The organism is Enterococcus sp. DIV0703 (assembly GCF_051711065.1).
In the GTDB taxonomy this organism is placed as follows: Bacteria; Bacillota; Bacilli; order Lactobacillales; family Enterococcaceae; genus Enterococcus_B; species Enterococcus_B hirae.
In genome coordinates this window covers 1797572-2028257 of sequence record NZ_JBIOLX010000001.1, presented here as the reverse complement: position 1 = coordinate 2028257, position 230686 = coordinate 1797572, and the positions used below count along the sequence as shown (strand labels likewise).

The 230686-nt window shown below is 35.9% G+C and carries 224 protein-coding genes, 1 tRNA gene, 1 other RNA gene, 8 pseudogenes and 1 riboswitch (1 of these 235 only partly in view); of the genes and pseudogenes, 190 read left to right on the top strand and 44 right to left on the bottom strand.

Annotated features, from left to right (window positions below; genetic code table 11):
* From phoU to IGK81_RS09195, 11 genes are all read left to right on the top strand, one after another.
* Positions 1 to 572 carry the 3' portion of a phosphate signaling complex protein PhoU gene (gene phoU / locus IGK81_RS09245; RefSeq protein WP_010718561.1) on the top strand. 106 nt of this gene lie to the left of the window's left edge, so the window shows 572 of its 678 coding nt (coding positions 107–678); its start codon lies off the left edge, out of view; the stop codon is at positions 570 to 572.
* A 256-nt stretch (positions 573 to 828) separates the two neighbouring features.
* Positions 829 to 1473, top strand: a complete 645-nt coding sequence (locus IGK81_RS09240) for a hypothetical protein (protein WP_034699165.1) — start codon at positions 829 to 831, stop codon at positions 1471 to 1473.
* 241 nt (positions 1474 to 1714) lie between these two features.
* The gene (gene liaX / locus IGK81_RS09235; protein ID WP_412003920.1) at positions 1715 to 3286 is read left to right on the top strand and encodes a daptomycin-sensing surface protein LiaX; all 1572 of its coding nucleotides are present in this window, start codon (positions 1715 to 1717) and stop codon (positions 3284 to 3286) included.
* Between the two features lie 216 nt (positions 3287 to 3502).
* Positions 3503 to 3811, top strand: a complete 309-nt coding sequence (locus tag IGK81_RS09230; protein ID WP_010718558.1) for a PspC domain-containing protein — start codon at positions 3503 to 3505, stop codon at positions 3809 to 3811.
* Positions 3811 to 4161, top strand: coding sequence for a phage holin family protein (locus IGK81_RS09225; protein WP_010737969.1), 351 nt, complete (start codon positions 3811 to 3813; stop codon positions 4159 to 4161). The genes IGK81_RS09230 and IGK81_RS09225 overlap by 1 nt, the downstream gene beginning before the upstream one ends.
* Positions 4162 to 4352: 191 nt before the next feature.
* A complete protein-coding gene (gene hprK / locus IGK81_RS09220) occupies positions 4353 to 5291 on the top strand; it encodes an HPr(Ser) kinase/phosphatase (protein ID WP_010718556.1) in 939 nt (312 codons plus the stop codon).
* 14 nt (positions 5292 to 5305) lie between these two features.
* Complete coding sequence (gene lgt / locus IGK81_RS09215) at positions 5306 to 6136, top strand: prolipoprotein diacylglyceryl transferase (protein WP_412003919.1); 831 nt, start codon at positions 5306 to 5308, stop codon at positions 6134 to 6136.
* A 43-nt stretch (positions 6137 to 6179) separates the two neighbouring features.
* Positions 6180 to 7205, top strand: coding sequence for an NAD(P)H-dependent glycerol-3-phosphate dehydrogenase (locus IGK81_RS09210; RefSeq protein ID WP_010737967.1), 1026 nt, complete (start codon positions 6180 to 6182; stop codon positions 7203 to 7205).
* Positions 7206 to 7219: 14 nt separating this feature from the next.
* Complete coding sequence (gene galU, locus IGK81_RS09205; RefSeq protein ID WP_010718553.1) at positions 7220 to 8158, top strand: UTP--glucose-1-phosphate uridylyltransferase GalU; 939 nt, start codon at positions 7220 to 7222, stop codon at positions 8156 to 8158.
* Between the two features lie 129 nt (positions 8159 to 8287).
* The gene (locus IGK81_RS09200; protein WP_010718552.1) at positions 8288 to 8728 is read left to right on the top strand and encodes a DUF948 domain-containing protein; all 441 of its coding nucleotides are present in this window, start codon (positions 8288 to 8290) and stop codon (positions 8726 to 8728) included.
* 2 nt (positions 8729 to 8730) lie between these two features.
* A complete protein-coding gene (locus IGK81_RS09195; protein ID WP_034699167.1) occupies positions 8731 to 9327 on the top strand; it encodes a YtxH domain-containing protein in 597 nt (198 codons plus the stop codon).
* A 1321-nt stretch (positions 9328 to 10648) separates the two neighbouring features.
* Here the strand turns inward: IGK81_RS09195 and IGK81_RS09190 are convergent.
* Positions 10649 to 11752, bottom strand: coding sequence for a M24 family metallopeptidase (locus IGK81_RS09190; RefSeq protein ID WP_010737965.1), 1104 nt, complete (start codon positions 11750 to 11752; stop codon positions 10649 to 10651).
* A 207-nt stretch (positions 11753 to 11959) separates the two neighbouring features.
* On the opposite strand from IGK81_RS09190, the gene ccpA reads away from it, so the two are divergent.
* Positions 11960 to 12961 (top strand): catabolite control protein A, encoded by a 1002-nt coding sequence (ccpA, locus tag IGK81_RS09185; protein ID WP_010718548.1) that lies wholly within the window; start codon positions 11960 to 11962, stop codon positions 12959 to 12961.
* 212 nt (positions 12962 to 13173) lie between these two features.
* Positions 13174 to 15552 carry a hypothetical protein gene (locus tag IGK81_RS09180; protein WP_198498087.1) on the top strand — a complete coding sequence of 793 codons (2379 nt, stop codon included), beginning with the start codon at positions 13174 to 13176 and terminating at the stop codon, positions 15550 to 15552.
* A 91-nt stretch (positions 15553 to 15643) separates the two neighbouring features.
* On the opposite strand, the gene IGK81_RS09175 is transcribed toward IGK81_RS09180, so the two are convergent.
* On the bottom strand, positions 15644 to 17989 hold the full coding sequence (locus IGK81_RS09175) for a transglycosylase domain-containing protein (RefSeq protein WP_034700950.1): 2346 nt from the start codon (positions 17987 to 17989) through the stop codon (positions 15644 to 15646).
* A gap of 292 nt (positions 17990 to 18281) precedes the next feature.
* Here IGK81_RS09175 and IGK81_RS09170 point away from each other — a divergent pair, with 292 nt between their 5' ends.
* Positions 18282 to 19181 carry a deoxyribonuclease IV gene (locus tag IGK81_RS09170; RefSeq protein WP_010737962.1) on the top strand — a complete coding sequence of 300 codons (900 nt, stop codon included), beginning with the start codon at positions 18282 to 18284 and terminating at the stop codon, positions 19179 to 19181.
* A gap of 244 nt (positions 19182 to 19425) precedes the next feature.
* On the opposite strand, the gene IGK81_RS09165 is transcribed toward IGK81_RS09170, so the two are convergent.
* Entirely contained in the window at positions 19426 to 21003 is a 1578-nt protein-coding gene (locus IGK81_RS09165; RefSeq protein ID WP_010718543.1) for an Nramp family divalent metal transporter, read from the bottom strand.
* Between the two features lie 238 nt (positions 21004 to 21241).
* Between IGK81_RS09165 and IGK81_RS09160 the strand changes: the two genes are divergently transcribed.
* The 4 genes from IGK81_RS09160 to IGK81_RS09145 all read left to right on the top strand — a co-directional run bounded on the left by IGK81_RS09160 (position 21242) and on the right by IGK81_RS09145 (position 25617).
* Positions 21242 to 21466, top strand: a complete 225-nt coding sequence (locus IGK81_RS09160) for a YneF family protein (protein ID WP_010718542.1) — start codon at positions 21242 to 21244, stop codon at positions 21464 to 21466.
* Positions 21467 to 21640: 174 nt separating this feature from the next.
* Positions 21641 to 23401, top strand: coding sequence for an ABC transporter ATP-binding protein (locus IGK81_RS09155; protein WP_034700948.1), 1761 nt, complete (start codon positions 21641 to 21643; stop codon positions 23399 to 23401).
* Positions 23391 to 25169, top strand: coding sequence for an ABC transporter ATP-binding protein (locus IGK81_RS09150; RefSeq protein WP_034700946.1), 1779 nt, complete (start codon positions 23391 to 23393; stop codon positions 25167 to 25169). Before IGK81_RS09155 ends, IGK81_RS09150 begins: the two co-directional genes overlap by 11 nt.
* A 232-nt stretch (positions 25170 to 25401) precedes the next feature.
* Complete coding sequence (locus tag IGK81_RS09145) at positions 25402 to 25617, top strand: hypothetical protein (RefSeq protein ID WP_034700944.1); 216 nt, start codon at positions 25402 to 25404, stop codon at positions 25615 to 25617.
* Positions 25618 to 25749: 132 nt separating this feature from the next.
* Here the strand turns inward: IGK81_RS09145 and IGK81_RS09140 are convergent, their stop codons facing one another.
* Positions 25750 to 26640: a MurR/RpiR family transcriptional regulator gene (locus tag IGK81_RS09140; protein WP_010737959.1), complete on the bottom strand. Its 891-nt coding sequence runs from the start codon at positions 26638 to 26640 to the stop codon at positions 25750 to 25752.
* A 220-nt stretch (positions 26641 to 26860) separates the two neighbouring features.
* On the opposite strand from IGK81_RS09140, the gene IGK81_RS09135 reads away from it, so the two are divergent.
* From IGK81_RS09135 to IGK81_RS09110, 6 genes are all read left to right on the top strand, one after another.
* A complete protein-coding gene (locus tag IGK81_RS09135; RefSeq protein ID WP_034700942.1) occupies positions 26861 to 28255 on the top strand; it encodes a 6-phospho-beta-glucosidase in 1395 nt (464 codons plus the stop codon).
* 13 nt (positions 28256 to 28268) lie between these two features.
* Positions 28269 to 29702 (top strand): 6-phospho-beta-glucosidase, encoded by a 1434-nt coding sequence (locus IGK81_RS09130; protein ID WP_034700940.1) that lies wholly within the window; start codon positions 28269 to 28271, stop codon positions 29700 to 29702.
* Between the two features lie 146 nt (positions 29703 to 29848).
* Entirely contained in the window at positions 29849 to 30778 is a 930-nt protein-coding gene (gene trxB, locus IGK81_RS09125) for a thioredoxin-disulfide reductase (RefSeq protein WP_034700938.1), read from the top strand.
* Between the two features lie 254 nt (positions 30779 to 31032).
* Positions 31033 to 31368 (top strand): hypothetical protein, encoded by a 336-nt coding sequence (locus IGK81_RS09120; protein ID WP_034700936.1) that lies wholly within the window; start codon positions 31033 to 31035, stop codon positions 31366 to 31368.
* Positions 31369 to 31505: 137 nt separating this feature from the next.
* Positions 31506 to 33233: a phospho-sugar mutase gene (locus tag IGK81_RS09115; RefSeq protein WP_010737954.1), complete on the top strand. Its 1728-nt coding sequence runs from the start codon at positions 31506 to 31508 to the stop codon at positions 33231 to 33233.
* Positions 33234 to 33286: 53 nt separating this feature from the next.
* Positions 33287 to 33595 carry an ArsR/SmtB family transcription factor gene (locus tag IGK81_RS09110; protein WP_370566774.1) on the top strand — a complete coding sequence of 103 codons (309 nt, stop codon included), beginning with the start codon at positions 33287 to 33289 and terminating at the stop codon, positions 33593 to 33595.
* Positions 33596 to 33746: 151 nt separating this feature from the next.
* On the opposite strand, the gene IGK81_RS09105 is transcribed toward IGK81_RS09110, so the two are convergent.
* Positions 33747 to 34604: a pyruvate, water dikinase regulatory protein gene (locus IGK81_RS09105; protein ID WP_010718532.1), complete on the bottom strand. Its 858-nt coding sequence runs from the start codon at positions 34602 to 34604 to the stop codon at positions 33747 to 33749.
* 92 nt (positions 34605 to 34696) lie between these two features.
* Between IGK81_RS09105 and IGK81_RS09100 the strand changes: the two genes are divergently transcribed.
* From IGK81_RS09100 to glyS, 11 genes are all read left to right on the top strand, one after another.
* Positions 34697 to 35125, top strand: a complete 429-nt coding sequence (locus IGK81_RS09100) for a Fur family transcriptional regulator (protein WP_010718531.1) — start codon at positions 34697 to 34699, stop codon at positions 35123 to 35125.
* A 165-nt stretch (positions 35126 to 35290) separates the two neighbouring features.
* A complete protein-coding gene (rpsU, locus tag IGK81_RS09095; protein ID WP_010718530.1) occupies positions 35291 to 35488 on the top strand; it encodes a 30S ribosomal protein S21 in 198 nt (65 codons plus the stop codon).
* 26 nt (positions 35489 to 35514) lie between these two features.
* Positions 35515 to 35961: a GatB/YqeY domain-containing protein gene (locus tag IGK81_RS09090; RefSeq protein ID WP_010718529.1), complete on the top strand. Its 447-nt coding sequence runs from the start codon at positions 35515 to 35517 to the stop codon at positions 35959 to 35961.
* Positions 35962 to 36421: 460 nt separating this feature from the next.
* Entirely contained in the window at positions 36422 to 37393 is a 972-nt protein-coding gene (locus tag IGK81_RS09085; RefSeq protein ID WP_010718528.1) for a PhoH family protein, read from the top strand.
* A 19-nt stretch (positions 37394 to 37412) separates the two neighbouring features.
* Positions 37413 to 39608, top strand: a complete 2196-nt coding sequence (locus IGK81_RS09080; protein ID WP_034700932.1) for an HD family phosphohydrolase — start codon at positions 37413 to 37415, stop codon at positions 39606 to 39608.
* Between the two features lie 41 nt (positions 39609 to 39649).
* Positions 39650 to 40126 (top strand): rRNA maturation RNase YbeY, encoded by a 477-nt coding sequence (gene ybeY / locus IGK81_RS09075; RefSeq protein WP_025480127.1) that lies wholly within the window; start codon positions 39650 to 39652, stop codon positions 40124 to 40126.
* Positions 40104 to 40517, top strand: a complete 414-nt coding sequence (locus tag IGK81_RS09070; RefSeq protein ID WP_034700929.1) for a diacylglycerol kinase family protein — start codon at positions 40104 to 40106, stop codon at positions 40515 to 40517. Before ybeY ends, IGK81_RS09070 begins: the two co-directional genes overlap by 23 nt.
* Before the next feature lie 12 nt (positions 40518 to 40529).
* The gene (era, locus tag IGK81_RS09065) at positions 40530 to 41429 is read left to right on the top strand and encodes a GTPase Era (RefSeq protein WP_010718524.1); all 900 of its coding nucleotides are present in this window, start codon (positions 40530 to 40532) and stop codon (positions 41427 to 41429) included.
* Between the two features lie 161 nt (positions 41430 to 41590).
* Positions 41591 to 42403, top strand: a complete 813-nt coding sequence (gene recO / locus IGK81_RS09060) for a DNA repair protein RecO (protein ID WP_010718523.1) — start codon at positions 41591 to 41593, stop codon at positions 42401 to 42403.
* Positions 42404 to 42758: 355 nt separating this feature from the next.
* Positions 42759 to 43676, top strand: a complete 918-nt coding sequence (gene glyQ / locus IGK81_RS09055) for a glycine--tRNA ligase subunit alpha (RefSeq protein WP_010718522.1) — start codon at positions 42759 to 42761, stop codon at positions 43674 to 43676.
* A 1-nt stretch (position 43677) separates the two neighbouring features.
* Complete coding sequence (glyS, locus tag IGK81_RS09050) at positions 43678 to 45750, top strand: glycine--tRNA ligase subunit beta (RefSeq protein WP_034700925.1); 2073 nt, start codon at positions 43678 to 43680, stop codon at positions 45748 to 45750.
* 86 nt (positions 45751 to 45836) lie between these two features.
* Here the strand turns inward: glyS and IGK81_RS09045 are convergent.
* Positions 45837 to 46078: pseudogene (locus IGK81_RS09045) on the bottom strand (transposase); the annotation flags it as partial.
* 1120 nt (positions 46079 to 47198) lie between these two features.
* Between IGK81_RS09045 and IGK81_RS09040 the strand changes: the two are divergent.
* The 19 genes and pseudogenes from IGK81_RS09040 (at position 47199) to IGK81_RS08950 (ending at position 66521) form a co-directional block, all read left to right on the top strand.
* A pseudogene (locus IGK81_RS09040) lies at positions 47199 to 47798 on the top strand (transposase).
* 400 nt (positions 47799 to 48198) lie between these two features.
* Positions 48199 to 48978 (top strand): hypothetical protein, encoded by a 780-nt coding sequence (locus IGK81_RS09035; protein ID WP_034700923.1) that lies wholly within the window; start codon positions 48199 to 48201, stop codon positions 48976 to 48978.
* 40 nt (positions 48979 to 49018) lie between these two features.
* On the top strand, positions 49019 to 49960 hold the full coding sequence (locus IGK81_RS09030; protein ID WP_034700921.1) for an LCP family glycopolymer transferase: 942 nt from the start codon (positions 49019 to 49021) through the stop codon (positions 49958 to 49960).
* 15 nt (positions 49961 to 49975) lie between these two features.
* Positions 49976 to 50755, top strand: a complete 780-nt coding sequence (locus tag IGK81_RS09025; protein ID WP_002308654.1) for a YveK family protein — start codon at positions 49976 to 49978, stop codon at positions 50753 to 50755.
* A gap of 12 nt (positions 50756 to 50767) precedes the next feature.
* Positions 50768 to 51466, top strand: a complete 699-nt coding sequence (locus tag IGK81_RS09020; protein WP_002337316.1) for a CpsD/CapB family tyrosine-protein kinase — start codon at positions 50768 to 50770, stop codon at positions 51464 to 51466.
* 27 nt (positions 51467 to 51493) lie between these two features.
* Complete coding sequence (locus tag IGK81_RS09015; RefSeq protein WP_002334849.1) at positions 51494 to 52258, top strand: tyrosine-protein phosphatase; 765 nt, start codon at positions 51494 to 51496, stop codon at positions 52256 to 52258.
* A 12-nt stretch (positions 52259 to 52270) separates the two neighbouring features.
* Positions 52271 to 54088, top strand: a complete 1818-nt coding sequence (locus IGK81_RS09010) for a polysaccharide biosynthesis protein (protein WP_034700915.1) — start codon at positions 52271 to 52273, stop codon at positions 54086 to 54088.
* Positions 54089 to 54098: 10 nt separating this feature from the next.
* Positions 54099 to 54713 (top strand): sugar transferase, encoded by a 615-nt coding sequence (locus IGK81_RS09005; RefSeq protein WP_269779037.1) that lies wholly within the window; start codon positions 54099 to 54101, stop codon positions 54711 to 54713.
* The gene (locus tag IGK81_RS09000) at positions 54710 to 55576 is read left to right on the top strand and encodes an NAD-dependent epimerase/dehydratase family protein (protein WP_034700913.1); all 867 of its coding nucleotides are present in this window, start codon (positions 54710 to 54712) and stop codon (positions 55574 to 55576) included. Before IGK81_RS09005 ends, IGK81_RS09000 begins: the two co-directional genes overlap by 4 nt.
* Positions 55573 to 56796, top strand: a complete 1224-nt coding sequence (locus IGK81_RS08995) for a glycosyltransferase family 4 protein (protein WP_034700911.1) — start codon at positions 55573 to 55575, stop codon at positions 56794 to 56796. The genes IGK81_RS09000 and IGK81_RS08995 overlap by 4 nt, the downstream gene beginning before the upstream one ends.
* A gap of 2 nt (positions 56797 to 56798) precedes the next feature.
* Positions 56799 to 57821: a polysaccharide biosynthesis protein gene (locus tag IGK81_RS08990; protein ID WP_034700910.1), complete on the top strand. Its 1023-nt coding sequence runs from the start codon at positions 56799 to 56801 to the stop codon at positions 57819 to 57821.
* Positions 57818 to 58927 (top strand): capsular polysaccharide biosynthesis protein CapF, encoded by a 1110-nt coding sequence (locus IGK81_RS08985; protein WP_034700908.1) that lies wholly within the window; start codon positions 57818 to 57820, stop codon positions 58925 to 58927. Before IGK81_RS08990 ends, IGK81_RS08985 begins: the two co-directional genes overlap by 4 nt.
* Positions 58928 to 58930: 3 nt before the next feature.
* The gene (gene wecB, locus IGK81_RS08980; protein ID WP_034700906.1) at positions 58931 to 60055 is read left to right on the top strand and encodes a non-hydrolyzing UDP-N-acetylglucosamine 2-epimerase; all 1125 of its coding nucleotides are present in this window, start codon (positions 58931 to 58933) and stop codon (positions 60053 to 60055) included.
* Entirely contained in the window at positions 60052 to 60894 is an 843-nt protein-coding gene (locus IGK81_RS08975; RefSeq protein WP_010724861.1) for a glycosyltransferase family 2 protein, read from the top strand. The genes wecB and IGK81_RS08975 overlap by 4 nt, the downstream gene beginning before the upstream one ends.
* A 22-nt stretch (positions 60895 to 60916) precedes the next feature.
* Positions 60917 to 61564, top strand: coding sequence for a CatB-related O-acetyltransferase (locus tag IGK81_RS08970; RefSeq protein WP_051641790.1), 648 nt, complete (start codon positions 60917 to 60919; stop codon positions 61562 to 61564).
* Positions 61561 to 62715 (top strand): hypothetical protein, encoded by a 1155-nt coding sequence (locus tag IGK81_RS08965; RefSeq protein WP_034700900.1) that lies wholly within the window; start codon positions 61561 to 61563, stop codon positions 62713 to 62715. Before IGK81_RS08970 ends, IGK81_RS08965 begins: the two co-directional genes overlap by 4 nt.
* 192 nt (positions 62716 to 62907) lie before the next feature.
* Complete coding sequence (locus IGK81_RS08960) at positions 62908 to 63906, top strand: hypothetical protein (RefSeq protein ID WP_051641789.1); 999 nt, start codon at positions 62908 to 62910, stop codon at positions 63904 to 63906.
* A 32-nt stretch (positions 63907 to 63938) separates the two neighbouring features.
* Entirely contained in the window at positions 63939 to 65105 is a 1167-nt protein-coding gene (locus IGK81_RS08955; protein WP_034700897.1) for a nucleotide sugar dehydrogenase, read from the top strand.
* Between the two features lie 3 nt (positions 65106 to 65108).
* Entirely contained in the window at positions 65109 to 66521 is a 1413-nt protein-coding gene (locus IGK81_RS08950; RefSeq protein WP_034700895.1) for an oligosaccharide flippase family protein, read from the top strand.
* Positions 66522 to 66822: 301 nt separating this feature from the next.
* On the opposite strand, the pseudogene IGK81_RS08945 reads toward IGK81_RS08950, so the two are convergent.
* Positions 66823 to 67571, bottom strand: a pseudogene (locus IGK81_RS08945) (MurR/RpiR family transcriptional regulator).
* Between the two features lie 142 nt (positions 67572 to 67713).
* Between IGK81_RS08945 and pfkB the strand changes: the two are divergent.
* The 4 genes and pseudogenes from pfkB (at position 67714) to IGK81_RS08925 (ending at position 71517) form a co-directional block, all read left to right on the top strand.
* Positions 67714 to 68664 (top strand): annotated as a pseudogene (pfkB, locus tag IGK81_RS08940) (1-phosphofructokinase).
* Complete coding sequence (locus IGK81_RS08935) at positions 68646 to 70109, top strand: PTS fructose transporter subunit IIC (protein WP_034700893.1); 1464 nt, start codon at positions 68646 to 68648, stop codon at positions 70107 to 70109. The pseudogene pfkB and the gene IGK81_RS08935 overlap by 19 nt, the downstream one beginning before the upstream one ends.
* Positions 70106 to 70564 (top strand): fructose PTS transporter subunit IIA, encoded by a 459-nt coding sequence (locus tag IGK81_RS08930; RefSeq protein WP_002314721.1) that lies wholly within the window; start codon positions 70106 to 70108, stop codon positions 70562 to 70564. Before IGK81_RS08935 ends, IGK81_RS08930 begins: the two co-directional genes overlap by 4 nt.
* Positions 70561 to 71517, top strand: a pseudogene (locus tag IGK81_RS08925) (tagatose 1,6-diphosphate aldolase). The gene IGK81_RS08930 and the pseudogene IGK81_RS08925 overlap by 4 nt, the downstream one beginning before the upstream one ends.
* A gap of 192 nt (positions 71518 to 71709) precedes the next feature.
* On the opposite strand, the gene yidC reads toward IGK81_RS08925, so the two are convergent.
* Positions 71710 to 72660 carry a membrane protein insertase YidC gene (gene yidC, locus IGK81_RS08920; RefSeq protein ID WP_034700887.1) on the bottom strand — a complete coding sequence of 317 codons (951 nt, stop codon included), beginning with the start codon at positions 72658 to 72660 and terminating at the stop codon, positions 71710 to 71712.
* A 337-nt stretch (positions 72661 to 72997) separates the two neighbouring features.
* Positions 72998 to 73273 (bottom strand): acylphosphatase, encoded by a 276-nt coding sequence (locus IGK81_RS08915; protein ID WP_034700885.1) that lies wholly within the window; start codon positions 73271 to 73273, stop codon positions 72998 to 73000.
* 107 nt (positions 73274 to 73380) lie between these two features.
* On the opposite strand from IGK81_RS08915, the gene IGK81_RS08910 reads away from it, so the two are divergent.
* The 4 genes from IGK81_RS08910 (at position 73381) to IGK81_RS08895 (ending at position 77121) form a co-directional block, all read left to right on the top strand.
* A complete protein-coding gene (locus tag IGK81_RS08910) occupies positions 73381 to 74145 on the top strand; it encodes a TrmH family RNA methyltransferase (protein ID WP_034700883.1) in 765 nt (254 codons plus the stop codon).
* A 124-nt stretch (positions 74146 to 74269) separates the two neighbouring features.
* Positions 74270 to 74773 carry an HD domain-containing protein gene (locus IGK81_RS08905; RefSeq protein WP_010737939.1) on the top strand — a complete coding sequence of 168 codons (504 nt, stop codon included), beginning with the start codon at positions 74270 to 74272 and terminating at the stop codon, positions 74771 to 74773.
* Positions 74774 to 75021: 248 nt separating this feature from the next.
* Positions 75022 to 75669, top strand: coding sequence for a FusB/FusC family EF-G-binding protein (locus tag IGK81_RS08900; protein WP_034700881.1), 648 nt, complete (start codon positions 75022 to 75024; stop codon positions 75667 to 75669).
* A 42-nt stretch (positions 75670 to 75711) separates the two neighbouring features.
* Positions 75712 to 75779: riboswitch (Fluoride riboswitch) on the top strand.
* Positions 75780 to 75828: 49 nt separating this feature from the next.
* Positions 75829 to 77121: a voltage-gated chloride channel family protein gene (locus tag IGK81_RS08895; RefSeq protein WP_034700879.1), complete on the top strand. Its 1293-nt coding sequence runs from the start codon at positions 75829 to 75831 to the stop codon at positions 77119 to 77121.
* 62 nt (positions 77122 to 77183) lie between these two features.
* On the opposite strand, the gene IGK81_RS08890 is transcribed toward IGK81_RS08895, so the two are convergent.
* The 3 genes from IGK81_RS08890 to IGK81_RS08880 form a co-directional block, all read right to left on the bottom strand.
* On the bottom strand, positions 77184 to 78383 hold the full coding sequence (locus tag IGK81_RS08890; RefSeq protein WP_010718504.1) for a YdcF family protein: 1200 nt from the start codon (positions 78381 to 78383) through the stop codon (positions 77184 to 77186).
* Between the two features lie 312 nt (positions 78384 to 78695).
* On the bottom strand, positions 78696 to 80003 hold the full coding sequence (locus IGK81_RS08885; protein WP_034700875.1) for a serine hydrolase: 1308 nt from the start codon (positions 80001 to 80003) through the stop codon (positions 78696 to 78698).
* A 124-nt stretch (positions 80004 to 80127) separates the two neighbouring features.
* A complete protein-coding gene (locus tag IGK81_RS08880; protein ID WP_010718502.1) occupies positions 80128 to 80250 on the bottom strand; it encodes a hypothetical protein in 123 nt (40 codons plus the stop codon).
* Positions 80251 to 80482: 232 nt separating this feature from the next.
* Here IGK81_RS08880 and IGK81_RS08875 point away from each other — a divergent pair, with 232 nt between their 5' ends.
* The 6 genes from IGK81_RS08875 to asnS all read left to right on the top strand — a co-directional run bounded on the left by IGK81_RS08875 (position 80483) and on the right by asnS (position 88441).
* Positions 80483 to 81589 carry a baeRF6 domain-containing protein gene (locus tag IGK81_RS08875; RefSeq protein WP_034700873.1) on the top strand — a complete coding sequence of 369 codons (1107 nt, stop codon included), beginning with the start codon at positions 80483 to 80485 and terminating at the stop codon, positions 81587 to 81589.
* Positions 81590 to 82032: 443 nt separating this feature from the next.
* A complete protein-coding gene (locus tag IGK81_RS08870) occupies positions 82033 to 82233 on the top strand; it encodes a cold-shock protein (protein WP_005875554.1) in 201 nt (66 codons plus the stop codon).
* Between the two features lie 283 nt (positions 82234 to 82516).
* Positions 82517 to 85297, top strand: a complete 2781-nt coding sequence (locus IGK81_RS08865; RefSeq protein WP_431393262.1) for a helicase C-terminal domain-containing protein — start codon at positions 82517 to 82519, stop codon at positions 85295 to 85297.
* A 77-nt stretch (positions 85298 to 85374) separates the two neighbouring features.
* Positions 85375 to 85896, top strand: coding sequence for a cell wall elongation regulator TseB-like domain-containing protein (locus tag IGK81_RS08860; protein WP_010718499.1), 522 nt, complete (start codon positions 85375 to 85377; stop codon positions 85894 to 85896).
* 19 nt (positions 85897 to 85915) lie between these two features.
* Positions 85916 to 87106: a pyridoxal phosphate-dependent aminotransferase gene (locus tag IGK81_RS08855; protein ID WP_034700871.1), complete on the top strand. Its 1191-nt coding sequence runs from the start codon at positions 85916 to 85918 to the stop codon at positions 87104 to 87106.
* Between the two features lie 36 nt (positions 87107 to 87142).
* Complete coding sequence (gene asnS, locus IGK81_RS08850; RefSeq protein WP_010718497.1) at positions 87143 to 88441, top strand: asparagine--tRNA ligase; 1299 nt, start codon at positions 87143 to 87145, stop codon at positions 88439 to 88441.
* An 81-nt stretch (positions 88442 to 88522) separates the two neighbouring features.
* On the opposite strand, the gene IGK81_RS08845 is transcribed toward asnS, so the two are convergent.
* Entirely contained in the window at positions 88523 to 89992 is a 1470-nt protein-coding gene (locus IGK81_RS08845) for a MarR family transcriptional regulator (protein ID WP_232622378.1), read from the bottom strand.
* Between the two features lie 315 nt (positions 89993 to 90307).
* On the opposite strand from IGK81_RS08845, the gene IGK81_RS08840 reads away from it, so the two are divergent.
* The 10 genes from IGK81_RS08840 (at position 90308) to IGK81_RS08795 (ending at position 104130) form a co-directional block, all read left to right on the top strand.
* Positions 90308 to 91486: a carbohydrate binding domain-containing protein gene (locus IGK81_RS08840; protein WP_034700867.1), complete on the top strand. Its 1179-nt coding sequence runs from the start codon at positions 90308 to 90310 to the stop codon at positions 91484 to 91486.
* A gap of 384 nt (positions 91487 to 91870) precedes the next feature.
* A complete protein-coding gene (locus IGK81_RS08835; protein ID WP_034700865.1) occupies positions 91871 to 93931 on the top strand; it encodes a heavy metal translocating P-type ATPase in 2061 nt (686 codons plus the stop codon).
* Between the two features lie 530 nt (positions 93932 to 94461).
* Positions 94462 to 95922 carry an APC family permease gene (locus IGK81_RS08830; RefSeq protein WP_010718493.1) on the top strand — a complete coding sequence of 487 codons (1461 nt, stop codon included), beginning with the start codon at positions 94462 to 94464 and terminating at the stop codon, positions 95920 to 95922.
* Positions 95923 to 96016: 94 nt separating this feature from the next.
* Positions 96017 to 96556, top strand: coding sequence for a topology modulation protein (locus IGK81_RS08825; RefSeq protein ID WP_034700862.1), 540 nt, complete (start codon positions 96017 to 96019; stop codon positions 96554 to 96556).
* 73 nt (positions 96557 to 96629) lie between these two features.
* On the top strand, positions 96630 to 97064 hold the full coding sequence (locus IGK81_RS08820) for a CopY/TcrY family copper transport repressor (RefSeq protein ID WP_034700861.1): 435 nt from the start codon (positions 96630 to 96632) through the stop codon (positions 97062 to 97064).
* A gap of 19 nt (positions 97065 to 97083) precedes the next feature.
* Positions 97084 to 97293: a copper chaperone CopZ gene (gene copZ / locus IGK81_RS08815; RefSeq protein WP_010718490.1), complete on the top strand. Its 210-nt coding sequence runs from the start codon at positions 97084 to 97086 to the stop codon at positions 97291 to 97293.
* Positions 97293 to 99476, top strand: coding sequence for a copper-translocating P-type ATPase CopA (gene copA / locus IGK81_RS08810; RefSeq protein ID WP_034700859.1), 2184 nt, complete (start codon positions 97293 to 97295; stop codon positions 99474 to 99476). The genes copZ and copA overlap by 1 nt, the downstream gene beginning before the upstream one ends.
* 28 nt (positions 99477 to 99504) lie before the next feature.
* Entirely contained in the window at positions 99505 to 101742 is a 2238-nt protein-coding gene (gene copB, locus IGK81_RS08805) for a copper/silver-translocating P-type ATPase CopB (protein WP_181915061.1), read from the top strand.
* A gap of 457 nt (positions 101743 to 102199) precedes the next feature.
* On the top strand, positions 102200 to 103492 hold the full coding sequence (locus tag IGK81_RS08800) for a helix-turn-helix domain-containing protein (protein ID WP_438757894.1): 1293 nt from the start codon (positions 102200 to 102202) through the stop codon (positions 103490 to 103492).
* Positions 103493 to 103551: 59 nt separating this feature from the next.
* A complete protein-coding gene (locus tag IGK81_RS08795; RefSeq protein WP_034700854.1) occupies positions 103552 to 104130 on the top strand; it encodes a prevent-host-death protein in 579 nt (192 codons plus the stop codon).
* Between the two features lie 150 nt (positions 104131 to 104280).
* Here IGK81_RS08795 and IGK81_RS08790 read toward each other — a convergent pair whose 3' ends face one another.
* Positions 104281 to 104625 (bottom strand): hypothetical protein, encoded by a 345-nt coding sequence (locus tag IGK81_RS08790; RefSeq protein ID WP_014834534.1) that lies wholly within the window; start codon positions 104623 to 104625, stop codon positions 104281 to 104283.
* Positions 104626 to 104831: 206 nt separating this feature from the next.
* On the opposite strand from IGK81_RS08790, the gene IGK81_RS08785 reads away from it, so the two are divergent.
* From IGK81_RS08785 to IGK81_RS08760, 6 genes are all read left to right on the top strand, one after another.
* Positions 104832 to 105308 (top strand): hypothetical protein, encoded by a 477-nt coding sequence (locus tag IGK81_RS08785; protein ID WP_010718484.1) that lies wholly within the window; start codon positions 104832 to 104834, stop codon positions 105306 to 105308.
* A gap of 217 nt (positions 105309 to 105525) precedes the next feature.
* Positions 105526 to 105765, top strand: coding sequence for a hypothetical protein (locus tag IGK81_RS08780; RefSeq protein ID WP_034700852.1), 240 nt, complete (start codon positions 105526 to 105528; stop codon positions 105763 to 105765).
* A 146-nt stretch (positions 105766 to 105911) separates the two neighbouring features.
* Positions 105912 to 106124 (top strand): hypothetical protein, encoded by a 213-nt coding sequence (locus IGK81_RS08775; protein WP_034700849.1) that lies wholly within the window; start codon positions 105912 to 105914, stop codon positions 106122 to 106124.
* A gap of 280 nt (positions 106125 to 106404) precedes the next feature.
* Positions 106405 to 106617, top strand: coding sequence for a hypothetical protein (locus IGK81_RS08770; RefSeq protein WP_034700846.1), 213 nt, complete (start codon positions 106405 to 106407; stop codon positions 106615 to 106617).
* Between the two features lie 516 nt (positions 106618 to 107133).
* Complete coding sequence (locus IGK81_RS08765; protein WP_034700844.1) at positions 107134 to 108024, top strand: phosphate ABC transporter substrate-binding protein PstS family protein; 891 nt, start codon at positions 107134 to 107136, stop codon at positions 108022 to 108024.
* A 181-nt stretch (positions 108025 to 108205) separates the two neighbouring features.
* Complete coding sequence (locus IGK81_RS08760; protein WP_034700842.1) at positions 108206 to 110671, top strand: cation-translocating P-type ATPase; 2466 nt, start codon at positions 108206 to 108208, stop codon at positions 110669 to 110671.
* 100 nt (positions 110672 to 110771) lie between these two features.
* Here the strand turns inward: IGK81_RS08760 and IGK81_RS08755 are convergent, their stop codons facing one another.
* Both IGK81_RS08755 and IGK81_RS08750 read right to left on the bottom strand, forming a co-directional pair.
* Positions 110772 to 112505, bottom strand: coding sequence for a sensor histidine kinase (locus IGK81_RS08755; protein ID WP_034700840.1), 1734 nt, complete (start codon positions 112503 to 112505; stop codon positions 110772 to 110774).
* Positions 112502 to 113206, bottom strand: a complete 705-nt coding sequence (locus IGK81_RS08750) for a response regulator transcription factor (protein WP_010718479.1) — start codon at positions 113204 to 113206, stop codon at positions 112502 to 112504. Before IGK81_RS08750 ends, IGK81_RS08755 begins: the two co-directional genes overlap by 4 nt.
* Before the next feature lie 195 nt (positions 113207 to 113401).
* On the opposite strand from IGK81_RS08750, the gene IGK81_RS08745 reads away from it, so the two are divergent.
* The 5 genes from IGK81_RS08745 (at position 113402) to IGK81_RS08725 (ending at position 116956) form a co-directional block, all read left to right on the top strand.
* Positions 113402 to 113905 carry a DUF523 domain-containing protein gene (locus tag IGK81_RS08745; RefSeq protein WP_010718478.1) on the top strand — a complete coding sequence of 168 codons (504 nt, stop codon included), beginning with the start codon at positions 113402 to 113404 and terminating at the stop codon, positions 113903 to 113905.
* Positions 113865 to 114203, top strand: a complete 339-nt coding sequence (locus IGK81_RS08740) for a putative DNA-binding protein (protein WP_010718477.1) — start codon at positions 113865 to 113867, stop codon at positions 114201 to 114203. The genes IGK81_RS08745 and IGK81_RS08740 overlap by 41 nt, the downstream gene beginning before the upstream one ends.
* 15 nt (positions 114204 to 114218) lie before the next feature.
* Positions 114219 to 115637 (top strand): signal recognition particle protein, encoded by a 1419-nt coding sequence (gene ffh / locus IGK81_RS08735; protein WP_010718476.1) that lies wholly within the window; start codon positions 114219 to 114221, stop codon positions 115635 to 115637.
* Positions 115638 to 115841: 204 nt separating this feature from the next.
* Positions 115842 to 116423 (top strand): DNA-3-methyladenine glycosylase I, encoded by a 582-nt coding sequence (locus IGK81_RS08730; RefSeq protein WP_431393264.1) that lies wholly within the window; start codon positions 115842 to 115844, stop codon positions 116421 to 116423.
* A gap of 5 nt (positions 116424 to 116428) precedes the next feature.
* Positions 116429 to 116956: a dihydrofolate reductase family protein gene (locus IGK81_RS08725; RefSeq protein ID WP_034700956.1), complete on the top strand. Its 528-nt coding sequence runs from the start codon at positions 116429 to 116431 to the stop codon at positions 116954 to 116956.
* Between the two features lie 298 nt (positions 116957 to 117254).
* Here IGK81_RS08725 and IGK81_RS08720 read toward each other — a convergent pair whose 3' ends face one another.
* Positions 117255 to 117809 carry an NADPH-dependent FMN reductase gene (locus IGK81_RS08720; protein WP_010718468.1) on the bottom strand — a complete coding sequence of 185 codons (555 nt, stop codon included), beginning with the start codon at positions 117807 to 117809 and terminating at the stop codon, positions 117255 to 117257.
* Positions 117810 to 118147: 338 nt separating this feature from the next.
* Between IGK81_RS08720 and IGK81_RS08715 the strand changes: the two genes are divergently transcribed.
* From IGK81_RS08715 to rplS, 9 genes are all read left to right on the top strand, one after another.
* Positions 118148 to 118348, top strand: coding sequence for a PLDc N-terminal domain-containing protein (locus tag IGK81_RS08715; protein ID WP_010737914.1), 201 nt, complete (start codon positions 118148 to 118150; stop codon positions 118346 to 118348).
* Positions 118348 to 119247, top strand: coding sequence for an ABC transporter ATP-binding protein (locus IGK81_RS08710; protein WP_034700836.1), 900 nt, complete (start codon positions 118348 to 118350; stop codon positions 119245 to 119247). The genes IGK81_RS08715 and IGK81_RS08710 overlap by 1 nt, the downstream gene beginning before the upstream one ends.
* The gene (locus tag IGK81_RS08705) at positions 119244 to 120014 is read left to right on the top strand and encodes an ABC transporter permease subunit (protein WP_115233172.1); all 771 of its coding nucleotides are present in this window, start codon (positions 119244 to 119246) and stop codon (positions 120012 to 120014) included. Before IGK81_RS08710 ends, IGK81_RS08705 begins: the two co-directional genes overlap by 4 nt.
* Positions 120015 to 120114: 100 nt before the next feature.
* Positions 120115 to 120390, top strand: a complete 276-nt coding sequence (rpsP, locus tag IGK81_RS08700; protein WP_010718464.1) for a 30S ribosomal protein S16 — start codon at positions 120115 to 120117, stop codon at positions 120388 to 120390.
* Positions 120391 to 120401: 11 nt separating this feature from the next.
* Positions 120402 to 120650 carry a KH domain-containing protein gene (locus IGK81_RS08695; RefSeq protein ID WP_010718463.1) on the top strand — a complete coding sequence of 83 codons (249 nt, stop codon included), beginning with the start codon at positions 120402 to 120404 and terminating at the stop codon, positions 120648 to 120650.
* Between the two features lie 107 nt (positions 120651 to 120757).
* Positions 120758 to 121600, top strand: a complete 843-nt coding sequence (locus tag IGK81_RS08690; RefSeq protein WP_010737912.1) for a hypothetical protein — start codon at positions 120758 to 120760, stop codon at positions 121598 to 121600.
* Positions 121601 to 121750: 150 nt separating this feature from the next.
* Positions 121751 to 122275: a ribosome maturation factor RimM gene (rimM, locus tag IGK81_RS08685; protein ID WP_010718461.1), complete on the top strand. Its 525-nt coding sequence runs from the start codon at positions 121751 to 121753 to the stop codon at positions 122273 to 122275.
* The gene (trmD, locus tag IGK81_RS08680; RefSeq protein ID WP_025480115.1) at positions 122265 to 123014 is read left to right on the top strand and encodes a tRNA (guanosine(37)-N1)-methyltransferase TrmD; all 750 of its coding nucleotides are present in this window, start codon (positions 122265 to 122267) and stop codon (positions 123012 to 123014) included. Before rimM ends, trmD begins: the two co-directional genes overlap by 11 nt.
* Before the next feature lie 137 nt (positions 123015 to 123151).
* A complete protein-coding gene (rplS, locus tag IGK81_RS08675) occupies positions 123152 to 123499 on the top strand; it encodes a 50S ribosomal protein L19 (RefSeq protein ID WP_034700831.1) in 348 nt (115 codons plus the stop codon).
* 561 nt (positions 123500 to 124060) lie between these two features.
* Here the strand turns inward: rplS and IGK81_RS08670 are convergent.
* On the bottom strand, positions 124061 to 125407 hold the full coding sequence (locus IGK81_RS08670; RefSeq protein ID WP_010737911.1) for a PTS sugar transporter subunit IIC: 1347 nt from the start codon (positions 125405 to 125407) through the stop codon (positions 124061 to 124063).
* 147 nt (positions 125408 to 125554) lie between these two features.
* On the bottom strand, positions 125555 to 126268 hold the full coding sequence (locus tag IGK81_RS08665; protein ID WP_034700829.1) for a GntR family transcriptional regulator: 714 nt from the start codon (positions 126266 to 126268) through the stop codon (positions 125555 to 125557).
* Between the two features lie 194 nt (positions 126269 to 126462).
* Between IGK81_RS08665 and IGK81_RS08660 the strand changes: the two genes are divergently transcribed.
* From IGK81_RS08660 to IGK81_RS08650, 3 genes are all read left to right on the top strand, one after another.
* Complete coding sequence (locus tag IGK81_RS08660; protein WP_034700827.1) at positions 126463 to 127881, top strand: glycoside hydrolase family 1 protein; 1419 nt, start codon at positions 126463 to 126465, stop codon at positions 127879 to 127881.
* Between the two features lie 1451 nt (positions 127882 to 129332).
* On the top strand, positions 129333 to 130190 hold the full coding sequence (locus tag IGK81_RS08655; protein ID WP_034700825.1) for a hypothetical protein: 858 nt from the start codon (positions 129333 to 129335) through the stop codon (positions 130188 to 130190).
* Positions 130191 to 131150: a transketolase family protein gene (locus tag IGK81_RS08650; RefSeq protein WP_034700823.1), complete on the top strand. Its 960-nt coding sequence runs from the start codon at positions 130191 to 130193 to the stop codon at positions 131148 to 131150.
* A 227-nt stretch (positions 131151 to 131377) separates the two neighbouring features.
* On the opposite strand, the gene IGK81_RS08645 is transcribed toward IGK81_RS08650, so the two are convergent.
* Positions 131378 to 132136 carry a DeoR/GlpR family DNA-binding transcription regulator gene (locus IGK81_RS08645; protein ID WP_034700821.1) on the bottom strand — a complete coding sequence of 253 codons (759 nt, stop codon included), beginning with the start codon at positions 132134 to 132136 and terminating at the stop codon, positions 131378 to 131380.
* Positions 132137 to 132355: 219 nt separating this feature from the next.
* Between IGK81_RS08645 and IGK81_RS08640 the strand changes: the two genes are divergently transcribed.
* The 11 genes from IGK81_RS08640 (at position 132356) to IGK81_RS08590 (ending at position 145683) form a co-directional block, all read left to right on the top strand.
* Positions 132356 to 132667 (top strand): PTS lactose/cellobiose transporter subunit IIA, encoded by a 312-nt coding sequence (locus tag IGK81_RS08640; RefSeq protein WP_034700819.1) that lies wholly within the window; start codon positions 132356 to 132358, stop codon positions 132665 to 132667.
* Positions 132668 to 132679: 12 nt separating this feature from the next.
* The gene (locus IGK81_RS08635) at positions 132680 to 134338 is read left to right on the top strand and encodes a PTS transporter subunit EIIC (RefSeq protein ID WP_034700817.1); all 1659 of its coding nucleotides are present in this window, start codon (positions 132680 to 132682) and stop codon (positions 134336 to 134338) included.
* 13 nt (positions 134339 to 134351) lie between these two features.
* Entirely contained in the window at positions 134352 to 135785 is a 1434-nt protein-coding gene (gene lacG, locus IGK81_RS08630; protein WP_034700815.1) for a 6-phospho-beta-galactosidase, read from the top strand.
* Between the two features lie 27 nt (positions 135786 to 135812).
* Positions 135813 to 136241, top strand: coding sequence for a galactose-6-phosphate isomerase subunit LacA (gene lacA, locus IGK81_RS08625; RefSeq protein WP_010718450.1), 429 nt, complete (start codon positions 135813 to 135815; stop codon positions 136239 to 136241).
* A 14-nt stretch (positions 136242 to 136255) separates the two neighbouring features.
* Positions 136256 to 136771 (top strand): galactose-6-phosphate isomerase subunit LacB, encoded by a 516-nt coding sequence (gene lacB, locus IGK81_RS08620; RefSeq protein WP_010718449.1) that lies wholly within the window; start codon positions 136256 to 136258, stop codon positions 136769 to 136771.
* A 22-nt stretch (positions 136772 to 136793) separates the two neighbouring features.
* Positions 136794 to 137759, top strand: a complete 966-nt coding sequence (gene lacD / locus IGK81_RS08615) for a tagatose-bisphosphate aldolase (protein WP_034700812.1) — start codon at positions 136794 to 136796, stop codon at positions 137757 to 137759.
* A gap of 296 nt (positions 137760 to 138055) precedes the next feature.
* A complete protein-coding gene (gene kdpA / locus IGK81_RS08610) occupies positions 138056 to 139732 on the top strand; it encodes a potassium-transporting ATPase subunit KdpA (RefSeq protein WP_034700810.1) in 1677 nt (558 codons plus the stop codon).
* 9 nt (positions 139733 to 139741) lie between these two features.
* A complete protein-coding gene (gene kdpB, locus IGK81_RS08605) occupies positions 139742 to 141772 on the top strand; it encodes a potassium-transporting ATPase subunit KdpB (protein ID WP_034700808.1) in 2031 nt (676 codons plus the stop codon).
* Between the two features lie 12 nt (positions 141773 to 141784).
* Complete coding sequence (locus IGK81_RS08600; RefSeq protein WP_034700806.1) at positions 141785 to 142318, top strand: potassium-transporting ATPase subunit C; 534 nt, start codon at positions 141785 to 141787, stop codon at positions 142316 to 142318.
* A gap of 85 nt (positions 142319 to 142403) precedes the next feature.
* Positions 142404 to 144986: a sensor histidine kinase gene (locus tag IGK81_RS08595; RefSeq protein ID WP_274456562.1), complete on the top strand. Its 2583-nt coding sequence runs from the start codon at positions 142404 to 142406 to the stop codon at positions 144984 to 144986.
* A gap of 10 nt (positions 144987 to 144996) precedes the next feature.
* Positions 144997 to 145683: a response regulator transcription factor gene (locus IGK81_RS08590; RefSeq protein ID WP_010718443.1), complete on the top strand. Its 687-nt coding sequence runs from the start codon at positions 144997 to 144999 to the stop codon at positions 145681 to 145683.
* A 176-nt stretch (positions 145684 to 145859) separates the two neighbouring features.
* On the opposite strand, the gene IGK81_RS08585 is transcribed toward IGK81_RS08590, so the two are convergent.
* Complete coding sequence (locus IGK81_RS08585) at positions 145860 to 146417, bottom strand: pentapeptide repeat-containing protein (RefSeq protein ID WP_232622377.1); 558 nt, start codon at positions 146415 to 146417, stop codon at positions 145860 to 145862.
* Between the two features lie 260 nt (positions 146418 to 146677).
* Here IGK81_RS08585 and IGK81_RS08580 point away from each other — a divergent pair, with 260 nt between their 5' ends.
* The 3 genes from IGK81_RS08580 to IGK81_RS08570 all read left to right on the top strand — a co-directional run bounded on the left by IGK81_RS08580 (position 146678) and on the right by IGK81_RS08570 (position 149482).
* Entirely contained in the window at positions 146678 to 147439 is a 762-nt protein-coding gene (locus tag IGK81_RS08580) for a DeoR/GlpR family DNA-binding transcription regulator (protein WP_034700802.1), read from the top strand.
* 10 nt (positions 147440 to 147449) lie between these two features.
* Positions 147450 to 148856 (top strand): M24 family metallopeptidase, encoded by a 1407-nt coding sequence (locus IGK81_RS08575; RefSeq protein ID WP_034700800.1) that lies wholly within the window; start codon positions 147450 to 147452, stop codon positions 148854 to 148856.
* 266 nt (positions 148857 to 149122) lie between these two features.
* Complete coding sequence (locus IGK81_RS08570) at positions 149123 to 149482, top strand: MerR family transcriptional regulator (RefSeq protein WP_431393267.1); 360 nt, start codon at positions 149123 to 149125, stop codon at positions 149480 to 149482.
* Positions 149483 to 149718: 236 nt separating this feature from the next.
* On the opposite strand, the gene IGK81_RS08565 is transcribed toward IGK81_RS08570, so the two are convergent.
* Entirely contained in the window at positions 149719 to 150858 is a 1140-nt protein-coding gene (locus tag IGK81_RS08565) for a trans-sulfuration enzyme family protein (RefSeq protein ID WP_034700797.1), read from the bottom strand.
* Between the two features lie 266 nt (positions 150859 to 151124).
* Here IGK81_RS08565 and IGK81_RS08560 point away from each other — a divergent pair, with 266 nt between their 5' ends.
* From IGK81_RS08560 to IGK81_RS08550, 3 genes are read left to right on the top strand one after another with little or no spacing between them, the layout of a single operon-like run.
* Positions 151125 to 151478 carry a Rid family detoxifying hydrolase gene (locus IGK81_RS08560; RefSeq protein ID WP_010718437.1) on the top strand — a complete coding sequence of 118 codons (354 nt, stop codon included), beginning with the start codon at positions 151125 to 151127 and terminating at the stop codon, positions 151476 to 151478.
* Positions 151479 to 151495: 17 nt separating this feature from the next.
* Positions 151496 to 152824: a CoA-disulfide reductase gene (locus IGK81_RS08555; RefSeq protein WP_034700795.1), complete on the top strand. Its 1329-nt coding sequence runs from the start codon at positions 151496 to 151498 to the stop codon at positions 152822 to 152824.
* Between the two features lie 14 nt (positions 152825 to 152838).
* Positions 152839 to 154257: a cation:dicarboxylate symporter family transporter gene (locus IGK81_RS08550; protein WP_412003900.1), complete on the top strand. Its 1419-nt coding sequence runs from the start codon at positions 152839 to 152841 to the stop codon at positions 154255 to 154257.
* A 254-nt stretch (positions 154258 to 154511) separates the two neighbouring features.
* Here the strand turns inward: IGK81_RS08550 and IGK81_RS08545 are convergent, their stop codons facing one another.
* Positions 154512 to 155177 carry a helix-turn-helix transcriptional regulator gene (locus IGK81_RS08545; protein WP_034700791.1) on the bottom strand — a complete coding sequence of 222 codons (666 nt, stop codon included), beginning with the start codon at positions 155175 to 155177 and terminating at the stop codon, positions 154512 to 154514.
* A 203-nt stretch (positions 155178 to 155380) separates the two neighbouring features.
* Here IGK81_RS08545 and IGK81_RS08540 point away from each other — a divergent pair, with 203 nt between their 5' ends.
* From IGK81_RS08540 to IGK81_RS08515, 6 genes are all read left to right on the top strand, one after another.
* Complete coding sequence (locus IGK81_RS08540) at positions 155381 to 155494, top strand: putative metal homeostasis protein (RefSeq protein WP_010718433.1); 114 nt, start codon at positions 155381 to 155383, stop codon at positions 155492 to 155494.
* A gap of 116 nt (positions 155495 to 155610) precedes the next feature.
* Positions 155611 to 156105, top strand: coding sequence for a GNAT family N-acetyltransferase (locus tag IGK81_RS08535; protein WP_034700789.1), 495 nt, complete (start codon positions 155611 to 155613; stop codon positions 156103 to 156105).
* Positions 156106 to 156275: 170 nt separating this feature from the next.
* Positions 156276 to 157940 carry an acetolactate synthase AlsS gene (gene alsS, locus IGK81_RS08530; RefSeq protein ID WP_034700787.1) on the top strand — a complete coding sequence of 555 codons (1665 nt, stop codon included), beginning with the start codon at positions 156276 to 156278 and terminating at the stop codon, positions 157938 to 157940.
* Positions 157941 to 157952: 12 nt separating this feature from the next.
* Positions 157953 to 158663 (top strand): acetolactate decarboxylase, encoded by a 711-nt coding sequence (budA, locus tag IGK81_RS08525; protein WP_034700785.1) that lies wholly within the window; start codon positions 157953 to 157955, stop codon positions 158661 to 158663.
* 162 nt (positions 158664 to 158825) lie between these two features.
* Positions 158826 to 159311, top strand: coding sequence for a GAF domain-containing protein (locus IGK81_RS08520; RefSeq protein WP_025480112.1), 486 nt, complete (start codon positions 158826 to 158828; stop codon positions 159309 to 159311).
* A 158-nt stretch (positions 159312 to 159469) separates the two neighbouring features.
* Positions 159470 to 159733, top strand: coding sequence for a hypothetical protein (locus IGK81_RS08515; protein WP_010718428.1), 264 nt, complete (start codon positions 159470 to 159472; stop codon positions 159731 to 159733).
* Positions 159734 to 159836: 103 nt separating this feature from the next.
* Here the strand turns inward: IGK81_RS08515 and IGK81_RS08510 are convergent.
* A pseudogene (locus IGK81_RS08510) lies at positions 159837 to 160699 on the bottom strand (transposase).
* A gap of 251 nt (positions 160700 to 160950) precedes the next feature.
* Here IGK81_RS08510 and IGK81_RS08505 point away from each other — a divergent pair.
* The 4 genes from IGK81_RS08505 to IGK81_RS08490 all read left to right on the top strand — a co-directional run bounded on the left by IGK81_RS08505 (position 160951) and on the right by IGK81_RS08490 (position 164705).
* Positions 160951 to 161355, top strand: coding sequence for a MarR family winged helix-turn-helix transcriptional regulator (locus tag IGK81_RS08505; RefSeq protein ID WP_010737892.1), 405 nt, complete (start codon positions 160951 to 160953; stop codon positions 161353 to 161355).
* A 27-nt stretch (positions 161356 to 161382) separates the two neighbouring features.
* Complete coding sequence (locus IGK81_RS08500; protein WP_010718426.1) at positions 161383 to 162021, top strand: nitroreductase family protein; 639 nt, start codon at positions 161383 to 161385, stop codon at positions 162019 to 162021.
* A 15-nt stretch (positions 162022 to 162036) separates the two neighbouring features.
* Positions 162037 to 162324, top strand: coding sequence for a putative quinol monooxygenase (locus tag IGK81_RS08495; RefSeq protein WP_010718425.1), 288 nt, complete (start codon positions 162037 to 162039; stop codon positions 162322 to 162324).
* A gap of 455 nt (positions 162325 to 162779) precedes the next feature.
* Positions 162780 to 164705 carry a MucBP domain-containing protein gene (locus IGK81_RS08490; protein WP_034700778.1) on the top strand — a complete coding sequence of 642 codons (1926 nt, stop codon included), beginning with the start codon at positions 162780 to 162782 and terminating at the stop codon, positions 164703 to 164705.
* A gap of 356 nt (positions 164706 to 165061) precedes the next feature.
* Here the strand turns inward: IGK81_RS08490 and IGK81_RS08485 are convergent, their stop codons facing one another.
* Positions 165062 to 165541, bottom strand: a complete 480-nt coding sequence (locus IGK81_RS08485) for a hypothetical protein (RefSeq protein ID WP_010718422.1) — start codon at positions 165539 to 165541, stop codon at positions 165062 to 165064.
* 615 nt (positions 165542 to 166156) lie between these two features.
* On the opposite strand from IGK81_RS08485, the gene IGK81_RS08480 reads away from it, so the two are divergent.
* Both IGK81_RS08480 and IGK81_RS08475 read left to right on the top strand, forming a co-directional pair.
* Positions 166157 to 166378 (top strand): hypothetical protein, encoded by a 222-nt coding sequence (locus IGK81_RS08480; RefSeq protein ID WP_034700775.1) that lies wholly within the window; start codon positions 166157 to 166159, stop codon positions 166376 to 166378.
* Between the two features lie 848 nt (positions 166379 to 167226).
* Positions 167227 to 168576 (top strand): DUF3329 domain-containing protein, encoded by a 1350-nt coding sequence (locus IGK81_RS08475; RefSeq protein ID WP_034700773.1) that lies wholly within the window; start codon positions 167227 to 167229, stop codon positions 168574 to 168576.
* 259 nt (positions 168577 to 168835) lie between these two features.
* Here the strand turns inward: IGK81_RS08475 and ssrA are convergent.
* Positions 168836 to 169203, bottom strand: a transfer-messenger RNA (tmRNA) gene (gene ssrA / locus IGK81_RS08470).
* A 189-nt stretch (positions 169204 to 169392) separates the two neighbouring features.
* Complete coding sequence (locus IGK81_RS08465; RefSeq protein ID WP_431393270.1) at positions 169393 to 170166, bottom strand: Cof-type HAD-IIB family hydrolase; 774 nt, start codon at positions 170164 to 170166, stop codon at positions 169393 to 169395.
* Between the two features lie 142 nt (positions 170167 to 170308).
* Here IGK81_RS08465 and IGK81_RS08460 point away from each other — a divergent pair.
* The 3 genes and pseudogenes from IGK81_RS08460 (at position 170309) to IGK81_RS08450 (ending at position 172799) form a co-directional block, all read left to right on the top strand.
* Positions 170309 to 170666 (top strand): annotated as a pseudogene (locus IGK81_RS08460) (SdpI family protein).
* Positions 170641 to 171357, top strand: a complete 717-nt coding sequence (locus IGK81_RS08455) for a response regulator transcription factor (RefSeq protein ID WP_010718417.1) — start codon at positions 170641 to 170643, stop codon at positions 171355 to 171357. Before IGK81_RS08460 ends, IGK81_RS08455 begins: the two are co-directional and overlap by 26 nt.
* Complete coding sequence (locus IGK81_RS08450) at positions 171357 to 172799, top strand: sensor histidine kinase (protein WP_010718416.1); 1443 nt, start codon at positions 171357 to 171359, stop codon at positions 172797 to 172799. Before IGK81_RS08455 ends, IGK81_RS08450 begins: the two co-directional genes overlap by 1 nt.
* 274 nt (positions 172800 to 173073) lie before the next feature.
* On the opposite strand, the gene IGK81_RS08445 is transcribed toward IGK81_RS08450, so the two are convergent.
* The 3 genes from IGK81_RS08445 to IGK81_RS08435 all read right to left on the bottom strand — a co-directional run bounded on the left by IGK81_RS08445 (position 173074) and on the right by IGK81_RS08435 (position 176765).
* Entirely contained in the window at positions 173074 to 173580 is a 507-nt protein-coding gene (locus tag IGK81_RS08445; protein ID WP_010718415.1) for a hypothetical protein, read from the bottom strand.
* Positions 173567 to 174295, bottom strand: a complete 729-nt coding sequence (locus IGK81_RS08440; protein WP_010737848.1) for a hypothetical protein — start codon at positions 174293 to 174295, stop codon at positions 173567 to 173569. The genes IGK81_RS08445 and IGK81_RS08440 overlap by 14 nt, the downstream gene beginning before the upstream one ends.
* A gap of 328 nt (positions 174296 to 174623) precedes the next feature.
* Complete coding sequence (locus tag IGK81_RS08435; protein ID WP_010718413.1) at positions 174624 to 176765, bottom strand: LTA synthase family protein; 2142 nt, start codon at positions 176763 to 176765, stop codon at positions 174624 to 174626.
* Positions 176766 to 176994: 229 nt separating this feature from the next.
* Between IGK81_RS08435 and IGK81_RS08430 the strand changes: the two genes are divergently transcribed.
* The 3 genes from IGK81_RS08430 to ybaK are packed head-to-tail and all read left to right on the top strand — an operon-like array spanning position 176995 to position 179443.
* Positions 176995 to 178167 (top strand): class I SAM-dependent rRNA methyltransferase, encoded by a 1173-nt coding sequence (locus tag IGK81_RS08430; RefSeq protein ID WP_034700771.1) that lies wholly within the window; start codon positions 176995 to 176997, stop codon positions 178165 to 178167.
* 14 nt (positions 178168 to 178181) lie between these two features.
* Complete coding sequence (aroD, locus tag IGK81_RS08425; protein ID WP_010737845.1) at positions 178182 to 178931, top strand: type I 3-dehydroquinate dehydratase; 750 nt, start codon at positions 178182 to 178184, stop codon at positions 178929 to 178931.
* Positions 178932 to 178957: 26 nt separating this feature from the next.
* Positions 178958 to 179443 (top strand): Cys-tRNA(Pro) deacylase, encoded by a 486-nt coding sequence (gene ybaK / locus IGK81_RS08420; RefSeq protein ID WP_025480513.1) that lies wholly within the window; start codon positions 178958 to 178960, stop codon positions 179441 to 179443.
* Between the two features lie 99 nt (positions 179444 to 179542).
* On the opposite strand, the gene IGK81_RS08415 is transcribed toward ybaK, so the two are convergent.
* Complete coding sequence (locus IGK81_RS08415; RefSeq protein ID WP_034698501.1) at positions 179543 to 180796, bottom strand: NAD(P)/FAD-dependent oxidoreductase; 1254 nt, start codon at positions 180794 to 180796, stop codon at positions 179543 to 179545.
* A 113-nt stretch (positions 180797 to 180909) separates the two neighbouring features.
* Between IGK81_RS08415 and gdhA the strand changes: the two genes are divergently transcribed.
* The gene (gene gdhA, locus IGK81_RS08410; protein WP_010718408.1) at positions 180910 to 182259 is read left to right on the top strand and encodes an NADP-specific glutamate dehydrogenase; all 1350 of its coding nucleotides are present in this window, start codon (positions 180910 to 180912) and stop codon (positions 182257 to 182259) included.
* A gap of 113 nt (positions 182260 to 182372) precedes the next feature.
* Positions 182373 to 183719 (top strand): glucose-6-phosphate isomerase, encoded by a 1347-nt coding sequence (locus IGK81_RS08405; protein WP_010718407.1) that lies wholly within the window; start codon positions 182373 to 182375, stop codon positions 183717 to 183719.
* A 101-nt stretch (positions 183720 to 183820) separates the two neighbouring features.
* Here IGK81_RS08405 and IGK81_RS08400 read toward each other — a convergent pair whose 3' ends face one another.
* From IGK81_RS08400 to IGK81_RS08385, 4 genes are all read right to left on the bottom strand, one after another.
* Complete coding sequence (locus IGK81_RS08400) at positions 183821 to 185044, bottom strand: tyrosine-type recombinase/integrase (RefSeq protein ID WP_130029513.1); 1224 nt, start codon at positions 185042 to 185044, stop codon at positions 183821 to 183823.
* Positions 185045 to 185198: 154 nt separating this feature from the next.
* Positions 185199 to 186263: a type I restriction endonuclease gene (locus IGK81_RS08395; protein WP_053766638.1), complete on the bottom strand. Its 1065-nt coding sequence runs from the start codon at positions 186261 to 186263 to the stop codon at positions 185199 to 185201.
* Between the two features lie 57 nt (positions 186264 to 186320).
* On the bottom strand, positions 186321 to 186749 hold the full coding sequence (locus IGK81_RS08390) for an ImmA/IrrE family metallo-endopeptidase (protein ID WP_010718404.1): 429 nt from the start codon (positions 186747 to 186749) through the stop codon (positions 186321 to 186323).
* Between the two features lie 6 nt (positions 186750 to 186755).
* Positions 186756 to 187130, bottom strand: coding sequence for a helix-turn-helix domain-containing protein (locus IGK81_RS08385; protein ID WP_053766639.1), 375 nt, complete (start codon positions 187128 to 187130; stop codon positions 186756 to 186758).
* Between the two features lie 159 nt (positions 187131 to 187289).
* Between IGK81_RS08385 and IGK81_RS08380 the strand changes: the two genes are divergently transcribed.
* The 14 genes and pseudogenes from IGK81_RS08380 (at position 187290) to IGK81_RS08315 (ending at position 194158) form a co-directional block, all read left to right on the top strand.
* Positions 187290 to 187529, top strand: coding sequence for a helix-turn-helix transcriptional regulator (locus tag IGK81_RS08380; protein ID WP_128435909.1), 240 nt, complete (start codon positions 187290 to 187292; stop codon positions 187527 to 187529).
* A 520-nt stretch (positions 187530 to 188049) separates the two neighbouring features.
* Positions 188050 to 188604, top strand: a complete 555-nt coding sequence (locus tag IGK81_RS08375) for a hypothetical protein (protein WP_412003874.1) — start codon at positions 188050 to 188052, stop codon at positions 188602 to 188604.
* Positions 188601 to 188831, top strand: coding sequence for a DNA-binding protein (locus tag IGK81_RS08370; RefSeq protein WP_010718399.1), 231 nt, complete (start codon positions 188601 to 188603; stop codon positions 188829 to 188831). Before IGK81_RS08375 ends, IGK81_RS08370 begins: the two co-directional genes overlap by 4 nt.
* A 16-nt stretch (positions 188832 to 188847) precedes the next feature.
* Positions 188848 to 189033, top strand: coding sequence for a hypothetical protein (locus IGK81_RS08365; RefSeq protein ID WP_010718398.1), 186 nt, complete (start codon positions 188848 to 188850; stop codon positions 189031 to 189033).
* Between the two features lie 40 nt (positions 189034 to 189073).
* Positions 189074 to 189319: a hypothetical protein gene (locus IGK81_RS08360; RefSeq protein ID WP_010718397.1), complete on the top strand. Its 246-nt coding sequence runs from the start codon at positions 189074 to 189076 to the stop codon at positions 189317 to 189319.
* A gap of 65 nt (positions 189320 to 189384) precedes the next feature.
* Positions 189385 to 190332 carry a YqaJ viral recombinase family protein gene (locus IGK81_RS08355; protein WP_200906400.1) on the top strand — a complete coding sequence of 316 codons (948 nt, stop codon included), beginning with the start codon at positions 189385 to 189387 and terminating at the stop codon, positions 190330 to 190332.
* Between the two features lies 1 nt (position 190333).
* The gene (locus IGK81_RS08350) at positions 190334 to 191209 is read left to right on the top strand and encodes a recombinase RecT (protein WP_088775715.1); all 876 of its coding nucleotides are present in this window, start codon (positions 190334 to 190336) and stop codon (positions 191207 to 191209) included.
* A gap of 39 nt (positions 191210 to 191248) precedes the next feature.
* A complete protein-coding gene (locus IGK81_RS08345) occupies positions 191249 to 192160 on the top strand; it encodes a Lin1244/Lin1753 domain-containing protein (RefSeq protein ID WP_412003873.1) in 912 nt (303 codons plus the stop codon).
* A gap of 15 nt (positions 192161 to 192175) precedes the next feature.
* On the top strand, positions 192176 to 192505 hold the full coding sequence (locus tag IGK81_RS08340) for a hypothetical protein (protein WP_252702769.1): 330 nt from the start codon (positions 192176 to 192178) through the stop codon (positions 192503 to 192505).
* Positions 192506 to 192700: a hypothetical protein gene (locus IGK81_RS08335; protein WP_053766647.1), complete on the top strand. Its 195-nt coding sequence runs from the start codon at positions 192506 to 192508 to the stop codon at positions 192698 to 192700.
* A gap of 17 nt (positions 192701 to 192717) precedes the next feature.
* The gene (locus IGK81_RS08330; RefSeq protein ID WP_052096345.1) at positions 192718 to 193005 is read left to right on the top strand and encodes a hypothetical protein; all 288 of its coding nucleotides are present in this window, start codon (positions 192718 to 192720) and stop codon (positions 193003 to 193005) included.
* 92 nt (positions 193006 to 193097) lie between these two features.
* Positions 193098 to 193298: pseudogene (locus tag IGK81_RS08325) on the top strand (hypothetical protein); the annotation flags it as partial.
* Between the two features lie 11 nt (positions 193299 to 193309).
* Positions 193310 to 193696 carry a YopX family protein gene (locus IGK81_RS08320; protein ID WP_128435912.1) on the top strand — a complete coding sequence of 129 codons (387 nt, stop codon included), beginning with the start codon at positions 193310 to 193312 and terminating at the stop codon, positions 193694 to 193696.
* Positions 193697 to 194158 (top strand): class I SAM-dependent methyltransferase, encoded by a 462-nt coding sequence (locus tag IGK81_RS08315; protein WP_002325355.1) that lies wholly within the window; start codon positions 193697 to 193699, stop codon positions 194156 to 194158.
* Positions 194159 to 194179: 21 nt separating this feature from the next.
* Here IGK81_RS08315 and IGK81_RS08310 read toward each other — a convergent pair whose 3' ends face one another.
* Positions 194180 to 194557, bottom strand: a complete 378-nt coding sequence (locus IGK81_RS08310) for a hypothetical protein (RefSeq protein ID WP_010718394.1) — start codon at positions 194555 to 194557, stop codon at positions 194180 to 194182.
* Positions 194558 to 194676: 119 nt separating this feature from the next.
* On the opposite strand from IGK81_RS08310, the gene IGK81_RS08305 reads away from it, so the two are divergent.
* From IGK81_RS08305 to IGK81_RS08295, 3 genes are all read left to right on the top strand, one after another.
* Positions 194677 to 194874: a hypothetical protein gene (locus IGK81_RS08305; RefSeq protein WP_034698474.1), complete on the top strand. Its 198-nt coding sequence runs from the start codon at positions 194677 to 194679 to the stop codon at positions 194872 to 194874.
* A complete protein-coding gene (locus IGK81_RS08300) occupies positions 194871 to 195167 on the top strand; it encodes a hypothetical protein (RefSeq protein WP_034698471.1) in 297 nt (98 codons plus the stop codon). Before IGK81_RS08305 ends, IGK81_RS08300 begins: the two co-directional genes overlap by 4 nt.
* A 78-nt stretch (positions 195168 to 195245) precedes the next feature.
* Positions 195246 to 195662 carry an ArpU family phage packaging/lysis transcriptional regulator gene (locus tag IGK81_RS08295; RefSeq protein ID WP_034698468.1) on the top strand — a complete coding sequence of 139 codons (417 nt, stop codon included), beginning with the start codon at positions 195246 to 195248 and terminating at the stop codon, positions 195660 to 195662.
* Positions 195663 to 195909: 247 nt separating this feature from the next.
* Here IGK81_RS08295 and IGK81_RS08290 read toward each other — a convergent pair whose 3' ends face one another.
* Entirely contained in the window at positions 195910 to 196479 is a 570-nt protein-coding gene (locus IGK81_RS08290; RefSeq protein ID WP_197725872.1) for a hypothetical protein, read from the bottom strand.
* Positions 196480 to 196688: 209 nt separating this feature from the next.
* On the opposite strand from IGK81_RS08290, the gene IGK81_RS08285 reads away from it, so the two are divergent.
* The 31 genes from IGK81_RS08285 (at position 196689) to IGK81_RS08135 (ending at position 219974) form a co-directional block, all read left to right on the top strand.
* Positions 196689 to 196919, top strand: a complete 231-nt coding sequence (locus IGK81_RS08285) for a hypothetical protein (protein ID WP_197725871.1) — start codon at positions 196689 to 196691, stop codon at positions 196917 to 196919.
* A 165-nt stretch (positions 196920 to 197084) separates the two neighbouring features.
* Positions 197085 to 197465 carry a hypothetical protein gene (locus IGK81_RS08280; protein WP_197725870.1) on the top strand — a complete coding sequence of 127 codons (381 nt, stop codon included), beginning with the start codon at positions 197085 to 197087 and terminating at the stop codon, positions 197463 to 197465.
* Between the two features lie 46 nt (positions 197466 to 197511).
* On the top strand, positions 197512 to 198345 hold the full coding sequence (terS, locus tag IGK81_RS08275) for a phage terminase small subunit (RefSeq protein WP_412003872.1): 834 nt from the start codon (positions 197512 to 197514) through the stop codon (positions 198343 to 198345).
* On the top strand, positions 198338 to 199753 hold the full coding sequence (locus IGK81_RS08270) for a DEAD/DEAH box helicase family protein (RefSeq protein WP_081129472.1): 1416 nt from the start codon (positions 198338 to 198340) through the stop codon (positions 199751 to 199753). Before terS ends, IGK81_RS08270 begins: the two co-directional genes overlap by 8 nt.
* Before the next feature lie 11 nt (positions 199754 to 199764).
* Positions 199765 to 201294 (top strand): phage portal protein, encoded by a 1530-nt coding sequence (locus IGK81_RS08265; RefSeq protein ID WP_438757863.1) that lies wholly within the window; start codon positions 199765 to 199767, stop codon positions 201292 to 201294.
* The gene (locus IGK81_RS08260; RefSeq protein WP_412003870.1) at positions 201212 to 202264 is read left to right on the top strand and encodes a minor capsid protein; all 1053 of its coding nucleotides are present in this window, start codon (positions 201212 to 201214) and stop codon (positions 202262 to 202264) included. Before IGK81_RS08265 ends, IGK81_RS08260 begins: the two co-directional genes overlap by 83 nt.
* Position 202265: 1 nt before the next feature.
* The gene (locus IGK81_RS08255) at positions 202266 to 202583 is read left to right on the top strand and encodes a hypothetical protein (protein WP_034698454.1); all 318 of its coding nucleotides are present in this window, start codon (positions 202266 to 202268) and stop codon (positions 202581 to 202583) included.
* Positions 202584 to 202812: 229 nt separating this feature from the next.
* Entirely contained in the window at positions 202813 to 203427 is a 615-nt protein-coding gene (locus IGK81_RS08250; protein ID WP_232622376.1) for a capsid assembly scaffolding protein Gp46 family protein, read from the top strand.
* Between the two features lie 14 nt (positions 203428 to 203441).
* Positions 203442 to 204332: an SU10 major capsid protein gene (locus IGK81_RS08245; RefSeq protein ID WP_081140282.1), complete on the top strand. Its 891-nt coding sequence runs from the start codon at positions 203442 to 203444 to the stop codon at positions 204330 to 204332.
* Positions 204333 to 204354: 22 nt separating this feature from the next.
* The gene (locus tag IGK81_RS08240) at positions 204355 to 204570 is read left to right on the top strand and encodes a hypothetical protein (RefSeq protein WP_002311614.1); all 216 of its coding nucleotides are present in this window, start codon (positions 204355 to 204357) and stop codon (positions 204568 to 204570) included.
* Between the two features lie 11 nt (positions 204571 to 204581).
* Positions 204582 to 204923 carry a hypothetical protein gene (locus tag IGK81_RS08235; protein ID WP_002304501.1) on the top strand — a complete coding sequence of 114 codons (342 nt, stop codon included), beginning with the start codon at positions 204582 to 204584 and terminating at the stop codon, positions 204921 to 204923.
* Positions 204923 to 205294: a hypothetical protein gene (locus IGK81_RS08230; RefSeq protein WP_034867685.1), complete on the top strand. Its 372-nt coding sequence runs from the start codon at positions 204923 to 204925 to the stop codon at positions 205292 to 205294. The genes IGK81_RS08235 and IGK81_RS08230 overlap by 1 nt, the downstream gene beginning before the upstream one ends.
* Positions 205287 to 205682: an HK97 gp10 family phage protein gene (locus IGK81_RS08225; protein WP_053766659.1), complete on the top strand. Its 396-nt coding sequence runs from the start codon at positions 205287 to 205289 to the stop codon at positions 205680 to 205682. The genes IGK81_RS08230 and IGK81_RS08225 overlap by 8 nt, the downstream gene beginning before the upstream one ends.
* A 1-nt stretch (position 205683) precedes the next feature.
* The gene (locus tag IGK81_RS08220) at positions 205684 to 206061 is read left to right on the top strand and encodes a phage tail terminator family protein (RefSeq protein ID WP_034698430.1); all 378 of its coding nucleotides are present in this window, start codon (positions 205684 to 205686) and stop codon (positions 206059 to 206061) included.
* Positions 206062 to 206679, top strand: a complete 618-nt coding sequence (locus IGK81_RS08215) for a major tail protein (RefSeq protein ID WP_063627281.1) — start codon at positions 206062 to 206064, stop codon at positions 206677 to 206679.
* Complete coding sequence (gpG, locus tag IGK81_RS08210; RefSeq protein ID WP_412003869.1) at positions 206679 to 207020, top strand: phage tail assembly chaperone G; 342 nt, start codon at positions 206679 to 206681, stop codon at positions 207018 to 207020. The genes IGK81_RS08215 and gpG overlap by 1 nt, the downstream gene beginning before the upstream one ends.
* Before the next feature lie 241 nt (positions 207021 to 207261).
* Positions 207262 to 210051, top strand: a complete 2790-nt coding sequence (locus IGK81_RS08205; RefSeq protein WP_197725924.1) for a tape measure protein — start codon at positions 207262 to 207264, stop codon at positions 210049 to 210051.
* Positions 210041 to 210781, top strand: a complete 741-nt coding sequence (locus IGK81_RS08200; RefSeq protein ID WP_197725865.1) for a phage tail protein — start codon at positions 210041 to 210043, stop codon at positions 210779 to 210781. The genes IGK81_RS08205 and IGK81_RS08200 overlap by 11 nt, the downstream gene beginning before the upstream one ends.
* A complete protein-coding gene (locus IGK81_RS08195; RefSeq protein ID WP_412003868.1) occupies positions 210778 to 213489 on the top strand; it encodes a phage tail spike protein in 2712 nt (903 codons plus the stop codon). Before IGK81_RS08200 ends, IGK81_RS08195 begins: the two co-directional genes overlap by 4 nt.
* A 12-nt stretch (positions 213490 to 213501) precedes the next feature.
* The gene (locus tag IGK81_RS08190) at positions 213502 to 214410 is read left to right on the top strand and encodes a phage baseplate upper protein (RefSeq protein WP_412003867.1); all 909 of its coding nucleotides are present in this window, start codon (positions 213502 to 213504) and stop codon (positions 214408 to 214410) included.
* Entirely contained in the window at positions 214410 to 215027 is a 618-nt protein-coding gene (locus tag IGK81_RS08185; protein ID WP_081129489.1) for a hypothetical protein, read from the top strand. The genes IGK81_RS08190 and IGK81_RS08185 overlap by 1 nt, the downstream gene beginning before the upstream one ends.
* 3 nt (positions 215028 to 215030) lie before the next feature.
* Entirely contained in the window at positions 215031 to 215390 is a 360-nt protein-coding gene (locus IGK81_RS08180) for a hypothetical protein (RefSeq protein ID WP_034698422.1), read from the top strand.
* Positions 215390 to 215914 (top strand): hypothetical protein, encoded by a 525-nt coding sequence (locus tag IGK81_RS08175; RefSeq protein WP_252702721.1) that lies wholly within the window; start codon positions 215390 to 215392, stop codon positions 215912 to 215914. The genes IGK81_RS08180 and IGK81_RS08175 overlap by 1 nt, the downstream gene beginning before the upstream one ends.
* Positions 215915 to 215929: 15 nt before the next feature.
* Positions 215930 to 216283 carry a hypothetical protein gene (locus IGK81_RS08170; protein WP_406910974.1) on the top strand — a complete coding sequence of 118 codons (354 nt, stop codon included), beginning with the start codon at positions 215930 to 215932 and terminating at the stop codon, positions 216281 to 216283.
* A 1-nt stretch (position 216284) separates the two neighbouring features.
* Positions 216285 to 216398, top strand: a complete 114-nt coding sequence (locus IGK81_RS08165) for a CD1375 family protein (RefSeq protein ID WP_252710568.1) — start codon at positions 216285 to 216287, stop codon at positions 216396 to 216398.
* A gap of 35 nt (positions 216399 to 216433) precedes the next feature.
* Positions 216434 to 217861 (top strand): BppU family phage baseplate upper protein, encoded by a 1428-nt coding sequence (locus IGK81_RS08160; protein ID WP_431393291.1) that lies wholly within the window; start codon positions 216434 to 216436, stop codon positions 217859 to 217861.
* An 11-nt stretch (positions 217862 to 217872) separates the two neighbouring features.
* Positions 217873 to 218208 carry a hypothetical protein gene (locus tag IGK81_RS08155; protein ID WP_081115524.1) on the top strand — a complete coding sequence of 112 codons (336 nt, stop codon included), beginning with the start codon at positions 217873 to 217875 and terminating at the stop codon, positions 218206 to 218208.
* Entirely contained in the window at positions 218195 to 218323 is a 129-nt protein-coding gene (locus tag IGK81_RS08150) for an XkdX family protein (RefSeq protein WP_406910975.1), read from the top strand. The genes IGK81_RS08155 and IGK81_RS08150 overlap by 14 nt, the downstream gene beginning before the upstream one ends.
* A gap of 17 nt (positions 218324 to 218340) precedes the next feature.
* Positions 218341 to 218622, top strand: coding sequence for a hypothetical protein (locus IGK81_RS08145; RefSeq protein WP_252702784.1), 282 nt, complete (start codon positions 218341 to 218343; stop codon positions 218620 to 218622).
* A gap of 42 nt (positions 218623 to 218664) precedes the next feature.
* Positions 218665 to 218940 carry a phage holin family protein gene (locus tag IGK81_RS08140; protein ID WP_252702783.1) on the top strand — a complete coding sequence of 92 codons (276 nt, stop codon included), beginning with the start codon at positions 218665 to 218667 and terminating at the stop codon, positions 218938 to 218940.
* The gene (locus IGK81_RS08135; RefSeq protein ID WP_252702782.1) at positions 218937 to 219974 is read left to right on the top strand and encodes a GH25 family lysozyme; all 1038 of its coding nucleotides are present in this window, start codon (positions 218937 to 218939) and stop codon (positions 219972 to 219974) included. Before IGK81_RS08140 ends, IGK81_RS08135 begins: the two co-directional genes overlap by 4 nt.
* Positions 219975 to 220006: 32 nt before the next feature.
* Here IGK81_RS08135 and IGK81_RS08130 read toward each other — a convergent pair whose 3' ends face one another.
* Together IGK81_RS08130 and IGK81_RS08125 are read right to left on the bottom strand one after the other, a co-directional pair.
* Positions 220007 to 220579: a hypothetical protein gene (locus IGK81_RS08130; RefSeq protein ID WP_252702781.1), complete on the bottom strand. Its 573-nt coding sequence runs from the start codon at positions 220577 to 220579 to the stop codon at positions 220007 to 220009.
* Positions 220580 to 220586: 7 nt separating this feature from the next.
* Positions 220587 to 221003, bottom strand: coding sequence for a hypothetical protein (locus IGK81_RS08125; RefSeq protein WP_195435628.1), 417 nt, complete (start codon positions 221001 to 221003; stop codon positions 220587 to 220589).
* 276 nt (positions 221004 to 221279) lie between these two features.
* Between IGK81_RS08125 and IGK81_RS08120 the strand changes: the two genes are divergently transcribed.
* Positions 221280 to 221353, top strand: a tRNA-Ile gene (locus IGK81_RS08120).
* A 22-nt stretch (positions 221354 to 221375) separates the two neighbouring features.
* Here the strand turns inward: IGK81_RS08120 and IGK81_RS08115 are convergent.
* On the bottom strand, positions 221376 to 221720 hold the full coding sequence (locus IGK81_RS08115; protein WP_081128560.1) for a hypothetical protein: 345 nt from the start codon (positions 221718 to 221720) through the stop codon (positions 221376 to 221378).
* Positions 221720 to 222385: a Panacea domain-containing protein gene (locus IGK81_RS08110; protein ID WP_129204649.1), complete on the bottom strand. Its 666-nt coding sequence runs from the start codon at positions 222383 to 222385 to the stop codon at positions 221720 to 221722. The genes IGK81_RS08115 and IGK81_RS08110 overlap by 1 nt, the downstream gene beginning before the upstream one ends.
* A gap of 1120 nt (positions 222386 to 223505) precedes the next feature.
* Here IGK81_RS08110 and IGK81_RS08105 point away from each other — a divergent pair.
* Both IGK81_RS08105 and IGK81_RS08100 read left to right on the top strand, forming a co-directional pair.
* On the top strand, positions 223506 to 224198 hold the full coding sequence (locus IGK81_RS08105; RefSeq protein ID WP_081123338.1) for a DNA-directed RNA polymerase subunit omega: 693 nt from the start codon (positions 223506 to 223508) through the stop codon (positions 224196 to 224198).
* 1483 nt (positions 224199 to 225681) lie between these two features.
* Complete coding sequence (locus IGK81_RS08100) at positions 225682 to 226095, top strand: DUF4231 domain-containing protein (protein WP_010718761.1); 414 nt, start codon at positions 225682 to 225684, stop codon at positions 226093 to 226095.
* A 213-nt stretch (positions 226096 to 226308) separates the two neighbouring features.
* On the opposite strand, the gene IGK81_RS08095 is transcribed toward IGK81_RS08100, so the two are convergent.
* Both IGK81_RS08095 and IGK81_RS08090 read right to left on the bottom strand, forming a co-directional pair.
* A complete protein-coding gene (locus IGK81_RS08095) occupies positions 226309 to 226581 on the bottom strand; it encodes a hypothetical protein (RefSeq protein ID WP_010737819.1) in 273 nt (90 codons plus the stop codon).
* 568 nt (positions 226582 to 227149) lie between these two features.
* Entirely contained in the window at positions 227150 to 228001 is an 852-nt protein-coding gene (locus tag IGK81_RS08090) for a hypothetical protein (RefSeq protein WP_034698561.1), read from the bottom strand.
* Positions 228002 to 228467: 466 nt separating this feature from the next.
* On the opposite strand from IGK81_RS08090, the gene IGK81_RS08085 reads away from it, so the two are divergent.
* Positions 228468 to 230252, top strand: coding sequence for a hypothetical protein (locus tag IGK81_RS08085; protein WP_034698408.1), 1785 nt, complete (start codon positions 228468 to 228470; stop codon positions 230250 to 230252).
* A 91-nt stretch (positions 230253 to 230343) separates the two neighbouring features.
* On the opposite strand, the gene IGK81_RS08080 is transcribed toward IGK81_RS08085, so the two are convergent.
* A complete protein-coding gene (locus tag IGK81_RS08080) occupies positions 230344 to 230493 on the bottom strand; it encodes a hypothetical protein (protein WP_010718765.1) in 150 nt (49 codons plus the stop codon).
* Between the last annotated feature and the right edge of the window lie 193 nt (positions 230494 to 230686).

The window sequence follows — 230686 nt, the reverse complement described above, 5'->3', positions numbered from 1 at the left end:
TCAAACATGATAAAGCACTTGCACAAGAAGTGATCGAAAATGATATTAAAATCAACGACATGGAAACACGTTTAGAGAAAAAAAGTTTTGAAATGATTGCTTTGCAACAACCAGTGACTACAGACTTACGGATGATTATTACCGTGATGAAAGCTAGTTCTGATTTGGAACGAATGGCAGATCATGCGGTTTCAGTTGCCAAATCAACGATCCGTGTGAAAGGTCAAACCAGAATCCCAGAGATCGAAAAAGAAATCTCTGATATGTCTGATTATGTCAAAAAAATGGTGGACAATGTGTTGGTTGCTTACGTCAAAACGGATGAAAAAGATGCTCGAACGATCGCAAATATGGATCAACGGGTCAATGATTATTTCAATCGCATCTACAATGCAACGATCAAAAATATGCAGTCTGATCCAGAAACAGTCATCAGTGGGACAGATTATCTAAATGTTGCCAGCTACTTAGAACGGATTGGCGATTATGTAACGAATATTTGTGAATGGATCGTGTATCTAGCTACAGGAAAAATCACCGAATTAAACTCAAATCATAACGAAATTTTCTAACTCTTGAAGATTGGAAAGTAACGATCAACGTGTGAGTTATGAGAAATAAGCCGAAAAATTCCTAAATAGGAAATATCCTAGGAATTCTTCGGTTTTTTTGTAACTTGAAGACTTAGAGTGAATATTGCTGACTTCTCTGAGAGAAAAAGGTCAAGACTAATTGTCATTTGTATAATCGAAATTCAGCGACTAGTCTTTGTTTTTTCAACTCGTTCAATTATAATAAGAGCATAGAGATGAAAAGGAGTGAAAGAAGATGAAATTTGTTGAGCAAGATTTTGCTTATTATGAGCGGACAATCAAAAGAATGTATCAAAGTTATTATTGGAAGCGAATTCTAATCTTAGCATTCGTACTCGTGATTGTTCTGGCTTATACAGGCATCTTTCAGGAACATTTGCTTTATAATGTTTTACTGATGATAATCATTGCTGGGGGAGGTATTTATCTTTATCTGCAAAAACAAAAATTTCCAGAGGTCTATCAAAAATATCTAGAGATAAATCAACCAGAAGCAAAAATCGTTAAGATCCAAGAAGCAGAGTATAGCTATAATGATCTTGAAGACAAGAGTGTCAGGATTAACAAAACTGGTATGCGTAATTTGCCGTCAAGGAATAAACAGTATACATTGATGGTTGGATTCTCCAAGTCCTTTTTTCCGCGTGAACCACTTCAAATTGTTTATTATGATATGCTTGAACTAACCTATGAAGAAAAGTTTCGTTTGAAGCGAAACGGCTATCATTCAATGCCACGTTTTTTGCGTCGGTTTACATTTAGTAATTTAAAAGAAAGCATTGGTAATATGGGACGTTTTATTGTCGGAAATATATTTTTACTAGTTATCCTGTTTCGTGTTATACGCTATTTATGGTCATTTATCCAATTGCTTTTTTAATATCTATAATATTCATACATAATTCATAAAAAATTAGAAAACAATATTTCTTGCCATAAAAAGGGAAAGAAATATTGTTTTTAAAGCATTATTGGCTGGTTCAATGGGAAGTAAATCGTTCAGTAACTCAAGTTGGAGAAAAAGTTACAACTTAAGTCCTATGACTTTTTCTTCCATTCCGTGCATAATATGAATGTAAGGAAAAGCTTGCAAACTATATTTGCTTAAGGAGGCAATTTCCATGAAAGAAAGAGAACGTATTTTAGACTTAGTTAAAAAAGGGATCCTTTCCACTGAAGAGGGCTTAGATTTATTAGAAAGCATGGCAACTGAGAAAGATGAAAAGCAAATCGCAAAAGAAGCAGATAAAGTAACTGCTAGTCATAAAGAAAAAGATCAAGCAACTCAATTGATCGATGAATTGGAAAATGGCACATCAGAAGAAATCCATTTTAATGCCGATCCAAAACAAAATGAAAAAGAAGATCAAGAAAATTTGGAACGTATCTTAGATGAGTTAGCAACACAAGCCAATCAAACGTCGGCTCATGTAGACGAAGTGAATGAAAAGTTAGCACAAAATAAAGCGGCACGCAATGACAAACAGGAAACATTGATGCAGCTGAATACCAAAGAAGAATTGGATGAACTAACAGAAGATGAGCTTCTCCAAAGAAAGACTCTTGAATCTGAGATCAAGGAATTAGAAGCTGCGAGTGAACAATTAACAGAAGAACAATTGAAACTAGAAGCAGAATTAAAAGATATTCGCAAAAACCAATGGACAGAAAAGAAAGAAACAATTGCTGATAAATTTGAGTTACCAGATGACTGGAAAGAACAAGCCAACGATACATTGAACCAAGTTGGAGAAAAAATGTCTGAAGCTGGTTCTCAGCTAGGCAAGTTTTTGCGGAAGACATTCCAAACGGTATCGGAAACAGTCAATGAAAACATGGAATGGAAAGATGTCAATCTCCGTGTACCAGGTATCGCAACGACAAAATTTGAACACGAATTTTATTATGAAGCACCTGCAGCAAGTATTCTTGATATCAAAGCTGCAAACGGAAATGTCACATTGAAAACTTGGGAAAGTGAAGACGTGAAAGTTGAAGCTAAAATCAAATTATACGGTAAAATGAATGCAGAACCATTCGAGGCATTCTTAGAACGTAGTCAAATTGAAGTCAATGATGAGCATGTCTCATTCCAAATCCCAAATAAACGTGTACGTGCGGATCTAGTCTTTTATTTACCAAAACGAGTATATGACCATACAGCAATCAAATTGTTAAATGGGAATATTACGATTAACGACTTAGAAGGTAAAGATGTGTACACCAAATCGACAAATGGAAATATCGTCATTCAAAAATTACAAGCAACCATGCTTGAAATTGAAGGCGTTAATGGGAATATCGATGTTCAATCAGGTGCAATCTTAGATTCAATCATCGAAACAGTGAATGGTACGGTCACTGTAGGAACAACCCCTGAAAATCTTTCCGTTTCTCTCGTTAATGGGGATGTACGGTTGACAATGAAAGAAGAACATTTGAAAAAAATTGAAGCAAGTTCAGTCAATGGCAATGTCAAAGTAGCTTTACCAACAGGAATTGGCATGGAAGGTAATGCGAAAACAAGTTTAGGCAGCATCAACAGCCGCCTGACTGATTATGAAGTAATCCGTGAAAAAAAAGAACGGACCAATCAATTACTACAGTTCCGTCGTCTCTCTGAAAATGAGGTAGCTAGAATCCAATTATCGACTACGACTGGTAGTATTTATTTAAAAGATACGGATCAATAAAGTAATCAACCGGTGAGTTAGCTTATTCTAACAATCGAAAGCAGGATTGATAAGTGGGATGTACGTTCACTATTAGACGATGATACTTGGTCATTCGTTCCTTTAACGAGGAAAAGCAAAAATCTTTGGAGAAAAAGTGTAGTGAGAATGAACAGTTTATCTATTGTCACACTCTTTTTCTTCCATTAAAATGAATAGAACAGAGGTGAAAGTAAAATGAAAAGAAAATTGACAAAATCAAATAAAAATATTGTTTTGACTGGTACATTAGCTGGGATTGCAGAATATCTTGGAATTGATCCAACGGTAGTTCGTGTGATCTATGTATTCCTAAGCTTAGTGGCATTTGGAAGTCCAGTTATCTTATATATTTTATTGGCTTTGCTCATCCCTTCTGGACGAAACAAACAGACTCGTTATGGGCATGAAAACCAATATTATCAAAATAATAATTATCATCATGAACAAACAAAAAAACGTAAAGAGGCGGAAAAGGTCAATGATGACGAATGGAGTGACTTCTAATGTCTTATCTTCAGCGCCTCATCGTGAATACGTTGACGTTCATCTCTCTGGCAGTGATTTTTCCGACGATGATTTATGTAGATAGTATTTGGACAGCTATTTTAGCAAGTTTCGTATTGTCTATCTTGAATATGTTCATTAAACCTATTCTAACAATTTTATCACTACCATTCACTTTAGTGACACTGGGCTTGTTCACATTTGTCATCAATGCGGCAATCTTGAAGATGACTTCCTTTTTTGTTGGAGCATCTAATTTTAATTTTGCTTCCTTTGGATCAGCTTTTTTGATTGCTGTGATCATGTCAGTGGTGAATATGATTGTCAGTGAACACAATAGTAGAAGGTAAACGTGAACAATCGATAATGACTAAAAGGGTACATCCATGGGAAATGTCTTAAATTCCCTGGTTGTACCTTTTTGCTTTGTTTTATAAAAAAAGTGAATTTAAAATAAAAACGTTTTTTTTATTTGGTAGTACTTTTTGTCAGACAATGATAAAATGGGAAGGAACACTCTAATAGAAATGAGGTAGCACGAATGGCAGAAGTTGTAAAAGTAAGCCAATTAGTAGAAAAATTATCATTAGAAATAGTGACTGGTGATGAAAAGAGTTTGGAGCGTGTTATCGTAACTGGTGACATCTCAAGACCTGGTTTAGAATTGACCGGTTATTTTAATTATTATTCACATGATCGTTTACAATTATTTGGGAGCAAAGAGATTAGCTTTGCTGAACGGATGATGCCGGAAGAAAGACTGATGATCATGAGAAGATTGTGCAGTGAGGATATGCCAGCATTCATTATTTCTCGGGGGCTTCCAGCTTCTGAAGAAATGATTCAAGCAGCCAACGAATACGGTATGGCTGTCTTACGTTCACCAATCTCCACATCCCGTTTGCTTGGAGAATTATCTAGTTATTTAGATGGTCGTTTAGCTCCTAGAACGAGCGTTCATGGTGTGCTAGTCGATGTTTATGGGTTAGGTGTACTCATTCAAGGGGATAGCGGAATTGGTAAGAGTGAAACCGCATTAGAATTAATCAAACGTGGTCATCGCCTAATTGCTGATGACCGAGTAGATGTTTATCAACAAGATGAACTGACAGTCATTGGTGAACCACCAAAAATCTTAGAACACTTGATAGAGATCAGAGGGATCGGAATCATTGATGTCATGAACTTGTTTGGAGCAAGTGCTGTCCGTGGTTCAATGCAAGTGCAGTTAGCCGTTTATTTAGAAGCCTGGGCGAAGGACAAAAAATATGATCGACTAGGTTCTGAAGATACTTCTGTGGAAATTGCAGAAGTGGGGATTCCACAAATCAAAATACCTGTCAAAACTGGACGAAACGTGGCCATCATCATCGAAGTGGCAGCAATGAATTTCCGAGCAAAAACGATGGGATTTGATGCAACAAAAACGTTTGAAGAAAGATTAAGTCGTCTGATCGAAGAAAATTCAGGGGCACAATAGCAAGGAGTGGAAACATGATAGCGCAAATCGATCGGGTAGCGTTCAATCTTTTAGGAATACCAATTTATTGGTATGCTTTGATCATTGTATCGGGAATAATTATAGCCATGTGGCTAAGTAGCCGTGAAGCCGTACGAGTTGGCTTAAAATCTGAGGATGTCACTGATTTTATGTTGTGGGGATTGCCACTTTCAATTATTGGCGCACGGTTGTACTATATTTTATTTGATTTACCACAATATATAGCTGATCCTATTCAAATATTCAATATCCGTTCTGGCGGGTTAGCTATTTATGGTGGATTGATCGCAGGTGCCATTACTTTATATTTCTTTACCAAATACCACTTTATTTCCATGTGGACATTTTTAGATATTGCCGCACCAAGTGTCCTACTCGCTCAAGCAATTGGGCGTTGGGGAAATTTTATGAATCATGAAGCTTATGGCCCTGTCACGACGAGAATCTTTTTAGAAAATCTTCATATCCCAAGATTCATAATTGATAATATGTACATTGAAGGTTTTTATCGTCAACCTACCTTTTTATATGAATCCGTTTGGAGTTTGATTGGCTTTATCCTACTCCTATTTTTAAGAAACAAAAAGCATTTACTGAAAAAAGGAGAAGTTTTACTTGTTTATGTGATGTGGTACAGCTTCGGGCGCTTTTTTATCGAAGGATTACGGACAGATAGTTTATACTTCTTAGGTGTTATTCGTATCTCCCAATTGTTGTCAGCCTTTTTATTCGTTGTAACAATTATTCTGTTTATCTGGCGTAGAAAAAAAGGAAATCTACCAGATTACGATCGCACTTTTGGTAAAAATCAAATGATTATCTAATTTACAGAGCTAAAAAAATGAAAAAAATAGCAGGAGTGGTAAAATGAAATATAGGGTGGCAGTCTTAGGAGCTGGCTCATGGGGGACAGCTCTTGCGCAAGTTCTTGCTGAAAATGGACATGATGTTCGCCTATGGGGACATCGTCAATCGCAAATAGACGAGATCAACCAACAACACACCAATCAAAAATATTTACCCGACTATCATTTGTCAATGTCAATCCGTGGTTTTAGTGAGTTGGAACAGGCAGTTCAAGATATTGATGCCTTGTTATTCGTGATTCCGACACGAGCCATTCGCTCTGTAGCACAAGAGGTGGTCACTAAATTGAATACCAAGCCTGTAATCATCCATGCAAGCAAGGGTCTAGAACAGGAAACACACAAACGGATCTCAGAAATTCTTTTAGAAGAGATCCCGAGTGACAAACGTCAATCCATTGCTGTTTTATCTGGTCCGAGTCACGCAGAAGAAGTAGCAAATCATGACATTACTACGATCACAGCTGCTAGCACAGATCAAAAAACAGCTTCCTTTGTCCAAAAGTTATTCATGAATCATTATTTTAGGATTTATACCAACCCTGATGTGATTGGGGTTGAAATGGGGGCTGCATTGAAAAATATTATTGCTCTTGGTGCAGGAGCAATCCACGGATTAGGTTTCGGGGATAATGCAAAAGCTGCTATTATGACTAGAGGTTTAGCTGAAATCAGTCGTTTAGGTGTTGCCATGGGTGCCAACCCATTGACTTTTATTGGTCTTAGTGGTGTGGGCGATTTGATCGTTACTTGTACTAGTATCCATTCGCGAAATTGGCGAGCGGGCAATTTGTTAGGTAAAGGGCATGAACTGTCAGAAGTATTGGAAAATATGGGGATGGTTGTGGAAGGTGTCCATACGACAAAAGCCGCAAAAGAACTTGCTCAGCAAGTAGGTGTAGACATGCCAATCACTCAAACAATTTATGAAGTACTTTATGAAAATAAAAATGTACAAATTGCGGCAAGAGAAATCATGTTGCGAGATGGAAAAAAAGAAAATGAATTTTCACGATTAATTTTTTAGAGGAGAGATGACAAATGAAAGTAAAAAAGGCAGTTATTCCAGCAGCAGGTTTAGGAACAAGATTTTTACCTGCAACAAAAGCGATGGCAAAAGAAATGCTTCCAATCGTTGACAAACCAACGATTCAATTTATCGTAGAAGAAGCACTTAAATCAGGGATCGAAGACATTTTGATCGTCACTGGGAAAGCAAAACGACCAATCGAAGACCATTTTGATTCAAATATCGAGTTAGAAACGAATTTGAGTGAAAAAGGGAAAACAGAATTATTGAAGTTGGTTGAAGAAACAACTGATGTAAATCTACACTTCATTCGTCAATCTCATCCAAAAGGGTTAGGACATGCTGTATTACAAGCCCGTGCTTTTATCGGTAATGAACCTTTTGTTGTGATGTTAGGTGATGATATCATGGAAGATGAAGTACCTTTGACACAACAATTGATTGATGACTATGAGCGGACACATGCATCAACAATCGCAGTGATGGAAGTGCCACAAAAAGATACGTCTAAATACGGAATTATTAATCCTGGTGAAGAATTAGAAGAAGGATTGTTCAATGTTAAAAACTTCGTTGAAAAACCAGACCCAAGTAAAGCACCAAGTAATTTAGCTATTATTGGACGCTATTTATTAACTCCTGAAATCTTTGATGTTTTGGCAGAACAACAACCAGGTGCTGGGAATGAGATCCAACTGACAGATGCGATTGATACATTGAATAAAACACAACGAGTATTTGCTCGTAACTTTACAGGCAAACGCTATGATGTTGGTGACAAGTTTGGTTTCATGAAAACCAGTATCGAATACGGCTTGACTCATCCAGAAGTCGGCGAACCATTAAAAGAATATATCAAAGAGCTAGGGAAACAATTAGAAGCTGATCAAACGATGGTACCAAAAAAAGACAACAAAAAAATTGAATCAAAAGATGAGCTGAAAAAATAAATTTTTTAGCAATGAAAGCTTCAACTGCTCTTATCCAAAAAAAGTAGTTGAAGCTTTGCTATTTTTTATTTGTTTAAAAAATGCGAAAATGCTATGCTTATAGAAAGAGTATCAGAAGGGAGTTCGAGTATGACAGGCGGAGAAATTGCTGGGCTGATTGCGGCCATCGCATTTGCAGTCCTCGTTGTTTTTATCATAAGAGTATTGTTACAATTATCAAAAACATTAGAAAAAGTGGATCAAACAGTGGCAGAAGCAAATACGACGATTGAAGTCGTCACCAAAGATGTCGATCTTTTGTCAAGGCAGGTGGAAGGTTTACTAGTCAAAAGTAATGAATTGCTTTTAGACATCAATGGGAAAGTAGAAACGATTGATCCATTATTTACAGCTATCGCAGATTTAAGTGAAAGCGTGTCAGAATTGAATACATCAAGTAAAAATATCGTAACCAAAGTTGGTGGGATTGGGCGTACAACAGCTAAAGCTACCGTGGCTGGAAAAGTTGGTGGCACAGCTTTAAAGTTTTTCAAAAATAAAAAACATACAGAAAAGACTGGAGGAATTTAATTATGGCAAAAAAAGGTGGATTTTTACTAGGAGCAGTTATTGGTGGGACAGCAGCAGCAGTCGCAGCATTATTATTAGCACCAAAGTCAGGAAAAGAACTACGCGATGAACTTGCTGCACAAGCAGATGATTTACTTGATATGGCTTCAGACTACACGGATATGGCAAAAGAAAAATCAGCGACATTAACAGACATCGCAAAAGAAAAAGCGCAAGATCTATCCCAACAAGCTGGTGACTTAGCTGGTAGCGTGAAAAATAAAGTCAATCATTCTGCAAATGATGTCGAAGATGAGTCTGAAGACATTTTATTAACATTAAAAGAACAATCAGAAGATCTTTCTCATCGCTTCAAGAAATCAGCAGATGAGCTTAAAAAGCCAGTCGGACAAATGAATGAAACAGTTAAAGATGCATCTGAAGATATGATGATCAATGCGAAAGATGCTGCAGGTGAAGCTGGACAAACAGTCAAAGAAGGCATTGCTGAAGCAAAACCAGTCGCAAAAGATGCGCAAGCAATGGCAGATATGGCTAAAGAAGATGTCAAAGCTAAAAAAGAAGATTTAAAAGATACATTTACTGATAATGGAAAATAGGCAATTTCTATTTTTTGTAAATAATCAATAGATGCTATCTCGATTTTGGTTAATCGAACGGAATAAGTGATGAATATCAAAGCTAGCAAAGTTTCCTAGCTTTGATATTTTTTTGTTTGATAATTACTAGAATAATACATAATGTAAACGTCTAATTTGCGTAATCACTTGATAGCATGCTTATCACCATGAGAGTGAAGACACTATAAAAGAACCAGAATGATCAGAAGAATTCGTAAAATCTATTGGTAACCAGAGCTCTTTGGTATGAATGGGTCAACAACAATTAGTGAGGTTGAAGATAAGAAAAAAATGAGTCTAGGACTAACAGTCGCCCTTAGACTCATTAATAGATGTAGAAGTGATAAACGGCGTTCAAAGAGCTGATCTTCGGTGATAAGTCAAAAAATCTCAAAACATGGGAAGCTGTTTCGAGATTTTCATCCTTACTGCTCCTACGATTACTCGTCGCAGTTTTTACTTGGTGAGCGCTCAGATCAAGTCGCTCTTCTCACGACCTCTGATCCACGGCGTTCAAGAAGCAACTCCTCAACAATAAACGATAATTTTCTAAAATATGAGAAGCTATTTTAAAAAATCATCGCTTATTCGTTCGGAGTTAACCGCTTCTTTCACAGCCTCTTGCTTAAACGGTGTTCAAGCATCAGCTCCTTGAAATAAGCCTGAATTTTTCAAAATAAGAGAAGCTATTTTAAAAAATTCTTTCTTATTGTCATCGGAGCTCCCCGATGCTTTCACAACCTCTGATTCACGGTGTTCAAAGAGCTGATCTTCGGCGATAAGTCAAAAAATCTCAAAACATGGGAAGCTGTTTCGAGATTTTCATCCTTACTGCTCCTGTGATTACTCGTCGCAGGTTTTACTTGGTGAGCGCTCAGATCAAGTCGCTCTTCTCACAACCTCTGATCCACGGCGTTCAAGAAGCAACTCCTCAACAATAAACGATAATTTTCTAAAATATGAGAAGCTATTTTAAAAAATCATCGCTTATTCGTTCGGAGTTAACCGCTTCTTTCACGACCTAATCCACGGTGTTCAAAGAGCTGATCTTCGGCGATAAGTCAAAAAATCTCAAAACATGGGAAGCTGTTTCGAGATTTTCATCCTTACTGCTCCTGCGATTACTCGTCGCAGTTTTTACTTGGTGAGCGCTCAGATCAAGTCGCTCTTCTCACGACCTCTGATCCACGGCGTTCAAGAAGCAACTCCTCAACAATAAACGATAATTTTCTAAAATATGAGAAGCTATTTTAAAAAATCATCGCTTATTCGTTCGGAGTTAACCGCTTCTTTCACGACCTTACTCAATAACCAATAATTCTTTTGGCGTAGTTGTAAATGGAATACAGCCGTCTTTTGTCACGTAGACACAGTCTTCGATTCGAACACCTACTTGATCAGGGATATAGATTCCTGGTTCAAGTGAGAAGCACATGCCTTCTTCGATGACTAAATCATTTCCTGCTACAAGGGAAGGAAATTCATGGACAGTGGTTCCGATTCCGTGACCTAGACGATGATTGAAGTATTCGCCATAGCCATAGCTATTGATTACATTTCTTGCAATTTGATCTAGTTCGGCAGCCGTTACGCCGGGACGTACAGCTGCTTGGGCAGCTAATTGTGCCTCAAGTGTGATTTGATAAATTTTTTCCTGAAATTCAGTTGGTTTTTTATAGGCTACAGTTCGAGTAGCATCGCTGCAATAACCATCCCAAACAACACCTAAATCAAACAAAACAAGTTCATTAGGCGAAATTTTTGTGCTGCCTGGAGCACCGTGGGGGCTTGCTGCGTTTTTACCAGCTAAAACAAGCGTGTCAAACGACATTTGCGAAACACCTTGTTTTTTTAGTTGGTATTCGATTTCTGCAATGATTGCTTGCTCAGTAACACCTTCTTTTACTGCCTTAAAGCCGATTTCAAAGGCAACATCTGCCCATTTACCAGCAGCAAGTAATTGGTCTTTTTCTTCCAGTGTTTTGATTAATTGGAGACGTTGAATGATTGCTGTTAAATCAGTAAAGTTGTCAGAACCAGTTAGAACATCTGAAATGGCATCGAAACGATCAACGGTTAACGCATTTTTTTCGATTCCGATATTTCCAGGCTGACCATAACGGTGACGAATTTCTTTCCCAATGATTTCCCAAGGATTTTCGCTGTCTAAATAGCCACGAACATCAAAAGACCATGCACTGTTTTGTGCATCTTCAACTTCTAAAGCCGGAGTGAATAAAAAAGGATCCTGTTCAAGTGGGATAAATAGTGCTAAGACACGTTCATGGGGTTCACTTTCGTATCCTGAAAAATAAGCGATGTGTCCTGGATCACTAATATAGGCAAGATCCACTTGATTTTGAGCCATCCATTTACGTAATTCGTTGATTTTTACGTTATTCATTTTGGCATCCTTCTTTCTAATTTATTGAATTATTAGATAATTGTACCACTTAATGTTTCAAAGACCAACGTATAAAAGTGAAAAAATGAATTATTTTCATGAAAGCGGTAGTAAAACGGTTGCAATTTTGAGTATTATTTGTTATCCTGTTTTAGAAATGTAAAGCGTATTTTCAGAAAACATATAAAAATGAACAGGAGAGCAAGAATGGAAAAGCAAACAATTACTATTTATGATGTAGCGAGAGAGGCAAATGTTTCGATGGCTACTGTTTCACGTGTCGTTAACGGGAATCCGAATGTCAAACCTGCGACTAGAAAAAAAGTGTTAGAAGTCATTGATCGATTGGACTATCGTCCGAATGCTGTTGCACGTGGGCTAGCAAGTAAGAAGACAACGACAGTAGGGGTAATCATTCCAGATGTCAGCAATATGTTTTTTGCTTCTTTAGCACGTGGGATCGATGATGTTGCTACAATGTACAAATACAACATCATTTTAGCAAATTCAGACGGCAATGATCAAAAAGAAGTGAATGTATTAAATAATTTGTTAGCAAAACAAGTAGATGGCGTGATCTTCATGGGACATCATATCACTGATGAAATCCGTGGTGAGTTTTCTCGATCTAAGACTCCTGTAGTATTGGCTGGCTCAATTGACCCTGATGAACAAGTTGGAAGTGTGAATATCGATTACACTTCAGCAACTAAGGATGCTGTCAATAAATTAGCTAAGAATGGCAATAAAAAAATTGCCTTTGTCAGTGGGGCATTGATTGATCCAATCAATGGTCAAAATCGCTTGAAAGGATATAAAGAAGCACTTAAAGAAAATAATTTACCTTACAGCGAAGGTTTGATCTTTGAAGCAGAGTATAACTTTAAAGACGGATTAACTTTAGTTGATCGCATTCATAACAGTGGCGCAACAGCTGTTTATGTTTCAGATGATGAATTAGCTATCGGTATTTTAGATGGTCTTTTAGATAAGGGTGTGAAAGTACCGGAAGAATTTGAGATCATTACAAGTAATAACTCATTGTTAACAGAAGTTGCACGTCCACGCCTAACAAGTATCACACAACCATTGTATGATTTAGGTGCCGTTTCAATGCGTCTATTAACAAAAATGATGAATAAAGAAGAAGTTGAAGAAAAAACAATTATCTTACCTTATGGAATTGAAGAAAAAGGATCGACGAAATAATAAGTGATTAACACTCCACTAGATGATGCTAGTGGAGTGTTTTTAACTTCTAAAATGAAACAAGTAAACATTCGTTGAAGCTTTTAGCTAGTTAACAAGAACAACTATTTATTTTTTTGTAAAAACTTGGACAAATTTTAGCTTTTTATTCCGTATAATGAAATGGAATCTCTATCAGAAGAGAAAATTTAAATTGTAAGGAGAAGTTATAAATGTCAGATTTTTATTTTGTGAAACTGCTTCCTGATGTTTACGATGAGTTAAAAACTTCAAAGTATAAAGACATAATATTAGAAAATTTAAATAGGACATATCTTGCATTGGAAAGAAATAGGAGAAATTGGTATATTCCTATTAAATCTTTTACAGAGAATGCTATTACAGATTTTGTATTTCCATTACCAGTAATGGAAGAGAAGTACAAGAACAATCGTCGCTGTACTCCAGGTTTTGTTTTTAATCATTCCTTATATCTTGATTCTTCACTGGTAATAGTAACTAAGGATCCGGGAATGGAATTATATCGTCCGTTTATAGAAGAAAATAAAGAAAAGATCATAGAAAAATTTTATTATTTTGTAAGTGTGGCACATCATATTAATGCACGTGGTAAGTGGGGTAGCTCAATTGACTTATTTCCAGAAGGAGTTGAATATACACTAAATCTTAGGTTTAATGAGGGAATAGACGATAAAAGTATACAAAGCTTGAACAAACGGGGGGATAGGGAAGGGATTGAAACGTATCGAAAAAAACAACTTTCAACTTTTCTAGAAGAGGATAATTTTATTAAGTTTTTATCTGTTACAGCGCATCTTCCTTGGCAACAGTCAAAAATAACCCAAAACCTGATCGCCCAAAAACCAGATGTCCAATTGGCTCTCGAGGCTCAGGAATGGAAGAAACTAGAAAAAAAATTAAAACTGGGTCCAGACGCACTTTATAAAGACCATATAGAAGTACGTTTCGACAAAAAAACAAAAAGTAAACTAACAGCTTCTTTTCTAGTACAGGTTTTCGATGTTAGTGAATTAGCGGAAAAGCAAGAAATACCCAGACCAGCATACTATGTAGGGAATCAAACAGTTGATTCATTTCTCTACCAAATTTTGTTCCAAAGTATTAACCAATTTACAAGTATGCCAATCGAGATTCAATCAGGGATGAATGATAAACAAACATTGAGTAACTTTATGCGTTCAGCCATACATAAGACAAGAGGAACTAGTACCGATTATCCAGACCAATTAGAATATTTTAAATCAGAAGCGATTGGTTATATCTTAGCAAAACATATAGGTTTACATACGGAGAGTTATTCTTTTGAATATCTTTCTACTTTGAAAAAAAGTGAATTGTCTGACAGTAAAATCGATGCTATTTTACTTAGCATTAGTAGGAAAGTAAGTCAAATATATGGACGGTTTAGAGACAATTTTAACGATATTTTGAAAAAAAGCATGGAAAATGATACAGTCTTCCAATTTCAAAACAATCAATCTATTGAGTTATTAGATCCTGTCAACAAATGGAGAAAAAGACGTGAAGCTTCAAATGAACGTAATCAAAAAAGGGTTGACAGCATACGTTTGGAAGAAGAGAAACAAAAACAGCATGACCCACAAGTATGGATAGAAGTACAAACTAGCAGTAGTGAAAGAACCAATTGGAATAAAGATGAAAGTAAAATGCAAAGTCCTGAAGAGCCAAATAGAGAAAACAATAGCGATTATTGTAGGGAAATCGAAAGTAAGCAAGTGATGACTGTCAAAGAAGGGGATAACCGGCAATCAGGTGACTTTAAAGGAAAAGACAAAGATGATGCAAGCCTACCTTTAGAAAAAGCTGAGCCCTCGATGAATATCGATGGAAATGACCAACAGTCAGATAACCTAAAGAAATCAAGTGAAACGAACCCGCTGTGGTTTGAAATTGGGGTATGGGAACCAGTCATACATGAAAAAGAAAAAAGCAAACCTGCTGCCAATGATCTAAATAGTTTTAACCCTAGCACCTTTAAAAGCTTGACTGCTCCTAAATTCAAAGAAGAAACCAGCCTATATTTAGAAAAAGCTGAGCCCTCGATGAATATCAATGGAAATGACCAACAGTCAGATAACCTAAAGAAATCAAGTGAAACGAACCCGCTGTGGTTTGAAATTGGGGTATGGGAACCAGTCATACATGAAAAAGAAAAAAGCAAACCTGCTACCAATGATCTAAATAGTTTTAACCCTAGCACCTTTAAAAGCTTGACTGCTCCTAAATTCAAAGAAGGAACCAGCCTATATTTAGAAAAAGCTGAGCCCTCGATGAATATCAATGGAAATGACCAACAGTCAGATAACCTAAAGAAATCAAGTGAAACGAACCCGCTGTGGTTTGAAATTGGGGTATGGGAACCAGTCACATATGAAAAAGAAAAAAGCAAACCTGCTATCAATGATCTAAATCAGTCTAAATATTCACCGACTACAGATAAAAATACTCATCAACAGCAAACAGTGGATCAAAAAAGGAATAAAGCAATAAACTTAGTCAAACAGCAAGAAAAAAAGCGTACGGGCTCTACTGAAAAATTAACAAGATAAAAACAGTCGCCAAAATTGGCGACTGTTTTTAGGTTCTTTGTCAAATAATGTCAGTTCGTTTTCATCAATATTAAAGATGATAGACTTTGAATTATTCATTTTCTTTATCATTTTCTTTTTTGGCTGGATTTGCTCGAGCAAAGGCTGAAGCAGTACCCCAATAATTTTTATAGTTTTCATCCGTTCCACCGACACCAAACTTGAATGTTGATTTTTTTGGACCATTTTTTGCCCAAAGCGATTCAACTGTCTGACTTGGTGTTTCGATGGTTTTCTTATCAACAGTAACTTTACCAGGAAGTTGTCCTGTAAAGGATGCTACTTTTTTCTTGGAGACATCAGAAGATAATTCAAATTTATCCTTTGTCCCGAACATCGCTGGATTTGCTTGGTATACTTGATTAATGAGATTGGCTAAATAGCTAGAAGAACGTAATCGGGCTCTTGAGTCCATTCCAGTGTTGTCATCGTGACCTGCCCAACTACTGATCGTAATAGATGGCGTTGAAACAATCAGCCAAGAATCACGGTAGTCATTTGTTGAACCTGTTTTGCCGATCCAATCCGCTTGTCCCAGTTCATGATTTAAAGCAGTAATATCATCTTTAAAAGGTGTCGTGATTTTCGCAGTGATTACACTACGCATCATATCATTCATAATTGATGCTGTAGCTTCAGAATACACTCTTACAGGTTTTTCCTCATGTTTGTAGATGACTTTTCCTGAGTTATCAGTAATTGAATCAATCAAATAACCTTCTTGATAGACCCCGCCATTAGCTAAAGCTTGGAAGCCATTGGTTTGTTCCAAAGTCGTTACATCAACGGTTCCCAAAGGTGCAGACTCAACGCCCCAATTATCGTTGGTTGGATAATTCATTTTTGCCAAGTAATTTTCATAAGCATATTGTTTAGAACCTCCATTTTCTAAAACATCCTGATATAAATGATAGGCAGGGATATTGTTAGACCATTCCAAAGATTCTCGAATCGTTTGGAAGGTATTAGAACCTTCATTCGTTGCATTGACGATTTTTTCTCCTGCGTTACTTCCTTCTTGCCAGGTAGTTGCGTAATCAGAAACACGTGATTCTGATCCTACGAGCCCCATATCGATGGCTGGACCATACACGAGTACTGGTTTAATCGAAGACCCAGCTTGTCTTTGGGTGTCAAAAGCATGATTATTTTGGTTTTGTAGATAATTTCTACCACCAACAAAACCATAGATACGACCAGTTTTATTATCCATCAAGACATTTCCTGTCTCAACTTGTGTGGCTTTGCCATCGTCTAATAGATGACCATAACTTTTTGCTGCTTCTTGCATTGCCGCATAAACATTTTTATCGATCGTTGAATGGATCGTATAACCTTTGTTTTGGATCGTTTGTTGTGCTTTTTGATAGTAGGCATCATAGACTGAACTATCAGATAAATCTGCATCATCTTTTTCAGCTAATTGTTTAGTGATGATCTCTGTGGCTTCACCCATAACGGTATAATATAGAAACTCACGATCACTTTGTTCAGCAATCTGTTGTGGTAAGAAATCTTTCGTGAGATCATAAGCTTTCGCTTCTTCATATTGTTGTTTTGTGATTTTATTTTCACGATACATGCTGAATAGAACCACATCTTTTCGATTTAATCCTGCTGAAAGGTCTTCTTTTAAACTCCCAGTATTTGTATAAGGACTATAAGTGATCGGACTTTGTGGCAAGCCTGCGATAAAGGCAGCTTGTGGCAAGTTGACATCCTTGGCATTGACACCAAAGATTCCTTTCGCTGCTTCTTGTACACCAGCGATATTTTGTCCTTTATTGTTTCGACCAAATGGAGAAACATTTAGATACATAGAAATAATTTCATTTTTGGAAAAGTGTTTCTCGACTTGTGCTGCTAATAAAATTTCATTTGCTTTTCGCTTGAATGTTGTTTCATCAGTTAAGATTTGTTGTTTGACTAACTGTTGAGTCAACGTGGAACCACCGGAAGAACCGATACCAGTTGCTTCAGAAAATAAAGCACGCAAAACAGCTTTTGGTACATAGCCGTTATGTCGCTCAAAATACTCATCTTCAGTACTAATGATTGCAGTTTTCAATAAAGGCGAAATTTGATCTGAAGGAACGGCTGTCCGCATTAAATCAGTTTGGATCTTTGATATTTCAGAATTGTCAGCATAAACAAGTTTAGATGTTTCTGTAATGTTGCCAAGCTCTGATTGCAGGGTTGCTTTGGATGGTATTTCGGTATCTTCAACAAGATAGGCAAAATAACCAGCTCCGATACCAACACCAAGGGCTGCCAGTAGCAGAAGAAGGACGACGATAAAAGTAGTCAGTGATTGGAAGACACCAAAAGCGATGTTTAATCCCAACCATTTTTGCTTTTTCCTTCGATGTTGCTTTTTCCGAGTATCTTTACGTGGCAAAAGGGTTCACCTCAACTAATAGTTTTATTTCGCTAATTATAGCAAATAATGGAACAAAAAAACAGATATGGTGATTTTTATAAGGATTATTTCAACTTTCTTTTTCTGAATGATAGAGTGAACGAGGAACTTAAAGCACTAGACCGGTTTTCGAGTCGTAAACTTTCCTTTCACTATATGTTCAGTTAAAATAGAAAAAGATTAGCTTATTTAGAGTGATTATCAATGAATGGAATATGGCTTGATAAGGATTTCGATCATTGACTCACTTTTTATGGAGAGGAAGAATTTTATGTTATTAGGGTCACACGTAAGCATGAGTGGGAAAAAAATGCTATTAGGGGCAGCAGAAGAAGCTGCAAGTTACGGTGCTTCAACCTTTATGATTTATACTGGAGCACCGCAAAATACTAGACGTAAAGCAATTGAAGACATGAATATCGAAGCGGGGAAAGCGTATATGAAGGAACATGGATTATCTGATATAGTGGTTCATGCACCTTATATTATTAATTTGGGAAATACGATTAAACCGGAGATGTTTCCTTTTGCGGTTCAATTTTTAAGAGAAGAGATCGTCCGAGCGGAGGCTTTAGGAGCAACACAGATCACTTTGCATCCAGGTGCCCATGTCGGTGCTGGTGCCGAAGCTGGTATCGCCAAAATCATTGAAGGATTGAATGAAGTTTTGACGAAAGAACAGACTGCACAAATTGCTTTAGAGACAATGGCTGGTAAAGGGACGGAAGTCGGTCGGACATTTGAAGAATTAGCGCAGATCATTGATGGCGTGACTTTGAATGAAAAATTGTCTGTGACATTTGATACTTGTCATACGAACGATGCAGGCTATGACGTGTGTCATGATTTTTCAGGTGTCATGACAGAATTTGATAAAGTAATCGGCTTGGATCGATTGAAAGTGTTACACATCAATGACTCGAAGAATCCTCAAGGGTCACATAAGGATCGTCATGCTAATATTGGTTTCGGGACGATCGGTTTTGATGCACTGAAAGAAATCGTACATGAACCGATGTTTTCAGATATTGCCAAAATCTTAGAAACCCCTTATGTAGGGAAAGAGAAAAAAACGGCCTATGCACCATATGGAAAAGAAATTGCTATGTTAAAAGAAAAACACTTTGATCCAGAAGCTTTCCCAGAATTATTAGCAGCAGTGAATGAATAAACAAATGAAACCTTAAAGTTTTGATTGTAGGATTTGTGCAAAATCTACTGATATTAGTAGAAAAAAACGTGATTTATCTACTTCACGAAGACATTTCAACAAATGGACATAAAAGTTGTTGAATGTAGTAATACGAATTAAAATAAGCCGAAGAATTTCCCAGAGTAACCATTTCGGGATTCTTTGGCTTATTTTTTAAAGTTGGACACTTAAGGAACAACTTTTTTATCATCTAATCTTTTTATTAGTTATTTTCTTGAACGGTTAGTTGTTGCAAACGTTCTGCGTATCTTTTGTTCCCTTTATACAAGTCGACGATCGTCCAACACAATAAGGCTAAGACAGCAAAGATAATCAAGTAAGCCACATTGTCTGCCCACATCAATTCATTGGTAGTTGCTTGATCACCAAAGAAACTTTCGATTTGTCCAGGCAACCCTCGTAAATTCAAGAATGTCAGACTGATTACGGAGATCCAGCCTAAAGATTTAACGAATAGATTATTTTTAAATTGTTTCCCCATCTCTACTTCACTATTTGTCATCATCAATAATGGAATCATTGAAAAAGGAAGCGCAAATGCAAGGAATACTTGAGATTCGTTCATCAAATGATTCAAAGCAGTATGTTCTTCGATCGTTCCTTTCGTGCTGGTAAAGAGGACACAGAGTAAAACAGGGATGACAGACAAGAGACGTGTGACCAAACGACGTAACCAAATCGGCATACGCATGTGGATAAAGCCTTCCATGATCACTTGTCCTGTCAGTGTTCCAGTAATCGTAGAATTTTGTCCAGAAGCTAAAAGGGCAACAGCAAATAATGTAGATAAAATGCCAGATTTTGCTACAGTGGTCAATACATCATTGCTCATAACAGAAGGATTAGACAATGCTTCGTAAAGCCCAAAAAATGATGGGTCTTGCACAGAACCATTTTTAAATACTGCAACGCCCATGATCAAAAGTAAAGCATTGACTAAAAAAGCCATAGTTAATTGAATATTAGAATCCCAAGTTGTAAAACGAACAGCTCGAGCGATATCGGTTGGGTCTTTCCGATCGATTTCTCTCGTTTGTGAGACTGCAGAATGGAGATACAAATTATGAGGCATGACAGTTGCGCCAATGATTCCTAATGCACCTGTCAATGGTGTTTCACCACCAATCATCGGTGAATCAGCAAACGTTTTGCTATTAGGAACAAAGCCAGCAAATAAATGTTTCCAGTCGGGATTTGACAAAGCCACTTGGTAGACAAAAACGAATAAAATGACAAAGATCAAACAAACGACGATCGCTTCAATTTTACGAAAGCCAATCTTAGTTAACATCAATAAAACAAAAACATCAAAAACAGTAATAAATACGGCAATTACTAATGGAATATCAAAAAGTAAATAAAGGGCAATGGCGGCCCCAATTACTTCTGCAATATCGGTTGCCATGATTGCCAATTCAGTTAACACCCACAAAATCACACCAAGTGTTTTACTTGTACGGGCTCGGATGGCTTGGGCTAAATCCATTTGACTAACGATGCCTAGTTTTGCTGCCATATATTGCAAGAGCATAGCGACTAAGCTGGATAAAAGAATGACTGACATCAGTAAATATTGAAAGTTTTGTCCTCCTGTAATAGAAGTCGACCAGTTTCCTGGGTCCATATAACCTACCGCAACGAGTGCGCCAGGACCTGAATAAGCTAATAATGTTTTAAAAAAACTTTTCCCTTTAGGAACTTTGACTGTTCCGTTCACTTCAGCTAAAGATAAGCCGTTGGTGTGTTCAATCAATTTTTGTTTATGGAATTGATTACTCAAAAAAATCACCTCTCATTTTCTTCACGACCCCATTCTACACCTGCATCAAAAAAATTGAAAGCAATTTATTCGGTTTGCCTAAAAAAAATATATGGTTAAGCTTCTATTTGGCGAAGTTATAGGAAAGCAGTAAAATAAACTTTTTAGCCAAAACTAAAGAAAACGCCTTTCTTTTTTGGGAAAACTTTAGTAAAATAAGTCATTGAGAGCAATTCGGAAATAGAAAGGAGAGATTTATATGGTAAAAACAGGAATAGTCGTACTTATCGCAGTTATTGCTTTATTAATCGGCGCAATCGGTGGATTCTTTTTTGCGCGTAAATATATGAAAGATTATTTAGAAAAAAATCCTCCCGTTAATGAGGACATGTTACGATCAATGATGATGTCAATGGGGCAAAAACCATCTGAAAAGAAAATTCGTCAGATGATGCAACAAATGAAAAACCAAGGGAAAAAATAGGGTTTTCATTGGACAAATCATAGCGGGCTGATTGATTTCAGCTCGCTTTTTTTGTTAGATGGATTTATGGAAGCGATTAAAAACAAGGTTGTGTAGTTAGTGAGAAAAATGAGTGACACTGACTAAATTTTTAAGAGAAAAAGAGGTTGATGGGAGTTAAAAAGGAGGAAAAATATGTCTATTTTTAGGAAGTTGGGTTGGTTTTTTAAACAAGAAAAGAAGCACTATGTGATCGGCGTTTTTTCTTTATTATGTGTTGCCTTGGTTCAGTTAGTTCCGCCTAAAGTAATCGGGATCATCATCGATGAGATTGCAGATAAGAATCTCTCCATGCGATTTATCGTCTTTTGGATCGCTGTATTAATCGGATCTGCCATTTTACAGTATCTCTTTCGTTTCATTTGGCGGGTGAATATTTGGGGAAGTGCAGCGAGGTTAGAGAAGGAATTACGTCAGCGTTTGTTTATCCATTTCACTCGTATGGATAGTATGTTTTATCAAAAATATCGTACAGGTGATTTAATGGCACATGCGACCAATGATTTAAATGCGATTCAAAATGTGGCAGGAGCAGGCATCTTGACATTTGCTGATTCGGTCATTACTGGGGGAACCACAATCATTGCCATGATCCTTTTCATTGACTGGCGCTTGACTTTACTTGCTCTGATCCCTTTGCCGCTATTAGCTGTTACTTCAAGGATATTAGGATCAAAACTACATGATGCTTTTCGAGAATCACAAGAAGCTTTTTCCAGTATCAACGACAAAACGCAAGAAAGTATTACTGGGATTAAAGTAATCAAAACCTTTGGGCAAGAGCAGGAAGATCTGGCAGATTTTCAAGAAAAAATCGAACAGGCAATCACAAAGAATAAACGTGTCAACTTTTTAGATGCTTTGTTTGATCCGTTTATCACGCTGATCATTGGGTTATCTTATGTTTTAACGATCATCTTGGGTGGTAAATATGTGCTAGATGGCACGATCACGATTGGACAAATGGTTTCCTTCATCAGTTACATTGGAATGTTGGTTTGGCCGATGTTTGCTATTGGTCGGTTGTTCAATGTTCTGGAAAGAGGAAATGCTTCTTATGACCGAGTGAATGAACTCTTACATGAGAAGACCCATATCGTTGAACAACTTGGTGCAGTGAAGACACCCGCAAAAGGAGAATTAAATGTAGAGATCGCGCAATTCCATTATCCCAAAGAAGAATTACCCGCCTTGGAACAAATCAAGTTTGCAATTAAAGAAGGGGATACATTAGGAATTGTTGGTAAAACTGGTGCTGGAAAAACCACGATCATGAAGTTGCTGATGCGTGAATATGATGACTATCAAGGACAAATCAAATTTGGTGGTCGTTCGATCAAAGAATATTCCTTAGATGCTCTTTTACATTCTATTGGCTATGTACCACAAGATCATTTTTTGTTTTCAATGACGATTCGTGAGAATATCCGTTTTTCTGATCCTAAGTTATCTAACGAAGAAGTGGAAGCTGCTGCGTCGTTAGCATCAATCAACCAAGAGATCAAAGAATTACCGAAGGGGTATGAAACATTAGTTGGTGAGCGGGGTGTTTCCTTATCTGGTGGACAAAAACAGCGGATCTCGATTGCCAGAGCATTGATCCAAAATCCAGAGTTATTGATCCTTGACGATGCGTTGTCGGCAGTGGATGCTAAAACAGAAGAAAGAATTTTGCGGAATTTAAAAGAAATTCGTCAAAGTAAAACCACGATCATTGCCGCTCATCGACTAAGCAGTGTGATGCATGCTGATGAAATCATCGTCATTGACAAAGGACAGATCGTTGAACGTGGCCGTCACGCCGAGCTATTGGCTTTAGGTGGTTGGTACAAACAAATGTGGGAAAAACAACAGTTAGAAGCCAAAATTGAAAGGGGAGAAAATGATGGAAGATAACTATCAATCCGAATGGTCAAAATCCATTCCATTGCGAGAGCAAAAGCAAATCATTAAACGCTTGTTGCATTTTGCTAAACCCTTTAAAGCGACTTTCATCATTGCCATCCTGTTTGCTTTGGGATTGTCAGTAATCAATGTCCTATTACCTCGAATCATTCAAACCTTTATGGATGAATATTTAGCCAAACAATCTGCTACGACACAAGTGATTTTATTTTTTGCAGGCTTGTATTTATTTGGGGTCATCGTCAAAAGTATCATCTGGTTTTTCCAATGGTATTTGTATTCCAATGCTTCGCTTAAAACCTATCAATATATCCGTATAAAATTATTTGAAAAATTGCATACATTGGGAATGAGATATTTTGACCAGACACCAGCCGGCTCGACCGTCTCAAGAGTCACGAATGACACCGAAACGCTTTTTGAATTTTGGTATGTTTTTCTGATGGTATTGACAGGCATTTTCGCAGTAGTTTCCTCCTTTATTGCAATGTTTCAAATCAACGGACGCATTGCTTTATGGCTGTTGCTTTTTTTACCTGTTCTAGGAGTCGTGATCTGGTATTATCAAAAATTTAGTTCTCGGATTTATCGTAATATGCGAGAAAAGTTAAGTCAGTTGAATACTAAATTAAATGAATCCATTTCAGGGATGCGGATCATCCAGCAATTCCGGCAGGAAAAACGGTTAGCAAACGAATTTGAAGCGGTCAATACGGATTATCTCAATACACGATACGCTATGATCAAAACCAATTCGCTGTTATTGAGCCCGATTATCAGCTTTTTATATGCATTAGCCATTGCTTGGGCACTGACACTTTTTGGCTTAGATGCCTTAAAATCACCAGTGGAAGTTGGGCTGATCTATGCTTTCACCACATATGTCCAAGGGTTCTTCAATCCGATGTCTCAAATGATGGATTTCTTAAGTATATTCACTGACGGGATCGTCGCTGGTAGCAGAATCTTAAAAATCATGGACACAGAAGAATACGCACCACAGCAACATGAAGGAGCAAACAAAACCATCACTGAGGGGAAAATTGAATTTCGTAATGTCAGCTTTTCCTATGATGGAAAAAATAAAGTACTGAACAACATTTCTTTTGTTGCCAATCCTGGTGAAACTGTCGCATTAGTCGGTCATACTGGCAGTGGGAAAAGTTCGATCATCAATGTATTGATGCGTTTTTATGAATTTTATGAAGGGCAGATTTTAATTGACGGGTGTGATATTCGGGAATATCCGATTGCTGAACTTCGTAAAAAAATGGGGTTAGTTCTCCAAGATGCTTTTCTATTCTATGGGGATATTGCAGGAAATATACGTATGATGGATCCAGCGATCACAGATGAACAGATACGTGCAGCGGCAGAATTTGTCCAAGCCGATCGCTTTATTAATGAATTACCAAATGGGTATCATTCAAAAGTGATTGAGCGAGGCGCAAGTTATTCTAGTGGACAACGACAATTGATCACATTCGCACGAACCATTGTTACTGATCCTAAAATCTTGGTTTTAGATGAAGCAACTGCCAATATTGATACCGAGACAGAAGGGTTGATTCAAGAAGGATTAGCAAAGATGCGTCGAGGAAGAACCACTATTGCGATTGCGCACCGCTTGTCAACGATCAAAGATGCGGAACTCATTCTTGTCTTGGATAAAGGAAAAATCGTTGAACAAGGAACCCATCAGGAGTTGCTAGTAAAAGAAGGACTGTATGCTGATATGTATAAACTCCAAAGTGAATAGTTGTTCCAAATAGAAGTAATCAGACAGAGAAAAAGAGGAAATCATCTTCTTTTTCTCTGTTTTTTTAATAAAGACAATTTTATTGAGTATCAGAAGTAGAGTACCTTGAACAATAGCGTTTGAAATAAACAAAACAGATATAAAATAACTATTTAGTGATCATTTCTTAGCGGAGACATTTTATCGTCTGTCAGAACTTAATGAAAAACAAAAAGCAGTTTTGGTAGACTTAATGGCCGACAAGATTGATGATCCAAAAGTATCCGTAGAAGAGCTCAAAAAAGTAGTGGCTGCCAAAATGGAACAACTCTCATCAATTGAATCAAAACAAAGAAACAAAGAGAGTGAGGGGGGAGCAAGTTTTAGTCAGGCAAGAGAACGTGGACTAATAGGCGCTACTGAGCCTAGTCCAACTGCTAACAACTACGAAAAACAACATGAAATTTAAGCAAATAAGACCTAAAAAATATCCATGTTGTCATGGTAAATTTTTTAGGTTTTTCTTTTTGGACACGACTAACTTAACAAGCTAGATGGTGAAAAGAGAAAATGCATAAGAAGCTGAAAAGTGTGAGATAATTTATTCCTTAATTGCAGGAGGCTCTTCCATAATAGAGGAGCTGATTGGGCGATCGTCTACTTTTTGTCCGATTTTGATTAAATGGTTGAGGTTTTTTTGATATTCCTCTGCAAAGATACAGCTGTATAGTACGTCTAGTAAGTAACAAATTGAAGTATTGATCGTAAAATTACTGATTTTCGAATACAATCGTTCTCTGGTAGTGATACGAAGGATTGCTGAGCTGAAAGTAGAAAGAGTGGAATCACCAATACTCGTCAATGTTAAAATCGGCACATTGATTTCTTGCAAAATCTTGGCTGTTCGTAACATCATTTTATTTTCGCCGGTATAAGAAATTAAGATGGCACAAGTATCAGGCGTACAGTTGTAGGCTTCATAGTAGGATTCGCCTGAAGTCGTCACGATCGTTACGTCTCGTTTGATTCGCTTCATTTTCAACATAAAAGCCTGCGAGATCAAAGTATTCGAATTACTAGAAAAAAGGACGATTTTTTTTGCTTTCAATAAAAGCTGTTTTGCTCGTTGTAAGTCATCGTGGTGAAGCAATGAGAGTGTGTCTTCAATCGTCATTCGTTCCAGTGCAGCGACTTTGTTCGCAATAGACATGATTCCATCGTTTTCTAGAAAGGGGAGGTTGGCATCAACTTCTTGAAAATTTCCTTCCAAATACTCGTTTTCCGCTAAAAAAGCTTCCTTAAAGTGGACCCAACCGTTGAACCCAGCCTTTTTGGCAATCCGAATCAACGTAGAAGGATGGACATAACATGCCTTCGCAATTTGTTGAATTGTTGCTTCTTTGAGTTGATGTTCATGGCTTTGAATAAAATGGATCACTTCTGTTTCTGCGGGAGAAAAAGCAATTTTTTTTAATTTTTCTTTTAATAGCATGACGATCCTCTTTTACATATTTTTAATTTTTTGTGTAAAAATATTGTAAGCGCTATTTATTGATTCGTCAATCGTTCGTTGTTCTTATACAAGATTTTCACAAAATAATCGGCTATATAATGAATTTTTGTAAATGGAAATGCAAAAGAATAAAGTTAACTTGTTGTTTTCGTTTACAAAAAACATAATATAGTTGTAAAAACAAAAAAGGAGGAAGCTCATGGAACGAAAAGTGAAGATTGCAACAATTGGTGGCGGAAGTAGCTATACCCCTGAATTGATGGAAGGGTTTATTAAACGATATGAAGAATTACCGATTAAAGAAATCTGGTTAGTGGATGTAGCAGAGGGTCAAGAAAAATTAAGAATCGTCAGTGAAATGTCTCAACGAATGTGGGATGCTTCGCCTTATGATGTTAAGATCTATGCGACGTTGGATCGAGAAGAAGCACTGCGAGATGCTGATTTTGTAACAACTCAGTTTCGGGTAGGTCAATTAGATGCCAGAGTGAAAGATGAACGAATCCCTGCATATTATGGCATGCTTGGACAAGAAACCAATGGAGCTGGCGGGATGTTCAAAGCGTTTCGTACCATTCCGGTCATTCTTTCAATCGTAGAAGATATGAAAAGACTATGTCCCGATGCTTGGCTGATCAATTTTGCCAATCCTAGTGGAATGGTTACAGAAGCTGTCGTTCGCTACGGAAAATGGGAAAAGGTAATTGGGCTTTGTAATGTACCAGTTATGGCAATGATGACAGAGCCAGAAATGCTGGGAGAAACCAAAGAAGACTTGATTTATAAATTTGCTGGACTCAATCACTTTCATTGGCATAAAGTAGCAGATTCACATGGAAACGATCGAACGAATGAGCTAATCGACCGACTTTATGCTGAAAATAATGGCTTACCAAAAAATATATTCGATGTGCCGTTTTTCAAGGAACAATTACAACAAATGCAAATGATTCCTTGTGGCTACCATCGCTATTATTATCGTGAAGAAGAAATGTTGAACCATGCTTTAGAAGAATATCAAACAATTGGTACAAGAGCAGAACAAGTTAAAAAAACGGAAGCAGAATTATTTGAGTTGTATCAGGACCCAGAACTAGACCATAAACCAGAACAGTTACAACAACGTGGGGGTGCTTATTATTCAGATGCTGCCTGTGAAACGATCGCTTCGATCTATGCCAATAAAGAAACCCAAATCGTTGTTTCAACAAAAAATGACGGCGCTGTTCCTGATCTGCCTGCTGATTGTGTCGTGGAAGTCACAGCGTATGTCGGGGCACAAGGGGCACGCAACGTTGCTTTCGGTTCTTTGCCACCAGCTGAACGTGGCTGGCTTCAAGTCATGAAAAATATGGAATTATTGACGATCGAAGCGGCAGTGACGGGTAATTATGGCACAGCGCTTCAAGCATTTACGATTAATCCCTTAGTACGGTCGGGTGAAACAGCGAAACGGATCATGGATGAATTGTTTGTTGCTCACGAAGCGTATTTGCCACAATTTAAGGAAACGATCCACCGCTTAAAAGAAGAGGGGATCGAAGTACAAGATAAAATAGCAAACAACCTGACAAAAACTTATCAAAAACAATAATGGAGGAAGTAGGATGGCATTTAGGAAAGACTTTTTATGGGGTGGCGCAACGGCTGCCAATCAATGTGAAGGAGGCTACGCTGAAGGTGGACGTGGTTTAGCTAATGTTGATGTTGTTCCGATTGGTAAAGATCGTTTTTCAGTGATCACTGGGAAACAAAAAATGTTTGACTTTGATGAGGAACATTTTTATCCAGCAAAAACAGCCATTGATATGTACCATCGTTACAAAGAGGATATTGCACTTTTTGCGAAAATGGGATTTAAAACCTATCGCTTATCCATTGGGTGGAGTCGTATTTTTCCAAAAGGTGATGAAAAGGAACCAAATGAAGAAGGGTTGAAGTTCTATGAAGATGTCTTTAAAGAATGTCAAAAATATGGAATCGAACCGTTAGTGACAATCACTCATTTTGATTGTCCGATGCATTTGGTCAAAGAATATGGTGCTTGGCGTTCTCGAAAGTTGATAGAGTTTTATGAAAGACTTTGCCATGTCATTTTTAATCGTTACAAAGGACTAGTGAAATACTGGTTGACCTTCAACGAAATCAATATGATTTTACATGCTCCATTTATGGGCGCTGGATTGTATTTTGAAGAAGGGGACGATGTGGAACAAATCAAATACCAGGCAGCCCATCATGAACTAGTTGCTAGTGCAATCGCTACAAAGATCGCTCATGAAGTGGATCCAGAAAATAAAGTTGGTTGTATGTTAGCAGCCGGCGCAAATTATCCTTACACTTGTAAACCTGAAGATGTCTGGGCGTCAAGAAAGGCGGACCGGGAAAACTATTTCTTTATTGATGTCCAGTCAAGGGGAAGTTATCCAGCTTATGCCTTAAAAGAAATGGCACGTAATGGAATCAAAATCGAGATGGAACCAACTGACTTAGAAATATTAAAAGAACATACCGTTGATTTTATTTCATTCTCCTATTACTCTTCCCGGGTAGCTACTACTGATCCAAAAGTATTAGAGCAAACGGCCGGTAATATTTTTGAATCGGCTAAAAATCCTTATCTTTCAGCCAGTGAATGGGGCTGGCAAATTGATCCATTGGGGTTACGTATCACGATGAATGATCTTTATGATCGTTACCAAAAGCCATTGTTCATCGTCGAAAATGGATTAGGTGCGATTGATACACCAGATGAAAATGGCTATGTAGAAGACGACTATCGGATCGATTATTTAGCACAACATATCCAAGCAATGAAAGATGCGGTTGAGCTCGATGGTGTGGATCTCCTGGGCTACACGACTTGGGGCTGTATCGATCTTGTCTCTGCTGGGACTGGCGAAATGAAGAAACGCTATGGGTTCATCTACGTTGACCGTGACAACGAAGGAAATGGGACATTGGAACGCTCGAAGAAGAAATCGTTCAACTGGTATAAAAAAGTCATTGCAACAAATGGAGAAGATTTAAGTAACGAATAGTGAATCAAATAAAAGTCTATTGTTTTTAAACTAATTTTTCGAGTATAATAAATCTATTCGAGGAAAGAGTAAGCAGAACAATAGACTTTTTTTTCTATAGGCTGTAAAGTAAGCTTACTTGATTTTTATAATGGAGGAATGTACATATGTATGATGTTATCGTGATTGGTGCTGGACCTGCTGGAATGACTGCTGCGTTATATGCGTCACGTTCAAATCTTTCAGTTGCTATGATTGAACAAGGAGCACCGGGTGGACAAATGAATAACACCGCTGAAGTTGAAAATTATCCTGGATTTGATTCCATCATGGGACCTGATCTTGCTTATAAAATGTATGAAGGTGTCACTAAATTTGGAACAGAAAATGTCTATGGAATTGTGCAAGACATCAAAGACCATGGAAATTACAAAGAAGTGATTTGTGAAGAGCAATCTTATGAAGCCAAAACAGTGATCATCGCAACGGGTTGTATCCATCGTAAGTTAGGTGTTCCTGGAGAAGAAGAATACGCTGGACGAGGTGTTTCCTATTGTGCCGTATGTGATGGTGCTTTTTTCCGAAACAAACGCTTAGTCGTGATCGGCGGGGGCGATTCTGCGGTAGAAGAAGCCATCTACCTAACACAATTTGCTTCTGAAGTCGTGATTGTTCATCGAAGAGACGAATTACGTGCGCAAAAAATCATCCAAGATCGTGCCTTTGCTAATGAAAAGATTTCATTTGTCTGGGACACTGTCACAGATGAAATCGTTGGTAATGACATGGTGGTCACTGGGGTTAAAGCGCATAATGTGAAAACGAATGAAACCATTGATTTAGCAGCAGATGGCGTGTTTATTTACGTAGGATTAGATCCATTGACTGAACCATTTAAAAAAGCTGGTTTAACTAATGCAGCTGGTTGGATTCCAACAGATCAAGACATGCGTACGACTATGCCTGGTGTGTTCGCTATTGGGGATGTTCGTGAAAAAGATTTACGACAAATCACGACAGCAGTCGGCGATGGCGGCATTGCTGGTCAACAAGTTTATAAATATTTAGAATCATTAGAAGAAACAACACAAGCGTAAAGTGATCAAAAGAGATGAAGAGCTTCTTGAATACTATTCATTTTTATACTACTAAAGAGAGAGTGGGACAATAGTTCTTTCTCAAAAAGAAAATAAGTTCGATTTTGATGTTTATTGTCAAAATCGAACTTATTTTTTCTGTTATGCGTACTTTCCTCTCCATAAGGCATATACGTAGAGAATGCAAAATTGGCTTGAATAGTGCAAAACTAAATCCAAATTTAAAGATCCATTTTTGTTTAGATGGGCTAAATATGAGTGAGGTTTTATCTAAAGACAATTGCAACGGCAAAAAGATAACATCAACTGAGCTTCGCTACGTTTATCGCAATTGGAAGGAATTGAGCGAGAAAGTTATTTTTATGAAAGGAGGACAGAGGGTAAAAGCACCTTGGGAACAGGAACCAGAAGTTTGGCAAGCATATCAGCCGAAGAGTTGGAATAATATTGGAACTTTGCAAAAGAAAGAAGAGCAAACAAATAAAAAAAGAAAATTATTTGATATTCTAAAAAATAAAAAAACTCAACCAGATAATCGTAACGGTTCAGTGCAATTTCAAAAACAAGAAAAATCTTGTTTGATATTGTAAGAACAGTAGGAATAATCTTGATCTTGGTGAAAGAAAAGAAGATCCTATCTGCGCTTATTTTTTCTTCTGACTTTTCTATCTAAAAAGAGAATGCTATACTGAAAGAGGTAGATATTTTAGAAAGAGGTGTTCGCTTCATGTCTTGGGAACAAGTATACCAACAATGGGCCAATGAAGAAAATTTAGAAGAAAATTTAAAAAAACAATTAACTGATCTTAGTCAGGACCCTGAAAAGCTGGAAGATGCTTTTTATGCTCCTTTAGAATTTGGAACAGCAGGAATGCGGGGAATTTTAGGTCCTGGGATCAATCGAATGAATATTTATACGGTCAGACAAGCAACAGAAGGGCTGGCACGTTTTATGGATACACAAGGAGAAGAAACAAAACGTCGCGGCGTAGCGATTGCTTATGATTCACGCCATCAATCGCCTGAATTTGCGATGGAAGCAGCGAAGACTTTGGCACAACACGATATTCCTTCTTTTGTCTTTGAGAGTCTACGTCCAACACCTGAGCTTTCTTTCGCTGTTCGTCATTTGAATACGTTTGCGGGAATCATGGTGACAGCTTCTCATAACCCAGCAGCTTACAATGGCTATAAAGTTTATGGAGAAGATGGCGGACAAATGCCACCCGCTGATGCGGATGCATTGACAAAATATGTACGTGAAGTAAGTAATCCTTTAAAAGTCGCTGTTTTAGCTGATGACGAAGTAGAAACTAGTGGATTGATTACGATCATTGGTGAAGAAGTCGATAAAGCATATTTGGAAGAAATCAAAGCAGTCACGATTGATCAAGAATTAGTCCAAACAATGGGGAAAGACTTAAAATTGGTGTTTACACCCCTTCATGGTACAGGAAAAATGCTAGGAGAAAGAGCATTACAACAAGCTGGTTTCGAACAATTTATGCTTGTACCTGAACAAGCTGTAGCTGATCCTGACTTTACAACGGTTCAATCACCAAACCCTGAAGAACATTCAGCATTTGAGTATGCGATTCGTTTAGGTGAAAAAGAAGGCGCTGATCTATTGATTGCGACTGATCCTGATGCGGATCGCTTAGGAGCAGCAGTTCGCCAACCTGATGGCTCTTATAAAGTTTTGACCGGTAATCAAATCGGTGCGTTAATGATTCAATATATTTTAGAAGCACATCAATCACGAGGGACTTTACCTGAAAATGCAGCCGTACTTAAGTCAATCGTATCAAGTGAACTTCCTGCAGCCATCGCTGAAAGCTATGGCGCTACGATGATCAATGTCTTAACGGGCTTTAAATTTATTGCAGAAAAAATCCATCAATTTGAAAAAGATCATTCTCATACATTTATGTTTGGTTTTGAAGAAAGCTATGGTTACTTGGTCAAACCATTTGTACGTGATAAAGATGCAATCCAAGCACTCTTATTGTTAGCCGAAGTGGCTGCTTTTTATAAAAAACAAGGGAAGACACTTTATGACGGCTTACAAATGATTTTTGAAAAATATGGTTATTTTGCTGAAAAAACAATCTCAGTCACGATGAGTGGTCAAGAAGGTTCAGCCAAAATCGCTGCTTTGATGAAGAAATTCCGTGACCATGCCCCATCAGAATTTGCTGGAGCAAAAGTTCTTCAAACAGAAGATTTCAAAGAATTAACGAAAACAGATTCAGCTGGACGAGTGGAAAAATTAACGACACCTCCATCTGACGTATTAAAATATGTATTAGAAGAACATGGTTGGGTAGCGATCCGTCCTTCAGGAACAGAGCCAAAAATCAAATTCTATATCGGTGTAAAAGGCAATTCCGCACAAGAGGCACAAGAAAAGATCGATACCTATGAAGCAATCATCAAATCAATGACAGAAGAATAAAATAATTGAGACTGATGGAAAAAGTGGTAAACTTTAGAAGTCAGTCTTTTTTTATGGAGGTGAATCGGTTGACAAACACACCAAAAAGCGAAATAGAAAAAGTGAGTCAATTATTTAAAGTCTTAAGTGATCCTACCCGATTGAAAATATTGATGTATTTAAAAGATGGAGAACAAAATGTGACGGCCATCAGCCAAGCGGTGGAAATGGAACAATCCGCTGTTTCCCACCAACTACGTTTATTAAGGGAAAACCATGTGGTAAAATCGCATCGTGAAGGCAAAGCAATATTGTATAGTTTAGATGATTTTCACGTGTTGGATATCTTGGAACAAACCTTGAAACATGTGGAACATCAGTAAAATAAGAATGAGGCATTTCTAAGGGAATGTAAATAGATTATACTGAAAAAAAAGCCAGCAGACACGTGTCTGCTGGCTTTTTTTTCAACTAGTTATGCGTTTGGTTCTGGTTGTTTGTTATAGCTGCTTGTTGGATACAATTATTTGCTCTTTATTTTTCTCCTGAAGTATCCGTGCCATAATAACTGTGGTCCTCTAAATCTAAGGCATTTAGGATCAACGAAGCCGTTTCTTCAATTGAGAGAGAAGCAACATTGATCACAACGCAACCTAATTTTTCATACAAATCATTAGCAAAATCTAATTCTGCTCGTATTTTTTCGATATCAGAATAAGCCGTATCAGGATTTAATCCATAGGAACGCATCCGTTCTTTTCGAATATTATTTAAAATATCGGGATTATTGGTTAAACCAACAATTTTTTTAGGATCGATCTCCCAAAGTTGTTTTGGGATATGGGCTTGAGGAATGAGTGGGAGATTCGCCACTTTTAAGTTTTTATTCGCTAAAAAAAGACTTAACGGTGTCTTTGACGTTCTGGAAACTCCTAACAATACTACGTCTGCTTCTAAGAAACCTCTTGGATCTTTCCCATCATCGTATTTTACAGCAAATTCCATTGCCTTGATTCGTTTAAAATAATTTTCATTCAATAAATGTAGGGCTCCAGGTTGACGAGTGGGTTGAATTCCTGTTAATCGTTGGATTTCTTCGATCGGTGGAGTCATCACGTCAAAACTAAATAAGTTGTTTTCTTCGCAAAAACTTCGGGTATAATCAATCAGCTCTTGGTTGATCAAGGTATGAAGTACTAACGCTTTTTCTGCTAACGCATCTTGTAAGGCTTGTTCGAGGGTGTCTTGGTCAGTGACAAACGTTCGACGAAATAAATTAAATTCAACTGTAGGATATTGTGCCATGGTTGCCTGTGCGAGTTTTGTTGCTGTTTCACCAGCTGAATCAGAAATGACAAAAAAAGTAACGATCTCAGTAGAGTCAAAAGCCATAAATAAAAAACCTCACTTGCATTTTTTTTATCTTTAGTATACCATACTGTGGAATATGTACTTCGTAATCATTTTGATTTGGAGGGGAAGACTTGAAAAACCAAACATTAATCGAACAATCGTTAGAAATTTTGAAAAATAACGGATTTAAATACACGAAAAAGCGAGAAGCATTATTGACTTATTTGGTCAAAAGAAATCGTTATGTGTCAGCAAAAGAAGTATTTGATTTTATGAATGAGGAATTTAAAGGAGTGAGTTATGATACGATTTATCGTAATCTCCATGATTTCTCTGAGTTAGACTTATTAGAAGAAACCGATTTGAATGGCGAAATGAAGTTTCGCTTTCATTGTTGCCAAGGAGAGATCGGTCACCATCATCATTTTATTTGTACCGTTTGTGGGATGACAAAAGAAATCCATATGTGTCCAATGGACTATTTTGAAAATCAATTATCAGGTTGTACGATCGAAGGTCATCGGTTTGAAATTTTCGGTCGATGTGAAAACTGTCAGTAGTTGTTTTATAATAAAATAACATATCATTATTTTAAAAAATCCAAAGATTCCCTTGACGGTCAAATCAGCATTAGATATAATGTTTTATAGAACAGTCTTGTTTTTTGGATTATAATTTCAATAACAATTACGGTTACTTTTTAAGCTCGGAGGGAGGGAATTAACATGTCAAAAACAGTCATTCGTAAAAACGAATCAATTGACGATGCTCTTCGTCGCTTCAAACGTTCCGTGTCAAAAGCGGGTACTTTACAAGAATCTCGTAAACGTGAATTCTACGAAAAACCAAGCGTAAAACGTAAGAAAAAATCTGAAGCAGCTAGAAAAGCAGCGAAAAAACGCAAAAAAACGCAAAAAAACTAGTTCCTTTATGAATTGGAGTTGGTAGTGTGTCACTACTAAGTAGATTGAACGATGACATGAAAACAGCGATGAAAGCAAAAGATAAAGAATCTTTACAAGTCATACGTATGATTAAGTCATCCATTCAAAACGAGCAAATCAAAGAAGGTCACGACTTGACTGAAGATGAAGAATTAACAGTGTTGTCTCGTGAAATGAAACAACGGCGTGATTCTTTACATGAGTTCGAAGAAGCTGGACGTGACGATTTAGCTGAAAAAGTGAAAAGTGAAATAGTAATTGTTGAAAAATACATGCCAGAACAACTTTCTGAGGATGATATTCGTCAACTTGTTCAAGAAGCGATTACACAAACTGGAGCTTCTTCTGTCAAAGAATTTGGCAAAGTCATGGGTGCGATCATGCCGAAAGTCAAAGGAAAAGCAGATGGGAACCAAGTGAATGCGATTGTGAAAGAGCTATTACAATCTTAAACTTATCATTTAAAGAGTTTGGGACAACCGCCCTCTCTTAAAAAGAAAATAAGCCTGATTTTGATCCATAACGTCAAAATCAGACTTATTTTTTTAGATTTTTTTTCATGCATGTCCCAATTTCCTCAAGGTGAGCGCCAAGGCAACATCAATCGGTACGCCTTGTTCCCCATGCAATCATACATATCCTTCTTTTATCTCTCTTCCTCACTCGATAGATCTAGGCTTGGTTAGGTTTGTTCTTTGCCTTATCTATTAAGTAAAAGCTATTTATTGATAGGCAGGAATCTCTCAATCATGGAATAACATAAAGTAAATCATGGAAGTTCAGCAAAGTAATTTTAGGTTAAAATGAATGAAACGAATAAGGAGTGAGACAACCTTTTTTATTTGCTATATAGTTTTTTATGAATATGGTAAAATAGGAAGGAATGAATTGAAGTAAAGGAGATGTCTATTTTTGACAGAAGCATCCAGTTCTTTAGAAATTAGATTAACAGCTGCTGATGATATCAGTATGTTGTTAGGCTCGCATGACAAACATGTAAAATTAATTGAAGAAATGACTGAAACAACGATTCATACGAGAGGCGAAATGATCCAGATTATTGGAGAAGAGCCGGGGCTTTCGTTAGCACAATCGGTGATACGTACCTTACAAGAATTGATCAAGCGGGGGATACATGTCAGTACACCTGATGTTGTTACTGCCTTAAAAATGGGGCAAAAAGGGACATTGGATTACTTCATTGAAATGTATGAAGAAGAAATCGTCAAAGACCGCAATGGTAAACCGATTCGAGTGAAAAATAGTGGACAAAAACAATATGTCGAGGCCGTTGCTAAACATGACATCGTATTTGGTGTCGGTCCTGCTGGAACAGGTAAAACATTTCTAGCTGTCGTTTTAGCAATTGCTGCGTTGAAAAAAGGCGAAGTCCAAAAAATCATTTTGACTCGTCCAGCGGTGGAAGCAGGAGAAAATCTTGGTTTCTTACCGGGTGATCTGAAAGAAAAGGTTGATCCTTATTTACGTCCAGTGTATGATGCACTGTATCAAATATTTGGTTTAGATCATACCAATCGTTTGATGGAGCGTGGGATCATCGAAATTGCGCCATTAGCTTATATGCGTGGGCGAACACTTGACGATGCTTTTGTAATACTAGATGAAGCTCAAAATACAACAGTGGCACAGATGAAAATGTTCTTGACTCGTTTGGGGTATCAATCAAAAATGATCGTAAACGGCGATACAAGTCAGATTGACTTACCTAAAGGGACGATGAGTGGTTTGATCCATGCAGAACGTACATTGAAACAAATCAAAAAAATTGCTTTCGTCAATTTTGAAGCAAGTGACGTCGTTCGTCATCCTGTTGTAGCCGAAATCATCAAAGCTTATGAAAAGGCAGATCTTCATCAAGAGTAAGGCTTAGGGGGATAAGCGAATGTTGAATAAAATACTCCAACAACTGCAAGCAAAATTAGGAAAGGCGGCAATGCCTTTCTTATTGCTTTTGTTTTTTGTGATCGTTTGTGGCGTCACGTTTAGTAGCGTCAAGCAAAAAGCCAATGACTTTAGAGAAGGACAAGTGGCAGAAGAAAGTATCCGTGCGAATAAAACGATTGAGAATACAGAAGAAACCGAACAAAAAAGAAAATTAGCAGCGGAAGCTGTTACGCCAGAATATACGTATCAACAAGATTTAGCTAGTGAACAAAGTAGTCGCATCAAGCAGCTTTTTGAATTGATCAATAAAACAAATGATTCGATCAATAAAGCGTATAAAGAAAAAGTAGATAAAGCAAAAGAAGATGAAAATGTTCCTAAGCCAACTATCGACGAACGAATTGCAGCTTTAAAGAAGAGTTTTGAAAATGCCAATGCTGAAAACGTGGCATTTTATCAAAAATTACCGACTAATTTTTACACAAAAATCTTTAGTATGTCAGATAGTCAAATTGCGACAGTCCGAGATGAAAGTCTTCGATTGATCAATGAACAAATGAAAAAACAAGTTCGAGAAAGTGATTTAGAAACCTTCAAGCAACAGGCAGAAGAACAGATCCAATATTTGAACGTGACACCTGACCAACAACAAACGATCCATTATCTTGTCGATCAAGGAATCGTCGTAAATGATGTCTTAAATGAAAAGAAAACAGAGGAATTGAAACAATCAGCAAGGAGTGCGGTTCAACCGGTCATGATCTATCAAGGCGAAATCATTGTTCGTGAAGGAAATCAAATCGATGCAGATGCAATGAAAAAGCTTGAATTATTAGGATTGACCAGTCAAACAACGTCAATTTTTCCTTTAGTAGCAATGATCTTAGCAGTCTTATTGCAAATTGCTGTTTTAGTTTACAACTCAATGCAGTACCATGAAGCCGGAAAACGAACAGAGTATGTTCTCTTTTATGTTACGGCTATGTCCATCAGTGTGTTATTAATGAAATTTTTCCAACTATTCCAAACGGAACAAGCAGCTTTTATCCCGCTGTTTTATCCTGCAGCTTTTGTTCCTTTAGTTTTAAATTTCTTTTTGAACCGGAGGGCAGGAATCATGGCTGCCTTGTTCCAAGCCGTATCTGCATTGTTTATTTTTTATGGCTCGATTGGGACCAACTTTTTGACCGTTATCTTGATGGCTTATCTTTTTTCAGGTTTATTAGCGACGGTTTTAAAACGCCAACGAGTGTCAGAACAATGGTTTTCAGCTATGATGTGGGTCATTATTTTTCCGTTGATGATGGATGTTGTGTTGATCGTTTATCAAGGTATGAGCTTTAGTAATGGAACAACTTGGTTAACACTGATTTGTGGCTTTATGGGGGCTTTGCTGTCGTATCTGTTAACGATGGGATTACATCCGTATATCGAATTGATGGTCAACGATGATAGTGTGATCGTCTTGAATGAGTTAAGTAATCCTAACCATCCATTGTTAAAACAGCTATTGGAAGAAGCACCAGGAACTTATCATCACAGTATGATGGTCGCCAATTTAAGCGCAAACGCAGTGGCTGAGATCAATGGGCGGTCATTATTGACACGTGTAGCTTGTTACTACCACGATATTGGTAAAATCAAACATGCTAGCTTTTTTGTAGAAAACTTGCCTTCTGGTGCTGAAAATCCACATAATTTCTTATTACCGGAAGATAGTAAACAGATCATTTTTGGTCATGTGACCGATGGAGCGAAAATTTTAGAGGAATATGGCATGCCGCAAATGGTAATCGATATTTGCCGACAGCATCATGGAACAACATTGATGAAGTATTTCTATATCAAGGCAAAAGAAAGAAATTCTGAAGTCACCGAAGAACAATTTCGTTATCCTGGCCCCAAACCACAGACCCGAGAAGCTGGCATCGTGAATATTGCAGATAGCTGTGAAGCGGCGGTACGGGCAATGGATCATCCAACAGGTGAAAAAATCGAAAAATTTGTCCATAATTTGATTGAAGAACGAATCTCTGATGGTCAACTTGATGATAGTGGTTTAACATTAAAAGAAATTCGCAAAGTGGAAAAATCTTTGATCAGTGGGTTAAGTAGTACCTTCCATTCACGGATCAAATATCCTAAAATGAAATCGGAAGCGGAAACGATGAAAGTAGAAAAAGAAAATGGCTAAAATAAAAAATATCAGCAATAAGTAAGAAAGAAGCGATAAATATGGACATCACATTTATGGATGAAACACAGAAAGTTTCAACAGAAAAAATCAAGGAGATCGAGGACCTTCTGCAATTTGCAGCGGCTCATTTGAAATTATCCGAGGAAACAGAAATGTCTGTTACTTTTATGGACAATGCAGCAATCCAAGAAATCAACCGTGTCTACCGTGGCAAAGATGCCCCAACAGATGTGATTAGTTTTGCATTAGAAGACGAAGGGGAAGACGAAATTCCCGTGATTTTTGAAGAAGGCGATAATCCTTTACCACGAGTATTAGGAGATATCATGATCTCAATTGAGCGTGCCCAGGAACAAGCGGAAGAATATGGTCATTCGTATGATCGAGAGTTGGGATTTTTGGCAGTGCATGGCTTTTTGCACATCAATGGTTATGATCACATGACACCCGAAGATGAAGCAGAGATGTTTGGTTTACAGAAAGAGATTTTAGATGCTTATGGACTTAAAAGATAAAGAGTGCGAGAAAAAGGTTGAGAAAAATAAGCACTTCGCTATGTCAGTAGAATTTGCTCTTCAAGGGGTTAAAACAGTCTTTGATGAGGAACGTAATATGAAAAAACATGTAGGTTTTGGGTTGCTGGCGTTTTTTATGGGGGTTGTATTTCAACTGAATCAAATAGAATGGCTGTGGTTAGTTTTAGCAGTTTTTCTGGTGTGGATCGTTGAGATTTTAAATACTGTTTTTGAGAATGTGGTGGATATGTTTACCGATTTTCATTTCCATCCAATTGGGAAAAAAATCAAAGATATGGCGGCAGGAGCAGTGTTAGTCACCGCTTGTTTTGCAGTGATCGTCGGTCTCATTTTATTTGTACCTAAAATCTATCAAATGTTTTTTAATTAAAAGGAGAATAATATGTTAGAACATAAATCAGGTTTTGTCGCTATTGTGGGACGACCAAATGTTGGCAAATCAACATTATTAAATCGAATCGTTGGGCAAAAAATTGCTATCATGAGTGACAAGGCACAAACGACCAGAAATAAGATCCAAGGCGTTTATACGACACCAGAAGCACAGTTGATTTTTATCGACACTCCGGGAATCCATAAACCAAAACATCGTTTGGGTGATTTTATGGTGGAATCAGCCTACAGTGCACTAAGAGAAGTGGATGCTGTCTTATTTATGATCAGTGCGGATCAAAAACGTGGACGTGGGGATGATTTTATTATTGAACGATTAAAAAATGTTCAATCACCTGTTTATTTGATCATCAATAAAATCGATAAAGTTCATCCAGATGAATTATTAGGAATCATCGAAGATTATTCGGCACAAATGCCTTTTGCACAAGTTGTACCGATTTCGGCTACAGAAGGGAACAATGTGGACCGTCTAATGGAAGTGTTGATCGCTGAGATGCCAGAAGGTCCTCAATACTTCCCGGATGATCAAGTAACGGATCATCCAGAATACTTTATCGTTTCGGAATTGATTCGTGAGAAAGTCCTGTTTTTGACTAGAGATGAAGTCCCACATTCAGTGGCTGTTGTTGTTGACTCAATGAAACGCAATGAAAATGATAAAATCCAAATTCAAGCAACCATTATCGTTGAACGTGATAGTCAAAAAGGGATTATCATCGGTAAAGGTGGTAAAATGCTAAAAGAAATTGGGACGAAAGCAAGAAAAGATATTGAAAATTTGCTTGGTGACAAAGTATTTCTAGAACTATGGGTTAAAGTTCAGAAAGATTGGCGCGATAAAAGAGTTTATTTACAAGATTTTGGTTACCGCAAAGAGGAATACTAACTTTAAGTAGATAAAAATGAGTTGAACGTGAATATTCGATAGACGAAACCGCGTGTAAAAGTCAGAAGACAAGAAAATGAGTAGAATAAGTGGAAAAGTAAAATGATTCAGTGAATGATTTTTCTTTTCCTTATTCTTTTTCTAAAAGGGGGGCGAAAAAAATGAGCCAGCTAGCCGAATCAAAAGGGATCATATTGTCCAGTCGAAATTATAAAGAAAAAGACAAATTAGTGAAAATTTTTACTGAGTCTGCGGGGAAGCTGATGTTTTATGTCAAAGGAATTCACCGGCAAAACCAACCATTAGCCCCTGCACTACTCCCTTTTACTGAAGGAATCTACATTGGTACGTTTAAAAGTGAAGGACTTTCGTTTATAACCAGCGTAAAAGATGTTCACTCCTTTAGAAAAATTCAAGAAGACATTTTTTTAAGTGGTTACGGCACGTATTTGTTAAACTTAGTGGATGCAGCGATCGAAGACCATCAATATGATCCCCATCTTTTTCAATTTACACAAGCAGCATTGCAACGGATGGATCAGGGTGACGACGCGGAAATCATCACTAACATCTTTGAGGTACAATTATTGCAACGCTTTGGGATTGCACCGATTTGGACACATTGTGTGGTGTGTGGCAAAACACAAGGTAAATTTGATTATTCTTCCAAATATGGAGGCGTGCTATGCGAAGAACATTGGTCAATGGATCACCGTCGTTATCATGCAGATCCAAGAGCTGTTTATTTCGTGCGTATGTTCTCTGCTATTTCTTATGATAAGATCACAGGGATCAATTTAAAAGACGAAACCAAGGCAACGATCAGGCAACTGATTGACCAGTTATACGAAGAATACGTAGGGATTCATCTAAAAAGTAAAAAGTTCATTGATCAAATGAAATCATGGGAACATGTCCTAAAAAAGCCTGATCCGGAAGGAGAAAGTGCTTCTGAAAACCAAAAAAATGAGTAGAATGTTCAATCAACATTCAAAACTATTTGACAAAAGCCTAACTATACGTCTATTATGGAACCTAGATAAATGAGAGTTTTGTACAAAAACTTGATTGGCTAAATAAAAGAATAAAGTACGTTGAACAAGATCAGTAAAAAATACGTAGCAAAAGCGAGTTCGGGAGGGTGTGAGCCGAATGCTGTCGGTTTTTGAAGAGGCACTTGGGAGTACTGACAATGAAGCTGCCGAAATTTTCGGAAGTAGGGTGGAACCGCGAAGTTATTCGTCCCTATGTTTGTTTAGACAAGCATAGGGACTTTTTGTTGTTTCAAATTCTCAGCAAACTATTTAGAAGTGGAAGGAGTCATTTTAAATGAGCAAAAAATTATCTGTACAAGACATGATCTTGACGTTACAAAAATTTTGGTCATCAAATGGGTGCATGTTGATGCAAGCCTATGATACAGAAAAGGGGGCAGGTACAATGAGCCCATATACCTTTTTACGAGCAATTGGACCAGAGCCTTGGAATGCAGCATACGTAGAACCTTCTCGTCGCCCAGCCGATGGTCGTTATGGGGAAAATCCGAACCGTCTGTATCAACATCATCAGTTCCAAGTAGTGATGAAACCATCACCTGAAAATATCCAAGAACTTTATTTAGAAAGTTTACGTTTATTGGGGATCGATCCTTTGGAACACGACATTCGGTTTGTCGAAGATAACTGGGAAAACCCTTCGATGGGCTGTGCTGGTGTTGGTTGGGAAGTTTGGCTCGATGGAATGGAAATTACACAATTCACGTATTTCCAACAAGTCGGCGGTCTGCCATGTAAACCAGTGACATCTGAAATTACTTATGGTTTGGAACGCTTGGCATCCTACATCCAAGAAGTAGAAAGTGTCTATGATCTTGAATGGTCAGATGGCGTAAAATATGGGGAGATTTTCAAACAGCCTGAATACGAACACTCCAAGTATTCATTTGAAGTCAGTGATCAAGAACTATTATTAAGTAATTTTGATCGTTTTGAAAAAGAAGCTAAACGATGCATTGATGAAAATTTAGTTCATCCTGCCTATGATTACATTTTAAAATGCAGTCATACATTCAATCTATTAGATGCTCGTGGTGCAGTTTCTGTTACAGAACGTGCTGGTTATCTGTCACGTATCAGAAATATGGCAAAATCTGTTGCAAAGATTTTTGTGGCAGAGCGTGAAAAATTAGGATTTCCTTTATTGAATAAAAACACAGCAAATCCAGAAACGGTTAAGGAGGCTGAATAACATGGCAAAAGAGTTACTTTTAGAAATCGGGTTGGAAGAAATGCCTGCCCATGTAGTTACACCAAGCATGAAACAACTGGAACAAAAAACAGCAAAGTTTTTAGATGAACACCAATTGTCTTATGATACAATCGAAACTTTTTCAACGCCAAGACGTTTAGCGATCAAAGTAACCAATATCCCAGAACGTCAAGCAGATAGCGAAGAAGAATTAAAGGGTCCGGCTAAAAAAATCGCATTGGATTCAGATGGAAATTGGACGAAAGCCGCAGAAGGGTTTGTACGTGGTCAAGGTTTGACGACTGACGATATTACCTTTAAAGAGCTGAAAGGTGTAGAGTATGTGTACGTAACCAAATATACACATGGACAACCAGCGAAAGAAGTATTGACTGGACTTGCAGATGTCATCAAAAGTTTGACATTTCCTGTTACGATGCATTGGGCAAATTTTGACTTTGAATATATTCGTCCTATTCATTGGATTGTTGCTTTACTAGATGATGAAGTGATTCCTTTCGAGATTTTAGATGTTACAACAGATCGCACATCACGTGGTCATCGTTTCTTAGGAGAAACAGTTCGTTTCGCTCATGCCAATGAGTATGAAGAAAAATTACAAGAACAATTCGTGATAGCTGCGCCACATAAAAGAAAAGAAATGATTGTCCAACAAGCAACAGAATTAGCAGAGAAAAACCATTGGACGATCGATTTAGACGAAAAGTTATTAGAAGAAGTGAATAATTTAGTCGAATATCCCACAGTTTTTGCTGGCGATTTTGAAGAAAAATATCTGTCTGTCCCTGAAGAAGTATTGGTTACTTCAATGAAGGAGCACCAACGTTATTTTGAAGTAAGAAATGACCAAGGATTACTCTTGCCACATTTTATTTCTGCTCGAAATGGGGATCGTGTCAAACTAGAAAACGTGATCCGTGGAAATCAAAAAGTATTGACTGCTCGTTTAGAAGATGCAGAGTTTTTCTACAATGAAGATAAAAAGATTCCAATCGAGACTTTTGTTGATAAATTAAAATCAGTGACTTTCCATGAAAAAATTGGAAGCATCTACGAAAAAATGCAACGAGTACAAGTTATTGCTCGTATTTTAGGTAAATCTGTCGGCTTATCACCAGAAGAGTTAACGGATTTACAACGTGCTGCTGAAATCTATAAATTTGATTTAGTGACCAACATGGTAGGTGAGTTTCCAGAGCTTCAAGGGATCATGGGTGAAAAATATGCGCGATTACACGGCGAAACATCAGCTGTAGCAACAGCTATCAAGGAACACTATCTGCCAATTTCAAGTGAAGGTGACTTACCAGAAACCAAAATTGGTGCAGTATTAGCGATTGCAGACAAATTAGATAGTATCTTCTCTTTCTTTACAGTTGGAATGATCCCAAGTGGGTCAAATGATCCGTATGCTCTTCGTCGTCAAGCGTATGGGATTGTCCGCATCATCGAAGCAAAAAATTGGGCATTTCCTTTGTCTGTTCTGCAAGAAACGATTAGTGAAGTTATCAGTAAAGATACAGATCGTTTTGGTATTGCCTTGTCAGCGGGACAACAAGTGATCGACTTTATCAAAGGCCGTCTACGCCAATTATTGATAACGAAGAATATCCGTCATGATATCATCGAGGCTGTTTTGAATTCAGAACAAAAAGATCTGACAAAAATATTTGCAACAGCACAATTGTTCAAGAAACATCTTGCAGATGAAGACTTCAAACCATCAATGGAAGCTTTGACACGTGTCGTGAACTTAGCGAAAAAAGCTGAGCTTGAAAAACAATCAGAAGTAGAACCTGATCTGTTCGAAAACGAAGCGGAGAAAGAACTGTACAAAGCAGTAGAAGCAATGAAAACAAGCTTTGCTGACCAAACGATCAACGAAAATTATGATCAGCTTGTAAGTCTTCGCCCACTGATCGAAAATTATTTTGATCAGACGATGGTCATGGCAAAAGAACCAGAAGTACGTAAGAACCGATTAACGCAATTAAGTCAAATTGCTACCATTGCTTTATCACTAGCAAGTTTGGATCAAATCATCACAAAATAATTTTAGCTCTTTGTTAATAAGAACTGATGAGTGGTATAAAATCAAATCTGGGTCAGAATGAACCTTATTCTGTCTCAGATTTTTTGTTATTTCACGTTAATTAATTGATTGATCAAAAAGATTCTAATTTTCATGTTCACAAATGATTTAAATCCGTAAGCTACACATTTTATTGTCTTTATATGGGGATTCTTTGATTCTGTTTTTCCATTAGAGTAAGGGTAAATCAGTGCATTGGTGATCCCTTATTGATAGAACAGAATGTTTTGAAGTTTCGTTGAAAGCGATCATCCGGAGTTTCTGGAAGTTCTTTTAATAAGGAGAAGAACCGCAGTTTTTTACAAGCACACGGAGGAGGAAAAAGAACTGTATCAATGATTACGGTATTCTTCTTCTGGAAGGTTTCGTAAGCAACCTCGGTAATATTAAAAGTTTTGTTTACTAATCTTAGCATTTTTTTGATAGAATCATTTATAGCGCATATCGTTCTCTCAGTTACTTATGTTACGGTGATTTAATCAGACTAAAGAACGATATGTTTTTTAATAGTAAAAATGAAAATGGGACTGAAGAATCAATTCTGATTCATCAGTCCCATAAATTATAGAGCCATAATTTTCTAATATGTAAATAAACCAGCGAACAGGCACAAAATAGGCTATTTCTCTGGTTTATTGGTTCTATACTTTTTGATGAAAAACATAGAAAAGATACCCTGAAATCCTTTAGAATCAAATTAACGAACCAATTCATAAGAGGATTCAAGATGTCTATACTTAGCTTATCAAAGATCCTCTAAATATTCTAGACCTAAATATCTATTTCGAGGAAAATTATTTAATCAAAGAAAGATATAAAGGGGAAATTTTATTGATTTACAAATATATTCTTCAATACACACTTGAAAAGTGTCCACATTGTTTTTGTGTCGTCCTCTATAGGATCATATGTTAGGGGACGACAACCGTCCGGTTGTTACTTAATGAAGTGTAGTGCCTGAGTATCGGACCTATCTGGAATTGAAGAAACAACGATTCAAATGTAAGACTTGCCAACGCACCTTCGTAACGGATACCTCTGTCGCTGAGAAGAGCTGTTTTATTAGTCAAAAAGTTCGTTGGTCTGTCGTTACTCGTCTAAAAGAGAATACTTAGGTGACGGAATTTGCTCGTCAGAAAAATATTTGTACTTCTACGGTTTATTGTGTCCCCCCCCATTGAACCCTTTTAAACAGACTTTGCCAAAAGTCTAATGCTTTATTAAAATCGGTTCAAAATGTTGCAAGTGCCATGAGTTTTATAATGGTGGATGGACAAAGGTATAAACTACTGGACATTGTCGTAAATCGACGATTTCCTTATTTAGAACGCTGTTTTCCTCGGCTTTCCTTAGCAACTCGAAAAGCCGTTTAATTCATTATTATTGATAGGTATGCGCCTTATGTTTCATTGGTTAAAAAGCTTTTGCTAAATGCTCAGTTGATTATTTATCGTTTCCATATTGTCCAACATACAGGAAGAACTTTTTTAAACCATCGAGTGAAGGAAAACAAGTCACGACTTAAAAGGGCTTTTCAATACTAACGTGGACTTGCAAAAAAATGAAACGTTATTGGAAACTCCTACAAAAAGAAGAGGCAAAGTTGAACTATGAAAAAACGGGTTTGGTGTGCCAGTTTTAAAGATTATTTAACTGAAAGCGAGGTTGTCGATCGGCTGTTAGCTGCTTGTCCCAACCTACGACAAGGCTATCAGTTATACCAAGATGTTCTTTATGCAGTAAAGAAAAGAGATCATTCACTATTTGAGGACTGTTTATCCAGAGAAGTCAGCCAGCTACCTCAAACTTATGAGACAACTTTGCGAACATTTAAAAAGTTTCTGTCACAGATCCAAAATGCCCTCCGCTACAGTTATTCAAACGGACCACTAGAATGTTTAAACAACCCTATTAAAGTATTAAAACGTAATGCTTATGGTTTTCGAAATTTTTATCATTTCAAACGCCGGATTATGATTCGGCACGATAAAACTATTTTAACCAAATAAAAAGAACAGAAAGAAGACTTTCTTCTCTCTGTCTCAATTATTCTAAGATTTCTCTTTACCAGCATCCTTTGACAAAGAGCCGGCTTTAACTTATATTTATTATAAATATTATTAAATTAATGTTATTTTTACGTTATTTTATTTTTTGTGTAACTTTTAAAAATACCTATGAAAATAAAAACGATTAATTATTATCTTAATTTATGTTTTTATTTACTTTTGAATTGTGAATTATCCTAGTCAAGAAAATAATTTATGGTATGATTATGTAGGGGAAACTTGTTTACAAATATTTCTGTGAATATATTAGTCTAATTATGTTTTTTTATAAAGAGCTGTCATTTTTATGTAAGTGAATTATATCTTAATTTATCTATCATCCATACTTAGGAGTGAATCTATGGAAAAGCCATTCATCAAGTCATTGACTACTGTGGTGGTAGGTGCAGGTGCTATTGCGATCTGTTTGTTTGGATACCATATCAATAATCAGCGGCAACATCAGCAACGGATCAATTATGCAGAATCTGCTATCACCAATCAAAAAGACACCTTGACTTCTTTATCAAAAGAAGTAGATAAGCTGTATAGTACAAAAGAAAAAATTTTTCTAAACCCCAAAATAACAGAAGAAACAATCACAAGTTTGTCAAATAAGCTATCCTCTGTGAAACTTTCAGCAGATGATTACGACATCAAAGAATCAGAATTAGCTAAAGAAGCTGTTGCAATCCAAGATGAGAAGAAAGCAATCGTGACACAGTTAGATGGTGCAGAATCAAAACTAAAGATCCAGACAGCTATCAACGATTTATTTACTAAAAATGTATCAAACTGGCAACAAGCTGTAGACGATGTTTTCATCAAAGAAAAGGTGACAAGTGCAGATATCGCTCGTATACGTGAAAATATGAGTTTTTTTAAAGATAGTCCTTGGAAAACAGTTGTTATGCAATATCTAGGATTCGCTGATACACAGATCGCTCAAGTTACGCAACTAGATCAGTTATTCGATACGATGTTAAAGGATGGTCAAGTGACTGCTATCGCTACTTACGATCAATATTTGACCGCACTCAGTCTCATCGAACAGATCCGGAATGAAAAAATAAGAGCCGCATACGCGTCAAAAGCAGAAACAGTCGCTCAGCAAATGGGCTATAGCAATACGAGCTATTAATAAGCGAGAATTCAAGAAAGGCTATCAAACGGAGGAAACTATGGCAAAACGAAGAAGATCAAGAGGGAAAAAGATATTTCTAATTATTTTAGCAATTCTTGTCGTATTAGTATTAGCAATCGTAGGAGTAGGAGCAAAATTATATCTAGATCTCTCACATTCTATTGAAAAAACTTACGAATCAGTGGAACGAACCCAAGGAGAACGAACAAAACCAGTTGATCTGGACAAACAAGAATCTTTCTCTGTTCTATTGATGGGGATTGATACGGGAGATTTAGGTCGGGTCGATCAAGGACGATCAGATACGATGATGGTTGCCACAATCAGTCCTGAAGACAAACAGACAACGATTGTCAGCATTCCTCGTGATACGTATGTCGACATCGTTGGACATGAGACAAAAGACAAGATCAACCACGCTTACGCATTCGGCGGAGCTGCCATGGCGATGGATACCGTACAAAAATATGTAGACATCCCAATCGACCACTATGTTTCAATCAATATGAAAGGTCTAAAAGAACTCGTTGATGCAGTTGGTGGTATCGAAGTCAATAATGACCTCACCTTCTCACAAGATGGCTATGATTTTACGATCGGTAAAATCACATTGAACGGGGATCAGGCATTGTCTTATTCTCGTATGCGTTATGAAGATCCAAATGGTGACTACGGCAGACAAGAACGTCAAAGAAAGATCGTAGAAGGTGTAGCGAAAAAAGTATTGAGTCTGAACGGTGTCAGCAACTATCAATCTGTTTTAAATGCTCTAGAGTCGAATATGAAAACAGACATGAGCTTTGATGAAATGAAAAAGATTGCTTTAGATTATCGGGAGGCATTTGGTACGATCAAGCAAGATCAGCTGCAAGGAGAAGGCTTCATGCAAGACAATATCTCATACCAAAAAGTCAGCGATCAAGAACTTGACCGTGTGAAAAAAGAATTAAAAGATCAAATGAATCTAGAGAATAAATAGGAAAGTGGAGAAAAAATGGAAGAGACAATCAGCTTGAAAGAAATTTTTGAAACATTACGCAAACACGTGATAACAATCCTCATCTCAATGTTTGCTGGCTTGGCCATCTCAGGCATCGTGACGTTTTTCATCTTGACGCCAAAATACAGCTCACAAGCCCAATTGATCGTGACACTGCCGCAATCAGATACTGCAAATGTCAATGATGTCAATACGAACCTGCAAATGATCAATACGTATAAGGATATGATCGTCAGTGATCTAGTACTAAATGAAGTCAAAGATCGTTTAGAAACAGAAGACAATGTGAAAATGACTGCTGGACAAATCAAAGATGCTATCTCCGTCAATCAGTCACAAAATTCACAAATGTTCTCGATCCAAGCAACAAGCACAAATGCAGTGACGGCTCAACAAATCGCTAATACAACGTCACAAGTATTCCAAGAGAACGCCAAAGACGTGATGAATGTCGATAAAATCTCGATCATCTCAGGTGCAGTTGCCAATACGACACCTGTTTCGCCAAATAATAAATTGAATCTAGTGATTGGCTTAGTGTTAGGAATGATGGTAGGTGTAGGTCTAGCTTTCTTATTTGAATTACTTGACCGGACAGTAAAAGATGAAAAATATGTGACGGATACATTAGGCTTCCCAATCTTAGGAACAGTTCCAGAAATGTCAGCGAAAGAATTGAATGCGGGTATCCGTAAAAAAGGACCAGCTCCGACACAACCAAAAGCTACAAATGATAAAACAGCGCCATCACGCAGAAGCCGCTCAAGAGTCTAGGAGGAAAGAAAAATGGCACGAACACAGAAACAAAAAGCAACCCAAACTCATGCAGTCAGTTTGGTCACACTCACAAATCCCTCTTCACCAATCGCTGAACAATATCGTACGATTCGGACGAATATCCAGTTTGCCTCCGCAGCTGGTCAGCAAATCAAAACGATTGTTGTGACTTCATCAGGACCTGGAGAAGGGAAATCGACCACTGCAGCAAACATTGCCGTTGTTTTTGCCAAATCTGGTCAACGGGTGCTGCTAGTCGATGCAGACTTACGTAAGCCCGTCATCTATAAAACGTTCAAGTTGAACAACGCAAGCGGATTAAGTACTGTTCTTAGTTCATCAGGAAGTGTAGCAGATGAGATCCAACGAACACCAGTCGACAATTTGTCGATTCTGCCAAGTGGACCTAAACCACCAAATCCATCAGAGTTACTAAGCTCGCCAAGAATGGATCAAATTTTAGCAGAAGCAAGACAACTATTTGATGTAGTAATCTTCGACATGCCGCCAGTCGTTGCCGTAACAGATGCGCAGATCATGTCTTCCAAAACGGATGGCACCTTATTGGTCGTACGGGAAAATACGTCACGTAAAGAATCATTGACTAAAGCAAAAGAACTGTTAGATATGGTACAAGCGCGAGTCCTTGGTGTTGTATACAATGGGGCAGAACACAGCAAAGATGCTGGCTATTACTACGGGAATTAAGAATTAAAAAGAGAGGAGACAAGAGAAATGATCGATCTACATTGCCATATCCTGCCAGGAATCGATGACGGAGCAGAAAACTTAGATGCCAGTATCGCCATGGCTGAAAAAGCGATTCAACAAGGGATCACACATATTTTATGCACACCCCATCACAATAATGGAAAATACAGCAATGAAAAATCACAAGTCATTTCTCTAGTCGCTTCGTTACAAGCAGAATTAGAGAAAAGACAATTGCCTTTGACGTTATTGGAAGGACAAGAAGTACGTATTACCGGAACACTGATTGAAGACATCCACCGAGATGAAATTTTATTTACAGATTTAGATGATACATATCTTCTAATCGAATTTCCGACACTGGAAGTGCCGTTATATGCAGAACGGCTCTTTTTTGAGTTGTTACAACTAGGAAAGACACCAGTGATCGTCCATCCAGAACGCAACGCGCATTTTCGTAAAGACCCGAATCATTTGCTGCCATTCCTAGATATGGGATGCTTGGCCCAACTCACCGCACCAAGTTATGTCGGTGTATTTGGCAAAGATATCCAGAAAACAGCCAAAACGATGGTCAAACATAACCTCGTGCAAATGGCTGCTTCCGATGCCCATGGGGTCTCTAAACGTACCTTTTACTTAAAAGAATGTTATGAGCAAATCGCCAAGGACTTTGGTAAGGAAAAAGTAGTACAGATGAAACAAGTCGCAAAGGACCTGATCAACGGGGATGAGATCAGTTATCCAGTCTATGAAGAGGTAAAAAAGAAGAAGTTTGGTTTATTTTAGGGGGAATGTAGGGTGTTTGTTTTAACAAGAAGAAGAAAAATCATTACTTTGATTTTAGTAGACAGCTTGTTATTGATTGCTGCAAATAGTGCAGCGGTTAATTTTATGGAGCCGTTTGTAGCTATACCAATAGATCTTATTTTAATCTCCAGCGGGTTATCGATTATTTTTTATCTATTATATGGTAGTTTTTTCAAAGTATTCACTCGAATCAATCGTTACACCAATTTAAGAGAGATGATTGCAATTTTTAGTTCACTATCTGCAAGTGCTGCCTCAAGTATCCTCATACTGCTGTTCATTAATCGGCGATACAGTTTACGGTTAGTTATCTTTGCTTATCTGCTTTCGCTCTTATTGATCATCGGCAGCCGATTGATCTGGCGTATCTATATCGAAACAAAAAATATGAGGTATCTATCAACAGATTCCGCTAAAAATACCTTGATCGTTGGGGCCGGTGAAGGTGGACGTATTTTATACAACAGTTTTCTTGGATCCAAAACGGCTCAAGATATCCATGTCGTTGGATTCGTGGATGATGATCCGAATAAAAGAAATACCTATCTTTCAGGAAAAAAAGTATTAGGTGCATTAAAAGATATTCCGGAATTGATTGAAAAATATGACATTCAAATGGTAACGATCGCTATCCCTTCTTTACCAAGAAAAAAATTACGAAGAATCTTTGAGTTAGTCGAATCCGCTCATGTGAAAGTCAACACGATGCCTTCTATGGAAGAACTTGCTTCAGGGAAAATCAGCGTATCAAAATTAAAAACCATCGACGTAGTGGATTTACTGGGAAGAGATGAGGTAGAGTTGGATATCGAATCCATCAAAGACCAGATCACGAACAAAGTCATTCTGGTCACCGGTGCAGGAGGATCGATCGGTTCAGAAATCTGCCGGCAAATCATCCAGTTTGACCCTGCAAAACTATTACTTCTAGGTCATGGAGAGAACTCGATTTACTTGATTGACCGTGAATTACGCACGCATCATCAAAAGTGTCCTACAGAAATCGTACCGATCATCGCAGATATCCAAGATCGCAAGAAAATCAATGAGATCATGGAACAATACCACCCAGATATCGTCTACCATGCAGCCGCTCATAAGCATGTACCATTGATGGAATATAACCCAAAAGAAGCAGTCAAAAACAATATTTTCGGTACAAAAAATATAGCAGAAGCAGCCAAAGCAGCGAAAGTAAAAAACTTCGTCATGGTCTCGACAGATAAAGCCAACAATCCGCCAAACGTCATGGGTTCAACAAAACGAATCGCTGAAATGATCGTGACTGGGTTGAATGAAGAAGGATGTACGAAATTCTCAGCTGTCAGATTTGGGAATGTCCTTGGTTCTCGTGGAAGCGTGATTCCAGTATTCAGAGAACAAATTGCTCAAGGTGGACCAGTCACTGTAACAGACTTTCGTATGACTCGATATTTCATGACGATTCCTGAAGCGAGTCGTTTAGTTATTCAATCTGGCGCATTAGCAAAAGGCGGCGAAATCTTTATTTTAGATATGAGCGAACCAGTGAAAATCGTAGATCTAGCCAAAAACATGATCCGATTGAGCGGATATAGCGAAGACGAGATTGAAATCATTGAAACAGGTATCCGTCCAGGGGAAAAACTATATGAAGAACTATTGTTAGATAAGGAAAGAAACGATGAAGCAGTTTACGAGAAGATCTTTGTGGGAAACATCAAAGGTTACTCCATGCAAACAGTGATGGACTTCGTCAATAGCCTGCCGCAAGACGACGAACAATTGGCTAAAGAGATCGTCACTTTTGCAAATGCTTCGAATAAGTAGGGGGAGTAAAGTGTATAAAGACGGTTTAAAAAGAGGGATAGATTTTTTATTATCTTTAGTTGGTATCATCGTATTGTCACCGATCCTTTTGATTCTATGTATAGCTATCAAAATCGATTCAAAAGGTCCAGTCATCTTTAAACAAAAACGGGTAGGAAAAAACAAATCCCATTTTTATATCTATAAATTCCGAACAATGAAAGTAGATACGCCTCAAGAGACACCAACTCATTTGTTATCAAATCCTGACTTTTTTATTACACGAGTAGGAAAATTCCTTAGAAAAACAAGTCTGGATGAACTACCGCAATTATTTAATATATTAAAAGGGGACATGGCAGTCATCGGACCACGCCCAGCGCTATGGAACCAATATGATTTGATTGAAGAACGAGACAAGTACCACGCAAATGATATCCGTCCAGGACTAACAGGCCTCGCACAGATCAGTGGACGGGATGAATTAGAGATTGACTACAAAGCACGTTTAGACGGACAGTACACAGCAAATATCACGCCAATGATGGATCTAAAATGCTTTTTTGGAACTATAATCTCCGTCTTTAAAAGCGAAGGCGTTGTCGAAGGCGGAACTGGTTCGGTGAAAAAGGAGGATGTAAAATGAAAAAGATCCTGATTACTGGTGCAAACAGCTATATTGGTACATCCTTCAAACAATGGATGACACAATTTCAAGACGAGTATCAAATCGACACACTAAGTGTACGAGGTGACGCGTGGCGAGAACATGACTTTTCGGAGTATGATACGATGATACATTTGGCAGCAATTGTTCATAAAAAAGATGTATCTCCGGAAATTTATTATCACATAAATAGAGACTTAGCAATTGAACTTGCTGAAAAAGCAAAACAAGAACATGTCAAACAATTTATTTTCTTTAGTACGATGGCTGTTTATGGTTTAGAAGAAGGGATAATATCTAGCAAAACGGTTCCTAGTCCAATAACTGATTATGGAAGATCTAAGTTAGAAGCAGAAAAATCAATTGTTAAATTAAATACTCCAGAGTTTAAAGTACTTATTATAAGACCTCCAATGATATATGGACCAAATGCAAAAGGAAATTATTCAAAACTATCAAAACTAGCGCAAAGAATCTCTTTTTTTCCAAAGGTTGATAACAAGAGAAGCATGTTGTATATAGACAATTTAAATGCATTCATAAAGTTAGTGATTGATTCTAATTTAGCTGGTACTTTTCATCCACAAAATGAAAAATTAGTGAATACTTCAGAGATGGTAGCTGAAATTGGGCGAGTTCACAAAAGACGAATATACCTTGTTTCAGGATTTAATTCAATGCTAACTATGTTAGGTAAAAATATCGGTATATTAAAGAAAATATTTGGCAATTTATCTTACGATGAAACAGTCGTTGGATATCCAGGCTCTATTTACGATACGGTTCGTTTGGAATATCAAGAAAAAGACTTTGTTCGAAGTATAGAGGAGTCAGAAAAGTGAAAAAAGATGTTTTGTTTATGTGTCAATTCTTCTATCCTGAATATATATCATCTGCTCTTTTACCCTTTCAGACAGCAGAAGCATTAAAGGATTCTGGACTAAGTGTAGATGTATTATGCGGTTTTCCGAAAGAATACATTAAAGATAATAGTAAAGTTCCATTACATGAAACAATTGACGGTATAAATATATATAGAAAGAAATATTTACAACTTAGCCGAAGCAATTTTGTTGGTAGAATCGTTAATTATTTTTCTTTTACCTTTATGATGTTAATGAACATTTTGAAGTGTAAGCAGTATAAAGTCATTATAGTCTATTCTAATCCGCCTATTCTGCCTTTGGTGACATTACTGGCAAGAAAACTATTCAAATGTAAAATTATCTTTGTGACTTATGACTTATATCCTGAGATTGCAGTAAATATGAATGCCGTTAGTGACAAAAGTTTTATCTCTAAAGTGATGACAAAAATAAATAAGAACTTATTTCGACAAGTGTCACATGTAGTATCATTATCAGAGGATATGAAAAATTATATTTTAAATAATCGTGATATTGACGCTAAAAAAGTCAGTGTTATCCATAACTGGGCGACTGAAGAACTCCACTTTTCTGAAGTGCAATCAATAGATTTTAAGAATCTCAGAAAAAAATACAAATTAATTGTTTCATATTTTGGGAATATGGGAACTGCTCAAGATATCAATACGATTTTAAAACTAATAAATGATCAACGTATAAAGGAAGAAAATATTTGTTTTCTGTTTGCTGGGCATGGTAATAAAAGAGAAGAGATAGAAAGTTTAATTAAACAAAAACAATTATCTAATAGTATAATTTATGATTATCTAAGTGGTAGTGATTTTGAGGATGCGCTAAATATTACGGATATATTTATGGTTTCTCTTGAAAAAAATATTGCGGGATTAGCAGTTCCAAGTAAAACCTACAGTTACTATCAATCAGGTAAACCTGTTATTGCTATAATGGATAAAAATACTGACATATCAAAAGAGATTTGCAAGAATAATGCAGGTTTAGCTGTTGAGAATGGAGAAACAGAACCTTTGATAGAATGGCTATTATCAATTGTCAAAGATGAAACACAATTAGTTAAGATGAATAAAAATGTTCAGAAAATGTTTAATAATTTATACACGAAAGATTTACAATTAGAAAAATATGTCAAATTAGTTAATTCAGTCTTGGAGGAATAGTAATGTTCAAAGATAAAATTTTATTAATCACAGGCGGCACTGGTTCTTTTGGGAACGCAGTGATGAAACGTTTTTTAGATTCAGATATCAAAGAAATACGTATCTTTTCTCGCGACGAGAAAAAACAAGACGATATGCGGAAGAAATACAACAATGACAAATTGAAATTTTACATTGGAGATGTTCGGGACATCAACAGTGTCAAAAATGCGATGTATGGCGTTGATTATGTTTTCCATGCAGCAGCACTTAAACAAGTACCTTCTTGCGAGTTTTTCCCAATGGAAGCTGTGAAAACAAATATCATGGGAACGGATAATGTCGTAACTGCAGCAATCGAAATGGGGATTCAAAAAGTTATTTGCTTGTCCACTGATAAAGCTGCGTATCCAATCAATGCTATGGGGATTTCTAAAGCTATGATGGAAAAAGTATTTGTTGCTAAAGCAAGAACTGTTACTGACGAACGCACGATGATTTGTGGCACACGTTATGGAAATGTAATGGCTTCTAGAGGATCAGTTATTCCATTATTCATTGACCAAATAAAAAGTGGTAAACCATTAACAGTGACAGATCCTGGCATGACAAGATTTTTGATGAGTTTGGAAGAAGCTGTAGAGTTGGTTGTTTTTGCCTTCCAAAACGCAAAAGCAGGGGATATCATGGTACAAAAATCACCAGCTTCTACTGTTGGCGACCTAGCACAAGCAATCAAAGAATTATTCCATGCAGACAATGAGATTCATATTATCGGAACACGGCATGGCGAAAAGCGTTATGAAACACTACTGACAAAAGAAGAATACTTAGTTGCTCAAGATATGGGTGATTTCTATCGTGTCCCTGCAGACACACGTGATTTGAATTATGATAAGTATTTTGTTGAAGGAAGCAAAGAGCTGACACAAGAAGGAGAATACAATTCAGATAATACACAACGATTATCTGTCGAACAAATCAAAGAAAGACTTCTTGAACTGGAATATGTAAGAAAAGAATTGAAAGAGTGGCAAAATCAATGAATATTTTAGTAACTGGGTCAAATGGTTTTATTGGAAAAAATTTAGTTGCTGAATTAAAAAATGAAGGATTCACTGATATTCTTAGTTTTGATAGAGACACGCCTGTACATTTATTAGATGAATATTGTAAAAAAGCAGACTTTGTTTTTCATTTAGCTGGAGTGAACAGACCAAAAGATGATGCAGAATTCATGAAAGGAAATTTTGGATTTACTTCAGAATTGCTAGAAAAACTAAAAGTACATGGCAATACATGTCCAGTGATGCTTTCTTCCTCTATCCAAGCAGAACTTGATAATTCTTATGGCAAAAGCAAAAAAGCCGGAGAAGAGTTATTAAAGAAATATCAAAAAGAAACAGGAGCACCTGTATATATTTATCGTTTCTCAAACTTATACGGTAAGTGGTCCCAACCAAATTATAATACAGTGGTAGCCACATTTTGTTACAAAATCGCAAGGGAGGAAGAAGTGACGGTAAATGATCCATCTGCTGTCATTGAACTTTGTTATATCGATGATGTCGTGAAGGAATTACTTCATTGTCTAAACGGTCAACCTTATATGGAAAAGGGGTATTGTGCTGTTCGCGAAACGGATGAAGTAACGGTCGGCGAATTAAAAGAACTGATTACATCTTTCAAAAATAGTCGAACGAACTTGAGTGTTCCTAACCTTGCGAGAAGAGTAGAAAAAAACCTATACAGTACGTACTTAAGCTTCTTACCAGAAGACGATTTTGCTTATTTTCTAAAAATGAATGTAGATGATCGAGGATCGTTTACTGAATTTTTAAGAACAAAAGACCGAGGTCAAGTATCTGTCAATATTTCCAAACCGGGAATCACGAAAGGAAACCATTGGCATCATACCAAAAATGAAAAATTCTTAGTAGTAAGCGGAGAAGGTGTGATCCGTTTTAGGAAAGTAGATTCAAATGAAATAATCGAGTATTTTGTTTCAGGAGAAAAATTGGAAGTAGTCGATATTCCAGTAGGTTATACGCACAATATCGAAAATCTGGGATCCTCGGATATGGTGACGGTGATGTGGGTAAATGAGCCATTTGATCCAGAACATCCTGATACTTATTATGTGGAGGTTTAAACAATGAAAAAATTAAAAGTGATGACAGTAGTAGGAACGCGACCAGAAATCATTCGTTTGTCTGCTGTTATCAATCGTTTGGATCAATCAGAAGCAATCGAACATATTTTAGTACACACTGGACAAAACTATGACTATGAATTAAATGAAGTATTCTTCGAAGACTTCAAGCTAAAGAAACCCGATTATTTTCTAAATGCAGCAACTGGCACAGCTATTGAAACAGTTGGAAATATTTTGATCAAGATCGATCCAATTTTGGAAGAAGTAAAACCAGATGCATTCTTAGTATTAGGGGATACAAATAGCTGTTTATGTGCAATTGCCGCCAAACGTCGCCATATTCCTATTTTCCATATGGAGGCAGGAAATCGCTGTTTCGATCAACGAGTACCGGAAGAAACAAATCGTAAGATCGTTGATCATACAGCGGATATCAATCTAACCTATAGCGATATCGCGAGAGAATATCTCTTACGTGAAGGATTACCAGCTGATCGTGTAATCAAAACAGGAAGTCCGATGTTTGAAGTTCTCAATTCAAGAAAAAAGGACATCCAACATTCCGATATCCTTAATCGCTTAGAGTTGAAAGAAGGACAATATTTTGTCGTTTCTGCTCACCGCGAAGAAAATATCAGCTCAGAAACAAATTTCTTACACTTGGTAGATAGCTTGAATACAATCGCTGAAACTTACCAATTGCCAATCATCATCAGTACGCATCCGCGGACAATGAAAATGATCGAAGCAAAAGGAATCAAATTCCACGAGCTGATCCAAACAATGAAACCGATGGGATTCAATGATTACAATAAATTGCAAATCAATGCAAAAGCTGTACTAAGCGACAGCGGAACGATCAGCGAAGAATCTTCCATTTTGAACTTCAAAGCATTGAATATCCGTCAAGCACATGAACGACCAGAAGCAATGGAAGAAGCAAGTGTCATGATGGTAGGACTAGAAAAAGAAAGAATTATGCAAGGACTGGAAGTATTGGAAACACAGCAAAAAGATACTTTGCGACACGTCGCAGATTATTCAATGCCAAATGTTTCGGAAAAAGTAGTGCGTATCATCCTTTCATATACAGACTATGTGAATAGAGTGGTGTGGGGTAAATGAAAAAAATAGATATGACTGTAATAATTTTAACTAAAAATGAACAATCAAATCTAGCAGAGTGTTTAGAATCTTTAAAAAACAGATTTCAAAGAGTTATTGTAGTTGATAGCTTTAGTGAGGATTCAACTGAAAATATAGCAAGGCAATATAAGACAGAATTTGTACAACATAAATTTGTTAATTATGGTGCACAGTTTCAATGGGCGATTACTAATTTAGATATATCTACAAAATGGATTTTTAGACTAGATGCGGATGAACGACTGACTACTGAATCACTAAATGAAATTGCTGATTTAAGTGAGAAAAATAAAGATACAGATATTAATGGTATAATTTTCCCTCTAGAAGTAAGTTTTTTGGGAAAAAAATTGAAGCATGGGGGCACCTATCCATTTAAGAAATTGTGTATTTTTAAAACTGGAAAAGCTTTTATGGAAGAACGAGAAATGGATGAACAAATTATTCTTACAGAAGGTATATCAGTTGAAATGAAAAATATTTCGAAACATGAAGATTTCAAAGATTTAACATTCTGGATTAACAAGCATAATTGGTATGCAAGTAGAGCTGCGAAAGACTATCTTTACAATTTAGAACAAAGTGGGGGGGATGATTATAAATCTTTGGATACGCCAGCTAAGGTTCGAAGATTTTTAAAGTATGGACTTTATTATCGATTGCCAAGCCTGTTTAGGACAACTGCTTACTTTATGTATCGATATATATTTAGATTAGGATTTTTAGACGGATATGTTGGCTTTTTGTATGCTTTTTTTCAAGCTTATTGGTATCGAGTTTTAGTAGATGCAAAGATATATGAAATGAGAAATAACTAATACGTAAAATCGAGGTATAAAAATGAGTAAGCTTTATTGGCTAGTCGCTTTGGTCCTAAATAATATAATAAGAAAGAATTCTCTTAGCGCAATTATATTTAAATCAAATCTTTCAAAAAAGACAAAAATATCAAAAAAGACAAAAATTTATTTTTCTAATATTGAAGAATATTCTTATGTAGGAGAGTATTCAAAAATTTTGAATTGTAAGATTGGAAAATTTTGCTCTATAGGATCTAGATGTGAAATCGGTGTGCCTAATCATATTACCAATAAGATATCTACTTCGCCGGTATTTTTCGGTGAAAAGAATATATTTAAAGAGAATTTTTCAAATTATGAAGTATTTAGCTATGAAAAAGAAGTAATTATTGGTAATGATGTTTGGATTGGAACAAATGTTTTAATTAAACCTGGCGTTATAATTGGTGATGGAGCAATTATTGGAATGGGATCAATCGTTACCCATGACGTTCAACCTTATACTATTGTTGCAGGAAACCCTGCAAAAAAGATTAAGTCAAGATTTAATGATTTTGAAGTAACCAGACTACAAAAATCTAAGTGGTTCGATTATCCCATAAACGATATTAAAAAAGTAGCAAAAGAATATTTAGATCCCATAGATTTTATAGATAAATTAGAAGAAATTGGAGAATATGAAAAGTGAGAATATTACATGTTTGTTTAGCTGCATTTTATATTGATAATTATTCATACCAAGAAAACTTACTCCCCAAATATCATAAAGTTAATGGCCACCAAGTAGAAATAATAGCTTCTCTTCAGACATTTGATAAAAATGGGGAAGCGGCGTACTTTGGCAATGAGTCAAGATACAAAAATGAAAATGGTATATGGGTTAATAGAATAAATTATATAAATAATTGGAGTATTATAAAGAAATTACGGATTTATAAAAATTATTTCAGTATTATTGAGCAATTTAAGCCAGATATAATATTTTTACATGGCTGTCAATTTAGCACAATCAAACCAATAATTAAATATAAAATGAAAAATCCTAATGTAAAAATTTTTGTTGACAATCATGCAGATTTTTCAAATAGTGCAACTAATTGGCTATCCTTAGAAATTCTTCATAAAAAGATTTGGAAAAGAAAAGCGCAGTTAATTAATCAGTATACAGAAAAATTTTATGGTGTATTACCATCTAGAGTTGATTTTTTAACTGATATATACAATATTCCTAAAAGAAAAGTAGAGCTTCTTTTAATGGGAGGCGATGATGAGTTAATAGAAGAAGTAAAGAATAAGACAATTAGAATATACCCTCAGACAAGTGTACCTGTTGATACAGATAAATTTGTAATAGTTACTATTGGAAAAATAGATGAGGCTAAATTAGAGGTTTTACAATTAATGGAAGTAATTAAGTCAATAGAAGAGAATATTATTTTAATCGTATATGGAAGTGTTTCTATTAACTTAAAGGAAAGGTTTAACAAAAATGTTGATAATTTCAGTGTAGTCTATGGTGGATGGCTTAATAATCGGGATGCTTACCAAGCAATTTATAATAGTAATCTAGTTATTTTTCCAGGAAGACATTCTGTGTATTGGGAAATAACAGCTGCAATAGGTAAACCTATGATTGTGAAATATTGGAAAGGTACCACGCATATAAAAGATAAAGATAACGTATTTTTTTTAGAAGATACCTCTAATAAAAATATACAAAAAGCGCTTTTAAAAGTATACAATAATCAAGATATGTATATAGATATGCTAAAAAATGCAGCAGAATTTGCTCATCATTTTAAATATAGTGAAATTGCTAAAAAAAGCATAAAATCTTAGATAATTCAAGGAGGAATCCATATTTTAAATCAAAAAATTTTAAAATATTATTTTTATTTATTAATTATTGTTATTGTATTCCAACAATTACCAGTTGTATATGAATCGTACTATTTTTATATAAGAATAATGTTATATTTTATTATTTTAATTGGTATAATGATTGGGTTAATAAATAACGGAAAAAAATTAATGGAAAATATTTTTTTTAGATATACATTTTTGTTATTTATATACTCACTATTACTATTAGCTTTTGTGCCATTCCAACAAGAAAAAGATTATTTAGTTTTAGAAATTTCAATTCCATTAGGTATTATGATTACTTCTTCAAGCTATATTTTAAATACCAAAGAAAAACAAAAATTTTTAAATTTCTATGTGCTTATAGTTACCATTTTATCCTTATCAGTTGTTTTTTATTATAACGGAGGTTTTAGTATTAGTCAGTTATATACTGTACCTTCTAAAAATCAAATAGGTCCCTTGATAGGTGGCGCATTCGTCATTGGATATATTTCCTTTTTAGAAAGGAAAACAAATAATCATTTTTATAGAATTATTAATTTAATTTTATTGATTATTCTTGGCAGCACCCTGATTGCTATACGAAATCGAACAGGAATTTTGGGTATAATATTATTTATCTGTATTAAAACCTTGAAAAAATTTAAAATTAATAACTATTCTTTAAGGAAAGTATTAGTATTCTTTTCTATACTTTTTTTTATTCTTACTTCTGGTTATTTTTTGTGGGGAAAGTTTATTATTGAGTATATTAATACTTCTCTTTTTACGAATTATGATTTATCAGATTTAAACTCGTTATCAGCCGGAAGAATATCTGGATATACTAATGCTTTAAATTTTATAAGAGAAAACTTTCTTTTTGGAAATATTAATGCTATGCATACTTATAATTTGTCGATAAAACCACATAACTTTATTTTATATAAACTAGTTCAATTAGGTGCTATTTTTGCGATGCCATTTATTTTTTATTACTGTTTTCTCATTAGAAAAATATTTATAAAAAAAAGTAGTAATGAATTTTCATCGTGGTTGCTATTATTTAGTATTTTTGTCAGTTTATTTGAGTATGCTTATCCTTTTGGACCAGGAGTTTCGCAGTTTATGCTTTGGTTTTTAATTGCCCAAGAAAGCATATCTAATACTGATATTAAGCTCTAGTTTATATTATGAAAAAGTAGGAGGATATTTATATGAATATCTCAATTTTTGGTCTCGGTTACGTTGGCTTAGCCAACGCGTTATTACTTAGCCAACACGAAAATGTAAAAGCATATGATATTGTTGAGGAAAAGATCGATATGCTACGGAACAGACAATCACCTTTAGAGGATAAAGAAGTTCATGAGTTTCTCGAACGGGATGATTTAAATGTGGAATTTACTAAATATTTCGATGAAGCTGTACTTTTTGGTGATTACTTGATCATTGCTACACCAACGGATTACGATGAAAAGAAAAATTACTTTAATACTTCCACAGTTGAAGATGTTATTGAAAAAGCCCTGATCGTTCGACCAGATGCAACCTTTATTATTAAGTCCACTGTTCCTGTAGGATATACATTAGAATTAAAAGCAAAATTTAAAACAGAAAATATTATTTTTTCCCCAGAATTTTTAAGAGAAGGAAAGGCATTGTATGATAACTTACATCCTTCTCGAATTGTTGTAGGAGAGTGCTCTGATAGAGGGCAAGAAATAGCGGATATGTTTGAACGCAACGCTTTAGATAAAGATGTACCAGTTCTGTTGACACATCCTACTGAAGCGGAAGCAATCAAGTTGTTTTCAAACACTTATCTTGCTTTACGCGTTGCATACTTTAATGAGTTAGATACTTATGCTGAATCTCGAGGATTGAACACAAAACAAATCATTGAAGGTGTAGGGTTAGATCCTCGAATTGGCTCTCACTACAATAATCCCTCATTTGGTTATGGAGGATATTGTTTACCTAAAGATACAAAGCAGCTAAGAGCAAACTATGAAAATGTTCCAAGCAATATCATCAGTGCAATTGTAGATGCAAATACGACAAGAAAAGATTTTATTGCAGAACAAATTTTAGCGAAAAAACCTAAAACTGTAGGAATCTACCGTTTAACGATGAAAGCTAATTCAGATAATTTCCGTTATTCATCAATTCAAGGTGTTATGAAACGGATCAAAGCAAAAGGAATCAAAGTAGTTGTTTATGAACCAACATTAGATGCGGAAGATTTCTTTCATTCTAAAGTGGTTAAAGACTTTGAAGAATTCAAGAATATGTCAGATGTGATTGTGTCAAATCGTATGGAGCCAGCTTTAGCTGAAGTAAAAGAAAAAGTTTATACGAGAGATATTTTTAGACGGGATTAAACTATGAAAAATATAGCTAGAAATTTTTTTTATCAGAGCTTGTTTCAAGTTACTAAAATCATTATTCCTATAATTACTATTCCAATAGTATCGAATGCGTTAGGGCCAAGTGGAATTGGTATTTATAATTATACTTTGTCAATTGCTCAATATTTTGTTTTAATTGCAGGATTAGGTGTTGCTATTTATGGAAATAGAGAAATTACTTTAACACTTAACAGAAATAAAGAAGAATTATCAAAAGTATTTTGGGAAATACTGATATTTAAAGCAATGACAACTATTGTTGTTCTTATGTTTTATTTTGCTTTAACTTTCTTTTTAGAAAATAAAATTTATTTATTGATTCAATCCTTGATGATTATAGCCGTATTTTTTGATGTTTCGTGGTTTTTTATGGGGATTGAAGATTTTAAAAAAACAAGTATCTCTAATTTATTGGTACAAATTGTTACGTTTACTTTAATTGTTTTCTTTATTAAAAATGAAGGAGATGCATTAAAATATACACTAATTCAAGCGTTAGGATTAGTATGTTCACAAATAAGTGTTTGGCTGTTTATTCCTAAGTATATTCACCCTGTAAAAGTAAGTGTAAGAGATAGCTTCTATCATTTAAAGGGTTCGCTTGAATATTTTATACCACAGATAGCCGTTATATTATATACAAACTTAAATAAAACCCTTTTAGGGTTTAGTTTGGGGAGTATTGCAGTGGGCTATTTCACTAACTCATTACAATTGAATACTGTTTTCATAACCATTATTACTACGTTAGACTTAGTGTTATTACCTCATATGACTGGCTTTTTTGCAAAAGAAAATGTGACTAGAATCGTTCGAATGATGGAGAAAACTATACATTTACAATTATATTTTTCAATACCTATTATGTTTGGTATGTTAACTGTTTATGACAAATTAGTGCCGTGGTTTTTTGGAGAAAAATTTATATACATCAATAATGTTATTCCTTATTTTTCAGCTCTAATAGTAATTATTCCGTTAGGTATGTCAATTTCCAGACAATATTTAATGCCGATAGGGCACGTCAAGGAATATAACAAATCAGTAATTGTTGGTGCCATCATCAATATCATAGCCAATTTAATATTGTTACCAACTATTGGTTTTTTTGGGGTAGTTTTTTCGAATATTTTAGCAGAATGCTTTGTAACTTTCGTAAGAACCAGATCTTTTCTAAAAAGTACAGATTTTAAATTCGAATATCGTAAAATTGGAATCTTTTTGCTAGGCGGAATGCTTATGTGTATAGTAACACGTTATTTAACAAGCAATTTATCAAGTAGTATTTTGACTAATGTTATACAGTTTGTTATTGCTTTGCCTATTTATTTAATGACTACTACTCTATTTAAGGCAAATCCGTTCCTTGATTTATTAAGGAAAAAATAGTTTTTACAAGTAAGTTGATAATTGGAACTTTGTTCAATAAGAAAGTGATTTAAATAGCTTATAAGAATTGAAAAATGCGAATTTTCATCAACCCTAATCTGGAACAGGATGCGTAAGCTTCTGTTCCAGATTTTTTATTATTCCATTTGTTGATTTATTTTGTAGTATTTCTAGTCATGCTAAAGTATATATAACTTTTATCTAAAATGGGAAATGAGACTAATAAATTATAGTATCGAAATACGTAAAGCATTTTTTACAGTTTTTCTAGCAATCGTTATCAACCGCAAATCAAATACCCTCAATTCTCCCCCATACGCAATACATAGGCATCAAGCAGAATTCTCGCGATGATCTGGAGAGGCAAGCGTGAACGTACTTCATAATCAGGGAAATACGAACCTTCTGATTTGAAACCTATGAGATTTATCTCGCAATAATCTTTGAGTGTAGAAGAATGATTGTCTGTAACTAAAATCGAACCAATCTCTGCATCATAGCAATTCTTTGCGGCGGTGACGAGTTCTTTTGTCTCGCCGTTCAAAGAAACAAAAATAACGCTGTCTTTCTTAGTTAGTTTCCGACTGATGCTTTTGATAAGCTCTGGATCAGTATGCATTTGACAATTTTTTCCTGTTAATTGAAGTTTTACCAGCATTTCTTGACCAATCATTTCTGAAAATCCTCGTGCAAAGAAAAAAAACCGGTTAGCAAATTTGATTCTTTGTATTGCATCTTCAATGTTCCCGATTTCCAACATATTGATTGTACGTACCACTTCTTGTTCATTTTTTAGAATGGCTCGACGGATACCTTTGTCTACTTTATCTAAGAAAGAAAATTGATGTTCTTGTTTTCTCCTTCTTTTAGATGGTGCTTAAATGAAGTAAATCCTTCATAGCCTTTCTTCTTCATTGTCCGCACAATGGTGGCTGTTGAGACATTTGCTTGTTCACTTAGTTTTACGATGGAGTAGTTAGGGATCTCTAGGATGTGGTGTTCGATAAAGTTCCAGAGGTACTGTTCTGTTTCACTTAATTTGTGATCCATATTCTTTCCTTCTTTCACCAAAAGTTAGTTAAAAAATAGCACGAGGTGTTTATAAATGTAAGGGTTTTCTTTGTGTTGAAACGATTAAGAAAACATTTTCTCTTTCGCGTATTTCATAATAGAGTCAAGGAGGTCATTGGTTATGTCTATCTACACATGCACGATGAATTTGGCAATTGATCTATTTATTGAAACAGAGGAGATGCGTCCTTTTATGGTAAACCGCACAAAAGAGGATGACATTCAGGCAAACGGAAAAGGGGTGAATGTGTCACTAGTATTAAAGATGCTAGATTTCCCAAGTACGGCATTAGGTTTTTCTGCTGGTTTCACAGGAAAATATATAGAAGACTATTTACAGAAGAAACAAATCCAAACAGAGTTTATTGAAGTGCCTGGTATGACGCGTATCAATGTATTTACACAAGTCAATTAAACGAGAGAAGAATACAAATTAGTGAATCAAGGACCTGAAATACCGCAGGCAGCTGTCCATAATTTTTTAAATCAAATAAGAGCATTACAAGCAGAGGATTATCTTTGTGTTTCTGGGAGTTTACCAAGAGGAATGTCTCCAAAGGTTTTAGTAGAAATCAGTCGGATTTGTCAGGAAAAGGGGATTCATTTGATTATTGATAGTAGTGATCAAGAGGTCATGGATTGTTTGCCCTATCGACCATTTTTGCTGAAACCGAACGAGGAAGAACTTTCTTCTTGGTTCGGACGAAAAATGGTTACAGATGAAGATTACTTTGTTTATGGACAACGACTAGTAGAGTCAGGTGCAGAAAATGTTTTGTTATCCCTCGGGGAGAAAGGAGCGATTCTTTTTACGAAAGACAGGGGGATTCGGGGAAACTCGCCAAAAGGAAAAGTCGTCAATACAGCATGTGCAGGTAATGCCATGTTAGGCACTTTTTTAGCAGGATACATGAATCGACGACCGCTTGATGAAACGTTACGTAAAAGCATAGCAGCAGGCAGCTCTACTGCTTTTCGTAAAGGACTGACTGATTTTTTGGATGTGGAGGGATTAAGTAAACAAATCAAAATCAAGGAAGAGAGGTTCAAAAGATGGGAAAATATCAACTAATTGCAGCAACCGGTTGTCCGACAGGAATTGCGCACACCTACATGGTGCAAGAGGCATTAGAGCAAGCAGCTAGGAAAAAAGGCATCACGATCAAAGTGGAGACCCATGGACAAATTGGGATCGAGAATGAATTAACGGCTGAAGAAATCAAACAGGCAGATGCTGTCATTATTACCGCAGACAAAGATGTCCATTCAGAAAGATTTGCGGGAAAACGAGTCATTGATGTTTCTGTCAGTACAGGAATCAAAGATGCACAACGGCTGATTGACGAGGCATTGGCAGGAAAAGGGGCCATCTTAGCAGATAATGAAGCTGTTGATACTTTAGAATCAGAAACGATAAGTGGTGCTAATTTTGGTCGCAGCATCTATAAAAATTTGATGAATGGCGTCTCTCATATGTTGCCTTTCGTGGTAGCTGGCGGAGTATTGATTGCTATTTCATTTGCCGTTTGGGGAATCTATTCTTTTGATCCAGACCATGCACAATACAATGCTACAGCGGCGATGTTAAAAACGGTTGGCGATGCAGCAATGGGGATGATGGTTCCAGTTTTAGCAGCTTATATTGCAGAAGGAATCACGAAACGTCCAGGGTTAGTCGTTGGATTTGTTGGTGGAATCGTGGCCATGAATGGCGGTACTGGATTTTTAGGAGGTATTTTAGCTGGGTTCTTAGCATGTTATTTTATCTTATTTTTGCAAAAGCTACTGACAATTTTACCTAAACAACTAGATGGCTTGAAGGCAATCTTCTTATATCCAGTTATTGGTGTAGCGTTTATTGGCATCGTGATGTCTTTGTTGGCGGGTCCAATGAAGGCTATAAATGAAGGAATGATGAGCTTTTTAGCTGGATTTGAACATTCGAATCCACTTGTTCTTGGCGTGATTGTTGGTTGCATGTGTGCGATTGATATGGGAGGACCGATTAATAAGGCGGCATATGTAACAGGTACAGCTCTTTTGGCACAAGGAAACACGATTTTTATGGCTGGCGTGTCAGCAGCTTGCATTGCACCACCGTTGATTACTGGTTTTGCAACTTTATTGTTTGGTAAATATTTTGATACTAATGATCGTAATGCAGGTTTGGTTAATTTTATTTTAGGGTCAACTCATATTACGGAGGGAGCTATTCCGTTTGCTGCGAAAGACCCGATCCGAGTATTACCAACGATGATGTTAGGCTCATCAATTGCTGCTGTCTTGACCTATCTGTTTGGTGTCCAAGTACCAGCCCCACATGGCGGTTTTTTAGTGTTACCTGTAGTGACGGGAAAAATCCAATGGATTACAGCGATTCTTATTGGTTCGATCGTTGGTGGAGTGATACTAGGTTTGATCCAAAAGAAAAGAGTAACTGATGAAGACAAGAAGATGGATAATAAAGCAGCAAATCGTACAGTTATCGAAGAAGGAAGAGCAGGAGGCTTATCATGACAATCATTCATGAAGAGAACATTTTTTTACAACAGCCATTAGATAGTCAAGAAGAAGCATTTAAGTTTTTAGCAAAGCAAACATTCTGTTTAGGAATCGCTCATGACGAAAAAGAAGTATATCAAAAACTTCTAGAAAGAGAAAAAGAAGGTACTACAGGAATAATGTCAGGTTTTGCTATCCCTCATGCGAAGTCTCAAACAATCAACGAACCTAGTTTGATTATCGTCACACTGAACAAAGGGATTGAGTGGAACAGTTTAGATAGACAGTCAGTTGATTTTATTTTTGCGTTATTTATCCCAGATTCAGAAGCAGGAACGACTCATTTGAAATTATTGTCTCTCGTTGCACGATCATTGATGCGAAAAGAGGTTACAGAACAGTTGAGAGCAGCAAAATCAAAAACAGAAATAGCCACAATATTAACTAAAGAAATAGGTGAAGATATATGAAGAAAATGAGTATAGAAAAACAGGAATGTTTGAAGCGATTGACGGATGAAGCTGGAATTATTAGCGCGTTAGCAATCGACCAGCGTGGTGCTTTGAAAAAAATGATCAACCAATATAAAGAAGCTACATCAGAAGATATCATCCAATTTAAACAGATGGTTTCTCAGTACCTGACTCCCTATGCCTCAGCTATTTAATACGACCTTCCTGCAGCAGCGCTTCGAGAGAAAGAATGTGGCTTGCTGCTAGCTTATGATAAAAACGGATATGATGCGTAAATACATGGAAGATTACCTGATTTATTGAATATTAGGTCGATGAAAAGCTTAAAAGAAGCTGGTGCGAATGATTGTAAATTTTTATTGTACCATGACGTTTATTAACCATTAGAAATTAATGTGAAAAAACAAATAGTAATAGAACGGATTGGTTCAGAATGCGAAGCTGAAGGCATAGGTATACCTTTCTTTTTAGAGATTCTTTCTTATAATGCAACTATTGGTGATCCATTTTCTCTTGACTATTCAAAAGTAAAACCACATAAAATTATTGAAACTATGCGAGAATTTTCAAAAGAACGTTATCGAGTGGACTTATTGAAAGTAGAAGTACCAGTGAACATGAAATTTTTGGGGAAGATATGGAAAAGAGATATGTTATAGTCAAGCGGAGATCTCCGCATATTACTATGAACAATCGAAAGTGACTGAAATACCATTTATTTTTTTAGTGCGGAAGTAAGTGCTACGCTATTTCAAGATACATTACGATTTGCAAAACAATCAGGTTCAACATTCAATGGTATCTTATGTGTGCAAGTAACATGTACTAAAGGAGTAACACCATTTGTTACCGAAGGTGAAAAAGAAGAAATTATTTGGATGTTAGAAGAAGGAAAACGAAATATTAAAGAATTAAGTACACTATTAGAAGAAACAGCAATACCCGCCTAAGTTGATAGATAAGAAAAAGTTGTTTCTTCATAAAAAGATGCTGCTACAATTAGATAGCGATCAATCGATGATTCAAATTAAACATTCACTCAAATAAAAATATCGTCCAGATTTCTTTTTCAAGAGTCTTGGTCGATATTTTTATTTGCTAAAACTATTAATGTGGTTTTATTACACTCTTATTTTTACTACCTACTTCCGCTTCTGCTGCTTTCCTGCGTTGCGGCCTTTGTTGTTTGTACTTTTTTTTGGTTGTTTGATTTGTTTTGTTGCTTGTTTGTTGTCAGCTGGCTTAGCTGATTCTGTCACGTCTTTACGAGGTGTTACGACTTGCTTCGGTGGATTTTGTTTTAACTCTTCTGCCACTTGAGCTTTTAATTTAGGCTTCATGATGACATTTGTAATGAAGGTTTGCAAACAACTAAAGATACCACCAACTACCCAATAAAGTGTGACTCCAGCTGGCGCACTGATCGACATGAAGACGATCATCGCAGGCGAAACGATAAGCATCGTACGCATTGTTTTCTTTTGTTCTTCAGGGATACCGATTGTTGAAATATATCCTTGAAGTAAATAAGCAGCACCAGCAATCGCAACTAATACAAAACTAGGGTGTCCTAAGTCGATCCCATAGAAAGAGGATTCACGAATGCCTTCTGTATAACGAGCTGTGAAATAAAGGGCTGAAAAGATCGGCATTTGGATCAAGAGAGGCAAGCAGCCGATCCCGCCAGTCATACTTAACCCGTTTTCACGATAAACTTGTTGCATTTCAGCTTGTGCAGCCATTTGTTCTTCACGAGTAGTCGCCGTTTTTAGTTTTTGTTGAGCGGCTTCGACTTGCGGCTTCAATGCTTGCATTTTTTCAGATTGGATCATTGTCTTTTTCGATTGACTAATACCTAATGGCAAAATGATGATACGAACGATGACTGTCATTAAAATAACAGCCCAACCATAGGACCAGTTGAAGTTCTCCACTAAATATGTAATCGCTTGTCCCATTGGATGGACTAATACTCGGTACACGATACCTGATGTGTCAGGGTTACCATTTGAATCCAGACGAACACAACCAGATAAGAAAAGCATGACTGTGACAAGGCCAGAACCCAATACCCAATTTTTCCATTTATTCATAAAATACTTCCTCTTTTATAATTTTTACACAAAATTAACTATACTAAAAAAGCACACACAATTCAATCTACTTTATAGAAAATTCATAGATTCCTACCTATATGGTCTTAAAAAAATAAAAAAGTTATTTGTCAAACCACAAAAAGGAAAGGGAGAAAAGCCATCGGTTAAACAGAAGCAAAAACGATCAAACGAGTGAGGGACGATTAGAAGAGAGAAGGCACGTTGTTTCTTTAAAAAAGTCCTTTATCGTCAAACTTTCTTAAAGTCATGTGAGCCTTCTCATAGTGTAAATAGAACTACCTTTTGCGTGTTTCGTCCATTCAGAATCAGTAAATTAGCCGATCACATCAAATTTTTTTCGTTCTTTCATCATCGGATTATCTTGCAAGTCAACGTATTGTACGCGACCACTAGGACTTGGAGAATCCTTTACTTCTTCAATGAATCTTTTGATCGTTTCCTCATCGCCACATGCTTCGATTGTCACCGAACCATCTTCTTCGTTTTTAACTGTGCCTGTGATCCCTAATTGATCGGCAACGATTTTTGTCATATAACGAAAGCCAACACCTTGGACACGTCCTTGAACGTTCATCTTGATTTTTTTCATCATATCCACCTTTCTTTCCTTGCTTTTTAAATTAATGATACCGATTTTTTGATGTTGTAACAAGTTCAAGGTTCGAATTCATGCTATAATTAAGTGAGGTGAAAAATGTGAAAGAAATCCAATCAGCAAAAAATCCAAGAATCAAAGAATTGAAAAAACTACATAAGAAAAAATATCGGGAAGAAACAGGCGAGTATCTACTCGAAGGATTCCATTTGGTTGAAGAGGCAGTTGCTTCTCATGCCAAAGTAAAAGAAATCTTAATCACAGAAAAAGGGTTAGAAGAGTGGGAGGAGTGGCTTAAAAACCATTTAGACATCCCTTGTACCTTGGTAACGAATGAAGTCATGGCTGTGGTATCAGATTTGCCAACACCCCAAGGTATCTTAGCCGTTATGCTCTACGAAAAAGTAAACATGCCCGAATTAACTGGAGGATGGTTATTGTTAGATAATGTCCAAGATCCTGGGAATGTTGGAACAATGATTCGTACGGCAGATGCTTTTGGACTATCTGGTGTCGTTTTAGGAAAAGGATCAGCTGATATTTATAGTACAAAAGTGTTAAGAAGTATGCAGGGGAGCAATTACCATCTACCAATACTTCAAACAGACCTTGAGCAAATGATCCCGCTTTTAAAGGAACACAATTTTAATATCTATGGAACGGAATTGAACGAGGATGCTCGTTCATTAGAACAGGTAACTGTTCCTGAGAAGTATGCAATTGTCATGGGGAATGAAGGGCAAGGCGTGCGGCCCGAAATTCTTTCCTTGACGGATAAAAATATCTATATCCCGATTCGCGGAAATGCTGAATCATTAAATGTAGGAGTGGCAGCAGGCATCGTACTTTACCATTTCTCTTTATGATTAAGGAACTATTAAGCTTTCTACATTTTGATGGAACCTCACTAGAATATTCCGAACACTAATGATATACTAGGATCAATTTCAAAGGAAAATGAAATTCAAAAAAGGTGGCAGATCAATAATTATGACAGAAAAATGGCGTGAAGACGAAGAATATATGTCTTATGTAGAAGATCTATTAGCAACAGATGCAGTGAAGAAATTAGCCAATTATACACAACATGTCCACTCCACTCGATTAGAGCATTCTCTTAGTGTTTCTTATTATAGTTATAAATTAGCCAAAAAATGGGGCGGTAATGCAAAAGCAACCGCACGTGCAGGTCTTTTGCATGATCTTTTCTACTATGATTGGCGTACAACAAAATTTGATGAAGGAACGCATGCTTATATCCATCCAAGGATCGCAGTGAAAAATGCAGAAAAAATTACTGACCTATCCGATTTAGAGCGTGATATCATCTTAAAACATATGTGGGGCGCTACGATCGCACCGCCTAAGTATAAAGAAAGCTATATTGTGACGTTTGTCGACAAATATTGTGCTGTGAAAGAAGCAGCACAGCCGATGACTGCTTCGATGAAACAAAAATGGCAAAGATATTTCGGCAAAGAACAATCGATTTAATACGATGTGATTAAGAATTCTTCCTGAGAAATTTCATAAAATTTCTCAGGTTTTTTTTTATTGACGAACCATGATTTTTACTGTTTACTTTGTATCAAGAACAAGTTGTTGAAACAAACTTAAAGGGGGTGATGATAAGATGCCATATGGATCTTATTTAAAAGAGTGGAAAAGCTTTAACTAACGTACTTTGTTGAAGTTCTTTTCTTCAAAGTACATTCACTTGAAAGAAGAAAGGACTCAAAGTCATGGAAAAAACAATTAAACCTTATCAATATTATTTTATTAAAAGAGAAGTCGAACAATTAATATCAGTCTATCATTCAGTAAACGATTCTAAAACGATCGAAACGGTCCAAGCATTAGCTGTGGAGAGAATAGAGGAACTAGTAGAACCCTCACAAAGGATGAACCTTTTCTTAGAAAACATCTTAGATACTTCTTTGACCAAAGAAACTGCTGAATGCTTATTAGAAGAATTAAAAGAATCAGTTCAACCTTTTGAGCAACCTTCGAAAGCTCAAATCGAAAAATTATTCCGAAAAGTGAAAAAGCTAAAACAACCTGATTGGAATCATTTGGATTTAAGAGAACACACCTATATTGGATGGAATGATCCTGGTACCCAGAAAAAATTTCTTGTTTATTATGATGAATCAGGGAAGTTAAACGGTATTCGCGGGACTTTATCCCCGACCATCACGAAAGGGATTTGTACGATTTGTAAAAAAACTTCGAGTGTGTCACTCTTTTTAGCAACAACAAAATCGAATTCAGATGGCACCTATACGAAAAAAGGAAACTATATTTGCCATGATAGTGAGCATTGTAACCACAATTTAGTCCAATTGACTCCTTTTTATGAATTTACTGAGATTGTAAAAAAAGAAGGATAATTTCATTGTATTTTTCATAAATATATGCTATTTTAATTGATGAAGTGAATAGGTGATGGTGTTCGCCTTTAAACGTTAATCTTAAGATAACTAATGACGCCTACTAAGAATCGGGATACCCCTTTTTTTAGTAGGCGTTTTTTTTGAGGAGGAAAAGAGATGGAAAATCGATTACCTGATCCAATTAGGGTCGTCGTATACATGGTCAAGTGGCTATTAATCACATTGTTATTGGGAATCTTTATGGGGAGTTTATCAGCCTTTTTTCTCAATAGCTTAACATGGGTTACTAATATACGCCTTGCTTCACCCTGGTTGTTGTTTCTTTTACCAGTAAGTGGTGGAATTTTTGCTTTTTTATATAGTAAGTACGGAGGAAATTCTGGTAGAGGAAATAACTTAGTGATTGATCAAGGAAATGGTGGGGAAGAAAAAATTCCTTTACGCCTGATTCCTTTAACGTTATTTGGAACGATTACCACCCATTTATTTGGTGGTTCTGTCGGACGAGAAGGAACAGCTGTGCAAATGGGAGGCGCTTTAGCAGAAAATTTAGCCCGTCTCTTTCGGTTAAATAAAGTAGAACGGGAGTTATTGGTGATCAGCGGGATCAGTGCTGGTTTTAGTTCCGTTTTTGGTACGCCTCTGGCTGGAACACTATTTGGGTTAGAAGTTTTAGCAATTGGAAAAGTTAGAACAGAAGCCTTATTTCCAAGTTTTTTTGCAGCACTGTTTGCTAACTTTGTGACTGAAAGCTTTGGGGTGAAACATATCCATTACCCTATGGGGACGATTCCAAATTGGGATGTATCTCTTTTCTTTAAATTATTCGTTGCAGGCATTGCTTTTGGTCTTATTGGTTGGGTATTTAGTCGTTCGATTGTTTTTTTGAAAACTTGGTATGCCAAAAGAATGGCTAGTCCAGTTCTACGTAATTTTATTGGCGGAGCTGTGGTCGTCATCGCAGCGCTCTTATTGCAAACCCAAAGATATTTGGGGCTCAGTTTGCCTTTGTTAACTGATGCCTTTAATGGTACCGCCCATTTCTATGATTTTCTTGGAAAGCTTGGATTTACTGTCTTGTCTTTAGGTGCTGGTTATCAAGGTGGAGAGGTAACTCCTTTATTTGAAATCGGAGCGACATTAGGTGCTGCTCTAGCACCAATCTTACATGTGTCCATTCCTTTTTTAGCAGCCTTGGGATTCATTGGCGTCTTTTCAGGAGCAACAAATACACCCATTGCTTGTTTTGTTATGGGAATCGAATTGTTCGGTGGACAAGCAGCCAGTTATTTCTTTATGATCTGTCTGGTGAGCTTCATGTGTTCTGGTAATAGTGGAATTTATTCAGCACAAAAAGTAGTAGTGAAAAAGGGAATTCTTTTCCTGCCAATGATGGGAAGTCAGAAACAGTCTGAGCGATCTAAGGGGAGAACGAAAGCACGAAAATAGTTGTTGCAAAAGGAAAGATTACAAAAAGTAAAAGGCATTTGGGGGGCACCCAAATGCCTTATTTAAATAAAGATGCTCAAAGCTGCGAATAATACGGTAAATAGCACGATTAAGCCACCAACGATCAAGTGTCTTTTTTTGTGCAGAACCAAGATGGCGATATATTCTCGCAAAAATGCATTCGGCAAGTAGTAAAAGGCAGTTTTCGCTCCGATTCCATCCGCTTTTAAACCAGCTTGCTTTGCATAAAGACCTGCACGGAAGATGTGGTAATTATTAGAAGTGAAAATCGCTCGATATGGCCCACCAGTTTGTTGATCCATGAGTTCTTTAGAAAAACGCATATTTTCTAAAGTTGTCTTTGAATTGGCTTCCACCAAGATATCTCTCTCAGGAATGCCTTTAGCTAAAGCATATTGCTTCATCGCAATTGCTTCCGGCACTTTTTCATCTGATCCTTGACCACCAGACATCAATAGAATAGGCGGGTTCAAGGTTGCTTTACTTTGTGCCCAATAAAAGGCGATCGCTTTGTCGATTCTTTTTGCTAAAAGAGGGGATACCGTTTCGCCATTGAGTAGACCAGCCCCTAAAACGATAATGTAATTTTGGTTGTATCGTGGACGGTTGAACTGATACAAAAAAGAAACGGTTATAAAGTTATAGAAAACCACAAAAAGATAAAACAGAATCAATGGGACAGCCGTGAATAATACATTGAACCATTGTGGGAAATATTGGATAAAGAAGATTTGAAATATAGTATATAACGTCAAAAAGATTGCTAATAATAAAGTTAAGAGATTGGCTAATGAGCGAGATTCTCTTTTTAAAACTAATAACCCGTTCCAAAATAAAAAGACGATCAAAATGTAAACGCCAAATAACAAGATCAACAAAACGGGGATAGCAATTATTGCAAATAAACCACCAATAAAAATATTTTGTGTTTCAAGCAGCAAGGTGACTAAGTAGCCGCCAAAACTAATTAAAAAGAAATTGAACAATACCCCGTTCAATAGTTTGCGTTTTTCAGTAAAATAGGAGAATGCAAAAATACTGAAAAAAACAAGTGGGATCAAAAAGTAAAAGGTGGAATAAAAAATTTCCAAAACAATGAAGTAAGTGACCATCATCATAAATGTCCAAGATCCACAATAAAAGAACAGAGCAGGATCACTTTGACGACGGCGCCAATAAAGAATACCGGTAAACCCTAAAACATAGAGAACCAAGAAAGTCAGGTCTCTTGTCAAATTCATAGAATTAACTCCTTTCGTTTAATGAACACGAAATAAAACGTGTTTTGTTTAGGTTGATACCAATTTACGCAAAAACGATTGAAAAACGATTGATTGAAAGATAAAATCAATAAAATTGACACAACCTTTACTATTATAGCTAAAATTAGAGAAAAAAGCTGTTCTGAAAAATTAAAAACTAAAAAAAGGAAAACTTGAGGCATGTAGCAGGGATTGTTAGATAAAAGTACACCTCCTAAGTTAGACAATGACATTCTGACTTAAGAGGTGTACTTAAAATTCTACGTTCTACTTGTTGGTATTTTAGCTGGATTAGAACAAATTACTAAAAAAATCAGTAACATGTCGCCAACCAATCACAAAGATATTTGCTTTTTCAACTGATTTAGCAGTAATAATATCTGTGGTTGGTTCTTTATTGTCTTCCAAATAGCCCAGTGAATCATCGGCTAAGGTAATCGTTGCTGTCCCTACCTTCATACCTTTATTGACGGGGGCTGCTACTTGATCATTCGTTACGACTTTTTTATCAAGGGTAGGAGTAATTTTTAATTTACCAGTATCCATACCATTTCTTACCCAAACTTTTACAGGATTTTTTAAGGCAACTGCTACTGAAGTTTCTTTGCCATCTTTCACTGCTAAGTTTTTTAAATCTGGAATACTTGCATTGGACTTTCCAAGTTCTTTAATTGACCAATTATCATAGCAGTAATCCATTAAACGTCCGGTTTCGTTGAAGCGGGCACTTGGATTTGTAGCATGGTCATCGGCATTTAAAACAACCGTAATGACTCGTCTACCATCTTTATTGATCGTTCCAACAAAACAAGCACCAGCAAATTCAGTTGTACCAGTTTTTAAGCCATCTACGCCTTCTTTGTAGTTAACAAACCCAGAAAGCATCCAATTCCAATTCACCATTTCGACAGGAGACTGAGTCCCTTCGCCGAACGTTTCATTAGTAGTATTTGTCACTTTTAATACCTCAGGGAAATCTAAGATCAAGTGTCTGGCAACGATCGCAACATCTTTGGCTGACATTTGGTTTTCTTCTGTTTCCGAGGTACCTTCAGGACGATTCTCACCGAGATAGGAATTATTTAATCCAGAGGCGTTCACAATCGTTGCGTCGTTAATACCCCAATCTTTTAATTGTTTTTTCATCAATTCAAGAAACTTTGTTTCACTGCCAGCTATTTTTTCTGCTAAAGCTACCATTGAGGCGTTAGCAGATTGAATAAAGGCTGAATCAAAAAGTTCTTTGACCGTATAGCTGTTCTCTTTGTGTAAAGGTACATTTGACAAGTCAGGAACAACGCTCAATTTTTCAGCATAATCTGAAATTGGCACTTTTTCATCCCAAGTCAGTTTTCCTTCTTTTACTTGATCAAGAACGATATAAAGACCAATTATTTTGGTGATTGAAGCAATTCCCATTGGTTTTTCTCCATCTTGATCATAAAGGATCTTACCATTCTCTGCATCAACAGCAAAAGCGGCTTTTGCATTGACTTTGAATGATTCGTCAGCGTGAACTGCTGTGATTGGTAAAATCGCAGTGAGGCACAAGATCAAACTTGTTAATAACATGAACAATCGTAATTTTTTTTGAGGCATTTATTTTCTCCTTGTTTTCTAATAGTTTTCCTATAAATTAAAATTTTATCAAAGAGATAGAGTAGTTTCAATATTTCTGATAAAAACATAATAAAAGATATTTATAGAAAAAGGAGAAAAGTGGTTACTTCTCTTGATCTTTGCTACGAATTTTTACCGGTTGCACTTCTGGCTCATTCAATCGAGAAGCAACAAAAATAGTAACAGCAGTTAGGGTTAATAAACTGAAGATCATGAATATGTGCATGTGATCACCTCATTCATTTATTTTCTCTTAGTGTAGCAAAAAGAATTGAATTTCTTTTTAAGAAATGAAAGGAATGATTGAGTAAAGTATGAAATAATTATGAAATTAATTAAATAAAACAAAAATAGAAATAAGTCGTTTTATTAAAATTCGTTTTATTATCTCGAAAAAATTTGTTGTGGTAGACTTTACTTATAGTAAAGGAATGACTTTTTTTAGGAGGGATACGATTATGACAAAAATGGCGAAAGAATTATTGTCACAGCTGACTTCAGAAGGTGCTACAGGCCCATTCGTCACGATTATGTTGAACACCCATGTCGCACATCAAGATGTAGAAAAAGATCAAATCAAGTTCAAAAATTTTGCGAAAGAAGCAAAAAAACGGTTTGAAAAAAAATATGCTGAACATGACTGGTCCTTGTTCCAAGAAAAAATCACTAGTTTGTTAGAAGATGCTTCATTTTGGCGAAGCGCTACAACAAGCGTGGCTGTCATCTTATCTCCAGAACATACGTATATCCATCGCTTAGGTATTCCTGTAGATGACCAATATTATGTGAGTGATCTGCCATATCTTCTAGCGATTATCAAAAATAGTCACTTTAACTACACTTATTATCTACTAGGATTGAATCGTGATTCAATGAAGTTGTACGAAGTAAACAATAAGCAGGTAACTGAAGTAAAATTACCGGAAGATGCACCGAAAGATGTAGTAACTGCTTTAGGTTCGGAGTTAACAGGTGGCGGATTAAACTATACTTCAAATGGTAGTGAGGGAGCTACGTTTCATGGTGTCAATCCAAAAGATGAGGAAGTAGAGATCGACTGGGTCAATTATTATCAAGCAGTTGATGATTATCTTAAGGATACCTTTGACAATCCTGAAAAACGCCCAATTTATCTCTTTGCGTTACCGGAAAACCAAACGATGTTCAAAAAAATTGCTAAAAATCCGTACTATTGTTCTGATGTGGCGATCTCTGCCTCACCTGCACAATTATCGTTAAAAGAAATCGAAGCAGGAGCTAAAAAACTTTCTGAGGAATTAGCTGCGAAAGAAGCAGAAGGGTATAATCGTTTGTTAGATAAAAAATTTATCGATCAACTAGTGGATATCGTTCCAGCTGCTAAAGAAGGGAAAATTTCTCACTTGTTTATTGCTACGTCTAACTTAGTGGATGGATTTGGAGAAGATCCAGAAACAGAGTATGATCGCCGTCAAGTTTTAAATGAATTGGCAGATAATGTCATCATGAACGGAGGACAAGTAGTCATTCTTGAACAAAAAGAGGCACCAGATGAGAAAAGTTTAGTAGCAATCCTTCGTTACTGATAGAGTGCCATGAGATTTTGCATTTTGAATAAAGAAATGAAAGAGCACGACTGGGGAAATTTTTTCCTCAGTCTTGTTTATGGTTAAAAAATAAAAAGTAGAAGAAATCAATTCAACTGGTGTTATTTTACTATCAACTATCGTTCTTATGGGGAATCTTATCAAAAAAAATCGTTAGAGAAAGTCTGAATTATAAGGAAACGATTCCATATTTGTTAGGACGGAATACAGAGATATCCCTCTTTTTCTCGTTTTTGTCAGAAAACACCAGATGAAAAGGAAAAAAAGAAGGGAAAATAGTGGCTATTTTGTAACCGATATGATATATTAAGAGTGTAGTTTTTGTTCGGTAATCTGTGGCATGTTTCAAATAAACATCTTCCAGATATACACCATTCAAGTAATTGCAAAATATGTGTTGAAACACAAGGAGGATTTTTATTATGGAAACAGGTACAGTAAAATGGTTTAACTCAGAAAAAGGTTTTGGATTCATTACAGCAGAAAACGGTAACGATGTATTCGTTCATTTCTCAGCTATCCAAGGCGACGGATTCAAAACTCTTGAAGAAGGTCAAACAGTAAACTTTGACGTTGAAGAAGGTCAACGTGGCCCTCAAGCAACTAACGTTGTTAAAGCTTAATTAATTGATTTGAATAAAAGCTCGATAACTACATTGTAGTTGTCGAGCTTTTTTGTTTTGGATCAATCACGAAGTTAAATACGTTCTTCAGATAAGTAGAATTGATTCTGCATCAATAGGTAGTTGAGTAATCAGCCGGTAGTTAAGGTGATCAGATGATTTAGAAAGTGAACCAATAATATAAAGGTTTTTTTCATAAATAGAAAGAGAGATTAAGAAATTTTCTGGTGATTGTAGTATAATCGCAAGAGAACATTTAAAGGCAAGAGAAGAGGAAGTAAATTTGAAATCAAAAACTTATGCAGTTGTCGATATTGAAACGACTGGGACAAATCCAAAAGAAGATCGCATTATCCAATTTGGATGTGTCATGATTGAAGGTGGTCGAATCACTTCTCGTTTTTCGATTGATATTAATCCCGGACGCAAGATTTCCAAACAAATCCAACATCTGACAGGAATTACCAATCGTCGTGTCCAACAAGCACCTTATTTTGAAGATGTGGCCGCAACCATCTATAATCTGTTGGCGGATACGATTTTTGTTGCTCATAATATTTATTTTGATTATAACTTTCTTAATCAGGAGCTATTAAGGTGCCAAACACCGGGATTAAAGATTCCTGGCATCGATACTGTTGAATTAGCTCAAATCTTCTTGCCAAGTGAGCCAAGCTTTCGATTGGCTGATCTGTCAGAGAGTCTAGGCTTTATTCATGAAAATCCACACCAAGCTGATAGTGATGCCGAAGTGACTGCCCAACTTCTTCTATTGATTGAAGAACGGATGCGCCGTTTACCATTAGTCACATTAGAAGCCATTTATGCATTAAGTGGGCAAACAGGAATGGATACAAGTCGATTTATTCAAAGTGTGATGGAAGAGATGAGAGAACAACCTCAGCCGTTAAACGAAGAATTAGAGATAATTGATGGGTTAGCTTTGCAAAAAAAAGAAGTAGATCTTTATACCAGCATTCATTACAACGAGCAAGTTTATCCTAGAAAGAAACAAGCTAAAGAAAAGATATTTGGGAAAACATTGATGTATCGCAAGGAACAAAATCGCTTGATGAATGCAGTATACGACCATTTTACCAAAGATGAGTCCAAAGATTTGATGATTGAAGCCGCTACTGGAATGGGAAAAACGATCGGGTATCTACTCCCACTCAGCTATTTAGCCACTCCTGAAAAGCCGGCGATCATCAGTACTGTCTCACTGGTACTCCAGCAACAGATCTTGGAGAAAGATATCCCATTGTTAAATCAATTGTTGGATCAACCGATTCAAGCAACAGTGATTAAAAGTTATCGCCATTATATCGATTTGCAAAGGTTCAAAGCGACCCTTGAAGCGCCAAAAGAACAAAAACAATATTTACTTTACCAAATGGCAATCCTTGTTTGGTTGACTCAAACGAAAACCGGTGATTTAGACGAATTGCATTTGACCAACTTGAATCATCTTCTCTTTAGTGAGATTGCCCATCGGGGGACTTCATTTTTAGCTAAAAATCAACCGTTTTATGCACAAGATTTTGTTCGTTTTTTAGAGAGAAAGATCCAGCAAAGCAATTTTTTGATTGTGAATCATGCCTTTTTAGTCCAAGAAACCCAAAGAAAGCGACCATTGTTACCAGAGAGTCCATATTTATTGATCGATGAGGCGCATCATTTGCCTGATATTGCAGAGAAAGTCAATGATCGCCGCTTAAGTATTGCGTATTTTTTCAAACAAATCCAACAGTTTAACGAATCGGATCATTTGTTTGACCGGATCAAAGCGTATTTACCAGAAAACCACGAAGTTCAACGTTGGTTAGAGATTTACCAAGAGGAGTTAAACGCACTTAGCGAAGCGCAAATTTTTCTGGCAGAAGGACTGAATCAATTTGCGGCAAAGCAAACAAACGGTCAGTATCCAGAAGAAATGATGGTTACTCAAGAAATGCTTTCGCAGTTACCATTTGAGTCGAGTCTTGCAATTGACCATCTCCATGTGTTTTATCGTGAAATCAAACAACTACAAGACCAAATGCGCTTAAGTTTGACAATCATTCAAGAAAGCTGGACGAAACAAATGCGCATTGATTTAGCCACTCTTTATCAATTATTCGATCAAATGGAAAAGCAAGCAACTTTGATGGAACAGTGGCTGGAAGATTGGCATGAAAATTTGATCCATTGGTTTGTTCCCAACAAAACGGCGCAACAAACGATTTTTCATCTTCACGATTTCAAGGCAGCCTCACTGAAAAGAACAGTTTGGTATCCGCGCTACACGCATATTTTATATATTGGCGGCACGCTTAAAGTGGGACCGAATCGTCAGTATCTTGCGAAACGTTTAGGAATTGAAGGTACACCATTGAAAGTGATCGCATCTCCTTATGATTACGAAAAACAAGCCCGTATCTATGTACCCAAAGAAGCACCGTCAATTAGTCAAGTTGATCAGCAACAATACGTGGACTATTTGTCTCAGACGTTGTCTCAATTGATCTTACAAGAAAAGCGGCCAATCTTGGTTTTGTTTACGTCACATGATATTTTACAAAAAGTTTATCAGGCGATTCATTTATCCATGTTAGAGCAAGGACGGGAAATCTTAGCCCAAGGGATCGGTGGTAGCCGACAGAAATTGTTGAAACGATTCATGCTGTCTGAAATGAGTGTTTTATTTGGAGCTGATAGTTTTTGGGAAGGTGTGGATTTACCGGGGGATGCTTTACAGATTGTCGTGGTTACCCGCTTACCTTTTGACAATCCGTTACGACCGATGGTGAAGGCAAGGAATACCTACCTTGAATCAGAAGGAATCAACCCATTCTATCAAGAATCGATCCCTAAAGCTGCTTTAAAATTGAGACAAGCCTTAGGAAGATTGATTCGTGGTGAAGAAGATCGAGGCGTTTTATTGATTCTGGATCGTCGATTACTGTCTGCGAAATACAGTAATCGGATCTTGCAGGCCTTACCGAAGAATATTACGATCAAAGAAGAAACATTGGACGATATTTGCAAAGATATCCCAAAATTCTTAAAGAAAAACGAAGAATAAACTTCTTCAGACAATCTATTTTCGCATGAAAAATCTGCTATAATAAAACTTAGCGAATATAAAAGGAGCGACGATCCTTGAAGAAACAATCAAAACAAAAGCAAGAATCTCCGAAAGAAAAAACAATTAATCATGTATTACTAGGGTTGATTATCGCTTTATTAGCGATCATCGTATTTAGTTCGATTTTTTATTTACGTGCGAGCCGCCCAAGGATGCAAGCCAAACAAGAAGCAATTGAGATTGCTAAAAAATACGCAGGACTTGAAGAAGCAGATCACTTTTATTGGTTTACTCGGAATCATACTTACTTTTCTTTGACTGGTAAAAACGATAAAGGGCAAGAAATTGCGGTCATTATTCCTAAATCGGGCGAAAAGGTCAAAGTATTAGCTCAAAAAGATGGGATAACTGAACAAGAAGCAAAAGAAAAAATTGCTCAAGCTCATCCAGAAGTCCAAATCGAAAAAGCTTCACTAGGAATGTACGATAATCAAGCTGTCTGGGAAGTTGTTGGAAAAAATTCAAAGGATCAATTCAATTATTATTTGCTTTCTTTCGAGTCAGGGAAAGAAATAAAAACTATCACTGGAATATAATTTGTAAAGGATGAGTAGGATGAAGCTGTCAAAAAGAGTACAACAATTAGAACCTTCTGTGACGCTTGCTGCAGCAGCAAAAGCAAAAGCTTTGAAAGCACAAGGAAAAGATATCTTAAGTCTAACGGTCGGAGAACCTGACTTTGCAACGCCCGAAAATATCCAAGAAGTGGCGGTTCAGGCAATTAGAAACGGCAAAGCAAGTTACTATACGCCGAGCGCAGGGATTCCTGAACTACGCCAAGCAATTGTCGATTATATCAAGGAGTACTATGGGATCACCTATGAACCTTCTCAAACGATTGTAACGGATGGTGCAAAATTTGCGTTATATGCCCTTTTTCAGACGATTTTAGATCCTGAAGATGAAGTGATCATCCCAGTACCTTATTGGGTAAGTTATGGAGAGCAAGTAAAATTAGCAGAAGGTCGACCGGTATTTGTTAAAGGCGAGGAAAACAATGGATTTAAAATAACTGTTTCCCAGCTAGAAGCATCACGAACCCCTAAAACGAAAGCATTGATTATCAATTCTCCTTCGAATCCGACAGGAATGATCTATGATCAAAAAGAGCTGCAAGCAATCGGAGAATGGGCTGTCAAACATGATATTTTGATAGTTGCAGATGATATTTATGGACGTTTAGTTTATAATGGCAATGAGTTTACTCCAATTGCAACAATCTCTGAAGCTATTCGTAAGCAAACGATCATCATCAATGGGGTCTCAAAAACTTATGCAATGACGGGATGGAGAATCGGCTATGCTTTAGGGAACCAAGAAATCATCGATGGGATGATTGCAATTGCTTCTCAATCAACAAGTAATTCAACAGCAGTCAGCCAATATGCTGCGATTGAAGCGTTGACTGGTGAGCAAGATCCAGTGGAAGAAATGCGCGTGGCATTTGAAGAACGCCTAAATATCTTATATCCACTTGTTTCAAACTTACCTGGAGTGACACTTAATAAACCACAAGGTGCTTTTTATTTGTTTCCGAATGTAAAAGAAACGTTGGCTATGTGCGGTTATGAGAATGTCACGAAGTGGGTAGAAGATCTATTAGAGGAAACGGGTGTTGCTTTAGTAACTGGTGAAGGATTTGGTGCGCCAGAAAATGTGCGATTAAGTTATGCAACGGATCTTGGAACTTTGGAAGAAGCAGTCCGACGTATTGCGCAATTTATTGAGAGTAAAAGTCAAATATAATCCTAATAATTAAGGTAGAGCGAAGGAGAGTCATAAGTGGAAACAATTCAAATCATTGATTCGAAAAATCATGTAGGAGAAACAGTAAAGATTGGCGCTTGGGTAGCAAATAAACGTTCAAGCGGAAAAATTGCTTTTCTACAACTAAGAGATGGAACGGCTTATTTTCAAGGAGTAGTTGTGAAAAGTGAAGTTCCAGAAGAAGTATTTCAATTAGCGAAAAATCTTCACCAAGAAACATCAATCATCTTGACCGGAGAAATCCGTGAAGATAGCCGTTCAAAATTCGGCTACGAAATCGGGATTAAGACAATCGAAGTTGTCAGTGAAAGTCATGATTATCCCATCACACCTAAAGAACATGGAACTGATTTTTTGATGGATCACCGTCATTTATGGTTACGTTCTTCCAGACAACATGCAATCATGCAAATCAGAAATGAAATTATTCGTGCAACATATGAGTTCTTTAATAACCATAACTTTGTCAAAATCGATCCTCCAATTTTAACTGGTTCTGCACCAGAAGGAACGACTGACTTATTTGAAACGAACTATTTTGACCAAAAAGCGTACTTATCACAAAGTGGTCAATTATATATGGAAGCTGCAGCGATGGCTTTTGGTAAAGTATTCTCCTTTGGTCCAACATTCCGTGCAGAAAAATCAAAGACACGTCGTCATTTGATCGAATTTTGGATGATTGAACCTGAGATGGCATTTACACATCAAGAAGAAAGTCTAGAGGTCCAAGAACAATATGTTGCTTTCTTAGTACAAAATGTATTGGATCACTGTGATTACGCATTAGATGTCTTGGAACGAGACAAAGAAGTATTGAAAACTTATACGAAGTTACCATTCCCACGTATCTCTTATGATGATGCGATTGAATTATTGAAGAAAAATGGGTTTGATGATATTGAGTGGGGCGATGATTTTGGTTCTCCGCATGAGACATTCATTGCCAATTCATTTGAACAACCCGTATTTATCTTGAATTATCCAAAAGCAATCAAACCTTTCTATATGAAACCACATCCAACTCGTGAAGATGTAGTGATCTGTGCCGATATGATCGCACCAGAAGGATACGGTGAGATCATTGGTGGTAGTGAACGGGCAACGGATTATGAATTCTTATTAGAACAGATCAAAAATCATGGTTTAGACGAAAATGAATATTCTTGGTATCTTGATTTGCGTAAATATGGTTCAGTGCCACATTCTGGATTTGGATTGGGCTTAGAGCGAACAGTTACTTGGATCGCAGGTATCGACCATGTGCGTGAAGCAATTCCATTCCCACGTTTGTTGAACCGTATCTATCCATAAAAATGAAATAGCTGGTTCAACCACAAAAAACTGCAGAAAGTGGCCTCTTAGGAGGTTAACTTTCTGCAGTTTTTTTATAACTTAGTCAGTTGGTAATGGCTTTTTTAAAGCTTCGATTAATGGTTGGATCGTTGATTGCTGAAGAAGCAATTCTAAGGTACGAATCTCTTTTAGCGAAGGATAATTGTCTAAAAGTAGCCAGTTTTTCTGAGGAGCTATTGGAAGATTAGAAATCCAGTAATCGATGGAATCTGCATTTTGATCGTTCATTACAGAATCTTGGACATCAATGATTTCAAAAACTGCGTACTCATTCAATTTCGTTTTAAGAAGCGTAATCAGTAATTCACTATGTACTTGGTCGTAGGTAAAAGCAAGACCAATTTTTTTCTTCTGTTGATTTTTTCTAATAAGTTCCTTTAAGTGTTTATCATAGATAATTGTAAGATAGAGCCATTCATAAAATAAAGGATCATCATTTATTTCATTTCTGAAAGTGATCAATTTTTGTAACAGTCGGTTAGCAGTATGGGCAGAAAAGCGCCCATTTTGCTTAAAAAATTCAATCACAAATCGTTTTTTTTGATCATTTAACAAATATTTGATTTTTCCAGACAAAGTTAGTGATTGATCGATCGAATAATGGAGCTCGATTTCTTTATTTTCTCCAAATAGCTGGTAGAGTTCAGTTGTCAACTGAATCAAGGATTGCTTTTTCTCTTGCATTTCTAGTGAAAGCTTTGGTTCTTTCATCATTGACTGAAATGTTAAGAGATTTGATTGGACGACACCCGTATATGAAAGCTTGAATACTTCTTTGAAGTGTGCATAATCAATGACGATTCGTGAATCATCAAATGGTAAAGTTGCTGAGGATATTGCCTTTTTATCCGCTGATTTATAATAAGTCGTTGATTTTTGGATATGGACACTAAGCTTAATAATCACCCAGATCCAGCTACTTAATCGTTGTTGTTCTCGAGAAGTAGAGAAGTTGGGCAATTCGGTAAATGCTTGCAACAGTTGATCAAGAATTAATTGTTCTTTCGGAAGAATATATTGAGTATTAGCGTGATATTTTTCTGAAAAAAAGACATAAAAAAACTGATATAGTTTAGATGAATCTCCTGTAAAGTAGAAAGGAGAGTCAGTCAGACAAATATCATGGCAGTTCAAAAAATCAGCTACTTGTTTTTTGATACGGCGAAATTGAGATTTACTGATTTTTAGTTTTTTTAAAATTTCCGAAGTTGTTATAAACGGACGAGAAAAAACCAGAGAAATAAATTGAAGCTGTACAGAATCTTGATAAATATAACTGTATACTTCACTATAGCTGATTGGTTTATTTTTTCTCAGCAATAAATGATCTTTTTTCTTTTCCACTTGAAAAAAGCCACGATTTTCCAGCTCATTCAATTGTTTAAGAATCGTTTGCTTGGTTGCTTGGGTTGTTTCTTCTAGTTGTTGAACGGTCACTTGTCCATTTGCTAAATATGTTTCTAAAATAATTAATTGGATATAATGTTTTTTGGATAATATCGCTTTCATCTTGGTTGGAACCTCCTTACTCGTTATAAGGATTGTACTAATGAAATAGCTGCTATCGGCAATGATAATTTCTTTTTTTGGAAAAAAAAATTATGGACAATTCCAAAAAATTAGTAAACATTAGCAGGATTGCTAAATAGAGAGATGAAAAATGGGAATTTGGCGATTTATTTCTTTTTTTGTGTAAAAAAGGATCTTTAAAATAAAATGTTCATGAAAATTCAAGGCAAATAAAAGAGTATCTCCAGAGATAATATAGAATGAGTCTCGTTACCTAATCGTAACAGCAGAAATCAATTAGTGGGGGAAAATAGAATGAAAAATAACATGAAGAAGGTATTTGTCGCAAGTATTGCCTGTCTGTCTTTAGGAACTTCTATAGGCGTACATGCAACAACCATAGGCAAGGAAGCTATTACTATCAGTGATAACTTGAAAGAAGTGGTTGAGGACTCGATTATCAGTAACGGGGATTTTAGCGCTGGTTTAGATCATTGGATCGTGTCAAACCCAGAATCGAACAATCCAACACTGGTAACTGAAAATGGGGTTTCTTATGTGAAAGCAATGTTGGGCGAAAATATCCATCAATATGTGAAATTACAACCCAACACGACCTACACATTTTCTTATGACGCTGCGGGAAGTAAAAATTTTCCGGGTAAAGTCGAGTTTGGTACATTGAATCACGGAGAAGAATTTGTTTCTTTACAAGAATCGGCACATAATAATGAACAATGGGAAAGACATTCGTTTACTTTTACGACACCAGAAAAAGACAATACATATATTATCCGTTTTTCTTCTACGGGAAATGGTTGGGCAACTTTTAAAAATATCGATATCCAATCAGAAGATGACACATCCCAAAATACTTTGTTATCTGTTGGAGTAGAAAGTCACCAACCATATATCTACTTAAACTTAACGCCAGAACAATTTAATAGCAAACAACGCCTGATGGTTTATTTGGATGGTAACTATTATTTTGAAACGTATAATGGTAAAGCTTACTACTCTTACAAAGATATAACAGACGAACTAGTAAAGATACGTCGTGGGTTTGAAGGCAACAAAGGTGAAAAAATTGAAGTTTATTTAGCGCCTGGATCACCTGGTCAAAGCTCTGCAGGTAAAGTATTGTTAGAAACCTATGTAGTAGAGAAAAAATTGGAATCAGCAGCGACTGAATATGATCAGATCGTGAAAGATATTCAAGTAGTTGGAAATAAAGTAGTGATGGATATTGATCGAGAAATATTTGAGCAAGACAATCGAATCGTACTTTATAAAAATGATGCATATATCGCGGAAACTTATAAAGGAAAAGCTTACTATTCATCAGTCAAAAAAATGAATGAGACTGTTCGGGTGACTTACAGTAAAGGCGTGGTTGCTGGCGATATCATTTCAGTTAAATTAGTAGGTAATCGACCAGGAACAAGTACTACGAATAGTTTCCAACAACTACTAGCGACTATAGAAGTGGAATAATCCCAGTAAATAGATATCGCTTAGGATGAAGAGATACGACAACAATAAAAAAACTCCCTCACTCGTTTGGCTAGTGGGGGAGTTTTAATCAAATAGGAGAAATGCTTATTTTTTTTATTGCTGATAAGATAGCTATTAGGTATGGATTAGTTCGGGTAAGGACAAGTGTTGATTCCGTTGTTCAGTTCTTTTTTATTTGTGACACTCCTGTACTCTTACAATGGATGATATGGTTTTCACTTTATGAGTCGCTTTTTTTATTGTAAAGGTAATGCTTTTTTGATTGATAAAAAATAGAAGAAGTATTAGTTTGACAAATGAGTGACCACTCATATATAATTATACATGAATAAACGTTCATGTTTAAAGTGAGGAGGTCAGAGCATGAAAAGCTATCGATTAGAAGGATTGGATTGCGCAAACTGTGCAATGAAAATCGAAAAAAGAATCAACGAAATCAATGGGGTAAAGCAAGCAAATGTTAACTTTGCTGTAGGTAAATTAACGATTGACGCAGATCAGGATAAGATAGGTGAAATCGAAACTGAAACTAGAAAAGTGATCAAGGAATTAGAACCAGAAGTTGAGGTAAAAGAGATGGAAGAAGTGACTTCGACATTAAATGAAGAAAAAAAGGATCTGATTCGTATTGTCCTATCAGCTATTGGCTTATTAGGCTTGTTTATTTGGGCTCCAGCTGAACCGATTCGTTTTATTGGATTTTTACTTGTCTATTTATTTATTGGTTTTGATGTTATCAAGCAAGCTGCATTAAACATTACGAGAGGTCAATTGTTTGATGAAAATTTTTTGATGGCAATCGCAACGATCGGTGCGATGTTGATTGGTGAATATCCAGAGGCAGTAGCGGTCATGTTGTTTTATCAAGTAGGTGAATATTTCCAAGGCTTTGCAGTCAACCAATCAAGAAAATCGATACGTGCATTGATGGAGATTCGACCAGAAGTGGCTCATGTTGAAACAGAAGCTGGATTGGTGACAACCCAGCCAGAAAGAGTAATGATTGGGGAGCATGTTTTTGTCAAACCAGGAGAACGAGTACCATTAGATGGGAAAGTCATCAGTGGGCAGTCATTAGTTGACACTTCTGCATTAACGGGAGAATCGGTTCCAAAAGAAGTTTTTGAAGGAGAGTCAGTATTAAGTGGTTTTATCAATATCAATCAACCATTAGTTGTTGAAGTAGAAAAAAATTATCAAAACTCAACCATTAGTAAATTGCTCGAATTAGTAGAAAATGCAAGTAGTAAAAAGGCACCAGCAGAAAATTTCATCACTAAATTTGCTCGTTACTACACGCCAGTGGTAGTAGTATTAGCTGTTTTATTAGCCATTTTACCACCACTTGTGTTACCAAATACAGGATTTGATGAATGGATTTACCGAGCTTTGACGTTCTTAGTGATTTCGTGTCCTTGTGCTTTAGTAATTTCGGTACCCTTAAGCTTTTTTGGAGGGATTGGTGGAGCTAGTAAAATGGGTGTATTAGTGAAGGGTAGTAATTACCTTGAATTATTAGCTCATACAGACACCATGGTTTTTGACAAAACAGGAACTCTGACAAAAGGTGATTTTTCTGTTCAATCAATTGAAACTACTATGGTTGAACCTTTATTCATGCAATATGTTGCAAGTGTAGAACAATATTCGACACATCCGATTGCACAAGCGATTTTAGCTGATTATGAAGGAGCATTATTACCCACGGATCAAATGGAAGAAGTTTTAGGCGAAGGAATCAAGGCAGTTGTGGATGGGAAAGTAGTCTTAGTAGGAAATCATAAACTTTTCACTCGATACAATATAGCCTTTCCAGTCAATCAAGCAGTTGGTACCTTAGTATATGTGGCAATTGATCAACAGTATGTTGGAAGCATAGTGATTGCAGATTCCATCAAAGAAGATGCAAAAGCAGCTTTACAAAAACTAAAAAAACTTGGAGTTAAACAAACTGTGATGCTTACCGGGGACGCACAAGCAATTGCGACACATATTGGAAATGAATTAGGAATCGACACGGTCTATAGCGAGCTCTTACCGCAAGACAAAGTGGCTAAATTAGAGCAAATCCTCACGAACGCATCGCAAAAGACTGCGTTTGTTGGTGACGGAATCAATGATGCACCTGTGCTAGCTAGAGCTGATGTCGGAATAGCGATGGGAGGTCTTGGAAGTGATGCAGCAATCGAAGCGGCTGATGTAGTGATCATGAATGATGAACCTGGAAAAATCGCAGATGCTATTCGCTTATCAAGAAAAACGTTGAAAATCGTTAAACAAAATATTATCTTTGCAATCGGGATCAAAAGTGTTGTCTTAATTTTAGGCGCATTCGGGATCGCCACAATGGGAGATGCCGTATTTGCTGATGTAGGTGTCACTGTACTAGCAGTCTTAAACGCTATGAGATGTTTAAAACTCTAACGATCGACTGTTGATCTAAACACAAGCATCGTTAAAGTGAACTTTTCTTGCCTACGGAGTAGGATTATCAGAAAATAAGTGAAAATCTTTAACCAAACTATTTATATGCGTATTTAAAATGAAGTTCTTAAGTGTATCTTGTTTGTTATTGATCAATAGAAAAGAAATTTTCCTTTATTCGTCAGCTTGATGACTGTTCGGATGAAAGGGGAATTTCTTTTTTTTATGTAAAAGCAACGATTTTTGAATTGTACTACCCATTGTTGTTTTTTGATTAGAAAGTAAGCATATTAAAATAACTATTTGATCTAATTTTTAGAAAATTCTTTTACATCGTTCAGTTTGAAAGGGATTAACTAATTTATACAAGGTGTTATCTTGTGTTAAATGATAAAAAGATGGAAAAACAGTGTGGGAAAATTAAAAATATACACACATAAAATAACGAACTATTGTAAATAGATAAGAATTTGTTTATGATTGTGAATAGATAAATATTTTATTTAAAAAAATTTAAAAGGAGAAAACAGATGAACGATAAACAACTACGTTGGTTTACCGTAGCACTCATTGCTTTCAACATGGTTTGGGGCATGGGGAATGTAGTAAACAACTATGCGCAACAAGGAATCTCAGTTGTTACTTCTTGGCTATTGATTCTTGCTATTTATTTTATCCCTTATGCCTTGATCGTAGGGCAACTTGGTTCCGCATTTAAAGACAGTAAAGGTGGCGTCAGCTCTTGGGTCGAAAATACGACATCAAATAAACGGTTGGCATACTATGCTGCATGGACTTATTGGGTCGTCCACATTCCTTATCTTGCACAAAAACCTCAGGCAATTTTGATTGCTGCTGGATGGGCAGTTCAAGGAAATGGAAATATTGTTAACACAATGACTGTTCAAATGGTAGCAGTGATTTCCTTAGTAATTTTCTTAGCCTTCTTGTATCTTTCTACAAAAGGATTATCCACATTGAAGGTCATTGGTGGATTAGCAGGAACTGCGATGTTTGTCATGTCACTTTTATTTATTTTGATGGCAGTAACAGCTCCATTTATTACTACTGATATGGAATTTGCTACTACAGGAATGAATCAGGTCAAAACATACATCCCGACATTTGACTTTAGCTATTTTACGACCGTTTCGATGCTTGTATTTGCAGTAGGTGGGGCAGAAAAAATCTCTCCTTATGTTAATTCCACAAGAAATCCAGCCAAAGAATTTCCAAAAGGAATGATTTTCTTGGCTGCAATGGTTGGTGTTTGTGCGGTTTTAGGTTCTGTAGCGATGGGAATGTTATTTGCGAGTGACAATATTCCGAAAGACTTAATGGCAAATGGTGCTTACAGTGCTTTCCAAATCCTAGGCAACTATTATGGCATTGGTAATTCGTTGATGATCATCTATGCTTTGACAAATATGGTTGGTCAAATTTCCGCATTAGCCTTCTCAATCGATGCACCACTGAAAATTTTATTAGCAGATGCAGATCCAGAATTTGTTCCTTCATGGTTACGTAAACGAAGCAATAAAGGAACACTCGTCAATGGCTATTTATTGACTGGGATTTTAGTTAGCATCATCATTTTACTACCCATTTTTGGAATCAAAGACATGAACGAATTAGTGAAATGGTTGACTAATCTAAATTCAGTAGTAATGCCTATGCGTTATTTATGGGTATTCTTAGCGTATATGATGTTGAATAAAGCTTACAAGAAATTTACTTCTGAGTATAAATTCGTGAAGAATCCAAAGGTTGGTTTTATTTTCGGTGCTTGGTGTTTTGCCTTTACCGCTTTTGCTTGTATTCTGGGAATGGTTCCCAAAGTCGAGTATGCGGCTGATCCTAAAGCTTGGTGGTTCCAGTTGATCTCAAATGTCGTTACACCAATTATTTTGATCATGTTGGGAATGATCTTACCAGCGATTGCCCGTCGTGATAAAAATAAAAATGTAAAAGAAACATTGATTGAAACATAATGAGTTGAGAGAGAAACGATCGTTTCTCTCTTTTTTTGTGCCTCATGTTATCATAAATAAAAAAAGAAAAAGTTTTGAGTGGAGGAGGAATAAGATGAAGATAGTAATTTTAGGACAAAGTGGCTCTGGAAAATCGACACTGGCAAGAACTATTCAAGAAACGGCAAAGATTCCTCTTTTACCCTTAGATTTTTTATGGCATGGTACAGATTATAGTGAAAAGGCACAAGTTTGGTTTCAACTAGAGCAAGAAAACTTTATGGCTAAACATGAGAACTGGATCATCGAAGGAAACTATCTTGCTACTGCTAGGAAGAGACTGCAAGAAGCAGATCAAATCATCTTATTACGAGTGCCAACGTATCTTGCAATGGCTCGTGTCATCAAACGAACTTTAAAAAGAAAGCGAGATCGTGCGACCAGACCTGACATGCCTAATGACTTTACTGAAAAGTTGGATAAAGAATACTTGGATTTTTTGTGTTTTGTTTGGCGTTTTAAGCGAAAGAATGAACCTCGAATCTTCCAACTGATTGATACATTGCAAGTAAAAAATAAGTTACTCATTTTAGATAATAAACGTGATCGACAAAAGTATATTAACCAGTTGAAAAAAAATAAGCCCATTGGTTGACAATTTACGATTACAGTTGTAATCTATTATCGAAGTTAAGTTTACAAATGTAATCGATGGAGGTGGAAAACTAATGGAAGAAAAGAGAGTATTAATTAAAATCAGTGATTCTGAATGGGAAGTCATGCGAGTTATCTGGACTTTAGGTCAAGCAAATGCCCAACAAATCACTCAGATATTAGCTGATTCGATGGATTGGAAAGTAGCAACTGTTAAAACCCTTCTAGGGCGTTTGGTGAAAAAAGAAGCGCTTTGGACTGAACAAGAGGGAAAGAAATTTATTTATCATCCAGCTGTTTCCGAGATGGAAACCGTTCGAAGTGCTACTGAAAATCTCTTTTCACATATTTGTGCAAAAAGAGTCGGTGCGACGATTGCTGATTTGGTTGAAGAAGCGACATTGACCCAAGCAGATATTCAGCAGATCATGAAACAACTCAATAAAAAAGAGCCAGTCGAAACGATTGAATGTAATTGTATACCTGGCCAATGTGAATGTAAGAAATAGTAATAAGGAGGAAACAAGAATGAAACAAGAATTTTCAGTTAAAGGGATGAGTTGCAACCATTGTGTGGCTCGGATTGAAGAAGCGGTCGGAAGAATCAGTGGTGTCAAAAAAGTAAAAGTTCAGCTGAAAAAAGAAAAAGCCGTTGTGAAATTTGATGAAGCAAATGTTCAAGCGACAGAGATTTGTCAAGCAATCAATGAATTAGGCTATCAAGCAGAGGTGATTTGATGGCAACGAATACTAAAATGGAAACATTTGTCATTACTGGAATGACATGTGCGAATTGTTCTGCTCGAATCGAAAAAGAACTAAATGAACAACCTGGTGTCATGTCCGCTACTGTCAATTTAGCCACTGAAAAGGCAAGTGTGAAATATACCGACACTACTACAGAAAGATTGATCAAAAGTGTCGAAAATATCGGCTATGGGGCAATTTTATATGACGAAGCGCATAAACAAAAAATTGCTGAGGAGAAACAAACCTATTTAAGAAAAATGAAGTTTGATCTTATCTTTAGTGCGATCTTGACTTTACCCTTGATGTTAGCAATGATTGCCATGATGCTTGGAAGTCATGGACCAATTGTGTCGTTCTTCCATCTGCCTCTTGTGCAGTTGCTCTTTGCTTTGCCTGTGCAATTTTATGTAGGTTGGCGCTTTTATAAAGGAGCCTATCATGCATTAAAAACTAAAGCGCCGAATATGGATGTCTTAGTTGCGATTGGAACATCTGCAGCCTTCGCATTAAGCATTTATAATGGTTTTTTCCCTAGCCATTCCCATGATCTTTATTTTGAAAGTAGCAGTATGATCATTACCTTGATTTTACTTGGAAAGTATTTAGAACATACAGCAAAAAGTAAAACAGGCGATGCCATCAAACAGTTGATGTCCCTTCAGACAAAAACAGCACAAGTTTTAAGAGATGGCAAAGAAGAGACGATTGCAATTGATGAGGTCATGATCGATGACATCTTAGTGATTCGTCCTGGTGAACAAGTACCTACAGATGGACGGATCATTGCTGGCACTAGTGCATTGGATGAAAGCATGTTGACAGGAGAAAGTGTACCTGTTGAGAAAAAAGAAAAAGATATGGTTTTTGGTGGAACGATCAATACCAATGGATTGATCCAAATACAAGTTTCTCAGATAGGAAAAGATACGGTGTTGGCACAAATCATCCAAATGGTGGAAGATGCTCAAGGAAGTAAAGCACCGATCCAACAAATTGCTGACAAGATTTCAGGGATTTTCGTACCGATCGTTTTGTTTTTAGCATTGGTGACACTATTAGTTACAGGATGGCTCACGAAGGATTGGCAGTTAGCATTGCTTCATAGTGTGTCCGTTTTAGTCATTGCTTGCCCATGTGCGCTTGGTTTAGCAACACCAACCGCCATCATGGTAGGAACAGGAGTCGGTGCTCATAATGGGATATTGATCAAAGGTGGCGAAGCGTTAGAAGGAGCCGCTCATCTAAATAGTATTATTTTGGATAAAACTGGAACGATTACACAAGGCCGACCAGAAGTAACAGATGTCATCGGTCCCAAAGAGATCATTTCCCTTTTCTATTCCCTTGAACATGCTTCTGAACATCCTTTAGGAAAAGCTATTGTTGCTTATGGTGCAAAAGTCGGTGCAAAAACTCAGCCAATCACTGATTTTGTTGCTCATCCTGGTGCAGGAATCAGTGGAACGATCAACGGTGTTCATTATTTTGCTGGGACTAGAAAGAGACTAGCTGAAATGAACCTTTCATTTGATGAATTTCAAGAACAGGCGTTAGAATTAGAACAGGCAGGGAAAACAGTGATGTTTTTAGCCAACGAAGAACAGGTTCTTGGAATGATCGCTGTTGCTGATCAAATCAAAGAAGATGCAAAACAAGCAATCGAGCAACTACAACAAAAAGGTGTCGATGTATTTATGGTTACGGGAGATAATCAACGAGCCGCTCAAGCAATCGGCAAACAAGTAGGAATCGATTCTGACCATATCTTTGCAGAAGTTTTACCTGAAGAAAAAGCCAACTATGTAGAAAAACTACAGAAAGCTGGAAAGAAAGTTGGCATGGTCGGTGATGGAATCAATGATGCCCCAGCGCTAGCTTTAGCAGATGTTGGAATTGCAATGGGAAGTGGAACCGATATTGCGATGGAAACAGCCGATGTGACATTAATGAATAGTCATTTAACTTCTATCAATCAAATGATTTCTTTATCAGCTGCCACATTAAAAAAAATCAAACAAAATTTGTTTTGGGCATTCATTTATAATACGATCGGGATTCCTTTTGCTGCCTTTGGTTTTTTAAACCCAATCATTGCTGGTGGCGCAATGGCCTTTAGTTCAATCAGTGTATTATTGAATTCTTTAAGCTTAAATCGAAAAACGATCAAATAAATCGTTTCAGAGGAAAGGAAGGAAAAAGATGAATAATGGAATAGATCCTGAGAATGAAACAAATAAAAAGGGCGCTATTGGAAAGAATCCTGAGGAAAAAATAACTGTAGAACAAACGAATACCAAGAATAATTTACAGGAACATGGAAAAATGGAAAATATGGATCAACACCATACGCATGGACACATGGAACGGCACCAACAGATGGACCATGGACACATGAGCGGAATGGATCATAGCCATATGGATCATGAAGATATGAGTGGAATGAATCATAGCCACATGGGTCATGAAAATATGGGTGGAATGGATCATTCTATGCACATGGGGAACTTTAAGCAAAAATTTTGGCTTTCTCTGATTTTAGCGATTCCGATTATTCTTTTTTCACCGATGATGGGGATGTCCTTTCCTTTTCAAGTGACGTTTCCTGGCTCTAATTGGGTGGTGTTGGTTCTGGCAACGATTTTATTTATTTATGGCGGACAACCATTCTTAAGCGGAGCCAAAATGGAATTGAAACAAAAAAGTCCAGCAATGATGACACTGATTGCTATGGGGATTACCGTCGCATATGTTTATAGTGTGTATTCTTTTATAGCCAACCTCATCAACCCCCATACACATGTCATGGATTTTTTCTGGGAATTAGCAACGTTAATCGTAATCATGTTATTGGGACATTGGATCGAAATGAATGCAGTCTCTAATGCCAGCGATGCTTTACAAAAATTAGCAGAATTATTACCTGAATCGGTAAAACGATTGAAAAAAGACGGGACTGAAGAAACCGTCTCTTTAAAAGAAGTCCATGAAGGTGATCGTCTAATTGTTCGTGCTGGAGACAAGATGCCAACGGATGGGACGATCGACAAAGGACATACCATTGTTGATGAATCTGCTGTTACGGGTGAATCCAAAGGGGTTAAAAAGCAAGTGGGCGATTCGGTCATTGGTGGATCAATTAATGGCGACGGAACAATTGAAATTACTGTAACAGGTACTGGCGAAAATGGTTACCTTGCAAAAGTAATGGAGATGGTACGAAAAGCCCAAGGAGAAAAATCTAAATTAGAGTTTCTATCAGATAAAGTAGCAAAATGGTTATTTTATGTGGCTTTAGTAGTTGGGATCATCGCCTTTATTGCTTGGCTCTTCCTAGCAAATCTACCAGATGCACTAGAACGAATGGTCACCGTGTTCATCATTGCTTGTCCGCATGCACTGGGACTTGCGATTCCATTAGTTGTTGCTCGTTCGACTTCGATCGCAGCTAAAAATGGGTTGCTTTTGAAAAATCGGAATGCGATGGAACAAGCCAATGATCTAGACGTGATCATGTTAGATAAAACAGGCACGTTGACCCAAGGGAAATTTACTGTAACTGGTATTGAGATTTTAGATGAAGCTTATCAAGAAGAAGAAATCTTGAAATATATCGGTGCTTTAGAAGCACATGCAAATCATCCTTTAGCGATTGGGATAATGAATTATTTAAAAGAAAAAAAGATTACTCCTTATCAAGCACAGGAACAAAAAAATTTAGCAGGTGTTGGTTTAGAAGCAACTGTGGAAGACAAAGATGTTAAAATTATTAATGGAAAAGAAGCAAAACGTTTAGGACTAAAAATTGACCCTGAACGATTAAAAAACTATGAATCTCAAGGAAACACTGTCAGCTTTTTAGTAGTTTCAGATAAATTAGTGGCTGTGATTGCTCTAGGAGATGTCATTAAACCAGAAGCAAAAGAGTTTATTCAAGCGATCAAAGAAAAAAATATTATCCCAGTCATGTTGACTGGGGATAACCCCAAAGCAGCCCAAGCAGTAGCGGAATATCTTGGAATCAATGAATATTACGGTGGTCTACTGCCAGATGACAAAGAGGCGATCGTTCAAAGATATCTTGATCAAGGAAAAAAAGTGATCATGGTTGGTGACGGCATCAATGATGCGCCAAGCTTAGCACGTGCAACGATAGGTATGGCAATCGGAGCAGGAACTGATATTGCGATTGATTCTGCAGATGTTGTCTTAACGAACAGTGACCCCAAAGATATCTTGCATTTCTTAGAATTAGCAAAAGAAACAAGAAGAAAAATGATCCAAAATCTTTGGTGGGGCGCTGGTTATAATATTATTGCTATTCCTTTAGCAGCAGGAATCTTAGCACCGATCGGACTTATTTTAAGCCCAGCAGTGGGAGCAGTCTTGATGTCACTAAGTACAGTGGTCGTTGCACTCAACGCCCTAACTTTAAAATAAGTTGTTAACGTTACTTGATTAACGAGTGAGTGTAAGAATAGAAAAAAGACAATCTTTAAGGACAAACACAAGCAAATTTATTCAAATGAAAACTGGCAAGCAGCTATTTTTCAGCGAATCAATTTTAGCAAAGGTCGTTAAAGATTGTCTTTTTTATTTATGTAGACAAAATGAAAAGAAAAAATGGCAGGAGAGAGGTTGAGAGAGGTATTCAAGAAATAATCAGTAACCATAGTTGTTCCCATTGTACGAAATTTTGCACAGTTCAATGTGTGACGGTAAGAAAAAAATAGCAGTAGTTAACTTTTTCGATCTGTTAAATTAGAATTTAATGAATTTCGTTTGAATTAAAGAAGAAAAAATGTTTTTTTTCGTAATTTATATATAGGGAGATGTATTAATCTATAGTTGATCGTACTCCTGAAACACACAGTAAAAAATAAGTGAGGGAACGCCAATGAAGTGGCAAAGATTATTGTCAAAAAATGTACAAAATCTATTTATATTGATCCATCAAATGAAAGATTTATCGTGGAAAAAAACGGATCTAGCAGAAAAACTATTAGTTGATGTAAAAACGATCGATCGATATTTAAAAAGATTAGAAGAAGGAGATTTTCCGATCCAACTGATTCAACATAAAAAAAGCGTAAAGCTGATTTATAATAAAGGTTACAGTGAGCCCTATTTATTGTTTGATTTTCTGATCCACTCCTCATCCTTTTGCTTATTGAAGGATTTGATTTTGAACACGGAGTATCAACAAGAGTATGATCGCTCCTCACAAGAGCGTCTAAGAAAATGGCTGGGTGAATATCATTTGTCTTTTTCTTATCGAAAACAACAACTTTATGGTTCTGAAAGAAAGATACGCTATCTTTTTTTCTGTTTTCTTAAAGATTTTCCCCTCTTTTTTATTGGGGATACAGAACAGTCTTTTTCCGAATTATTTATCCATTTGTTGGAGACACGTGCCCAAAATGCCGAAATCAAAATATTAGACGAACATCGCACGCTTTTTTTTGAACTTTTTCCAGAGTTGTTATTCCGACACGAACAACGTTTATCTGTCCGCGAAAAAAATTACCGCTGTATCGTTCGTTTAAGTTGCAACATCATTATCGAAAAATACTGGAAAAAAATTGAAGAAACGAAAATCTACCGAAAATTAATGACCTTAACAGAGAAATTGGATTCGTTGTTTTGGTTGGCTAGTGAATTTGAAAGTACGAATAAAACAACGATTACGCGAGTTATCTATCAAGAGTGGCTCCGTTACTCAATTGGACTACACGAAAGAGTAGTCAAAGAGGAATTTCATGAGTATCAGGAAAGCTTGCGTTTGGTGCCGAATGTTAATGAAAAACTTTATCAATACCGGATGGCTTTACAACAAGCACTTACATATCCATCGTATGAATGGGGCCTACTTTTACTTAAAGTTTTGCAAGAAAGAGGATACCTGGAAATCTATCCACCAGAAGTAAAAATCGTCTTTTTTTTTCGTTACGATCATGAGGAAGCGCGCCGCCTAGCTTCTGTTCTGGATAAGACCTTGCGACATCGAAAACGGACCTCCATACATATTTGTACTCGATCAATCCCTCCAAGTTATGCACAATTGATTATTACGGACCATTTTTTTCCATTAAATAATAGTAAACATCAAAAGACTTATTTCTACCAACCTTCTTTTGGGGTAGATCGTCTACTATCAGATATTGATTATTGGATTGATACGAAAAATTGATTTTTATCATATGAAAAGGGTGTGTTATAATAAAGAAGATGAGTAAAGGAGGATGTCTTTTGGATTTAAAGAAATTAGAAGTTCCTACATCTTCAATCACTGAAGTAAAACGATCACCGATGGATGTATTTGATCAGGCAAGAAAAGCTGAAACCGGTGTATATATATTTAATCGTGAAAAAGTTGCAGGAGTGATGTTGACACAAGAGCAATATGAAACACTGTTACAAGAATTAGCAGATTTACGTCAGAAGGCAAATGAAGAAGTACAGGCACCTATAGAAAGTAATGAACTACTTGGAAACTACGCTGACCAAACATCTGCTGTCGTTTCGACTTCTGATGGTCTAGATGAGTTGGTACAAACACTGAAACGTTATTTGATTACTGGTGTAACGATTTCTGCTAAAAATTTAGATGAACGAATGGTTACACTAGGTTTCATTACGAAAAAGACGGGCTTTGGAGGAGTGGTCGATATGTTAAACGAATTGACCGCAACTGGAAAGATCAATTATCAGTTACGTAGAAAACCAAACAGTCGTACAGTAATTGCCGAGATTATTGGTGAACAAGACAGTCAATCACAATTATTTGATAAAATTATTATAAAAAAAATCTATCTGCATGAACTTTAATGAATAGCGTAAATTTTTATTTTTTGCTTCTTTCGGTGCTATGATTTTTCAGACTTTTTTACAAGGATCAATGAGAAATCATAGCTGATTTTCTATAAAAATTGGGTGTTTACCGATCCTTTGCTAGTCATATTTTTTCGATTCACTGATTTAACGAGTGAAAATTCTTGCCCAAAAAGCCCCAAGAATTTGAGGGATCAAATACAAAACCGAAAGCAGTAAAATCAGTTGGGTTGGTTTGAATGGCTGGTAAAAGAAATGCCAATCAGAGTAATAGTGACAAATCAAATAAGAAATGAATGTTGAACTAATATTAATAAAGAAGAGAAAGAGTAACTGTTGCTTTTTCTGGAAGCTAAAGCCAGCGTAAAAAGACAGAAAAATCAAAAAAATCAAGCCAAAAACAGAATGATACCGATAATCTAGTAGTAAAGAGAAGTACACATACGGAATGAAAAGTAAGAGCAAAATTAATTTTTTTCCATGATTTTTCATGGTGTGTTCCCCCAATCAGGTGAATCCGATTTCTTCTACTTTCATTCTAAAATCAACCAGCTAATAATCAAACACTTTTTTGAAATTTGTAGATTAAATGAATAAACTCTCATAGCCTTATCTCTAAAAAAAAAGATTTTCCCCCTAATTTTTTTAGAGAAAACGCTTATAGTAGGTGAAAGAAAAAATCGCGTAGGAGTAAAGTGATGAAAAAGAAAATAAAACTTGAACAATTGTATTTATTTTTTTGGTTTTTTCCAATTCTGCTGTTGCCGTTTACTTGGGTGAATGCCGTTGTTCAGGGAGCAGAAATTTTGGGGCTAATTCATGGTACTGGGATTGTAGTATCGAAAAATTTTCCAATTTTAACACTATTCTATTTTTTAGTGAGTATGAGCTTGATTTTGACAAATAAATTTATGAATAGTTATAATTGGCATTTGATTCATTTTTCTTGTATGTTGGTTTTTACTTCCTTTTTTTCTATTCTGCCACGAATCATTGTTGGACCGAATGGCTTAAGTGAAAGTGGATTGAAAGATACAGGGGAAACTTCGATGTACTTTTTGACCATTAAACCAAGTTTTTATCTAGCGATTCTTTCGTTTTTATTAGCAGTCATTTTTTATTCTATAGCAAAATTAAGAATAGAAGAAAAACTGTCCGGCGAAGTTAATAAATAGGTTCAATAAAAAGTAAACATTGTGAGCAAATATGTGAGCAAATGATAGTAGCGAACAGTGTTTTTTTTTGCTTTTTGTCAAATGATGTTGAAGAAGAGAATCTTAGAATCATTTGGCCAGAAAGAGGAAACCTTTTTTATATCACACTACTTGATCCCAAAATAGGCATTGACATGATTCGACGTTTTAAAAGCACTGAACAAAAATACCTGAAAGGATGGCAGGAAAGCAAGAACAACTTAAGGAAATAGAAGAGAAGTTAGAAATAGCGAAAAAACAGCTTCGTTTCCCACAAAAGGAAGAACTCAAAGAAAAAGTGGTAGAACAAACTAGAATAAACATAGAAATGGAGTATTCACTAAGTAAGAAGTTAGATACGCAATCAATGGATGAAGATATGAATGAAGGAATGTTGCCTGAAGAAGAATACAATGAAGAAAATCAAATCGAAATATAAAAGAATAAATAACTGAATGTATTACATATTCCGCAAAGGAAATATCTCTTTTCGTATAATAATCAACCTATTTAAAAAATTCAAATAGCCTTTTTAGGCAAGCTAAAGATCTTTATTCTATGATATAATATTATTGTAGAAAGTTTGTGGCGGTTTGGCAAATCCAATTGAAGGAGCGTGGTGCCTATGGGCTTATTAGCTTATCGGACGTACTCTTTAGAAAGGAAATGCCTGATTTGTTCTCGTTGGATCAAATCATTGCTATCATCGGAACAGCAGCAGTAATAATTACTGCAATAGCGAAAGCTAGTGATTCGATTTTAGCATGGTTAAAGTTCAAAAAAGAACAAAAAAAATAGAGCCGTCTCAACTTTTGGCAGAGTAGACAGGCTCTAAACTTGTTAAAAAATGCCATCCGCTTTGAACGGACTACACTGGGCATGTTACAGCATGCCCTTTCATTTTTATTATAACCCATTTATCTAAATTTGAAAAGTAACTTTGTTTGCGAAGTGTTGTTCTGCATGACATTAAATATAGCATATTGCTACTTCTTCAATCATAGTAGAATCATTAATCCCAATTGCTATTCTATTACTTGAATAGGGCTTTTTGTCAAATGATGATTGTAGAAAGTTTGTGGCGGTTTGGCAAATCCAATTGAGGGGGCGTGATGCCTATGGGCTTATTAGCTTGTTGGACGTACTCTTTAGAAAGGAAATGCCTGATTTGTTCTCATTGGATCAAATCATTGCTATTATCGGAGCAGCAGCAGTAGTAATTACTGCCGTAGCGAAAGCTAGCGATTCGATTTTAGCTTGGTTAAAGTTCAAAAAAGAACAAAAAAAATAGAGCCGTCTCAACTTTTGGCGAAGTAGACAGGCTCTAAAGTTTTGTATATATGCCATCCGCTTTGAACGGACTACACATGAGGGGCTATGTTAGCGCATAGCTCCTCTATTTAATTATAGTATATCGTAGATAGAGAAGAAAGAAAAGGATTAAAGGTTAGTTTTGATATAAATTAACCTTTATTTTTGGGCTTTTTGTCAAATGACGTTGGTAAAGAGAAAATCTAGAATCATTTGGCCAGAAAGAAGAAAACTTCTTTCTGTGTTTTTTTTTTGGTTAAAATAGTTTTACGTGACGGATCATGGTTTAAAGGATTTCAGGGGGGCTCTTCTCTCTATTTTTACATCATAAAAAATTTGTCGGTGAATTTCACCAACATCAAAAAGTACGAAGCCTTTTTATTTGGCTTCGATTTACGATAACTTTACATAAATTAACTGGATATTTACACCTTCAATATGCAGGATTTACAGTGGATTGCTACAATTTACTTGTAAATAAGAAAGGGGTATATCAATGAAAAAAGTATTATTTTCTTTAGGTGTTTTAGGTCTTATGTTAGCTGGCTGTGGTTCCGGTTCTGGTAGCACGGATGGCTCCGCAGCACAAAATAATTCTGCAACTTCTGGCGATCAAGTCAAAATCGTGGCTGTCGGATCTACTGCGCTCCAACCTCTAGTCGATGCAGCACAAGAAAGTTTTGTCCAAAAAAATCCCAACTATCAAATCTCTGTCCAAGGTGGCGGAAGTGGTACTGGGTTAAGTCAGGTCGAGTCTGGGGCAGTGACAATCGGAAACTCCGATGTCTTTGCTGAGGAAAAAGAAGGCGTAGATGCAAGTAAAATAAAGGATCATAAAGTTGCGGTGGTAGGTATGGCGCCAATCGTCAATAAAGACACGAACGTCAAAAATATTACAAAACAGGAATTAATTGATATATTCACTGGAAAAATTACCAATTGGCAAGAACTAGGTGGGAAAGATGAAAAAATCAATGTCATCAATCGGGCAAATGGTAGTGGTACACGAGCTACTTTTGAAAAGTGGGGATTAGATGGTGCTACTCCAGTACAATCACAAGAACAGGATTCATCAGGAACTGTTCGACAAATTGTTAGCCAAACTCCTGGCGCAATCAGCTACCTTGCTTTTTCTTATTTGGATGATAAAACACAGGCTTTAAGTATTGATGGTGTAGAACCAAAAGAAGAAAATGTTGCTGACAACAGTTGGAAAATTTGGTCTTATGAACACATGTATACAAATGGTGAGCCTTCCCCGGAAGTTCAAAAATTTTTAGATTATATGATGACAGACGAAATCCAACAAGGACCGGTGAAAGAACTCGGTTACTTACCAATTACTGCGATGAAAGTAGAACGTGATGCTGAAGGAAACTTAAAATAAGCAATCATGTACTCAAATCTGCTACCCCTAAAAGTGTGCCTTTAATGGGCATGCTTTTTTTTAGCTATTTCCTGCAAATGAATATGACAGTAATGAAAGATATTTATTAGTCATTTCATAGGCTTTTTTTTTACAAATGTATTAAGGTAAATATAATACTAATAATCGAGGTAAACGGTAAATGAGAATATTTAGTCATCAAACGGAAGTTGAAAAAGATCAAACTTCAGTTAAAAATATTACAAGATATGCTCCCGATTATCGAGAGGGGCTAACAGATGAGCAAGTTGCAGAACGAGTGCATGCTCAAGCAACAAATGAAACGATCGACCCATCATTTAAAACGAACAAACAAATCGTTTTGCAAAATATATTTACTTATTTTAATTTGATTTTTATCGTCTTAGCAGTTTTATTATGTCTAGTTAGTTCCTATAAAAATTTGACTTTTTTGCCAGTGATTCTTGCAAACACGGGAATTGCTATCTATCAAGAGATTCGCTCAAAAAAGATATTAGATAATTTGAGTGTACTGAATGCAGCAAAAGTCACAGTCGTAAGAAACGGCGTAGCCAATAAGATCGATATGGAGGAATTAGTTTTAGATGATGTCATCTTGCTCGAAACGGGTCAACAGATTCCTGCAGACGGTTATGTCTTAGACGGTAAATTACAAGTCAACGAAGCACTTTTGACAGGTGAAGCAGATGAGATCGTGAAAGAAGTAGATGATTATTTGATGTCAGGGAGCTTTGTCGTTTCTGGTAAGGCTTATGCACGATTAGACAAGGTTGGCTATGACTCTTACATCTCCCAATTAACAGCAAAAGCAAAAAAAATGGGAGGAGGCGAACAATCAGAAATGATTGCTTCGCTGAATAAATTAATCAAATGGATCGGGATCATTATTATTCCCATCGGCATCACTTTGTTTTCACAAAGTTACTTTTTTAATGGCAACACGATCAAAGAAAGTGTGGTAGCCATGGAAGCAGCTTTAATCGGGATGATACCAGAAGGCTTGTACTTATTGACAACGATCGCTCTAGCAATGAGTGCCGCTCGTTTAGCTAAGCAACGAGTATTATTACATGATATGAAAAGCATAGAGACTTTAGCAAGGGTTAATGTACTATGTGTAGATAAAACGGGAACTATTACTGAAAATCAGATGTCTGTACAAAAACTAGTGATTGCTAAAAATGAGCAGGCGGAGCAACAGGCAACTAGGATTCAAGAACTCATTTCAGATTATGCTAAAGCTATGGCAAATGACAATGCGACGATGCAAGCAATCAAAACGTACTTTAATAAGCCTACAGATCAAGAGCCTTTATCTATCTTGCCTTTTTCGTCGGTACAAAAATTCAGTAGCGTAACATTTGCGGATGGGGTCTATGTATTAGGAGCGCCAGAAATGGTTTTACGTGAACGTTTCGAAACAGTTAAAAATGAATTTAGTCAATATGCTGATCAGGGCTATCGTGTGTTGGTTTTCGGTAGTTACCAAGGAATATTGAGCGAAGCACTTTTAGAAGCAGAAGTGATTCCGCTTGCTTATCTTTTGATTGCCAACCCAATTCGAAAAGAAGCCCCTGACACATTTGCTTATTTTAAGGAACAAGGGGTAGCAATCAAAGTGATTTCAGGGGATAATCCGCAGACCGTTTCAACTGTCGCATTACAGGCGGGCATTGCTAATGCAGACCAATATATTGATGTTTCTCAACTTGCTGAGGAAGATTATCTCTCAGCAGTGGAAAAATACACCGTATTTGGACGGGTTAAGCCTGAACAAAAAATGCAGTTCGTTCAGCTTCTTAAACAAAAAAATACAGTTGCGATGACTGGTGATGGTGTCAATGATATTTTAGCAATGAAAGAAGCTGATTGTAGTATCGCTATGGCTTCTGGCAACGAAGCAACGATCCAAGCTGCGCAAGTTGCTTTATTAGATTCTGATTTTTCTAGAATGCCTGAGATCGTAGCAGAAGGTCGGCGAGTTGTTAATAATATTGAACGATCTGCTAGTTTGTTTTTAGTAAAAAATATTTTTTCTTTCTTACTTTCCGTCTTTTCTGTCTTGTTCGCACTGACTTATCCGTTGGAGCCTTCTCAAATTACATTGATTAGTCTGTTTACGATTGGTTTGCCATCGTTTTTACTTGCTCTTGAAGAAAACAAAAATCGAATTGAAGGAAAGTTTATTGTGAATGTCTTAGAAAAAGCCATTCCTGGTGGGCTAACAGATATGACTGTCGTGGGGACTTTAGTGGTAGGCGGTGTCATCTTGCATTTGAATAAGACAGATGTTTCCACGGCTTCAACGATGCTACTGACAGCGGTTGGTTTTCTCGTACTCTATAAAATTTGTCACCCATTGAACCAATTCAGAGGGCGGATCATTTTATTTTGTGCAGCAGGTATCTTATTTTCAGTTGTCTTTCTGCATAAATTATTTTCTATCTCCGCTATTTCACCCGTTTCGATTCTGTTGCTTTTGATTCTATTTTTTGCGGCGGACTCGATTTTCCGGCAGTATTCGCGAATGATTGAAAATTACAGCCAGTTGAAGGATGGAAAGAAAAAACGGTCTATTTGGTTCTGGCTCAAAGTGCTGTTTTCAGTAGACAATAAACACGATTAACAGATAGACAAAACAAAAATAGGCGGTTATGCCAACCGCCTATTTTTTTCTGTTCCGCTATTTCACTTGTTCATTTATTTTTTTGAAGATTTAAAGGTGTTCATGCTGGAGGGATGGTGACGGTAAAAGTCGACCCCATTCCTGGATGACTTTCCACTTTGATCGTACCACCCAAGAGATTGACGTAATCTTTCACAATAGCCAGACCTAGACCAGTACCACCTGAGTGTCGACTACGTGCTTTATCCACTCGATAGAAGCGCTCAAAGATTCTTTCTTGATCTTCACGATCAATCCCAATACCAAAGTCTTGGACAGAGAATGTCAATTGGTTGTCAACCTCGTAACGGATGATTATTTTCTCTGATTCTTTAGAATATTGGATTGCATTTTCGATCAAATTTTTGATGATCGGGTATAAGAGTTCAGTTTGAGTTGTAAATGATTGTTCTTTCTGTTGCATTTCCAGTGTTAAGTGTTTCTTTTCGATCATTGGTTGGTAACTTTGAATGATTTGTTCAAAGTAAGTTGCTAAATGGATGGTTTGCGTTTCGTGTGCCGTTTCTTCATCTTTTGATAGCTGAATGATTTCTCGGATCAGCTTATCTAAACGTATCGCATCTTTTTGCATGATCAATAGGAACTCATTCAATATTTTTGGGTCATCTTTGGCTCCATCCAGCAGTGTTTCAGTAAATCCGATCAATGAAGTAACCGGTGTTTTAAGTTCATGAGAAACATTTCCTACGAAGTCTTTTTGCAGTTTTTCTAATCGTCTTACTTTTGTGAGATCATAAGCCACGCCTAGAATCTGCCCAGTCTCTTCAGAACTATTGAAGTAACGTAAGCTGATGTCTAATGTTTGTTGTCCCTCTGAAATAGTAATTTCTTGATGGATCAATGGTTCATTTGGCGTAACTTGATGAATCAATTGGATTAATTTTGGCTCTTGAATGATCTCAGTATACCGTTGATTAGGCTGATAATCATGTACCCCTAAATGTGCCTGCATTTTTGGATTCAATAGCCGCAGATGTGACTCTGAATCGATCAAAAAGACACCAATCATTAATTCATTCAATAGAGTATACAATTGTTCTTCAGTGGTCGTATAGGCACGATAGACTTTACTCATTTGTTCACTCAAAGCATTGATCGTTTGGTAAAGTTCTTCCCATTGATCAGAAGTTTGCATGATGGTCTCGGTTTTATCAGGGTTTTTGACCATTTTCTTTAAGACGGGCAGCACGGTTTTCAAGGGACGGTTACGTTGATAAACCAAATAATAGCTCATACTGGACAAAACAACGAAGAAAACCAAAAAGAAGAAAAAGACCCAACGACGAAAATTTTCTGTTCTTGGCAAAAAGCCATTTGTTGGTTCTGCGATTCGAATAATGGCTTCCAACTGCCCATTCTTCTTGATCGGTAGTGCTACATATAATAGTTCTTCCTTTAACGTACTGCTCATTCTTAAAGAAGTACCTAGTGAGCCGCCATCAAGGACTGCTTTGATTTCTGGACGAGTATTTCGCTGCCCTCGTAGTGAGTGATCGGTCGTATCGAATAGGATTGTACCATTTGGAGCTAATAAGGTTAGTCGTTCATTTGATTGATGAACAAAGTCTGTTAAAACTGCTTGATTATGCTTCGAAGATAAATCATCAATAGTCAATTGCTGGATCAGCAATTGCCCTTTTTTTGAAAGATAGCTTTCTTGTTGCTCGATGATTTGTTGTTTGAAATATTGAGAAATCATTTGCCAGCCACCGAAAAACAGTCCCACTAAGAGAATGAAAAAGAAGACACGCTCAGAAATTTTTTTCCAATTCATCGTTTTGGTTCCTGAAATTTATAGCCAAAACCGCGAACTGTCACTAAATATTTTGGATGTTTAGGGTCTCTTTCGATTTTTTCTCTTAAGTGACTGACATGGACATCAACGATTCGACTTTGACCTGCAAAATCAAAATTCCAGATGCGATTTAGCAGCGTATCACGATCAATTACACGATCTTTTCGTTTCATAAAATAAACGAGCAGTTCAAATTCTTTTGGCGTTAATTCGATCGGTCGTTCCTCTACGGTTACTTGAAAATTCGTTAAATCTGCTTTGATCTGTCCAATCGTTAGGTAAGCAGGTTCTGCTTCTTCTTGTTGGACATGGCGTGGTTCGATGCGGCGAAAAATAGCTTTCATTCGAGCAAGTACTTCTCTAGGGCTGAAAGGCTTTGTTAAATAATCATCAGCACCAATTTCCAAACCGATGATCCGATCGACCTGGTCATCTTTGGCTGTAAGCATTAAAATTGGAGTATCAATTTTTTCTTGTCTCAACTTTTGGGTGATTGCCATACCATCTATAGAAGGCAACATCACATCTAAAATCATAAAATCAAAAGGTTCTTCCAGTGCTAATTCCAGTCCTTTTTGTCCGTCTAAAGCACTTGTTACTTGATACCCTTCTTTTTCCAGATTGAATGTCAACAATGTGACGATTGAAGGTTCATCATCTACCACTAATACTTTTTTCATAACTTCTCCCTTTTCTTGCGTTCATTCTTTTTGTTTATTTAAAAACAGCTATCAACTAATGCCTGGGTTTTTTAATTAAGTGTCATGAATAGACATTTCTTATTTTAGCATAGAATCCAGTAGAAGGACTATTTTACCAACTAAATAAATGGTATAATAGGAAGGCACTTTGTTGGATAAAGGAGTGAGTGGCAATTGATCGGAATTAGCGCTTGTTTAGGCGGTGTCTTATGTCGGTATGATGGACAAGAAAAAGCTGTGCCGGAATTAAAGAAACTGGTCGCTGAAGGTAAAGCGATCATGGTTTGTCCTGAAGTAATGGGCGGTCTTTCAACTCCTAGAGCCCCAGCAGAAATCGTTGGTGGCGATGGATTTGACGTTTGGAATGGTCAGGCAAAAGTGATTACTACAAATGGTGAAGACGTCACAAAAGCCTACCAAGAAGGGGCAATCCATGCTTATCAAAAATTAAAAGAGCAAGAAATAGATTTAGTGATATTAAAAGCGAAAAGTCCTTCTTGTGGTTCCTCTCTTATTTATGATGGGAGTTTTTCAGGAACCTTGAAGTCTGGAACTGGTGTAGCAACTGCTTATTTTATCCAACAAAAGATGACCGTACTCTCTGATGAAGAATGGTTGAAATTGCGAGGTGAACAGAATGGAAATCGAGAAAACGAACCGAATGAACGCACTTTTTGAATTTTATTCTACGCTTTTAACCGAAAAACAGATGAATTATATGGAGTTGTATTACGCAGACGATTTTTCATTAGGAGAAATAGCAGAAGAGTATGAAGTAAGTCGCCAAGCAGTATACGATAATATCAAACGAACCAGTAAGATTTTAGAAGATTATGAAAAGAAACTCCATCTTTTCTCTAATTATATTGTTCGGGAACAGTTATTAGAAAAAATGAAAACTTATGTAAAGGAAACTTATCCTAAAGATGAAGTTCTCCTTGATTATGTGAAACAGATCCAAGAAATTGAAGAATAAAGGAATGAAGAAATCATGGCATTTGAAAATTTAACTGAGCGCCTTCAACAGGCAATGAGCAAGTTAAGAAAAAAAGGGAAAGTTTCAGAAGCTGACGTCAAAGAAATGATGCGGGAGATCCGCCTTGCATTACTAGAAGCCGATGTAAACTTACAAGTAGTAAAAGACTTTACGAAGCGTGTTCGAGAACGGGCGATTGGTGTAGAAGTATTAGAAAGTTTAACACCTGCACAACAAATCGTTAAGATCGTTGATGAAGAATTGACGATCACTTTAGGGGCAGAAACTGTTGAATTGAATAAATCACCAAAAATTCCAACAGTCATCATGATGGCAGGTTTGCAAGGGGCAGGTAAGACGACGTTTACTGGTAAACTAGCCAACTATTTAAAGAAAAATGAAAATGCACGACCTTTACTGATCGCAGGTGACGTGTATCGTCCAGCTGCGATCGATCAATTGAAAGTTCTAGGGCAACAATTAGACGTACCTGTTTTTGATATGGGAACAGATGTTAGTCCAGTTGAGATCGTTCGTCAAGGGATGGAATTAGCAAAAGAAAAGAAAAATGATTATGTTCTGATCGATACGGCGGGGCGTCTGCATATTGATGAAACCCTGATGGATGAATTGAAACAAATCAAAGAATTAACACAACCAAATGAAATCTTGTTGGTTGTCGATGCGATGACCGGTCAAGATGCTGTCAATGTGGCAGATAGTTTTAACCAACAACTAGGGATCACTGGGGTAGTTATTACTAAATTAGATGGTGATACACGTGGTGGTGCAGCACTTTCGATCCGTTCTGTGACTGGCGCACCAATCAAATTCATCGGGTCAGGGGAAAAATTAACAGATCTTGAAGTTTTCCACCCAGACCGTATGGCAAGCCGTATTCTTGGTATGGGCGATATGTTGACGTTGATCGAAAAAGCGCAACAAGACTATGACGAGAAAAAAGCAGAAGAATTAGCGAAAAAAATGCGGGAAAATTCATTTGATTTCAATGATTTCATTGAACAGTTGGATCAAGTGATGGGGATGGGACCGTTAGAAGATCTGATCAAAATGATTCCTGGGATGAACCAAGTACCAGGGATTGAAAATGTCAAAGTAGATCCTAAAGATGTCGAACGTAAAAAAGCAATGGTTTACTCAATGACACCTGCAGAAAGAGAAAACCCTGATTTATTGAATCCAAGTCGTCGCAGAAGGATTGCCGCAGGTTCTGGTAACAGTGTGGTTGAAGTTAACCGCATGATTAAGCAATTTAAAGAATCACGCAAAATGATGCAACAAATGTCTAAGGGAGATATGAATATTCCTGGAATGGACCAAATGTTTGGCACAGGTGTCAAAGGAAAACTTGGAAAAATGGCGATGAATCGCATGATCAAGAAAAACAAAAAGAAAAAGAAAAAACGGAAATAAAGCTTCTATCGTACTTCTATTATAATAGTAGAATTTTGTTTACCGTTTCATCCATCGAAAGAATCGTTGAGTTAGCTTCTGCTGGCTTTGCGATTCTTTTTTTGCATACTAGATAAACCCAATTCAAAAACTACCTGCCATAGCGTTCCTCTTTTTAGATAGAGAAACAAAGGAATGGTACAATAACGCTAAGAGGTGAAGAGAATGAAACGAAGATGTCCTTGGGGTGAGCAAACAGCAAGTATGAAACATTATCATGACACAGTTTGGGGTGTTCCAGAATATGATGATCAATTACTTTTTCGTAAATTGATGTTAGATATCAATCAAGCGGGATTAAGCTGGCAAACGATTTTGAATAAAAGTGCCTCCTTTGATGAAGCTTATGACTTTTTTTCGATCGATAAAGTAGCCGAATATACAGAAGCAAAAATCAATGAGTTGATGGAAAATAAAGGGATCATTCGTAACCGTCGTAAAATTGAAGCAGCGGTAGCCAATGCTCAGGGTGTCCAAAAAATCCAACATGAATTTGGTAGTTTTGCGGATTATTTGTGGTCATTTTCGGATCATAAAGTGATCAATCACTCGTATAAAGAACAAAAAGAGGTACCAACAACGAGCCCGTTATCTAATCAAATCGCCAAAGATCTAAAACAACGCGGATTTAAATTCATCGGAAGCACAACGATATATGCTTTTTTAGAAGCTGTGGGAATTGTCAATGACCATTTAGATCATTGCTTTCGCAAACAAGAAGTCAGCCAGATGGGAAAAGGAGAGTGAATATGATGGGGAAAATCGTCTTTTATGGTGCCATTAGTTTAGATGGCTACTTAGCAACAAAAGAGGATAGTTTACAGTGGTTATTTGACACACCAACTGGAGAAAAAACGACTTACGAGGCTTTTTATCAAACAATTGATCAAACGATTATGGGAAGAAAAACTTATCAGGAAGCAAAAAAATTGTTAGCAACTGACCATCTGTATCCTGAAAAAAAGAATTTTGTATTTTCTACTAACAAAGAATTGGTATTAAATGATGCAACAGTTATTCATGAAGATCCCGTTTCATTCGTGAAAAACATAAAAGAACATTCTAACCAAACAGTCTGGGTCGTTGGTGGTGGGAATTTGTTGAAACCTTTGATCGAAAATCATTTGATCGATGAATGGTGGATCCAAATCGCACCTGTGCTTTTAGGAGAAGGTATTCGATTGTTTCAAGAAGGCGCATACGAAGAACGATTGAAACTAGTTGATACTAATTATTTTGGAGAGTTCATTGAATTGCATTATGTAAGTAATCGTGGATAATACTGGTTTAGTAAAAGGTAAGAGAAGTCTCGGAAAAAAGAACATAAAGAGGAATGAAAATTTTTCAAAGCATGAGGAGCGATTTTAACAAATCCTTTCTGATCCGCTCGGAGCTTATCGCTTTTTTCGTGGTCTTATTCATGTATTGAAAACAAGCCGAAGAATTCCAAAAATAGGAGAAGCTATTTTCGGATTCTTCGGCTTGTTTTTCAGAGCTAGACAGGTCACAACCTTTTTTCGATTGTTTCCTTCATATATGATCTATTTGATTCGACCCATCGCTTATCAAAGCTAATTTTTACTTAGTTAATTTATTTAAAAAATCAAGATAAGCATCTAGAATCGTTTGGAAGAAGCTGAGTGTTCCTTCCACAATATGACCTTCTTCATCAACTAAGTTTGCAATATTGCCAATATAAGCTTCAGGTTGTTGTAAGGTAGGAACATTTAAGAATACAAGTGATTGACGTAGGTGATGGTTCGCGCCAAATCCACCGATACCGCCAGGGGAAGCAGTGACAACTAACCCAGGTTTGCCGTCCCATGCGCTTTGACCGTAAGGGCGAGAGCCTACATCTAGTGCATTTTTAAGTACAGCAGGAACCGAACGATTGTATTCTGGAGAAACAAAAACAACACCTGCTAATTCCTTGACCTCATCACGGAAACGACTCCATTCAGCAGGAGCATTCTCTGGAGTTTCAAGATCTTCGTTATAAAAAGGCAGATCATCGATCTTTACAAAAACACCTTCATATCCTTCAGGTAGCAAGTTAGCGAAAGCCTCTGCTACTTTTCTATTGTACGAATCCTTACGCAAACTACCTACAAAAAATCCAATTTTTTTAGTCATAAAACAATTCCTCCTTCAAACTTTCTATATTTATCTTACAAAAAATAAGTAAACTCAGCAAATAAAAACACTTGAGGAACATAGCGACTAACTTAACTACTTTTTTCGACTACTTATAGTAGTTATTACGTATATATATTTGCTTCACTTGACATGGATCTTCTATAATTAGTGAATAGAAGTCTTGTCTAAAGGAGTTTGTGTGATTTTTTTAGAAAAGAGTGTAGTACATGAACTTTTGATAAAGAATGTTTCTCATTGAAACATCGGTACACATCATCGCATGACTTGGGGTAACGCAGCATCAAATAAAAAGATGAAATTGGTAGGTGGAACAAATGCATATTAACGAGTTTTTACCATTTTTGATCCCGTTAGTGATCATACAACTTGGGTTATTTTTTTATGCCCTTTATCATATTTTGACTCATACGCATTATCGATTTGGCAGTCGAACACTCTGGATCATCGTAATTCTCATAGGATTTCAATTTGTTGGTCCAATCTTGTATTTCGTGTTCGGTAAGGAGGAGGCATAATGGCGATCCTTGAACTAATCGATGTATCAAAATCTTTTGGTGAAAAAAAAGTGTTGAACCATCTTTCCCTTACCGTCAAGGAAAAGACGATCTTTGGGTTTATTGGAAAAAATGGTGCAGGGAAAACGACAACGATGAAATTGATTTTGGGGTTGCTAAAAAAAGATGCTGGAACAATCAAGGTTAATGATGAAACGGTTCACTATGGTCAAACAAAAACAAATCGCTGGATCGGCTATTTGCCAGATATTCCGATGTTTTATGACTACCTTACCGCCGAAGAGTATTTGCAATTATGCGGGGAAATCACCGAGATGCCTAAACATAAAATCCAACAAAAAACGCAAGAGTTATTAGCGTTAGTTGGATTGGCTCACGAGAAAAAAAGGATTAGGACTTTTTCAAGAGGGATGAAGCAACGTTTGGGGATTGCCCAGGGGTTACTGAATGAACCAAAACTGTTTATTTGTGATGAGCCGACTTCGGCGTTGGATCCATTGGGGCGTAAAGAAATTTTGGATATCTTATTACGTGTCAAAGAGCAAACAACGATCCTTTTTTCCACACATATTCTATCAGACGTGGAACAAATTTGTGATGAAGTGGCTTTCTTAAATGAAGGAGAAATCGTTTTATCGGGCACGGTAGCAGAATTGAAAACCCATCCTAAAAATGAAGGATTTGAAATCCAATTTTCAACTGTGAAACATTCTCAAGAATTTTTATCGCTTTTGCCGGGAGCAATCATGAAAAATGAAACCCTTATTTATCCTGGCAGAACTAACGAAGACTTACTTCGTGCACTATCTTTAATTGTTGATCACAAAGTACCGATTCAATCGATTCATCGTTTAGAACCTTCCTTAGAACAAATTTTTATGGAAGTGGTGGACAAATGAAGCAATTACTCGCGTTTTCAAAAAAAGAATGGAAGGAAAATTGGCGTACAGGTAGATTATTACTGTTGCTTTCATTAACGATCATTTTTGGGATCATGAATCCACTGATAGCCAAATTAACACCCTACATCGTTCAATCGATGTCAGAAAATTTAGCAGCATCTGGTATGAAAATCGGTGAAGTCAATGTAGATGCGCTGACTTCTTGGGGACAATTTTATAAAAACATGCCTATGTTTCTTTTATTGTTTTTGTTATTGTTTAGCTCGACCTTGACGAATGAATATCAAAAAGGAACATTGATTAATCTTTTAACCAAAGGGATGGTTCGCTGGAAAATTTATTTTACTAAATGGATCATGGGACAGTTTTTTTGGGCAGTTGGTTTTTGGGGTTGTTCCTTCATTACTTACTTTTATACTGCTATTTATTGGGATAATGAGCTGGTTATTCAATTAGGGACAAGAAGTTTTTATTATTATTTATGGGGTGTGTGGTTATATACTTTATTTCTATGGTTGTCCTCCTTTATTTCTTCTGGCTATTTTGTGCTAGCTTGTGGAGGGTTTTGTGTGGCTGGCTGTTATTTGTTATCTATGTTTACAAAAGTTGCTGAGTATTCTCCTTTTTATTTAACGACAGTTTCGAACGCATTAGGGGAAAGGATTGATTCGAGTAACTATTCTTTTTCTTTAATGGTAACAGGTTTGATGATTGCTTCCTTTTTAGTGACAGGAATTCTTTTTTTCAATAAAAAAGAGAGTTGAAAAAATTTTTTATTAGCTGTAAAGAAAAAAAGCTTTACAGGGTAAAAAAAAACTGTTACACTACAACTTGTGAATAAAACAATGGAGGTGGAAATATATAATGGCAGTTAAAATCCGTTTAAAACGTATGGGTTCTAAAAAGAGTCCTTTTTACCGTATCGTCGTAGCTGATTCACGTTCTCCTCGTGATGGACGTTTCATCGAAACTGTAGGTACTTACAATCCTTTGAAAGACCCTGCAGAAGTAGTTTTAAAAGAAGATTTAGTTCTTAACTGGTTATCTAAAGGTGCGCAACCTTCTGATACTGTACGTAACATCCTTTCAAGAGAAGGCGTTATGCAAAAACACCACGAAGCTAAATTCTCAAAGAAATAAGGTGATCGGATATGAAAGATTTAAGCGAATTAGTCTTAACAATCGTTCGTCCGTTAGTCACTTATCCTGAACAAGTCCAGTTAGAAGTCACTGAGTCAAAAGACTTCTATGAATATAACCTAACTGTGGCTCCTGAAGATATTGGTCGTATCATCGGTAAACAAGGGCGTGTTGCGAAAGCAATTCGTACGATCGTTTACGGGGTACGAACAAATGCACCGAAAAAAGTGCGTTTAAATATTATCGATCATAAGGAATAAAAAAAGCTGTTTCGTCTTGACGAGACAGCTTTTTTCTTTTTGAGGGGACTACTTGGCAAATGATTATAGAAAGCGTATCCTTAAAGTATAGAAAGGAGTAGATACCTATGAAAAAAGTTGCATTATTGATACCAGCTCTTTTACTTTTAAGTGCCTGTCAAGGAACAAATAATTCTACTGAAACAACTGATACGGCGACACCAGAGACTCATTCAACGAGTCATAGTAGTTCCAAAGAAACAGATACTCAATCAACAACCAAAAAGAGTGAAAGCTCTGAGATGTCTGGAAATACAACGGAAACGGCGACTACAAAAACAGAAACATCTACACAGAATAAACAAGCACAAACCGCATTTGAAGAACTGAAAGAAAAATACCCAACGACACCGATGCCACAAGAGATTCCGATTACAACAGGGAAATTAAACATCGCTGCTGCCGAAACCAAACAGGGCTTTTCGATCTTATACTATGATCTACCGAAAGCCTATGTCTTAAATGCCAAAGAGTTAAACCAAGAAACCCCGATGGCTTCTTATCTTTACCAATATGGTTTTGCTTCTAGTCAAGAAGCAATTGATGCCTTGCAACCAGTTACGGTTGATACAAACGGCCGACAAGTCGATTTGGGCTACAATATTACTGGCTATCAACAAGGAGCGGCGGGATCTAGTATTCTAGAATGGCAAGAAGGAAATTGGAGTATTCGTGTCCGGGCAAGTAATATTGAAGGACAAGATCCTGTACCGTTAGCCAAAGAAATCGTTGCTTACTTAGAAAAAGCAAGTTTGCCTGCGCCTGAGAAGTACGGGAAAATTACGGTTGAAATGAATGATTCTTCCCAACAAGCTACACAAGTAAGCTGGCAAGAGCCTAAAAATGTTTATACTGTTACCCACAAAGATACTCTTTCCGCATTGAAAATGGCTGTTTCTATGAACCAATAAATGATTGGAAAATGATATAGAAAAGCGAAAAGAAAGTAGAATTGCATATGCACACATGCTAAAATAAGGCAGATACGTCAAAAACACGTTCAGCCATTTAAAAACCATTGTTTGGTTGAAACATGTGTGAAAAGGAAAAGGGGATACAAGTTGACTGAATATTTAAATGTTGGAAAAATCGTAAATACTCAAGGGATCAAAGGAGAAGTGCGCGTCATTTCTACCACAGATTTTCCAGAAGAACGATATAAAAAAGGTGCTGTACTTACCTTGTTTCAAGAGAAGAAAGCGCCAATTGAATTAACCGTCAAAAGTCATCGTAAACATAAAAATTTTGACTTGTTAAGTTTTGAAGGGCATCCTTCAATCAATGATGTTGAAAAATATCGAGACGGTATTTTAAAAGTTTCAAAAGAAGAAACGATCGAGTTGCCAGAAAATGAATTTTATTATCATGAGATCATTGGAGCAAAGGTCGTTGAGGAAAATGGAAATGAATTAGGTAAAATCAAAGAAATTCTTTCACCAGGTGCTAACGATGTTTGGGTAGTCCAACGACCAAAGAAAAAGGATGTTTTGCTTCCTTATATTGATTCAGTGGTTAAAACAGTTGATTTAGAAAATGGGGTCATTTACGTCGAGATTCCAGAAGGATTGATCGATGATGAAAATTGATGTCTTAACACTCTTCCCACGAATGTTTGAAGGACCAATGGGTGAATCGATCATCGGTAAAGCGGTCAATAAAGGATTGTTAGAGATCAATGTTTCTAATTTTAGAGACTATTCCGATAATAAACACCAAACGGTCGATGATTATCCATATGGTGGCGGGGCAGGGATGTTGTTAAAAGTCCAACCTATCTATGACAATATCAAAGCAATTGAACAAGCAAATCCTGAAACAAAAAAACGTGTGATTTTATTGGATCCAGCTGGTAAACGATTTGATCAAGCGATGGCGGAAGAATTTTCGAATGAAGAACATTTAGTATTTATTTGTGGACATTACGAAGGCTATGATGAACGAATCCGTTCGCTAGTTACGGATGAAGTCTCTTTAGGTGATTATGTCTTGACTGGTGGCGAACTTGGCGCAATGGTGATGATTGATGCAACGGTGCGCTTATTACCGGACGTTTTAGGAAATCAAACATCCGCTCAAACAGATTCTTATTCAACGGGATTATTGGAACATCCTCAATATACACGGCCAGCAGAATTTAACGGGATGAAAGTCCCAGAAGTTTTAACAAATGGAAACCATAAATTGATTGAAGAATGGCAACTGAAAGAATCCTTAAGAAGAACCTATCAACGCCGACCTGACTTATTGGAACAATTATCAATGACTCCACAAATGCTGAAATTGTTAGAAGAAGTCAAAAAAGAAGAATCAGACGAAATAGAATAAGAAATATCAATATGACTCTTTACACTAAATTGATAGTGTGATAATATTTTATGGTGAGTGCAAAAGCACTTAACTATTACGATGTTCCGCTGTGAGGGAAAACTCATAAGAATGTTTGGAATAAGGAGAAAAGATCAATGAATCCATTAATCGAAGAATTAATAAAAGAACAATTACGTTCTGACATCCCAGCTTTCCGCCCTGGTGACACTGTACGTGTTCATGCGAAAGTTGTCGAAGGTACACGTGAACGTATCCAGTTATTTGAAGGTGTTGTAATCAAACGCCGCGGAGCTGGAATCAGCGAAACTTATACAGTACGTAAAGTTTCTAACGGAGTAGGCGTTGAACGTACATTCCCATTGCATACACCACGTGTTGCAAAGATCGAAGTCGTTCGCTACGGTAAAGTACGTCGTGCAAAATTGTACTACTTACGTGCATTACACGGAAAAGCTGCTCGTATCAAAGAAATCCGTCGTTAATCTATCGTTATCTGATAGTGGAAGAACCCTTGATTTTCAAGGGTTCTTTTTTTGATTATTTTTATAAGCAGTAAGTCTAGATTGTTTGACATTATAGATTTGCAAGAGTGGCAAACAAGGAGCAAAAAGTCGAGTCACTTTGGTATATCTTAAATATACGTCAATCAGATGACACGATGACAGTCCTATTCATACCAAAGGGGCGACAGATCTGGTAGGTGAACGTAATCAGCTTATCAAGTTTATATGTACTACACGCAAACGCTATGCGTATTAAAGAGATCAGAAAAAAATCCTGCTAGAGAGTGTCTAAAAATATAAATTGCGACAGTCCTTGAATAATAAGAACTTTTTTTGAATGTTTTTACTAACAATCGTTTTGTCATTGGCAAGTTAACTGAAAATGAGACTGAAGAATCTGTTCTGATTCATCAGTCTCATAATTTCGACTTATTCAAAATGCAACGATGATCCCAAAGGTCGGTTGTTAAGAGAATTGAGGACTTTTTTTACATATTTACTAAACGAGAAAGTCCACTTTTTTAGGAGCGGAGGTGTCAATTATTGATTAGTGATTTCAGCTTCCTTTTGAGCCATTTTTGCCGTTACGTGTTCATCAATGCGTAGGAATGGTAGATAGATAAATACGCTAACCGCAATGATTAGAACTTGCAATACTGCTGCTCGCCAATCCCCACCTGTCGCAAGGAATCCTGAAATAACTGGTGGTGTGGTCCACGGTATCTGAACTACCACATGATTGATTAAGCCGGCTGCAGTCGCAAAGTAGGCAGTTACTAATGAGAAGATTGGTGCTAACACAAACGGAATAATTAGACTCAAGTTAAATACGATCGGTAATCCAAAGATGATCGGCTCACTGATATTAAACATCGCTGGTGTTACCGATAGTTTAGCAAAGTCTTTATAATCTTTTCGACGACTGAATATGAAAATCGCAATCAATAAGGCGATCGTATTTCCTGAACCACCCATAACAGCAAAAGTATCCTTGAAAGCCATGTTGATAATATGTGGGATGTGTTCATGGTTTGCATAAGCTGCCATATTTTCTTGCATGTTTTGTAATAAGAACGGATCAAGTAAAGAACCTGAAATTACAGCTTGATGAATTCCAAAACCAAAGAATAAATTGGCGATTGATGTGATTAAGATAAAGCCAGGTAAACCAGTTGTGATGTGACTTAAAGGTCCCGTGATCGCTTTAGTGATCACGCCATTTACGTCCATGTTGAATAACTGATTGACAGCGAAAGATAGAATCGCAAAACCAGTAACAGTAATCATAATCGGGATCAATACATTGAATGACTTCAACACTGCGGGCGGGATATTTCCAGATAGTTTGATTTGCAATTTTTCATTTGTAGATAATTTAATGAATAGCTCAGTAGCTACTAATCCAACAAAGATTCCGACAAACATTCCTGATGCACCTGTATGGGAACCTGGAATAACTCCGGTTACTTCAATCGCTTTTTTTGCATTTTCCGGAGTGAACATCATTTTCATTGGTGTTAAAACGATGAAAGTTGAGATCGAAACTAAAACCGCTGCGATATGATTTGTATAATTTCTGCTAACACACATATGATAAGAAACTGCAGCTACAACTAATAGCGTCGTAATACTCAATGTTCCATTGGCGATCGACATGCCAATTTCTTGAACTTTCATTAATGTTTCGGGTTTAACAATTTTACCCATAAAACCAGTTGGTTCTAAGATAACGTAATTAATCAAAGTCACGAATCCAGCTAACATCATAAATGGCATGAATGTTGCAAATGCATCGCGTAATGTACGCATATGAATTTGATTTCCTAGCTTCGATGCGATCATACCAAATCGTTCAAACACCTGTTCCTTCTTATTTGTTTTCTTCATGGTATATTCTCCTTGTTTTTTATTTGTAAGCACTTACCGTAGTTCAATAATAGAACGGAATTTGATAAAAGTAAATAACTTTTTTTAAAATTATATACTTTAATGAAAAAGGGCAAAAAAAAGAGCTGATTTCCTCAGCTCTTTCAATCATTTTTCAACAAAAACGGCTTCAAAAACAAAATCTTGATATAAATGCCTTGTAATGGAGTATTCAAAAGGAGTCCCGTTTGCCAAAGAAACACTTTTTTCAACTTCGATCATAAAGTCTCCGGCATCAATTCCTAATATAGTTGCATCAAACTCGGTTGCCAGTACGCCCTTCATCCAAACGTGAGAAGCATTGATCTCTAACTGCAGTTCATTGCGAATATAGGAATAAACCGATTTTTTCAAGTGTTTAGGTTCCAAACCAGGAATAATTGATAGCGGCATAAAAGTTTGTTCCAATGAATAGGGTTGTTGATCGACAAAACGACTGCGAACAATATTATAAATGTATTCCTTGTCGTTAATCTGTAATCGCTCTGCTATTTTTTTTGATGGTAATTCAATTGAAAACATATGAATTTCAGAGTCTACATGTTCTTCGCCAACTACACTCATAAAACCTTCGCTTGGACCGAAAACTTTCGAATTATGGATCGGTTTGCGCAAAACTTCGGTTCCAAATCCACTTCGACTATGTAAAACTCCTTCAGAAACTAACATGTCTAATCCTTTTTTTACTGTCAATTTACTCGTATGATATTGTTTTGCCAATTCGGAACCAGTTGGTAATTTTTCACCGATTGCGTAAGTACCGTTTTCAATTTTCTTTTTTACATCAGAATAAACTTCCATATATTTCGCATTCTTCTTCATTTTTTCCCTCCTATAGTTACCGCGTAAAGATATAAATAATTATATACCTTTCTTTAATTTTAGCAATCTTTAAAGGGTAAAACAATTAACATTTATAAAAAGTATATATTTTTTAATAAAAAAATATTCCAATTTATTGGAAGCGGTGTTATGATGGAGTAGTACTCAAGAGAATGTCATTTTAGGAGGATACAATGAACAAACAACAATTAACATTTCCAGAAAACTTTTGGTGGGGTTCTGCTTGGTCAGCTGAGCAAGCAGAAGGTCGTGGTGAAACTGGAAAAGCCGAAACGGTTTGGGAACGTTGGTACAAAGAACAACCATACCGTTTTTATCAAAGGATTAGTTCAGAAATTACGACAGATCACATTCATCGTTATAAAGAAGACGTTCAACTGATGAAGCAAACCGGACATAATTCCTTTCGGGTCTCGATCTCTTGGGCGCGGATGTTCCCAAATGATGGAGTAGGGGAGGTAAATCCAAAAGCGGTTGAATTTTATCGGGATTTATTTACTGAGATGAATAACAATGGTATTAAAGTATTCGCCAATCTTTATCATTTTGATATGCCAGCAGCCCAACAGGATAAAGGGGGTTGGGAATCACGGGAAGTTGTCGATGCATATGTGCAATTTGCAGTTACTTGTTTTAAGGAGTTTGGCGATCTCGTCTACCACTGGTTCACTTTCAATGAACCGTTGGGGCCGATCTTAGGGTCATATTTGGAAGACTTCCATTATCCAAATTTGATTGATTTCAAACGAGGAGCGCAAGCGGCTCACTTTACTATTTTGGCTCACGCGAAAGCAATTGCAGCACACAAAGAGTTGAATTTGAACAGTAAAATAGGTGTTATCTTGAATTTAAGCCCGACGTTTCCAAGGAGTCAAACCCCCGCTGATGTGAAGGCAGCTGAAATTGCAGATCTTTTTTATGTTCGCAGCTTTTTAGATCCAATGGTCAAGGGTGTTTATCCAGAAAAATTAATTAACCTTTTACGTGAATATGATCAATTGCCAACGGATTATACCGAGGAAGACCTGCGCTGTATCAAAGAGAACACGGCACAAATCTTAGGATTGAACTATTATGAACCACGTCGTGTGAAGGCTCGTTTAACTGCAATCAATCAAGAGGGTCCGTTCTTACCGGATTGGTTTTTTGAGAATCATGTGATGCCGGGACGACGGATGAATGAATATCGTGGTTGGGAAATTTATGAAAAAGGTATCCATGATTTATGCATGGATATCAAAGAAAACTATGGGAATATCGAATCCTTTATCTCTGAAAATGGGATGGGCGTAGCAGATGAGGAACGCTTTATGGATGAAAGTGGGCAAGTGATTGATGATTACCGGATCGAATATATCCAAGATCACCTCGCCTATCTTTGGAAAGCAATCAATGACGGCTGTAATATCAAAGGGTATCATCTTTGGACCTTTATTGACTGCTGGTCCTGGATCAATGCATATAAGAACCGTTATGGACTAATTTCTCTTGATCTGCCAACCCAAAAACGGACGATCAAGAAAAGTGGTGAGTTCTACAAACAGTTAAGCAATCAAAATGGGTTTGAGTATGATATTGATCGATTGGTATAGCAAAAAATGAGTGGAAAAACTTGTATTTTTGTTTGAAAATCTTTTATCTAGAAATCATAGAGTTATTCATTCAATGGGATTGTTCAAATAAGCATCGGGACTGGGACAAAAGTTCTCTCAGTATCTTCTAGTATCTCTAAAAACGAATAAACGGTGTTCAAAGAGCTGACCTTCGGCGATAAGTCAAAAAATCTCAAAACATGGGGAGCTGTTTCGAGATTTTCATCCTTAATGCTCCTGCGATTACTCGTCGCAGTTTTTACTTGGTGAGCGCTCCGGTCAAGACACTCTTTTCACGACCTCAAGAGAAACACAAAAAACGCTTGGTGTTCGTTTATTTGTTCCCATAGATCTACTGGCTATAAATAGCTCATCGCTTTGTTCAAAAAACCAGAAGCCATTTTCAGTATTGTGCACGAATTGTTTAACTATCACACATTGATTAGTAACTGGGATAGTAGTTGAGAGCGTAGCGTATTCTTTTGTAAAATGAAAGGTCTGAAACAATCATTAACCTAAAAAGAAAGTAAGCCTGATTTTGATTCATTCCGTCAAAGTCAGGCTTATTTTTTCTGTTCTAGGCACGATCTTTCACGAATTTTCTTCAATTAAGTACCATGAGTACGAAGGTGCTTAATTAATGGATCCTGTTTTCCACGTAAATGAAAACGACGGAATGTCAATTAGATACCTGATTGTTTTTCTATGTTTTTACTAATTGTTCAAGCAACGATTAAATGAACATTAGCAAGAAATTTCATTTAGCTATACGAACAACTGCAAATTATTTTGAAAATAGAAGATTCAATGAGTAAACCAACGCACCAGTATGTCCTAGTACAGCCGGAAATCAAAAAGCCTAAAATAATTAGGAGCAGTGAGATTGAAGAGGGATCGGAATATTCAGATGGGAAATACCGAAAGAGTTTTTATAGGTGAGTCATTTTCATTTTTAACAAAACAATTTACTCCGGTTTCAGTGAGGTAGTTTGGTAATGGAATAAGATAAATATTTTTTATTGTTATTTTAAAATAACATTTTCAATAGGAAGGTGTATCTCGTTTATTATGTGTATCTTTATTATTAATATTGCTAATGTAATTTTTTTGTTGTAATATTTTTTTATGATAACAGACTTTTTGTTTTTATTATAACAAATTTATCTTATTAAATATTTTCTATTTTTTTATTTTATAAATGAATATACTGAATATATTATGAGATGTGTACTTATGTTATATATGAAGGGGTAGGGAAGGAAAAGGGGACATAAGATGACATAAAATGGCTTTACACTCAGTTCAAAAGGAGGGAAGTGTCCAGTGAGGTTGTAGATTAAGGAGTATCATCTTATTTTGATCAGATCATAAAAGAGCAAGTATACATATCATGTGAAAAATCTGTATGGCATCATGAATTATTCTCTAATTCATTTATAGGAGGAATCGTTATGGCTATTGATCATAAACAAGTGACTCAATTGGAAAAATTAGCATTAAACATTCAACTAGATATTTTGATAAGTGTTAAACAAAGAGGAGAAGAATCAATGGATTGTTCTTTTTCTATGATCAAATTGTTAGCTGTTTTATACGGTAAACAGATGAAGATTGACCCGAAAAAACCAGATTGGGGAAATCGTGATCAATTAGTTTTAGCTAAAAGTCATGCGGTATTGGAATTATATAGTACTTTATCTAATCTAGGGTATTTTGATAAGAAGTGGCTATGGACGATGAGTCATCAAGGGGACAGACTCCCTAAAAAGTTAGATCGTTCAAAGACTCCTGGAATCGATGTGACAATCGGGGACTTAAATAACGGTGTTGCAATAGCTGCAGGTCTTGCGATGGGATTAAAAATAGCAAATAAGGAAAATGATGTTTATTTAGTGATGGATGAAGACGAATTAAAAGATGAACGTTGCTGGCAAGTATTTCAGTGTATTGCTCATTTTAAATTAGATCATTGCTTGGTAATTATTGATAGTGGTTATAGAAAACGAGAACAGTTAAGCAAAAGGTATGAGAAATCTTATCTATTGAAAAGAAAAGCAGAGAAGGCTGGGTTTTATACGTTGCTCGTTGATGGGACAAATATCAAAGCAATCAATGAGGCGATTGAAGAGTATAAAATGAGGACGACACAAGCCTTCTGTATTGTTTTAGAAAGTTATCCAGAGCGAGTGCTATCAGACTTAACAATGGACGATCATGAGGATTCAAGTAAAAAAATTCCTAAAACATTCCATCAAGAGATAGAAAAAACGATTTTGAAATTACAAGAAAAGCTTGAAAGGATGAGCTAAATGGTTCAGTTAAGTAACTCGTTATCTGTAAGGAAAGAACTTCGTACTTGCATAGTTGATACATTAAATGAATTAATGAAAAAAAACCACAATATCGTTGCGTTAGAAAATAAGTTTGAATCATTTAGTAATTGGGTTGATTTAAAAAATGAACACCCAAAGAGATATCTCAACATGCCTGTGGATGAAGAGAACATGGTAGGTATTGCAGCGGGGTTAAGTTTAGCTGGCTACCAACCTTTTATTCATCTTTTTGATTCTCATGCGATTCGAAAAATTTTTGATCAATTATTTATTTCCGAAGGATACGGTGGAAATACCATCAATATTTTTGGGGAATATTTCGCTTCTAATCGAAATGGAAAGGAACGCGTCAATGAACTAGGGGAAGATTTAGCGTTGATGACAATGATCCCAAATTCAATTATTTGTGAAGCAACAGATGAGGTGCAAATGGCATGGATCATCAAAGAATTTAGCCAATTGAGCGGTATTCACTATGTACGCGGAGAAAATAAAAGGATACCTAATATCTATAAAAAAGAAACGACTTTTCAATTAGGCAAAGGAAACATTGTTTGGCATGGAACAGATATTTTAATTATTGTCGCTGGCAGATTAGTTTACGAAGCTCTCAATGTTGCTAAGCGGTTAAAGTCCTGTCAAATTAGTTGCGAAGTCATTGATATGTTTACGATCAAACCAATCGATAAACAGTTGATCCTTAACGAGTTGAAAGGGAAAACACAAGTGGTCACTATCGAAAATTATGCAGTTATTGGTGGCTTGAGCAGTGCGGTGAACAGAGCTCTTACAGAAAATAAAGCAGCTGTTCCGTTGAGAAAGATAGAGATTGTGAAGCTTAGGCAACAAACGGATGTGCCAATCCAGACAGAAGGTTTTGACTTAGTGGTTCAGTTGATTGTTGAAACAATATTAGCGAATGAGCTAGATCGATAACGGAAAAATTGAGCTGGATCATGATAAAGGATAAAATTTCTTGAAAAAAATTAGTGTATCAAAGAAAGCATATGAAATATTGATTCTAATCGAAATACATAAAGAGTCTTGATTGATCAAGGGAATGAAGAAAACGAAAAAGGCAGCGTTTGGATTGGCCCGATGAAAGGGCCATTTGGGCGCTGTCTTCCTTTAATTTTTCGTTTCTTTAACTACTTAAAAGAGTTTTAATCAATTAATAATTGAACATGTTTGCCAAAGGTCTCTTTTTGGCTATCGGATATAGCAGAATCGGTAATCAAATAGTCGACTTCTTGGAGTGGATAAAAGCCATAGAAATCTTTTTTATCAAGTTTATGATGATCTGCTACGATATATCGTGTTTCAGCGCTGTTCAATGCGTAACGTTGAGTCAATCCTTCATCTTCATTTGAAGTGAAAACGGATGTTTTATCTAATCCATTTACCCCGATGAAACTTTTTTTTACATGGATATTTGCAATAAAATCATTGGCGATCGTCCCAACGAAAGCGCCGGTCTTATTTCGATAGGAGCCGCCGATCAGGATGATCTCAAATCGAGGATCACTTTTGAATTTGTTAAACACATGGATCGAATTGGTGATGATTTTAGCATGGTTAATCGTCAAAAAATCATAAGCTAATTCAATCGTTGTTCCAGGTCCTAAAAAGACAGTATCGCCTTCGTGGATATGATTCGCAATGATTGTGGCAATTTCTATTTTTTCTGACAAATGAAGATCCTTTTTTTCCCGATGACTTAGTTCGATCACGGAAGTTTTAGGATTTAATAGTTTGGCACCACCATGAATGCGAATGATTAACCCCTTATCCTCCAATTCCTGCAAATCTCTACGAACAGTCATATCAGCTACTTTCAATTCTTGAACAATATCGGCCACTTTCACGATGCCGTTCTTCTCTAGTTGTGCTAATAAGTATTTTTGTCGTTCTTCTTTTAACATGATATAAACTCCCTGATATTTCGTGGTTCTTATTTTTTTGTTTGAAATAAACATAAAACATTCAAAGGAGGTTGTCAAATATTAAAGGTTTGTATAAGAAAATAGATTGACATGTTAAAAACATTCGGTTACTATTTGTTTGTAAAGGACAAAAACGAACACAAACAAACATAAACTGGAACAAATATAATGTTCTTGTAAGAGAATGGAGGAAGAAAAATGGATAAAGAAACAGTAGCAATGATTGGATTTGAAGTGGTAGCTTTTGCTGGTGAAGCAAGATCGAAATTGATCGAAGCGTTAGCTAAAGCAGAGAAGGGGGAATTTGAAGAAGCCAATGGATTAGTTGAAGAAGCCAATCAGAGTTTGGTTGAAGCGCACAATTCTCAAACTAAAATGTTAGCTGCTGAAGCGAGTGGTGAAACAATTGAAGTAGGGTTTATTATGGTTCACGCCCAAGATCATCTAATGACCACGTTGCTATTGAAAGATGTCATTCAACATCTCTTTAATATTTATAAAAAATCATAGAGGAGCCTGGGTATGAATGCAATGATCAAACGTATCGAAAAAATGAAACCGTTTTTTGAGAAAATTTCTAATAATTCTTATTTAAGAGCAATTAGGGATGGTTTTATCAGTCTTATCCCTGTCATTCTTTTTTCAAGCTTTTTTTTATTGGTAGCATATGTTCCCAACGCATTCAATTTTCATTGGGGAGAAGAAATAGAATCCATTCTAATGAAAGCGTATAACGGGTCCATGGGGATATTAGGGATCTTAATGGCTGCTACAGTGACCAAGAGTTTGACAGAAAACTTTAATACTAAATTGCCAAAAACGAATCAAATCAATAGTACTTCAACCATGATCGCTGCTTTTATTGGTTTCTTGATTGTTGGGGTTGATTCGTTAGAAGGTGGATTTGCTTCTGATTACATGGGGACCAAAGGATTGATGACAGCGTTCATTGTTGGTTTTATTGTTCCTAATATCTATCGATTCTGTGTTAGCAAGAATTTGACAGTGAAAATGCCAGAGGAAGTTCCTGGTAATATCTCACAGACATTTAAGGATTTGATCCCGATTACACTGTCGACCGTCTTTTTTTGGGGATTTGATTTGGGTTTTCGTAACCTTGTCGGTAGTGGGTTTTCAGAAAAATTGATTGAACTGTTCCAACCAATTTTCTCAGCGGCCGATGGCTATTTTGGGTTAGCACTCATTTTTGGGGCAATGGCGTTTTTCTGGTTTGTTGGTATCCACGGTCCCTCTATTGTTGAGCCAGCTGTTGCTGCCATCTACATAACAAATGTAGAGATGAATTTTCAACTGTATCAAAGTGGGGAACATGCACCGAAAATTTTATCTCAAGGCTTACAATACTTTGTTGCCACACTAGGTGGGACGGGTGCGACATTGGTCATTACGTTGATGTTTGCTTTTCTAGCAAAGTCAAAGCAGTTAAAAACAATGGGACGTGCCTCAGCGATTCCCGTTTTGTTTGGTGTGAATGAACCCATGCTGTTTGGTGCACCAATCGTATTGAATCCTATCTTTTTTATTCCTTTTATTCTTGCACCGATCCTCAATGTCTGGATCTTTAAATTTTTTGTTGAGGTGTTAGATATGAATGGATTCATCTACAATCTGCCATGGACAACTCCTGGACCAGTAGGGTTGATCTTAGGGACAGGTTTTGCTGGACTATCGATCGTTTTGATGATTGTTTTATTAACCGTTGATTTTGCGATTTACTATCCATTTTTCAAAGCCTATGACAATGAATTATTAGTGAAAGAAAAAGAAATAGGGCACGGGGATCAGTTGGAAAGTACAACTGTCAAACCAGCAGTCGTTTCACCGGCATTTGCTAAACAAAAGAATGATCAGACTAATGTTCTTGTACTTTGTGCCAATGGAGCAACTAGTTCGATGTTAGCCAATGCAATTAAAAAGGGTGCGAAGGAATTGAGTATCGGTGTGGATGCGACGGCAATGGCTTATGGGCAACATAAAGATCAGATTGGCGAGTTTGACTTGATTATCTTAGCTCCGCAAATGGCTTCGATGCTTGAGGAACTGAGAGAAAGTGCGAAGGACCATAAAACACAAACTGTTTCTACTACGGGAATCGAGTACGTCAAACTTGCAAAAGCACCTACTGATGCGGTCAACTTTGTTTTTGAAAATCTAACATGATGTGGAGGATGCGATGAATAAATTTCCAGAACATTTTATTTTTGGAGCGGCAACGGCCGCTTATCAAGCTGAGGGTGCCCTTTCAGTAGGAAACCGTGGGAAAAATTATTGGGATGATTACCTTAAAAAGACAGGGACATTTGACCCTAGTCAAGCAAGTGATTTCTATAATCGTTATGCAGAAGACTTACAAGCATGTTATCAGTTTGGCATCAATGGCATTCGGATTTCGATTGCCTGGTCTAGGATCTTTCCTAGTGGGAGGGAGAAGGTCGATCCGATCGGTGTCCAATTTTATCATCGTTTGATCGATTCTTGTATCAAAAATGGAGTCACGCCGTTTGTGACTTTGCACCATTTTGATACACCAGAGAAGCAATTTAAAGATGGTGATTGGTTGTCTGCAAATATGGTGGATGATTATGTTGATTTTGCGCAATTTTGTTTTAAAGAATACGGGGACAAAGTGAAACATTGGATCACGATCAATGAACCTTGGTCAGTGGTTGCCGGTCAATACATCATCGGTCATTTTCCGCCGAACAATCAATATGAGCTGGGTAAAGCGATCCAATCGATGCACAACATGATGGTTGCCCACGCTCGCGTAGTCAAAAAATACAAGGAAGCTAATTACCAAGGTGAGATCGGGATCGTTCATATTTTAGAATCAAAGTACGGGATAACTGATCAGAGAGAAGATAGCCTGTCAGCGAAGAAAGAACATATCTTGGCGAATCAATTTCTATTGGATGCGACGTTTAAAGGGGAATACTCAGCAGAAACGATGCGTGTGATCAATGAGATCTTATCTGCAAATGGGGCGCAGCTTGAACTCAAAATAGAAGATTTTGATCATCTAAAAGAAGCAGCAAAAATGATTGATTTTTTAGGAGTCAATTATTATGCGAGTCATTTTTTAAAAGGCTATACAGGAACATCAAAAATCCAACATAACGGAACTGGTGAAAAAGGAAGTAGTATCTTTGCCTTGCAAGGTGTAGGAGAAAGGGTAACAAATCCTGTAATCCCAACGACTGACTGGGATTGGCCGATCTATCCACAAGGGTTGGAAGATATGCTTCTCTTGATCAAACAGAATTATCCGAACTATGGAAAAATCTATGTAACAGAAAATGGTTTAGGGAGTAAGGATCATTTTGAAGCGGGACAAATCAATGATGAGGAGCGGATCGATTATGTTCGTCTTCATCTAGCCGCTATTTTACGGGCGATCGACCAAGGTGTGAGAATTGAGGGATACTTTATTTGGTCGTTGATGGATATGTTTTCTTGGACGAATGGTTACAATAAACGTTATGGATTATTTTACGTAGATTTTGATACGCAGCAACGATTTCCTAAAAAGAGTGCTTATTGGTACCAAAAAATCAGCAAAGAAAAAGTATTGGATCAACCGATTAAAAATGAAACTAGCGAGAAATGAGAAAACTAAACAGGAGGAAAAATGAGTATGCGAGTAGTCATTGGTGCGGATAGCGACGGAATGGAATTAAAAGAATGGTTAAAAGATAAGCTCGTGCAAGAGGGATTTGAAGTAGAAGATAAAAGTATTCAACCAGCAGAAGATTTTATTGCATCTACATTAGCTATCACAACAGATTTAAAAGAACACCCGGAAAGTCTAGGGATTGCTATTGATGGTTATGGTGCAGGGAGCTTTATGGTCGCAACAAAAATAAAAGGAATCGTGGCAGCTGAAGTGTCGGATGAAAGAAGTGCTTATATGACTAGAGATCATAATGATGCCCGAATGATTACCTTAGGCGCAGCGATTGTTGGTAAAGAGCTTGCGTTAAATATCGTTAAGGGATTTTTGACCGCATCTTATAGTGGTGGTCGTCATCAGATTCGTGTAGATATGTTAAATGAAATGGGTTAAGAAAGGAGCAGATAATGAGAATAGCAATTGGATGTGACCACATCGTAACAGATACAAAAATAGCAGTTGCGGATTTTTTGAAATCAAAAGGGCATGAAGTATTGGATGTAGGGACCTATGATTTTACCCGCACACATTACCCGATATATGGGAAAAAAATTGGAGAAGCAGTAGTTAAAAAAGAAGTTGATTTAGGCGTATGTTTATGTGGAACAGGTGTCGGGATTACCAATGCAGTCAATAAAGTACCTGGAGTAAGAGGTGCGTTGGTTCGTGACATGACCAGTGCCATCTATGCAAAAGAGCAACTAAATGCGAACGTCATTGGTTTTGGTGCCAGAATCACAGGAGAATTTTTGATTTGTGATGTCATCGAAGCCTTTATTCAGGCAGAATATCAAGAAACAGATAAAAACAAACAGTTGATCGAAAAAATCAACCAGTGTGAAAGCACAAATGCTTCGCAAGAGAAGCCGGAATTTTTTGCCAAATTTCTTAAAAAATGGGAAATGGGCGAATACGAAGACTAAAAAGGAGCGTGACATAGAAGCAATGGATGGAAAAATGAAACATTTAAAAAAACTCTGGAATAAAGAACAAATCTTTGCCGCTTTAGCAATTGATCAGCGAGGTGCATTACGTAAAATGCTTACCAAAGCAAAAGGAGAAGAAGCAAGTGCTAAAGAGCTGGAAGAATTTAAGATGATCGTGTCTTCGCAACTAACAAAAGATGCGTCAGCGATTTTGTTAGACCCGGAGTATGGCTTGCCTGCAGCGAAAGCGAAAGCGCAAGAAGCTGGCTTACTTCTTGCCTATGAAAAAACGGGATATGATAGTACCGTGCCTGGAAGACTTCCTGATCTTTTACCTACTTGTTCAGTTAAGAATCTAAAAGAGGCAGGTGCAGATGCTTGTAAATTCTTACTTTATTATGATGTTGATGAAAGTGACGAAATCAATGAGCGAAAACAGGTATTTATCGAACGGATCGGCTCAGAATGTCAGGCAGAAAATTTACCATTCTTTTTAGAATTAGTTTCATATGATCAAAACATTTCTGATAGTCAATCAAAAGAATATGCGATGAAAAAACCTGGTAAAGTCATAAAAATGATGGAGAAATTTTCTGAAGAGCGATTCAATGTCGATGTCTTGAAAGTGGAAGTTCCTGTCAACATGCACTATGTAGAAGGATATGGTCAAACGGATTTCGTACATACGAAAGAAGAAGCAGCGAAATTTTTCCAAGAACAAGCTGCTGCTACCCATTTGCCTTATATCTTTTTAAGTGCCGGTGTCGAAGCAGAATTATTTTATGAAACACTACGTTTTGCCAAGACAGCAGGATCGACCTTCAATGGGGTTCTTTGTGGTCGGGCAACGTGGAGTGCTGGGGTAGAAACTTTTGTCAAACACGGAAAAGAAGCGGCGATGACGTGGATGAACGAAGAAGGAAGTAAAAAAATCCAACAACTCAACCAAGTGCTGAAAGAAACTGCAACACCAGTAGCGTTATAAAAAAGGCTATGAATACCATTTGTTCGGAGGGTATAAACATAGCGGGCAACTTTACTGAATGAACATTTTTTGAAACGCTTCTTCTATTTTTATAATGGAGAAAAATAGACAAGAATAAATAATCAAGAGATATAAAGATAGTGTAAAGAAACGATTTAAAGTTTCACACTATCTTTATATCTTTTTTTGTATGATCAAATCATAAAGGAGAGAGGAAAAATGATGATTATATTTGGTTTGATTAGTGCTTTATTAATGATTTATCTTTTCTGGTTTTTATTTAAGGGGGAAGAGTTATGAGTAGTATCATTTATCAAGGATTGTTTTTTTTATTTGTGTTACTAATTCTAGCGTTACCTCTTGGGTGGTATATTAAACAAATCATGCAAAATAACATACCTAAAGGTGTACGATTTTTGCAACCCGTTGAAAAACTATTTTATAAAATAATCGGACCAGTAAGTCAGAAAGAAATGACGGCGAAACGCTACATTTTTAGTGTATTGTCATTAAGCCTTTTTTCGCTCATTTTACTGATTGGTCTGTTAATGACACAAGAATGGTTGCCGGGAGGGAATACAGTTAAAAATCTTTCTTTCCCATTAGCCCTCAATACGGCAGTTAGCTTTGTAACGAATACTAATTGGCAAGCCTATGCTGGGGAAACTACCTTATCGAATTTTTCGCAAATGTTTGGCTTAACAGTTCAAAATTTTGTATCTGCAGGTGTTGGTTTAGCAGTTTTGATTGCCTTATTAAGAGGTTTGACTCAAGTGAAAAATAAACGGCTAGGGAATTTTTGGCAAGATTTAACCAGAGGTCTAGTCTATATCTTATTGCCGCTTTCCATCGTTTTAGCCATCTTATTGATCTCTCAAGGAACGATCCAAACGTTTCAATCAGGGCTAGCTTATCAAGGATTAGAAGGAAAAGATTTGTGGTTGTATCTAGGACCAGTAGCAAGCCAAGTAGCTATCAAGCAGTTAGGAACGAACGGTGGTGGTTTTTTTGGAGCAAATTCAGCTTATCCTTTTGAGAATCCAACGATTTTAGCGAATTTTTTGGAAAATATTGCCATTTTGCTTATTCCTGCTGCATTGATTTTTACACTAGGTTTTTGGGTAAAAGAATGGAAACAAGGGCGGACGATCTTGATCGTTGCAACCACTTTTGTTCTATTAGCGTTTATCGGGGTAACAGTTAATGAATATTATGGACCAAACTTTACTCAAGTGTTAGGTTCGGCCAACATGGAAGGAAAAGAAGTTCGTTTCGGTGTGGGATGGTCAAGTTTATGGGCTGTCAGCACGACTGCTGCTTCTAATGGTTCGGTCAATGCGATGTTAGATAGTTTTACGCCCTTAGGTGGAGCGATCCCACTCTTTTTGATGCAATTAGGAGAGATTATTTTTGGTGGGATTGGTAGTGGACTATACGGCATGCTTGCTTTTCTTTTGTTAGCCGTTTTTATTGCTGGTTTATTAGTTGGTCGTACGCCCGAATATTTAGGGAAAAAAATTGAAGCGTTTGACATCAAGATGGCTAGTTTAGTTATTTTGACTCCTTTAATGTTGACCCTCTTTGGAGCTATGGCCTTGATCAGCCACAGTGAAGTCTTCACTTGGTTAACTAATGAAGGACCTCATGGATTTAGTGAATTATTATATGGTGCAACTTCCTTAGCAAATAATAATGGGAGTTCATTTGGAGGTCTATTAGCAGATACGCCGTTTATTAACTATTTAGGCAGTTTCTTGATGCTGCTTTCCAGATATCTACCGATCGTTGCGATTTTATTCCTAGCAGAAAACATGGGGAATAAGAAAAAAGCAGCGTTGAGTCCAGGGACATTATCAACCGTCAGTCCAACGTTTGTTACGATGTTGATTATTGTCATTTTAGTGATCGGCGCCTTGAGTTTCTTACCAGCATTAGCCTTAGGACCAATTGCTGAGTATTTTACAGTAAAGTGAGTGAGAAAAATGAAAAAAATCTATTTATGGGCTGTGGGTCAATCGTTCAAGAAGTTGGACCCACGACAGCAATTAAGAAACCCAGTCATGTTTGTTGTCTATTTAGGCGCGATTTTGACAACCATTTTGTGTTTTTACCCGATGGATGTACCGTTATGGTTTAGTCTTGCTATTACGGTTTTCTTATGGTTGACTCTATTATTTGCCAATTTTGCTGAAGCCGTTGCTGAAGGTCGTGGGAAGGCACAAGCGGATAGTTTGAAGCAAGCGAAGAAAGAAGTAATGACCTATAAGATCACCCGTTTAGAAGATGTGCAAGAAAAAAACTTTATTGAGATCCGTTCTTCTGATTTGAAAAAAGGCGATCTGGTTTATGTCCAGGCAGGTGAACAAATCCCAGCAGACGGGGACGTTATTGAAGGGGCTGCCTCCGTCGATGAAAGTGCCATTACTGGAGAATCAGCACCAGTCATTCGGGAATCCGGAGGGGATCGAAGCGCTGTGACAGGAGGAACGACAGTCGTCTCTGATTATTTAGTGATACGGGTCACTTCCGAAAACGGGCAATCATTTTTAGATAAAATGATTGCGATGGTGGAAGGCACCCAACGAAAAAAAACACCCAATGAAATCGGGCTGCAAATCTTTTTGATCACTTTGACGATCATTTTCTTAACAGTTTCGATTACGCTGATCCCGTTTACTCACTTTAGTAGTCTGCTGGCAGGAAAAGGTGGCCCGCTTTCTTTAATCATTGTGATTGCGTTATTGATTTGTTTAGCACCCACGACAATTGGTGCGTTGATCTCTTCGATCGGTATTGCTGGTATGAGTCGATTGACAAAAGAAAATGTCATTGCCATGAGTGGTCGAGCAATCGAAGCGGCAGGAGACGTCGATGTCTTATTATTGGATAAAACAGGAACGATTACGCTGGGCAATCGACGTGCAAGTGAATTTTTACCAGTTCATCAAGTGAGTGAACGAGAACTGGCGGATGCTGCCCAACTTTCCTCTTTGGCAGATGAAACAGCAGAAGGCAGAAGCATTGTGATTTTAGCCAAAGAACGATTCAATCTACGGGAACGTGAATTTCAGCAATCTGAGGTGAAATTTATTGATTTTAGTGCCAAAACAAGAATGAGCGGGATCGATTATCGCGGGGACGAAATTCGTAAAGGCGCGGCTGACACTATGAAAAAATACGTGGAAGCAAATGGACATACCTATCCTGAAGAATGCGATCAATTAGTGGCTCAAATCGCACGTGCAGGGGGAACCCCATTAGTAGTTGTCAAAAATTACCAAGTTTTAGGTGTCGTTTATCTCAAAGACATTGTAAAAAATGGTGTGAAAGAAAAATTTGCGGATATGCGGAAAATGGGGATCAAAACGATCATGATCACAGGGGATAATCCCATGACGGCGGCAGCGATTGCAGCAGAAGCGGGCGTTGATGACTTTTTGGCAGAAGCAACACCAGAAAACAAAATGGAATTAATCCGTGAGTACCAAGAAAAAGGTCACCTTGTAGCAATGACGGGTGATGGAACGAATGATGCTCCGGCATTAGCACAAGCTGATGTAGCGATGGCAATGAATACAGGAACCCAGGCTGCCAAAGAAGCAGGGAACATGATCGACTTAGATTCAAGCCCTACTAAGCTCCTGCAAGTAGTTCAAATCGGCAAACAACTATTGATGACTCGTGGAGCGTTAACGACCTTTAGTATTGCCAATGATGTTGCTAAATATTTTGCGGTGATCCCAGTCTTGTTCTATAGCATCTATCCACAATTAGATCAATTGAACATCATGGGACTTAGTACGCCTTTAACAGCTATTTTATCTGCGGTCATTTATAATGCGGTGGTGATTGTGGCATTGATCCCGTTAGCGTTGAAAGGTGTTGCTTACCAGGAAAAACCAGCTAGTCAAATCCTGCGACATAATCTACTTGTCTATGGATTAGGAGGAGTCATTGCACCATTTATTTTTATCAAACTGATTGATGTCATTTTATCATTCGTGATTTTGTAAAGGAGAAAAGTGATGCGAAAAACAGTTATGGGAAGTATTCGTTTTTTATTGTTAAGTTTACTTGTTTTTGGAGGGGGTTATACATTACTAGTTACCGGGGTCGGTCAACTTTTTTTCAATGAACAAGCTAATGGTAGCCAAGTTACCAATGATGGGAAAGTCATAGGTTCGAAGTTGATTGGGCAACCTTTTGAATCAACTCGCTATTTTTCTGGACGGAATGAAAAAGTTAGCCAACTGTCACCGGTATCCAAGGAACAGGCTTCACGTGTGGAACAGAGAACGAAAAAACAACTTCAAGAAAACCCAGCGCAAAAAGAAGTTCCGGTGGATCTAGTGACTGCTTCGGCAAGTGGTGTAGACCCGGATATCAGTGTGGAAGCAGCCAATTTTCAAGTGTCAAAAATCGCTCAAGAGCGAGGTCTTAAAGAAGCGGATATCTATGCTATAATAGAAAAAAACAGCCATAAGGATTGGTTTTCAGATCGCAAATACGTTAATGTATTACAATTGAATCTTTCGTTAGATCAGATGTCTGATTCATAATCGGTTCTAGCCATTTTCTTGATTGGTTTTAGCCAATCGGAAAATGGCTCAGACTTACATAAAGGATAAGTTGGAGGGGGAAAGGATGTCGTTATCGAGTGTATCAGAAGATTTTATGCAAAGACAGCAAGGGAAGAAAGGTAAATTAAGAGTATTCTTTGGTTTTGCGGCTGGTGTCGGTAAAACGTATGCGATGCTCTTAGAAGCTAGAGAATTATTTGCCTTAGGTAAAGATGTCGTGATTGGCTATATTGAGCCTCATGATCGACCAGAAACGAATCAACTACTCGAAGGTATGCCTCAGATCCCACCCAAAGAAATCAATTACAAATCAATCACTTTATTTGAACCTGATATTGATCGCTTGATCAAGCGAAAGCCCGAAGTAGTTTTGATCGATGAATTAGCACACACCAATGCGCATGGTTCAAGAAATAAGAAACGTTACCAAGACGTGGCAGAGTTACTGAATGCTGGAATCAACGTTTTTACAACGATTAATGTGCAACATATCGAAAGTTTGAATGATGTTGTTGTTAATGTAACAGGTGTGGAAGTAAAAGAAACCGTGCCAGACACTTTCTTTCAACAAGCATCTTTGAAAGTGATCGATGTTGAGCCGGAAGAATTGATCTTACGGTTAGAAGAAGGAAAGATCTATACCAACGAAAATGCAAAACGAGCCTTAAAAAATTTTTTTACCCCACAAAAGTTGAACCATCTGAGAGGTTTAGCGATCCAAAGAGCTTCCGATCATATCAATCAAGTTAGTAGTCAAACCAATCGAATTCAAAGCAAGTTGTTGACTATTGTTAATGACGATTTTCCTAAAATGGCAGAAAAGTGTATTCGTTGGACTGCAAGATTAGCGCAGGGCTTAGGTGCGCAATGGGTCGTTATTCAGATTCGTTCACATGAAGACACGCCGACAAACTTACCACTTGCTGACAAACTTGGTGGAGAAGTGATCAGTATGGAAGAAGAAGGAAGCTTTGAAACGATCGTTGAATACGCTAAAATGACTGGTATCACAGATATCATCATGGGAAAGAATCTACGACAACCATGGTATGAACGATTATTTTTAGAATCGTTTGAAAACCGATTGCTGAAGCGATTGAATGATACAGAGATCCATTTGATCCCATTTCAAGAAACTAGACCGTCTTTTTTATTTCATACAAGAAAAATCATTGAAGGCGGCGGGAAAGATCTAGGGTATGCATTAGGTGCTGTTTTTTGTGCCACTTTAATTACTGAGTTGATGCAGTATTTGAACGTCGGTGATCAAAATCTGATGTTGATCTATCTCTTTTTTGTCTTATTAGTCGCTCGGATGACTTCCGGTTATTTTTGGAGCGCTTTAGCATCAATCCTTAGTGTACTATCGTTCAATTGGTTTTTTGTTGAACCGCTTTATTCATTGACAGTCTACAAACAAGGCTATCCGTTCACTCTTTTGATCATGTTTTTAGTTGCTCTGATGATTAGTAACTTAATGGTGCGGTTAAAAAAACAAGCAGTTTATTCTATGGAAAAAGAGCATCAAATGGAAATTCTTTATGAATTGAATAAACAATATGTGTTAGCACAAGATCAACAACAAATTTTTGATATTACTGCGACGTATCTTTCACGTTTGTTAGATCGGGAAGTGGTTCTCTTTGATTCTGAAGGACAAGTGAAAAGTGTGCATCGTGTCGATCGGAAAAAATCAAGACTTAATATCAGTGAAGAAATTGCAGTAGCTGTTTGGACAGCAAAAAATCAACAGGAAGCAGGAAATGGAACCGATACCCTCGGAGGAGCAAAAGGATTCTACTTACCGATCCTTACTAATGGAAAAGTCGTAGCTGTTTTAGGAATGGAACGAAGTCATTCCCACGATTTACAAAATGATCAACTAAACTATTTAAAGTTGCTCATTACACAACTGGCAACGATTCTGGAACAAAATCAATTGAAAAATGAGAAAGAGCAAATCGAACTTGAGAATGAACGAGAAAGAGTCCGCAGTAATTTGCTCCGAGCGGTCTCACATGATTTGCGGACACCATTAACGGCAATTTCAGGGATTGCAGAGACATTAAACAATGAAAAAAGTGTATCGAAAGAAACCCAACAAAAATTATTGCAAGACATTCAAGATGAGTCCCAATGGTTGATTCGGATGGTGGAAAATTTATTATCGATTACACGGATCAATATGAATACAATGAAAGTGAATAAATCAGCGGAACCGATTGAAGAAATTATCGAAGCTGTGTATAGTCATTTGAAAAAAGTGTATCCAGATAGCCAATTAGATGTCGTATTACCAGAAAACATGCTATTCATCCAAGCAGATCCTATTTTAATTGAACAAGCTTTGTTCAATTTGATTGAGAATGCTTTGAGACACGGTGAAAAACAGCAACCTGTACGATTGACTGTGAGCCAAAATGGAGAAGAAACGAGGATTGAGATTAGAAATAAGGGTGAGATTCCTATCGAACAATTTCAAAAAATCCAAAATAATCTGACTCAACCAAATGAGGTGCCTGTTGATTCTAAAAACGGATTGGGAATTGGTTTAAGTATTGTCAACACGATCATTCGTGCTCATAACGGACAAATGGAGATGATTGCCGATAATGGGGAAACGATTGTCCGAATCTATTTAAAGTAAGGAGTTTTTTATGAATAAGATGATCTTATTGATTGAAGATGATCCCAATATTACCGACTTCATGGAAGTGGTTTTTGAGCGAGAACAATATAGATTAACGGTAGCAGCAAATGGGATGGAAGCTTTAACTGCTTTACAGGCAGAAACATTTGATGTCATTTTACTTGATCTAGGTTTACCGGATATTGATGGAATGGATCTCTTGAAAATATTGAGGAAACGGATGGATCTTCCGATCGTGGTGATCTCTGCACGAAAGGACGAAAATGAAAAAGTAGCCGCCCTTGATTTAGGAGCAGATGATTACGTCACCAAACCTTTCGGGACTAACGAACTTCTAGCTCGTATAAGAACAGCTTTACGCCATAAGAAAACCAAAGAAGAACAGACGTTGATCGTAGTAAATAATGCATTAAAAATCGATTTTGATAAGCAGTTGGTTTATAAAAATGACCAAGAAATCCATTTAACAAAAAATGAATATCGATTACTTAAATGTTTATTTGAGCAGATTGGTAAAGTAGTCACTTACCAAACATTAATGACCCAAGTATGGGGACCATACAGCGAAGATTCCCAAATTTTGCGAGTCAATATGTCAAATATCCGCAAAAAAATTGAAACAAATACGTTGAAGCCTGAATATATCATTACTGAAATTGGTGTTGGTTATCGTTTACGTGATTACCGCTCGTAAACATAAAGATGAAACAGTGAAGTCTGTTTAATAAGTATTAGATCCAAGAAAGATAGTTCAAAAAGGTCATGAAAGAAACAAATAGCTCCGAACAAACCAGAGCTTACTGTATCTTTCATGACCTTTTTATGGTGTTCATCATATTACTTCTAGGGAATTAAACCTAGGTTATTCACTTACTCTTTTATAATTAGACCTAACAATGTAGAGAATTTTAAGGCCTGGTAGGTTGAGACCTGGCAACCTTTTAATTCATTGATCGTAATGCTTAATGTTTCAAAATTAGAGGAGCTTAAATCAACGCCTTTTAAAGAGGTTTGCTGAAAATTCGCTTCGTTCAATTCGCAATTGTCAAAAATGATTCCTTTGAAGTGACAATGATAAAGATCGGCGTTTTCCAGTGAACAATGGCAAAATTGATTATTCTCCATTTTAGCATAGCCAAAAGCAGCTAGATTGATTAGACAATCTTTAAAAGTAACGTTTTTAATCGTTGATTCTTGAAAGGTTGTCCCAAGTAGTTTGCAATTGATAAATTCTACTCGGTGGATAGAGGCTTTTGTCATATTGACGTTGGAAAGATCACAATTTGTAAAGCGAACATCTACGAACTCGACCTGACTAAAATCGCTATTTGTAAATTGACAGTGATCAAATTCCATATTGTAAAAACGTGGACGATCGAAAAATGCTTCGATTGCTTCGTCATTGACTACTTTGCACATTTCAAGCATTGGTTCCTCTTCGGAATAGATTGTAGAAAAGGGCTTAAGTGGTAATGTGGGAGAAATTTTTGGAGGAACGATTTTCATAGATTCATCTACTTTCCTATATAAGATTTTTTCATATCAGTAACGGAATCATCGTTGTCTGCTTATTATAGCACAAATCATTTGATTGCATTTGGCGATTTTTTTGCGACAAAATGCGATAAATTGCAAAATATTGCAAAGTGTTGCAAACTGTAGTAAAGTGACTTAAGGGAGGCGGTTTCATGCTGAGGGAAATTCGTTTGAAAAAAATAATCAAAATCATGAAAGAAAAACAAAATGCTGCGATTGATGACTTAGCAGAACAGCTGGAAGTATCTAAAGACACGATCAGGCGTGATTTAATGAAGTTAGAAGAAAAAAATATAGTTCGCAGAACACACGGCGGAGCGATTTTATTAGAAAGAGAAGCAACTATTTTTGATTATGAGCAACGTTCAACTAAATTAAATGGAGTGAAACTTCAGTTAGGAAAAACCGCTGCAGCTATCATTAAAGACAATTCATCGGTTATTTTCGATTCCTCCACTACTGTAGAAAGTGTGATCAATCAAATAGGGATGAAACCTTTGACAGCTATCACTAATTCTTTGACTCATGCGATGCTGTTGGCAAAAAGGTCAGCAACTACGATTACGCTATTGCCGGGAAAATTGCACAAAACACAACTTTTTTTACATGGCGCAGATACTATTGAGAAATTAAAACAATACAGTGTAGACTATACATTTTTAGGTGTTTTTGCTTTATCGTCTGAGGGGATATTCATCCATACGGAAGAAGAAGGACTTGTCAAACGCCAAATGGTCAAACAGGCAAAAACGGTGGTTGCTTTAGCAGATCATACAAAAATGGATAAAACCGGTTTTTTTAAGGTTTGTGATTTAAAAGAGATTGATTTTCTAGTAACAGATCAACCTCCCAGCAAGCAGTTGCAACAAGCTTTGATAAATAATCAGGTGGAATGTCTTATATTAGATCAATAAAGGAGTAAGTATGGAAAAGAAAAATGTAATTTTAGATGTGTTGACTGAGCCGAAAACATTTGCAGATGTCTCACCGGTTTTTTTAACAGATGAAACGATTGAAATGAGAAAAAAACGAATGATACAAAGGATGAGAGAAGAAGCGATTGACACACTAATCATTTATGCAGATCGTGAGCATGGTAGCAATTTTGAATATTTTACGGGATTTATTCCACGGTTTGAAGAAGGATTATTTGTTATGGAAGATAGTGGAAAAAGTACCTTGATTTTGGGAAATGAAAATCTAAAACTATGTAAACATGCACGAATCCAATCAGAATTGGTTCATTATCCACCTTTTTCATTGCCGAATCAACCAATGGATCACGAACAACCTTTAGAACAATTATTTACCTCGTTAGGGTTCGTTGAAAAGAAAAAAATCGGGGTAGTTGGTTGGAAAATGTTTACTACACGGAAGAAAGAAGCGACCAAGCTATTCGATGTTCCTCACTTTATTATTGAAGCAATCGAAAAAGCAAAAGGTGAAACGACTGAACTACTAAATGCTAGTTCGCTGTTGATCGGGGAAAAAGGAATACGGAGAACAAATAATGCCAATGAGATCGCTCATTATGAATTTGGTGCCAATCTAGCTTCTAGTTGCATGTTACAAGCACTAAACAAGATTGAAGTAGGTGTAAAAGAGTCTGAAATTGGAGCATTGTTAAATGGAAAAGGACAACCGAACACGGTAGTAACAATTGCTGCGACAGGGCAACGTTTCGAATATGCTAATCTTTACCCAACCGATAAAACAATTAAGCTTGGCGATGCGTTGTCATTAACTACCGGGTTTAAAGGTGGTCTATCTAGCAGAACCGGGTTTGTCATCGAACATGAAAAACAACTTCCATCAGAGCAAGCGGATTATTTAGAAAAAGTGGCTAAACCTTATTTTCAAGCAATTGTTCATTGGTTAGAAACAATCAAAGTGGGGATGAGAGGCGAAGAAGTTTATCAACTAGTTGAGACTGTTTTACCAAAAAAACAGTTCCATTGGCATTTAAATCCTGGTCACTTGACAGCAGATGAAGAGTGGTTAGCTTCACCTATTTATCAAGAGTCGCAAGAAATACTTGAAAGTGGGATGATTTTTCAACTAGATATCATTCCTTCAGTTCCGGGTTATACAGGTGTTAGTGCGGAAGAATGTGTGGTACTAGCTGATGAGGCACTGCAAGGAAAAATCAAAGAAAAGTATCCAGAATTATGGCAACGCATTATGATTCGTCAAACGTATTTGAAAGAAGTGCTAAACATTGATTTAAGTAAAGACATTTTACCGCTTTCCAATACGGTTGCATACTTACGCCCGTTTTATTTAGCAAAGAATCAAGCATTTCGTGTACAAAGAATAAAATCCACATCTTGATGTACGAGTGAATGATAAGAGAAAATTCGTAGGAGTAACAGGAGCTGTATGGTTCGTTACTTCTCGAATTTTTTAGGTCTGCTAGCTTTTTTGAGAAAAATCCCTTATAGTGAGAGCCGAAAGACTAGATCATTTTTTGTACGTTGTTTCAAATGCGACGATGATCATGCATAAATCTCCATTCGTTTATTGGTTTTGGCCAAGCAGATAAATGTTAGGCTAGTCAATTATGAACGAGATGGAGCAGAAAAAAGGGGATATCAACTATGAACATCAAACAAGTGAGCGAAGCGAAAGGGATCTCGCCCGATACATTGCGTTATTATGAGAAAATTGGTCTCATTCCGCCTGTACATCGCACGAAAGGCGGAATCCGTGATTATACAGAAGAAGACCTCAACTGGGTAGATTTTACAATTTGTATGAGAAATGCTGGTTTATCCATTGAGTCGTTGATCGAATACAATAAATTGTGTAATCAAGGAGACCAGACAATTGCTGCTAGGAAGCAATTATTGATGACAGAAAGACAGCATTTGATTCAAAAGATCGATGAGATGCAAGAGTGTTTAACACGATTACATAAGAAAATCGAGAATTACGATCGGTATTTATTAGAACAATAAGATATTAGTCCATGTTAGCCAACAGTTGGTTAAGAGAACTTTTACAGCCTAAATAAAACAGTTCTGAAATTTTTACCAATGATGGAATAAAAAAATTTGATGAAAAAGAAGGCATGTCGGAAGTGTCTAACTCTAAGAAATAAGCCGGATAATCCCAAATAGGAGGAACTATTTGGGGATTATCCGGCTTATTTTCGATGATAGAACTCACCATGAATATCAGATAGTGAGTGAAACTACATAGCATTTAACGCATCATCAAGATCAGCGATCAAATCTTCTACATCTTCGATCCCGCATGAAAGCCGAACTAAAGTTTCAGTGACACCCATCGCTAATCGATCCTTTTCAGGCATACTGGCATGAGACATCGCCCAAGGATAAGAAAGGATGGATTCCACACCTCCGAGACTGACAGCGACGATTGGTACACGACAGTGTGTGAATAAGGTTTCAATTTGCTTAACTGAATCTACTTCAAATGACAAAATAGCACCACAGTCTTCGCATTGTTTTTGATGGATCGAATGTCCAGCATGCTGTTCAAGACCAGGATAATAAACGTTTGTTACTTTCGGATGATTGACGAGAAAGTTAGCTAATTCACTAGCGTTTCGAACTGATTTTTCCATTCTTAACCCCAGCGTTTTAACGCCGCGCAATAGTAGCCAAGCATCTTCAGGACCCAAAATCCCGCCCAGTGCTTTTTGATGTTCCTTTAATTGCTGATACAGCTCCTCGTTATTTGTAGCGACCAAACCTGCAACAACGTCACTATGTCCATTGATAAACTTTGTTGCACTATGTATCACGATATCAACACCTAAATCTAAAGGATGTTGTGAAATGGGTGTCATAAATGTATTATCTGCAACTGTTAAGATCTGATACTCGTTAGCCAATTCAGTCACTTTCTTTATATCAGTGATTGTTAATAATGGATTGGAAGGAGTTTCAATGTAAAACATTTTTGTTTCTTTTTTAATCGCTTTTTGCCAAGAATCAATATCCGTTTCATCAACAAAAGTGCAATCGATCCCGAAACGAGCTAAGAAAAGATGGATGCTTTGGAAGGTTCCACCATAAATATTTTTACCTAGTACTAAATGATCTCCTTTGGATAAAAGGAACAGGACAGCGTTAATAGCAGCCATTCCTGATGAAAAGGCTAAACCGAACTGCGCGTTTTCTAATGAAGCAATACATTTTTCCGCCGCTTCGACAGTAGGGTTACCAAAACGAGTGTAACTAAAACCTGTGTGAGTGAAGACATTTTTTTGATGAAACGTGGAAGTTTGATATTTAGGTATCGACGATGCGCCTGTAACTGGGTCGATGACTGGGTAATCGTGTAGAATTTTTGTATTGATATTCATATGGGTTTCCTCCAAACCTACTTCATGTATCTCAAAAATAACACATTCATTTCCGTTATGTCAACGCTTTCTTGATAAAAAATTATCAATGAAATTAATTGCTTGCGTTAGATTTTAAATAACATTAGTTTTTATAATTTCATTTTAAATAAAAGAATTTTTACGGTTTTTAAAAACTCTGAAAGTGGTTGACTGCCTTAAAAATATATGATAATTTTTTAGTGTAATTGTATTCTATGATAAAAAATTATTAAAGGAGGAAAAGAATGAGTAGCAACAAATTACCGTATGAAAAATACCGCGTGGCGGGAGACTTGATCTTTGTTTCTGGACAGTTACCAATCGATCCAACCACTGGTGAAATCGTTTCTGAAGAGATTAAAGCACAAACGAACCAAATCATGATCAATATATCACAAGTGTTGGAGGAGCTAGACTTGACCATGAATCAAGTGGTTAAAACGACTTGTTTTCTAACTGATATGAATCATTTTGAAGCATTTAATCAAGTGTACGCAGAACACTTTGGTGAACGTTTCCCAGCACGATCAGCTTTTCAAGTCGTTGCCTTACCAAAAGATGCTTTAATAGAAATCGAATGGGTTTTATCTAAAGCATAAGAAAAGAGGAAGAAAGAATGAAAATAATAATCATTGGTGGAATTGCTGCAGGAATGAGCGCAGCGGCCAAAGCAAAGAGAGTCAATCCAGATGCAGAAATCATCGTGATTGAACAAGAGGATTATATCTCTTTCGGCGCTTGTGGGCTTCCTTATTATTTAGGTGAAGAATTTAATGATGAACAAGAGATGTTTGCTCGAACGCCTGAACAAATCGAACGTTTAGGAATTAAATTATTGTTGCGCCATCGAGTAGAATCAATCGAATTTGCCACTAAAACGTTAGCTGTAAAAAATTTAAGTACAAATGAAGTAAGTCATGAAACTTATGATCGTCTGATGCTGGCTGTCGGTGCAAAGCCGTTTGTTCCTAACATTGCTGGTATTGATTCCAGTGATGTATATACGATTACAAAACTTAATGAAGTCAAACGACTACAGCAAGAATTATCAAATTATCAAAATATTGTCATCCTGGGTGGTGGATTTATTGGCATTGAAGTAGCTGATCAGTTAACGAAAGCAGGAAAAAATATTCATTTGATCGAGATGGCTCCTCACTTGATGAATCGTTCATTTGATCCGGAATTTTCTACTAAAATTAAAGAAGCTATTGAAGAAGAAAATGTAAGGGTTTCCTTGGAGGAGTCTGTTCTAGAGATCGAAAAAAAACATGAACAAGTGGTAGCTGTCAAAACGAATAGAGGAAGTTATCAGGCGGATGCGGTGATCGTTGCTGCTGGATTTGTTCCTAATACCAGCTTTTTGAATGATCAATTGGAATTGTTAGGAAATGGTGCAATTAAAATCGATACATACGGGAGAACGTCTCAAAAAGATGTATTTGCGGCAGGTGACTGTGCTTCGATTCCCCATCGAATCTTAGGGGATATTTACCTTCCTTTAGCGACTACAGCGAATAAAATGGGACGGATCGTTGGGGTCAATCTTAGCGGTGTACAGATGCAGGAATATTCAGGGACATTAGGCAGTAGTGCGATCAAAGTAGGAGAGTACGAGGCAGCAGCGACTGGTATCACTGAAAAAATGGCAAGAGAAAAAGGATTAGATATCAAAACGACTTGTATTGAGACAATGAATCACTCGAATTATTATGGAACTCAAGAAAAAATCATGATCAAACTGGTTTATGACCGACAAACAAAAGTGTTGTATGGTGCCCAACTATTCGGGAAAAATGAAACAGTTCTTCGTGCGACTGGCTTAGCTGTTGCGATACACGCTCAAATGACGACTGAAGAATTAGGATTTGTTGATTTTGCTTATGCACCACCTTTTTCTTCTACGTGGGAAGCACTAAATGTTGTAGCAAATACTGCAAAATAAAGGGGATGAATAAATTGATCGATGCACCTTTTTTTACTCAATTTCTGAAAGTAAGTAATTATTATACTGCGGGAGGAATCGCTTTGCTGATTCTCTCCCTTGGGGTAATGAAGTACCTCAAAGACAAACGGATTAATTTCTCAAAACGAATGATTTATGCTCTTATTCTTGGTTTGCTTTTAGGGGTTGTCATTGATTTGATTGGTTCCGATAGCGAAATTTATACCGAATTTGCTCGAACGGAAATCAATGCCTGGTATGCCTTAGTTGGTTCAGGATTCTTGAAGATGATCCAGTTGCTAGCTATTCCTGTCGTGTTCTTATCGATTATCAAAGTAGTGATTGATGTCAAAGGAGAACGGTTAAAATATTTGACGGGAAAAACTTTTGCAACATTACTAGGGACTACAGCTATCTCTGCGGCATTGGGGATTGCGGTTGTCAAACTCTATCGGCTTAACGGTGCAGAGTTTGCTGGAGACTTGGCAGCAGACAAAGCAGAAAGTATTAGTAATATTGCTTCGCAAAGTTTCCCGGAATTTTTCTTGAAACTGATACCTAACAATATAGTTAGTGTGATGGGGGATAATGGGAGTATTGTATCGGTTGTGATCATAGCGGCTATGTTTGCTGGAGCTATTCGCTTCTTACAAGTCAAAAAACCGGATCAAGTGGCACCTTTTGTTACGTTGTTGGACTCATTAAAAGTAACCGTCATTTCCGTTTTAACTAACGTGATCAAGTTGATGCCGTATGGGGTTGTTGCCTTAGTAAGTAATACAATTATTTCTAGAGGGATTCAAGCAATTATGGGAATGATCGGATTTATTGCAGCTCTATATACTGGTGTTCTTTTGGTGTTGATCGTTTATGTCATTTTATTACTATTCATGGGTGTGAATCCAATTGTTTTTTACAAAAAAGCATTTACGACACTATTGTTTGCTTTTTCTTCCCGTTCAAGTGTAGGAACTTTACCTTATACTTTGAAAAATCTGGAAGAAGATCTAGGTGTGTCTCAAGAAACGGCAAATTTTGTTGCTACTTTAGGAACTTCGATTGGTATGAATGGATGTGCTGGTGTATTCCCTGCTATGCTTGGTGTTTTAATGGGATCAGCTGTTGGCGCGGAAATGGATCTATCCTTTTATTTCTTGGTGGTCGTTGTCGTTACGGTAGGATCCATCGGAATTGCTGGTGTGCCTGGTACGGCGACAGTTGCGGCGACAGTTACTCTTAATGGCTTAGGGTTTGGACACACGATCACAAGTATTGGAGCGATATTTGGTATCGATCCGATTGTTGATATGGGACGTACCATGTTGAACGTCGCAGGCTCAATGGTTTCTGCGATTATGGTAGATAAGTGGGAAGGAACATTTGATAAACAAGCGTTTTTGGCACCATTGAATAAAAAAAATGAAGAAGAGTAATAGACAATGGGAAAAGTTATGTGTTCAATTAGTGATCAAATGATATTTAGGTAATGAGTTGATACCAACTCGCTGATTAGATCGTTTTTACTATAGCTTTCGCCTGTTTCAAAAGTGAAACAACCAAGAAATAAGACGGCACGCCTTAGTGAAGAGGAGTGCCGTCTTTAGTTTCAAAGCCCATCGTGTCTGAGAAGCTGTTAAAAAATGCTTGCTTATTGTCATTGGAGGTAACCGATGCTTTCGCAATCTCTTTACTTTTCTCCTTCAGCAATCTTCAGGTAACGATAAACGCTGGGATCTGATATGTTGAGAATCTTAGCCACTTGTGAAACAGCGCCTTTGATTTGGAAGATTCCTTTTTCATTTAATTGGCGAATGATTTTAATTTTCAACTCTTTATTTAAAGGAGTCTGTTTGTCCAAGAGATCGGAGGGGACGATAGAGTAGATAATCCCTTCAATGGTTTCTTCCAAGATCTCAACGGATTCGGGGAGGTGATTTGTATCAAACACTGCAAGTGGTTGTTTTTCTGTTGATAAGCCAGCTAATGCGAGTATCTCCTTTGAGAGTGACTGATATTTGCTGATATCTTGATTAATGCAAAGTAATCCGACTATCTTCTGCTGATCATTGCGTATAAAAAAAGTGGCACCTCTTAATTTTTTCCCGTTGATTGTTTGTGCATCATAGTTGACTAAATAATCTTGTTTAAGATATTCCTTTGAGCGCACCATTTCTAAAGCGAAACCAGTAACAGGAGAATGGATATCTCGTCCACTTATATGATTGTTTTCAATGGCAGCGATATGAAAATGACCTTCTTCCAGATGATGAAGAACCACTTCATAGTTTTCCCCTAAAGCTTGTCCGAGGAATTTGACCAGGGATATATATAGCGTTAATTGAGTGTTATTCATTTTCTCACCTTGATAATTTTTTGTTACTTTATAATACCATCTTTGTTTGCTGTTTACATTATAAAATAATCGTTATTTCATTTTATTTTTTATTGACAAATTTTTTGGGTGAAGTTATATTGTTTGTATAAATCGTAATCATTACTATTTGAGTTCGTGAACGGTTTATTTGATAAAAATAGACTTGAAAAAGGGAGAAAGCAATGGAAAAACAAGACTTAGCGAGTGCTTATCGTCGGCTAAAGAGCCCCAATATCAAAACGAAAAAAAGAGCGTTAAAAATCATTCATCAATACAAACGTAATAAAAATAAGTAAAAACTATCATTTGCTAAAAAACGTGTTTGTTTTGATTAGTGATCCTATCAGTAGATTCTTGTCTTAAAAATTTGAACTGGTATAATAGTTTTTAAACAAAAAAAGGTGTGTACTATATGATCCGTTATTCTATAGCAGCTAAAGAAGATTTACCTCGCATTGTGGAGATTTACAATCAATCGATTTTAACGAAACAATCAACTGCCGATGTAACGCCCGTAACTATCGAGGATAAATTGGCATGGTTTGAAGCCCATGATCCTAAGAAACGCCCACTATGGATCATGCAAGAAGCAGGAGTAATCATTGGCTGGATCAGTTTGAGTGATTTTTATGGACGACCAGCATATGATCAAACGGTAGAAATCAGTATTTATATTGATGAGACCTATCAACATAGAGGTATTGGGCAGTATGCTATGGACTTTGTAGAAAAACAGCTCCCTGGCTTAGGTATTGAGACCGTGCTAGCCTTTATCTTCGATAGTAATCATGCGAGTCAACGTTTATTTGAAAAAAATGGTTATTGTTTATGGGGGCTACTGCCTGAAGTTGCGCAAATCGATGAGAGATTGCTTGGGTTAGCTATTTGGGGAAAATCGTATCGCTAATCAAATAAGCTGTAGTTTCATGAATTTTTCTGAAACTACAGCTTATTTTTCATATTACTACACAAATGAAAAAATTTGTGTTACACTCTTTTTGTGAAACAGTTTGTAAAACTGTACTAATAAAAAGCGTTTTTCGAGAGAATGTTTAATGAAAAGGGAGTAATATTGTAATGGATGATGAAATGAAACAAGGTTCTAGAGCTGTAGTAGAAAGTTTAGCAAATCACCAAGTCGAATATGTTTTTGGGATTCCAGGAGCAAAAATCGATGGGGTGTTTAATGAGTTAGAAGATCAAGGACCAGAATTAATCGTTACGAGACATGAACAAAATGCCGCTTTTATGGCTCAAGCAATTGGACGGATCACAGGCGAGCCAGGTGTCGTCATTGCTACTAGTGGTCCTGGAGCTAGTAATTTAGCAACTGGGCTAGTGACCGCTACGGCTGAAGGTGATCCGGTTCTTGCAATTGCAGGACAAGTCAAACGAAGCGATCTACTTAAATTAACTCATCAAAGCATGGACAATGCTGCTTTATTTCAGCCAATCACTAAATATAGTGCAGAAATTCAAGATCCAGAAACAATTTCAGAAGTGATTGCCAATGCTTATCGAATGGCTAAAAGTTCGAAAAAAGGAGCAAGCTTTATTAGTATCCCACAAGATGTGGTAGATGCGACTGTAAAAAATGAAGTCATCAAACCTCTAAAAGATCCACAATTAGGTTCTGCTTCTGCTGGCGATATCGATTATTTAGCGGAACGTATTCAAGAAGCGAAATTACCTGTTTTATTAATCGGGATGCGAGGTTCAAGTAAAAAAGAAACAGCAGCGATCCGTAGATTAGTAGAAAAAACAGGCTTGCCGGTGGTGGAAACTTTCCAAGCCGCTGGTGTGATTTCTAGAAAATTAGAAAACTATTTTTTTGGCAGAGTCGGTTTGTTTAGAAATCAACCAGGAGATATGTTATTGAAACGAAGTGATCTAGTGATTGCGATTGGGTATGATCCAATCGAATATGAAGCAAGAAACTGGAATGCTGAAAAAGATGCTCGAGTAATCGTTATTGATGAAACACCAGCTGAGATTGATTCTTACATGCAGCCAGAAAGAGAATTAATCGGGGATATCTCTGAAACATTGGATCTGTTGACGGATTCTTTAACACCGCATCAAGTGTCACGTGATGCGAAAGAATACTTAGCCTTTTTGCAAAATAAATTAACTGAGCGTGATATTGTGCCAACAAAAGACCGCGAAGGAATTTTACATCCTCTAGAAGTCATTAATACACTCCAAAATAAAGTGACAGATGAGATGACTGTTACTGTAGATGTAGGTAGTCACTACATTTGGATGGCACGTCATTTTAGAAGTTATGAAGCAAGACATCTATTATTTAGCAATGGGATGCAGACACTAGGCGTTGCTTTACCATGGGCAATCTCTGCTGCATTAGTACGTCCTAAGACACAAATCATTTCGGTATCTGGTGATGGTGGTTTCTTATTTTCTGCTCAAGATCTAGAAACAGCTGTTCGTAAAAATTTGAAAATCATTCATTTGATTTGGAACGATGGCCGTTACAATATGGTAGAATTTCAAGAAATCATGAAATATCAACGAGCTTCCGGTGTGGATTTTGGCCCGGTTGATTTTGTAAAATATGCAGAAGCTTTTGGTGCTAAGGGGCTTCGTGTGACCTCTGTCGCTGAGTTGGAACAAGCAATAGAAGAAGGATTTAAAACGCAAGGTCCAGTTATCATCGATATTCCAATCGACTACCGTGACAATGAAAAACTTGGTGAAACGATTTTACCAGATCAATTCTATTAAGGAGATGCTAAGATGAGTGAAAGAATACTTTTTCAACATGGAACACTAGGAGCATTGATGGCAGGACTAATGGATGGTACTGAGACGATTGAACAGATACTCAAACACGGGACTTTAGGTTTGGGAACGCTACATGGGTTAGATGGGGAAGTCATCTTCTTGGATGGCGAAGCTTATCAAGGGCGTTCCGATGGAGTAGTTGTTAAGCTGACAGGAAAAGAAACCACTCCTTATGCAGCAATCACCCCATTCATTGCAGATGGACGGTTTGAAGTCGAAAATCAAACAAAAGGCGAAGAATTAAAACAATCAATTTTAGCCAGTCAAGCAGGAAACAACTTATTCTTAGCGATAAAAATTACTGGGCTGTTTAAAACAGTCCACACACGTATTATGCCAAAACAAGAAAAGCCTTACCGAAGATTAGCAAAAATATCAGAGTCTCAACCTGAATTTCATGAAACAAATAGTCAAGGAACGTTAGTTGGATTTTATACGCCAGAACTGTTTCAAGGAGTAGCAGCTGCTGGATTTCATTTGCACTATATCGATGAAGCTAAACAATTCGGAGGGCATGTCATTGATTTTGAGCTAACAAAAGGCACTGTCGAAATCAGTAAAATCGAAACGCTTGTTCAACATTTTCCCAGCGATGATCCAACGTTTATTGGAACGACAATAGATTATGCAAACTTGGAACAAGAGATCCAGCAAGCAGAATAATTTTCTAATGAGTCCGTGCTAAAAATTAATAATGAAAGTATTTTATATTTGAAGGATGTTCTTTTCCCGTCTTTCTGTCTAGTAAGGTCAGTTTTTTCTCAATGACTAGTCAGCAAATCATTTCTAAGCTATAATTTTTTCATAGAAGGAGTGGTTGAGATGTTGTGGACAGAAAAGCAAAAAGAAGATGCCTATCAAATTTTATTATTACAGCAAAAAGGATTATTAGAGGCGGAAGATCATTGGCTAGCAAATTTAGCGAATTCTTCTGCTCTGTTGAACGAGACATTACCAGAAACAGTTTTTGCAGGTTATTACCTATATAATGGCGAAGAATTGATTTTAGGTCCATTTCAAGGTCGTGTTTCTTGTACTAGGATCACAATGGGAAAAGGGGTTTGTGGTGAGTCAGCACAAACAAAAACTACATTGATCGTTGATGACGTCAAGAAACATGAAAACTATATTTCTTGTGATTCTGCAGCTCAATCTGAAATCGTTGTGCCCATGATCAAAGAAGGACATCTGATTGGCGTTCTAGATATTGATTGTGGTGTAACAGGCGGGTATGATCATATTGATCAAGAATATCTTGAGAAATACGTAGAAATGCTTATTGATATCGTGCCTTTAGATGTTATTTCTTAAAAAATTCAATAACTTTAACAAGTGAAATCAAAAGAACGCTCGAAATAGTCGTTCTTTTGATTTTTTTCTAAAATTATAATGGTTTTCGGTTTTCATAATCTAATTTTAATGTTATTATCATTTTATAAAATGTTAGAACGATTAAAGGTGGATGAGATATGAATAACGAAGAAATCATTTTGGGACAAAAATATGCGTGTAAGCCAATCGGTTTAAAGCATGTAGTAGTAGGTGAAGTCATTAATAAATTAGAAAATTGTATCGTGTTATGTGTGGAAAAATACCAAGAAAGTGATCATGAAGAAATATTAGAAAAATGTGGGAAAGTGGTTGCGAAATATACGGATGTATATGATTTAACTACTATAGAAGCCATTTTTGAAACTTCTTCAAAAATTTATGAACCAGCGCTTGTCTCATAAATAAAAAATAGTTTAAAAGAGAGGCTCTTTGTCAAATGATGTTGGTAAAGAGAAATCTTAGAATAATTTGGGCAGAAAGAAGAAAAACTTCTTTCTGTTCTTTTTATTTGGTTAAAATGGTTTTACCGTGTCGAATCATGATCCGACGTTTGAAATGATAAAAATTTCGAAACCCATAAGCATTGCATTTTAATACTTTAATAGGGTTGTTTAAACATTCTAGTGGTCCGTTTGAATAACTGTAGCGGAGGGCATTTCGGATCTGTGGCAGAAACTTTTTAAATGTTCGCAAAGTTATCGCATAAGTTTCAGGTAGCTGGCTGACTTCTCTGGATACACAGTCCTCAAATAGTGAATGATCTCTTTTCTTTACTGCATAAAGAAAAACTTGGTATAACTGATAGCCTTGTCGTAGATTGGTACAAGTAGCTAACAATCGGTCGACAATCTCACTTTCAGTTAAGTAATCTTTGAAACTGGCACGCCAAACCCGTTTTTCATAGTTCAACTTTGCTTCTTCTTTTTGTAGGAGTTTCCAATAACGTTTCATTTTTTTACCAAGCCCACGTTGGTATTGAGAAGTACTTTTAAGTCGTGCATTGGTTTCCTTCACTCGGTGGTTTAAAAAAGTTTTTCCTATATGTTGGACAATATGGAAACGATCAATAATCAACTGAGCATTGGGAAAAGCTTTTTAACCAATGAAACATAAGGCGCATACCTATCAATAACAATGAATTCAACAGCTTTTCGAGTCGCTAAGGACAATCGAGAAAACAGCTTTCTAAATAAGGCAATCGTCGGTTTGAGACAATGTGGACACTCTTCGGGCGTGTATTGAAGAGTACCTTTGTAAATCAAGCAAATTTGCCCTTTATATCTTTCTTTGGTTAAACAATTTTCCTCGAAATAGATAGTTAGGTCTAGAATATTTAGGGTATCTTTGATAAGTTGAGTATAAGACATCTTGAATCCTCCTATGAATTGGTTCGTCAAATTAATTCTAAAGGATTTCATGGTGTCTTTTCTATGTTTTTACATCATAAAAAAGACATTGGTGAATTTCACCAACATCAAAAAGTTTAGAGCCAAAAGAGAAAGAGGAATAGCTTTCTCTTTTTTTTTGTTATTCAAACTTTTATGCTTTACAAGTCTCACTAAAACATTTATATTATTGATAAGTCAATAATTGACAAGTCAACGGAAGGGGGATGGAGATGGATTTAAGAAAACTCAGTCAGTTACTCTATAAAATCAAAATTATCAGTCAAGAAGGATCAGCTTTGTTCGAGAAAGAAACTGGATTCAGTTTGACGAGATATGAAATGCTGATGTTTTTATGGGAAAAAGGTAAATGTTTACAAAATCAAATTCAAACAGATCTGAAAATAGACAATGCAGCTATCTCTAGACATTTGAAGATATTGGAAGAAAAAGGCTATGTTTCACGAAAACGCAATCCAGCGAATAATCGTGAAGTATTTGTTCTACTGACGGATACAGCCAAACGAGAACTGGCTAAGTGTGAAAATAATCATCAACAGTCCGCTGACTCTTTGTGCATTTCGTTGACCGATGAAGAAATCACCGAACTAACAAAATTATTGAATAAACTTTATTAACTACATTAGGAGAAAGAAGAGAGAGAAATGAGCAAAGAATTAGTAAACAATGATTTTTCAAGTGTTGTATTTGGAAGAAAATCCGTTCGTGTATATGATGAAACGGTTAAGATTTCTCATGAAGAAATGTTAGAAATGATACAAGAAACAACAACAGCACCATCTTCAGTTAATATGCAACCATGGCGTTTTGTGGTGGCAGAAAGTGAAGAAGCAAAAGCAAAATTGAAACCATTGATCCGTTTTAATACGAGACAAAATGATACTTCATCAGCTATGGTCATGATCTTTGGAGATATGAACTGCTACGAATATGGGGAAGAAATCTATGATCAAGCAGTAGCAGAAGGTAAGATGCCGGCAGAAGTCCGAGACCAACAACTTGCTGCGATCCTTCCTTATTACCAAAACTTTACACGTGAACAAATGAATGACGTTGTGAAAATTGATGCTAGTTTAGCTGCAATGCAATTCATGCTAGTTGCTCGTAGTCACGGCTATGAAACAAATCCAATCGGGGGATTCGAAGCAGACCAATTGGCTGAAGCTTTTGATCTCGACAAAGAACGTTATGTTCCAGTGATGATCTTATCTGTTGGGAAAGCAGTAGAAGAAGGGTATGAATCTGTTCGATTGGCTCCAGAAAAAATTACAACTTTTAAATAAAGCGAGTGTGGAAAAATGATCGTTATCAATGCAAAATTTTCAATCAAACCAGAAAAAAGAAATGAATTTCTTGCGGAAGTCAATGAACTTGTTGCAAGTACAAGAAAAGAAGACGGGTGCTTAAGCTATCAATTGTACGAATCAATCGATATTGAAAATGAATTTGTCATGGTTGAAAATTGGCGTGATCAAGCAGCAATTGAAGGACACAATCAAAGTCCGTTACTTCAACAATTATTTAAAAATATGAGTCAGTATAGTAGTAAGAAGACAGAAATAAATGTTTCTCAAACAGTAAACTAATTTTTTGATTAAAGAAGTTATGTGTTAAATCTATTTTATAAAATGTAACTAAATAATTTTCAGTTCGTCATGGTAAAATGATTAATCATTTACCGTGACGGGCTTTTTTTGTTAATCAATCATTTTTATTAAATAAACAGAATCGGATTTTAAATAACGTTTGTGAATTTTTTTAAGAATATGAAAATCATAATTTTAATTCCTTAACTAGATATTTTTTTATTTTAACACACAGAAAACCTTGGTTTAATAATAAAATAATCTTGCGAATCTTATATGTTACAGGTAACATTAATATGTAGGTTAAACTACTACTGTTTATTTTAAATAACGTTTTTTAAGGAGGCGGATAATCGGATTCAAATACATAAATAAAAGTAACCAACCTTAGAATAAAGTAAGAAAAAGCTAGGTTAGCGAAATTTCAAATATAACTGGGGGAGCAGATAAATTAAATGACGAAAAGAAAGCAAAATAAAAAAATAAAAAAAATGAAAACAATTATGAACTCAGCATTGCTGATGACCACTGTAGTGGGGTTGCTAGCACCTAACGTATTGGCAGCATCCAACGCAGTAAGTGAAATCGAAATAATTGATGAGGTGCAACCACCACATGATTCAGGAACATTGGACCTATCCATGCCTGAACCGGAAATAGGACGGGTATCTGTCATTGGGGTAGATGTAGATACACAAAAAGCACTTTGGTTTTCAGAGGAATTCGGTTTTGTCGGAAACAATGTAACCTTATTCGCTGAAATTGTAGAAGGGTATGAATTGATCTCTCCAGATAGAGTGATTATTTATATGGAAACGCCAGAGATGTATCACAATTTTTATTATAAAAAAATTGAAGATAGTCCTGAAGAAAGCTTCTCATCAGTCACTGTGCAGTATTTACATAATGAAACTGGTCAACCGATTGCCGAACCTACGGTAATTAATGATTTAGAGATTGGAACAGAATACATAGGAAATGCACTGGTGATTGATGGCTACACGATCGTAGGGCCTGAAACTTATACAATCAATGTTTCCGAGGATCCAAATAGCAATATCATTACTTTCCGTTATGATGAAAATCCAGTGACTAAAGAAAAAGCAGCTGTAACTGTTAAGTATATTAATGAGAAGGGGGAATCGATTGCTGAAGATAAAATAATAAGTGACCTGGAAGTCGGCTCTACACATACAGAAGAAGCGTTACTTATCGAAGGATACGAATTGCTGAGTACCAAAGTCCAAACGATAGAAATACAAAGCGAAGGCAATATCATTACATTTATATATGAAACTAAGGAAACAACGCCGCCGGAAAATGAAAAAGCCGATTTGACTGTGAAATATATTGATGAGCAAGGTCAAACGATTGCTAATGATAAAATAATCCAAGACTTAGAAGTCGGCTCTACATATACGGAAGAAGCGTTACTTATCGAAGGATACGAATTGCTGAGTGCCAAAGTCCAAACGATAGAAGTACAAAGTGAAGGCAACACCATTACATTTATATATAAAACCAAAGAAACATCACCGTCAGAAAATGAAAAAGCCGATCTGACTGTCCGATATATCGATGAGCAAGGTCAATCAATTGCGGAGAAAAAAGTAATAACTGATTTAGAGATTGGGAAGCTTCACAAAGAAGAAGCGTTGCTAATCAAAGGATATGAACTAGTTAATCCGAAGTTAGCGATACAAGAAGTCATGATTGAAAAGGGAACAAACACGATCACGTTTATCTATAAGAAAATCAAAACAACAGTAGCGTTAGCAGAAAACGTTGCTTTCATTTATGGTACAGAAGGAAAACAAATGACGGCGGTTATTCCAGGAGGAACAACGATGTACGTTGTTTTGAACGGGGAAATCATCGGAAAAGCCAAACAAGAAAAGGTCAATTCTTCTCGTTTAGTAGATGTAAAAGTAGAAGAACCGACGACGATTTATTTATCTAAAGCTGTAGCAAATGGGGAAACAGTTCAATACTATACAGAAAATGAAGCCGGAGAAAAATCAGGCATCTCAGAAATTACACGCCAAGAAAAGACGGATCAAACAAATAAACCAAATAAACCAACTGAGAATGACGACAACAAACAAGATCAAAGTAAAGTGGATACCACAACTGAAACGAATAAAAATAAAGAAAGTACCGAAAAAAAAGAATCAAATCAAACGTCAACTTCAAAAAATGGTAGCACCACAAAAAATAATTCTACAGGTACGACCAAAACCACCGTATCTGGAAAAGCTACTTTACCAAAAACAGGAGAGCAACAAAATCGCTTATTACGCAGTTTAGGAATGGCACTTTTAGTAACGGTAATGGGGATCAGTTACATATTAAAGAGAAAAAATAGAATAAAACAAGATTAAAAATCATTCAATGAAAAATAACAAAAAAACACAGACCTCCAGAAGTATCTAGATACCTCCGGGGGCCTGTGTTTTTGTTTTCGCTTCCTGTTTACTAGCAGTGATAGCGGACAGGATACTTATTTTTTCGGGATCGGATAAAACCGTCAATTCTTTATTGATCTATGTGAGTAAACTTTGTCATAATGACTGAGAAATAACCAAAATCTAACTAATTCAAGGTTGCTTATTGTTCAAATTATGCGCTTTATATGTATCAGTCAGCAGGGAATGCTTAGATTCAATCGTTAGTATAGGAAAATGTTCAGAATCATTCAATCTTATAATGAGACTAGATAATAAAATTTTATCTTTCATTACTTGGTATTTTTTTTGTAAGGGATAAGCACGAGATTTTTTGTCTCCGTAGTTTCTTCCTCGCTTAAAGGAGTGAGAATAATCGTTTCATTCTTCTTACTGACTTTGTAAGACATGATGTCACTTTTAGACCAAAGTTCCTTCCAAGTCATTATATCTCCTTTAATCGTATAACGAAACTCTTCTTTTATATGCTTACTGAATTGTTTGATAAATTTCTTCATATGTACACTATTGGATTCATCGTCTACAGAGTAATCGATACTTGAAAAATCTAAGTTAAAACTAGCTTTACGGTTAGAAAAGGTAAGGGTCATTTTGGGATCATCAGTAGAGTCCGTCCCTTCAATTACCCATGCATTTGCTTTTAGATCCTTAACTAAACGATTTGCTTGCTCGTCTTTTTTCCTTTGACACCCACATGCGCTAAGTAACAACAATGTGAATAAAACCAATAAACGAACGCTCTTTTTTTTCACTTGCTTTCCTCCTTTCTATTTTCTTTAGTGTTCAAGAGAAGAAGACTTGCCCTCTAAGCAAATAAAGAGTTGCGAGTGCTTAAATTAGATAAATAATCTCCCGCTTTTTAGATAATTTATAAAAATTGAAAACGTGGGCTCCTTTCGTTCAGGATCAAATTATTCTTCTCTTATCAGAAATAACGCAACCATTCAAAGATGAAACATGTTTCTCGTTGTGAATATCTCTAAGTTAAGTTTAAAGCTTATCTGATTTCATGACAATCAGAAATTGAAGAGAGAGAATTGATCTTGCTCAGTGACCAATCCAAACCAAACTTGAGAAGATAATGTAAAGCGTATTTCAATTTCTGAAAACAAAAAAATGATTCATTCAAAGAAATAATTATAAAAAAAGGAAAAAAATTTGTATATTTTTGGTTAAACTATTGGAAAATAAAAAGGTATTGAATGATGTACTGAGCATTGAAATGACGTAAACAAGTTTTAAAATATCTTTTAGTTAGAAAGTCGTGGGTTAGCATTGAGGAGTTGATTTTTAATATCGCTGATTTTCTTTGGTAGTAGGCCAGTTCCTATCTTTTATAATCAATTATCAAATGAGGAGGGGTATGTATGTTTCTAATATTTATGTTTATCTTTTTTATTTCCGCATTCTTACTCTTGATGTATGGCGTAATTAAAAGGCGAAAAGTTACTGTTCCATTTTTTCTGCTACTTTTTTTGGGAACTTATTGTTTCTTCAATGTAGCTAAAGATGTACTAGACGAACTGGATTTGGGAAGCAAAACGTCTTTCAATCAATTAGATGATGATATTTTTGAAATTGACGATTGATGAGATAATCATAAAATGCAGTGAAATTTTTAGCATTACCAACGATATACTATTAGTAGCTATTTCTCAAAAGTGTAGGTGAATCACCAGAGCAATCTTTATACGACTAGCAGTAACGTAATCTTTTTCTGTGCTATGGAAAAAAATAGGACTAGATTTTCCAAGTAATTGAATAAAAAATTGTTGTGTATATGTTTTGATAGCGGTGAATCTTACTAACATCAAAAGTATAGAGTCAACTTTTATCAACAGTTCGAATTCTGGTCAACTTTCTAGAACAATAAAAAAACTTGCTAAATCATTAATCGATGAAGTAAGTTTTTTTATTGAGAGGGTACAAGAGATAGTGCATTGACATTCGCAGCATGTCGTTTATTACTTTATCAAACGACTAGTAAAATTTTTGTAGCAGATATATTTTTTACTATATCCATTTAAGGAATTGTGTTATTTAAAACGATGAAGGATTGTATGCAATGAAAATATATTGGATGTTGTATTTGCAAATTCTAAACAAAGCATTTTGTAGTTCTGTTCATTGGACTGATGATTTGTAATGAGTCAGAACAATGTACAGGAGAAGCATCAAGGTATTATCGACAAATCAATAAATGTTATGAGCGACGTAGAGACAGTCAAATGCACTGTAGTAAAAATGAGAAGAGAGTCGGGGAAACAGAACATTTAGCTGTTGAAAGTCATTTGAAGGATAGCGCTACTTGATTTGAGCAGTAGGATAAATGATTGGTTAGGATATTAATTCTGTATCTCTTAATTTGGCACAACCACTATTAAATCTGTGTTATACTAAGTTATATTTCGAGATAAAGAGGAGTTAATTGGGTGGTATGATTAAAAAAATTAAGAGCAACAGACATTTATTTATTGTTTTATTTTGTATTTTTGGTTTTATGCTTCTTTTAAATAGTATGTCTCCTTTGGTACACGACGATTATTACTATTTTGTAAAGACCTCAAGCATAAAAACAATTTTGTTTGATGAGTATCAACAATATATGACTTGGACTGGGAGATCGGTAGTCCATATTATTTTTCGTTTTTTTACTAAACTTCCAAAAATATATTTTAATGTGTATAATTCTTGCATGTTTTCCCTATTGGTTTATCAAATTATTATGTTTTCTTCCATAGTAAAAGAGCGAACTACTAAGAATGTTTATCTAAAAGCGTTTATCATCTTTGCATTAATGTGGACATTTACCCCAGCTTTCAATAATGTTTACTTATGGTTGGCTGGTTCTGTAAATTATCTCACTGCAATGGTGATTATGTTATCTTTTATTCTGGTTTATCATCGATATATAGCAGAATCTGAAGAACAAAATAATAGTCTTTTTAAAACAATAGGCATGCTTCTTTTAGGTATAGTAGCTGGTTGGTGTAACGAAAATACCTCCGGAGGAACGTTGTTCATTGTTATAGCATATACTGTTCTTTCCTATTTTTATAAGAAGAAAAAAATTGAAAAATGGATGATCGCAGGTATTGTTGGAAATATTGTAGGTTTTCTTTTTATGGTTATGGCACCTGGGAACGATATCAGAGCGACTTATTTTCATAGAAGTACGCTTTCAACTGCTTGGAAAATTCTTGATGCAATCCCTGCAATCAGTCATGCGTTACAGGATAATGCCATGTTCCCTCTAACGATAGGATTAGCTTTGCTTGTTTTATCATACTTAAATAGTAGTTTTACACTTAGTAATATTCTAAGTTCGTTATTTTTCGTGGGAGGTATATTGACAATAGGAGTGCTTGCAATTTCTCCAACTGCATTATCTTGGTCTAGATCTTATTTTGGAGGAGTTATTTTTCTTTTCATATCTATAGTAATTAGTCTTTTTGAATTATTAACAAATTTTGATAGAAGCAATAAAGTTGTTTTTTCTATGATTTTCAGTTATTTACTAGTTAGTTTTTTATTATTGTTTTTCAATGGAACTGCAGACATCTATAAAAATTATGTAAGTTATAGTCGCCAAACTGAATCCATTAAAAAGCAAATGAAGAGTGGTGAAATGGATATAGTTGTTCCACCATTAAATTATAAGACACAAACAATTTATCCAGTTCACAATGATGGTGATATTACTATGGATAAGAATAACGAGAGAAATAGAAGCGTTGCTGCATATTGGGGAGTAAACAGTATTCGACTAGAAGAAAAAACAGAATAGTAGATTTAAGTATTTTTCTTTTCATATATGAATGTTCGGACACGATTTAGGTCGTGTCTTTTTGTTTCCATATAATTTTAGTATGAATCAAAAAAAAGTTGAGTGGGACCCAATGAAAAATCAGCGTGAGAGATGAATCTTTCGGACTTGAAAATGAGCTTGAATAAATTTCATTTAACGAAAACTACCGAAAATAAAAAATGCCTAAATCCTTTTAAAATAAGGATTTAGGCATTTAGTGAAATCTACCGAAATCTCACAATGGAGACGGCGGGAGTCGAACCCGCGTCCAAACACATCGCCACTTAAAAATCTACGTTCATAGTCAACTCATTTGTGGTTTCGCTTTACAGCTTGCCGAGTGACAGGCATTCTGTATCGCTAGTCTGATGATCTCTTTAACAACTTACAGACGGAAAGTTGTCACGTATCCCACTAAATTTGAGACCCTTACTCGAGCACATGGGCGATGCCGAGAGGATCTACGCTAACTGTTTTTAGGCAGCTAAAGCGTAAGAGTTGTTTTCGTTTTTAGCAGTTATATTTAACTGTAACGTTTTAACGTAGACGTAACCTACGAAACGCAATTCAAGCTCAAACTGTGCCTGTCGAATCCGTAACGTCCCCGTTATAAACAAGGGTTACGTGTATTTTTCATACAATTTATATTATAGCACAAAATTGAATTTTTTCAACGAGAAACGATTACGGAAAAAGCAAATCGTCCGAAGTATCAAGAGATGATTCTCAATAGCTAATACTGTAAAAAATCATCTCTCAGTTACTCGGAAATATACATCGTATTTCGATTAAAAATCAAATCAAGTCAAAATGTTTGAGCGCATGAACGATTCCGCCCTCAGTGTTTTTCTTTGTAATAAAAGTGGATAGTTCTTTGAGATCATTGTAAGCATTGCCCATCGCGATCTTGTTGTCACATGCTTCTAACAGTGCAAAGTCATTTGGTCCATCACCAAATCCAAATGTAGGCACATCAACAAGGTTTAATTCTTGTTTTAGACGTTTCACTCCTGTGCCTTTCGAGATTCCTTTTTTGACCGTGTCAATCGAGTAAGGACCATTTCGATAAAAAGTCAGATCAGGAAATTGTTCATGATAATATTCATCCCCAGATTGAGAGAGGATAAGTAACATATTGATTGGATGATCCAAATAAGCTTGCGGATTGATTTCTGGTACATTTGAATGGATAAAGTTATAGGCATCAATCATCGTTTGTGTGTGTGCAGTACACCAAATATGTTGATGGTTATAAAATGAGAGCTGGTGCCCTTGTATTTGGACATGTTCGAGCATCTTTTGACAGTCTTCAGTTGCGATTATTTCAGAATGAACTTCTTGACCATCCACGCTGATGTAAGAACCATTCATCGTAACTGCAGAGGAAATACCAGCATCTGACATGATATGTTTGATTTCAGCTTCAGTTCGTCCAGTTGCTATGACTGGCAGGACGTTATTTGCCTGTAGTGCTTGCATTGCTTCGGCCACTTCTGGTGTGATTTTTGATTGAGCATCTAACAGTGTTCCATCAAGATCAAAAAAAGTAATTGCACGATAATTTGACACAAAAAAAACCCCTTTTTTATTCGATTACCCCTATCTTAACAAAGAATGAACAAAAGACAAACCTTTCGTGAAGAATTACCGAATATATTGGTTCAAGTTAATTTTTAGAGTATACTAGAAAGAGAGATTTAGGAGGGATCATATGATTTTTTTAGTTGTCGGAGTATTTTTGACTATCCTAGGTTGCTTGTTTCTTTTTATCCCTTCTAAAGGGAATCTGCCTTTTTATGGTTACCACTCACCGCGTGCCACAAAATCCGATGTTCACTGGCGGTTAGCACAAAAAACAAGTGGAAAATATTTTTTTATTTTCGGTTTATTGATGGCCTTGATCGGCTATTTACTAAAATTAACTGGACAGACAAACTATTTTATAATCGAGATGTTGGTTTTAGTTTTTCCAATTATGCCGATTTTTATCTTAACTGAAAAAAAATTACAAGAACTCGATGATAGTATTGGAGGAAATAAAAAATGAATATTTTAATGATAGAAGATAATCAATCCGTATCTGAAATGATGCAGATGTTTTTTTTGAATGAAGGATGGGAAGCAACTTTTAAATATGACGGAAAAGAAGGTCTAGATGCTTTTTTAGAAAGACCGAATTACTGGGACATGATCACTTTAGACCTGAACTTGCCAACGATGGATGGTATGCTTGTTGGAAGAGAAATTCGGAAAGTCTCTAGTACAGTTCCGATCATTATGTTAACAGCTCGTGATTCTGAAAGTGACCAGGTTATTGGATTAGAGATGGGCGCAGATGACTACGTGACCAAACCTTTTAGCCCACTAACTTTGATTGCCCGAATGAAAGCTTTACACCGTCGTAGTGAATTGGTAGAGGTAAAAGAAGAAACAAACAACTCGGACGATCACTTCGATATCGAAACAGATCACTTTAAGATGAATACAAAAACACGTGAAGCTTATTTAAATAAAGCACCAATCGAAGGTTTGACACCGAAAGAGTTTGATCTACTATTTACACTAGCTAAAAAACCACGCCAAGTATTTTCTCGGGAACAATTACTGGAATTAGTGTGGGATTATCAATACTTTGGTGATGAACGAACGGTTGATGCGCATATCAAAAAGCTTCGACAAAAAATCGAAAAGGTTGGACCACAAGTCATTCAAACGGTTTGGGGCGTAGGTTATAAATTTGATGATTCTGGTGTGGCCTAATGCGCTATCTTTACCAGCAGTTATTAGCCTTTTGCGGAATGATCGCGATGATCATTTTGATCGTAGGTGTTTCTTTTACGCAACTGACTAAGCAAACCATTGAAGAAAATAATTACCAACAACTTTTTGGCTATGCAGAATCTGTCGAGAAGACAACACAGACATACACAGACACGTTTCCTCAATTAAGCCAAGATCAAGCGTTTCAAAATGCATTATTATTAACGGAACAAGTCTTATCAGAACAAAATGTCAATTTTATTTTTATCGATAAGAACGAACGGGTCATTTATCCTACTGATAATGTGGTATTGAACTTTACGATTAAAGCGGAACAATGGGATAATCTGCGTCATGGAAGACAAGTAAAATTTACCTCCAACAAAAATATACTAGGACAAAATCAAGCGACGTCTTATGCCTTAGTACCTTTTAATTTAAATCATGAATTTTATGGTGGCTTGGTTGTTAGTCAACCGGCTAAAAATATCGATAATAGTGTTCGGTCGGTCACATTGAATCTGTTTAAAGGTTTTATTTTTTCAAGTATTGTTGCTATATTAGCGAGTTATGCGTTTGCTGCTTTTCAGGTTAAAAGGATCAATCGTTTACGTAATGCAACGAAAGAAGTCACGAATGGAAATTTTGATGTCCAATTGCCAGTTCATGATAAAGATGAATTTGATGAATTAGCGGATGACTTCAACAAAATGACGAATTCTTTAAAAGAATCTCAGGCTGAAATCGAAGAGCAAGAAAACCGCCGAAGACAATTTATGGCAGATGCTTCTCACGAAATGCGTACGCCGCTAACCACAATCAACGGGTTACTTGAAGGTCTAAAATATAATGCAATTCCTGAAGACCAAAGAGAAAATGCGATCAACTTGATGAAAAATGAAACAGAACGACTGATACGCTTAGTTAACGAAAATCTAGACTATGAAAAAATCAGAACCAATCAAATCAGTATGGTTATTAAAAGATTCAATGGTACAGAAACATTGAAAAATATTGTGGCACAGCTTGAAACAAAAGCAGAAGCTGCAGGGAATGTTTTAGTTTTACAAGCAGAAGACGATGTGGAAGTGTATGCAGACTATGACCGATTTGTGCAAATCATGGTGAATATCATCCAAAATGCGATTCAATTTACAGAAAATGGAACGATCACGATCTCTTTAGAAAAAGGTTATCTAGAAACGATTATCCGAATTAAGGATACAGGTATCGGAATGACTGAACAACAAATGAAGAGTATTTGGGACCGTTATTATAAAGTTGATCCCTCAAGAAAGAATACAAAATACGGGGAATCAGGTCTAGGACTTCCAATCGTTCAACAGCTAGTTCGGCTTCATAAAGGAAAACTGGAAGTAGAAAGCGAACTGGGGACAGGAACAACATTTACAGTTAAATTACCAGATGTAGAAATAAAATAAACAAAGAGACTGATCCGAAAATTGGTTCAGTCTCTTTTAGTATCCCTAAAAACGAATAAACGGCGTTCAAGAAGCAATTCCTCAACAATAAGCGCTTCTTTCACAGCCTCTTGCTAAACGGCGTTCAAGAAACAACTCCTCAACAATTAAGAGAGGAGCTAAATAGTGTTCAAAGAGCTGATCTTCGGCAATAAGGATGAAACTCTCAAAACATAGGAAGCTGTGAGTTTCATCCTTATTACATAGGTTGAGTTGCTCTTTCCACGACCTCTTTTTATCGTTCATCATAGATTTGGTCGACATACTGACTATGAGCAATGGTTTCATCATGAGTCAGTAATAGAATGGCGATTTTTTTGTTTTTGACTAGATAATCAAATAGATCAAGAATTTCTTGTGCTTCAATTACTTTAAGTTCATCCAGCACTTCTTCAATGATGAGTTTGTCTTTTTTAGCAAGTAACGCATGCAACAATTGAAGTTTGATTTTATCAAAAAGAGAGAGTTGATCAGGTTCTCTGTTAAGAAGTGCTGGATCAATCTTGAGCATTTCTTGAAAAGATAAACGTTCTTTTTTATTTTCAGATAAATTCAGTAGTACTTGATCTTTGGTTTTTAAATAAGGGAAGAGAGGCCAATCTTTTTGGACGATAAGTAATTGTTTGGGACTCGATACAATCGCTTGCTCTTTTAGCGCTGTTAATAGTTCTTCTTGTTTTGCTTTTGGGCAAAGAATAACAGCTAATTCTCCTAAAGACATTATTGGCTTACATGTATTCATGAAAGATCACCTTACCTTTTTTTAAACGTTGATAGAAAATCGTAAATTGTAAGAGACTAATGCATAGACTGATGGAGATAAGAAGGCCAACCGTTTGTAGGAAACTCTTAAACGTATCGAAGAAAAAAGCATCGTTTACAAAATCAATTTTAAAAAAAGTTTGTTGATCCATCGGTATGGCTAATGGTCGAGTAGTCGATATAAGTGAATGGGTGTCAGGCAATTCAAATAATCTTAGACTCCAAAAATTAAGATGTTGTAACAGTGCTTGATAAATGTTTTGAAAAAGCACAATTCCAATAAATAAGAGTGTGCAACAGATCAGTAATGGTAAGATCATTTGCCAGATGATCAAAAGAAAAATTCTAGTTTTCGATAAACCAGCTAAACGCCAGTTGATCAATTCACGTTGGTCTTGTTTTAATGTTCGCTGAAAGAAAAAGATAAATGCGCCAACAAACAAGAACAGTAACAACAAGATCAGCTCGACATAAAATTGTTTCACTGATAGAAAAGACGGAAAGTGTACTTTTAAGGACGTCGTGTCCAAGAAACTAAGACGATCTTCAATTTGTGCATAAAGTGTTGATTGTAAATGATATAAGTTACACACAAGCATCAATAAAAAAGCAGTGACACTTGTAAATAAGCAACTAAAGAGTGTCTGTTTTTTATAATAACGCATTCTTGCAACTGAATAGCGGAGTATTCTCATCACTTTCACCTCATTTTAAATTATAGAAAATGAATATGAATAAAGTATGAAATTCATATAGTAAAATCAGGAAATCCCTATTTTTTAATAAACGAAAATGACGATAAATCAACTGTTCCGCTATATTTTGTGAATAAAATCCAATGTTCATGGATGGTTCTAATACGTGAGTTTAAGCTCTATTTTCTAGAAAAACGCCAGAGTAACTCAAATTAAAGTGCATGAAAAAAGCTAAGAATTAACGAAAAACAAGAATTGGTTTTCGTCAATCTTAGCTTTTATAATCATTACTTCTATGGGCACGTAATCCTTTTGAAAGAAAGGCTAGCTATTTATCAGATTCAGAAGAAGGAACTGAATCACTCGTCTGTGTCCCATTTATTTGTTGGTAAGTTTTGGTTTCATATAGATCTTTTGTTGATTGGTTATTGTTTTGACTAAAGACACTTGTTGATTTGTCACCTAGTTCTTTTTCTTTTTCAAGCAACTGTTTCATGCCGTTTTTGTAATCAAATTGACTTGCTTCAATTGGGTCTAACCCAGTATCTGTAGAAAAGCGGAGTAAGTCACCATTGTTGATTTGATCTGAAACAGCTAACTGTTTATTCGCTTTTTCTTTCAATGCATCAATTTCATTTTGAACTTCTTGAGTCGGTTCTGTAATGGCTTGTCCGGTTTTGTTATCGTAAATCGTTCCGCCATAATAAGTGTATTTAGGAGTAATAAAATCACCATCACGGAAAGTAACAAGTTGATCATGTTGCTTAGAAAAGAGATCTTGTCCTAGCTGATTGTAATTTTTGGTATCTACTCCTAACAGATGGAGTAGAGTAGGTAATGCATCCACTTGTCCGCCATAGGTATGATTGATTCCACCATTTGTTTGTCCAGGAAGATGGATCATGTAGGGAACTCGTTGCATTTGTGCATTGTCAAAGTTGGTCCATGTATCACTGGTTTTACCCACTAGTTCCGCTAACGATTTATTTCTAGAGTTAGAAATTCCGTAGTGATCACCATAAAGGACGATGACAGAATTATCATAAAGACCACTAGCTTTCAAATAGTTGAAAAATTCTTCAACTGCTGTATCGAGATAATTCGCTGTTGCAAAGTATCCGTTGATCGTTTCATCATTTGTCGTAGCTAGCGGGAAGCCTGCTTCTTCGTTTGTGAACTTAGAATAAGGATAATGATTAGATACCGCAATAAATTTAGAATAAAAAGGTTGTTGTAAATGTTCTAAATATTGTACTGATTGTTGGAAGAACGGTTTATCATGCAATCCATATTGGAATGAATTGTCGTCATTGACATCATAATAAGAAGCATCAAAGAAATAGTTGTAACCTAATTTTTTATAGGTCTCATTACGATTCCAGAATGTACCAGCGTTACCATGGAAGGCAGCACTCGTATAACCTTGTGTCTGACTCAAAATATCAGGAGCAGCTTGGAAGGTATTCTTTCCACCTAATTGAGTGAATAACGATCCTTGATTTAAACCAAATAGTGAATTTTCAAATAAGGTTTCAGCATCACTGGTTTTACCTGCTTTAACTTGATGGAAGAAATTGTCAAAGCTAAATGTACTGTTACTATGATATAAACTATTCAGAAATGGCGTTACTTCATGTTCTACACCATTGGCATCTTTTAGTTTATAGTCGATCAAGAATTGTTGGAAACTTTCTAAATGGATATAAATCACATTTTTTCCTTTAGCAATACCAAATGTTTCATCATTTGGTTCAGCATAGTGATCTTTGATATAACTTTCTACTTCTTTCAGATCATTAGGACTTGCTTCTGCTCGTACTTGGTTCGTTTGGTAAGTCTGGATACCATCATAGACGGTAAACGCATTGATACCTAAATATTTGACTAAATAATCTCTAGAAAAAGTACGAGTCAATAATTCTGGGCGATCGGCTTCTGCTAAAAATAAATTTCCAGAAAAAATCATGACTGACAAAGTCGAGATCGCAAAAGCCATTCGTGCACGAATCGGTTGTGGATCCATTTTGATTTTTTTGGTTATCAATAATGCAGCGACAATGATAAAGTCGATCCAATAAAGGACGTCATATGGTCTAAATAAGCGAATAGCACTTTCTCCAAGCCCGCTAGCTACTTTTCCTGCCCCCAAGATGGTATTGATCGTAATAAAATCCGTAAACTCACGATAATAAGTTACGTTGGAGAACACCAGTAAAGTCAATAGGAAATAAATGACCATCATTGTAATATAAGACGCTTTCGTCCGTCTCACATATAACGCAATCCCCATTAACAACAACGTGGTAGCGATCGGATTGATAAACAGTATAAAGTATTGTATGCCACTTTCGATGCCTAAATTGAAATCAAACAAATAGGCAAAAATTGTTTTTAGCCAAAGTAAAACAGCTAATAAAGAAAAAAATCCGAGCCTTTTATTCAAAAAGGCGGGTGTTTTTATTCGTCTCAATGTAATCTCCCTTTCCCCACTCTTCTCATTTACAGAGTGTTATGAAGTTATGATTGCTCAAACTACATATTCCATCCTATTTTACTAGTACGCAAATCCAGTGTCAATCGAAACCAAACGCTTACACCGGTGATTAAGGATTTCTTATTCTTTTGTGAACGCTAGCACTAAGACAGCCTGCTTAATATTTGGTATACTGATTAATGATAAAGGTAAAGTAGGTGAGTCAATGAAAGTACAAATTAAGAAAAAAGCAGGAAATCGTATCAAGAACGGTTATCCATTGATTCAAAAGGAAGATTTGGTTCAGTCGTACAATGAAACCACGCAGTGGATCGAATTGGTTGATCAACAAGATAATTTCTTAGCTAAGGGCTATTTAGGTAAACAAAACAAAGGAATCGGTTGGGTTTTGAGTCAACAAAATGAAACGTTTGACCAGGCATTTTTTGAGAAAAAGTTTTCTGAAGCTAAAGCAAAAAGACAAGCTTTTTTCATAGATGAACAAACAACAGCATTTCGTTTATTTAACGGAGAAGGGGATGGCATCGGAGGTCTGATCATTGATTATTATGAACATTATGCAGTATTTTCTTGGTATAATGAAACTCTTTATACTTACCGCCATTTGCTCTTCTCAGCGTTTCAACAAGTTTATCCTGAGATAAAGGGTGCTTACGAAAAAATCCGTTTTGAAACAAATGAATTTCCTGAAAGTCAGTATGTTTATGGAGAAACAGCTCCTGAACCTTTAATCATCAAAGAAAATGGCGTCTCTTACGCCACTTATTTGAATGAAGGGCTGATGACAGGCATCTTTTTAGATCAAAAAGAAGTCAGAGGAGCTTTGATCGATGGACTTGGTCTAGGAAAGTCTGTTTTGAATATGTTTAGCTATACTGGGGCTTTTTCAGTTGCGGCAGCAATGGGTGGTGCTTTGGAGACCACGAGTGTTGACTTAGCAAAGCGAAGTTTGAAAAAAACACAGGAACAATTTGAAATCAACGGTTTGGATCTTCAGACACAAAAAATCATTGTGATGGATGTTTTTGCCTATTTTAAATATGCTAAAAGAAAGCAGCTGACCTATGATCTCATTGTGCTTGACCCTCCAAGTTTTGCGAGAAACAAAAAGAAAGTGTTCCGAGTAGCCAAAGATTATGGCGAATTGGTTAAAGATAGCTTGGCTATTTTATCGGACGAGGGAACGCTTATGGCTTCAACGAACGCAGCTAACGTGAGTACCGATCAGTTCAAAAAAATGATTGAAAATGAACTAATGCTAGCCAATGTTGAATATGAAGAAATCACTCGTTTTCGATTACCACAAGATTTCCAAACCATTGAAGCCTTTCCAGAAGGGGATTATTTAAAAGTATTTATCTATCAAATTAGGAAATAAGGGGGGGAGGACAGATGGTGCAAGTGAAAGGACTAAACTTAGGAAAAGGACATCCTAAAATTTGTGCGCCAATGATCGGAGACACTCGTGAAGAACTTTTGCGAGAAGCAATTTTAGCCAAAGAAGCTGGTGCTGATTTAGTGGAGTGGCGAATTGATTATTATGAAGATGTCTTTCAATATGAAAAAGTCACAGAAACGTTGGTACTGATCCATGAGATGCTCGACGGGTTACCGGTGCTTTTCACTTTTAGAACAATAGCAGAAGGTGGCAAACGAGATATAACGATCCGAGCATATCACGAGTTGTACCTACAGATGATCCGCTCTGGTTTAGTCGATATGGTTGATTTAGAATTAGACAAAATTGAAAGCCTTGAAAAAGAGTTGTTAGCAGAAATCAAACAGCGCAACATCCCGATGATTATCAGCAGTCATAATTTTAAAGAGACCCCAGCTGATCCAGTCTTATTGTATCAATTGAATATGATGGAACATCTTGGTGCAGATATCGGTAAAATAGCGGTAATGCCCCATAACGAACGAGATGTGTTACGTTTGATGGAGCTAACGAGACGGGCAGGAGCGTTTGTGTCCATGCCTCTGATTACAATGTCAATGGGACAGCTCGGAATGATTTCGCGCTTATCGGGAAATTTGACTGGTTCGGTCATGACCTTTGGTGCGTTAACCTCTGAAAAAGCATCAGCACCTGGACAAATCACTGTAAAGGAACTAAAATCAATAATCAAATTATTAAATTGAAACAATCTAATTTGAAGGTGAAAATGTTGGCAAAGAAAAAACAAGTGAAAACAAATGCGATCCGCTTAGTAGAACAAAAGAAAATCAAGTATACTGAACATGAGTATGCTTGGGATGAAGCACATTTAAGTGCATCTTCTGTCGCTGAGCAACTTTCTGAAAGTGAACACCGCATTTATAAAACACTCGTAGCGGTTGGAAACAAAACAGGAACGATCGTAGCGGTCATTCCTGGTAATCGAGAGTTAGATCTAAAAAAATTAGCAAGAGTATCTGGAAACAAAAAAGTAGAAATGTTACATCTGAAAGACTTAGAAGCTACCACTGGTTATATTCGTGGTGGTTGCTCGCCAATTGGGATGAAGAAATTATTTCCTACTTATTTAGAACAAACAGCACAATCACAAGAAACGATCATTGTATCAGCAGGAAAAAGAGGACACCAAATGGAGCTAGCACCTCAAGCCATTTGTGATTTAACTAAAGGGACTTTTGCTGATCTTGTACTGTGATGCAGTCGGCAATTCATCAGTTTATCAACTAAAAAAAGAAAAAACAGTAACGAAAAGAGTAAGACATCTTCTACTCCCTTCGTTACTGTTTTCGTTTAATCAGCTAAGAAAAGCGGCATTCATTCCTGCTACATGTCCAGTTGCAAAAGCCGCAGTAATATTGAAACCACCAGTATACCCATTAACATCTAACAGTTCACCAGCAAAAAATAATCCATTGACCAATTTGCTTTCTAATGTTTTTGGATTGATCTCTTTTAGTGAAACGCCACCACCAGTCACAAAAGACTTTTCGATGGCAAAAGTTTTGGTTATTTTGAAAGAAAAACTTTTGCAAAGCTCCGCAAATTGTTGGATCTCTTTTTCTGTCGTTTGACTACCAGTTTGTTCCGTTAATCCACTTTTTTCAAGGAAAAAGAGAAGCAAGCGTTCAGGTAAAAAGCCATGCCAAGCATTACTCAATGTTTTCTTCGATTGTTGGCTTTTAGCAGTCAATTCGTTGATCAATTCTTGAAGCGAACGATTCGGAAAACAGTCTAAGACGACCGTGACAGGTTCTCCAGTCGTTTGCAACTCTTGATTGATGAAACTTGAACATCTCAATGCCGCAGGTCCAGAAATCCCAAAATGCGTGAAAAGCAAGTCCATAACATGTTCGGTGATGACTTTACCTTTCTTGTTTAATACGCTTAAAGAAATATCTTGTAAAGATAATCCTTGCAAGGTTTTATCCTTGATAAAAGTTTCTTCAGAAACCAGTGGAGATTCTGTTGCATACAAGGGAGTGACAGTGTGACCGACTTTTTTAACGATTTTATAGCCATCACCTGTAGAACCAGTCGACGGATAGGTTCGCCCCCCAGTAGTTAATACGACACAAGAGGATTGAAATTCTTCAAATTCCGTTCGTACGCCATAGATTTTTCCATCGCTATGCACTAATTTTTCGACTCGAGTGCCAAAGAGCATCGTAACATTTAATTCATTTAAACGATGGATCAAGGCTTCGATAATCGTTTTTGACTTATTCGTCACAGGGAACATCCGACCATGATCTTCTTCTTTTAGATGAACACCTTGAGATTCGAAAAATTCCATGATATCAAAATTATTCCATTGGGAAAATGTACTGTATAAAAATTTGCCATTTCCAGGAATATGAGCAATCAAATCATCAACTGGACGGTTATTCGTGACATTACATCTTCCGCCACCTGTCATTAATAATTTTTTTCCAGCTTTTTTATTTTTTTCAATTAAGAGAACCTTTGCGCCATATTCAGCCGCACTAATTGCAGCCATCATACCACTAGTTCCAGCACCGACTACAATCACATCATAGGTTGTTTCCATTTCCTCACCTCAGAGAAAGTGTAGCATATTTATGAAAAGAAAGCAGGAAATGTTTTGAGCATCTAATAAAAATAGGCTAAAATAAAAGAAGATTATAAAAGGAGTGTGAAACAATGACAAACGCAACAGAATACGTCCAACGAATTCAAAATAATATTCATCAAAAAGACACAGGACAAGTCGAATTTTTACAAGCCATTGATGAATTTATGCCTTCAGCTACTCAATTTTTAGAAAAACATCCTGAATACATCAAACGTAATATTTTAGGATTGTTGTCAGAACCAGAAAGAATCATTCAATTTCGCGTGCCGTGGCAAGATGACGAAGGAAACTGGCAAGTCAATCGTGGATACCGCATTCAGTACAATTCAGCAATCGGCCCTTATAAAGGTGGGTTGAGATTCCATCCGAGTGTGAATTTAAGTATTCTTAAATTCCTAGCTTTTGAACAAATTTTCAAAAATAGTCTAACTGGTCTACCAATCGGTGGAGGAAAAGGCGGAAGTGACTTTGATCCAAAAGGAAAATCAGACGATGAAATCATGCGTTTTTGTCAAAGTTTCATGCTGGAGCTATCCAAGCATATCGGTCCATCCATCGATGTACCTGCTGGAGATATCGGAGTCGGTGCCAGAGAAATCGGTTATTTGTTTGGAGAATATAAACGATTAAAACAATATGATGCCGGTGTCCTTACTGGAAAACCATTAGATTTTTGGGGAAGTAAGATTCGTACGGAAGCAACTGGTTACGGATTGGTTTATTATGTCAAACATCTTTTACAAGCAGAAAAAGACTCTTTTGAAGGAAAAACAGTTCTGGTATCTGGTAGCGGAAACGTTGCCATCTATGCTATTGAAAAAGTTCAAGAATTAGGTGGAAAAGTCATCACATGTTCTGATTCCAGTGGGTTTATCTATGATCCAGAAGGAATCGACCTGGCACTATTAAAAGAAGTCAAAGAAGAAAAAAGGGAACGGTTGACCGCTTATGCAGAAAAACGTGATTCTGCTGTCTATCATGCTGGTCAATCTGTCTGGACTTTGAAAGAAACTGCAGATATCGCTCTTCCTTGCGCTACTCAAAACGAGATAGACGAAACGCTTGCTAACAACTTGGTTGAATGTGGAGTGAAAATCATCGCAGAAGGCGCAAACATGCCATGTACTCTTGAAGCTGTCAATGTTTTTGAAAAAGCCAATGTGTGGTATTGTCCTGGGAAAGCAGCTAATGCCGGCGGTGTCGCTGTCTCAGCATTAGAAATGAGTCAAAATGCTCAACGATTGTCTTGGGAAAGTGAACAAGTGGATCGCCAATTAGATGAAATCATGAAAAATATTTATCAAACGTGTCGCCAAACGGCAGCAGCTTATGGCAATGAAAAAAATCTATTGCTAGGAGCAAATGTTGCAGGTTTTGAAAAAGTAGCGAAAGTGATGTATGCGCAAGGATTAGTTTAGTGTTTGAAATTTTCTTGTAAATATTAGCTTCAATTCATTTATTTGCTTGAAAAATTATAAAAAAAAACGTAAAGTATAAGCTGTATATTGATCTTTTAAAGGAGGAATAAAAAATGGCACATATTCATTTTGATTATTCAAAAGTAGCACCATTTGTTAATGAACATGAGTTAGGTTACATGCAAAGCCAAGTATCAATGGCAGATAAAGTATTACGTGAAGGTACAGGCGCAGGAAGTGATTTCCGTGGTTGGATCGATCTACCTACTAATTACGACAAAGAAGAATTTGCTCGTATCAAAGAAGCAGCGAAAAAAATCCAATCTGATTCTGAAGTTTTAGTAGTTATCGGAATCGGTGGTTCTTACCTAGGCGCTCGTGCAGCAATCGATTTCTTAAACCACACTTTCTTCAATTTATTAGATGGTGAACAACGTAAAGCACCACAAATTTTCTTTGCAGGAAACTCAATCAGCTCAACTTATATCGCTGATTTGATTGAAGTAATCGGAGATCGTGACTTCTCAGTAAACGTGATTTCAAAATCAGGTACAACGACTGAACCAGCTATCGCATTCCGTGTCTTCAAAGAATTACTTGTTAAAAAATATGGTCAAGAAGAAGCGAATAAACGTATTTATGCAACAACTGATAAAGCAAAAGGTGCAGTTAAAGTAGAAGCCGACGCAGAAGGTTGGGAAACATTCGTGATTCCTGATGACATCGGTGGACGATTCTCTGTCTTAACAGCAGTAGGATTACTACCAATCGCTGTTAGTGGAGCAGATATCGATGCGTTGATGCAAGGAGCTGCAGATGCAAGCAAAGCTTATTCAAGTGATAAACTAGAAGAAAACGAAGCTTATCAATATGCAGCAATGCGTAACATCCTTTACCGTAAAGGGAAAGTAACTGAATTATTGATCAACTATGAACCAGGAATGCAATATTTCTCTGAATGGTGGAAACAATTATACGGTGAATCAGAAGGTAAAGACCAAAAAGGAATCTACCCTTCAAGTGCGAACTTCTCAACTGACTTACATTCACTAGGTCAATATATTCAAGAAGGACGCCGTAACATCTTTGAAACGATCGTTAAAGTTGAAAAACCACGTAAATCAATTACAATTCCAGAACAAGCTGAAGACCTAGATGGTTTAGGATACTTGGAAGGAAAAGAAGTAGATTTCGTCAATACAAAAGCTTTTGAAGGAACTTTATTGGCTCATACAGATGGCGACGTACCAAACTTATTAGTTAAAATTCCAGAAATGGATGCTTACACATTAGGTTATACAATGTACTTCTTTGAAATTGCTGTAGGTATTTCAGGTTACTTAAATGGAATTAACCCATTTGACCAACCTGGTGTTGAAGCATATAAGAAAAACATGTTCGCACTTCTAGGCAAACCAGGCTTTGAAGACCTTGCCAAAGAATTGAACGAACGTTTGTAATATAAGGTTTTTAGTCAGATTTAAAAAAATAGTGATAGAAACATGTTCGCTTGAAAATAAAACTAGTGATAGTTTTAGTGATAGTGAAAGTAAAAAAGCGCTCAATTTGAGTGCTTTTTTATTTGCTCTTCTATATAGTTTTCTAATTGGTTCATTGATCTTTTTTTCACTTCGGGAGAAATATGGGCATAGACTTGTGTAGTAGAAACATCTTTATGTCCTAAAAAATCTTTGATATCTTCTAAAGGTATTCCTGCTTGTCTCGTTCTAGCTGCAAAAGTATGTCTACCATCATGCACAGTTATGTGGGGGAGATTGGCACGTTTTTCAATTCTATGAGAAGCACCGTTAACGGTTCGATCTCTTATTGGAATACCTTTATTTTTACCGTAAGTATTTATAAAAATAAATGCTTCGTGGTCATCTGTTTCAGGTAAAAAACCAAATTCTTTTATTACTTGATTTCTTAAAGTCAATAAGGCTTTCTTTACTCGTTTTGTCATAGGCAATGATCGTGTACCAGATGGGGTTTTTGTGTCATCTGTAATAATTAAACCTTTGTTAGGTCCTTTTTCAGCAGCCCCAAGTCGTTCACGATTGATATTAAGTGTATTCTGAGAAAAATCAATATCAGCCCATTGTAGCCCTAAAGCTTCTGATTTTCGCAATCCTTGATCAAATATAATAAGAAAAAAGGGATACCATATAAATGATTTCTCTTTTTTGGCAAATTCGAGAAATAGTTCAGATTGATCAAAAGTATAATATTTAACTTTCTTTTTATCAGATAGATTTCTTGGAAACTCAACAAAACTAGTAGGGTTATTCTTTATATATCCTAACTGAATAGCTTTTTTGAAAGCATTGCTAAGAGTGGCATTGATACTTTTGGCTGTTGTTACTGAGAGACCTTCCTTAGTTCTACCTAAACCCTTTTTAGTAAGTAACTGATTGATGAATCTTTGATGATCAGCTCTAGTATATTTATCTAGTTTATATTTTCCAATATAAGGATTGATGTACATTTTTATATTTGCCCTATGAACTATTCTTGTTCCTTCTTTAACATTCATTTTATAGTTATTAATCCAATCGTCCATGAATTTTTCTATAGTTAATTTCTTAGGATTATTTTGTATATATTCTTCAGAAGCTATTTGTCCTTCAATGATTTTTGCGAATTTTTCAGCTTCTTCAAAACTTTTAAATCCTTTTTTATGAATTTTTCTTTGTAACTTTGTCCCGGGATCAATCCCATTTGATACATAGACTTCATAACGGTAACCTTTTGATTTTTTTAAATAGTACTTTTTAATGGAGGCCATTAAAATCAATCCTTTCGTAATTCATGCCCAATAGTAAGATATTTCAAGTTGGGTATATTTATTAAAATGTGTATTTAGATAAAATTCGTACTAATAAAAATAAAATACGAACTTATGTTCTTTTGTATCTAAAAAGAAAAGCCCGAAGGCTTTATTATAAAAATTTATTTACAACATCAATAATTTGGTTTGAATAGTTATAGATATCTATTGGTTCTTTTAATTCATAAACTGTATGATTTTCATCATTCAGCTCAATTTTCATTCCGTTTGTATTAAATCGGACACGTAAAATCCATTTTCTTATATTATCATCTAACAAAATATTGAAATAACTTCTATTGTCACGATAGAATAATCGATCCAAAGGAATCGTATCTTTTAAGACTACTTTACAAATAGTATAAGCTTCTAATTCTTCAGGGGTCGTAACAATTTCACTATCTGTTTCATCTGTAGTATTAGATTCTGATTTAGTTTCATTGTCCTCAACAGTGACGGATGTCTTTAAAGCAGCACTCAGTTTATCATTTACTCTTTCAGCAATAAATTGGTTTAGCCCTTTTTTTATAATAGGTTTAAATTTTTCAACGGTTTGTTTAGTTTTCATACCATCATAAATTTCAGTAAGTAAATATTTTACGAAATCTTCAGTTGGATCATTGAGTTCAGAAGAAAGATAATTTTTTAATGAATTTAAATATTTAAGCTCAGCTGCAGAGCTCGTAATTTTATCTACGTCAAAATTATCTTTGTGAAATTTAGCTAATTCTGGGATTTGGCTGTCTTTAATTTTAGTAATATTAACAGTCAAAAATGGTGTAAGATCCATTTTATTTGGTTCATCTAAATCAGTAAAAAATTTATACTCTTCTCCGTTAGTTAATATTCCAAATTTCGATACTGTAGTGCCGAAATATCTGAATAATTGAGAATCATGTTTTGTTAATTGTTCATTAATTGATTTTGCTTCTATAAGTATAGTTGGTTGACCTTCAAGAACAATTGCATAATCAACTTTTTCACCTTTCTTTATTCCAACATCTGCAGTAAATTCTGGTACGAATTCGGTTGGATTAAATAAATCATAGCCTAATGCTGCGAAAAAAGGCATAATTAGAGAAGTTTTAGTAGCTTCCTCGGTTCCGATGCTATCTTTAAGCTCAACAACTCGTTTTCCTAATTGTTTTAATGTATCTTGAAATTTTTCTAACTCCATAGTTTTCCTCCGGTATTTTTTTCACTCCCACTTAGGGCAGGAAGTAGTAGCCACCAATTAAATTAAAAATCTATACACGCTTTCAGGAAGCCCATACAAATTTGTTAATTCCTCGACTTTTCTAGGGTATTTATCGTTGTCTTCTTTATAAAGAGAAACAATGAGATTAGCGGCAAAGCAATTCGCTTCGCTCTCTGATTTACTTCTGGATGTTTTGGTTGATACGTAATAGCTAGATAACCCACGATGAAATATAGCGTGACCAAGTTCGTGAGCGCAAATATAGAACCGTTCTTCAGAATACTTCAGTTCGTGATTTAGAAGAATAATTGAGCGTCCTAATAATTCTTGAAATTGCCCCTTTGGGTTATTCAAAAAGGGAACGTATCTAATTTGAATATCCATTTTTTCACAAATAGTAAAGGGATTAGCAGAATTATATTTTTGTTTTAGTCTACCGACTAGACTAATTACGTCCATCTCCATAGAAAATCACTTCTCTTTACTTTTGTCTTCTTTTCTAAATTCCCAAAATAGACCAGTTAAAACATCTTTTACCCGTTGTTTCTCTTCATCTGTTAATGTTTCACCACCATAAGCCATGTTAACGTTGGAATCGAGCATTTTATCTAACTCAATTAAATCATTTTCATCGGCCCATTTTGGCGTTTTATTTCTTCCTAATAAATAATCAGTAGTGACATTAAAATAATCAGCAAGAGCGGTTAATGTCTCTCTGTCTGGACTTCGTTCTCCACGTTCGTAGCCAGAGATAGAAACCTTAGATACATGAATAATATCGCCTAGTTCTTGTTGTGTTAATTTTTTGCTTTTTCTCAGTTCTTTTAATCTAGTTCCAAAGTCCACGTTAACACCCCATTTCTAAATACAATTTTATCGTTAACTAGTAGTTAACACAAGTTGTCTAAAAATAGTTAACTAAATAGTAACTTTTTGATTGACAATTAACATCTTGTTAACTATAATCAAATTAACATCAAGTTAACAAAAAAAGGAGGAAAATAAATGGTTCTAAAAAAATTAGAAAAAATTAGAAAAGATAGTGGAAAAACTTTTCAAGATGTAGCAAATCATGCTGGATTAACTAAAGAGTTTTACTGGATGATCGAAAAAGGAAAGAGAAAGCTTTCTTATGAAAATGCAGTAAGAATTGCTTTAGTATTCGGCAAGGAACCAGACGATATTTTTTTAGAGCATGAGTTAACTAAAACGGAATTTTCGCATAGTAAGGAGGTGGACAAATGAAAGAAGATTTTACTAAAGTATTTTGGACTTCAATAATATTATTCTTGCTCTTGATGATCTTTTCTCGTTTGATTTACCACTTTATGTTCTAAACCAAAGAAATTAAGAACAAAGTCTATTAATTAATTTTCGGTTTTAATTTCTTTTGTTCCTTCGGCTTGGATATCAAAAAATCTGAAACTCTCTTTCGGATATTGGGAAACTCTTTTGGCTTTTTTGGAATAAAAGAATTAAACAATGCTACGAAAGAAATAATGGTAGCAAAAGAAGTGAGCGAACAAAAAGAGAACAAGGAGGTATTTTTATAACACACCAAGAAAAAATAAACATCGTACTTGATGCAAGACCTAGACTAGTTCACGTCATCAAGTGTGCTACAGATGATCAACTTAATCGTTTAGTTGAAGAAGTTCAAAAAGAGCTTGAACGTGAATTAGATGAAACAGCTTTTGTTTGATTCTTTAAAGTAATAATATAAAAAAATTGCTCGTATTGATATATGGGCGAATAAGAAATTGAGGTGTTTAAACTGTTAAAACAATCAGCTGTCATTCGAGAATCATTAATCAAGGTGATAAATAAGAGTGGCAAAACGAAGAAAGAAATAGCAAAGCAAGTTAATGTATCTCAACAGTCATTGAGTGATTGGACAACGCCACATAATACTAAGCCTGTGACGTTAGAAAATGCTCAAGCTTTAACTGATCATTTTCGAGATTCAGATTTTACTCTCCATGTAATCTATAAATTTTTTGGATTATTTAAATCAATTGATGGAGATGTTTATAGAAGAGACCCCTCGTCACTAGATAAGCTTCAAATGATAGAATCCGATGAGCGAAAACAAAAGAAACAAGAAGTTGAAAAAATTCTTCTCAAAAATGAGGATTATTTAACCGCTGAGGATCGTCAGCAAATCATTTCATATGCATATGAGTTTTTAGACGAGATCATGATTGAAGTGACTCTTATCAGTGTACTATGCGAAATTCTTGGAATTGATATTCGTCAACTAAGCGAGCAGCGTTTAACTTATTGGATCAGTCAAGGATACATGAAAGGAGAATTAAAATGAAGATTTCACAAATGGAAAGAGTGGTCCCTTTAGTTCAAAAAAAGCAACCAAAAGAAAGAGTTTGGAAGAAAGCTAAAGACATTGCTGAATATTTCGGTGTCTCATTAGCTACTATTTCTAAATGGACGAATTCAAAAAATGATCCGTTACCTTCTCGAAGGGTTCGAGGTGTTTTGCAGTATGACTTCGAGTTAGTGAAGGAATGGGAAGAACGCAATACTAATTAGAAAGGAATGTGAAGCAATGAGAACGGTTTTTAAAATGACTGTCAAAAGCGCTTTGCTTATGTGTCTTGTAGCAATCATACTGACAAGTATCAACCCGGCATATGCGCTGATTTATTGGGGAACTTTAGTAGTTGTTACTGCTGTAAGAGAAAGTTTCAAAATGCCAACACAAAAAAGACCGACCAGCGATGGCCGTCGCTAATCGGTAACATAAAAAAACATAACTAAGGAGATTTTACCATATGAATCCAAAAATTAAAAATTTAATTGAAGAACTAATACATGAGTGTAACGAAAGTGATGTAGCCATCACTCTTGGGGCGATTGATCCAAGTGTAGATGAAGCAACTGTTGTATTTGGTGGAACATTTGCTTTGCAAACAATTGTACTAACACTAATGAACGATAAGTTTAAAGAAAGTATACGAACTAATGATTGCGATTGTCCTGCATGTAAGGCTACAAAGGAGATGATGTTTAATGAATGACTTTGCCTCATCGTTAGATCAATACCTAAATACTCCAGATTGGGGAAGACCACAAACTGAGGAGGATGAAGATGAGTAAATCAACTTTAGACATGAGCCATCAAGAATGGCTCGAAGACCGCAAAAGAGGTATTGGTGGTTCAGATGTTGCAACCGTACTTGGATTGAATAAATACAAATCTCCTTATCAATTATGGCTTGAGAAAACGGGTCAAATTGAATTGAAAGATTCAGAGAGCGAACCAGCTTATTGGGGCAATGTTTTAGAAGAAGTTGTTGCCAAAGAATTTCAAGAACGAACAGGCAAAAAAGTACGCAGAAGAAACCAAGTGTTTGAACATCCGTTACATCCATTTTTAAGAGCCAATATCGACCGTGATGTAGTAGGAGAAAATGCCATTCTTGAATGTAAAACAGCGAATCAATTTCTTAGCAAAGAGTGGGAAGGGGAAGAAGTGCCACTTAGTTATTTGTGTCAAGTGCAACATTATATGAATGTTTTGAACAAGGATTATTGTTATATCGCTGTGTTGATTGGTGGTCAAAGATTTGTATGGAAACGAGTTGAACGAGATCAAGAACTGATAGACATCATCACAGAACGGTTAGTTGATTTTTGGGAAATAAACATTATCGGCGGAGAAGAGCCACTGATCGATGGAAGTAAAGCAACGTCAGATTTTCTAAAAGAGCGTTATTCGGAATTAGATTCAACTGAAATTATGCTTCATGCTGATTATGATGTTCTACTCGATCAAAAAGAAGAGTTACTCAAAAATAAGAAGGAACTAGAGAAGAGTATTCGTCAAATCGACAATCAAATTATCCAAGAACTTGGAATAAAGAATGCCTCTACAGGTATCACACCTAATCGGATTATTTGTTTAAAATCAGTCGTTTCTAAACGAAAAAACTTGAAGAAAATAGCAGAGAAATATCCATATGTAATGAAAGATGAAGAAATTTACAGCTTATCAACTTCAAATAGATTAGTGATAAAGGAGATTCAGTGATATGGCAACAAGTAAAGATTTAAAGAATCAGCTAACAGAACAAAATAATCAAGCAGTTGATCCTTCTAAATTAGGGCTTAAAGCTCTAATGAATACACCGACAATGAAAAATAAATTTAAAGAAGTATTGAAAGAGAAATCTGATGGTTTCATGGCAAGTGTATTAAATTTGGTAAATAACGATTCTTATTTATCTTCTGTCGATCCAATGAGCATTGTTACTAGTGCAATGGTTGCCGCTTCCTTAGATTTACCAGTGGACAAAAATTTAGGATACGCATGGATTATTCCATATAAAGGAAAAGCCCAATTTCAGTTAGGATACAAAGGATATATACAGTTAGCACAACGTTCGGGTCAATATCAGTCTTTGAATGTTATCGAAGTATATGAAGGCGAATTAAGAGGTTGGAATCGATTGACGGAACAGTTTGAATTTGATCCAGAAGGTCGTTTATCTGACAAAGTCATCGGGTATGTTGGATATTTTGAATTATTGAATGGGTTCAAAAAAACTGTTTATTGGACAAAGCAAGAAATTGAATTGCATAAACGAAAGTTTAGTAAATCTGACTTTGGTTGGAAGAAGGATTTTGATGCAATGGCCAAAAAAACTGTTTTAAGAAATATGTTGAGTAAATGGGGAATTCTATCAGTGGAAATGCAAAAAGCAACGGTAACTGATGAAAATGTCGTAAAAGATATCAATGAGAATGGTGATATTTTATCCGATACAAATGTTGAAGAAGATACACCAGAACGTAAAGAAGCAGAAAAAGTGGAAGACGTATCATCAGCGTTTGATGAATACGAAGAAACAGCAAATACAGATGAACAACAGGATTCATTGTTCAATGATATGAATCCACCACTATAGCGAGGGAGTTTCCCCTCGCTTATCTAAGGAGGTGATAAAGTGGCAAGGCCATATAAACAAGGCGTTGACTACTACTCACTAGATGTTGATTTTTTGAAAGATATTAAGTACCGAAAAATTCGTAGGTCGTGTGGATCACAAACTTGTGAGATACTACTTTGCCTGCTCGGCTATATCTATGGAGACATGGGGTATTTCTTGCGGTGGGACGAAGATTCGGCGTTCTTAGTTGCTGACGATGTCGGGGCGAAAGAGGGTCTAGTAGAAGAAGTTGTATCTAAAGCGATTCAAGTAGGATTTTTTAATCGGGAAAAGTATGAAAAATACCAAATTTTAACATCAAATGGCATTCAAAAAAGATATAAATTAATAACAAGAAAACGAAAAGAAGTATCCATAAAAAAAGAGTATCTAGTTAATGACGACAATAACTTAGTTAATGGAGGTAATAACTCTACTTCAACTGTAGTTAACGGTGTTCGTAATACACAAATAGAAAGAGAAATAGAAAAAGAAAGTAAAGTAAATGAAATAAAAGATTATGAAGAAGATATGGGCGTGTACGAGTTCATTCAAAAATCTTGGGGAAAACCACCTACTGGACTTTTGCAAGGAGCATTGGGTCCGTGGATTCGTGAATGGGGATCAGAAATGATTTTATTTGCATTTCAATCTGCTTATGAGAATAGCGTAGAAATGCAAGGGTTAAAAAAATACGTGGATAAAATTCTTGCTACGTGGAAGTCAAACAATGTTTCTACGTTACAGGAGGCAGTCCAAGCGAAAGAAGATTGGGAAGCGAAGAAGAGCCAAAGGACTTTCTCTAACTCTCAGCCAAGTCGTAACGTAACACGAAAAGAACCTATCCCGAAATGGCTGGCAGACTATGAAGAACAAGAAAGGCTCAGAAAAGAAAGAGAAGCGCATCGATACGATGATGTCCCTTTCTAAACGTGAGGTGATATTTTGAAAGAATATAACTATCTCAAACTGGTAAAAAAACTGGGGGAATACAAACAAGGTGATGAACGTCAATGTTTGCAAGCAGTTTATAGCCAGCTAAAAGATTTGACCGAAGACCAAATAAAAAAAGATCGTTCAAGCTGGAGTAAGTTGCGTGTTTATTATGCGCTATACGTAGACCGAACAAAGCTGGAACATATTTTGGTAAAGAAAAAAAAGAAAAAGGAAGAGCTTCATGTACGAAAGATGAAATGTTCTCTTTTGTCATTCGAAGAGTGTTATCAAGGGTTACAGAAATATTTAGAAAATCAACCAAAAGGAGTAGTCGTGTAGGTGGGACAGCCAAAGCAAACAGGTGGGACACCTAAGAAAAGACCGAGATTTTCTCTTGATGATGATACTCTAGCACAGCTTGCTTGGTTATATGAACAAGATACCAAGAATACAAGTCATCGAATCTATCCATCGGATACGTTGAAGAAAATCATTAACGAAGCGTATACAGTACGCAGAGCATTTAGAAATTAGCTATTGGAGGTTTAAGCGTGGCATACGTTGTAAAAGCAATGTGTTATGTCGATTCAGAAGGATATGGAGTTCCTAACTTAAAAGGAGCTAAACGTTATGAATCAAAGGAAATGGCAGAATTAGCTGCCTATGTGAGTAATGGCGAAGTAGTGGAGGTAAAAGATTATTCTCAAAAAACTAATAAAATCAATCCACTTAAAAGGAAAAATTTGAGAAAAGAAAAACAGTCAAAATTAAATCAGGCTTGGTTGAAACAAGAAATGAGTAAGCATGAGCAGAAAAAAGAAATTCATTCCAGAAGTTAATTAAGAGGTTGAATGCTTTTGGTGTGACTCAGAACATGAGACACCATGGATTTATCTATTTGTATGATATGTAAAGACAGTCTACGACAGATGTTGATACGGAAGATAAAAATAAACTCGTTATTCTAGTTGAAACAGGAAAGAAACAGTACAAAAGACATCTTGTGAACATCACTAGTTGGAACATGTATGTGGTTGAGGATTTAGAAGGCGCGAAGGTCAATGAATACAAATACGAAGTAAATTACATGCCAGAAAGTATTGTGCCGTTTACGGTGACTGAGAAGAAGTAGGAGGACAGCGAATGATACCGAAGTTTCGAGCGTGGCACACACCGTTTAAAGGTAAAAAATTTGGGCAAGAAATGAAATATGGACAAGTAGGAAGGTTGATCACTCATGCTGAAATGTCTCCAGATAAATATATCCTCATGCAATCCACAGGACTGAAAGATAAGAACGGTGTAGAGATTTTTGAGGGGGATATAGTACTTTTCAGTGTAAGTGATGGTTTTAATCACTTAGATCATGAAAAAGCTGTTGTTCAAGCCTCTGGGTGTCATTCTGGCTTAATTTGTAAGCTAGTAGACTTGGACTTAGAATATCGAATTTATTATGATCCAGTATTTCACACTGACTATGAAGTTATCGGGAATATATACGAGAATAAAGAGTTATTAGAGGTAGAGTAATTGACTAAAATATTAGATGCATGTTGTGGTAGTCGAATGTTTTGGTTTGATAAACAGAATCCAAACGTAATTTTTATGGACATTCGGAAACAATACGAAGAACTAAATAGCGGACATGTCGTTGATATCAATCCTAATGTCATTGGAGATTTCAGAGATATGCCATTTGAAGATGAATCATTTTATCATGTAGTATTTGATCCGCCACACTTGCTTAAAGCAGGCGAGAATAGCTGGTTGGTCAAAAAGTATGGAAAATTAAATCCCGAAACTTGGAAAGAAGATTTAGCATTAGGATTCAAAGAATGTTTCAGAGTATTAAAGCCAAATGGAACTCTTGTATTTAAATGGAACGAGGATCAAATCAAGCTATCAGAAATATTGAATGCAATTGATTATGTGCCATTATATGGAAATAAGAGAGCTAAAACACACTGGTTAGTATTTATGAAGAGTATCTAGCTACCTCGTGAAATTGTAGGATCAATTTTGATTAAATATGTAATTTCTGAATTTACCAGATAATGGGAAGGTAAACATGCAAATTAAAAGGATCGTTTGGAAAATTAAAACTATAGTTAATGCTGTAGCGTTGAATTTTAAGTACAAGCTTAAATGTATTCCCCATTCAATCAAATTTAATCCAATTAAATAAAAGTAGTATCTCTTTTTAATCTTACAGTTTTTAAGAAAATAGTAGCTAATATAATAATCTAATAAGACAAGTATAACCAATATATGTTTATCTATAGTGACTATAGTGTCATGTTTTTCTGAGAGTCTATGGAAATACATTAATAATGTTGGTAAAGGAATATATATTGTTAATAATGATATAAAGAAAAAGACTATAAATGGCATTTCGTCACCCCCATATAAATAAAACTATGTAAAAAATATCACAATCTTGTGTTGTGGTCAAATATTTTCATGTTATCTATTTTGTTATTATCGTCAATAAATGAAAAGGAGGAGGTAGAATGATGGGTTTCAAAAAGAGTGACAAAGTAGTGACTAAAATAGGATCAGGCGTGTCATTATACTTCTTGGACAACGAATATTATATAGTTCAAGATGCTTCGATGCCTGGCAGAATCGTTTTGATTGACGACGATAAACAGCGTTTGAGTTGGCCATTTAGTAAATTCGAATTATATGAGGAGGTGGCGGAAGGATGAAATTAAAAGACGGCTTTTACGCTAGCAGTCATGGAATCGGCGGTTTAATGCTAGATATGCCGACTAAGAATCCTAAGAAGAAAAAGAAAGCAAAAGTCGAAGTAGGTGACATGGTTCGTTGCGAAGCAGAAGAGTTCGTTTATCCGTTCAGAGGATATGTAGAACACGTTTATAATCATTCTGCAATCATTCGTATCGGAAATACGATGGAATGCGACAAGTGGTTAGCAAAGAGTAAAGATAATTTAGCTGTAGCTCGTTTGATGGATATCGAACTCATTGGAGGCAAATAAAAAAAGCCGGATCGCTCCGACTCAAAATAAATAAACATGACACGTTTATTATATCACAAAAAGGAGCGGTTTGACTTGATGCAATTGTTACGAGAGGTAGATTTCAAACAGACAAGATGTAATGCGAGAGATGTGCTGAAGAACTTTCGGCGTTTGGAGCGGATGGCAGGTCGCTCTTTGATAGATATTAAGTCGCCTATCATAACCGATATGCCGAAGGCACCAAAACACGGGAATAAGGCAGAAGACGCGATTATCCAGATGATGGATATAGAAGCAGAGAGAGACGCGATTTTAGCGGCTTTAATGGCTCTTAGTCTGATTAGTCGTCAGATACTCTACTACAGCTTCTGTGATGTAAATAAGCACTCTAATTATGAGATAGGGCAATTGATCTGCGGATATGGTGAGAAAAATGTCGAGAAGCTGAAATCCAACGCATTGATTGAATTTGCAGAAGCGTATAAAAGAGGGGCGCTGATTGCGTACCTGTAAAAACGTAGGGTTTTTGTAGGGATAGTGTAGGGTTTTTGAGCGTTTTAACATGATATTATGGTAGTGTCGAAAGATTAGGAAACAGGATCGACAAAATAAACGAAGGGAGGTAGTCTCCCTCATCGTTGTAATTATGCTTTGATAGACAGCAACAAATAAACTAAAGGATGTGGGGTTCAGCTCCTACAAACAATAGTTCATATGTTGCTGTCTATTGATTAATTTATAGTATCGTGTAGTATGAAAATTATAGATTTTTTTTATCAAAAGTATGTGCAATATTATTTAAATCTAAATTTAAATTTTCTATAGCTCTGACAGTTAAATCTTCATTGTGGGATTTATTACCGCTTTTTAAATAGAAGGTATTATCCAATCGATTGAAATCTAGTAAAAACGATTCATTTACACTTTTCCCATAAATTGTATATGATAAAGCAATTTGGACGTTTTCATTTCCAAAATTTTTTTCTTCGATTAATCTATTTGATATTATTTGACCAGGATAGATAGTGGTGCCTTTTAAACTATTTAAAAATTTTTGATCTAATTCATGGAGATTACCTTCGAATTTAATATCTAAGATTTTTGTTTCTGTATTCCCATAGTTTTTCACTACTATATATTTTCCGTGAAAGCCCGTGGTTATATGATTAGCATACATAACTAATTTTGGTGCATTTGTCTCTTTCAAAATATTTCTATTCTGAACAAGAGAAGCCGTGGAAATGACAATAGCAATCATTGAAGCGATGAAACTTACAATAATTGATGCTATTGAGATCCAATCCGACAAAGATATTGATGAAAAATCCATACAACAACACACTCCTAATATTTTTATAAATTCTATTATACTATATATACTGTGTACAAAGAATTTTAATCAATGAAAAAAGATCAAGACGAACGCAATGCGGCGTACCTAATTGATTTATCAAGATCACTTATCAAGTGGTCTTTTTTATTTTGAAAAAGAAGGGATTTTTAAAATGATTTGATTTCAGAAAGAAAGGAGACTACATAATGAGAAACTACTGGTACGTATCACTATATAATAGGTGTCCACAACCAAATGATAATGATCCAATTAGAGTAGTTCGATCAGTACAAATCAAAAAGAAGTATTCAATCATTGAAATGGCACGAGAAGCGACTCCAAAAGAAATTGATAAATACAAACTTGTTTATTGTGGCCATGGTTTCTTTGATGAATCAAACGTTCAAAATAATATTAACAAGAATTTGAAGGATTAGAATGCAAGAAATGGCTTAAAAATCTCCAATCAGAACAAATTAAGTTAGACAAAGTTTCCGATTTAAAGATATTGATTGAAGCTGATTTGATGCTGAAAAATATTGAGAACTAATTGATATTAAAGTATCCTAAATTTAACAATAAATTTTTAGGAGTGGTTATTAATGGGATATTCTGATCTTAAAGAGTTATTTACTGATGCAAAGAATCTTGCAACTGGAGCGAACGATTTACAATTGAAATCAGTGCTACTGGATATTCAAGGTGCGGTTTATGATTTGCAAGAAGAAAATAGGGATTTAAAGGACAGAATTAATGATTTAGAAAATCAAAAAATTTTAGATTCGGAACTTGTAGTAGATGGACATTTTCTTTATAAAATAAACGATAGAACGGATCAAGCTTTTTGTCTAAAATGTTGGGATTCAGAAAATAAATTAATTCGAGCAATATCGATTGATGAATATGGTTTTGAATTTAAAAAATGTACTAGATGCGACTTTACGTCAGATTCATTTCGAAAAGTAGAGAAGTCGCAAAAATAGAAAAACAAAACTCAACCAAACTAGATTGTGAGGTGGTGTATATTGAATGGCAAGAAAGCGTGATCCAAGACGTGATGAAGCCAAAAGGATTTGGTTGGAATCCAACGGAGAAAAGCAATTAAAGGATATTGCATCAGAATTAAATGTTTCAGATTCACAAGTTAGAAAATGGAAATCACTAGATAAATGGAGCGCTGAATTGAAAGGTAATGTTACCAATGTGAAAGGTAACGTTACTAATCAAGGAGGCGCTCCTTTTGGTAATCAGAATGCAAAGGGAAATAAAGGCAATAGCCGAGCATCACCGCCAGTAGGGAACAAGAACGCTTTGAAAACTGGCGAGTATGAAACTATATTTTACGAAACATTAAGCGATGAAGAGAAGGATATCTATTCAAGTTTGGATGATGATCCTTCTTTTGTTTTGTCTGAGGAAATTCGGTTGTTAAAGATAAGACAGTTGCGAATGATGAAAAGAATCAAACAAGCTGAATCAGGTTTAAACGAGGAAGAAATCGAACGCCTGCAACAGTTAAGAAAAATCAAAACGCCGATTGAAAAAGACGGTAGAAAGTTAGAAATTAAACGAGAGGTTATGCAAGATGTTCAAGTTATCAGAAAAACACATCGCAAAATTGATGACATTCTTTCAATTGAAGATTCATTAACTCGGATTAGCAATCAGTTAGCTAAAGCCATTAAGCAAATGAATGAACTATATATAACAGATTACAAAACTGATTTAATGAAAGCACAAACCGAGAAAATTCAAGCTGAAACAGCTGATATTGGCGGTAATAATTCTGGCGAAGAAGTGGAAGAATGGAAGCAAGCAGTTTTGAATGCAGCAAATAAACGGGCGGTGAGAGAGAATGAGTAATGATTTTATTCCTTTTGCTGATATAGGTGCTGCGATTGATTATTACTATGATAAGCCAGTAGCTTTTTGCCAAGATATATTGGGCTTGGATCCTGATGAATGGCAGGAAAGTGTTTTGAATGATTTGGCTGAATTTCCAAAGGTTTCAGTTCGTTCTGGACAAGGTGTTGGAAAAACAGCATTAGAAGCAGGAGCAATACTTTGGTTTTTAACTTGTCGACCATACGCAAAAGTGATTGCTACAGCTCCAACCATGAAACAACTTTACGATGTGCTTTGGGCGGAAGTAGCTAAATGGCTAAATGATAGCTTGATCAAAAACTTACTGAAGTGGACAAAGACCAAAATTTATATGGTTGGTGATTCAGAGCGTTGGTTTGCTACCGCTAGAACAGCAACGAAACCAGAAAATATGCAAGGTTTTCATGAGGACCATATGCTGATTGTGGTAGATGAAGCTTCTGGTGTATCTGATCCAATTATGGAAGCTATTCTTGGTACGCTATCGGGTTTTGATAATAAGCTATTGATGTGTGGAAACCCCAATAATATTGAAGGTGTCTTTTATGATTCCCACAATTCAGACCGTGATAAATACAGAGTCCATAAAGTATCTAGTTACGATAGTAAACGTACAAACAAAGATAACATAGAGATGATCCTTAAAAAGTATGGAAAAGAAAGCGACGTTGCTCGTGTCCGTATTTTTGGAGAATTTCCCAAAGGAGCGTTGGATTCATTTATCAGTCTTGAAACGGTAGAATTGGCTACAGAAAAACTAATTAGTGATTCTTTAGTCAATAAAACAACGGTTGCTCATATAGGTGTCGACGTAGCTCGGTATGGTGATGATTCTACGATTCTTTTCCCTAGAATTGCTACTAGGGCATTAGAGTATGAGAAATATTCAAAACGTAGCACCATGGAAACAACAGGATATGTCATCAATATGGCCAAGAATCTAATGAGTCAATATCCGAGTATTGATAAAGTGATGATTAAAGTCGATGACACTGGTGTCGGAGGCGGTGTAACCGATCGCCTCGAAGAACTGATAGAAGATAATCATTATCCTTTTGAGGTGTTTGGAGTGAATAATGGTGCAACATCAGAAGACGATTTTTACGATAATTTAGGTACTCAACTATGGGGAAACATCAAGGAAATGTTAGAAGAAAATATGACAGCAAATCTTAACGGTGAACAACCGATTATTGAATTGCCTGATGATGGATCTTTAATCAAAGAATTAAGTACTCGTAAATTCAAAATGACGAGTAGAAGTCGTATTCGTTTAGAAAGTAAAGATGATATGAAAAAGCGAAATATTGGTAGTCCCGATATCGCTGACGCACTGGCTTTAGCGTTTTATGAGCCACCAAGTCATTATCAATTTATTCAATTTTAGGAGGTGAGCTTTTGATTAGTACAGTATTGTCTTTAGAGAGATATAAGAAGCTACGTGTTAAATATGCAACACAAATTGAAGATGGAATGTTTGATCCGAATGGTTTTATAGAAGACATGAAACCATTTTTTGATGATCGCGAAAGAAAATATCTAGCGTATACTAGCGAAAAGAATGAAATAGACAAAAGACCAAAGCCTAACACTGATATTGTAAAGGTTAATAATAAACTTCATGCTGGTATGTATTCGATTGTCGTAGATCAAGCAGTCAATCATTTTACTGGTGTACCTATTAAATGGGATTACGATGTATCAGAACAAAAAAGAACACTCATTCAAAGATTAAAAGATAAATTCTTAAAAAATGATACAGAGCTTCCAACAGTTCCAGAAGCTTTTAACAAATTAACAAGCAATCTTGATTCCATGAGATTTGCAATGCTTGATCCTGAGACAGCCACTTTTCAAGGTGCATGTGGAGTAGCTTTCCGATTGTTAGAGCCTGTGGAAGGAGATGATGGTTGGGAGTTAAGAGCAAGCAATATTGAGCCTTGGAGAGCTGAAAGATATGGAAATGCTGGAATCTATATTAAAGAAAAGTATGACTCTTATCAGAAAAAGTTTTTCCAAGAAATGAAAGTTATAACTAGAAATGAAATTACGACATATGCTTGTTATGGTGATTTAGATTTTATTACTAACGGAACATTCAAAAAAATCGATGAAACAAAAAATCCTTTAGAAGTGATTAATTTGTCCGAATTTAAAAACAATACAAATCGTTATTGTGATTTTGAAGTAGCTGAGGAAATTGGAGATGCGATTGATCGTGCTTTGTCTGATCAACAAAACGAAATCGAACAATTTAAGCTTGCGTACATGCTTGTTACTGGTACGACAATGAGCAAAGACACTGCTAAAGAAATGATGAATCAGCTAGGGATTATTAACTTAAAAGACCCTACAGCAAAAGCAGAATATGTCACCAAAGATTTAGCGAAAGATTTCAATGAATATCATATAGATCTATTGAAAAAACAATTTTACACCATTTGTAAAGCAATCGATTTTAACGATGAGGTGTTTAAATCAAACAGTTCTGGAGAAGCTCGTAAGTGGCAAATCATTAGCCTAGAAGCAAAAACAAATACTAAAGAGCAATATTTTAGAGAAGGACTGAAAGAATGCGCAGAAACAATTGCTGCTTTTCTTAAGTTTCATGACAAAGTAGAAATTGAGCCAGAAAAAATTATTTTTACTTTCTCTAGATCTTTGCCAACTGATCTAAGTTATTTAGCTGAAGCTTTACCTAAGCTTGCACCTTATGTATCCAAACGAACCATTCAAAGACAAATTCCATTTGTGACAGACGTTGATTATGAAAATGAAATAATGGAGTTGGAAAGTGGAAATGCTTATCCAGATAGTGAATACAATTTTGGCGGAGGTGGCAATAATGACGATAGAAACGAAGTATTGGACCAAACGTCGAGAACTGGAGGATCAAGCAAGGCTCAAACAAGAAAATCAGACACTTAAAAAATTAACTAGTGTATTTCCTGAAGCGCTGAAAGAGATACAAGAAAAACTATTATCTCAAGCAGACTTACATGATATTACTTATGCTGAAATGATGGAGTTTTACAGCAAAAGTGATCAAAAAAAATATCGTGAATATGTGGAAAAAAATTACAAATCTCTCAAAATGTACGATTCAAAATACAAAGAGTTTATCGATGAATTTTTTCCATCTTTTGATTATGCAAAGATTAATCGTTTGCTACAGATACGTTCTGATATCTTTAAAATCCTTGCATACCATGCAATAGATGTAGACGTGAACAAGTATTTTTCAGATCGATTGGAAGAGATATTGCAACGTTCATATGCTTCAAATGCAAATGTGTTATCGCAATTGCTGAATGTTGATTTGCCGAATTATTTATCCCAAGTGGAATTAGAGAGTTATCTAAACTATCCTTGGTCGGGTAAAACATTTTCTAGGAGGCTTTGGGGAAATATTTCATCACTCGAACAGAAACTCTCCAATGCTATTGTAAAAAGTGTTGCTAGTGGAGAAGGCGTTATACACGCACTAAATACCATGCGAACAGACTCAGAAATTTGTGACATGTTTAAGTTAGAAGAATCAAAGTATAACAAAGCGATAGAAAATCTCGTTCGAACGGAGTATGCAAAATTTGCTCAAGATGGTATTGAAAAATCATATTTAGAAACAGGTATTGAGGAATACAACGTTTTAACTGCAAAGGATGAGAGAGTTTGCCGAATTTGTGGAGGAAAGGCAAGTAAGAATCCCTATAAACTGAAAGATGCTGTCATAGGTGAGAATCGAGCACCTTTTCACAGTCGTTGCAGATGTACGGATGTTCCTAATTTACCAAAATTAGGAAAGGATATTGATGAAGAATATGACCGATTATTTGGCGATTTATTAGATGAGTTTGCACATGATTCTTTTGGAATTAATTTGAAACGGAGGAAGTAGAATGAAAGATTTTCATGAAGCAGTACTAACAATTAATGTAAAAGCTGATATTGCAGAAGCCTACAAAACAGCTATTGAGTCTGAGAACCATCCTAATGGCTTGAGAGATCAATGGAATGGTAATTATGCCTACGTGGTTATTGGCGATCAAACTGTTAATTATCAAGAGAATACTCCAGTTAATAAGAATACCGTTAATTTAACGATTCAATTATTATCTCATACATTACCAAATTTAAAAGAAACAGTTAATTGGTATGAAAAGACGGGATGTATTGTTGTTAGAACTGACTACAAAGAAGGAAAGTCTAGTAAATAGGCTTTTTATTTCAAATTTCTACAAATACTAACAAAAAGGAGTTGGCAATTAAGCCACTCCTTTTTGTCTACAGTCTGAGATAACTTAATTAATAAGTTATCTTTTTCTTGGTGCGAAATCACCTTAAACTAGCGCAATACTGGGCTTGATTGAATGGTGGGGCGCAACTATTAAAACTCAAAGCAATGCGGGGCGTGAAAACGAATCGTGGGGCGAAAGGAGAATAAGCGTGAAAAACAAATCATTAATACCAATGAATTTGCAATACTTTGCCGAAGGTGACGATCCACAGTTTTCTTTTGAGGATTTCAAAACTTTTGCGGAATCTAATGAAGAAGCTCAAAAATTTCTTCAGTCACAATCTCAAAGTGTTGCTGACAAGCAATTGGAAGCTTGGAAACAAAATAACCTAGATAAAATTAAACAGGATACTATCAAGGAATATGAGGAATCCAAGAAAAACAAGTCACCTGAACAAATACAACTAGAGAAATTACAAGCTGAATTCGAAGCTGAGAAGGCTTTACGTGTGACAAGTGACAACAAAGCATTTGTTGCTGAACAAATTGCTGGGCTAGAACTAGATGGAGAGTTAAAAGATTCTATTTCTCAATTTATGTTAAATAATCTTGTTAGTTCTGATACAGAATTCACTAAAAAAGCTGTTGAAGGTTTTACTAACGTTTTGGAATCTATTAAAGAAAAACACTCCGAAGAAATTAAAAGTCTTGAAATGCAGACAGCGTTTGGTACGAAAAAACAGCAACAAACAACTAATAATAAACAAGAAAATATTGATGATCCAATGGGTAAGTTAGGCGAAATGCTACAACAATTTAATTAGGAGAGTGACAAATTATGAAAAAAACATCTTTAAATAATTTAGAGTATTTGGATATTTCACCAGCGATTAATGCTATGCAAATACCAAATACACCTTTTTTAAGCTATTTACTTGGCGCCGGAAAGACCGAACGAGCTGAATCATCGGAAATTAAATGGCGTGAATATGATATTAATAATGATGATTCTTCTGAAAAGCTTGAGGGCGGAGATTATCCAGATGCTGAATCTGGTCGAACTTGGTTTAACAACTATACAGAAATTTTTAGAAAATCAACCTCTGTATCTGGTACGTTAGATGCTATTAATGTGAATGGTGTCGGAAACGAATTGACTAATCAAGTAGCACTACGTGGTATGGAAATGAAAATTGATTTGAACAGAAAATTAATTACTGGTGTAAAAGCTGATGAAAATAGTTCTAAAGGTCGTCGAATGAATGGAATCTTGAACTTGATCAACTCAGCAAATAAAGCAGAAACAGCTACTGCGGGTGCGGTAACAAGAAAAGATATCGATAGTTTATTTAAATTAATGTATGAAAAAGGTTATATGGGAGAAAAACTATGCTTGATTTCTCCAGATATGCAGGAGTTAATGACTGATGAGTTAGATGGAAAATCAACAAAAATTGTTCAGTTCGGGGAAAGAGTAACTTTTGGATTGCAAATTGGAAATATCGTGTCTAATTACGGTACAGGTATTGCTTTACTAGAACCATCATTGCCAAAAGGAACAATTGCCGCAATCGATACTAATTATGTGAAACTACGTCCATTACGTGAATGGAGAGCAGAAGAACTTGCAAAAACAACTGATTCAAGACGTATCGGTCTTGTAGGTGAATATTCTCTTGAATACAACGCTTCAAACTCTGGGGCAATTTTAAATTTAAAGTCTGAATAAATGGGAGTTAGTACTCCCTTTTTTGATAGGAGGAATTACAGTGGTAAAAAAAGATGAAACTAAAAAAGATGAAGTCGTGAAATATAGAGTAGGTAAAACTAAAAATTTTGTTGGATTTGTTCATCCTAAAACTCGTAGATTTATCACAGCAGATTCAAATAACGAATTTATCATTTCTATAGATGATAAAGAAGCAATTGCAATTTTGGAAGATGCAATTGATGTTAATGAAATTTAGGAAGTGATCTGATGGATGAATCGCTAAAAACGGAAATCATTGAGTCTATAAAAGAAGATTTTCCAGATTTGAGTGAAGAACGCATAACTAATTTATTAGAAATAATTTTGCTAGAAATTGAATCATACAATAGTTGTAAAAATGATGTTTCATGGGAAAAGTTAAAAAGCGTGATTAGTGAAGTGTTGTATCAAATAATAAAAAATGAATCAGAAAAAAAAGTATCTTCAGTTAGACGTGGCGATACGACGATTAGTTATGCGTCAACAGCGAATGCTGTTAGTGAGTTACTTCTAGGATATGGCGATTTGATACGAAGGGTTATTGGTTGTGGAGGATTGGAGTTTTTTTAATGAATGAAGCAGATATTTTAGAAACTACTTACGAAGATAGTTGTATTATCGAAAGACTAATGGACATTGAAGATTCTAATACAAATATTACTATTCAAGATTATAAAAAAGTATATGATAATCCTATCCCTTGCGCTCTTTCACAAGGTCAAATCGATGGACTAGCAGTCATAGAAGATGGAGAAATGGTAAATGTTTCGACTGACACATATAAATTATTTATTCATCCTAAGATTAAACTCAAAAAAGGAGATCGAATAACAATAACTCAAAAGGCCAGTGGCTTAATTTTTTCTCTATTTGCTACTAAGCCTTTTTACTATCCTAGTCATTGTGAAGTAAATTTGATAGGAAGTGAAAAAAATGGGTGATCTCAAATATGAATCTAATGCAGAAAAGATCATTGAAAATTTTAAAAATATGACTGTAATTGCTCAAAAAGAAGGAATATCTTTTGTAAATGATTCGATGAATAAAGTTGTTAGCCTAGCTAAACCTTTAACTCCTGTAAAATCAGGTGATTTAAGACGTGGTTATCGAGTAGTAAAAGCTAGGAAGCTTTCAACTGGTCGTATTGTTGGAGCAGCTATAAATAATGAACATTACTTTAAGTATGTGGAAGAAGGACACAGGACTAAAAATGGTGGATTTGTAAAAGGACGGTTTATGTTGACCCGTGCAACGAATCTTGCAAATATGTCTTATATTCCTCGAAGATTTAAACAAATGGCAATAAAAATCGTTAAGAAAGGAAAGTAACATGAAAGATAAAATCATTGCTGAAATCAGTAGTAAATTAAAAGAAATATATCCAGATGGGACAATATATCTTGATTCAGTTATGCAGTCAACTAAAGATTTTTACTTTGTATTATCCGTAATGGAATCTGGGACTGAAAATGTAGGGATTGATGTTCAAAATGTTTCTTTCTTAATTGATATTGCATTGATTGATAATAAATCTGATAAAAAATTAGTGAATGAATTAGTCTCATGCTGTGGGGCTTTTTTTAATACGATTACAATTGATAGTCAAACACTATTTCCAGAAAACTATTTACCTGATGAAACAGATGGTGTTCAACACATTCGCTTTACATTAGGATTTCCACAATATATTGAATGGAGTGAAAAATAAATGGGAGAAAAAAGAAGTAAAACTGGAATTATTTCTGTTGAAAAACCTACTTGGTTTCCTTTGAAAGATGAGACAGGAGAACTTCCAGTATATGATACTGCAATGACGATGGGAACAGCAGTTAGTATCAAACCTACAGCTAATTACGAAACAACACAAGACTATGGTGATTCAGTTGTTCAAGATCAATTCACTGCGTTTGGTGGTGCAGAAGTTGAATTAGAAGCAAATGGGTATAGTCATAAAGTTTTAACAGCAATCACTGGAGGAAAACTTGTCAAAGGTGGTGCGTTGCGCTCTGGAGAAGATATTGCCCAAGATGGAGCTTTTGCATATCGGCGTAAAAAGTCGAATGGAAAATATCGTTATACAGTCTTTTATAAAGGGCAGTTTGCTTTAGATTCAGATGAAACTTCAACTATTGAAGGAAGTAAAGTAAGTTTTACTCATCCAACTTGGAAGGGTTCATTTGTAGATGTACCAGGACTTGGATATATGTACTCAGTTGATGAAGATGATGAAGGCGTTGATCAAACAATGATCGAAAACTGGTTTACAAAAGTAGCAATTCCAATTGAAGAAGCAGAACAAGAAGAACTTGCAGGAGGTAAAAAATAATGTCTAAATATCAAACGATAATTAAATTAATGAAAAAAAATGAAGATGGAAAATATAAACAAGTGCAATTCAAATCTGCTGAGTTCCTACCAGGTCCAGTTGTAGAAGAAGCGGCAGAAGTGATGGAAGGAATGCAAAATGCTGTAGACAAAAAATCAGTGTCAGAAGCTTTAAGTCGAGCGTATTCATTTATTGCAGATACTTTGTTTGAAGGACAATTTACTGGTGAAGATTATCGTCAAGGGATTGATGCTCGAGAAATTGCTCCATTGACAGGAAAGTTATTAAAATCTGTTACCGCAGGATTTGATGAAACTTATACGGAGACGAAAAAAAAGTAAGCGAAGCTCTCAAATATCCTTCTTTTAAACATTCGATTACTTATCGAGAATTAGATTTAAAGACGCAATTACTCGAAGCAGGTTGGACGTTACCAGAAATTGAACGTACTGACTTTGATGAGTTAATGCGTCTTTTTGCTTTTCGAGATGCAGTAAAAGAGCATGAAGATGTTGAGTACTACGATAACTTCACCCAATTTTAGGAGGTGATACTTTGAATAACGATGACCTAATTCTGAAGATGATATTAGATGAATCAGGTTTTACTGCTGGTATGAATAATGCTATCAAAAAGCTAGGTTCTTTTGATGGAACTATCGAAAGAACGAGTAGAAAAAGTGGCAGTTCATTAGGTAGTATTTGGAAAATATTTGCTGGTAGCTTTCTAGCCAGTGGAGTGACTAGAATTGTTGGAGCTGGTTTTGATCTAATTAAAGGTTCCGTAAGTGGAGCAATTGATCGAGTAGATACGATGAATAATGCTCTACGAAATTTCCAAAATATGGGATTCAGCAACTCAGAAATTATGAAGAATATCGGAAAGAATGGGCTTTTATCTCAAGGTATTAAAGGACTTCCTACCGCTTTGAATGATGCGATAAGTCATGTACAACTTCTTGCTTCTTCTACTGGGAATTTGACTCGTTCGACTCAAATATTTAAAGCATTGAATGATGGGATTCTTGGGTTTGGTGGTTCAACTGATCAAGTAAATGAAGCTGTTATTCAGCTATCTCAAAGTTTCTCAAACGGAAAAGTAGATGCACAAACTTGGAATTCAATGATTAATGCTCAACTTGGTCCTACTCTATCTGCTATCGCTAAAAAGATGGGAATTACAATGGGAGAGCTTAAAGAAGGGTTGTCTCAAGGTAAGATTTCTGTTGAAGAGTTCCAAAATCAATTAATAGAAATGGATACTAAAGGTGGCGGAGGACTTAAATCATTAAATCAAATTGCTAAAGATTCAACCAAGGGGATTAAAACCTCTATCCAGAATGCCAAAACAGCTGTTACTCGTGGCGTTGGCGAAGTAATAGAAGGATTAAATAAAGCCCTAGTGGATGCTGATTTAGGTGGATTTAAGGGGATTATTGATAAAGTTGGAAGTTCCATGGAATCTTTTTTGAAAGTAATTGCTGCAAATATTCCTACAGCAGTATCATTTTTAGGTGATTTATTTAATGCAGTTCAAAAATTTGGCTCTGCATTGAAATTCATGATGCCATTTCTGGTTCCTGCAACTACTGCTTTTGGCGCATTAATGTTTCAACTTAAAGGAATACCAACAATTATAAAAAGCTTCAATAATTTTAAGAATGCCATAATCGGTGTTGGAAATTCACTAAAGATTATGGGGGCTATAGCCGCCGCAAATCCGTTTGTTTTGATTGTTGGAGCCGTTGTTGGAGCGATTGCTGTATTTGGCTATTTTATGGCAACCAACGAAGAGTTTAGAAACAAAGTTATATCCGTTTGGAATGATGTAAAAGATTCCATACTTGGTGTATTAAAGAATATAAAAGATTGGGGAATTGATACTTGGAGTTCTGCTAAAGAATTGGCATCAAATGCCGTTGAGAGTGTCAAGAATACTTGGTCTGGAATAAAGGAATGGTTTTCAAATACTTGGCAAGACATTAAAAATGGAGCAACAGGTTTATTTGATAAAACAGTAGAAACATCTATGAATGCAGTTGATAGTGTAAAAAACGCATGGTCAAATACAAAGCAATGGTTTTCTGATATTTGGCAGAGTATAAAAGAATTGGCAACTGAAAAATGGAATGAAATTAAAGGTTCTATTATGGAAGTTGCTGGTCCATTGATTATAGGTTTAAAGAACGCATTCTTACATGTCACTTTTTATTTAGAGACCTTATGGAATAATTTAGTTGAGATTGGTAAAAATGTTTTTGAGATTTTAAAAAATGTTATACTTGCGCCAGTTTTGTTTATTACCTCCATGATTTCTGGTGGATGGGAAGAAACAAAAAACAACATGATTGGTGTATGGAATAATATTAAAGAAAGTGCTCTAAATATTTGGGAGTCTATAAAAAATATTTTTGTTAGTTACGTTACAAATATTTATTTTGCTGCGCTTAATATTTGGACAGGGTTCAAACTTACTTTGATAAACATTTGGAATGAAGTAGTAAGTCAAGCTAAATCAATTTGGATTAATGTAAAATACTTTTTTATTAATCTTTGGATTGACATTAAGTATTTTGCTATTCAAAAATGGATTGAATTAAAATTCGGGATTATTCAAACTTGGATTGATTTAAAATATAATGCTATTACTACTTGGAACAATATTAAACAGTTCTTCAAAGATACTTGGCAGAACATTAAAGATATAGCATACAATACATGGATTTCTATAAAGAATTCCATGATCAATACTTGGAATAACATCAAGGAATCTTTCTGGAATATTGTTACTGGAATTGTTAACTCCGCTGAAAATGCATGGACTAATCTAAAAAATGGTGTTTCAAAAGCAATTAATCGGGTGAAAGAAATCTTTGATTCATTAAGGGAAATCAATTTATTCGAAATCGGTAAGAATATCATTGATGGACTTATCAATGGTGTAGTAGAAAAATGGAATGCATTGAAAAAGACTATTAAAGGAATAGCTGGAAGTATCAAAGATTCTATTAAGGGTGCATTAGGTATTCATTCTCCATCTAGATGGATGAGGGATATGGTAGGTAAAAATATTGTTCAAGGTATTATCGTTGGTATTGATAAAGAAAAAAGTAAATTGGATCAGACAATGACTGATTTAGTGAAAACTCCGTCGGTTCAACCAGTTATTACAGGGTCTAATAGTCAACCAGTGGTACAAGCTAAACAAAATACATCTTCAAATGCAGTGAATGAAATTCACTTGCATTTAAATGTTTATGGAGATCTACCTGATTCGATGATTAAACAAATCGCCAAGAAGATGAAAACAGAATTGACGAGACAAATGAAACGAGATGCTGATGCAGTAGGAGGGACATTATATGCAACTTAAAAGAGGACAATTTTTTATCAATCAACATTATTCTTCTGAGTTTAACGTATATATTCAAAATAGGCCTGCCTCTGTTTCAGCTAGTCGTGTAATTGAATTGAGAGAACGTGAAGGCAATGACTCAATTATTATCGATAAAGCCTATTACAAAAACGTTACTAGAAAAATTGAATGTTATTACAAAGCACCATCGATTGATTTAGTGCAGGAATGGGAAGATCGAATTACTGAATGGTTAGATATGAACTCTTACAGTGATTTTATTCTTTATTACGATCAACAATATATCTATCAAGCTATAGTAACCGAGGCACCAGAATTTAAAGGAACAAGAAAAACAGGGAATATAGTTCCATTTGAATTTACAGTTAGTCTTCGACCATTCAAAGAAAATTATAGTGGTCGTTTTGCTATTGAACAGATAAAAGCTTTCGAGTTATTTAATCCAGAGAAGTATGCTTCAAAACCGCTTATTAAATTGAGTGGTTCTGGAGATGCTTCTTTTTATATTAATAATGACAAATATGATTTGAAACTATTAGATAAAGAATTATATATAGATTCTAAACTAGAAGAGTCTTATCGAAAGCTAGATGGCAATTTAGAACATCAAGATCATGTCACTTTATTTTTAGATTTTCCATTTCTATACCCTGGAAAAAATGAAATCAAATGGACGAATAACATACATTCGTTTGAGATAATACCAAGGTGGTGGAGAAAAGTATGATACCAAGAATATATAGTCCTACCGAGACAGATTTTTCTACGAATGGTTTAGGGATTTTGAAGGACACCACAAAATGTGAAATATATGAAGTAGCAAATGGAAAATATGAATTAGAGTTGGAGTATCCATTAGGCACTCGATTTGATGAATATTTTGAAAATGACTATCAAATAAAAGCAAAACCAAATGACCAAGAAGAGTATCATATCTTTTTTATTGATGATAAAGATATCGATACTTTTTTAGATACTGTAACTATTTATGCCCAGAGTCGTACAAATCGGCTTGGAAGACGAGCAGTTACTTTTGCTGAAGTAGACTCTAAAACTGGTCGAGAAGCAATGGCAATTATTGAAAACAATATGGATAAAAAATCTGACATACGACTTTATTCTGATATTACGGCTGTTTCTAGCACAATCTTTGAAGCGAGAAATGTTTTAAATTGTATTGCTGGTGAACAAGGATCATTGCTTCAATATTGGGGCGGAGAAATTAAACGTGAACCATTTAAGCTTTCTTTGTTAAAGCGAAGAGGTCGCAATAATGTTGGAACGATTCGGTATGGAAAAGATATGTCTGGTTTGAAGGTCAAATTAGATTGGACAGGTATAAAAACAAGAATTATTCCATATGCTGATCCTCAAAGTGAGGTAGGTACGACTAATCGAATTTATGGTTCGCCAGTAGATAGTGCCTATATTAATAACTATCCTGATGTCTATACAGAACATGTTCAGTTTACAGAAGAACAAGGAGTAAAAGACATTAAGAGCTTAAATAAAATAGCTAAAAATTACTTTAAAACGATCAATCCTGGCTGTGATAAGCCTAAAGTTTCTATTACGGTTGAATTTGATAAGTTGACTGATAGTGAAGAAGCGAAAGAATTTGCGAAGATTAGAAATTATGGTCTGTTTGATACATTTAAAATATATCATAAAAAATATAATATTTATCTTGAATCAAAGGTTAGTGGACTACAATACGATTCTTTATCTGAAAAAACTTTGAAATTAGAAGCAGGAGACATTCAAGTTGCTTTTTATCAGCAACAAGCTGTAACTATTCAGGATAAATTAAAAGATTATGCAACGAATAATTATATGAGTAATTTTAATGATTATGTTTCTTCAATGATTACAGGTCAAGGCAGTGCAGGAGGATATGTAGTTTTATGGCCAAAAGAAAAACCTTCCAACATCTTTATTATGGATAATCCAGATTTAGAAAAGGCAAGAGAAGTACTAAGAATGAATAAAAATGGGATTGCTTTTTCTAAGAAAGGATGGCGGGGGCCTTTTAATTCAGCTTGGACATTAGATAGTATATTTAATGCCAATTTTATACAAACTGGATTAATCAAAGCAGATATCTTTCAAAATTCTTTTAACAAGACTGGAGATGTATTGAAATTAGTTAATGGACTACTCCAAATTTGGAACAACAAAAAGAAAATAATGGAGTTAACTAAAAAAGGAATGGAATTTTGGAATTCTAAGGGTTCAATTGGAACGATTGGAACAACTGATTCTGCTGGTAATCCTTTTCCTGGAGCTTCTACTCCAACCCCTATTGAAGATAATTCTTTAGTTATTCGTACAAATGGAGACGGCAAATATATTTTGATTTCTCCAAAAGTAGGAAAAGGATTAGTTTTATTAGGAAATGGTAAAGCAATTTATTTTGGAGACTTAGATGTACAAGGAAAACTTACAGTTAAAGGAAAAGAAATCACAGGGAACAACAGTGGAGGAAGTGATCCTGGAACCATCCCTCCTCAATTGACGACGGAAGCTGAAAAAAGAGCATGGAAAATTTGGACAATGCTGAAAGCTCGTGGCTATTCTGAATATGCAGCTGCAGGTATTCTAGGAAATATTCAAGGGGAAGTTGGAGCAAGTATGAACCCTGATACAGAACAACTTGGTGGTCCAGCTTATGGGATTGTTCAATGGGATGGTTCTGCTTATCCGTTAGTCGGATCACCAACTTGGAACGGACGAGAGTATGTTCAGCGTTTGATGAACACCGCAGGGATTCAAGAAGATTATCGAAGTATTGAAGCCCAAGTAAAATTATTAGATTGGTGTATGTTCAACGGTCAATGGCTCGGAAAAGTAAATCCAACCACAGTATCAGGATTTAAATCGATTAATGATGCCCAAAGTGCAGCGTATGCTTTTGAAATGAACTTCGAACGCCCAGCTTCTGCACATCCAGAACGCCAAAATTATGCCCAATCTTGGTTTAACAAATTACATGGATTAACTAGTCCAGAACCTGGAGGGAATTTCATTTGTCCAATTCAAAAACCAGTGACAGTTACTTCAGAATGTGGATGGAGAACTAGTCCAATAAATGGCGGCCAAGAATTTCATAATGGAATTGATCTTGTAAATGGAAATCCTAATACACCTGTTTTTGCAGCATTAGATGGGGAAGTTGTTCAGGCTGGTGCTAATTATTATGACTGGTATGGTAATTACGTGGTTATTAAACATAATAATGGGAAGTGGACAGGTTATGCTCATTTGTCTCGTATTGATGTTTCTGTTGGACAAAAAGTCCAGAAAGGTGCTCAAATAGGCTTGATGGGAACAACTGGTCCATCTACAGGAGAACATCTACATTTTCAAATTATGAAAAATTATTGGCCACAGCCAGTTGTTGATTTTGAGAATCCAAGAAATTATATCCAATTTTAAGGTGGTGATTCTATGAGTAAATGGAATGTCGTTTTAAGTACAACAGAACCATATAATTATGTGGGGATGATTCAAGTTCGACAAGGCAATAAGAATACAGAGGTTATGGAAGCGACTATAGTTGAAAATGGTCTTCCCTACGATTTATCAGAATGTAAGGTATATTTTGAATCAGTTGTAGGTGGGAAATATCCAGTCCAATTAGAAACAAAAATTGTGGATGCTAAAAAAGGGAAAATTAACTATATTTTTGATAAATATTCCATGCAGTGTTTACATCGACAAACAGCCAATTTCATTATATTTAAAGGAGAAGACTTGATTGGAACAACTCAAGACTTCTCTTATTTTGTCATTAATGCTGTTTCAAAAACAGAAGGAGAAATGGGTTCTTATTGGCAATCAATCGAAGATTTAATTGCGGATATGACGGACTTTATTAATGAAAATAAAGGCGATTTTACGGACTGGATGAATGAAAGGAAAGAAGAATTTGAACGTTGGAGACAAGAACAGGAACACAGTTTCCAAGATTGGAGAGAAGGACAAGAATCAGACTATTTGGCATGGTTTGAATCAATCAAGGATATTTTAAAGACGATTGATCCTGGTGGAACAATGCTTGCGGAATTAATGGATGCGAGAGTAGATATTCAAGGAAAACGACACAATTCAATTTCAGAACGTTTGCTTGCCGATATGAATTATTTGTATCAAAAACTACGAACAAGCTTATTTACTATCGAGTATGCTGAAATTGAAGTAGTGGATATTCTACAAGATGATTTATTTTCTAGGAATCATGAGATAGAAAAAGTGGAAACTATTGAAAGTAATATATCCGAAGGAGCATTAGTTATAGCCACCATTGATGATGAAAAACAAAATGTATTCACTCTTGAGAAAGTTGGGGTGATTTGATGGTTAAAGTAAAGAGAATGATGGAAACTGATGAATCTGGTGTTAAACGTCAATTTATGCCAATTACACATGTTTCTGCAGTTTTAGGCTTAGAAAAAATGATATCAGGACAATCAAAAGTTCTTTCGGTTAATGGTAAATATGGTGCAGTCATTTTAACGAAAGCTGATTTAGGATTAGAGAATGCAATTACTGAACTACCTTATGCAAGCGAGACAAGCGATGGTATTCTTACTGCTGAAATGTTTCAAAAGATTGTAAATGGAGAAGGTGGAACATATATTTTGCCGATCGCTACCCCTGAACAATTAGGAGGTATAAAAGTTGGGGAACTTTTAGAAGTTACTGAAGAAGGTGTTTTATCTGCAACTAAGCAAACAGACTTCAATTTCTCTGAAGAATTAAAAGGAAAATTAGAATCTCTAAAAATATTAAAAGCAGGTGCAAATATATCAATTGCAGAAGATGGAACAATTAGTTCTACAGGTGGTAGTGGGACTGGTGGTGTTAGTCAGTCATATGTAGATCAAAAATTCCAAGAAGCTGTAAATCAAGCAGAAAATTACACAAACGAAAGAATTCCAAATTTTACTTTTGAAAAAATTGGGGAGGTATAGAGAATGACAGATATCGTAAAGGTAAAACAAAGCGGTGTACAGGTTTTTCCACAAACTCATTGGAATGCTGTGGAAGGCAAACCTGAAACTATTAAAGGGGATAAAGGAGATCCTGGGCAAGCTGCAACTATTACTGTAGGTACAGTTACTAGTGGATCTACTGCTTCTGTTACAAATGTAGGAACCTCATCTGCGGCTAGATTCAATTTTGTATTACCAAAAGGAGATAAGGGAGATCCTGGAACAAATGCAACAACGACATCTGTAGCTACGACGGCCGCTAATGGGTTAATGTCCAAAGAAGATAAAGCAAAATTAGATGGAATAGCAAATATTACATTTGAGAAAGTAGGCGAAGTTTAATGTCTGATATTGTGCAATTAAAAGAAAATGGTGTGCCTAAGTATTTAAAAACTCATTTTAGAGCAATTGATGGAGCTGAAGCATTAGTACAAACATCTGGTAATCAGTCTGTTGATGGTTTTAAAAACTTTTTACAAACACCAACAGTGAATGATGTACCAGTAATTTTAGATCGTTTTGTTTCAAAAACAGTAAAAACAACGAATACAACAGATTTTACCAATGAAAGTTTAGTCAGATTTGAACGATGGGGGCGTCTTATAGTAGCCAATTTTGAGATTACAAATAAATCATCAAATTTTGCTGGATGGAAAAATTTAATGGCTTTTCCGAAAGGATATACTCCGATTTCGCTAACAGGTTGGGGTGGAACTTTGGCGAATAAAACCAATCGAAATCCTGCATTATCTGTTTATGCGAATGCTTCGGGAATTTCTGTGATGGTTTCTACTACAAATTTACCAGAAAATCAAACTTGCTCTGGAACCATCGTCTATTTTACAAATGATGCGTGGCCAAATTAATAGGGGGAATAACTAATGAAAACAATGTATGAATATATGTATCCAGTAGGTTGCAAGGTATGGGAAAACATGCCAGCTGATTTTCCAGAAGGAGTGCCGTATACCTTGGTACCACCATTACCAGATATTCCGTTAGATCGTCAGTTTTGGAATCCGAGTGAACGGAAATGGGAAGAAGTTGTCACACAAGATTTCTCTAAAAAACTAGAGTTGTTGGAAGAAATCCATCGTAAGACCGAACAACAGCTTGAACAAGTTCAAGAGGAAAATCAAGCGTTTAAAGAAAATAATCAATCATTAAATGAACAAGTTACGAATTTACAAGTAGCAATGACCGAAATTTATGAATCTTCATTAGGGAGTGAGTAACATGGAAAACATCTATGCGGACTTAATCAGAAAAGGAAAGAAAACGATTGATGATGTGCCAAAAACACTAAAAAAGAAAGTTCAAGCTATTCTAGCTCAAGATGCGACTGAGTAGAATAGCTTTTATTATTTGGGAAGGAGGTGTAGTAAATGACGTTTAAAAAAATTGGTCGAATAAAAGTCAATACAAAAGTAAAGGGAAGACATGGCCAAGATACAGGCTTTGTTTTTTATAGTTATGACAAAGGTTCTGTAGCATTAGAATTTTTGTTCCGTGATCAAGATTATCAAATTGTCGATCTCACCAATACTACATTTAAAATCTTACTAACCATCAATCAAGATGGCCAAGAAAAGAAATTTACTGTAATCGATAGTCAACCGATTATTGAATACCCTGAAAGTGGGATTGTGACTTATCCTCTGCCTGACCAGTTATTAAATTATGAAGGCGAAGTAAAAGGATACGTGTATCTTGATTTCGAAGATGGCTCTCACAGTGATGAGCTAGCCTTCACTTTTACAGTTATCCGTTCAAAAATTGAAAGTGAAATTGAAGAAGCAAGTGAGGTATACATCAAAGACTTCGAACAAATCAAAAAAGAAATTTTTGATTTAGCAGAAAGTGAAAAAGAAGCCATTGAAACACTAAGACCAGAATTAGAGGCTAGCGTTGGTCAAGTGACCGAACAAGTCCAATCACTTAGTCAAAAAGTAGAAGTTAATCAAAGCGAAACCAATCGATTGCTTCAGTTGATTGCTGATAATGGAGTACTTACTGTGAATGATTTGGTTATTGGTTTGGCACAAGGCTATTTTGAATTTACAAGAGAACTTAATTTTAATGGAAAAATCGTAGGGAGCATGGTAGAAAATCAAAATATTGCGACTGAAGTCGTATTTATAGGAGAAAAATATTTTTCCATGCCTACTCCTTATACGAGATATGATGAAATGTGGGACTATCCAGATGCTGTGAAAGCAAATGGTTATGAAGCATTACGAGGAAATAAGGTATGGAGTGCGACATGTTCAGGATATGATAATAATCCTCAATATCCTTTTTTGCGGATTCAATGGAACATTGTTGAAGAAGTCAGACATTGGTTAGGAGACGATTATTTTCTTGGATTGAAAGCAGAAACCCTGACACAGCAAGTTGCACTTGTAGAAAAATGTCTTTATTCTATTACACCTAGTACGTACGGTTATGCCACTCATGAATCGAGAGCAGAAGGCTCAAGTAGCCGAAAAGGCGGACTAGGAAGTTTGTGGTATGACAATCACACTGAGCAATGGATGGAATATGGGCATAATAGTGAAAAAAATAAATATCAAACAATGACGAATACTATTCTGAAAGCAAATGGATGTCAGTTTCTAGATAATCAAGGACGTGTCAATATTTCTATGATGGGTGAAAAAGGGGCGTATACTTCTTTGTATTACGGAAAAACTATATTGCAATTTACTTATCGAATTTACTTGACAGATATTCTCTATTACAAACGAGATCCAACGATTGATCAAATGCAGACACAAATTCAACAATTATGGAATGAAGTATTTAAAAATTAGGAGGAAATTTTATGAACGAAAACATGAAAGTTGTCTATAAAGTAGTAGGACAAGGTTATGAAATCTGGTTAGCGCCTAAAGATTCAACGACTTCACGACCATTCACAGAAGTCGAACCGCCAAAAGGCCCAGATGTGATGATTGCAGGGTTTGATTGGGAAAACAACCAGTGGATGTGGGTTCGAGGGGTACCATATGATACGTATGTTCGTTCGAATCAAATTATGGCAAATACGATGAAGGAATTGACAAAATTAAGAGGAATCGTAGAAAAGATTCAAGACGTTGTTTTTCCGAAAGAAGATGTCGTAATTACAGAAGGAGGCGTGCCAAATGTATCCAAGTAAAGAAGATATCCAATTTTTATATGATTTAGGTGTGTATACTAAAGCAGATATAATGGGTTATGTTGCACAAGGAAGTATTACGGAAGAAGAAGAGAAAGAAATTCTCACTGAATAGGAAGAAGGTGAGAAGAGATGAAAGGGATTGATCAGATTTTTAACAAGCTAGTCGCAATTGACGGGCTTATTTTTTTACCATTAACAATCATTTTGATTGGGATAATCATTTTTGCCGCTTGGCGAATAAATAATTACTATCGAAAAGAACTATATGATGAAAGAGAAAACTCAAAACAGGATCGACGAGAGTTTTTGACTACGTTGAATGAGATCAAAAATGAACTAATTAATACACGTTCGGACATGGAAAGAATTGAAGGTAAAGTCAATGAAATCGAAAAGGAAGTACGGAAATAATTCTGTGCTTCTTTTTTATGCTCGGAAAGGAGGTGGAGTCTGATGGAATCACTCTCAACTGAAATGATACTTGCTATGTGTGGGTTATATGTGGCAGGAAAAGTGTTAAAGGAAATTCCTAAGTTCCCCGATTGGGGAATTCCTTTGGTACTCACGGTCATTAGTTGTATTTGTACACCACTATTATTTGGTGAATATAACGTATTTAACTTTTTTGTCGCCATTGTGGCAGTAGGAATTACAGTGTATGGCGATCAATTATGGAAACAAACGACTTATGGAATCAAAGAATTAGATAAAGGAGAAGATGAAAAATGACATTGAAAGTAGTAGATTTATCCAATAACAATGGTTCAAAAAATATCAAGGACTATCCAGCAGACGCTTATATGTTTAAAGCAACGGAAGGCTGTAATTTTGTGGATCGTTATTGTGATCCTTTTGTTCAACAAGCTATCAAAGCTGGTAAATCTTTTGGTGTCTATCATTTTATTGATGGTTCAAATTGGCAAACACAAACAGATTTCTTTATTCAAAATGTTCAAGGATATATTGGCAAAGGAATTCTAGTTTTAGACTATGAAATGTATGGACGACAAGGAACGTGTGTTTTAAAACAAATGTTAGATCGTATCCAACAAAAAACAGGAATCAAAGCCCTAGTTTACACGTCAGCTTCAGTTTTATTTGAAGAAGATTTTTCCGAAATAGTAAAAGCAGATTATGGATTGTGGGTAGCAGCTTATCAATCAAACTTCCCTAAAATTAAACACTGGTCCAATGCGGCTATGTGGCAATATACTTCGACACCATATGATCAAAATATCTTTTATGGTGATCAAAATACTTGGAAAGCCTATGCCACATCTGGTAAGTGTCAAACTTCAAGTAATCAAGTGAAAGTAGAAGCTATCCAAGTACAGCAACCAAAACCACAAACACCATCCGACCATGATAAAGCAGTAGCAGAAAGTAAAGCTGTTCATCAAGGGAACGCATGGGCGAAACTAGACAAGTTTAATGAAGTAAGCAAAGGAAAAGTCCGAATCGCAGGGTGGCTAGTGCCAGATAAACCAGAAGGTGCAATTGGAAAATGTGCTTATATTCTTATTATGAAGCATGGTACAAATGAAGAAATCACTCGTGTGGCTTCACAAGGAATCAAACGACCTGATGTGAAGAAATCCTATAATTATAAAGGTGGCGACGCTCTAGGAATGGATGTCACAGTAGATCTAAGCTGGGTGAAAAAAGGCACGACAATTGATGTCATTTTCCGTCGTTGTAATCAAGCTAACGGCGAAGGTGCGGTTAATGATGTTCGGATTAAGGATATCTATTTAACATTATAAAAAAACCCCTCATTTTGAGAGGGGTGTACATATTAAAATAATTTGAAATAGCTAGTAGCCCATAAGGTAAGTATTACTGTGCCAATAGGAATTAAAACGGAGGATATCCAAAATCTAAAAGTATCTTTTTTTGTAGACTTTAAGGTTTCGTTTTCAGAAGTAATATGATCCTTAATTTCAGTTACAGTATCTACTTTTACTTTGTCAATATACATTTTTAAAGATTTATCTAAATGATTGATTTTAGTATCGAAATGGGATTTGATTTCCTCTAATTGAGCTTGAGTTACCTTTTCAGTCAATTCATCCACCTCCAGTTTTTTATTGTTCATTTCTATTGTATCAGTAAATACCTGATTATTCGAAATAAACGTTTTATTTAGGTTTTCTTTTTTATTTGACAGGAAAATAGAGTTCTCTGAACTTGAATTTTCAGGTATGAGTTTAGATGCCTTGATACACGAATTCGAGGAACCCGATACAAATATTACTAATAAAGTTGCAGAAACAATAACTTTAGACGTATTTTTTGAAGTTTTCTTACCTACATATGAAAAATTTTTAGACCCAAAAGCGGTTGTGGTAAAATTAATAGTACTATTCATAAGAATATCAATCCTCAGTTATATTGAGGACTCTATTACTTTTGACTTCAAACTCTTGATTAAAAGTCTGTTGGTTAATTGTAAATTGTATATTGTATAAACCGACGTTCATAAATTCTAAATTTTTTAAATCTAAATTAAACATAAAGTTATCCATATCATTAGGTAAATTTAAATCATTATTACCCGTGGAATATATCTGTTTTCCTGTTATGGTATTAGTAACATCGATTTTAAACTTATAATGTTCATTTGCTTTAATTCCAGAAGTAATTATGGTTACTGCTATAGACATGGCCGTTGGAATGAAAGGGGCTCTAAATACGAGAGAAGGATTGGTAATAAAAGTTCCTATAGTATTCGGACCAGTCGGTTGTCCAGTTGCATTTTCTGACGCAATTATCAAAGCTTTGATATTATCCATTTATTTCACCTTTTCTTTTTTTCTTTTCTTTATCTAAATTATATCAAGATTATATTTTATCTTACAATAGGAACTTTTGTTTTTTAACAAACTATTTGTTGAGGAGCAGTACATAACCGTATTGACAACTATAAAAATTATTCGATAAAATAGTGATGTTATCGCATAGCTATACTCTCACCCGTAACTAGTTACACTTCAAGTTATGCGATAACAGGATTGTTGCCACATAAAACTGATGCTATCTCTTGTTATTGTCCATGGTGGCAACAATCTGTACCCTTAGCTCAGTTGGTCAGAGCAGACGGCTCATAACCGTCCGGTCGTAGGTTCGAGTCCTACAGGGTACATAAAGAAATAAGAAGCTTTTCTTTACGAAGAAAAGCTTCTTATTTTTTGTAATATGTTATTTAAGTCTGAAGAATTTAACTTGTGACCATTGTGCAGTAACTTTAGTGTTTGTAATTCTTCAAAAGAAATAAATTTTTTTGAATCTAATTTTGCAAAACTAGGTTTTACAAATGGAGGTTTATATTGTTTTAACTCGTAATTCGAATTATATAAAAGTTTTTGTTCTTTACCTTTAGATGATGAAATATTTAGTACATTAACTCCATCAGGCAGTATTTCTACTACTAGATAGGGCCTTGAATATAGTGGTTTAGCTCCGTCAACAAAACTAATTTTACCGAGATATGCTTCACCAACTGCAACCATTATACGATTACTAAATCTCCATCTTCTAAATATACAGAATAAGTATCATCATCATTTTCTGATAAAGTAGAAAAAATTTCTAACTGAGGTAACAGTTGTTCAAAATCAACTTCATTAGGGTTATAATAAAATGTTATGCCATTGATAATTTCGAACGTTTCGTCAGAATCTATAAAATTTTGATTGTATGTATTTAACATTTCAGTTATTTTATAGATTTCTTTAGAAATATCATTTTTTGTTATCTTAGCTAGTTTTTTATCATGGTAACCAGTAGACAAAGTTGAATTTTCAAACCGAATATTCCAAAAATCAAATTCATGATTTAGATTAGATAAATCTTTTGCTGACAATCTTCCAAAAATTTTGATTGTATCATTAAGTACTTCATATTCCTTTTCAGAAAAATTTGCTTGAAATTGTTTTGCTTCTTCCATAAAAGAATAGTAATCGTTCTTGTATTTTTGCCTAACTTCTTCTATTACTGTACCATTTTCAAAGGCAAGCATGTCTTCTTTAAATAGTAAATCTTCATGCTTAGAATAGTTAATCAAATTTGCAAAAAATAATAGTTTTTGTAATTTCATGTTGCCATCAAAAGTATTAGGAGTATCAATTAGTCCCTTTTGCAAAAAGAATTTTGCATATTCTTTGACATTACGCAACTCGACTTCCTCCTTTTATTAGTGTATTCTGAACAGTTTTTAGATATACATAGTCTATCAAAATAAATTTGATTGGTAAATATAAATACTTGACAAGAAATAAATTTAATTTATACATACAAATACTACAACACTCCCGTAAACCAACTCATACCACCATACCCCCAACCTTCGGGTGGTATTTTTTATTTTTATCTGTACGTCAAAAAAGTAATAAAACAATAATTTCAATCGTGGTAAAATGACAGTGTCATCATTTTACACAATCTATAAAAAATGAATTTTTTCTGAACCCCCCCAAGATGATGACATCCGTTCAAGGCTACTCGAAAGAGTAGCTTTTTTAGATTATTTGCAAATAACTTGGTTGTGAAAATTCATAGATTATTGTATAAAAAGTTGTAAAAAATAAAATTCAATAATGCTATAATAAAATGTCGGCTCGTCGCTTCCACAGAGATTTTTGTGGAAGGAGGTGTATAATTTGTTTGAATTCACTTTAGAGCACGTGCTCTTGCCATTGTTAATTGGTTTAACGTTGGCATTATTTAGTCATTGGCTAGATAAACATTAGAGCCGACATGGCGCTTACTGTTTCGCAGCGGTAAGCGTCTTTTTTTGAAAAAGAAAAAACACAACGTATTCGCAGGTACGTTGTGTTTATGGTGTATATTTGTTTAAATTCACTTTCAACTATCATTATACTTGATAAATAAAATGTGTCAAACGTAATGAAAAATGACCATACTTTGACCATACTTTTTAGAAAAATATAGAAAATATTAGTAACTGAAAAACTTTATAAACGTTGATATTAAAGCAATCAGAATTAACTAGAATTAGTCAAAAAATGGAAAAATAAAAACTGTTAAATAAATGTGTTAGATGTTTTGGTCTATCCGAAAGAGTAGACTTTTTTATGTGAATTTAATAACTATATCTAATTTTAAATTAATTAATACAATGTTTTAAAAATAATGTTTGTATGCAGTTACATCTGACTTTATCCGAATTAAGAAAAAGATTTATAAAAATAAAATAAAAAAATACATATTTAAATTGACTGATTGTGAAATCATTAACTATAATTGGTTCAGTTTGTGTTAAGGAGAATGGTGATATGAATAAGAAAATTGTAGTAAGTGGATTAATTATAGGTGGATTAGTGTTAGCAGGGATCGCAGGGAAAAACTTTGCCGATGACATTTTGTTATGGGGTGGAGAAGATAATATTGAACAAATCAATCATAATTTGGAGTCATTAGATAAAGCACTAGAAAATAAAGAGCAAAATATTAGTAGTTTAAATTCACGATTATCTTCAAATAATCAAGAACTTGAGCAAGTAAAGGCTAACGTTGAAGAATATAAACAAAAAGTGTTGACTTTGGAAAATGAGAAAAATCAATTAACTATAGATAAAACAAATTTAGAGAATCAATTATCAGGAAAAAATGCTGAATTGCAAGGTAAACAAAATGAAATCAATGCTAAAATTGATGAAATAAATCAAAAAATAGCTGAAATAAATCAATTAAACACTGATTGGAATAATCGTTTACAAACAGAACAAAATAAATTTAATGATGCTCAAAATACTGTTAATAGTTTAAATCAACAAATTAATCAATTGTCAAATGAAAAAAATACTATTAAAAACCAATTGCAAAGTACTCAACAAAAACTAGAAAAAGAACAATCAGAAAACAGTAATTTGAATAATTATATTGAAAAACTGGAAAAAGCCAAAAGCGATGTAGAAGACACAGCAAATAGATCACAAGAAATCGTGACTGAACATACAGGAAAATAGATGTATTTTTTAGTTTAAATTTCTTTAACAAAATAGTATTTTGTTGCTAAATAATTTTTATTTGAATATTCTACAAAAATATCTCCTCTCAAAATGGAGGGGAAGTACATATTTATATTTTTGTTGAACGACAGGAAACGGGGAAAGGTCTTTTTGTTTGTACTTCAAAAAGACTAAAACATATTAAAAAAGGTCTTCCACCTTTAAATAGATTTGAAATTTTACCAAATAAAGAGACTTCTAGAATTAAATCGCCATTTCGCATGCCAGTTCTGGTGGATTGTGATCGGTTATTTGTCTTAAGTGGTATCTCTATACCATTAACGTTACTTACAAATCGGAGGTATATATGTAGAGAATACCTAGAAAAAATTTTACAAATAAGGAAAAATAATATGAGATGTGAAATTGTGCCTTTAGAGATTAAATCAATGATTTCATTAAATCCTTTGCTAAATTTAAAACCGAAAGATTCAAATCTGACTTTGAGTAGCTAAAGACCTCAACCAATCATTCTTGGCTGAGTTTTTTTCGTTCTTATATTAATTGTTCTAACTCCGGTTTCAATATGCATATAAAAAAGTAAAAATAATAGAAAAACTAGTGATAGTTTTGGTGATAGTGATATTAAAAACCAGAAAAGATGGAAAAAGCAGGAGATAGATAAAATACTGATATTTCGGCGTTTTCTAACGGTACAAAAGAGAAAAAAAGTAATAAATGTACACATGATACAAGAAAAACATGTTCGCACTTCTAGGCAAACCAGGCTTTGAAGACCTTGCCAAAGAATTGAACGAACGTCTTTAAGATAAGGAGTTTTAGGTAATTATTAAAAATAATTATCCAAAACAATTTGCCTTTAAAATGAAAAATGATACTCATTGAGGTATTTATAAAAAAGGATGGCTAATTATAGCCATCCTTTTTTGGTTTGTTGGCAGAGAAATATTTTGTCCAGAAAATTTTCGTTGTTGATTATTGATATAGTCATTGGACTTATCGAAGTTCGTTCAATACTTTCATATGACACTTGATCATATAGTTGAATAATAGAGATATCTTTATGACTTATATCTTCATGCTTCATGCCAACTTTTCGGTTAGGCACTGCTTACACATATCTACCATTATGGACAGTTAGGAGAGAGATGGGCACGTTTGTCAATTCTGTGGGCAATAGTATTCACAGTTTAAATTTTTTAAATCAATCAAGCTTACTTTGCTCGGTTGGTCAGAGATTGTGAGCATACATCAAATGTGATTTTTATGTCGTCTGTAATGATTAAATCTTTGTTCAGATCTTTTTAATAGCTTTTATCCGTGCACGAATACTATCATTGACAAATATATAATTATTTTGATAAAATAATTATTGTTATTTAATAGCCGTTTGTTTTGATTTGTAATTAGCTGAAACATAGGTAAATCCAATTATAATAGTTTTACGACCAAATTTTAATAAAGTGAATGGAGAAATGATATGGATCAAAAAGCGTTTATTGAATCGATTGATTCTACAATTAATAAATTAAAAAAAGATATTCAATCGTATAATAGAATCATTGGCATAGGGAATATTATAAAAATCGTATTATCTGCTGCTATCCCTATTTTAATTCACGAGGCATCTGATCATAAGTCTTTGTTATTAGTCGTTTCGATTGCTTCCGCAATCATAACGATTATTCAAAGTGGAATGTCTGCGTTTAATTATCAAAACAAAGTACAAACCGCAACACAGGTTCTAATGAAAATAGAAAACGAGAAGCTACTTTATGTAACAAAAACATCCCCATATGATAAAACGGATGAAGAAAATTTTCATTTGATTGTTTCGACACTTCAAACGGAGTTGAATGATATCATTTCTGACTTTAATCAAGTAAGCAATTAACCATATCATCCGTTTAAAGATAGAAAGGTACTAAAGAGATAGGAACAACAAGTAATCCTAGAACAGCATTTATGTATAAATAAAAAATAAACCTAATTTTGCTGATTTAAAAAGGTATCCAAACCTACTCGCTGAGACAGATGGATACCTTTTTTCTTTTACAAAAAAGTTCTGATTTTTTTAGACGGGAGTTATATACTTCAAAACCAATTTTTATTTTTTACCAATAAATTCTTTCTTGATTTTTTTAAAATCAATCAGTATTTTCGTGGGACCGAGCACATGATATTCTTTGACGACCAATTGGTTTCTTTGATTATAATAGCCACTGATTACTAATTTCATTCCTTCATCTACTTCAGCAAGAAAGTTTAAACCATGACCAGCGATTAAACAGTTCGTATCATTCAAGCTAAATCTTATCAAGGGACGAGCCCCAATTTGTAGTATTTTTATTTTTGTTACTGTGCCATATTTCTTAATCATTGTGGACTCTCCCTTATGAGCGATTTCGAGGATGCCAATCCATAAATATTCTTTAATAGCATTATACGAACAAACGTTCTTTTTGTAAAGGAGAAACGCAAAAAAATTTATGGTATTTAAGCTAATATCCGACTATTAATATCAGGGGAATGGCTGTAAAAATTTTCTGTTTTTTTGTATGACCATGCTTAAGTAAAGTTAGGAGAGACCGAACACCGGAAATGTTCACAATAAAAATAAATTAGGGAGATAAATCTTATTTTGTGCTTTGAAAATGGATAAACGGTGTTCAAAGAGCTGACCTTCGGCGATAAGTCAAAAAATCTCAAAACATGAGGAGCTGTTTCGAGATTTTCATCCTTAATGCTCCTGCGATTACTCGTCGCAGTTTTTACTTGGTGAGCGCTCAGGTCAAAACGCTCTTTTCACAACCTCTGATTCACGGTGTTCAAGCATCAACTCCTTGAAATAAGCCGGAGAGTCCAAAATAGTAGAGACTATTTTCGGATTCTCCGGCTTAGTTATCAGAGCTAGACATTGCTGTCACAGTTCATTTTATTATTTTAGATTAACCTCGCTTACACAACGTATATCCACGTGCTTGGGCCTCTTGCAGCGAGATAGCTACGACAGAATTTGCGTTGTTAAGTCCCGAACAGTTCGGATTTAAATGATATTTTGTACCATGATCTGGAGCAATATAAACCGTTTGTTCGTTGTTTTGTTGCGGTGTTTGTGCTGCTGCAACTTGATTGGCTTGTTCTTGTGCGGCCGCAGCTTGCCGTTGTCGTTCTGCTTCAGCTGCCTCATTTGCTTTGATCGTTGCATCTACTGTAGCTAGTCGAGCAGATAAGTGTTGATTGCCGTTTGGAATAGCCTGGATTAAAGTAGCTGCTGAGTTATAGTTTTCTCTAGTTGGATGAGCTTCAGCTTGTGATAGTGCTGTTGTTGCTTCATTTTCAGCTTGTTTTTGACGTTCTTCCTGTGCTTTACGCTCAGCTTCAATTTTCTGTTTTTCTTCTTCTTGTTTTTTGCGCTCAGCCTCAAGTTTCTGTCTTTCTTCTTCTTGTTTTTTGCGCTCAGCCTCAAGTTTTTGTTTTTCTTCTTCTTGTTTCTTACGCTCAGCCTCAAGTTTTTGTTTTTCTTTTTCTTTACGTTCAGCTTTTTGTTTCAGCTGCTCTTCACTAGAAGTACTTGATGTTCTTTTCGTTTCGATCTTTTTTTCAGATTGTGTGCTTGCTTTTGAACTATCGGAATGACTGGTAGGAGAGATAGACGCTCCGAAAATCATAAGAATAAATGCTGTTCCTATAATAATAAAGTTTCGTTTTTTATTCCCTTTTTTGAAAAATGATCGAATCAGTCCTACTAACCCCCAACAAATACCAATTAAACCTACTAACACTAAAAAAGTTCCCATTTTTTTCCTCCAAAAATAAAAATATTTTCCTTCCATGTAGGAATGAAAGAAATAAACCTCCTAATAAAAAAATATATCATTCTGTAATACTTGTCTAAAGATATACAAAGTTGTTTTTTATCTAAAAATTAAATTACAAAATAAAAAATGTGAATTTTTAATCACCTATTGATAAAAATAGATATATAAAGGAAATGATTTGCACAACAGCAGATTACGATAGTTACAAAGTGGAAAAGATCAGTCATTAAGTTAGTACAGTATAATTCTTGTTTTTAACGCTTAGAACCTGCTAAAAAAGCAATCAAACAAGTTAATAAGAATCTTTTAAGGTTAATATCAATGAAATGAATTTTTGCTATACTTATTAGAGGCTTATTGAATAAGGAGTTGAGTGAATTGGTTAAAAATAAATTATCAAATATGATTAGTATCAAGAAGAAAGGCGGAGGAAAGGTTAGGGTACATGGATAGAGTAAAGGAAATGCTTCAGTATGTTAGGCAAAAACAACTTTATTTTATTTGTGGTATCGCTCTAATTCTTACACTAATACGTCTTTATCTCTATTACAAAGCGACTTACAGCATCGATATGACAGCTAGCTATGATGACCAGCTTTTTATTCATTATGCCCGTAACTTAGTGGACGGGCAGTGGTTAGGAGAGTACAATGCTAAAACTTTATCAAAAGGTATTTCTTATAGCTTATTTTTAGCTTTTGCCAATAAAATTCAGCTACCATACTCGCTATTATTAGGTGGGTTTAATATTTTAGCTAGCGTGCTGATTACACTGAGTGTAAAGCCGATCGTTAAAAAGAATAGTATCTTGTTTTTTATCTATGTCTTTTTTTTATTTTCACCAATCGGTTTTACCCATGAATATTCGACACGTATTTATCGAAACGCCATTGTAATTCCATCTGTCGTAATTATCGTTGCTTGTTTATTAGCTATTTATTATCGTAAATATCGTGCAACAAAAACTATTTTACCTTGGTTTTTCTTGTTGTCTCTAATCTTTCCATTTTACTGGTATATTCGCGAAGATTCACTCTGGTTGTTGCCGTTTGTTCTGGCAGCCTTAATCATTAGTTTTGTTCAGATTTTATTAGGAGTGGATTTTAGACCAACGAAAACTGTTGAAAAGTTTCTTTCACAAATTACCTTTGATCGAAGAAAACTGATCAAGCTCAGTTTGTTTTTTCTTCCTATGATCAGCTTTATCGTGACAAACCAAATGATTAAGCATAAAAATGAAGAAGTCTATCATCTTGCAGTAGTCAATGATCGTACGAGCGGAGAGTTTGCTCAATTGATGAAGAACTTGATTCGAATAGATGATGGAACGAACATAAACAAAGAGAACAGTAGGATTTGGGTTTCTCATGAAGCGTTAAATAAAGCATTAGCTGTGTCACCTGCTTTTGCTAAAGAAGCTGCTAGAATCAAAGAATTATATACGACACATGCTTGGACTCAGGCAGGAAAAGTAAAGGAATTAAAGGGAGACATTATTTTTTGGGCACTGCGAGATGTGTTGAATGAGTCTGGCTACTATCAAAATAACGCAAAAGAAACCAATGAATTTTGGAAACAAGTCAATCAAGAGTTAAGGGCTGCTTATCGTAAGGGAGATTTGAAGAAGAAACGTGAAGTCTACTTAATGAGTACAGGAGATGGGAAGATTGCCGAGGATATTCCAGTACTCTTAGATTTTTTTAGGACAGCTTATAGTGACAATTTATTTTACAAAGATTTTCATCAAGGAGGGAATTACAGTTTTGGAACCCATGCGGATGTAGAAGCAGCGCAAAACTTTTTGCGAGTTCCTTTATTGAATAATTGGATTAATAGTGAAGATCCACAACCGCCAATTTTAGTTTTATCAAAAACAGCGAAAATCTCTAATATTATGATTGCGATTTATCAAAAGACAAGTGGTGTTGTTCTATGTTTAGCGATTTTAGGATTTTTATTTTTGATCTTAGGTTCAATCTATGCAAAAAAAGATCGAGGTTTTTATTGTTCTGCACTGGTCATTACTAGTGGTTTGATATTGACCCAGTTTTTATTTTTATTTGGGGTTTCATGGTTTTGTTCCTACTCGCCAGAGCAAAAAGATTATTTTCTAAGTGTGTATACGGGGGCAGGAGTACCAATCATGCAAATTGCGATGGTTCTAATCTTTCTGGGAATCAGCAAAATTTCATGGGGGAAAATAAAGCACAAACTCGAATTGAATAAATAATAAAAGACGTTTGCTAACTGTATTAGTTGCAAACGTCTTTATTCTTTTTTCGATCCCGAGTTGTTTTCGGTCATTAGAAATGATTCACTCCTTATTTGGATTCATTTAATGCACGGACAGCTTGTTCAATCGTGATACCAAATGCTACGTTGTTTTCATTTGTAGCATCAATTGCCATAAATTGATTAGATACAGTATCAAATGCAACTCGGTATTCAATATTTGTTTTAGTAAATGTCATGTAAGTCACCTCTTTTTTTATTAATGTAAATTGTGGTTGGAATTTTCTGTTAAATTTTCCTTCCTGTAATCAGTGTAGCACCCTTATTTTTTTTTCGCAATTAATTGCTATGTCAACAAGGGATTCTTAATTTTCTGTGAGTCCAATAAGCAATCCAATCAATAACAGGATAAATACAGTAGCTTGAATAACA

Coding starts and splice junctions, on each gene's coding strand:
- IGK81_RS09230 (WP_010718558.1), top strand. CDS start 3,503: ATGAAAAGAAAATTGACAAAATCAAATAAAAATATTGTTTTGACTGGT.
- IGK81_RS08160 (WP_431393291.1), top strand. CDS start 216,434: ATGACGTTTAAAAAAATTGGTCGAATAAAAGTCAATACAAAAGTAAAG.
- lacD (WP_034700812.1), top strand. CDS start 136,794: ATGGATGGAAAAATGAAACATTTAAAAAAACTCTGGAATAAAGAACAA.
- IGK81_RS08450 (WP_010718416.1), top strand. CDS start 171,357: ATGCGCTATCTTTACCAGCAGTTATTAGCCTTTTGCGGAATGATCGCG.
- IGK81_RS08105 (WP_081123338.1), top strand. CDS start 223,506: ATGAATAAGAAAATTGTAGTAAGTGGATTAATTATAGGTGGATTAGTG.
- IGK81_RS09110 (WP_370566774.1), top strand. CDS start 33,287: ATGGAGGTGAATCGGTTGACAAACACACCAAAAAGCGAAATAGAAAAA.
- liaX (WP_412003920.1), top strand. CDS start 1,715: ATGAAAGAAAGAGAACGTATTTTAGACTTAGTTAAAAAAGGGATCCTT.
- IGK81_RS08310 (WP_010718394.1), bottom strand. CDS start 194,557: ATGCCATTTATAGTCTTTTTCTTTATATCATTATTAACAATATATATT.
- IGK81_RS08225 (WP_053766659.1), top strand. CDS start 205,287: ATGGGTGATCTCAAATATGAATCTAATGCAGAAAAGATCATTGAAAAT.
- IGK81_RS08180 (WP_034698422.1), top strand. CDS start 215,031: ATGACAGATATCGTAAAGGTAAAACAAAGCGGTGTACAGGTTTTTCCA.
- IGK81_RS08750 (WP_010718479.1), bottom strand. CDS start 113,206: ATGAAAAAAGTATTAGTGGTAGATGATGAACCTTCAATCGTCACATTG.
- IGK81_RS08740 (WP_010718477.1), top strand. CDS start 113,865: ATGGAAATCGAGAAAACGAACCGAATGAACGCACTTTTTGAATTTTAT.
- IGK81_RS08370 (WP_010718399.1), top strand. CDS start 188,601: ATGAAGATTTCACAAATGGAAAGAGTGGTCCCTTTAGTTCAAAAAAAG.
- kdpA (WP_034700810.1), top strand. CDS start 138,056: ATGAGTAGTATCATTTATCAAGGATTGTTTTTTTTATTTGTGTTACTA.
- IGK81_RS08555 (WP_034700795.1), top strand. CDS start 151,496: ATGAAAATAATAATCATTGGTGGAATTGCTGCAGGAATGAGCGCAGCG.
- IGK81_RS08500 (WP_010718426.1), top strand. CDS start 161,383: ATGAGCAAAGAATTAGTAAACAATGATTTTTCAAGTGTTGTATTTGGA.
- IGK81_RS08505 (WP_010737892.1), top strand. CDS start 160,951: ATGGATTTAAGAAAACTCAGTCAGTTACTCTATAAAATCAAAATTATC.
- IGK81_RS08175 (WP_252702721.1), top strand. CDS start 215,390: ATGTCTGATATTGTGCAATTAAAAGAAAATGGTGTGCCTAAGTATTTA.
- rpsP (WP_010718464.1), top strand. CDS start 120,115: ATGGCAGTTAAAATCCGTTTAAAACGTATGGGTTCTAAAAAGAGTCCT.
- IGK81_RS08155 (WP_081115524.1), top strand. CDS start 217,873: ATGAACGAAAACATGAAAGTTGTCTATAAAGTAGTAGGACAAGGTTAT.
- gdhA (WP_010718408.1), top strand. CDS start 180,910: ATGACAAACGCAACAGAATACGTCCAACGAATTCAAAATAATATTCAT.
- IGK81_RS09155 (WP_034700948.1), top strand. CDS start 21,641: ATGTCTATTTTTAGGAAGTTGGGTTGGTTTTTTAAACAAGAAAAGAAG.
- IGK81_RS08970 (WP_051641790.1), top strand. CDS start 60,917: ATGAGTAAGCTTTATTGGCTAGTCGCTTTGGTCCTAAATAATATAATA.
- IGK81_RS08580 (WP_034700802.1), top strand. CDS start 146,678: ATGCTGAGGGAAATTCGTTTGAAAAAAATAATCAAAATCATGAAAGAA.
- IGK81_RS08145 (WP_252702784.1), top strand. CDS start 218,341: ATGAAAGGGATTGATCAGATTTTTAACAAGCTAGTCGCAATTGACGGG.
- hprK (WP_010718556.1), top strand. CDS start 4,353: ATGGCAGAAGTTGTAAAAGTAAGCCAATTAGTAGAAAAATTATCATTA.
- IGK81_RS08540 (WP_010718433.1), top strand. CDS start 155,381: ATGGAAAAACAAGACTTAGCGAGTGCTTATCGTCGGCTAAAGAGCCCC.
- IGK81_RS09025 (WP_002308654.1), top strand. CDS start 49,976: ATGGAAGAGACAATCAGCTTGAAAGAAATTTTTGAAACATTACGCAAA.
- IGK81_RS08270 (WP_081129472.1), top strand. CDS start 198,338: ATGAGTAATGATTTTATTCCTTTTGCTGATATAGGTGCTGCGATTGAT.
- IGK81_RS08710 (WP_034700836.1), top strand. CDS start 118,348: ATGGCGATCCTTGAACTAATCGATGTATCAAAATCTTTTGGTGAAAAA.
- IGK81_RS08590 (WP_010718443.1), top strand. CDS start 144,997: ATGAATAAGATGATCTTATTGATTGAAGATGATCCCAATATTACCGAC.
- IGK81_RS08570 (WP_431393267.1), top strand. CDS start 149,123: ATGAACATCAAACAAGTGAGCGAAGCGAAAGGGATCTCGCCCGATACA.
- IGK81_RS08395 (WP_053766638.1), bottom strand. CDS start 186,263: ATGGAGTTAGAAAAATTTCAAGATACATTAAAACAATTAGGAAAACGA.
- IGK81_RS08130 (WP_252702781.1), bottom strand. CDS start 220,579: ATGAATAGTACTATTAATTTTACCACAACCGCTTTTGGGTCTAAAAAT.
- IGK81_RS08125 (WP_195435628.1), bottom strand. CDS start 221,003: ATGGATAATATCAAAGCTTTGATAATTGCGTCAGAAAATGCAACTGGA.
- IGK81_RS08220 (WP_034698430.1), top strand. CDS start 205,684: ATGAAAGATAAAATCATTGCTGAAATCAGTAGTAAATTAAAAGAAATA.
- IGK81_RS09080 (WP_034700932.1), top strand. CDS start 37,413: ATGTTGAATAAAATACTCCAACAACTGCAAGCAAAATTAGGAAAGGCG.
- IGK81_RS09145 (WP_034700944.1), top strand. CDS start 25,402: ATGGCCGACAAGATTGATGATCCAAAAGTATCCGTAGAAGAGCTCAAA.
- IGK81_RS08295 (WP_034698468.1), top strand. CDS start 195,246: ATGCAATTGTTACGAGAGGTAGATTTCAAACAGACAAGATGTAATGCG.
- IGK81_RS08230 (WP_034867685.1), top strand. CDS start 204,923: ATGAATGAAGCAGATATTTTAGAAACTACTTACGAAGATAGTTGTATT.
- IGK81_RS08670 (WP_010737911.1), bottom strand. CDS start 125,407: ATGAAGAAAACAAATAAGAAGGAACAGGTGTTTGAACGATTTGGTATG.
- IGK81_RS09240 (WP_034699165.1), top strand. CDS start 829: ATGAAATTTGTTGAGCAAGATTTTGCTTATTATGAGCGGACAATCAAA.
- IGK81_RS08545 (WP_034700791.1), bottom strand. CDS start 155,177: ATGAATAACACTCAATTAACGCTATATATATCCCTGGTCAAATTCCTC.
- IGK81_RS08575 (WP_034700800.1), top strand. CDS start 147,450: ATGGAAAAGAAAAATGTAATTTTAGATGTGTTGACTGAGCCGAAAACA.
- IGK81_RS08320 (WP_128435912.1), top strand. CDS start 193,310: ATGATACCGAAGTTTCGAGCGTGGCACACACCGTTTAAAGGTAAAAAA.
- IGK81_RS08825 (WP_034700862.1), top strand. CDS start 96,017: ATGAAGATAGTAATTTTAGGACAAAGTGGCTCTGGAAAATCGACACTG.
- IGK81_RS08115 (WP_081128560.1), bottom strand. CDS start 221,720: ATGGTTGCAGTTGGTGAAGCATATCTCGGTAAAATTAGTTTTGTTGAC.
- terS (WP_412003872.1), top strand. CDS start 197,512: ATGGCAAGAAAGCGTGATCCAAGACGTGATGAAGCCAAAAGGATTTGG.
- recO (WP_010718523.1), top strand. CDS start 41,591: ATGAGCCAGCTAGCCGAATCAAAAGGGATCATATTGTCCAGTCGAAAT.
- IGK81_RS08895 (WP_034700879.1), top strand. CDS start 75,829: ATGGAAAATCGATTACCTGATCCAATTAGGGTCGTCGTATACATGGTC.
- IGK81_RS08755 (WP_034700840.1), bottom strand. CDS start 112,505: ATGAATTGGAAAAAAATTTCTGAGCGTGTCTTCTTTTTCATTCTCTTA.
- IGK81_RS09210 (WP_010737967.1), top strand. CDS start 6,180: ATGAAATATAGGGTGGCAGTCTTAGGAGCTGGCTCATGGGGGACAGCT.
- lacA (WP_010718450.1), top strand. CDS start 135,813: ATGCGAGTAGTCATTGGTGCGGATAGCGACGGAATGGAATTAAAAGAA.
- IGK81_RS08380 (WP_128435909.1), top strand. CDS start 187,290: ATGGTTCTAAAAAAATTAGAAAAAATTAGAAAAGATAGTGGAAAAACT.
- IGK81_RS09000 (WP_034700913.1), top strand. CDS start 54,710: ATGAAAAAGATCCTGATTACTGGTGCAAACAGCTATATTGGTACATCC.
- copB (WP_181915061.1), top strand. CDS start 99,505: ATGAATAATGGAATAGATCCTGAGAATGAAACAAATAAAAAGGGCGCT.
- ccpA (WP_010718548.1), top strand. CDS start 11,960: ATGGAAAAGCAAACAATTACTATTTATGATGTAGCGAGAGAGGCAAAT.
- IGK81_RS09180 (WP_198498087.1), top strand. CDS start 13,174: ATGTCAGATTTTTATTTTGTGAAACTGCTTCCTGATGTTTACGATGAG.
- IGK81_RS08415 (WP_034698501.1), bottom strand. CDS start 180,796: ATGGAAACAACCTATGATGTGATTGTAGTCGGTGCTGGAACTAGTGGT.
- IGK81_RS08475 (WP_034700773.1), top strand. CDS start 167,227: ATGATTAAAAAAATTAAGAGCAACAGACATTTATTTATTGTTTTATTT.
- IGK81_RS08890 (WP_010718504.1), bottom strand. CDS start 78,383: ATGAATTTGACAAGAGACCTGACTTTCTTGGTTCTCTATGTTTTAGGG.
- IGK81_RS09115 (WP_010737954.1), top strand. CDS start 31,506: ATGTCTTGGGAACAAGTATACCAACAATGGGCCAATGAAGAAAATTTA.
- IGK81_RS08090 (WP_034698561.1), bottom strand. CDS start 228,001: ATGGGAACTTTTTTAGTGTTAGTAGGTTTAATTGGTATTTGTTGGGGG.
- IGK81_RS08800 (WP_438757894.1), top strand. CDS start 102,200: ATGAAGTGGCAAAGATTATTGTCAAAAAATGTACAAAATCTATTTATA.
- IGK81_RS08455 (WP_010718417.1), top strand. CDS start 170,641: ATGAATATTTTAATGATAGAAGATAATCAATCCGTATCTGAAATGATG.
- IGK81_RS08885 (WP_034700875.1), bottom strand. CDS start 80,003: ATGCCTCAAAAAAAATTACGATTGTTCATGTTATTAACAAGTTTGATC.
- IGK81_RS09035 (WP_034700923.1), top strand. CDS start 48,199: ATGGAAAAGCCATTCATCAAGTCATTGACTACTGTGGTGGTAGGTGCA.
- IGK81_RS08695 (WP_010718463.1), top strand. CDS start 120,402: ATGAAAGATTTAAGCGAATTAGTCTTAACAATCGTTCGTCCGTTAGTC.
- IGK81_RS08690 (WP_010737912.1), top strand. CDS start 120,758: ATGAAAAAAGTTGCATTATTGATACCAGCTCTTTTACTTTTAAGTGCC.
- IGK81_RS09030 (WP_034700921.1), top strand. CDS start 49,019: ATGGCAAAACGAAGAAGATCAAGAGGGAAAAAGATATTTCTAATTATT.
- IGK81_RS08930 (WP_002314721.1), top strand. CDS start 70,106: ATGACAATCATTCATGAAGAGAACATTTTTTTACAACAGCCATTAGAT.
- IGK81_RS08725 (WP_034700956.1), top strand. CDS start 116,429: ATGGGGAAAATCGTCTTTTATGGTGCCATTAGTTTAGATGGCTACTTA.
- IGK81_RS09200 (WP_010718552.1), top strand. CDS start 8,288: ATGACAGGCGGAGAAATTGCTGGGCTGATTGCGGCCATCGCATTTGCA.
- IGK81_RS08715 (WP_010737914.1), top strand. CDS start 118,148: ATGCATATTAACGAGTTTTTACCATTTTTGATCCCGTTAGTGATCATA.
- IGK81_RS08875 (WP_034700873.1), top strand. CDS start 80,483: ATGACAAAAATGGCGAAAGAATTATTGTCACAGCTGACTTCAGAAGGT.
- glyS (WP_034700925.1), top strand. CDS start 43,678: ATGGCAAAAGAGTTACTTTTAGAAATCGGGTTGGAAGAAATGCCTGCC.
- IGK81_RS09105 (WP_010718532.1), bottom strand. CDS start 34,604: ATGGCTTTTGACTCTACTGAGATCGTTACTTTTTTTGTCATTTCTGAT.
- IGK81_RS08185 (WP_081129489.1), top strand. CDS start 214,410: ATGGTTAAAGTAAAGAGAATGATGGAAACTGATGAATCTGGTGTTAAA.
- IGK81_RS08880 (WP_010718502.1), bottom strand. CDS start 80,250: ATGCACATATTCATGATCTTCAGTTTATTAACCCTAACTGCTGTTACT.
- IGK81_RS09015 (WP_002334849.1), top strand. CDS start 51,494: ATGATCGATCTACATTGCCATATCCTGCCAGGAATCGATGACGGAGCA.
- IGK81_RS08820 (WP_034700861.1), top strand. CDS start 96,630: ATGGAAGAAAAGAGAGTATTAATTAAAATCAGTGATTCTGAATGGGAA.
- IGK81_RS08300 (WP_034698471.1), top strand. CDS start 194,871: ATGAAATTAAAAGACGGCTTTTACGCTAGCAGTCATGGAATCGGCGGT.
- IGK81_RS09160 (WP_010718542.1), top strand. CDS start 21,242: ATGGTAAAAACAGGAATAGTCGTACTTATCGCAGTTATTGCTTTATTA.
- IGK81_RS08490 (WP_034700778.1), top strand. CDS start 162,780: ATGACGAAAAGAAAGCAAAATAAAAAAATAAAAAAAATGAAAACAATT.
- galU (WP_010718553.1), top strand. CDS start 7,220: ATGAAAGTAAAAAAGGCAGTTATTCCAGCAGCAGGTTTAGGAACAAGA.
- IGK81_RS08840 (WP_034700867.1), top strand. CDS start 90,308: ATGAAAAATAACATGAAGAAGGTATTTGTCGCAAGTATTGCCTGTCTG.
- IGK81_RS08705 (WP_115233172.1), top strand. CDS start 119,244: ATGAAGCAATTACTCGCGTTTTCAAAAAAAGAATGGAAGGAAAATTGG.
- IGK81_RS08765 (WP_034700844.1), top strand. CDS start 107,134: ATGAAAAAAGTATTATTTTCTTTAGGTGTTTTAGGTCTTATGTTAGCT.
- IGK81_RS08585 (WP_232622377.1), bottom strand. CDS start 146,417: ATGCTTGAAATGTGCAAAGTAGTCAATGACGAAGCAATCGAAGCATTT.
- copA (WP_034700859.1), top strand. CDS start 97,293: ATGGCAACGAATACTAAAATGGAAACATTTGTCATTACTGGAATGACA.
- glyQ (WP_010718522.1), top strand. CDS start 42,759: ATGAGCAAAAAATTATCTGTACAAGACATGATCTTGACGTTACAAAAA.
- IGK81_RS08845 (WP_232622378.1), bottom strand. CDS start 89,992: ATGAAAGCGATATTATCCAAAAAACATTATATCCAATTAATTATTTTA.
- trmD (WP_025480115.1), top strand. CDS start 122,265: ATGAAAATTGATGTCTTAACACTCTTCCCACGAATGTTTGAAGGACCA.
- IGK81_RS08255 (WP_034698454.1), top strand. CDS start 202,266: ATGAAAGATTTTCATGAAGCAGTACTAACAATTAATGTAAAAGCTGAT.
- IGK81_RS08870 (WP_005875554.1), top strand. CDS start 82,033: ATGGAAACAGGTACAGTAAAATGGTTTAACTCAGAAAAAGGTTTTGGA.
- IGK81_RS09190 (WP_010737965.1), bottom strand. CDS start 11,752: ATGAATAACGTAAAAATCAACGAATTACGTAAATGGATGGCTCAAAAT.
- IGK81_RS09225 (WP_010737969.1), top strand. CDS start 3,811: ATGTCTTATCTTCAGCGCCTCATCGTGAATACGTTGACGTTCATCTCT.
- IGK81_RS08140 (WP_252702783.1), top strand. CDS start 218,665: ATGGAATCACTCTCAACTGAAATGATACTTGCTATGTGTGGGTTATAT.
- IGK81_RS09135 (WP_034700942.1), top strand. CDS start 26,861: ATGGAACGAAAAGTGAAGATTGCAACAATTGGTGGCGGAAGTAGCTAT.
- IGK81_RS08445 (WP_010718415.1), bottom strand. CDS start 173,580: ATGAATACATGTAAGCCAATAATGTCTTTAGGAGAATTAGCTGTTATT.
- IGK81_RS08855 (WP_034700871.1), top strand. CDS start 85,916: ATGAAGCTGTCAAAAAGAGTACAACAATTAGAACCTTCTGTGACGCTT.
- IGK81_RS09150 (WP_034700946.1), top strand. CDS start 23,391: ATGGAAGATAACTATCAATCCGAATGGTCAAAATCCATTCCATTGCGA.
- IGK81_RS08560 (WP_010718437.1), top strand. CDS start 151,125: ATGAGTAGCAACAAATTACCGTATGAAAAATACCGCGTGGCGGGAGAC.
- kdpB (WP_034700808.1), top strand. CDS start 139,742: ATGAAAAAAATCTATTTATGGGCTGTGGGTCAATCGTTCAAGAAGTTG.
- IGK81_RS08405 (WP_010718407.1), top strand. CDS start 182,373: ATGGCACATATTCATTTTGATTATTCAAAAGTAGCACCATTTGTTAAT.
- alsS (WP_034700787.1), top strand. CDS start 156,276: ATGGATGATGAAATGAAACAAGGTTCTAGAGCTGTAGTAGAAAGTTTA.
- ybeY (WP_025480127.1), top strand. CDS start 39,650: ATGGACATCACATTTATGGATGAAACACAGAAAGTTTCAACAGAAAAA.
- budA (WP_034700785.1), top strand. CDS start 157,953: ATGAGTGAAAGAATACTTTTTCAACATGGAACACTAGGAGCATTGATG.
- IGK81_RS08085 (WP_034698408.1), top strand. CDS start 228,468: ATGGATAGAGTAAAGGAAATGCTTCAGTATGTTAGGCAAAAACAACTT.
- IGK81_RS08400 (WP_130029513.1), bottom strand. CDS start 185,044: ATGGCCTCCATTAAAAAGTACTATTTAAAAAAATCAAAAGGTTACCGT.
- IGK81_RS08900 (WP_034700881.1), top strand. CDS start 75,022: ATGGAAAAAACAATTAAACCTTATCAATATTATTTTATTAAAAGAGAA.
- IGK81_RS09195 (WP_034699167.1), top strand. CDS start 8,731: ATGGCAAAAAAAGGTGGATTTTTACTAGGAGCAGTTATTGGTGGGACA.
- IGK81_RS08280 (WP_197725870.1), top strand. CDS start 197,085: ATGGGATATTCTGATCTTAAAGAGTTATTTACTGATGCAAAGAATCTT.
- IGK81_RS08535 (WP_034700789.1), top strand. CDS start 155,611: ATGATCCGTTATTCTATAGCAGCTAAAGAAGATTTACCTCGCATTGTG.
- IGK81_RS08785 (WP_010718484.1), top strand. CDS start 104,832: ATGAAAAAGAAAATAAAACTTGAACAATTGTATTTATTTTTTTGGTTT.
- IGK81_RS08195 (WP_412003868.1), top strand. CDS start 210,778: ATGATACCAAGAATATATAGTCCTACCGAGACAGATTTTTCTACGAAT.
- IGK81_RS09070 (WP_034700929.1), top strand. CDS start 40,104: ATGCTTATGGACTTAAAAGATAAAGAGTGCGAGAAAAAGGTTGAGAAA.
- IGK81_RS08430 (WP_034700771.1), top strand. CDS start 176,995: ATGAAAGTACAAATTAAGAAAAAAGCAGGAAATCGTATCAAGAACGGT.
- IGK81_RS08235 (WP_002304501.1), top strand. CDS start 204,582: ATGGATGAATCGCTAAAAACGGAAATCATTGAGTCTATAAAAGAAGAT.
- IGK81_RS08905 (WP_010737939.1), top strand. CDS start 74,270: ATGACAGAAAAATGGCGTGAAGACGAAGAATATATGTCTTATGTAGAA.
- IGK81_RS08440 (WP_010737848.1), bottom strand. CDS start 174,295: ATGAGAATACTCCGCTATTCAGTTGCAAGAATGCGTTATTATAAAAAA.
- IGK81_RS08515 (WP_010718428.1), top strand. CDS start 159,470: ATGAATAACGAAGAAATCATTTTGGGACAAAAATATGCGTGTAAGCCA.
- IGK81_RS08360 (WP_010718397.1), top strand. CDS start 189,074: ATGAATCCAAAAATTAAAAATTTAATTGAAGAACTAATACATGAGTGT.
- IGK81_RS08720 (WP_010718468.1), bottom strand. CDS start 117,809: ATGACTAAAAAAATTGGATTTTTTGTAGGTAGTTTGCGTAAGGATTCG.
- lacG (WP_034700815.1), top strand. CDS start 134,352: ATGAATAAATTTCCAGAACATTTTATTTTTGGAGCGGCAACGGCCGCT.
- IGK81_RS08390 (WP_010718404.1), bottom strand. CDS start 186,749: ATGGAGATGGACGTAATTAGTCTAGTCGGTAGACTAAAACAAAAATAT.
- IGK81_RS08245 (WP_081140282.1), top strand. CDS start 203,442: ATGAAAAAAACATCTTTAAATAATTTAGAGTATTTGGATATTTCACCA.
- aroD (WP_010737845.1), top strand. CDS start 178,182: ATGGTGCAAGTGAAAGGACTAAACTTAGGAAAAGGACATCCTAAAATT.
- IGK81_RS08960 (WP_051641789.1), top strand. CDS start 62,908: ATGGAAAATATTTTTTTTAGATATACATTTTTGTTATTTATATACTCA.
- IGK81_RS08150 (WP_406910975.1), top strand. CDS start 218,195: ATGTATCCAAGTAAAGAAGATATCCAATTTTTATATGATTTAGGTGTG.
- IGK81_RS08935 (WP_034700893.1), top strand. CDS start 68,646: ATGGGAAAATATCAACTAATTGCAGCAACCGGTTGTCCGACAGGAATT.
- IGK81_RS08780 (WP_034700852.1), top strand. CDS start 105,526: ATGGCAGGAAAGCAAGAACAACTTAAGGAAATAGAAGAGAAGTTAGAA.
- IGK81_RS08655 (WP_034700825.1), top strand. CDS start 129,333: ATGGCTATTGATCATAAACAAGTGACTCAATTGGAAAAATTAGCATTA.
- IGK81_RS08365 (WP_010718398.1), top strand. CDS start 188,848: ATGAGAACGGTTTTTAAAATGACTGTCAAAAGCGCTTTGCTTATGTGT.
- IGK81_RS09140 (WP_010737959.1), bottom strand. CDS start 26,640: ATGCTATTAAAAGAAAAATTAAAAAAAATTGCTTTTTCTCCCGCAGAA.
- IGK81_RS08635 (WP_034700817.1), top strand. CDS start 132,680: ATGAATGCAATGATCAAACGTATCGAAAAAATGAAACCGTTTTTTGAG.
- IGK81_RS08355 (WP_200906400.1), top strand. CDS start 189,385: ATGAAGATGAGTAAATCAACTTTAGACATGAGCCATCAAGAATGGCTC.
- IGK81_RS08665 (WP_034700829.1), bottom strand. CDS start 126,268: ATGAAGAAGAATGCGAAATATATGGAAGTTTATTCTGATGTAAAAAAG.
- lgt (WP_412003919.1), top strand. CDS start 5,306: ATGATAGCGCAAATCGATCGGGTAGCGTTCAATCTTTTAGGAATACCA.
- IGK81_RS08285 (WP_197725871.1), top strand. CDS start 196,689: ATGAGAAACTACTGGTACGTATCACTATATAATAGGTGTCCACAACCA.
- IGK81_RS08080 (WP_010718765.1), bottom strand. CDS start 230,493: ATGACATTTACTAAAACAAATATTGAATACCGAGTTGCATTTGATACT.
- IGK81_RS08190 (WP_412003867.1), top strand. CDS start 213,502: ATGAGTAAATGGAATGTCGTTTTAAGTACAACAGAACCATATAATTAT.
- IGK81_RS08650 (WP_034700823.1), top strand. CDS start 130,191: ATGGTTCAGTTAAGTAACTCGTTATCTGTAAGGAAAGAACTTCGTACT.
- IGK81_RS08730 (WP_431393264.1), top strand. CDS start 115,842: ATGAAACGAAGATGTCCTTGGGGTGAGCAAACAGCAAGTATGAAACAT.
- ffh (WP_010718476.1), top strand. CDS start 114,219: ATGGCATTTGAAAATTTAACTGAGCGCCTTCAACAGGCAATGAGCAAG.
- IGK81_RS08950 (WP_034700895.1), top strand. CDS start 65,109: ATGAAAAATATAGCTAGAAATTTTTTTTATCAGAGCTTGTTTCAAGTT.
- IGK81_RS08260 (WP_412003870.1), top strand. CDS start 201,212: ATGACGATAGAAACGAAGTATTGGACCAAACGTCGAGAACTGGAGGAT.
- copZ (WP_010718490.1), top strand. CDS start 97,084: ATGAAACAAGAATTTTCAGTTAAAGGGATGAGTTGCAACCATTGTGTG.
- IGK81_RS08835 (WP_034700865.1), top strand. CDS start 91,871: ATGAAAAGCTATCGATTAGAAGGATTGGATTGCGCAAACTGTGCAATG.
- IGK81_RS08790 (WP_014834534.1), bottom strand. CDS start 104,625: ATGAAAAATCATGGAAAAAAATTAATTTTGCTCTTACTTTTCATTCCG.
- gpG (WP_412003869.1), top strand. CDS start 206,679: ATGTCTAAATATCAAACGATAATTAAATTAATGAAAAAAAATGAAGAT.
- IGK81_RS08165 (WP_252710568.1), top strand. CDS start 216,285: ATGGAAAACATCTATGCGGACTTAATCAGAAAAGGAAAGAAAACGATT.
- IGK81_RS08480 (WP_034700775.1), top strand. CDS start 166,157: ATGTTTCTAATATTTATGTTTATCTTTTTTATTTCCGCATTCTTACTC.
- era (WP_010718524.1), top strand. CDS start 40,530: ATGTTAGAACATAAATCAGGTTTTGTCGCTATTGTGGGACGACCAAAT.
- trxB (WP_034700938.1), top strand. CDS start 29,849: ATGTATGATGTTATCGTGATTGGTGCTGGACCTGCTGGAATGACTGCT.
- IGK81_RS08600 (WP_034700806.1), top strand. CDS start 141,785: ATGCGAAAAACAGTTATGGGAAGTATTCGTTTTTTATTGTTAAGTTTA.
- rplS (WP_034700831.1), top strand. CDS start 123,152: ATGAATCCATTAATCGAAGAATTAATAAAAGAACAATTACGTTCTGAC.
- IGK81_RS08915 (WP_034700885.1), bottom strand. CDS start 73,273: ATGAAAAAAATCAAGATGAACGTTCAAGGACGTGTCCAAGGTGTTGGC.
- IGK81_RS09020 (WP_002337316.1), top strand. CDS start 50,768: ATGGCACGAACACAGAAACAAAAAGCAACCCAAACTCATGCAGTCAGT.
- yidC (WP_034700887.1), bottom strand. CDS start 72,660: ATGAATAAATGGAAAAATTGGGTATTGGGTTCTGGCCTTGTCACAGTC.
- IGK81_RS09130 (WP_034700940.1), top strand. CDS start 28,269: ATGGCATTTAGGAAAGACTTTTTATGGGGTGGCGCAACGGCTGCCAAT.
- IGK81_RS08350 (WP_088775715.1), top strand. CDS start 190,334: ATGGCAACAAGTAAAGATTTAAAGAATCAGCTAACAGAACAAAATAAT.
- IGK81_RS08975 (WP_010724861.1), top strand. CDS start 60,052: ATGAAAAAAATAGATATGACTGTAATAATTTTAACTAAAAATGAACAA.
- IGK81_RS09120 (WP_034700936.1), top strand. CDS start 31,033: ATGAGTGAGGTTTTATCTAAAGACAATTGCAACGGCAAAAAGATAACA.
- IGK81_RS08760 (WP_034700842.1), top strand. CDS start 108,206: ATGAGAATATTTAGTCATCAAACGGAAGTTGAAAAAGATCAAACTTCA.
- wecB (WP_034700906.1), top strand. CDS start 58,931: ATGAAAAAATTAAAAGTGATGACAGTAGTAGGAACGCGACCAGAAATC.
- IGK81_RS08640 (WP_034700819.1), top strand. CDS start 132,356: ATGGATAAAGAAACAGTAGCAATGATTGGATTTGAAGTGGTAGCTTTT.
- IGK81_RS08985 (WP_034700908.1), top strand. CDS start 57,818: ATGAATATTTTAGTAACTGGGTCAAATGGTTTTATTGGAAAAAATTTA.
- IGK81_RS08170 (WP_406910974.1), top strand. CDS start 215,930: ATGAAAACAATGTATGAATATATGTATCCAGTAGGTTGCAAGGTATGG.
- IGK81_RS08495 (WP_010718425.1), top strand. CDS start 162,037: ATGATCGTTATCAATGCAAAATTTTCAATCAAACCAGAAAAAAGAAAT.
- IGK81_RS08645 (WP_034700821.1), bottom strand. CDS start 132,136: ATGTTAAAAGAAGAACGACAAAAATACTTATTAGCACAACTAGAGAAG.
- lacB (WP_010718449.1), top strand. CDS start 136,256: ATGAGAATAGCAATTGGATGTGACCACATCGTAACAGATACAAAAATA.
- IGK81_RS08990 (WP_034700910.1), top strand. CDS start 56,799: ATGTTCAAAGATAAAATTTTATTAATCACAGGCGGCACTGGTTCTTTT.
- IGK81_RS08290 (WP_197725872.1), bottom strand. CDS start 196,479: ATGGATTTTTCATCAATATCTTTGTCGGATTGGATCTCAATAGCATCA.
- IGK81_RS08135 (WP_252702782.1), top strand. CDS start 218,937: ATGACATTGAAAGTAGTAGATTTATCCAATAACAATGGTTCAAAAAAT.
- IGK81_RS08305 (WP_034698474.1), top strand. CDS start 194,677: ATGATGGGTTTCAAAAAGAGTGACAAAGTAGTGACTAAAATAGGATCA.
- IGK81_RS08595 (WP_274456562.1), top strand. CDS start 142,404: ATGTCGTTATCGAGTGTATCAGAAGATTTTATGCAAAGACAGCAAGGG.
- rpsU (WP_010718530.1), top strand. CDS start 35,291: ATGTCAAAAACAGTCATTCGTAAAAACGAATCAATTGACGATGCTCTT.
- IGK81_RS08200 (WP_197725865.1), top strand. CDS start 210,041: ATGCAACTTAAAAGAGGACAATTTTTTATCAATCAACATTATTCTTCT.
- IGK81_RS08205 (WP_197725924.1), top strand. CDS start 207,262: ATGATATTAGATGAATCAGGTTTTACTGCTGGTATGAATAATGCTATC.
- IGK81_RS08830 (WP_010718493.1), top strand. CDS start 94,462: ATGAACGATAAACAACTACGTTGGTTTACCGTAGCACTCATTGCTTTC.
- IGK81_RS08660 (WP_034700827.1), top strand. CDS start 126,463: ATGAACAAACAACAATTAACATTTCCAGAAAACTTTTGGTGGGGTTCT.
- IGK81_RS08565 (WP_034700797.1), bottom strand. CDS start 150,858: ATGAATATCAATACAAAAATTCTACACGATTACCCAGTCATCGACCCA.
- IGK81_RS08095 (WP_010737819.1), bottom strand. CDS start 226,581: ATGATTAAGAAATATGGCACAGTAACAAAAATAAAAATACTACAAATT.
- IGK81_RS08955 (WP_034700897.1), top strand. CDS start 63,939: ATGAATATCTCAATTTTTGGTCTCGGTTACGTTGGCTTAGCCAACGCG.
- IGK81_RS08100 (WP_010718761.1), top strand. CDS start 225,682: ATGGATCAAAAAGCGTTTATTGAATCGATTGATTCTACAATTAATAAA.
- IGK81_RS09170 (WP_010737962.1), top strand. CDS start 18,282: ATGTTATTAGGGTCACACGTAAGCATGAGTGGGAAAAAAATGCTATTA.
- IGK81_RS08215 (WP_063627281.1), top strand. CDS start 206,062: ATGGGAGAAAAAAGAAGTAAAACTGGAATTATTTCTGTTGAAAAACCT.